Annotated in this window: 238 protein-coding genes, 14 pseudogenes and 3 other annotated features (2 of these 255 cut by a window edge); of the genes and pseudogenes, 184 read left to right on the top strand and 68 right to left on the bottom strand. The window is 33.6% G+C overall.

The window, feature by feature from the left end; all coding sequences use genetic code 11:
- Positions 1 to 639, top strand: partial view of a nucleotidyltransferase domain-containing protein gene (locus tag AAG068_RS14610; RefSeq protein WP_342714792.1) — the 3' portion only. The gene continues 54 nt to the left of window position 1, outside the view; only the last 639 of its 693 coding nucleotides appear in the window; its start codon lies beyond the left edge, outside the window; it ends in the stop codon at positions 637 to 639.
- A gap of 145 nt (positions 640 to 784) precedes the next feature.
- Here the strand turns inward: AAG068_RS14610 and AAG068_RS14605 are convergent, their stop codons facing one another.
- Positions 785 to 1,387 carry a hypothetical protein gene (locus AAG068_RS14605; protein WP_342714791.1) on the bottom strand — a complete coding sequence of 201 codons (603 nt, stop codon included), beginning with the start codon at positions 1,385 to 1,387 and terminating at the stop codon, positions 785 to 787.
- Between the two features lie 242 nt (positions 1,388 to 1,629).
- Here AAG068_RS14605 and AAG068_RS14600 point away from each other — a divergent pair, with 242 nt between their 5' ends.
- Positions 1,630 to 2,133, top strand: coding sequence for a GNAT family N-acetyltransferase (locus AAG068_RS14600; protein WP_342714790.1), 504 nt, complete (start codon positions 1,630 to 1,632; stop codon positions 2,131 to 2,133).
- Positions 2,134 to 2,240: 107 nt separating this feature from the next.
- Here the strand turns inward: AAG068_RS14600 and lsrF are convergent, their stop codons facing one another.
- From lsrF to AAG068_RS14580, 4 genes are read right to left on the bottom strand one after another with little or no spacing between them, the layout of a single operon-like run.
- Positions 2,241 to 3,023 (bottom strand): 3-hydroxy-5-phosphonooxypentane-2,4-dione thiolase, encoded by a 783-nt coding sequence (gene lsrF, locus AAG068_RS14595; RefSeq protein WP_000219778.1) that lies wholly within the window; start codon positions 3,021 to 3,023, stop codon positions 2,241 to 2,243.
- A 6-nt stretch (positions 3,024 to 3,029) separates the two neighbouring features.
- Complete coding sequence (locus AAG068_RS14590; RefSeq protein WP_000909986.1) at positions 3,030 to 3,392, bottom strand: cupin domain-containing protein; 363 nt, start codon at positions 3,390 to 3,392, stop codon at positions 3,030 to 3,032.
- Positions 3,393 to 3,418: 26 nt separating this feature from the next.
- Positions 3,419 to 4,981 carry an autoinducer-2 kinase gene (gene lsrK, locus AAG068_RS14585; protein ID WP_342714784.1) on the bottom strand — a complete coding sequence of 521 codons (1,563 nt, stop codon included), beginning with the start codon at positions 4,979 to 4,981 and terminating at the stop codon, positions 3,419 to 3,421.
- Complete coding sequence (locus AAG068_RS14580) at positions 4,981 to 5,913, bottom strand: sugar-binding transcriptional regulator (RefSeq protein WP_342714783.1); 933 nt, start codon at positions 5,911 to 5,913, stop codon at positions 4,981 to 4,983. Before AAG068_RS14580 ends, lsrK begins: the two co-directional genes overlap by 1 nt.
- Positions 5,914 to 6,110: 197 nt before the next feature.
- Between AAG068_RS14580 and AAG068_RS14575 the strand changes: the two genes are divergently transcribed.
- The 4 genes from AAG068_RS14575 to lsrB are packed head-to-tail and all read left to right on the top strand — an operon-like array spanning position 6,111 to position 10,568.
- Positions 6,111 to 7,592, top strand: a complete 1,482-nt coding sequence (locus AAG068_RS14575; RefSeq protein WP_342714782.1) for a sugar ABC transporter ATP-binding protein — start codon at positions 6,111 to 6,113, stop codon at positions 7,590 to 7,592.
- Positions 7,589 to 8,542 (top strand): ABC transporter permease subunit, encoded by a 954-nt coding sequence (locus AAG068_RS14570; RefSeq protein ID WP_342714781.1) that lies wholly within the window; start codon positions 7,589 to 7,591, stop codon positions 8,540 to 8,542. Before AAG068_RS14575 ends, AAG068_RS14570 begins: the two co-directional genes overlap by 4 nt.
- Positions 8,539 to 9,528, top strand: coding sequence for an ABC transporter permease (locus tag AAG068_RS14565; protein ID WP_342714780.1), 990 nt, complete (start codon positions 8,539 to 8,541; stop codon positions 9,526 to 9,528). Before AAG068_RS14570 ends, AAG068_RS14565 begins: the two co-directional genes overlap by 4 nt.
- A complete protein-coding gene (gene lsrB, locus AAG068_RS14560; RefSeq protein WP_342714779.1) occupies positions 9,525 to 10,568 on the top strand; it encodes an autoinducer 2 ABC transporter substrate-binding protein LsrB in 1,044 nt (347 codons plus the stop codon). Before AAG068_RS14565 ends, lsrB begins: the two co-directional genes overlap by 4 nt.
- A 46-nt stretch (positions 10,569 to 10,614) precedes the next feature.
- Here the strand turns inward: lsrB and AAG068_RS14555 are convergent, their stop codons facing one another.
- Positions 10,615 to 12,117, bottom strand: a complete 1,503-nt coding sequence (locus AAG068_RS14555; RefSeq protein ID WP_208735688.1) for a malate:quinone oxidoreductase — start codon at positions 12,115 to 12,117, stop codon at positions 10,615 to 10,617.
- Between the two features lie 381 nt (positions 12,118 to 12,498).
- On the opposite strand from AAG068_RS14555, the gene AAG068_RS14550 reads away from it, so the two are divergent.
- Positions 12,499 to 13,545, top strand: a complete 1,047-nt coding sequence (locus AAG068_RS14550; RefSeq protein WP_342714778.1) for a DUF2332 domain-containing protein — start codon at positions 12,499 to 12,501, stop codon at positions 13,543 to 13,545.
- 133 nt (positions 13,546 to 13,678) lie between these two features.
- Here the strand turns inward: AAG068_RS14550 and AAG068_RS14545 are convergent, their stop codons facing one another.
- The 4 genes and pseudogenes from AAG068_RS14545 to AAG068_RS14530 form a co-directional block, all read right to left on the bottom strand.
- Complete coding sequence (locus AAG068_RS14545) at positions 13,679 to 14,026, bottom strand: short-chain dehydrogenase (protein ID WP_342714777.1); 348 nt, start codon at positions 14,024 to 14,026, stop codon at positions 13,679 to 13,681.
- A 126-nt stretch (positions 14,027 to 14,152) separates the two neighbouring features.
- Entirely contained in the window at positions 14,153 to 14,635 is a 483-nt protein-coding gene (locus AAG068_RS14540) for a hypothetical protein (protein WP_342714776.1), read from the bottom strand.
- 245 nt (positions 14,636 to 14,880) lie between these two features.
- A pseudogene (locus AAG068_RS14535) lies at positions 14,881 to 15,180 on the bottom strand (GNAT family N-acetyltransferase); the annotation flags it as partial.
- 34 nt (positions 15,181 to 15,214) lie between these two features.
- Complete coding sequence (locus tag AAG068_RS14530) at positions 15,215 to 15,595, bottom strand: VOC family protein (RefSeq protein ID WP_342714775.1); 381 nt, start codon at positions 15,593 to 15,595, stop codon at positions 15,215 to 15,217.
- A gap of 179 nt (positions 15,596 to 15,774) precedes the next feature.
- Here AAG068_RS14530 and AAG068_RS14525 point away from each other — a divergent pair, with 179 nt between their 5' ends.
- The 4 genes and pseudogenes from AAG068_RS14525 (at position 15,775) to AAG068_RS14510 (ending at position 19,899) form a co-directional block, all read left to right on the top strand.
- Complete coding sequence (locus AAG068_RS14525) at positions 15,775 to 16,266, top strand: nitroreductase (RefSeq protein ID WP_342714774.1); 492 nt, start codon at positions 15,775 to 15,777, stop codon at positions 16,264 to 16,266.
- Between the two features lie 156 nt (positions 16,267 to 16,422).
- Complete coding sequence (locus AAG068_RS14520; protein WP_342714773.1) at positions 16,423 to 17,184, top strand: glycosyltransferase; 762 nt, start codon at positions 16,423 to 16,425, stop codon at positions 17,182 to 17,184.
- Between the two features lie 299 nt (positions 17,185 to 17,483).
- Positions 17,484 to 18,986 (top strand): cell wall-binding protein EntB, encoded by a 1,503-nt coding sequence (gene entB, locus AAG068_RS14515; RefSeq protein ID WP_342714772.1) that lies wholly within the window; start codon positions 17,484 to 17,486, stop codon positions 18,984 to 18,986.
- Between the two features lie 229 nt (positions 18,987 to 19,215).
- A pseudogene (locus AAG068_RS14510) lies at positions 19,216 to 19,899 on the top strand (hypothetical protein).
- Positions 19,900 to 19,908: 9 nt separating this feature from the next.
- Here AAG068_RS14510 and AAG068_RS14505 read toward each other — a convergent pair.
- A pseudogene (locus AAG068_RS14505) lies at positions 19,909 to 20,433 on the bottom strand (kinase).
- Positions 20,434 to 20,534: 101 nt separating this feature from the next.
- On the opposite strand from AAG068_RS14505, the gene AAG068_RS14500 reads away from it, so the two are divergent.
- The 3 genes and pseudogenes from AAG068_RS14500 (at position 20,535) to AAG068_RS14490 (ending at position 21,933) form a co-directional block, all read left to right on the top strand.
- Positions 20,535 to 20,840, top strand: a complete 306-nt coding sequence (locus AAG068_RS14500; protein WP_342714771.1) for a YfzA family protein — start codon at positions 20,535 to 20,537, stop codon at positions 20,838 to 20,840.
- Positions 20,841 to 20,853: 13 nt separating this feature from the next.
- Positions 20,854 to 21,387, top strand: a pseudogene (locus AAG068_RS14495) (GNAT family N-acetyltransferase); the annotation flags it as partial.
- A 15-nt stretch (positions 21,388 to 21,402) separates the two neighbouring features.
- A complete protein-coding gene (locus AAG068_RS14490) occupies positions 21,403 to 21,933 on the top strand; it encodes a cysteine hydrolase family protein (protein ID WP_342719768.1) in 531 nt (176 codons plus the stop codon).
- 139 nt (positions 21,934 to 22,072) lie between these two features.
- Here the strand turns inward: AAG068_RS14490 and AAG068_RS14485 are convergent, their stop codons facing one another.
- Positions 22,073 to 22,510 carry a YndM family protein gene (locus AAG068_RS14485; RefSeq protein ID WP_342714770.1) on the bottom strand — a complete coding sequence of 146 codons (438 nt, stop codon included), beginning with the start codon at positions 22,508 to 22,510 and terminating at the stop codon, positions 22,073 to 22,075.
- Between the two features lie 181 nt (positions 22,511 to 22,691).
- On the opposite strand from AAG068_RS14485, the gene AAG068_RS14480 reads away from it, so the two are divergent.
- The 12 genes from AAG068_RS14480 (at position 22,692) to AAG068_RS14425 (ending at position 44,258) form a co-directional block, all read left to right on the top strand.
- Entirely contained in the window at positions 22,692 to 26,174 is a 3,483-nt protein-coding gene (locus AAG068_RS14480) for a DUF4020 domain-containing protein (RefSeq protein ID WP_342714769.1), read from the top strand.
- 108 nt (positions 26,175 to 26,282) lie between these two features.
- Positions 26,283 to 26,519, top strand: a binding site (T-box leader).
- A 54-nt stretch (positions 26,520 to 26,573) separates the two neighbouring features.
- Positions 26,574 to 26,809 (top strand) — a binding site (T-box leader).
- Positions 26,810 to 27,003: 194 nt separating this feature from the next.
- The gene (locus AAG068_RS14475; RefSeq protein WP_342714768.1) at positions 27,004 to 28,080 is read left to right on the top strand and encodes a bifunctional 3-deoxy-7-phosphoheptulonate synthase/chorismate mutase; all 1,077 of its coding nucleotides are present in this window, start codon (positions 27,004 to 27,006) and stop codon (positions 28,078 to 28,080) included.
- 9 nt (positions 28,081 to 28,089) lie between these two features.
- Positions 28,090 to 28,309, top strand: a binding site (T-box leader).
- A 54-nt stretch (positions 28,310 to 28,363) separates the two neighbouring features.
- Positions 28,364 to 29,536 (top strand): chorismate synthase, encoded by a 1,173-nt coding sequence (gene aroC / locus AAG068_RS14470; protein WP_342714767.1) that lies wholly within the window; start codon positions 28,364 to 28,366, stop codon positions 29,534 to 29,536.
- 18 nt (positions 29,537 to 29,554) lie between these two features.
- Complete coding sequence (hisC, locus tag AAG068_RS14465) at positions 29,555 to 30,655, top strand: histidinol-phosphate transaminase (protein WP_342714766.1); 1,101 nt, start codon at positions 29,555 to 29,557, stop codon at positions 30,653 to 30,655.
- Positions 30,648 to 31,748: a prephenate dehydrogenase gene (tyrA, locus tag AAG068_RS14460; RefSeq protein ID WP_342714765.1), complete on the top strand. Its 1,101-nt coding sequence runs from the start codon at positions 30,648 to 30,650 to the stop codon at positions 31,746 to 31,748. Before hisC ends, tyrA begins: the two co-directional genes overlap by 8 nt.
- Positions 31,749 to 31,764: 16 nt before the next feature.
- Entirely contained in the window at positions 31,765 to 33,054 is a 1,290-nt protein-coding gene (gene aroA, locus AAG068_RS14455; RefSeq protein ID WP_342714764.1) for a 3-phosphoshikimate 1-carboxyvinyltransferase, read from the top strand.
- A 134-nt stretch (positions 33,055 to 33,188) separates the two neighbouring features.
- Positions 33,189 to 34,349: a GNAT family N-acetyltransferase gene (locus tag AAG068_RS14450; protein ID WP_342714763.1), complete on the top strand. Its 1,161-nt coding sequence runs from the start codon at positions 33,189 to 33,191 to the stop codon at positions 34,347 to 34,349.
- A 208-nt stretch (positions 34,350 to 34,557) separates the two neighbouring features.
- Positions 34,558 to 35,124: a TetR/AcrR family transcriptional regulator gene (locus AAG068_RS14445; RefSeq protein ID WP_342714762.1), complete on the top strand. Its 567-nt coding sequence runs from the start codon at positions 34,558 to 34,560 to the stop codon at positions 35,122 to 35,124.
- A gap of 250 nt (positions 35,125 to 35,374) precedes the next feature.
- Positions 35,375 to 38,491 (top strand): MMPL family transporter, encoded by a 3,117-nt coding sequence (locus AAG068_RS14440; protein WP_342714761.1) that lies wholly within the window; start codon positions 35,375 to 35,377, stop codon positions 38,489 to 38,491.
- Positions 38,492 to 38,602: 111 nt separating this feature from the next.
- Positions 38,603 to 39,801 (top strand): IS3 family transposase gene (locus AAG068_RS14435; RefSeq protein ID WP_428845972.1). Its coding sequence is split into 2 segments (ribosomal slippage): positions 38,603 to 38,897 and positions 38,897 to 39,801, totalling 1,200 coding nucleotides; the frame shifts between segments, so codons are not numbered across the junction.
- 327 nt (positions 39,802 to 40,128) lie between these two features.
- The gene (locus AAG068_RS14430; protein ID WP_078418035.1) at positions 40,129 to 41,754 is read left to right on the top strand and encodes an ABC-F family ATP-binding cassette domain-containing protein; all 1,626 of its coding nucleotides are present in this window, start codon (positions 40,129 to 40,131) and stop codon (positions 41,752 to 41,754) included.
- 530 nt (positions 41,755 to 42,284) lie between these two features.
- Complete coding sequence (locus tag AAG068_RS14425; protein WP_342714759.1) at positions 42,285 to 44,258, top strand: LTA synthase family protein; 1,974 nt, start codon at positions 42,285 to 42,287, stop codon at positions 44,256 to 44,258.
- 59 nt (positions 44,259 to 44,317) lie between these two features.
- Here AAG068_RS14425 and AAG068_RS14420 read toward each other — a convergent pair whose 3' ends face one another.
- The 3 genes from AAG068_RS14420 to AAG068_RS14410 form a co-directional block, all read right to left on the bottom strand.
- Positions 44,318 to 44,989: a TerC family protein gene (locus AAG068_RS14420; RefSeq protein ID WP_342714758.1), complete on the bottom strand. Its 672-nt coding sequence runs from the start codon at positions 44,987 to 44,989 to the stop codon at positions 44,318 to 44,320.
- A gap of 110 nt (positions 44,990 to 45,099) precedes the next feature.
- The gene (locus AAG068_RS14415) at positions 45,100 to 45,762 is read right to left on the bottom strand and encodes a DUF3841 domain-containing protein (protein WP_342714757.1); all 663 of its coding nucleotides are present in this window, start codon (positions 45,760 to 45,762) and stop codon (positions 45,100 to 45,102) included.
- A 158-nt stretch (positions 45,763 to 45,920) separates the two neighbouring features.
- Entirely contained in the window at positions 45,921 to 46,748 is an 828-nt protein-coding gene (locus tag AAG068_RS14410) for a peptidoglycan-N-acetylglucosamine deacetylase (RefSeq protein ID WP_342714756.1), read from the bottom strand.
- A 216-nt stretch (positions 46,749 to 46,964) separates the two neighbouring features.
- Here AAG068_RS14410 and AAG068_RS14405 point away from each other — a divergent pair, with 216 nt between their 5' ends.
- The 10 genes and pseudogenes from AAG068_RS14405 (at position 46,965) to AAG068_RS14360 (ending at position 54,085) form a co-directional block, all read left to right on the top strand.
- Positions 46,965 to 47,225 carry a hypothetical protein gene (locus AAG068_RS14405; protein WP_342714755.1) on the top strand — a complete coding sequence of 87 codons (261 nt, stop codon included), beginning with the start codon at positions 46,965 to 46,967 and terminating at the stop codon, positions 47,223 to 47,225.
- Positions 47,226 to 47,619: 394 nt separating this feature from the next.
- Positions 47,620 to 48,297, top strand: a complete 678-nt coding sequence (locus AAG068_RS14400; RefSeq protein WP_342714754.1) for a DNA alkylation repair protein — start codon at positions 47,620 to 47,622, stop codon at positions 48,295 to 48,297.
- 21 nt (positions 48,298 to 48,318) lie between these two features.
- Complete coding sequence (locus AAG068_RS14395) at positions 48,319 to 49,020, top strand: nucleotidyltransferase domain-containing protein (RefSeq protein WP_342714753.1); 702 nt, start codon at positions 48,319 to 48,321, stop codon at positions 49,018 to 49,020.
- 15 nt (positions 49,021 to 49,035) lie between these two features.
- Positions 49,036 to 49,552, top strand: a pseudogene (locus AAG068_RS14390) (GNAT family N-acetyltransferase).
- Between the two features lie 34 nt (positions 49,553 to 49,586).
- Positions 49,587 to 50,087, top strand: coding sequence for a GNAT family N-acetyltransferase (locus AAG068_RS14385; RefSeq protein ID WP_342714752.1), 501 nt, complete (start codon positions 49,587 to 49,589; stop codon positions 50,085 to 50,087).
- Between the two features lie 15 nt (positions 50,088 to 50,102).
- Positions 50,103 to 50,624, top strand: a complete 522-nt coding sequence (locus AAG068_RS14380; protein ID WP_342714751.1) for a DinB family protein — start codon at positions 50,103 to 50,105, stop codon at positions 50,622 to 50,624.
- 71 nt (positions 50,625 to 50,695) lie between these two features.
- Positions 50,696 to 51,634 carry a DMT family transporter gene (locus tag AAG068_RS14375; RefSeq protein WP_342714750.1) on the top strand — a complete coding sequence of 313 codons (939 nt, stop codon included), beginning with the start codon at positions 50,696 to 50,698 and terminating at the stop codon, positions 51,632 to 51,634.
- Positions 51,635 to 51,690: 56 nt separating this feature from the next.
- Complete coding sequence (locus AAG068_RS14370; RefSeq protein WP_342714749.1) at positions 51,691 to 52,092, top strand: GNAT family N-acetyltransferase; 402 nt, start codon at positions 51,691 to 51,693, stop codon at positions 52,090 to 52,092.
- A gap of 113 nt (positions 52,093 to 52,205) precedes the next feature.
- Positions 52,206 to 52,817 (top strand): hypothetical protein, encoded by a 612-nt coding sequence (locus tag AAG068_RS14365; RefSeq protein ID WP_342714748.1) that lies wholly within the window; start codon positions 52,206 to 52,208, stop codon positions 52,815 to 52,817.
- 20 nt (positions 52,818 to 52,837) lie between these two features.
- Positions 52,838 to 54,085, top strand: a complete 1,248-nt coding sequence (locus AAG068_RS14360; protein WP_342714747.1) for a glutathionylspermidine synthase family protein — start codon at positions 52,838 to 52,840, stop codon at positions 54,083 to 54,085.
- 56 nt (positions 54,086 to 54,141) lie between these two features.
- Here the strand turns inward: AAG068_RS14360 and AAG068_RS14355 are convergent, their stop codons facing one another.
- Entirely contained in the window at positions 54,142 to 54,591 is a 450-nt protein-coding gene (locus tag AAG068_RS14355; RefSeq protein ID WP_342714746.1) for a hypothetical protein, read from the bottom strand.
- A 170-nt stretch (positions 54,592 to 54,761) separates the two neighbouring features.
- Here AAG068_RS14355 and aacC point away from each other — a divergent pair, with 170 nt between their 5' ends.
- The 11 genes and pseudogenes from aacC (at position 54,762) to AAG068_RS14300 (ending at position 63,372) form a co-directional block, all read left to right on the top strand.
- The gene (gene aacC, locus AAG068_RS14350; RefSeq protein WP_342719767.1) at positions 54,762 to 55,562 is read left to right on the top strand and encodes a BA2930 family N-acetyltransferase; all 801 of its coding nucleotides are present in this window, start codon (positions 54,762 to 54,764) and stop codon (positions 55,560 to 55,562) included.
- Between the two features lie 12 nt (positions 55,563 to 55,574).
- On the top strand, positions 55,575 to 56,264 hold the full coding sequence (locus AAG068_RS14345; protein WP_342714745.1) for a phosphopantothenoylcysteine decarboxylase: 690 nt from the start codon (positions 55,575 to 55,577) through the stop codon (positions 56,262 to 56,264).
- Between the two features lie 137 nt (positions 56,265 to 56,401).
- A complete protein-coding gene (locus AAG068_RS14340; RefSeq protein ID WP_342714744.1) occupies positions 56,402 to 56,875 on the top strand; it encodes a tetratricopeptide repeat protein in 474 nt (157 codons plus the stop codon).
- Between the two features lie 12 nt (positions 56,876 to 56,887).
- Entirely contained in the window at positions 56,888 to 57,937 is a 1,050-nt protein-coding gene (locus AAG068_RS14335; RefSeq protein WP_342714743.1) for a hypothetical protein, read from the top strand.
- Positions 57,930 to 58,410, top strand: a pseudogene (locus tag AAG068_RS14330) (NUDIX hydrolase). The gene AAG068_RS14335 and the pseudogene AAG068_RS14330 overlap by 8 nt, the downstream one beginning before the upstream one ends.
- A gap of 165 nt (positions 58,411 to 58,575) precedes the next feature.
- Entirely contained in the window at positions 58,576 to 59,088 is a 513-nt protein-coding gene (locus AAG068_RS14325; RefSeq protein ID WP_342714742.1) for a DUF402 domain-containing protein, read from the top strand.
- 181 nt (positions 59,089 to 59,269) lie between these two features.
- Complete coding sequence (locus tag AAG068_RS14320) at positions 59,270 to 60,025, top strand: ABC transporter ATP-binding protein (protein ID WP_342714741.1); 756 nt, start codon at positions 59,270 to 59,272, stop codon at positions 60,023 to 60,025.
- A gap of 18 nt (positions 60,026 to 60,043) precedes the next feature.
- Positions 60,044 to 61,030 carry an aliphatic sulfonate ABC transporter substrate-binding protein gene (locus AAG068_RS14315; protein WP_342714740.1) on the top strand — a complete coding sequence of 329 codons (987 nt, stop codon included), beginning with the start codon at positions 60,044 to 60,046 and terminating at the stop codon, positions 61,028 to 61,030.
- A gap of 16 nt (positions 61,031 to 61,046) precedes the next feature.
- A complete protein-coding gene (locus AAG068_RS14310; protein WP_342714739.1) occupies positions 61,047 to 61,895 on the top strand; it encodes an ABC transporter permease in 849 nt (282 codons plus the stop codon).
- A gap of 76 nt (positions 61,896 to 61,971) precedes the next feature.
- A complete protein-coding gene (gene ssuD, locus AAG068_RS14305) occupies positions 61,972 to 63,084 on the top strand; it encodes an FMNH2-dependent alkanesulfonate monooxygenase (RefSeq protein ID WP_342714738.1) in 1,113 nt (370 codons plus the stop codon).
- Between the two features lie 195 nt (positions 63,085 to 63,279).
- A complete protein-coding gene (locus AAG068_RS14300) occupies positions 63,280 to 63,372 on the top strand; it encodes a putative holin-like toxin (protein WP_001289320.1) in 93 nt (30 codons plus the stop codon).
- A 228-nt stretch (positions 63,373 to 63,600) separates the two neighbouring features.
- Here the strand turns inward: AAG068_RS14300 and AAG068_RS14295 are convergent, their stop codons facing one another.
- On the bottom strand, positions 63,601 to 64,422 hold the full coding sequence (locus tag AAG068_RS14295; protein ID WP_342714730.1) for an HNH endonuclease: 822 nt from the start codon (positions 64,420 to 64,422) through the stop codon (positions 63,601 to 63,603).
- Between the two features lie 149 nt (positions 64,423 to 64,571).
- On the opposite strand from AAG068_RS14295, the gene AAG068_RS14290 reads away from it, so the two are divergent.
- Positions 64,572 to 65,657 carry an AI-2E family transporter gene (locus AAG068_RS14290; RefSeq protein ID WP_000837888.1) on the top strand — a complete coding sequence of 362 codons (1,086 nt, stop codon included), beginning with the start codon at positions 64,572 to 64,574 and terminating at the stop codon, positions 65,655 to 65,657.
- A gap of 241 nt (positions 65,658 to 65,898) precedes the next feature.
- On the opposite strand, the gene AAG068_RS14285 is transcribed toward AAG068_RS14290, so the two are convergent.
- The 5 genes from AAG068_RS14285 to AAG068_RS14265 are packed head-to-tail and all read right to left on the bottom strand — an operon-like array spanning position 65,899 to position 66,714.
- Positions 65,899 to 66,039, bottom strand: coding sequence for a YrzI family small protein (locus tag AAG068_RS14285; protein WP_088321443.1), 141 nt, complete (start codon positions 66,037 to 66,039; stop codon positions 65,899 to 65,901).
- 25 nt (positions 66,040 to 66,064) lie between these two features.
- A complete protein-coding gene (locus AAG068_RS14280) occupies positions 66,065 to 66,205 on the bottom strand; it encodes a YrzI family small protein (RefSeq protein WP_000669812.1) in 141 nt (46 codons plus the stop codon).
- A 25-nt stretch (positions 66,206 to 66,230) separates the two neighbouring features.
- Positions 66,231 to 66,374, bottom strand: a complete 144-nt coding sequence (locus AAG068_RS14275; protein ID WP_000668972.1) for a YrzI family small protein — start codon at positions 66,372 to 66,374, stop codon at positions 66,231 to 66,233.
- Positions 66,375 to 66,402: 28 nt separating this feature from the next.
- On the bottom strand, positions 66,403 to 66,546 hold the full coding sequence (locus AAG068_RS14270; protein WP_048525995.1) for a YrzI family small protein: 144 nt from the start codon (positions 66,544 to 66,546) through the stop codon (positions 66,403 to 66,405).
- A 27-nt stretch (positions 66,547 to 66,573) separates the two neighbouring features.
- Complete coding sequence (locus AAG068_RS14265; protein WP_000156179.1) at positions 66,574 to 66,714, bottom strand: YrzI family small protein; 141 nt, start codon at positions 66,712 to 66,714, stop codon at positions 66,574 to 66,576.
- 440 nt (positions 66,715 to 67,154) lie between these two features.
- Here AAG068_RS14265 and AAG068_RS14260 point away from each other — a divergent pair, with 440 nt between their 5' ends.
- The 7 genes from AAG068_RS14260 (at position 67,155) to AAG068_RS14230 (ending at position 71,420) form a co-directional block, all read left to right on the top strand.
- Entirely contained in the window at positions 67,155 to 67,748 is a 594-nt protein-coding gene (locus AAG068_RS14260) for a DUF4825 domain-containing protein (RefSeq protein WP_342714729.1), read from the top strand.
- Positions 67,749 to 67,762: 14 nt separating this feature from the next.
- The gene (locus AAG068_RS14255) at positions 67,763 to 68,251 is read left to right on the top strand and encodes a DinB family protein (protein WP_342714728.1); all 489 of its coding nucleotides are present in this window, start codon (positions 67,763 to 67,765) and stop codon (positions 68,249 to 68,251) included.
- 125 nt (positions 68,252 to 68,376) lie between these two features.
- Positions 68,377 to 68,757: a GntR family transcriptional regulator gene (locus tag AAG068_RS14250; protein WP_000805194.1), complete on the top strand. Its 381-nt coding sequence runs from the start codon at positions 68,377 to 68,379 to the stop codon at positions 68,755 to 68,757.
- Positions 68,754 to 69,626 (top strand): ABC transporter ATP-binding protein, encoded by an 873-nt coding sequence (locus AAG068_RS14245; protein ID WP_342714726.1) that lies wholly within the window; start codon positions 68,754 to 68,756, stop codon positions 69,624 to 69,626. Before AAG068_RS14250 ends, AAG068_RS14245 begins: the two co-directional genes overlap by 4 nt.
- The gene (locus AAG068_RS14240; RefSeq protein ID WP_342714725.1) at positions 69,623 to 70,294 is read left to right on the top strand and encodes a DUF4052 family protein; all 672 of its coding nucleotides are present in this window, start codon (positions 69,623 to 69,625) and stop codon (positions 70,292 to 70,294) included. Before AAG068_RS14245 ends, AAG068_RS14240 begins: the two co-directional genes overlap by 4 nt.
- A gap of 36 nt (positions 70,295 to 70,330) precedes the next feature.
- A complete protein-coding gene (locus AAG068_RS14235) occupies positions 70,331 to 70,810 on the top strand; it encodes a CcdC family protein (protein ID WP_342714724.1) in 480 nt (159 codons plus the stop codon).
- A 100-nt stretch (positions 70,811 to 70,910) separates the two neighbouring features.
- Positions 70,911 to 71,420 carry a 2'-5' RNA ligase family protein gene (locus AAG068_RS14230; RefSeq protein WP_342714723.1) on the top strand — a complete coding sequence of 170 codons (510 nt, stop codon included), beginning with the start codon at positions 70,911 to 70,913 and terminating at the stop codon, positions 71,418 to 71,420.
- 6 nt (positions 71,421 to 71,426) lie between these two features.
- Here AAG068_RS14230 and coaW read toward each other — a convergent pair whose 3' ends face one another.
- The 7 genes from coaW to AAG068_RS14195 form a co-directional block, all read right to left on the bottom strand.
- On the bottom strand, positions 71,427 to 72,257 hold the full coding sequence (coaW, locus tag AAG068_RS14225; protein WP_342714722.1) for a type II pantothenate kinase: 831 nt from the start codon (positions 72,255 to 72,257) through the stop codon (positions 71,427 to 71,429).
- A 92-nt stretch (positions 72,258 to 72,349) separates the two neighbouring features.
- Complete coding sequence (locus AAG068_RS14220) at positions 72,350 to 72,748, bottom strand: 3-hydroxyacyl-ACP dehydratase FabZ family protein (protein WP_342714721.1); 399 nt, start codon at positions 72,746 to 72,748, stop codon at positions 72,350 to 72,352.
- Between the two features lie 56 nt (positions 72,749 to 72,804).
- Positions 72,805 to 74,004: an LL-diaminopimelate aminotransferase gene (locus AAG068_RS14215; protein ID WP_342714719.1), complete on the bottom strand. Its 1,200-nt coding sequence runs from the start codon at positions 74,002 to 74,004 to the stop codon at positions 72,805 to 72,807.
- Between the two features lie 532 nt (positions 74,005 to 74,536).
- On the bottom strand, positions 74,537 to 74,899 hold the full coding sequence (locus tag AAG068_RS14210; protein WP_098076216.1) for a hypothetical protein: 363 nt from the start codon (positions 74,897 to 74,899) through the stop codon (positions 74,537 to 74,539).
- 170 nt (positions 74,900 to 75,069) lie between these two features.
- Positions 75,070 to 75,369, bottom strand: a complete 300-nt coding sequence (locus AAG068_RS14205) for a hypothetical protein (protein WP_342714717.1) — start codon at positions 75,367 to 75,369, stop codon at positions 75,070 to 75,072.
- 151 nt (positions 75,370 to 75,520) lie between these two features.
- Positions 75,521 to 76,723, bottom strand: coding sequence for an MFS transporter (locus tag AAG068_RS14200; protein ID WP_000269246.1), 1,203 nt, complete (start codon positions 76,721 to 76,723; stop codon positions 75,521 to 75,523).
- 290 nt (positions 76,724 to 77,013) lie between these two features.
- Positions 77,014 to 77,166 (bottom strand): YqbF domain-containing protein, encoded by a 153-nt coding sequence (locus AAG068_RS14195; RefSeq protein ID WP_074610053.1) that lies wholly within the window; start codon positions 77,164 to 77,166, stop codon positions 77,014 to 77,016.
- Positions 77,167 to 77,644: 478 nt separating this feature from the next.
- Here AAG068_RS14195 and AAG068_RS14190 point away from each other — a divergent pair, with 478 nt between their 5' ends.
- From AAG068_RS14190 to AAG068_RS14155, 8 genes are all read left to right on the top strand, one after another.
- A complete protein-coding gene (locus AAG068_RS14190) occupies positions 77,645 to 78,013 on the top strand; it encodes a hypothetical protein (protein ID WP_342714716.1) in 369 nt (122 codons plus the stop codon).
- 196 nt (positions 78,014 to 78,209) lie between these two features.
- The gene (locus AAG068_RS14185) at positions 78,210 to 78,995 is read left to right on the top strand and encodes a class I SAM-dependent methyltransferase (protein WP_342714715.1); all 786 of its coding nucleotides are present in this window, start codon (positions 78,210 to 78,212) and stop codon (positions 78,993 to 78,995) included.
- A 68-nt stretch (positions 78,996 to 79,063) separates the two neighbouring features.
- Complete coding sequence (locus AAG068_RS14180) at positions 79,064 to 79,252, top strand: DUF3970 family protein (protein ID WP_342714714.1); 189 nt, start codon at positions 79,064 to 79,066, stop codon at positions 79,250 to 79,252.
- A gap of 77 nt (positions 79,253 to 79,329) precedes the next feature.
- Complete coding sequence (locus AAG068_RS14175) at positions 79,330 to 80,295, top strand: nucleoside hydrolase (RefSeq protein WP_342714713.1); 966 nt, start codon at positions 79,330 to 79,332, stop codon at positions 80,293 to 80,295.
- Positions 80,296 to 80,467: 172 nt separating this feature from the next.
- On the top strand, positions 80,468 to 80,710 hold the full coding sequence (locus AAG068_RS14170) for a GlsB/YeaQ/YmgE family stress response membrane protein (RefSeq protein WP_342714712.1): 243 nt from the start codon (positions 80,468 to 80,470) through the stop codon (positions 80,708 to 80,710).
- Positions 80,711 to 80,787: 77 nt separating this feature from the next.
- The gene (locus AAG068_RS14165; protein ID WP_000847587.1) at positions 80,788 to 81,183 is read left to right on the top strand and encodes a hypothetical protein; all 396 of its coding nucleotides are present in this window, start codon (positions 80,788 to 80,790) and stop codon (positions 81,181 to 81,183) included.
- A 206-nt stretch (positions 81,184 to 81,389) separates the two neighbouring features.
- The gene (locus AAG068_RS14160; protein ID WP_342714709.1) at positions 81,390 to 82,244 is read left to right on the top strand and encodes an aminopeptidase; all 855 of its coding nucleotides are present in this window, start codon (positions 81,390 to 81,392) and stop codon (positions 82,242 to 82,244) included.
- A 24-nt stretch (positions 82,245 to 82,268) separates the two neighbouring features.
- Complete coding sequence (locus tag AAG068_RS14155; RefSeq protein ID WP_342714708.1) at positions 82,269 to 82,937, top strand: YjgB family protein; 669 nt, start codon at positions 82,269 to 82,271, stop codon at positions 82,935 to 82,937.
- 65 nt (positions 82,938 to 83,002) lie between these two features.
- Here AAG068_RS14155 and AAG068_RS14150 read toward each other — a convergent pair whose 3' ends face one another.
- Positions 83,003 to 84,229 (bottom strand): MDR family MFS transporter, encoded by a 1,227-nt coding sequence (locus AAG068_RS14150; RefSeq protein WP_342714707.1) that lies wholly within the window; start codon positions 84,227 to 84,229, stop codon positions 83,003 to 83,005.
- A 101-nt stretch (positions 84,230 to 84,330) separates the two neighbouring features.
- Here AAG068_RS14150 and AAG068_RS14145 point away from each other — a divergent pair, with 101 nt between their 5' ends.
- From AAG068_RS14145 to AAG068_RS14125, 5 genes are all read left to right on the top strand, one after another.
- A complete protein-coding gene (locus AAG068_RS14145; RefSeq protein ID WP_342714706.1) occupies positions 84,331 to 86,067 on the top strand; it encodes an ABC transporter substrate-binding protein in 1,737 nt (578 codons plus the stop codon).
- Between the two features lie 159 nt (positions 86,068 to 86,226).
- Positions 86,227 to 86,850 (top strand): YhbD family protein, encoded by a 624-nt coding sequence (locus AAG068_RS14140; RefSeq protein WP_342714705.1) that lies wholly within the window; start codon positions 86,227 to 86,229, stop codon positions 86,848 to 86,850.
- 13 nt (positions 86,851 to 86,863) lie between these two features.
- Positions 86,864 to 87,574, top strand: a complete 711-nt coding sequence (locus AAG068_RS14135) for a bactofilin family protein (RefSeq protein ID WP_342714704.1) — start codon at positions 86,864 to 86,866, stop codon at positions 87,572 to 87,574.
- An 18-nt stretch (positions 87,575 to 87,592) separates the two neighbouring features.
- Positions 87,593 to 88,300, top strand: coding sequence for a cytoplasmic protein (locus AAG068_RS14130; RefSeq protein WP_342714703.1), 708 nt, complete (start codon positions 87,593 to 87,595; stop codon positions 88,298 to 88,300).
- 23 nt (positions 88,301 to 88,323) lie between these two features.
- On the top strand, positions 88,324 to 89,859 hold the full coding sequence (locus AAG068_RS14125; RefSeq protein WP_342714702.1) for an MDR family MFS transporter: 1,536 nt from the start codon (positions 88,324 to 88,326) through the stop codon (positions 89,857 to 89,859).
- 55 nt (positions 89,860 to 89,914) lie between these two features.
- Here AAG068_RS14125 and AAG068_RS14120 read toward each other — a convergent pair whose 3' ends face one another.
- The gene (locus AAG068_RS14120; RefSeq protein WP_001062733.1) at positions 89,915 to 90,235 is read right to left on the bottom strand and encodes a hypothetical protein; all 321 of its coding nucleotides are present in this window, start codon (positions 90,233 to 90,235) and stop codon (positions 89,915 to 89,917) included.
- Positions 90,236 to 90,459: 224 nt separating this feature from the next.
- On the opposite strand from AAG068_RS14120, the gene AAG068_RS14115 reads away from it, so the two are divergent.
- Together AAG068_RS14115 and AAG068_RS14110 are read left to right on the top strand one after the other, a co-directional pair.
- A complete protein-coding gene (locus AAG068_RS14115; protein WP_342714701.1) occupies positions 90,460 to 91,239 on the top strand; it encodes a BC_2878 family exosporium-associated protein in 780 nt (259 codons plus the stop codon).
- A 263-nt stretch (positions 91,240 to 91,502) separates the two neighbouring features.
- Positions 91,503 to 92,273 (top strand): GNAT family N-acetyltransferase, encoded by a 771-nt coding sequence (locus AAG068_RS14110; protein ID WP_342714700.1) that lies wholly within the window; start codon positions 91,503 to 91,505, stop codon positions 92,271 to 92,273.
- A 119-nt stretch (positions 92,274 to 92,392) separates the two neighbouring features.
- On the opposite strand, the gene AAG068_RS14105 is transcribed toward AAG068_RS14110, so the two are convergent.
- Both AAG068_RS14105 and AAG068_RS14100 read right to left on the bottom strand, forming a co-directional pair.
- Positions 92,393 to 92,566, bottom strand: a complete 174-nt coding sequence (locus tag AAG068_RS14105) for a hypothetical protein (protein WP_000568076.1) — start codon at positions 92,564 to 92,566, stop codon at positions 92,393 to 92,395.
- A 234-nt stretch (positions 92,567 to 92,800) separates the two neighbouring features.
- Positions 92,801 to 93,232: a GNAT family N-acetyltransferase gene (locus tag AAG068_RS14100; protein ID WP_342714699.1), complete on the bottom strand. Its 432-nt coding sequence runs from the start codon at positions 93,230 to 93,232 to the stop codon at positions 92,801 to 92,803.
- Between the two features lie 626 nt (positions 93,233 to 93,858).
- Here AAG068_RS14100 and AAG068_RS14095 point away from each other — a divergent pair.
- The 5 genes from AAG068_RS14095 to AAG068_RS14075 all read left to right on the top strand — a co-directional run bounded on the left by AAG068_RS14095 (position 93,859) and on the right by AAG068_RS14075 (position 97,009).
- The gene (locus tag AAG068_RS14095) at positions 93,859 to 93,990 is read left to right on the top strand and encodes a hypothetical protein (protein WP_342714698.1); all 132 of its coding nucleotides are present in this window, start codon (positions 93,859 to 93,861) and stop codon (positions 93,988 to 93,990) included.
- Positions 93,991 to 94,096: 106 nt separating this feature from the next.
- Positions 94,097 to 94,666, top strand: coding sequence for a spore coat protein (locus AAG068_RS14090; protein ID WP_342714697.1), 570 nt, complete (start codon positions 94,097 to 94,099; stop codon positions 94,664 to 94,666).
- Between the two features lie 360 nt (positions 94,667 to 95,026).
- Positions 95,027 to 95,227, top strand: a complete 201-nt coding sequence (locus AAG068_RS14085) for a spore coat protein (protein WP_342714696.1) — start codon at positions 95,027 to 95,029, stop codon at positions 95,225 to 95,227.
- Between the two features lie 14 nt (positions 95,228 to 95,241).
- Complete coding sequence (locus AAG068_RS14080; RefSeq protein ID WP_342714695.1) at positions 95,242 to 95,694, top strand: spore coat protein; 453 nt, start codon at positions 95,242 to 95,244, stop codon at positions 95,692 to 95,694.
- A 454-nt stretch (positions 95,695 to 96,148) separates the two neighbouring features.
- On the top strand, positions 96,149 to 97,009 hold the full coding sequence (locus AAG068_RS14075) for a DegV family protein (protein ID WP_342714694.1): 861 nt from the start codon (positions 96,149 to 96,151) through the stop codon (positions 97,007 to 97,009).
- A 47-nt stretch (positions 97,010 to 97,056) separates the two neighbouring features.
- Here the strand turns inward: AAG068_RS14075 and AAG068_RS14070 are convergent, their stop codons facing one another.
- Positions 97,057 to 97,260: a hypothetical protein gene (locus AAG068_RS14070; RefSeq protein ID WP_342714693.1), complete on the bottom strand. Its 204-nt coding sequence runs from the start codon at positions 97,258 to 97,260 to the stop codon at positions 97,057 to 97,059.
- 463 nt (positions 97,261 to 97,723) lie between these two features.
- Between AAG068_RS14070 and AAG068_RS14065 the strand changes: the two genes are divergently transcribed.
- On the top strand, positions 97,724 to 98,995 hold the full coding sequence (locus tag AAG068_RS14065) for a helix-turn-helix domain-containing protein (protein WP_342714692.1): 1,272 nt from the start codon (positions 97,724 to 97,726) through the stop codon (positions 98,993 to 98,995).
- 88 nt (positions 98,996 to 99,083) lie between these two features.
- Here the strand turns inward: AAG068_RS14065 and AAG068_RS14060 are convergent, their stop codons facing one another.
- Positions 99,084 to 99,518, bottom strand: a complete 435-nt coding sequence (locus AAG068_RS14060; protein ID WP_000343324.1) for an Lrp/AsnC family transcriptional regulator — start codon at positions 99,516 to 99,518, stop codon at positions 99,084 to 99,086.
- 142 nt (positions 99,519 to 99,660) lie between these two features.
- Here AAG068_RS14060 and AAG068_RS14055 point away from each other — a divergent pair, with 142 nt between their 5' ends.
- The 6 genes and pseudogenes from AAG068_RS14055 (at position 99,661) to AAG068_RS14030 (ending at position 106,371) form a co-directional block, all read left to right on the top strand.
- On the top strand, positions 99,661 to 100,806 hold the full coding sequence (locus tag AAG068_RS14055) for an APC family permease (protein WP_342714691.1): 1,146 nt from the start codon (positions 99,661 to 99,663) through the stop codon (positions 100,804 to 100,806).
- 120 nt (positions 100,807 to 100,926) lie between these two features.
- Complete coding sequence (locus AAG068_RS14050) at positions 100,927 to 102,510, top strand: M3 family metallopeptidase (RefSeq protein ID WP_342714690.1); 1,584 nt, start codon at positions 100,927 to 100,929, stop codon at positions 102,508 to 102,510.
- Between the two features lie 12 nt (positions 102,511 to 102,522).
- Complete coding sequence (locus AAG068_RS14045; protein ID WP_342714689.1) at positions 102,523 to 103,272, top strand: WecB/TagA/CpsF family glycosyltransferase; 750 nt, start codon at positions 102,523 to 102,525, stop codon at positions 103,270 to 103,272.
- 17 nt (positions 103,273 to 103,289) lie between these two features.
- A pseudogene (locus tag AAG068_RS14040) lies at positions 103,290 to 104,670 on the top strand (5'-methylthioadenosine/adenosylhomocysteine nucleosidase).
- 283 nt (positions 104,671 to 104,953) lie between these two features.
- On the top strand, positions 104,954 to 105,658 hold the full coding sequence (locus tag AAG068_RS14035; RefSeq protein ID WP_342714688.1) for an alpha/beta hydrolase: 705 nt from the start codon (positions 104,954 to 104,956) through the stop codon (positions 105,656 to 105,658).
- Positions 105,659 to 105,924: 266 nt separating this feature from the next.
- Positions 105,925 to 106,371, top strand: a complete 447-nt coding sequence (locus AAG068_RS14030; RefSeq protein ID WP_342714687.1) for a GNAT family N-acetyltransferase — start codon at positions 105,925 to 105,927, stop codon at positions 106,369 to 106,371.
- A 131-nt stretch (positions 106,372 to 106,502) separates the two neighbouring features.
- Here the strand turns inward: AAG068_RS14030 and AAG068_RS14025 are convergent, their stop codons facing one another.
- Positions 106,503 to 106,919 (bottom strand): hypothetical protein, encoded by a 417-nt coding sequence (locus tag AAG068_RS14025; RefSeq protein WP_342714686.1) that lies wholly within the window; start codon positions 106,917 to 106,919, stop codon positions 106,503 to 106,505.
- A 121-nt stretch (positions 106,920 to 107,040) separates the two neighbouring features.
- On the opposite strand from AAG068_RS14025, the gene AAG068_RS14020 reads away from it, so the two are divergent.
- From AAG068_RS14020 to AAG068_RS14010, 3 genes are all read left to right on the top strand, one after another.
- Complete coding sequence (locus AAG068_RS14020; protein ID WP_000865972.1) at positions 107,041 to 107,688, top strand: response regulator transcription factor; 648 nt, start codon at positions 107,041 to 107,043, stop codon at positions 107,686 to 107,688.
- Positions 107,681 to 109,057 carry a sensor histidine kinase gene (locus AAG068_RS14015; RefSeq protein ID WP_342714683.1) on the top strand — a complete coding sequence of 459 codons (1,377 nt, stop codon included), beginning with the start codon at positions 107,681 to 107,683 and terminating at the stop codon, positions 109,055 to 109,057. Before AAG068_RS14020 ends, AAG068_RS14015 begins: the two co-directional genes overlap by 8 nt.
- A 201-nt stretch (positions 109,058 to 109,258) precedes the next feature.
- Positions 109,259 to 111,052 (top strand): Xaa-Pro dipeptidyl-peptidase, encoded by a 1,794-nt coding sequence (locus AAG068_RS14010; protein ID WP_342714682.1) that lies wholly within the window; start codon positions 109,259 to 109,261, stop codon positions 111,050 to 111,052.
- Between the two features lie 61 nt (positions 111,053 to 111,113).
- On the opposite strand, the gene AAG068_RS14005 is transcribed toward AAG068_RS14010, so the two are convergent.
- Positions 111,114 to 111,392, bottom strand: a complete 279-nt coding sequence (locus AAG068_RS14005) for a hypothetical protein (RefSeq protein ID WP_342714681.1) — start codon at positions 111,390 to 111,392, stop codon at positions 111,114 to 111,116.
- A 204-nt stretch (positions 111,393 to 111,596) separates the two neighbouring features.
- Between AAG068_RS14005 and AAG068_RS14000 the strand changes: the two genes are divergently transcribed.
- The 3 genes from AAG068_RS14000 to AAG068_RS13990 all read left to right on the top strand — a co-directional run bounded on the left by AAG068_RS14000 (position 111,597) and on the right by AAG068_RS13990 (position 113,415).
- Positions 111,597 to 112,361 carry a class I SAM-dependent methyltransferase gene (locus AAG068_RS14000; protein ID WP_342714680.1) on the top strand — a complete coding sequence of 255 codons (765 nt, stop codon included), beginning with the start codon at positions 111,597 to 111,599 and terminating at the stop codon, positions 112,359 to 112,361.
- A gap of 201 nt (positions 112,362 to 112,562) precedes the next feature.
- Positions 112,563 to 112,826, top strand: coding sequence for a hypothetical protein (locus AAG068_RS13995; protein ID WP_342714679.1), 264 nt, complete (start codon positions 112,563 to 112,565; stop codon positions 112,824 to 112,826).
- A gap of 358 nt (positions 112,827 to 113,184) precedes the next feature.
- Positions 113,185 to 113,415, top strand: coding sequence for a hypothetical protein (locus AAG068_RS13990; protein WP_000789031.1), 231 nt, complete (start codon positions 113,185 to 113,187; stop codon positions 113,413 to 113,415).
- 261 nt (positions 113,416 to 113,676) lie between these two features.
- On the opposite strand, the pseudogene AAG068_RS13985 reads toward AAG068_RS13990, so the two are convergent.
- Positions 113,677 to 114,107, bottom strand: a pseudogene (locus AAG068_RS13985) (cytidine deaminase).
- A gap of 153 nt (positions 114,108 to 114,260) precedes the next feature.
- Between AAG068_RS13985 and AAG068_RS13980 the strand changes: the two are divergent.
- The 9 genes and pseudogenes from AAG068_RS13980 to dltD all read left to right on the top strand — a co-directional run.
- Positions 114,261 to 114,347, top strand: a pseudogene (locus AAG068_RS13980) (ankyrin repeat domain-containing protein); the annotation flags it as partial.
- Positions 114,344 to 114,934, top strand: a complete 591-nt coding sequence (locus AAG068_RS13975) for a DJ-1/PfpI family protein (RefSeq protein ID WP_342714675.1) — start codon at positions 114,344 to 114,346, stop codon at positions 114,932 to 114,934. The pseudogene AAG068_RS13980 and the gene AAG068_RS13975, both read left to right, overlap by 4 nt.
- 397 nt (positions 114,935 to 115,331) lie before the next feature.
- Positions 115,332 to 115,688 (top strand): FtsB family cell division protein, encoded by a 357-nt coding sequence (locus AAG068_RS13970; RefSeq protein WP_001228722.1) that lies wholly within the window; start codon positions 115,332 to 115,334, stop codon positions 115,686 to 115,688.
- Between the two features lie 260 nt (positions 115,689 to 115,948).
- Positions 115,949 to 116,275, top strand: a complete 327-nt coding sequence (locus AAG068_RS13965; protein WP_342714674.1) for a DUF3870 domain-containing protein — start codon at positions 115,949 to 115,951, stop codon at positions 116,273 to 116,275.
- Positions 116,276 to 116,419: 144 nt separating this feature from the next.
- Positions 116,420 to 117,481 (top strand): dipeptide epimerase, encoded by a 1,062-nt coding sequence (locus AAG068_RS13960; RefSeq protein ID WP_342714673.1) that lies wholly within the window; start codon positions 116,420 to 116,422, stop codon positions 117,479 to 117,481.
- A 39-nt stretch (positions 117,482 to 117,520) separates the two neighbouring features.
- Positions 117,521 to 118,522 (top strand): C40 family peptidase, encoded by a 1,002-nt coding sequence (locus tag AAG068_RS13955; protein WP_342714672.1) that lies wholly within the window; start codon positions 117,521 to 117,523, stop codon positions 118,520 to 118,522.
- Between the two features lie 20 nt (positions 118,523 to 118,542).
- On the top strand, positions 118,543 to 120,165 hold the full coding sequence (locus AAG068_RS13950; protein WP_342714671.1) for a peptide ABC transporter substrate-binding protein: 1,623 nt from the start codon (positions 118,543 to 118,545) through the stop codon (positions 120,163 to 120,165).
- A gap of 117 nt (positions 120,166 to 120,282) precedes the next feature.
- Positions 120,283 to 120,810: a GNAT family N-acetyltransferase gene (locus tag AAG068_RS13945; RefSeq protein WP_342714670.1), complete on the top strand. Its 528-nt coding sequence runs from the start codon at positions 120,283 to 120,285 to the stop codon at positions 120,808 to 120,810.
- 266 nt (positions 120,811 to 121,076) lie between these two features.
- Positions 121,077 to 122,258, top strand: coding sequence for a D-alanyl-lipoteichoic acid biosynthesis protein DltD (gene dltD / locus AAG068_RS13940; RefSeq protein ID WP_342714669.1), 1,182 nt, complete (start codon positions 121,077 to 121,079; stop codon positions 122,256 to 122,258).
- Between the two features lie 39 nt (positions 122,259 to 122,297).
- On the opposite strand, the gene AAG068_RS13935 is transcribed toward dltD, so the two are convergent.
- Positions 122,298 to 122,522, bottom strand: coding sequence for a hypothetical protein (locus AAG068_RS13935; RefSeq protein ID WP_061664649.1), 225 nt, complete (start codon positions 122,520 to 122,522; stop codon positions 122,298 to 122,300).
- A 140-nt stretch (positions 122,523 to 122,662) separates the two neighbouring features.
- Here AAG068_RS13935 and AAG068_RS13930 point away from each other — a divergent pair, with 140 nt between their 5' ends.
- Positions 122,663 to 123,151, top strand: a complete 489-nt coding sequence (locus AAG068_RS13930; RefSeq protein ID WP_342714668.1) for a DinB family protein — start codon at positions 122,663 to 122,665, stop codon at positions 123,149 to 123,151.
- 36 nt (positions 123,152 to 123,187) lie between these two features.
- On the opposite strand, the gene AAG068_RS13925 is transcribed toward AAG068_RS13930, so the two are convergent.
- Positions 123,188 to 123,793 (bottom strand): DedA family protein, encoded by a 606-nt coding sequence (locus tag AAG068_RS13925; RefSeq protein ID WP_048525935.1) that lies wholly within the window; start codon positions 123,791 to 123,793, stop codon positions 123,188 to 123,190.
- A 235-nt stretch (positions 123,794 to 124,028) separates the two neighbouring features.
- Complete coding sequence (locus AAG068_RS13920) at positions 124,029 to 124,793, bottom strand: DUF1836 domain-containing protein (protein ID WP_000447235.1); 765 nt, start codon at positions 124,791 to 124,793, stop codon at positions 124,029 to 124,031.
- Positions 124,794 to 125,052: 259 nt separating this feature from the next.
- Here AAG068_RS13920 and AAG068_RS13915 point away from each other — a divergent pair, with 259 nt between their 5' ends.
- Together AAG068_RS13915 and AAG068_RS13910 are read left to right on the top strand one after the other, a co-directional pair.
- Complete coding sequence (locus AAG068_RS13915) at positions 125,053 to 125,502, top strand: hypothetical protein (RefSeq protein WP_342714666.1); 450 nt, start codon at positions 125,053 to 125,055, stop codon at positions 125,500 to 125,502.
- The gene (locus AAG068_RS13910; RefSeq protein ID WP_000447759.1) at positions 125,490 to 125,798 is read left to right on the top strand and encodes a YxcD family protein; all 309 of its coding nucleotides are present in this window, start codon (positions 125,490 to 125,492) and stop codon (positions 125,796 to 125,798) included. Before AAG068_RS13915 ends, AAG068_RS13910 begins: the two co-directional genes overlap by 13 nt.
- A 24-nt stretch (positions 125,799 to 125,822) precedes the next feature.
- Here AAG068_RS13910 and AAG068_RS13905 read toward each other — a convergent pair whose 3' ends face one another.
- The 4 genes from AAG068_RS13905 to AAG068_RS13890 all read right to left on the bottom strand — a co-directional run bounded on the left by AAG068_RS13905 (position 125,823) and on the right by AAG068_RS13890 (position 129,391).
- Entirely contained in the window at positions 125,823 to 127,058 is a 1,236-nt protein-coding gene (locus tag AAG068_RS13905) for an NAD(P)/FAD-dependent oxidoreductase (RefSeq protein ID WP_342714663.1), read from the bottom strand.
- Entirely contained in the window at positions 127,055 to 127,387 is a 333-nt protein-coding gene (locus tag AAG068_RS13900; protein WP_342714662.1) for a (2Fe-2S)-binding protein, read from the bottom strand. The genes AAG068_RS13905 and AAG068_RS13900 overlap by 4 nt, the downstream gene beginning before the upstream one ends.
- Entirely contained in the window at positions 127,384 to 127,656 is a 273-nt protein-coding gene (locus AAG068_RS13895; protein ID WP_342714661.1) for a (2Fe-2S)-binding protein, read from the bottom strand. Before AAG068_RS13895 ends, AAG068_RS13900 begins: the two co-directional genes overlap by 4 nt.
- A 73-nt stretch (positions 127,657 to 127,729) precedes the next feature.
- Complete coding sequence (locus tag AAG068_RS13890) at positions 127,730 to 129,391, bottom strand: sigma-54 interaction domain-containing protein (RefSeq protein ID WP_342714660.1); 1,662 nt, start codon at positions 129,389 to 129,391, stop codon at positions 127,730 to 127,732.
- A 181-nt stretch (positions 129,392 to 129,572) separates the two neighbouring features.
- Between AAG068_RS13890 and AAG068_RS13885 the strand changes: the two genes are divergently transcribed.
- The 7 genes from AAG068_RS13885 to AAG068_RS13855 all read left to right on the top strand — a co-directional run bounded on the left by AAG068_RS13885 (position 129,573) and on the right by AAG068_RS13855 (position 137,216).
- Positions 129,573 to 130,748, top strand: coding sequence for an NAD(P)/FAD-dependent oxidoreductase (locus tag AAG068_RS13885; protein WP_342714659.1), 1,176 nt, complete (start codon positions 129,573 to 129,575; stop codon positions 130,746 to 130,748).
- A complete protein-coding gene (locus AAG068_RS13880) occupies positions 130,745 to 131,782 on the top strand; it encodes a proline racemase family protein (protein ID WP_342714658.1) in 1,038 nt (345 codons plus the stop codon). The genes AAG068_RS13885 and AAG068_RS13880 overlap by 4 nt, the downstream gene beginning before the upstream one ends.
- On the top strand, positions 131,779 to 132,720 hold the full coding sequence (locus AAG068_RS13875) for a proline racemase family protein (protein ID WP_342714657.1): 942 nt from the start codon (positions 131,779 to 131,781) through the stop codon (positions 132,718 to 132,720). Before AAG068_RS13880 ends, AAG068_RS13875 begins: the two co-directional genes overlap by 4 nt.
- 23 nt (positions 132,721 to 132,743) lie before the next feature.
- Positions 132,744 to 133,640, top strand: coding sequence for a 4-hydroxy-tetrahydrodipicolinate synthase (dapA, locus tag AAG068_RS13870; RefSeq protein ID WP_342714656.1), 897 nt, complete (start codon positions 132,744 to 132,746; stop codon positions 133,638 to 133,640).
- An 18-nt stretch (positions 133,641 to 133,658) separates the two neighbouring features.
- Entirely contained in the window at positions 133,659 to 135,143 is a 1,485-nt protein-coding gene (locus AAG068_RS13865; protein ID WP_342714655.1) for an aldehyde dehydrogenase family protein, read from the top strand.
- Between the two features lie 113 nt (positions 135,144 to 135,256).
- Positions 135,257 to 136,747 (top strand): alanine/glycine:cation symporter family protein, encoded by a 1,491-nt coding sequence (locus AAG068_RS13860; RefSeq protein WP_342714654.1) that lies wholly within the window; start codon positions 135,257 to 135,259, stop codon positions 136,745 to 136,747.
- A gap of 31 nt (positions 136,748 to 136,778) precedes the next feature.
- Positions 136,779 to 137,216, top strand: coding sequence for a carboxymuconolactone decarboxylase (locus AAG068_RS13855; RefSeq protein WP_342714653.1), 438 nt, complete (start codon positions 136,779 to 136,781; stop codon positions 137,214 to 137,216).
- A 65-nt stretch (positions 137,217 to 137,281) separates the two neighbouring features.
- Here the strand turns inward: AAG068_RS13855 and AAG068_RS13850 are convergent, their stop codons facing one another.
- Positions 137,282 to 137,923, bottom strand: coding sequence for an HD domain-containing protein (locus AAG068_RS13850; protein WP_075307419.1), 642 nt, complete (start codon positions 137,921 to 137,923; stop codon positions 137,282 to 137,284).
- A gap of 105 nt (positions 137,924 to 138,028) precedes the next feature.
- Between AAG068_RS13850 and AAG068_RS13845 the strand changes: the two genes are divergently transcribed.
- The 4 genes and pseudogenes from AAG068_RS13845 to AAG068_RS13830 all read left to right on the top strand — a co-directional run bounded on the left by AAG068_RS13845 (position 138,029) and on the right by AAG068_RS13830 (position 142,273).
- Positions 138,029 to 138,532: a GNAT family N-acetyltransferase gene (locus AAG068_RS13845; protein WP_342714652.1), complete on the top strand. Its 504-nt coding sequence runs from the start codon at positions 138,029 to 138,031 to the stop codon at positions 138,530 to 138,532.
- 178 nt (positions 138,533 to 138,710) lie between these two features.
- A complete protein-coding gene (locus AAG068_RS13840) occupies positions 138,711 to 139,376 on the top strand; it encodes a lytic polysaccharide monooxygenase (protein WP_342714651.1) in 666 nt (221 codons plus the stop codon).
- Between the two features lie 211 nt (positions 139,377 to 139,587).
- Complete coding sequence (gene ppaC / locus AAG068_RS13835) at positions 139,588 to 140,517, top strand: manganese-dependent inorganic pyrophosphatase (protein ID WP_342714650.1); 930 nt, start codon at positions 139,588 to 139,590, stop codon at positions 140,515 to 140,517.
- A 110-nt stretch (positions 140,518 to 140,627) separates the two neighbouring features.
- A pseudogene (locus AAG068_RS13830) lies at positions 140,628 to 142,273 on the top strand (M3 family oligoendopeptidase).
- Between the two features lie 18 nt (positions 142,274 to 142,291).
- Here the strand turns inward: AAG068_RS13830 and AAG068_RS13825 are convergent.
- The gene (locus tag AAG068_RS13825; RefSeq protein ID WP_342714649.1) at positions 142,292 to 142,489 is read right to left on the bottom strand and encodes a DUF4017 family protein; all 198 of its coding nucleotides are present in this window, start codon (positions 142,487 to 142,489) and stop codon (positions 142,292 to 142,294) included.
- A gap of 295 nt (positions 142,490 to 142,784) precedes the next feature.
- On the opposite strand from AAG068_RS13825, the gene AAG068_RS13820 reads away from it, so the two are divergent.
- From AAG068_RS13820 to AAG068_RS13810, 3 genes are all read left to right on the top strand, one after another.
- Positions 142,785 to 143,234: a DUF6884 domain-containing protein gene (locus tag AAG068_RS13820; RefSeq protein ID WP_342714648.1), complete on the top strand. Its 450-nt coding sequence runs from the start codon at positions 142,785 to 142,787 to the stop codon at positions 143,232 to 143,234.
- Positions 143,235 to 143,579: 345 nt separating this feature from the next.
- Positions 143,580 to 144,314, top strand: a complete 735-nt coding sequence (locus AAG068_RS13815; protein ID WP_342714647.1) for an N-acetylmuramoyl-L-alanine amidase — start codon at positions 143,580 to 143,582, stop codon at positions 144,312 to 144,314.
- Between the two features lie 425 nt (positions 144,315 to 144,739).
- A complete protein-coding gene (locus tag AAG068_RS13810) occupies positions 144,740 to 145,570 on the top strand; it encodes a GH25 family lysozyme (protein ID WP_342714646.1) in 831 nt (276 codons plus the stop codon).
- 391 nt (positions 145,571 to 145,961) lie between these two features.
- Here the strand turns inward: AAG068_RS13810 and AAG068_RS13805 are convergent, their stop codons facing one another.
- The 3 genes from AAG068_RS13805 to AAG068_RS13795 all read right to left on the bottom strand — a co-directional run bounded on the left by AAG068_RS13805 (position 145,962) and on the right by AAG068_RS13795 (position 147,657).
- Positions 145,962 to 146,414, bottom strand: coding sequence for a hypothetical protein (locus tag AAG068_RS13805; RefSeq protein WP_342714645.1), 453 nt, complete (start codon positions 146,412 to 146,414; stop codon positions 145,962 to 145,964).
- Positions 146,415 to 146,548: 134 nt separating this feature from the next.
- Complete coding sequence (locus AAG068_RS13800; RefSeq protein ID WP_000606231.1) at positions 146,549 to 146,905, bottom strand: hypothetical protein; 357 nt, start codon at positions 146,903 to 146,905, stop codon at positions 146,549 to 146,551.
- 128 nt (positions 146,906 to 147,033) lie between these two features.
- The gene (locus tag AAG068_RS13795; RefSeq protein ID WP_342714638.1) at positions 147,034 to 147,657 is read right to left on the bottom strand and encodes an acetylglutamate kinase; all 624 of its coding nucleotides are present in this window, start codon (positions 147,655 to 147,657) and stop codon (positions 147,034 to 147,036) included.
- Between the two features lie 1,073 nt (positions 147,658 to 148,730).
- Here AAG068_RS13795 and recQ point away from each other — a divergent pair.
- From recQ to AAG068_RS13780, 3 genes are all read left to right on the top strand, one after another.
- Positions 148,731 to 150,848 carry a DNA helicase RecQ gene (gene recQ / locus AAG068_RS13790; protein ID WP_342714637.1) on the top strand — a complete coding sequence of 706 codons (2,118 nt, stop codon included), beginning with the start codon at positions 148,731 to 148,733 and terminating at the stop codon, positions 150,846 to 150,848.
- 25 nt (positions 150,849 to 150,873) lie between these two features.
- Positions 150,874 to 151,257 (top strand): gamma-glutamylcyclotransferase family protein, encoded by a 384-nt coding sequence (locus AAG068_RS13785; protein ID WP_342714636.1) that lies wholly within the window; start codon positions 150,874 to 150,876, stop codon positions 151,255 to 151,257.
- 91 nt (positions 151,258 to 151,348) lie between these two features.
- Positions 151,349 to 152,065: a class I SAM-dependent methyltransferase gene (locus AAG068_RS13780; RefSeq protein ID WP_342719766.1), complete on the top strand. Its 717-nt coding sequence runs from the start codon at positions 151,349 to 151,351 to the stop codon at positions 152,063 to 152,065.
- Positions 152,066 to 152,085: 20 nt separating this feature from the next.
- Here AAG068_RS13780 and AAG068_RS13775 read toward each other — a convergent pair whose 3' ends face one another.
- The gene (locus AAG068_RS13775) at positions 152,086 to 152,952 is read right to left on the bottom strand and encodes a type II CAAX endopeptidase family protein (RefSeq protein WP_342714635.1); all 867 of its coding nucleotides are present in this window, start codon (positions 152,950 to 152,952) and stop codon (positions 152,086 to 152,088) included.
- 359 nt (positions 152,953 to 153,311) lie between these two features.
- On the opposite strand from AAG068_RS13775, the gene AAG068_RS13770 reads away from it, so the two are divergent.
- From AAG068_RS13770 to AAG068_RS13730, 9 genes and pseudogenes are all read left to right on the top strand, one after another.
- Positions 153,312 to 155,387, top strand: coding sequence for a HelD family protein (locus tag AAG068_RS13770; protein WP_342714634.1), 2,076 nt, complete (start codon positions 153,312 to 153,314; stop codon positions 155,385 to 155,387).
- A gap of 82 nt (positions 155,388 to 155,469) precedes the next feature.
- A complete protein-coding gene (locus AAG068_RS13765) occupies positions 155,470 to 155,802 on the top strand; it encodes a DUF952 domain-containing protein (RefSeq protein WP_342714633.1) in 333 nt (110 codons plus the stop codon).
- Between the two features lie 170 nt (positions 155,803 to 155,972).
- Positions 155,973 to 156,320 (top strand): PadR family transcriptional regulator, encoded by a 348-nt coding sequence (locus AAG068_RS13760; protein WP_061679735.1) that lies wholly within the window; start codon positions 155,973 to 155,975, stop codon positions 156,318 to 156,320.
- A complete protein-coding gene (locus AAG068_RS13755) occupies positions 156,307 to 157,308 on the top strand; it encodes an HAAS signaling domain-containing protein (protein WP_342714632.1) in 1,002 nt (333 codons plus the stop codon). The genes AAG068_RS13760 and AAG068_RS13755 overlap by 14 nt, the downstream gene beginning before the upstream one ends.
- 29 nt (positions 157,309 to 157,337) lie before the next feature.
- Entirely contained in the window at positions 157,338 to 157,850 is a 513-nt protein-coding gene (locus AAG068_RS13750; RefSeq protein WP_342714631.1) for a GNAT family N-acetyltransferase, read from the top strand.
- Between the two features lie 163 nt (positions 157,851 to 158,013).
- Positions 158,014 to 158,781: a serine hydrolase gene (locus AAG068_RS13745; RefSeq protein ID WP_342714630.1), complete on the top strand. Its 768-nt coding sequence runs from the start codon at positions 158,014 to 158,016 to the stop codon at positions 158,779 to 158,781.
- Between the two features lie 11 nt (positions 158,782 to 158,792).
- Positions 158,793 to 159,170, top strand: a pseudogene (locus tag AAG068_RS13740) (hypothetical protein).
- 26 nt (positions 159,171 to 159,196) lie between these two features.
- Positions 159,197 to 159,613 (top strand): GNAT family N-acetyltransferase, encoded by a 417-nt coding sequence (locus AAG068_RS13735; RefSeq protein WP_342714629.1) that lies wholly within the window; start codon positions 159,197 to 159,199, stop codon positions 159,611 to 159,613.
- A 37-nt stretch (positions 159,614 to 159,650) separates the two neighbouring features.
- Positions 159,651 to 159,866 (top strand): annotated as a pseudogene (locus tag AAG068_RS13730) (N-acetylmuramoyl-L-alanine amidase C-terminal domain-containing protein); the annotation flags it as partial.
- Between the two features lie 64 nt (positions 159,867 to 159,930).
- Here AAG068_RS13730 and AAG068_RS13725 read toward each other — a convergent pair.
- A complete protein-coding gene (locus tag AAG068_RS13725) occupies positions 159,931 to 160,143 on the bottom strand; it encodes a DUF3006 domain-containing protein (RefSeq protein WP_342714628.1) in 213 nt (70 codons plus the stop codon).
- Positions 160,144 to 160,145: 2 nt separating this feature from the next.
- Positions 160,146 to 161,531, bottom strand: coding sequence for an S-layer homology domain-containing protein (locus tag AAG068_RS13720; protein ID WP_342714627.1), 1,386 nt, complete (start codon positions 161,529 to 161,531; stop codon positions 160,146 to 160,148).
- A gap of 300 nt (positions 161,532 to 161,831) precedes the next feature.
- Between AAG068_RS13720 and AAG068_RS13715 the strand changes: the two genes are divergently transcribed.
- The 8 genes from AAG068_RS13715 (at position 161,832) to AAG068_RS13680 (ending at position 168,011) form a co-directional block, all read left to right on the top strand.
- Positions 161,832 to 162,236 carry a GNAT family N-acetyltransferase gene (locus tag AAG068_RS13715; protein ID WP_342714626.1) on the top strand — a complete coding sequence of 135 codons (405 nt, stop codon included), beginning with the start codon at positions 161,832 to 161,834 and terminating at the stop codon, positions 162,234 to 162,236.
- A 15-nt stretch (positions 162,237 to 162,251) separates the two neighbouring features.
- The gene (locus AAG068_RS13710; protein WP_342714625.1) at positions 162,252 to 162,614 is read left to right on the top strand and encodes an MmcQ/YjbR family DNA-binding protein; all 363 of its coding nucleotides are present in this window, start codon (positions 162,252 to 162,254) and stop codon (positions 162,612 to 162,614) included.
- Positions 162,615 to 162,626: 12 nt separating this feature from the next.
- Positions 162,627 to 163,334, top strand: coding sequence for a class I SAM-dependent methyltransferase (locus AAG068_RS13705; RefSeq protein WP_342714624.1), 708 nt, complete (start codon positions 162,627 to 162,629; stop codon positions 163,332 to 163,334).
- Positions 163,335 to 163,399: 65 nt separating this feature from the next.
- Positions 163,400 to 163,786, top strand: coding sequence for a DUF2809 domain-containing protein (locus AAG068_RS13700; RefSeq protein WP_342714623.1), 387 nt, complete (start codon positions 163,400 to 163,402; stop codon positions 163,784 to 163,786).
- 22 nt (positions 163,787 to 163,808) lie between these two features.
- Entirely contained in the window at positions 163,809 to 164,327 is a 519-nt protein-coding gene (locus AAG068_RS13695) for a DNA topology modulation protein (protein WP_342714622.1), read from the top strand.
- A 65-nt stretch (positions 164,328 to 164,392) separates the two neighbouring features.
- Positions 164,393 to 165,037 (top strand): formylglycine-generating enzyme family protein, encoded by a 645-nt coding sequence (locus tag AAG068_RS13690; RefSeq protein WP_342719765.1) that lies wholly within the window; start codon positions 164,393 to 164,395, stop codon positions 165,035 to 165,037.
- Between the two features lie 55 nt (positions 165,038 to 165,092).
- Positions 165,093 to 166,286 carry a macrolide family glycosyltransferase gene (locus AAG068_RS13685; RefSeq protein ID WP_342714621.1) on the top strand — a complete coding sequence of 398 codons (1,194 nt, stop codon included), beginning with the start codon at positions 165,093 to 165,095 and terminating at the stop codon, positions 166,284 to 166,286.
- 357 nt (positions 166,287 to 166,643) lie between these two features.
- On the top strand, positions 166,644 to 168,011 hold the full coding sequence (locus tag AAG068_RS13680; RefSeq protein ID WP_342714620.1) for a lytic polysaccharide monooxygenase: 1,368 nt from the start codon (positions 166,644 to 166,646) through the stop codon (positions 168,009 to 168,011).
- A 117-nt stretch (positions 168,012 to 168,128) separates the two neighbouring features.
- Here the strand turns inward: AAG068_RS13680 and AAG068_RS13675 are convergent, their stop codons facing one another.
- The 3 genes from AAG068_RS13675 to AAG068_RS13665 form a co-directional block, all read right to left on the bottom strand.
- The gene (locus AAG068_RS13675) at positions 168,129 to 168,563 is read right to left on the bottom strand and encodes a GNAT family N-acetyltransferase (protein WP_342714619.1); all 435 of its coding nucleotides are present in this window, start codon (positions 168,561 to 168,563) and stop codon (positions 168,129 to 168,131) included.
- 106 nt (positions 168,564 to 168,669) lie between these two features.
- On the bottom strand, positions 168,670 to 169,335 hold the full coding sequence (gene rpiA, locus AAG068_RS13670) for a ribose 5-phosphate isomerase A (protein WP_342714618.1): 666 nt from the start codon (positions 169,333 to 169,335) through the stop codon (positions 168,670 to 168,672).
- A gap of 1 nt (position 169,336) precedes the next feature.
- Positions 169,337 to 169,657 carry a 2Fe-2S iron-sulfur cluster-binding protein gene (locus AAG068_RS13665; RefSeq protein WP_342714617.1) on the bottom strand — a complete coding sequence of 107 codons (321 nt, stop codon included), beginning with the start codon at positions 169,655 to 169,657 and terminating at the stop codon, positions 169,337 to 169,339.
- A gap of 143 nt (positions 169,658 to 169,800) precedes the next feature.
- Between AAG068_RS13665 and AAG068_RS13660 the strand changes: the two genes are divergently transcribed.
- Both AAG068_RS13660 and clpP read left to right on the top strand, forming a co-directional pair.
- Positions 169,801 to 170,487 carry an RNA polymerase subunit sigma-70 gene (locus AAG068_RS13660; RefSeq protein ID WP_342714616.1) on the top strand — a complete coding sequence of 229 codons (687 nt, stop codon included), beginning with the start codon at positions 169,801 to 169,803 and terminating at the stop codon, positions 170,485 to 170,487.
- Positions 170,488 to 170,508: 21 nt separating this feature from the next.
- A complete protein-coding gene (gene clpP / locus AAG068_RS13655) occupies positions 170,509 to 171,090 on the top strand; it encodes an ATP-dependent Clp endopeptidase proteolytic subunit ClpP (protein ID WP_000991609.1) in 582 nt (193 codons plus the stop codon).
- Positions 171,091 to 171,135: 45 nt separating this feature from the next.
- Here clpP and AAG068_RS13650 read toward each other — a convergent pair whose 3' ends face one another.
- The gene (locus AAG068_RS13650) at positions 171,136 to 171,993 is read right to left on the bottom strand and encodes a glycine betaine ABC transporter substrate-binding protein (protein ID WP_342719692.1); all 858 of its coding nucleotides are present in this window, start codon (positions 171,991 to 171,993) and stop codon (positions 171,136 to 171,138) included.
- Between the two features lie 171 nt (positions 171,994 to 172,164).
- On the opposite strand from AAG068_RS13650, the gene AAG068_RS13645 reads away from it, so the two are divergent.
- Positions 172,165 to 173,370 carry a quaternary amine ABC transporter ATP-binding protein gene (locus AAG068_RS13645; RefSeq protein WP_342719691.1) on the top strand — a complete coding sequence of 402 codons (1,206 nt, stop codon included), beginning with the start codon at positions 172,165 to 172,167 and terminating at the stop codon, positions 173,368 to 173,370.
- Positions 173,363 to 174,199 (top strand): ABC transporter permease, encoded by an 837-nt coding sequence (locus AAG068_RS13640; protein ID WP_001059838.1) that lies wholly within the window; start codon positions 173,363 to 173,365, stop codon positions 174,197 to 174,199. Before AAG068_RS13645 ends, AAG068_RS13640 begins: the two co-directional genes overlap by 8 nt.
- A 48-nt stretch (positions 174,200 to 174,247) precedes the next feature.
- Here the strand turns inward: AAG068_RS13640 and AAG068_RS13635 are convergent, their stop codons facing one another.
- A complete protein-coding gene (locus AAG068_RS13635; protein WP_342719690.1) occupies positions 174,248 to 174,484 on the bottom strand; it encodes a hypothetical protein in 237 nt (78 codons plus the stop codon).
- A gap of 217 nt (positions 174,485 to 174,701) precedes the next feature.
- Here AAG068_RS13635 and AAG068_RS13630 point away from each other — a divergent pair, with 217 nt between their 5' ends.
- The 5 genes from AAG068_RS13630 (at position 174,702) to AAG068_RS13610 (ending at position 177,069) form a co-directional block, all read left to right on the top strand.
- Positions 174,702 to 174,869, top strand: a complete 168-nt coding sequence (locus AAG068_RS13630; protein ID WP_342719689.1) for a septum formation initiator — start codon at positions 174,702 to 174,704, stop codon at positions 174,867 to 174,869.
- Positions 174,870 to 174,981: 112 nt separating this feature from the next.
- Entirely contained in the window at positions 174,982 to 175,806 is an 825-nt protein-coding gene (locus AAG068_RS13625; RefSeq protein WP_342719688.1) for a PP2C family serine/threonine-protein phosphatase, read from the top strand.
- Positions 175,807 to 175,874: 68 nt separating this feature from the next.
- A complete protein-coding gene (locus tag AAG068_RS13620; RefSeq protein ID WP_342719687.1) occupies positions 175,875 to 176,198 on the top strand; it encodes a DUF4181 domain-containing protein in 324 nt (107 codons plus the stop codon).
- Between the two features lie 28 nt (positions 176,199 to 176,226).
- Complete coding sequence (locus tag AAG068_RS13615) at positions 176,227 to 176,667, top strand: NUDIX hydrolase (protein ID WP_342719686.1); 441 nt, start codon at positions 176,227 to 176,229, stop codon at positions 176,665 to 176,667.
- Between the two features lie 21 nt (positions 176,668 to 176,688).
- Entirely contained in the window at positions 176,689 to 177,069 is a 381-nt protein-coding gene (locus tag AAG068_RS13610; protein WP_342719685.1) for a DUF4181 domain-containing protein, read from the top strand.
- A gap of 72 nt (positions 177,070 to 177,141) precedes the next feature.
- Here AAG068_RS13610 and AAG068_RS13605 read toward each other — a convergent pair whose 3' ends face one another.
- A complete protein-coding gene (locus tag AAG068_RS13605) occupies positions 177,142 to 177,660 on the bottom strand; it encodes a GrpB family protein (protein WP_342719684.1) in 519 nt (172 codons plus the stop codon).
- A gap of 38 nt (positions 177,661 to 177,698) precedes the next feature.
- Positions 177,699 to 178,544, bottom strand: a complete 846-nt coding sequence (locus AAG068_RS13600; protein ID WP_342719683.1) for an oxidoreductase — start codon at positions 178,542 to 178,544, stop codon at positions 177,699 to 177,701.
- A gap of 188 nt (positions 178,545 to 178,732) precedes the next feature.
- Between AAG068_RS13600 and AAG068_RS13595 the strand changes: the two genes are divergently transcribed.
- The 5 genes from AAG068_RS13595 to lpdA all read left to right on the top strand — a co-directional run bounded on the left by AAG068_RS13595 (position 178,733) and on the right by lpdA (position 184,053).
- Positions 178,733 to 179,212: a DinB family protein gene (locus AAG068_RS13595; protein ID WP_342719682.1), complete on the top strand. Its 480-nt coding sequence runs from the start codon at positions 178,733 to 178,735 to the stop codon at positions 179,210 to 179,212.
- A gap of 169 nt (positions 179,213 to 179,381) precedes the next feature.
- Positions 179,382 to 180,380 (top strand): acetoin:2,6-dichlorophenolindophenol oxidoreductase subunit alpha, encoded by a 999-nt coding sequence (gene acoA / locus AAG068_RS13590; protein ID WP_342719681.1) that lies wholly within the window; start codon positions 179,382 to 179,384, stop codon positions 180,378 to 180,380.
- A gap of 16 nt (positions 180,381 to 180,396) precedes the next feature.
- Entirely contained in the window at positions 180,397 to 181,431 is a 1,035-nt protein-coding gene (acoB, locus tag AAG068_RS13585) for an acetoin:2,6-dichlorophenolindophenol oxidoreductase subunit beta (protein WP_342719680.1), read from the top strand.
- 27 nt (positions 181,432 to 181,458) lie between these two features.
- Positions 181,459 to 182,658 carry a dihydrolipoamide acetyltransferase family protein gene (locus tag AAG068_RS13580; RefSeq protein WP_342719679.1) on the top strand — a complete coding sequence of 400 codons (1,200 nt, stop codon included), beginning with the start codon at positions 181,459 to 181,461 and terminating at the stop codon, positions 182,656 to 182,658.
- Positions 182,659 to 182,673: 15 nt separating this feature from the next.
- Positions 182,674 to 184,053, top strand: a complete 1,380-nt coding sequence (lpdA, locus tag AAG068_RS13575; protein WP_342719678.1) for a dihydrolipoyl dehydrogenase — start codon at positions 182,674 to 182,676, stop codon at positions 184,051 to 184,053.
- Positions 184,054 to 184,138: 85 nt separating this feature from the next.
- Here the strand turns inward: lpdA and AAG068_RS13570 are convergent, their stop codons facing one another.
- On the bottom strand, positions 184,139 to 184,732 hold the full coding sequence (locus AAG068_RS13570) for a hypothetical protein (protein WP_342719677.1): 594 nt from the start codon (positions 184,730 to 184,732) through the stop codon (positions 184,139 to 184,141).
- 222 nt (positions 184,733 to 184,954) lie between these two features.
- On the opposite strand from AAG068_RS13570, the gene AAG068_RS13565 reads away from it, so the two are divergent.
- The gene (locus AAG068_RS13565) at positions 184,955 to 185,611 is read left to right on the top strand and encodes a DUF4085 family protein (protein ID WP_342719676.1); all 657 of its coding nucleotides are present in this window, start codon (positions 184,955 to 184,957) and stop codon (positions 185,609 to 185,611) included.
- A gap of 48 nt (positions 185,612 to 185,659) precedes the next feature.
- Here AAG068_RS13565 and AAG068_RS13560 read toward each other — a convergent pair whose 3' ends face one another.
- On the bottom strand, positions 185,660 to 186,151 hold the full coding sequence (locus AAG068_RS13560; RefSeq protein ID WP_342719675.1) for a hypothetical protein: 492 nt from the start codon (positions 186,149 to 186,151) through the stop codon (positions 185,660 to 185,662).
- 249 nt (positions 186,152 to 186,400) lie between these two features.
- Between AAG068_RS13560 and AAG068_RS13555 the strand changes: the two genes are divergently transcribed.
- From AAG068_RS13555 to AAG068_RS13520, 8 genes are all read left to right on the top strand, one after another.
- Positions 186,401 to 187,171, top strand: coding sequence for a DeoR/GlpR family DNA-binding transcription regulator (locus tag AAG068_RS13555; protein WP_342719674.1), 771 nt, complete (start codon positions 186,401 to 186,403; stop codon positions 187,169 to 187,171).
- A 12-nt stretch (positions 187,172 to 187,183) separates the two neighbouring features.
- Positions 187,184 to 187,735 carry a GNAT family N-acetyltransferase gene (locus AAG068_RS13550; protein WP_342719673.1) on the top strand — a complete coding sequence of 184 codons (552 nt, stop codon included), beginning with the start codon at positions 187,184 to 187,186 and terminating at the stop codon, positions 187,733 to 187,735.
- A 4-nt stretch (positions 187,736 to 187,739) separates the two neighbouring features.
- Positions 187,740 to 188,078 carry an NIPSNAP family protein gene (locus tag AAG068_RS13545; protein ID WP_342719672.1) on the top strand — a complete coding sequence of 113 codons (339 nt, stop codon included), beginning with the start codon at positions 187,740 to 187,742 and terminating at the stop codon, positions 188,076 to 188,078.
- A gap of 17 nt (positions 188,079 to 188,095) precedes the next feature.
- Positions 188,096 to 188,269: a hypothetical protein gene (locus AAG068_RS13540; protein WP_342719671.1), complete on the top strand. Its 174-nt coding sequence runs from the start codon at positions 188,096 to 188,098 to the stop codon at positions 188,267 to 188,269.
- Between the two features lie 123 nt (positions 188,270 to 188,392).
- Entirely contained in the window at positions 188,393 to 190,243 is a 1,851-nt protein-coding gene (locus AAG068_RS13535) for a sigma-54-dependent Fis family transcriptional regulator (protein WP_342719670.1), read from the top strand.
- Between the two features lie 112 nt (positions 190,244 to 190,355).
- A complete protein-coding gene (locus AAG068_RS13530) occupies positions 190,356 to 190,613 on the top strand; it encodes a DUF3977 family protein (RefSeq protein ID WP_342719669.1) in 258 nt (85 codons plus the stop codon).
- 132 nt (positions 190,614 to 190,745) lie between these two features.
- On the top strand, positions 190,746 to 190,985 hold the full coding sequence (locus tag AAG068_RS13525; RefSeq protein ID WP_342719668.1) for a YczI family protein: 240 nt from the start codon (positions 190,746 to 190,748) through the stop codon (positions 190,983 to 190,985).
- Between the two features lie 153 nt (positions 190,986 to 191,138).
- Positions 191,139 to 191,597 (top strand): SRPBCC domain-containing protein, encoded by a 459-nt coding sequence (locus AAG068_RS13520; RefSeq protein ID WP_342719667.1) that lies wholly within the window; start codon positions 191,139 to 191,141, stop codon positions 191,595 to 191,597.
- Positions 191,598 to 191,668: 71 nt separating this feature from the next.
- On the opposite strand, the gene AAG068_RS13515 is transcribed toward AAG068_RS13520, so the two are convergent.
- Positions 191,669 to 192,280, bottom strand: coding sequence for a TetR/AcrR family transcriptional regulator (locus AAG068_RS13515; protein WP_342719666.1), 612 nt, complete (start codon positions 192,278 to 192,280; stop codon positions 191,669 to 191,671).
- Between the two features lie 159 nt (positions 192,281 to 192,439).
- Here AAG068_RS13515 and kynU point away from each other — a divergent pair, with 159 nt between their 5' ends.
- The 7 genes and pseudogenes from kynU to AAG068_RS13485 all read left to right on the top strand — a co-directional run bounded on the left by kynU (position 192,440) and on the right by AAG068_RS13485 (position 198,267).
- Positions 192,440 to 193,726, top strand: coding sequence for a kynureninase (gene kynU / locus AAG068_RS13510; RefSeq protein ID WP_342719665.1), 1,287 nt, complete (start codon positions 192,440 to 192,442; stop codon positions 193,724 to 193,726).
- Between the two features lie 2 nt (positions 193,727 to 193,728).
- Positions 193,729 to 194,358: an arylformamidase gene (gene kynB / locus AAG068_RS13505; RefSeq protein ID WP_342719664.1), complete on the top strand. Its 630-nt coding sequence runs from the start codon at positions 193,729 to 193,731 to the stop codon at positions 194,356 to 194,358.
- Positions 194,359 to 194,390: 32 nt separating this feature from the next.
- Complete coding sequence (kynA, locus tag AAG068_RS13500; RefSeq protein ID WP_342719663.1) at positions 194,391 to 195,230, top strand: tryptophan 2,3-dioxygenase; 840 nt, start codon at positions 194,391 to 194,393, stop codon at positions 195,228 to 195,230.
- Positions 195,231 to 195,753: 523 nt separating this feature from the next.
- Positions 195,754 to 196,683: a DUF3994 domain-containing protein gene (locus tag AAG068_RS13495; protein WP_342719662.1), complete on the top strand. Its 930-nt coding sequence runs from the start codon at positions 195,754 to 195,756 to the stop codon at positions 196,681 to 196,683.
- Between the two features lie 141 nt (positions 196,684 to 196,824).
- The gene (locus tag AAG068_RS13490) at positions 196,825 to 197,067 is read left to right on the top strand and encodes an antibiotic biosynthesis monooxygenase (RefSeq protein ID WP_342719661.1); all 243 of its coding nucleotides are present in this window, start codon (positions 196,825 to 196,827) and stop codon (positions 197,065 to 197,067) included.
- A gap of 55 nt (positions 197,068 to 197,122) precedes the next feature.
- Positions 197,123 to 197,215: pseudogene (locus AAG068_RS29955) on the top strand (IS3 family transposase); the annotation flags it as partial.
- 134 nt (positions 197,216 to 197,349) lie between these two features.
- The gene (locus AAG068_RS13485; protein WP_342719660.1) at positions 197,350 to 198,267 is read left to right on the top strand and encodes a serine hydrolase domain-containing protein; all 918 of its coding nucleotides are present in this window, start codon (positions 197,350 to 197,352) and stop codon (positions 198,265 to 198,267) included.
- Between the two features lie 181 nt (positions 198,268 to 198,448).
- Here the strand turns inward: AAG068_RS13485 and AAG068_RS13480 are convergent, their stop codons facing one another.
- Positions 198,449 to 198,781: a DUF3889 domain-containing protein gene (locus AAG068_RS13480; RefSeq protein WP_342719659.1), complete on the bottom strand. Its 333-nt coding sequence runs from the start codon at positions 198,779 to 198,781 to the stop codon at positions 198,449 to 198,451.
- Positions 198,782 to 198,925: 144 nt separating this feature from the next.
- Here AAG068_RS13480 and sleB point away from each other — a divergent pair, with 144 nt between their 5' ends.
- The 8 genes from sleB (at position 198,926) to AAG068_RS13440 (ending at position 204,626) form a co-directional block, all read left to right on the top strand.
- On the top strand, positions 198,926 to 199,687 hold the full coding sequence (gene sleB / locus AAG068_RS13475; RefSeq protein WP_342719658.1) for a spore cortex-lytic enzyme: 762 nt from the start codon (positions 198,926 to 198,928) through the stop codon (positions 199,685 to 199,687).
- A gap of 15 nt (positions 199,688 to 199,702) precedes the next feature.
- Positions 199,703 to 201,043 (top strand): germination protein YpeB, encoded by a 1,341-nt coding sequence (gene ypeB / locus AAG068_RS13470; RefSeq protein ID WP_342719657.1) that lies wholly within the window; start codon positions 199,703 to 199,705, stop codon positions 201,041 to 201,043.
- A gap of 26 nt (positions 201,044 to 201,069) precedes the next feature.
- A complete protein-coding gene (locus AAG068_RS13465) occupies positions 201,070 to 201,666 on the top strand; it encodes a YhcN/YlaJ family sporulation lipoprotein (protein WP_342719656.1) in 597 nt (198 codons plus the stop codon).
- Between the two features lie 262 nt (positions 201,667 to 201,928).
- Positions 201,929 to 202,285, top strand: a complete 357-nt coding sequence (locus AAG068_RS13460) for a hypothetical protein (protein WP_342719655.1) — start codon at positions 201,929 to 201,931, stop codon at positions 202,283 to 202,285.
- Positions 202,286 to 202,309: 24 nt separating this feature from the next.
- Entirely contained in the window at positions 202,310 to 202,807 is a 498-nt protein-coding gene (locus tag AAG068_RS13455) for a GNAT family N-acetyltransferase (protein WP_342719654.1), read from the top strand.
- A 199-nt stretch (positions 202,808 to 203,006) separates the two neighbouring features.
- The gene (locus tag AAG068_RS13450) at positions 203,007 to 203,465 is read left to right on the top strand and encodes a GNAT family N-acetyltransferase (RefSeq protein WP_342719653.1); all 459 of its coding nucleotides are present in this window, start codon (positions 203,007 to 203,009) and stop codon (positions 203,463 to 203,465) included.
- Between the two features lie 107 nt (positions 203,466 to 203,572).
- Positions 203,573 to 204,109, top strand: coding sequence for a DUF1697 domain-containing protein (locus tag AAG068_RS13445; protein ID WP_342719652.1), 537 nt, complete (start codon positions 203,573 to 203,575; stop codon positions 204,107 to 204,109).
- An 88-nt stretch (positions 204,110 to 204,197) separates the two neighbouring features.
- A complete protein-coding gene (locus AAG068_RS13440) occupies positions 204,198 to 204,626 on the top strand; it encodes a hypothetical protein (RefSeq protein WP_342719651.1) in 429 nt (142 codons plus the stop codon).
- A gap of 260 nt (positions 204,627 to 204,886) precedes the next feature.
- Here the strand turns inward: AAG068_RS13440 and AAG068_RS13435 are convergent, their stop codons facing one another.
- Positions 204,887 to 205,288: a hypothetical protein gene (locus AAG068_RS13435; protein ID WP_342719650.1), complete on the bottom strand. Its 402-nt coding sequence runs from the start codon at positions 205,286 to 205,288 to the stop codon at positions 204,887 to 204,889.
- Between the two features lie 209 nt (positions 205,289 to 205,497).
- Between AAG068_RS13435 and AAG068_RS13430 the strand changes: the two genes are divergently transcribed.
- Positions 205,498 to 206,667 carry a ParM/StbA family protein gene (locus tag AAG068_RS13430; protein ID WP_342719649.1) on the top strand — a complete coding sequence of 390 codons (1,170 nt, stop codon included), beginning with the start codon at positions 205,498 to 205,500 and terminating at the stop codon, positions 206,665 to 206,667.
- 11 nt (positions 206,668 to 206,678) lie between these two features.
- Positions 206,679 to 207,014: a hypothetical protein gene (locus AAG068_RS13425; RefSeq protein ID WP_342719648.1), complete on the top strand. Its 336-nt coding sequence runs from the start codon at positions 206,679 to 206,681 to the stop codon at positions 207,012 to 207,014.
- A 116-nt stretch (positions 207,015 to 207,130) separates the two neighbouring features.
- Here AAG068_RS13425 and AAG068_RS13420 read toward each other — a convergent pair whose 3' ends face one another.
- Positions 207,131 to 207,985 (bottom strand): alpha/beta fold hydrolase, encoded by an 855-nt coding sequence (locus AAG068_RS13420; RefSeq protein WP_342719647.1) that lies wholly within the window; start codon positions 207,983 to 207,985, stop codon positions 207,131 to 207,133.
- 282 nt (positions 207,986 to 208,267) lie between these two features.
- Between AAG068_RS13420 and AAG068_RS13415 the strand changes: the two are divergent.
- A pseudogene (locus AAG068_RS13415) lies at positions 208,268 to 208,363 on the top strand (NADP-dependent oxidoreductase); the annotation flags it as partial.
- 97 nt (positions 208,364 to 208,460) lie between these two features.
- On the opposite strand, the gene AAG068_RS13410 reads toward AAG068_RS13415, so the two are convergent.
- Positions 208,461 to 209,894 carry a PLP-dependent aminotransferase family protein gene (locus tag AAG068_RS13410; RefSeq protein ID WP_342719646.1) on the bottom strand — a complete coding sequence of 478 codons (1,434 nt, stop codon included), beginning with the start codon at positions 209,892 to 209,894 and terminating at the stop codon, positions 208,461 to 208,463.
- 146 nt (positions 209,895 to 210,040) lie between these two features.
- Here AAG068_RS13410 and AAG068_RS13405 point away from each other — a divergent pair, with 146 nt between their 5' ends.
- Positions 210,041 to 210,958, top strand: coding sequence for a DMT family transporter (locus AAG068_RS13405; RefSeq protein ID WP_342719645.1), 918 nt, complete (start codon positions 210,041 to 210,043; stop codon positions 210,956 to 210,958).
- 46 nt (positions 210,959 to 211,004) lie between these two features.
- Here AAG068_RS13405 and secY read toward each other — a convergent pair whose 3' ends face one another.
- On the bottom strand, positions 211,005 to 212,309 hold the full coding sequence (secY, locus tag AAG068_RS13400) for a preprotein translocase subunit SecY (protein WP_342719644.1): 1,305 nt from the start codon (positions 212,307 to 212,309) through the stop codon (positions 211,005 to 211,007).
- A gap of 746 nt (positions 212,310 to 213,055) precedes the next feature.
- Here secY and AAG068_RS13395 point away from each other — a divergent pair.
- The 8 genes from AAG068_RS13395 to AAG068_RS13360 form a co-directional block, all read left to right on the top strand.
- Positions 213,056 to 213,535 carry an AraC family transcriptional regulator gene (locus AAG068_RS13395; RefSeq protein ID WP_342719643.1) on the top strand — a complete coding sequence of 160 codons (480 nt, stop codon included), beginning with the start codon at positions 213,056 to 213,058 and terminating at the stop codon, positions 213,533 to 213,535.
- 252 nt (positions 213,536 to 213,787) lie between these two features.
- Positions 213,788 to 214,318 (top strand): RNA polymerase sigma factor SigX, encoded by a 531-nt coding sequence (locus tag AAG068_RS13390; protein ID WP_342719642.1) that lies wholly within the window; start codon positions 213,788 to 213,790, stop codon positions 214,316 to 214,318.
- Positions 214,319 to 215,296 carry a DUF4179 domain-containing protein gene (locus AAG068_RS13385; protein ID WP_342719641.1) on the top strand — a complete coding sequence of 326 codons (978 nt, stop codon included), beginning with the start codon at positions 214,319 to 214,321 and terminating at the stop codon, positions 215,294 to 215,296.
- A gap of 562 nt (positions 215,297 to 215,858) precedes the next feature.
- Positions 215,859 to 217,562: a M4 family metallopeptidase gene (locus tag AAG068_RS13380; RefSeq protein ID WP_342719640.1), complete on the top strand. Its 1,704-nt coding sequence runs from the start codon at positions 215,859 to 215,861 to the stop codon at positions 217,560 to 217,562.
- 486 nt (positions 217,563 to 218,048) lie between these two features.
- Positions 218,049 to 220,607 carry a type I pullulanase gene (pulA, locus tag AAG068_RS13375; protein ID WP_342719639.1) on the top strand — a complete coding sequence of 853 codons (2,559 nt, stop codon included), beginning with the start codon at positions 218,049 to 218,051 and terminating at the stop codon, positions 220,605 to 220,607.
- 869 nt (positions 220,608 to 221,476) lie between these two features.
- Positions 221,477 to 222,454, top strand: coding sequence for a SagB/ThcOx family dehydrogenase (locus AAG068_RS13370; RefSeq protein WP_342719638.1), 978 nt, complete (start codon positions 221,477 to 221,479; stop codon positions 222,452 to 222,454).
- A 26-nt stretch (positions 222,455 to 222,480) separates the two neighbouring features.
- On the top strand, positions 222,481 to 229,491 hold the full coding sequence (locus AAG068_RS13365) for an amino acid adenylation domain-containing protein (RefSeq protein ID WP_342719637.1): 7,011 nt from the start codon (positions 222,481 to 222,483) through the stop codon (positions 229,489 to 229,491).
- A gap of 55 nt (positions 229,492 to 229,546) precedes the next feature.
- A protein-coding gene (locus tag AAG068_RS13360) for a pyridoxal phosphate-dependent decarboxylase family protein (protein ID WP_342719636.1) crosses the window boundary here: on the top strand, positions 229,547 to 230,686 show its 5' portion. 315 nt of this gene lie beyond the right edge of the window; 1,140 of the gene's 1,455 nt are visible here — the first part of the coding sequence; it begins with the start codon at positions 229,547 to 229,549; its stop codon lies off the right edge, out of view.

The raw sequence follows: 230,686 nt of genomic DNA, 5'->3' as shown, positions 1-230,686 counted from the left end.
ACAATAGTGGCTGAATACTTCTCTTTAGATAAGGTAAATGGATGTATGCTTATCGGATCTGTCGCAAGAGGTGATGCATATCCTGATTCGGATTTAGACATATATATTCTTTTAGAAGACGGACAAAAGAAAAAATTTCATTTTGAAACGAGAGAAGATATTTTAGTTGAATATAAGTATGCAGATGTTAATCAAATACGAGTAAACTTTCAAAACAATCCGATGGAACTATACTCATTTTTAGAAGGGAAAATTTTATTTGATAAAAGCGGCGAGTTGAAAAGGTTAAAGGAAATAGCTACATATGAATTTGAAACCTATCGTGTTTCTAGTGACAAAGTGAAAGATATTTCTCATTGGTTACATAGTTCGCTCATTAAAATTCAGTCAGCATTGAAAGCAAATGATGAGTTAAAGGCTTCATACATCGTTCATACGTCAATTTGGACATTGTTAGAAGGGATATGGGTTATTAATAACAAACCTACACCGCCAGCGGGATCTGTTTTAAGGTATATTCAAGCGTTGCCTAATAAACCAATCCATTTGGAGGTATTACTTCATAAACTATTTTTAGGGGATACGAAAGAACGTATTGAATCGGCAATCGTGTTAATGGAGTGGGTGTTACATAAATGATAGTGTCTAATTTTGTTGGTAAATCGATATCTTGTGTTGAATAGTCGATATATTGAAAAAATCGTTCATATAAATTTCATATACTATATAACTAGCAACTAAAAGAGCGTAATCTAGTCTAATTTCTAGCTAGATTACGCTTTTTTTAATCCAGTTGAATTTCAAACTCAAGCACAGTTTGATCTTTCCTAAACGGCATATTGAGTTCTTTAAATCGTAAGCTTATTCCAGACAAATTATCAGGAAGGGCAGGAGATATAACGAAATGATGACTAAAATGTCCATCAGTGCCGCCACCACCTTCTGACCAGCAGTCATATGTATCATCTATTGATAATTGGAAGAAACTATGAGGCTTATTTTCATTAAAAACTTTATCAGTGGAATCCCAATCACTATATAAATACACTACACTAGTATTTGCATACTGCCGAATAAAAGTTACCGTATACATGATACCATTATGTTCATGCGTTTTAAAAACAGGTATATGTTTTTTGAATGTAGTTGGTTCGACGCGAGGTTTAAATTCACCTTCGTCCATCATAGAAGAAAATAATGAATTTAGATAGTCTGGATAAAATCCGTATTGCTTTGCCCATTTATAAATCGCTTCATCATGTGGAAAGCCTGAGTCACCACCTGAAAGTTCTTTACGTTCTTTTAATAGGGCACAAATTTTTTCATCGATAGTATATAATCTTTCATCGTAATAATCAGTAGGACGTTCAAAAGCCATTCGTTTCATAATCATTCCTCCTTTTCTTTATTTTAACAAAAAAGAAAGGGCAATACATTTTTAAATATTAAGTGTAAATCAAATGTTATAGACTTAAAATGAAGTTTGAAAACAAGTTCTATTTTGCAAAGGAGTCGCTTATGCATAAAATAACATTAATGTATGCTGTTGCAAGAAAATTTAGAGAATCAAGCAGGTTTCCATAGAAATTATTATAAGTAGTACAGTGATATAAATAGGAGGTTATCGCTATGACAGCTGTTTTTAAAGATATGGCGTTCCAGTTAAAAACGGAACGACTCGATCTGAATATGTGGGAGGAATCTGATGCAGTCTGGCTGAGAAAATTAATTAGTGAACGTGGTGTGGACATGCCAACCATTGAATCTGTTCGTAGCTCTCTTATCGAAATGCGCAAGAAAGCAACTGAAAATGGCATTTCTCTTCTTACTATACGTAGGCGAGAAGAAGGGGATTTTATCGGATACTGTGGCTTAATCATTGGTCGTTCCACGCTTGAAGAGCCAGAGATTGCATATGAATTGTTTCAACATGCTCATCGCAAAGGTTATGCGACAGAGGCAGCATCAGCAGTGCTTGAGGCAGCGATTGCTACGGGTCGTCATAGACTTTGGTCTACTGTAGGTGCTTGGAATACGGCGTCTTTCCGGGTATTAGAAAAGATAGGATTTAAGCGGCATCACAGTACGTTTGGTGAACGTGGTGAGATTGTTTGGAATGTGCGCGATTTGTAGATTAAATTCAAAACAATGAAAAATGTAAAAGAAAGCCCATATGTTAGATTCCTCAGTAATCTAACATATGGGCTTTTCTTTTAAATGCAATAGTTTGTTCGTTTGTTTTAATTTTTTACATCTTCATATAATTGGAGAGCCTCTTTCACATTCAATCCGTTTTTCACAATGCCATGTATTGCTTGGATCATGGCAGCAGGATGTTCAGATTGCCATATGTTTCGGCCCATGTCTACGCCGATTGCGCCTTCTTGCAGTGCATTGTACGTAATGTTTAATGCGTCTTCAATTGAATCTAGTTTTGGACCACCAGCGATTACGACTGGGGCAGGGCAAGTACTCGTTATTTTTTCGAATCCTTCGCAGTAATACGTTTTAATAATGTCAGCTCCCATTTCCACGCATACGCGGGAAGCGAGTGCTAGAAAGCGTGCTTCACGTTTTTGCAATTCTTTTGCAACAGCAGTAATACCGAGTACTGGTAGACCGTAATCGTGAGCTTCTGAAACTACATTTGCGAGATTTGATACGGTTTGTGTTTCATAGTCTGATCCGACGAAAACAGAAACGCCGACGCCAATTGCGTTTTGTTTTACTGCCTCTTTTACAGGTGTAACAATTGTTTCATTCGCTAAATCTTTACCGACGACAGTAGCTCCGCCTGATACACGCATAACCATCGGTGTGCTGCAGTTTTCAGGAATACAGGAGCTAAGTACACCACGCGTTAAAAAGAGGGAATCAGTGTAAGGAAGTAAGTTTTTAACTGTTTCAAGTGGCTGTTCTAGCCCGTGAATTGGTCCTAAAAAGTAGCCGTGATCTATCGCTAACATAACCGCTCTTCCATCAGGTAAAATTGTATTTAATCGATTTTTAAATCCCCAAGTCATTAGAAATCACTCCTTCGTTAATGTTGGATTTTCCGTTTGTACCGTATCTTTATTTGGTAAATGTGGTGACTTAATAAAAACTGCTTTAAAAGGTTTGTCAGAATGGTTAATAAGATAGTGAGATTCATGAGGGCGGACTTGCAACACATCGCCTTGTTTAATCGGAACTCTTTCGTTATTCACATAGAAATCAATTTCACCTTCTAATGCATAAAAGACTTCCTCGCACGTCGTATGATAGTGATTTTGAAACTCCTGCCCAGGCTGAATGACAACAAGGCCAAGATCAATATTCGGACCTTGTATTAAATATTTCGGCCCATTATCACCAAAGCGATAGGAGAAGTCATTTTCATTCGCTTTTAACATACTTTTTCACTCCCTTATGTAATGTGTTACAGAGCACCAGGCGCAATCCACATATGTGAGGTGAGCCCTTTATCAGCTAAAGCGAGTTGACTGTCATACACAGTTTTCCATGTTTCATAGAATTCTTTATATAGTTCATGATTTTCAGTAATTGGCTCGAATGTGTGCTCCCACTGTACAAACTGTTCAGCAGTTTCTTCCATAGATGAATATATGCCTGCGCCAACTCCAGCAGCAATCGCAGTTCCTAACGCAGCTGCTTCTTTCACAACCGGTACTTTCACAGGAATACCAAGAACGTCCGCTAGAATTTGTGGCCATAGTTTTCCTTTAGCAGCACCGCCAGCAAAAATGACTTCAGAAGGGAATGTTCCTGTGAGATTTTCTATTAATTTTAAATTGCCAAGTGTAACGAAGGCAGCATTTTCCTCAATAGCACGGAACAGTTCTTTCTTTCCACATTTGTCAGCATCTAAACTTAAATTTAAAAAAGAAGGTGCGGCATGACGCCAAGAAATGTAGTTCATTACGTTTGAAAAAGTAGGAATAATACCATGTGAGCCGACAGGTACGTCTTTCGCTTGTTCTTCTAATAAGGCATAAGCATCTACACCGAGTTTGTCAGCAAGTTTCTTTTCCTCGTGGCAAAAAGCGTCTCGAAACCAGCGCATAACAAGCCCTGGAAAAAAGGCAATCGTTTCGTATTGCCAAAGGTTAGGTATAACGTGACAATTTACTCGAATGGAAGCATGTGGATCTGTTTTTGGTTCTGTAACATTTACTTCTTGTTGCCAAAAACTACCTCCGCATATTAACGTTTGATTAGGCCTAACTACTCCTGTTCCGAGTGAGGCCATTTGAGCATCTCCGCCCCCGGCGACGACAGGAATTCCTTCACATAATCCAGTTAATGTTGCACACTCTTTTGTGACGGTACCAATTACTGTACCAGCTTCATTTACTATTGGTGAAAATGGCAACGTTAAACCGCACTCAATAGCGACATCGTTATCCCATACTCTATTTTGCAGGTCAAAAATACCGGATGTACATCCGTTTGAAGGATCAATTTGTAGTACGCCGCTTAGTTTATATAAAATCCAATCGTTTAACATCGTAAAAGAATGAATATTACTATAGACGTCTGGTTCATGTTTTTTAATCCAAAGTAGGCGAGGTAAAGCACCTAATGAAAAAGTTTGACCAGATCTAGTATATAAATCTTCTTCAAGATGTGACCGTATTTCTTTTAGCTCACTAACTTCAGCAGATGCACGTCCATCAACATTTGCGCAAGCCCATATCTCTTGCCCACCTTTATCATATAAAACAAAACCTTCTCGCATACTAGTAGCGCTAATAGCTAGAATAGAAGAGGGCGTGACATTACTTCTTTGTAAAACTTCTTTCGTGCACTGTTGTACTAGCTTCCAGTTTTCTATTACATCAAAATTCATAGAACCTGGGTAACGAGGGTCCGTGTTATGAACCCATTCTTTTTGACTAACCGCAATTTGATTACCTAATAAATCAAAAAGAACAGCTCGAACGCTTCCTGTACCAGCATCAAAAGCTAATAAATGAGACATTAACAATCACCATCCTTTCGTAATAAGGAGAGGGCCGTTTCCTCATCGGTAATTAATGTATGAATGAACTTTCCTTTTAAGGCACCATAAATTGCATCTATCTTTTCTATACCTCCAGCAACACCAACGACATGTTTCATTTTGCGCAGAATTGTGAGCGGCGTACCAATTAGTCGATTATGATGTGGGAGCTTTAATAAATCACCATTCGTATTGTAAAACTGTCCTAAAATATCACCAGCTCCGTTTTGACTACGGATATATGTCATCTCACGTAACGTTAACTTTTCTTCCTTTACAATCGTAGCGTCTTGAGATAACCCTCCAATACCGACAACTGCTGTATGTGCAAGTGAAGCGACATGAAGCATATCTTTTACACTCGGTTCTGATAGAATACTTTGTGCCATTTCGGTTGTAGATGCTAGAAACGGCGTAGGGATAATGTGAAGATCGCCTTGCATGTAGTGTAAATAGTTTTGTTTTCTTGGGAGATAGTGATTTACTCCGCCTGTTAGCGTTACGATTGAAAGATTAATAGAACTTTCAAAATGAATATTTTCTAGCATTTTGCTAATCGTTTCGCCCCATCCAATGCCAAGTAAATCACCTTGCTGGAGCTGAGTTTCTAAATATTGTGCAGCAGCTTTTCCGAGAGAAGCGTGATAATTGTTTATTGGAGTAGGGATAATAAAAGCATCTTTTAAGTGGAATTTTTTCATTAGGTCACGCTCAATACTTAAACAGTGTAAACCAGTTCCTTTTACGTGAAATGTAACGATGCCTTCACTGCGTGCCTTATCTAATAATCGGACAACTTTATTTCTTGAAATGTGAAGAAGTGAAGCAATTTCCTGTTGTGTTAATTGGTCTTTATAATAGTACCAAGCTACTTTAGTTAATAAATTCTCTTCAAAGTTCAGCTGTGTCATACTCTTCATCCCTTTCAACAATTGACCACTGCTTAAACATATGTGCCATATATTTTGTTTATTCCAGTTGAAACGATTAATTGTCTGGTGAAAAAATTGTTCTAGATATGAAAAAAGGAATATACAATGCTACAAAACAAGTAGAACAAATAATCATTTTCTCAAAAAATGTTCTGAATAGAGGTAGGTGACATCATGTGGAGAGCGTACCCTTATTACAAGTAAAGAAAATGAGTAAGGCGTTTTCAAATCAACTTGTACTAAAAGAAGTGAACTTACAAGTAGAGCGTGGCGATATATACGCTTTAGTTGGAGGAAATGGTGCTGGAAAATCAACATTAATGAAAATATTAACAGGGTTATATTCGTATGATAGTGGAGAAATGTATGTAAAAGGAATGAGGAAACAGTTTGTAAATCCGAAAGAAGCACACCGAGACGGGATTTACTTAATACCACAAGAACCCCTCATTTTTCCGCATATGACCATTGAAGAAAATATATATATCGGACTAAAAGGGAAGAAAAAGGAATTAAAAGTAAAGATTCAGCAATTGATGGAAAGTTTAGGGTGGGATATTGACCTTAAAGAACTAGGAGGATCACTATCCATTGCGCAGCAACAGTTAGTAGAAATCGTTAGAGGATTAATACGGGAAGCCGAGATTCTTATTTTAGATGAGCCAACATCGACATTAACAACTCATGAAATAAAGAGTCTTTTTATGCTGATGAAAAGCTTACAAGAAAAAGGAATTGGAATGATATATATTACGCATCGCTTTCCAGAAATATTTGAAATTGCGAACAAAGTAGCGATATTACGTGATGGAATGATTGTAAGCCAAGGTGATGTATGTGACTATACATATGACATGCTAATGGAGGGGTTATTACCGAAAGGGTATAAACAAGAAGAGAAAAGAGAAGTAGTGCAAGAGACAAAGGAAACGAAAAGAATATTAGAAGTCACTGATATAACGAGTCACGCATTCGAAAATATATCATTTACTGTACATGCTGGGGAGATTGTAGGTATTGCTGGCATTGTTGGATCAGGCAGAACGGAATTAGCAGAAGCCATATTTGGATTGAAGTCTATAAAATCAGGTTCTATTTTATTAGAAGGAAAATCAATTGATTCATGCTCTTTGCATAAAAGACTTAGCGAAGGATTAGTTTATGTGCCAGAGGATAGAGCAAGAAATGGGATTTTCTCAATTGCATCAGTTAAAGAAAATATGACTGCAGCAAGTTTACATCAGAAGAGTCGTTTTTTCATTAACCAAGAAAAAGAAAGCGCTTTAATGAAGTCGTATATAGAACAGTTTCGAATTGTTGTACGAAGCATGGATGAAGTTCTAGCATCTTTATCGGGAGGTAATCAACAAAAAGTCGTGCTGGCAAAATATCTTGCGTGTAATCCGAAAATTATTATTCTTGACGAACCGACTCGCGGAATTGATGCGAAAGCAAGGATTGAAGTATATGAGACGATAGAAAAAATGAAAAGGGAAGGGCTCGCGATATTATTAATCTCTTCCGATGTTGAAGAAATCGTTCAATTAGTAAATCGTGTATATGTAATGCGAAATGGACAATTTGTTTCTCATTTAGAGAAACAAAATATGACTGTAAATGAAGTTACACGTCTTGCATACGGAGGTGTAACGGAATGAAACGTATGTATAAAATGCACGAAACATCTATCATACTATTATTACTCATTTACATTGCCATTGTCGGAATGATAAATCCAAGTTTCGTTCAGCTTAACTCGTTATCTTTAATGATAAAATCAAGCGTGATTTTAGTCGTGCTAGCAATTGGCCAATCGTTTGTCTTATTTACGAAAAATATAGACGTATCAGTCGGTTCAATTATGGGATTAAGCGCAGCTGTTTGCGGAATGTTGTTAACGGATGGGGTTAGTGCATTCTTGTCTATTACTGTTGCTGTCATACTTGGAGCTATTATCGGTTTCGCAAACGGGATTGGTGTTGCGAAGTTTCGGGTACCAGCTATTATTATGACATTAGGTATGTTAGGGGTCATTAGAGGTGCGATGTTAATCTTCACAGGTGGAAAGTGGATTGAAGATATACCAAACGATTTTAAGCAACTGTCATCGATCGTCATACTTGGTTTGCCGATAATTGTATGGGTTGTTCTTATTATTTTACTACTACTATACTTCTTTTTAAGGAAAGTGCCATTCGGAAGATACTTTTATGCGGTAGGTGATAATGAAGATGGCGCGAGACTCATTGGTATACCTGTTAATAAAGTGAAGATATATGCATTTATGATTTCAGGCATAAGCGCTGCGCTCGCTGGTTGCATATTTGTTATGAATATCGGATTCGTTCCAAATCAAACAGGAACTGGGATAGAACTACAGGTTATCGCAGCTGCTGTACTAGGAGGAGTTCATTTAAAAGGAGGAACGGGTTCTATAGTTGGAGCTGCATTAGGAGCGATATTTTTAGAGGCGATAAGCAGTTCACTCGTATTTTTAAAAATACCAGCATTTTGGAATAATGCTATTTCAGGTTTCTTATTATTAATAATTGTCATATTAGATAGTGTTATGAAAAAGTGGAAGGCAGAAAAGAGGATGAATCTATGAAGTATTTATACAGATGGGAAGGTGTTCTAATCGTATTACTTCTTTTAGAATTCATTCTCTTTAGTTTTATAAATAGTGATTTCTTAAATATTAGTAATCTCCTTTTTAGTACAAACGATTTCCTCTTTATCGCAATCGCGGCGATACCAATGACTTTCGTTATTGTAACAGGAGGAATTGACGTATCGGTCGGCTCCATAATGGGGCTAACTTCGATCTTAATCGGTGTGCTTTGGATGAATGGAATACCTATTTTGCTAGCGGTCATAATAGCTCTTATAATCAGTTGTTTAGCAGGAGCTTTAAACGGAATCATTATAAAAATGACAGATGTAGAGCCACTTGTCGTTACACTCGGAACGATGTTTTTATACAGCGGAATTGCACTCGTCATTTCAGGAGGGGCAGGTGCTTCTGGATATGAAGGGATAAGTGGTTTACCTGATACATTTGTACAACTGGCAAACGGTAATTTTATAGAAATACCGAATTTATTATGGCTACTGATTATCTTAACGATTTTATGCACTGTATTGTTTCACCGTACTATTTATGGGCGCCACGTAAAATTAACAGGTGCGAACGAAAATGCAGCAAAATATACTGGGATCAAAACGAAAAAAGTAGTCATCATCGCTTACATACTTTCCGGGTTAGGAGGTGGATTAGGGGGCGCTTTCTTAACTGCATATTTCGGTTCCGCACGTGCTGATATGGGAAGTGAAACGATTTTACCAATCATTACAGCAGTCGTATTAGGCGGGACACTTATTACAGGGGGAAAAGGAAGTATTATCGGTACTGTACTGGCGAGTATTTTTATTGGAGTCATGCAGTATGGCTTACAAATGACGGGTTTAACAAATGAACAATCTAACGTAGTTATTGGTATTATTCTTATTCTTTCAGTTATTATGAGACATTTCAAATTACATCAATTCACACCGTGGAAAAGAAAGAACTTGCATAAGGGGGAAATGTCATGAAGAGAAAACTGGAGATTGTATTCATTGTATGCATTTGTTTAATCGGTTTAGTCGCTTGCTCTAGTCAAACAGCAGATAAGAAAAAGGCAGATGATGTGAAATTTGCATTCATTCCGAAATTAACTGGAGTCGGCTTCTTTACATCGGGCGGTGAAGGAGCAAAAGAGATGGGTGATAAGTTAGGCGTACAAGTGAAATATGATGGACCGTCTGAAGCAAGCGTATCAGGGCAAGTGAAATATATAAACAACTTTATTAATCAAAACTATGATGCACTTATGGTCTCTTCTACGTCAGTAGATGGTCTATCACAATCATTGCAACGTGCTAAGAAAAAAGGGATGACTGTTTTAACATGGGACTCTGATGTCAATCCGAAAGACCGTTCATTTTATATAAGCCAAGGAACACCAGATCAACTTGCTAATTTATTAATTGAAATGACTTCTAAACAAATTGGAGATAAAGGAAAAGTAGCATTCTTTTATTCTAGTCCAACAGTAACGGATCAAAACCAATGGGTAACGAAAGCGAAAGAAATTATTAAAAAGAAATATCCAAACTGGGAAATTGTAACGACTCAGTACGGTGAAAATAATGCGCAAAAATCGTTATCAGTAGGGGAGAACATATTAAAAACATATCCAGATATTAATGCAGTCATTTGCCCGGATGCAACGGCACTACCAGCGATGGCACAAGCGGCTGAAAACTTGAAAATGGATAAAAAAGTTGTTGTAACTGGCTTCTCTACACCAAACGTTATGCGTGATTACGTAAAACGAGGAACAGTACAACAATTTGGATTATGGGATGTAAAACAGCAAGGTGCACTCGCAACGTATGTAGCAAATGAAATAGTAGTAAAAGGGAAGAAGCTAAAAGTAGGGGATAGTTTCGAAGTAAAAGGAATCGGAAAAGTGAAAGTAGAGCCAAACTCCATCCAAGGGTATGATTATGAGGCAGAAGGAAACGGAATTATCGTATTGCCAGAGCGGGTTGTATTTACGAAAGAGAATATTGATAAATATAATTTCTAGTAACGAAAAAACGTCCGAATATATCGGACGTTTTTTCATTTCTTCATTAGTTATGAACTGTTTCTTTTTCATTTAATCCAAGCGTACGACCTGTAGAAGTGTGTAGGTCTTGGAACAATCTTGGATTTTCTGTTAGTGAAATACCGTAAGAAGGAATCATTTCTTTTATTTTTCCTTCCCATTCGACCATGCGGCTTGGGAAACATTTTTCTAACACTTCAAGCATGACATGAACGGCAGTAGAAGCACCTGGTGATGCGCCAAGTAATGCAGCAATTGATCCATCAGCCGCACTAACAACTTCAGTACCGAATTGAAGTGTACCTTTACCGCCAGCATCAGTATCTTTAATTACTTGTACACGTTGCCCAGCAACTACAATATCCCAATCTTCACTTTTTGCGTTCGGAATGAATTCGCGTAATTCTTCCATACGTTTTTCATGTGATAACATAACTTGCTGAATTAAGTATTTTGTTAATCCCATTTCTTTTACACCAGCAGCTAACATCGTTAAGACGTTATTTGGTTTTACAGAACCAATTAAGTCAAGGTTTGAGCCAGTTTTTAAGAACTTAGGAGAGAACCCTGCGAACGGTCCAAATAGTAAAGCTTTTTTATTGTCTATATATCTCGTATCAAGGTGAGGTACAGACATTGGCGGAGCGCCAACTTTAGCTTTACCGTATACTTTCGCATGATGTTGCTCGACAACTTTTTGATTTTTACATACCATAAATAGTCCACTTACTGGGAATCCACCGATATGTTTTGATTCAGGGATACCAGTCTTTTGCAGTAGAGGTAGACTCCCGCCACCGCCGCCGATAAAGACGAATTTTGCAGTATGATGTTCAATTTTACCACTATTCATATCGTGTACTTTTACTTCCCACAAACCATTCTTCGTGCGTTTAATATTTTCGACACTATGTTTGTAGTTTAGCTCGACATTTTTCGTTTGTAAGTAATCAAACAACATACGAGTTAATGCACCGAAGTTAACATCTGTTCCAGAGTCAATCTTCGTTGCAGCCATCGGTTCGTTAGATGTACGTCCTTCCATAATGAGTGGAAGCCATTTTTTTAATGTTTCAGGAGCATCGGAAAATTCCATACCTTGAAACAGTGGATTTTTTGAAAGCGCTTCAAAACGGTTTTTTAGAAACTCAACATTTTTTTCACCTTGTACTAAACTCATATGAGGTAGAGGCATAATGAAATCTTGTGGATTACGAATTAATTTACTTTTTACAAGATATGCCCAAAATTGTCTTGAAAGCTGGAATTGCTCATTCACTTTTACAGCCTTACTAATATCTATAGATCCGTCAGATTTTTCGGAAGTATAGTTCAGTTCGCATAGCGCAGAATGCCCTGTACCTGCATTATTCCATTCGTTAGAGCTTTCTTCCCCGGCACTTGCGAGTTTTTCAAAAACTTTAATTTCCCATTCAGGTGCTAATTCTTTTAGTAATGAGCCTAACGTTGCACTCATAATTCCTGCACCAATTAAGATAACGTCTGTTTTTTGCTGCATGTTGCTCATGATAATCTCTCCATCCCCTATATTGGCAAAAAAGAGTAGGTGTTTTCTATGTCTAAGCCGTAAAAGAGAAACACCGCCTAGGCCCCACCTAGGTATTTACCTTTTTTGTCTCAATTATATAACCATCTCATACTCTATTATAATAATTAATAGACTAAAATATCTAGTGTTATCTGATAATTTTAAACTATTTAACGTTTTATTCGCCAAAAATCTTATTTAACAAGCTCTTTTAAGGTGGTAAATAGAAAAAAATTACAGTTTGAAATTATCCCGAAAAAGCTTACGTATACGAAAGTGGGTAGAATGGATACCTTTTTATGGAACTTTTGCCCTTTTAATAGTAAGATTATTCTGTGATATTAACGGGGAGGGATACCAATGCGTACACAAGAACAAATCGCAAACTTATTTCGAAATTTTTCAATAAAGGAATGTAAAGGGTCAAGTGACTTATATGAATACTTATCAATACAAATTGCTGAAGATGAGGAAGTACTTACACTATCTTCCTATGCTCAAGCAGGTCAACCAGTCCCAAACTTACTATTAGGAGCCGTACATTATTTATTACTAACAGGGAAAGAACATCATGTACAAACGTATTATAGTAGCTTAGTTGAAAATGTTAATACGGATTTAGACCAAGCTTTTGATCATTTTAAGGATTTCTGTAAAACGTACCGAGAAGAAATCATTACTTTATTACAAACGAAACTCGTTCAAACGAATGAAGTAAGGCGATGTGCGTACTTATACCCAAGTTTTTGTTACATATTTAATAAAGTGAAAAAGCCGTTAGCGTTAATTGAAATTGGAACAAGCTCTGGATTGCAATTGTTTTGGGACCAATATCGTTATTCGTACGGAACGGATGAAATGTACGGAAATATAAATTCAAATGTACATGTAACTTCTGAAATAAGAGGGGAGAATATGCCGCATTTTCTAAAAGAAAGCCCATCTGTCGTAGAAAGAATTGGACTGGACTTACATGTGAATGATTTACATAGTGATGAAGATTATTTATGGTTACGTTCACTCATTTGGCCAGAACATAAAGAAAGACTTGAAATGTTTGACCAAGCAGCATCTTTAGTGAAAAATGAATCCGTTCAATTAATAGAAGGCGACGGTGTAGAGCTATTGCCATCTATTATTGAGCAAATAAGTGAAGATGCTATAATCTGTATTTTCCATACACACGTCGCAAATCAAATACCTGAACAAGTAAAACATAAGCTAGAAAAACAAATACAAGAAATCGGCGCAAAACGTGATGTATTCCACCTATATAACAACATGTGGGATCGTGACCTTCATATTGATTATTATATTAACGGAAACGAATATCGTGAAACGGTTGGGGAAACAGAAGGGCATGGGAGATGGTTTAGTTGGAAGCTTGGGAAGGAAACGCTTATTTAGATTAATAGGGACACTTTCACATTTAAAAGATGAGGAAATAGGTTTAAGCATTGACTAAATGGCTAAGGAATAAATTTATTATTCATATACAAAAAATGCTTCGGAGAAATCCTAAGCATTTTTTGAATTACATTCAAATCCCATAATGAATCATGTACTTCTTTTCTGCTGCAGCTTGTGAAATTTTTGAAGCTAATTCATTCAGCTCATCAGATTTTTTGAAGAACTTTGAAGATGTAACTGTTTCATAGAAAATTGCTAATGATTCAGGAGGGATAATTGTAATCCCACAATAAGCTAAACCGTATTCCTGATTATTAACTGTATGAAAGTAGGTTTTCATAATTGATAAATTTTGACCTAAACTACTGATAATATCATCATCAACAGAAACACAATGATATTTCTCTGGTGTATAATCATTGTAACCTTTTTGAGAATCAAATTCCTCAATTATTCCAAAATCATGGACACATGCCACCGTTATCTTCCTTTCAAATTTAATAGAGTAAAATGTTCATTCGTTTAAAGGTAATAGAAATGGTTATGTAGTTAATTAGTATCATGCTTCATAAAATATCTTCGGTTCTTCTTTATAAAAAACAGTTTAATTATTAATAAACTCATCGGGAGTCCAAGTAGAGATATCATTACTAGGTGCAGCACCAACAAGCCAACTCTCACATTGTACACCAGCTTGCCAACATTCATAATCGTCATGAAAACCATTTACGAAAATAGTTTGCCCATTCCCTAATGTAATGATTAAATGAGGGCTTTCTATGCCGAGTTGTATATCTATAATTTTTTGTCTTCTCATTTCAAATACTCTCTTATATTCTTCTTCCTCAGTATAATCGTCAAATTCTTCTTCATTAGATGGGTACTTGTGGGGAGGATTATTAAATAAACACCATTTCGTTTCGATATTGATATATAATTGCCCCTCATAATGAACTGGATCGTGAAAATTTGTAAAATGAATCTTTATTGCGGCTGGAGAAACCCCAAATTGTAATCCATTAACTTGTGCTCCTACAAAGAGATTTTTTAACACGTTTTCAGCTTGAATTTTACCCTCTATATTCATTCTTAAAATCCTCCTTCCCTTAAAAATATAACTTATATTTTTATTGTAATAAATAAATCCCCATGTAAAATGAACCTTTTGTGAGAAACGGGCGAATATAGTGTGAAAGATCATGAGAAAGTTTTACTTTCGATGGTTGAATAGGGCGTAATATGTAAAGAAATGCTATGTTTAGTTCAAAAGCAGTATTTCTTTTTTATATAGTTAAATAATTATAATCAAAATCTCCTTAGGCAATCCATATCTTTTTCCCAGTACGCTGGCAAAATTATATATCCAATTGCAGCTTCTCTAACATTATCCTCGTTTACCGGAACATGTCCAAGACCAATATACTCGTTTGTAATAGAATCATATACTTTATAAGAGCCGAATAGTTGATGATTTTCATTGCGTTTTACTAGCCTTGTAAAGGCATTTTTCGCTCCATCTAACGGAATAGCGCGTTCGGTAATTTGCGCCATTATTTCATTATTAGATACGAGTTGGAAATATAAATTAAAATCTGTTTCTTTAAATTTAGCTTTTGTGTAATATTCCTCCAAACTAATTTTCACTTGTTCTTCAGAAAAAAGATAATTAAATCGTAATTTCAATTTGGTTACCTTCAGGATCACTTATCACACTTTCGTAATAGCCATCTCCAGTGAAACGTGGTCCATTTAATAAAGGATAACCATCATTTTTTAATGTTGTAGTTAATTCATTTACACGTTCTTCACTACCAACAGAGAAAGCCATATGAGCATAGCCAGTTATGTTAAGATTAGGCTCGTTTTCTATACCTTTTTTACGCATAATTTCAAGTCTTGCTCCAGATTCGAACGTAATAAAATAAGATTCAAATTGTTTCACTTCATTATGATATAAAGAGTTCGATTTACCATTAAAGTACTTCGTATAGAAAGAACGCATTAATTCTAAATCATTTACCCAAATTGCAATATGTTCTATTTTCATAGTTTTCACCAATCCTAACTTAACTAATTAGGCTTTCACTTTATAAAAATTGTTTTTGCATTGCAAGAATTTTGATTGGGTGTTGAAGGTGGTATTAATTTTTGGTTATTTATGAACATACAATGTGTAATTAAGTAAAGGAGCAACATAGTAATTAAAGAAAAAGGTGAGTGTAGCATATGAATCCATTTGAGCAAATGATGTACGTTGGTGTCATTATGTCTATTGTATTATCCGTAATGATTTTAGGATCTTTATATTATAATCCGCGTCTTTCGTTAACTGAGTATCCGAAAGATATTCAAAAGGTAGTGTTTCCAAAATCGATTCATGAAAAAAAGCAAACGATATACTTTAATATTGCATATAATGCTATTCTTTTCGGTACTCCTTTCGTTTCTACATATATATTACATAAACATGAAAAATTATTATATATTGATGCCTATTTACATACTTTTGGTATTTTAATGATTTTTAATTTAGTAGATTTGTTTATACTGGATTGGCTAATCTTTTGCTGGATTACCCCAAGATTTGTTGTTATTCCTAGTACAGAAGGCATGAAGGGGTATAAAGATTATAAGTTTCATTTAAGAGGGGCTATAGTCGGTACAAAATTTTTAGCGATCGTAAGTTTGTTTGTGGCAGGAATCGTGATAACTATATAGCATAAAAAGTATTGTTTCATTTTGTTTTGATAGTAGAATTCTAGGTAACTTTAATCAAACTAGTATTAGTATATTTTAAATTTTTATAATACAACCTCATAAATATTAATATGTGTTATATAGAGCGAAAATTCATTTTATAAAAAGGGGTGTGTCATGAAAGAAACGAATGAATCTTCTGGAAAAGATTTAAAGAAAGATATAAAGTTTTCTATTATAATCCCTGCGCATAATGAAGAAAAGTACATTGGAAAATGTTTAGATTCCGTTTCAAAGGCAGCGGAAGCATATAAAAATCAAACTGAAGTCATAGTGGTTTTAAATCGTTGTACAGATAAAACAGAAGAAATAGCAAAGGGGTATAACTGTATTACATTAAAAAATGACGATAAAAATTTATCAAAAATCCGAAATGCAGGAGCCGCGATAGCTACTGGAGAAATAATCATTACTATAGATGCTGATACGCAAATGACAGAGTCTTTTTTGTCTAACGTAGACAAATATTTAGTTTCAGGTAAATATATTGGCGGTGGGGTAACTGGTAAGTTTGAAAGAATATCTTTAGGAATATTTGTTTCCGCATTGTTAATAATAATTCCATTATTTTTTAAGTACGGGGCTATATCTGTCGGTATTTTTTGGTGCTATAGAAAAGATTTTATGGCGATTAATGGATTTAATGAAAATATGCTTATGGCAGAAGATGCAGATTTTGCAAAACGTTTAAAAGAATGGGGAAAACAACAAAATAAGAAGTTCGGTACAATAAAAAATGGAATGATAACTTCGTGCAGAAGATTTGATACATATGGAGATTGGACTTTAGTTAAAAATCCAAAAATAATCTTAGCGTATTTAAAAGGAAATGATAAAAAATATGCAGATAAAACATATTATGATAATCAAGAAAGATAACTGTAGAAATTCTTAAACAAATAGACTTTTGCTCACCTCATTTTATCCCGCTTTAATGGGCAGTAAGACCCCCACCTCAAAATTCAGCGAAAGCAAAGAAGTTAGGTGGGGGATGAACAAAACCCCCCCACTGATTAAAGTTTCACTTTATAATATATAGAATTAAAAATAAGAATTTGATAGTATTGGAGTAAGGAGTTTTAATAGCAGTATATTAAGTCGTATTAATATACTGCTGCAAATGCTTTCCTAATTTTATGGAGCATTTGATAGAATTCAAAAAAATAATGGAGGCTAATATGAAAAAAATAATTGGCGCAGCTACAGCAACAGTTTTTGGGATGGGGGCTTTTACCACAGTTGCTACCGCAGAAACAATCGTAACAGCAGATGTACTCAACGTACGTGAAAAACCGACTACGGAATCAAAAGTTGTCAAAAAAGTAAAAGAAGGAGAAAAGTTAAAGGTTACACATACGGAAGAAGGATGGTCCAAAATTGATTTAAATGGTAAAGAAGTCTTTGTAAGTGCGGAGTTTACAAAAGATGTGTATTATGTAACAGCGAATTTGTTAAATGTCCGTTCTGATGCAAGTACAGAATCAGAAATACTTGGCAGACTAAAAACAAATGATGTAATTGAATCAACGCATCAAGTAAAAGACGGTTGGTTACAATTTGAGTATAAAGGAAAAACAGCTTATGTTAATGTTTCTTTCCTATCAAGTACAGCACCAGTTGAAAAAACAGCTAAAGAGAAAACGAAGCAAGTAGCGAAAGTACACAAAACAGCTAAAGCTAAGGATGAAGTTAAAGCACAAAAGATAGCAAAGCCTAAGGAAGAAGCGAAAGTACAAGAAGTAACAAAGCCTAAGGAAGAAACGAAAGTACAAGAAGTAGTAAAGCCTAAGGAAGAAGCGAAAGTACAAGAAGTAGTAAAGCCTAAGGAAGAAACGAAAGTACAAGAAGTAGTAAAGCCTAAGGAAGAAACGAAGGTACAAGAAGTAGTAAAGCCTAAGGAAGAAACGAAGGTACAAGAAGTAGCAAAGCCTAAGGAAGAAGTGAAAGTACAAGAAGTAGTAAAACCTAAGGAAGAAACGAAGGTACAAGAAGTAGTAAAGCCTAAGGAAGAAACGAAAGTACAAGAAGTAGTAAAGCCTAAAGAAGACGTGAAAGCCCAAGAAGAAGCAAAAGCTAAGGAAGAGGCCGAAGCAAGAGAAATAGCAAAGGCTAAAGAAGAAGAGAAAGCAAGAGAGATAGCAAAGGCTAAAGAAGAAGAGAAAGCAAGAGAAATAGCAAAGGCTAAAGAAGAAGAGAAAGCAAGAGAAATAGCAAAGGCTAAAGAAGAAGAGAAAGCAAGAGAGATAACAAAAGCTAAAGAAGAAGAGAAAGCAAGAGAAATAGCAAAAGCTAAGGAAGAAGAGAAAGCAAGAGAAATAGCAAAGGCTAAGGAAGAAGCAAAAGTAAAAGAAGAGTCTAAAAATAACATACAGTCTGCTAAACGTGAATTAACGGTAGTAGCGACAGCATATACAGCGGATCCAAGTGAGAATGGTACTTATGGTGGACGCGTTTTAACTGCGATGGGGCATGATTTAACGGCTAATCCGAATATGAGAATTATTGCAGTTGATCCGAAAGTAATCCCATTAGGATCTAAAGTTTGGGTAGAAGGTTATGGAGAAGCTATCGCTGGTGATACTGGAAGCGCCATTAAAGGAAATCGTATTGATGTTTTAATGGGTTCAAAAAGTAAAGCTATGAATTGGGGAAGACAAACTGTTAAAGTTAAAATTCTTTAATAAATATAGTAAACTAGATAGAAGTCAGTTCTCTTAATTGAGACTGGCTTTTATTTTAGAGTAAATATGATTGATATCAGGAAAGAAAAACTAAATATATTATCTATCAAATCATTTACTATGTATTTTTACTCGTAATAGTGTAATTAAGTTTAAAGTATAGGTGTATTCTAGTGTTAGTTTTATTTATAATGAATTGGATTAGATCTATTTAAAGCGAGGATAGAATATGACAACAGAATTATATGGCGCACATTGCAATGGGTTGAAAGGGTATAGAGTAATTGAGGGGAAAGATTCCTATAATCATTAATTTGGTAGTGAAGATTGCAATTTGCCAGTATGTAAGTTATGTAGTGAGAAGATGCATCAAATTCTCTGTTTTGATTTAAAAGATGATAGACTTACTGAACTTAAAAGTAATGAACTAAATATTTTACCATTCGTTTCATGTTTGAACTGCGCGATGGTGTGGGAACCGCAATATTTTCAGTTAAGTGATGGAGGTAAAACAATTCAAATCATACAGCAGCAAAATACAGAAGAATGGATAATGGAAGAGGAATATAAGTTACCAGTTTCATTACCAAAAACAACGGTAAAGCTTATAAATATGAAAAATGATGACATACCTATAGATGAAGATAGTTACTGGGAAGCTTTTGATTTGTTCGGTTCTGAATATGTATGTAGATTATTAGGGGCACTATTATATGATGACCTTCCAGAGAATTCGGCGTGTCCAAGTTGTTCTAAAGAGATGAAGTATGTTGCTACAATTACACAAGATATCGAAGAACGCGGACTGATTTCAGTAGTTGATTTCCAGTTTGGGGAAATGAATATATACTATTATTTATGTAAAGATTGTTCAATTATAAAAACTGAAATACAAAGTACAAAACAAGACTAACATATTATGTTAGTCTTGTTTTTTGATTGCAACATCATTAAGAATTGCATCAAATATATCTTTTTGCGTAAAGTTATCTGTAAAAATAGTTTCTCTGGCAACCTTAATGGTATCGTGCGGATTATACCATTTTTGTAGGGAATCCTCACCAAATTCATGCCTTTTTTCCCTTGTATTATGTCGTCGAATCGTTTCGTTTAACGATAAATCAAAGTAATATGTATAGGCGTTTCCTTCAAAAAAATGTATTAATTCTTTTAACATTTCACCGTATCTTCGACTGTTTAAAATACCTTCTAAAATAACAAACTCACATTTTCCTTTTCCGTACTTTGTAATTTCAAATAGTAAATCATGCGATAAATTACCCATCGTATCGTGTACTCTAAGCATATCTCTACGTACAACATCCTGTCATACTAAAAGTGTACCATGTCCGAAATGTTCTTGTAGTTGCTTTGCGATTGTTGTTTTACTACTTGCGGGGTTTCCTCTAAGAATGATTAATGTTGATTTATGTATAGGATTAGACATAATGAATTCTCCCCATTACGAATGATTATATAGAAAAATTTAACAAATATACTGTGAAAAGTGTATAATTAATAGGATGGAAATAAAAAGGTGGGAGCTAGATGGAACATGAATTAAATAAAGCGCAGCCGATTTGGAAACGGACATGGTTTCGCTATCTAGGGGCATTTATAATTGTTCAATTACTATTTATTACTTGTGAGATTACAGGATGGGCACCAAATTTTAAGCCAAGTGGAGAGTTTTTAAATAGAATTTTACAGTCTGAATTTTTCATGGAATGGTTCACTCCATATGAAATTCCTCAATTTAATGTGTTTACTGCATTTTTTGCGATTACATTGTTACCATACGCATTAATAGGTGCAATGAAAGATTTTACAACAAGGAAAAATATAAATAATTAAAAAGAGGTATTATATGCTATTTCAAAAAGATCAAGTATCGGTTCGGTACGTAAAAGAAGAGGATGCACAGATCATTTCAAAATGGTTAACAGACCCAGAAGTCTTGCAGTATTACGAAGGGCGAGATAATCCGCAATCTGTAGAAATGGTACTGAATCATTTCATACATAATCCCAATAGTCATGAAAAAAGATGTGTAATAGAGTTTAATGATATGCCGATTGGTTATATTCAAATGTATCCAGTTGATTCTGAGTGGAAAGCATTATATGGCTATGAAGAATCTCAAAATGTATGGGGAATGGATCAATTTATCGGTGAGCCAACTTATTGGGAAAAAGGAATTGGAACGAAACTCGTTCAGGCAGCAATTACATATATTATGGAGAACAAGGGAGCAGAAGCAATCGCAATGGACCCGAAAGTAAATAATGAACGCGCGATAAACTGTTATGAAAAATGCGGATTTAAAAAGGTGAAGATGTTAAAGGAACATGAGCTTCATGAGGGGAAATTAGAGGATTGTTGGATGATGGAGTACAAACAAAGGGGGCTGCACGAAATGAAAAAAGCTTTAATAGTAATTGATGTGCAAGCAGGTATGTACACAGCGGGAATGCCAGTACATAACGGGGAAAAGTTTTTAGAAATATTACAAGAACTTATTGGGGAATGTCGGTCTAATGATATTCCAGTTATTTATGTCCAACATAACGGTCCTAAAGACCGTCCGTTAGAAAAAGGTACGGATGGATGGCGAATTCATGCGGCCATCGCTCCGCAAGAAGGAGATAATATTGTTGAAAAGACGACACCAGATTCATTCCATAAGACGAACTTAAACGAAGTATTACAAGAAAAAGAAATTGAACATGTTATCATTTCAGGAATGCAAACAGAGTACTGTGTGGATACGACAACGCGAAGAGCGTTTAGTGAAGGGTATAAAGTAACGTTAGTGAGTGATGCACATAGTACGTTTAATACAGACGTGTTACGTGCGGAAGGCATTGTAAAGCATCATAATGTAGTGTTTGGAGCATTTGCTGATGTTGTTACATTAAAAGATTTGAAAGAAACTGTCTCTAAATAAGAGGCAGTTTTTTATTAGAAGAAATCATGTCGATAAGTCGATATATCGAAATAATCGTCGATATAATTTCACGTATCATAATGAAAATATACAAAAAGGAGCACCACATAATTAAAAAGGGCGCTCCTGCATCAAAATGTTACTTCTTCTTATCTTTATCCAATATATTCTGTTCTTCAGCAAATTCCGTGCCATATGCAAAGCGGCGATTAATATGAATATTATCGTTGTGGTGTCTTGTGCGGGAGTTAGAGAAGCGATGGACGATTACTTCAGATAATGTGAAGACGATCGCAGAAAGGATGCTTCCCCATGCAATTTGCATATAGTTGTCTAATAAAATATTACCGAAAATCCATACACTTAAATATGTTAGTAAGAAATCCGACATAATGGCACCAGTATTGCCAATTCGATTCAAAATAATTTTATCAACGAATATGTAAGATACGATTGTTACAAAAAGACTGAAAGAAATAATTTGGACGAACGTTGCAGGGAAAAATAAAGCGAGTCCAATACTGAATGCGATAATACACGAAATAAATTTGATAAGCACTACTGTGAAATCATTCAAAATTTACACCTCCGATTTATACATAGTTTTTCAATAAATTATGGAGTTCATACATTGCAACGGGTATATTTACATAAAACTTTTTCATGTTCGGAATTTAGTCTAAATATTATAAAAATAACAAAGAAATGTTATAGTAAAATGAGAGTATATGACATTTTTAGGTAAGGGGGAATCCTTGATGTGGATTACTTCAGAAGTAGAAATTCCAGATGAGTTAATTGATCATCTTGAACAAGGGAAGTTAGTATTATTTGTTGGAGCGGGAGTTTCTATGAAAGGGAAATCTAACTTACCGAATTTTGATGATTTAGTTGATGAAATTGCAAAAACGTTATATGTCGAAAAACGTGAAATAACTGAACCTCATGATTATTATCTTGGTAAAATTGCGAAAACAAAAGATGTGCATCAAGTTGCGAGAGATTTAGTTCATACTGAAAAGTCAAAGCCGAACCCGCTTCATTATGCGATTCCGAGGTTGTTTCCTTTAGATACAGAAGTCCGCATTGTAACAACAAATTTTGATCGACATTTTACAACTGCGATGAAAGAAATGAATAGAGAATTAAATGTATATTACGCACCTGCGTTACCTACAGGGAGAGCGTTTAAAGGGCTTGCTTACATACATGGCAATATAGAACAAGAGAAAGAAGCTTTAATTTTAACAGATGGTGATTTTGGAAGGGCTTACTTGACGGAAGGATGGGCAAGAAGGTTTTTAGTTGATTTATTCTCGAATTATACTGTTTTATTCGTTGGATATAGTCATAATGACCCAGTAATGAAATATTTAGCGACTGGATTACCACCAAGTACAAGGCGTTATGCTTTTGTTGCACAAGGGGATAATACGTACCACTGGGAGCATTTAGGAATACGGCCGATTGTATATCCGAATAAAGGTAATAATCATCAATCTCTCGTTAAAGCAGTGAAGCGATGGGCAGAATTAATGGGGGATAATTATATTACAAAACGAATGCGCATTCGTGACATAGTAACAGTTCCACCTTCAGTAGAGCAGGAACAATTATCATACATAAAACAATCCATAAAAAAAATTGAAACAGTTCGCTACTTTGTTGAATTTGCTCATGATTATGAATGGGTGGAATGGCTTGAAGCAGAAGGGAAATTACAAAATTTATTTTTAGTTACATCAAACTATAATGAGGTAGATGAACTACTTGCAGAATGGTTAGTGGAACAATTTCTTTTTAGTCATCAAAAAGAATTATTTCAATTAATTTTTAAAAATCAATCTAAACTATCTCCGTTATTATGGAGAACAATTTGTAGTTACTTAAGTGAGACGAAAATTGAGATGGACCCATTATTGTTCGCAAGATGGGCACTTCTTTTATTAGAAACAGCTGAAAAAGATAGTAAATCAATCGAAATAATTTCTTGCTTACTGCAAAAATGTTCTTTTCCTGAGCATAAAGAAATTGCTTTATTGTTACTAACGTTTATTTTGGACGGAAAGCTTAAGTTGAAGCGAGAGAGGAAATGGGGAAATGATACGCAAGAATCAATAGAGCTCGAGGAATCGAGTCGATTATCAGTGTCTACATTTGCTTATGTGGAGCAAATTTGGAATGAGAAAATGAAGCCGCATATTTCCTATTACGCCGTTCCAATTATGATGATGGGAATAGAGAAGATGCGAATGTTATCACTAAGACAAACGGCACTGAAAAAAAAAGATAAGGAGAATGTAGAAAAAGAGGTTCAGCAAAATGATCTTGCGTTTTTAATTCAAATTGTAAAAGAGTGTTTAGTCTATTTATGTGAAAACAATGAGAAAAAAGCTAATTATTATATTACAGAAATGATAGAAGCAAACAGCATACTTCAAAATCGAATTGCAATTGATGCGATGAATAAAAATATATTTGTTAGCGCCGATGACAAAATGAAATGGTTGTTACAAGAAGGACTTCTTTTAGATGTCACGTATAAACAAGAAGTTTTTCAACTTATAAAAAATCATTTCGCACTCTCTTTAGAAAAAACAAAGGAAGAAGTCATTCGAATTGTATTGAAGGACCTTGCGGAGGAGAGGGCATTTGATGTTTGTTTAGTGTTAGATTTGTTATTCACTTGTGATTCGAATAGTCCATCTACTGCAAAAGGTTATGAGTTAATGAGGCAAAAACATCCTCACTTTCATTCTGATCGATTCAGTGTACAAAAAAAAGAGACGACAGAACAAAGTATTACTTGTAATATAACAGCTGATGGATTATTGCAGTTGAAAGATGAAGAAATTATGAAACAAGTTCGTCAATTTTCTCAAGATGGTATTTTTGAACAACGCCATTTTTTAGAGATGTTATCGAAAGCATGTAAATTGAATACAGAATGGAGTATTTCTTTTGCTTATCAATTAGTTGGTATGCACGAAATAAGTAATGAAGTATGGTTTGTTTGTATTAGAGAGTGGAGAAATAACAGAGGACTGACAAATGAACAAATCCAAAAAGTTGTTCCGTTATTGCAGAAATTTGTTAGAAATACTGCTTTTCATTGGTTAATTAGTAGTTTTCTATATGAAATTAGTAATCGGTTAGAAGAGTTAGAGGAGAATAGTATACGCAACGTGAAACGATTTGCTTTTGCGGTATTTCCTCAAGTAATGAAAAGTGGTACAGATTTTAAGCTTGGAAAACAAGATTTTTACAATGAATCAATCCAGCATCCCGTTGGAAAAATGACAGCTGTATTATTAAAACTGTTATCATATGATCATTTATACGATCGTAACGTGTATGAATACTTATTTTTATTTGAGGAACAAGTAAGAGTTAGTTCAGAACGGACAAATTTTATGTTAGCTCGTTTAGTAGCAGATATTACATTTCTTTATCATATTGAGAAACAATGGTGCCGAAAATATTTGTTACCGTACTTAGATTTAAAGAAGGAAAACGAGATTACGAAATATGCATGGGCAGGCTTATGTTACACGCAAATCAATTTACCTTTATTTACAGAAATGAAGCGATTTATTCAGTATGCGGTAGAACATTTGGAAGTATTACATCCGCATACGAGGGAAGCATTCTTGAAATGGCTCAGTTTTGTATTTATTAAATGTGTACTGTATTGGGAACAAAAAACCGATTGGTTATATCCGTTGCTTATACGAGAAAATGAAGAAAATAAAATTAAATTTATGCAGTTTTTATGCTATTACATCAAAACGTTAAGTGCAAAAGAACAACAAAAATTTTGGACAGCTTGGCTTAGTATATTTTTACGAGAACGACCGAAAATGGGTGAAATTACAGCTAGAGAATATGTAATGCTTTTACGTATTATTTTATTTATGGATGAAATAGTAGAAAGAGGATTATCGATAATATGTAAATCGTTTTCGTACGTGAGTGGAAAAGGGAATCAAATGGAGTTAAAACAGTTATTTAATGAAATACTTAAAAAGACAGAGAGTATAAAAATGTATAAAGAATTGTATGCAAACGTATTTTTCACTTTACTGCAAACGCTTCAGGAAGCTGATTTACTAGAAACGGAAATCCTTCAAATAAAAGAAGTATTAATCCGGTTTGGAGCCGAAAAATGTGTATTAAATGCAATAGATAATGAGATAATTCGCATCGGAATTGTTATGGAGAATTTACAAGAAGAAATGTAGGGCGAAAGTGGAATTTAAAAAAATATATAAAAAGTTGTTGACAGTGTTTTGAAAAGCGTTCTATAATACGAATCATACTTATTCAATTTCAAAAAACATTTGAATAAACAAAGTGCAATGAAGAGATCACAGTAGTGGTTAGTCTTACTGTAACAGAGAGCTGGTGGTTGGTGTGAACCAGTACAGGGATAATCATGAATTACAGTCTTGGAGCATCTTTTTCGTAGTAAAGATAGTATTGTCTTTATGAAGAAAAAGCGGTCAATTGATCGTTAACAGTGAAGAGAGGTAGACGGAAATTTAGTCTACAACTAGGGTGGTACCGCGATAAATATCGTCCCTACTGATTTATTCAGTAGGGACTTTTTGTATTTTAGTGGTCCAACTTGAAAATTTAATATTCATGCGTTGAAAGGAAAAGCAGTAGTTGTTGTTTCCCTGTAACAGAGAGCTGGTGGTTGGTGCGAACCAGTACAAAAACAAGAGCGAATTACAGTCCTAGAGCATCTTTTTCGTAGTAAAGATAGTATTGTCTTTATGAAGGGAAAGACGGTCAGATGATCGTTAACAATGAAGAGAGGTAGACGAAAGAAGTCTACAACTAGGGTGGTACCGCGATAAATATCGTCCCTACTGATTGAATCAGTAGGGATTTTTTGTACAAAAAAGTGGGTTTTTATCTAGTAGATAGTATCCTTATAGTAAATATTCGTTTAAAATAAGAAGAGGTATCGATTCCACTTAAAATTTGTATAATTTATCAGTTCAGAAAATAGAGAATTTTTCATTCTCTTACTATATTTTTAAAACATTAGAGGAGGATTTCCAAATGGCAAATCATGAATTAGATCAATTACGTAAACAAGTAGATGAAATTAACTTACAACTATTACACCTTTTAAATAAACGTGGTGAAATCGTTCAAAAAATTGGGGAGCAAAAGCAAGTACAAGGTACGAAACGTTTTGATCCAGTACGTGAGCGTGAAGTACTTGATATGATCGCAGAGAATAACGAAGGACCATTCGAAACATCAACAGTTCAACATATTTTCAAAACAATCTTCAAAGCTAGCTTAGAATTACAAGAAGATGATAACCGTAAAGCATTACTAGTATCACGTAAAAAGAAAAAAGAAAACACAATCGTTGATGTAAAAGGTGAATTGATTGGTAACGGAACACAAACGTTCATCATGGGACCTTGTGCGGTAGAAAGCTTAGAGCAAGTTCGCCAAGTAGGGCAAGCGATGAAAGACCAAGGCTTAAAATTAATGCGCGGTGGTGCTTTCAAACCGAGAACATCTCCATACGATTTCCAAGGTTTAGGAGTAGAAGGATTACAAATTTTACGCCAAGTAGCAGATGAGTTCGACTTAGCGATCATCAGTGAGATTTTAAATCCAAACGATGTTGAAATGGCATTAGACTACGTTGATGTAATTCAAGTTGGTGCACGTAACATGCAAAACTTTGATTTATTACGAGCTGTAGGTAAAATTAACAAGCCAGTATTATTAAAACGTGGATTAGCAGCAACAATTGATGAGTTCATTAACGCAGCTGAATACATCATTGCACAAGGTAACGACCAAATTATTCTATGTGAGCGCGGTATCCGCACATACGAAAGAGCAACACGTAACACATTAGACATTTCTGCTGTACCGATTTTAAAGAAAGAAACACATTTACCAGTTATCGTTGACGTAACACATTCAACTGGACGTAGAGATTTATTATTACCAACGGCGAAAGCAGCACTTGCAATTGGCGCAGATGCAGTAATGGCTGAAGTACATCCAGATCCAGCAGTTGCATTATCAGATTCTGCACAACAAATGGATATTCCAGAATTCCATAAATTCATGGAAGAGTTAAAAGGATTCAAAAATAAATTATCTTAATTCCATATCATATATGCGCTGAAGAGGAAACAGTAGTGCTTACCTCACTGTTAAAGAGAGCTGATGGTCGGTGTGAATCAGTACAAAGGTAAGCATGAATTACAGCCTTGGAGCATCTTTTCCGCAAACTATTGCAGGGAAAGACGGTCAATTGATCGTTAAAAAAGAAGAGAGGTAGACGATAGTTGTCTACAACTAGGGTGGTACCGCGATAAACATCGTCCCTACTGAGCGCTCAGTAGGGATTTTTTTGTACAAAAAAAATAGAAAAGGGGCAAGAGAAATGAGATACATTACAGCTGGAGAATCACATGGACCGCAGTTAACAGTTATTTTAGAAGGTGTGCCAGCAGGTTTAACATTAACAGCGGAACATATTAATAAAGAATTATTAAGAAGACAAAAAGGGCACGGACGCGGAAGACGTATGCAAATTGAAACGGATACAGTTGAAATTGTAAGTGGTGTTCGTCATGGGATGACACTTGGCTCACCGATAACGCTAATCGTAAAAAATGATGATTTCAAACATTGGACGAAAGTAATGGGTGCAGAGCCAATTTCGGAAAAAGAAAGTAAAGAAATGAAACGTACAATTACAAAACCACGTCCAGGACATGCAGATTTAAATGGAGCAATTAAATACGGACATCGTGATATAAGAAACGTACTAGAGCGCTCATCCGCAAGAGAAACGACAGTTCGTGTAGCCGCTGGTGCAGTCGCGAAACAAATTTTAAAAGAATTAGGCGTAGAAATTGCAGGGCATGTACTTGAAATTGGCGGAGTAAAAGCAAAACATGTTTCAAACTTATCAATGGAAGAAATTCAAACGATTACTGAAAACTCACCAGTTCGATGTTTAGATAAAGAAGTAGAACAAGAAATGATGGATGCGATTGATAACGCAAAAAGTAGCGGAGATTCAATCGGCGGTATTGTTGAAGTCATTGCAGAAGGAATGCCGATTGGCGTTGGTAGTTACGTTCATTACGATCGTAAATTAGATGCCAAACTTGCTGGTGCGATTATGAGTATTAATGCATTTAAAGGTGCTGAAATTGGCGTTGGTTTTGAAGCAGCAAGGCAGCCAGGAAGTAAAGTGCATGATGAAATTTTATGGGATGAAGAACAAGGATACACGAGAAAAACGAATAATGCAGGTGGTTTAGAAGGTGGTATGACAACAGGTATGCCAATTGTCGTTAGAGGTGTTATGAAACCAATACCTACATTATACAAACCGTTAGCAAGTGTTGATATTGATACGAAAGCAGCTTTCCAGGCGAGTATTGAAAGATCTGATAGTTGTGCAGTACCAGCAGCTGGAGTAGTAGCTGAATCTGTTGTAGCATGGGAACTTGCAAATGCACTAGTCGAACAATTCGGAAAAGATCGTATAGAGTTAATTCAGCAAAACATTACGCAACATAATAAATACGCAAAAGAATTTTAATAAAAAGGTGGTTTTAACATGCAAGTAAAAGATCAACTCTCATCATTACAACCATATAAACCAGGTAAATCACCTGAACAAATGAAAGAAGTGTATGGAGATCATTCATTTGTGAAACTAGCATCGAATGAAAATCCATTCGGCTGTTCACCACGTGTTTTAGATGAGTTGCAAACATCGTGGTTGGAACATGCTTTATATCCTGACGGAGGTGCTACAACGCTCCGTCAAACAATTGCAAATAAGTTATATGTACAAATGGAACAAGTACTTTGCGGTAGTGGTTTAGATGAAGTCATTCAAATCATAAGTCGTGCAGTACTTAAAGTAGGAGATAACATCGTGACGGCTGGTGCAACATTCCCGCAGTACCGTCATCATGCGATTATTGAAGGTTGTGAAGTGAAAGAAATTCCTTTAAATAACGGTGTATACGATTTAGACGAAATTTCGTCAGCGGTAAATAATAATACGAAAATCGTATGGATTTGTAATCCGAACAACCCGACAGGCACATATGTAAATGATCGAAAATTGAATCAATTTATTGAAGGTATTAGTGAGAATACGTTAATTGTCATTGATGAAGCGTACTATGAATACGTAACAGCAAAAGATTTTCCAGAGACATTATCACTTTTAGAAAAACATAAAAATATTCTTGTACTAAGAACATTTTCTAAAGCATACGGATTAGCTTCTTTTCGCGTTGGATATGCGATTGGACAGGAAGAACTAATCGAGCAATTAAATGTCGTACGTTTGCCATTTAACATATCTTCATTAGCGCAAAAAGCAGCAACGATTGCTTTTGATGATGATGAGTTTATTGAGGAAATAGTTCGTGTAAATACAGAGGGATTACAACAATACGAAAGCTTTTGTAAGGAAAATGAAATTCCATTTTATTCATCACAAACAAATTTCATCTTCTTGCCAGTTGAGAATGCAGGAGAGATTTATGAAGCTTGTGCACATGCAGGATTTATTATTCGTCCGTTCCCGAATGGTGTCCGTATTACAGTCGGAACAAGGGAGCAAAATGAAGGAGTGATTTCAGTGTTACAACAACACTTTGAAAATAAAAAAAGAAAGTCTCGAGATGAGGGAAATGCGTAAAAAGGTAGTTTTAATTGGAACTGGTTTAATCGGAGGCTCTCTCGCATTAGCGATTAAGAAAGAGCACGATGTAACGATAACAGGTTATGATATATTTCAAGAACAAGTAGAGCGTGCAAAAGAATTACAAGTAGTAGATGAAATAGAATTAGATTTACAGCGTGCATGTGAAGAGGCGCATTTCATTGTTTTTGCTTCTCCGGTTGAAGAAACGAAGAAGTTATTACACAAATTAGCGTCATTTCGTTTACGAGAAGATGTTATTGTAACTGATGTTGGTAGTACAAAAGGAACGATTATGAATGAAGCAGAAGCTTTATTTTCAAAGGAAGTTTCTTTCATTGGTGGACATCCGATGGCAGGTTCTCATAAAACGGGAGTTGAAAGTGCAAAAGCGCATTTATTTGAAAATGCATTTTACATTTTAACGCCGATGAATCATGTGCCAAATGAACATGTGGAAGAACTAAAGCGTTGGTTAAAAGGAACAGGATCTCATTTTCTCGTTTTAAATACGGAAGAACATGATTATGTAACAGGGATTGTTAGTCATTTTCCGCATCTTATCGCCGCTGGATTAGTAAAGCAAGTGGAGAAACATGCAGGAGATAATCCACTTATTCATCAACTAGCTGCCGGAGGGTTTAAAGACATTACACGTATCGCATCTAGTAGCCCAAAAATGTGGAGTGATATTGTTAAACAAAATCGTGAGCATTTAATGGTATTATTAAAAGAGTGGATCTCTGAAATGGAAGATTTATATAATACAGTTTCTACTGGAGATGCAGGCGAGATTCAAAACTATTTTGCAGACGCGAAAGAATACCGTGACTCTTTACCAGTACGAAAAAGAGGGGCAATTCCTGCCTATCACGACTTATACGTCGATGTTTTAGATAAAGTAGGGGCATTGGCTCATATTACGAGCATTTTGGCGCGCGAAGAAATTAGTATTACGAACTTGCAAATATTAGAAGCGCGTGAAGGATTGCTTGGAGTATTACGTATTAGCTTCCAAAGAGAAGAAGATCGTATGCAAGCGAAACTAGCGCTTGGAGAAGAAAAATACCAAACTTATGAAACAATTTAAATGAGAAGGTGAAAACGTGAAGGAAAGAACAATTCAACTTGTTAATAACGGATTAAATGGCAACATTACAATTCCAGGGGATAAATCCATTTCTCACCGTGCTGTCATGTTCGGCGCGATTGCAGAGGGAAAAACAACAATTAAAGGTTTCTTACCCGGTGCAGATTGTTTAAGTACGATTTCTTGTTTTAAAGAAATGGGAGTAGACATCGTGCAAAACGGTGATGAAGTCATTGTAGTTGGTAAAGGATTAGAAGGATTACAAGAACCGAAAACTGTATTAGATGTTGGTAATTCTGGTACAACTATACGTTTAATGTCAGGGATTTTGGCAAATACACCATTTTTCTCTTGTGTACAAGGTGATGCATCTATCGCAAAAAGACCGATGAAACGTGTTACGAACCCATTAAAACAAATGGGTGCAAACATTGATGGCCGCGAAGAAGGAACGTTCACACCGCTAACAATACGTGGCGGAAATTTAAAAGCTATCCAATACACTTCGCCTGTAGCAAGCGCACAAGTAAAGTCAGCTATTTTACTTGCAGGACTTCGTGCAGAAGGTGTAACAGCTGTTACAGAACCACATATTTCCCGTGATCATACGGAAAGAATGCTAGAAGCATTTGGCGTTATAGTAACGCGCGAAGGAAAAACAGTGAAACTTGCAGGTGGACAAAAGCTAACAGCAACAGATGTTCAAGTGCCAGGTGACGTATCATCAGCTGCATTTTTCCTAGTAGCGGGTGCAATCATTCCAAATAGTAAACTAGTATTACAAAATGTAGGGATGAATCCAACTCGTACAGGTATTATTGATGTTTTAGAGAAAATGGGTGCTACGTTCACTGTAGAGCCAATTAACGAAGGATCATCAGAGCCAGCTGCAAACATTACGATTGAAACATCTTCATTAAAAGGAATTGAAATTGGCGGAGATATTATCCCAAGATTAATTGATGAGATTCCTGTTATTGCATTAGCGGCAACGCAAGCAGAAGGAATTACAGTAATTAAAGATGCGCATGAATTAAAAGTGAAAGAAACGAACCGTATTGATACAGTCGTAGCAGAATTAACAAAGCTAGGAGCTCGCATAGATGCAACTGACGACGGAATGATTATTTACGGGAAATCAGCTTTAAAAGGCAATACAGTAAATAGTTACGGTGATCACCGCATCGGAATGATGCTCGCAATCGCTGGATGTATCGCAGAAGGAAAAACAACAATTGAAGATGCAGAAGCAGTAGGCGTATCATACCCTACCTTCTTCGAAGAACTTCAAAAGTTAGCTAAATAAAGTGATGAGAAGCAGATACGAGATGTATCTGCTTTTTTATATTGGTCCTATCGTTAAGTCGATATAATTTCATTCACCGGACTGTAATGTTTAGAATTATGGTACAATTCAAATAAGGAATGGAGGAGAAGTAGATGAACGTTATACGATTAAAAGAAGATAAATTTAGAGAAGCATTACGCTTATCAGAATACGCTTTTCAATATAAAGTTGAAGAAGAACGATTGCAGCAACAACTTACAAAGATGAAAGAAAGTCATGAAATATACGGTATTATGGAAGGGGAAGATTTAGCTGCAAAACTTCATCTTATTCCGTTTCATATATACATAGGTAAAGAAAAATATAAAATGGGAGGCGTTGCAGGGGTAGCGACGTATCCAGAGTATAGAAGAAGCGGGTATGTAAAAGAATTACTTCAACACTCACTTCAAACGATGAAAAAAGACGGATATACAGTATCGATGCTACATCCATTTGCTGTTTCATTTTACCGTAAATACGGCTGGGAACTGTGTGCGAATCTCCTAGTATGCCATATGACAAAGAGTGATTTAGTTATGAAAAAACAAGTAAATGGAACTGTGAAACGTTTCAATAAAGAAAATCACCCAGAAGAGGTCGAGAAGCTTTATGAAACATTTGCAGCACGTTTTTCCGGTATGCTAGTTCGCGATAAAAAATGGTGGTTACAGGCTGTTTATGATGACTTAACATTAGCAATTTATTATGATGAAAATAAAACGGCAGCTGGCTATATGTTATATAAAATTGAAAACAACAAAATGACAGTAGAAGAATTTGTTCCACTGGATAACGAAGCGCGAAATGGTCTATGGAACTTTATTTGCCAGCATGATTCTATGATTAAAGATCTTGAAATGACAGTAAGTGAAAACGAACCGTTATTATATACACTAAAAGAGCCACGTGTGAAGGCGGAAATAAAGCCGTATTTTATGGGTAGAATTGTAGATGTGGAGCAGTTCTTTAAACAATATGAATTAAACTGGAACAATGTACAACAAGAACTAATTTTACATATTACAGATTCATTTGCATCGTGGAATAACGTATCAGTGAGACTGGCAAATCATAAAATAACAATAATAAAAGAGGAAACAATAGATAAAGGAATTAGGCTAGATATAAACGCACTATCTACCATAATGTTTGGCTACAAGCGTCCGTTACAACTTAATGAACTAGAATTAATTAACGGAAGCGAAGAGGAAATACAAGCGTTTGAGAAAATAGTTCCGGTACGAGAAGCATTTATTTATGATTTCTTTTAAAAAATAGGGCTGTCCAAAATCAAATTTTGGGACAGCTTTCTCTTTGGGTATCAGTTTTTGTCGGTAAGTCGATATATTTTGAAAATCGCTGATATAATTTTTTTCACTAAAACGCAACGATACTTTTTCACGCACTTGACTTTTAATCGATGTAATTTATAATTAAAAACGGAATGAATTTTCATTCCTAAAAATAGAGGTGGAAAAAATGGCTAAAAACAAACAAGAGGATATTTTTGATGCTGCGATGCAACTTTTTGCAGAGCGTGGTTACGATGGTACGACAATTCCAATGATTGCTGAAAAGGCAAAAGTCGGTGCGGGTACTATTTATCGCTATTTTGAAAATAAAGAGGCACTTGTTAACTCATTATTTTCAAAAAGTATGTTAGAGCTTTCTGAAATGATAAAAACAGATTTTCCTGTTGAAGCAAATATTCGTGAACAGTTTAGTCATACGTACAACCGTTTATTTGAATTTGCGAGAAACAATGTGGATGCTTTTTTATTTACAAATTCTCACTGTGATAGTTATTTTCTTGATGAACAAAGTAAGCAAATATTTGACGATTTTATAGGCTTCTTTATGAGTATTATTGAAGATGGAATCGCAAAAGGTTTTCTTCGTCCGTTGCCTCCAGTTGCTTTAATTATTATTGTATATCAACCGCTAGAAAAATTAACGAAAGTAATTGCAACAGGGCAATTAGAATACTCGAAAGAGTTAGTAAAAGAACTAGAAGAAAGCTCTTGGAACGCTATTAGAATCATTTGATTCTATAGCTTTATAAGGACAGGAATGAATATTCATTCCGAGAATGATATAAAAAGAAAAACAGAACATGATTAATCTTTACAATTAAAGGAATGAACATTCATTCCGGGAAGGATAGTTTAATAGAATTTATAAAGAAACAATAGAACGATAGGAATGAACGTTCATTCCTGTAAATAGGTTCAAAATATTAGGAATGAATATTCATTCCGAAACTAACATGAAACTTTCAAAATGGGAGAGGATTAAATTGAGTAAGCTAAAAAATTGGAGAAGTTTATCTTTTCTATTATGGATAGTTATTACGATTACAATGATCGTAACGATGCCTAATATGGATAAATTAGTGAAAGAAAAAGGGCACATTACGATCCCTAATACAGAACAAAGTAGTATTGCTGACAAAATGATAAGAGAGATGGATAAAGACGGTACAGAGAAGTATGAAATTATAGCTGTGTTTAATAGTGGGAGTAAAGCAGCTTTAACAACTGAGCAAAAAGATGAAATAATAAAAACAATCAACGCTTTACAAAATGAAAAAGAGAAATTAGGAATTAAGGAAGTTGTTTCACATTTAGATAATAAAGACTTGGAAAAACAGCTGATATCTAAAGACAATACAACTATTTTAACGCAAATCTCAGTAGACAAAAAACATGGTGAAATATCAAAAGTTGCAAATGCACTTCATAAAAAAGTTAAAGTAAAGGGCGTTAAAACGTACTTAACAGGAAGTGATTTAATAGCGGGTGATTTTCTTACATCCTCTCAAGAAGGAGTGAAGAAGACAGAAGTTATTTCTATCATTTTCATTCTAGTTGTATTAATCATTGTATTTCGTTCACCAATTGTTCCAATTGTTTCTCTTCTTACAGTTGGTGTATCCTATTTAGTTTCAATGGGGATTATTGCCCACCTTGTAGATCATTTTAATTTTCCGTTTTCAAACTTTACACAAGTGTTTGTAGTGGTTGTCCTGTTTGGGGTTGGAACAGACTATAACATTTTATTATATACAAGGTTCAAGGAAGAATTAAGTAAACAAGAAAATGCATTTTTGGCTACGAAAGAAACGTTTAAATCAGCAGGGAGAACCGTTTTATATAGCGGAATTGCAGTATTAATTGGTTTTGCATCTCTTGCTTTAGCGAGTTTCAAACTATATCAATCTACTTCAGCGGTAGCAATTGGTGTCGCAGTATTATTACTCGTATTAACTACGTTAAATCCATTTTTTATGGTGCTTTTAGGAAAAGGAATGTTTTATCCAGTTAAAACATTTAAAGGGCATGAGGATAGTCGTTTATGGGGGTTTCTTGCGAAAAACTCAGTAGTAAGACCATTTGCAGCGTTAATCATTGTATTTGTAATATCGATTCCTTTTGTAATGAAATACTCTAACACATTAAATTACAACGATTTATTTGAAGTAGATAATAAATATGAGTCAAAAATGGGGATTAACGTAATAGAAGATCATTTTCCACCTGGTTTTTCTTCGCCAAGTACGTTCGTCATTCAATCAGATAGTAAGTTAGATGAGGCGAATTCGCTCCAAACTTTAGATGAACTAACTGATAAGATTTTGAAAGTGAAAGGTGTATCAGAAGTATATTCACCGACGCGTCCAACTGGTGAAAGGATAAAAGAACTATATATAAATAAACAAGCGGGAGAACTAAATACAGGCTTAGGAGATGCCAATGGTGGTATAAAAGAAATTAATGATGGATTAACTACTGCGAAAGATAAAATGGGTAGTAAAGACTCAAATAGCCTTGCAAACGTTCAAAAGTTAATTGATGGAACAACTGAAGCGAAAAATGGTGTATCAGCATTAGGAACAGCTTTAAATCAACTTTCAAGTGGCATAAATGATGGAGCACAAGGTGCGCAGCAAATTGAGAGTGGGTTAACTTCAGTAAATGAAAATATAAATGTATTATCTAATGCAACTTCACAACTACACGCTGGTTATTCGCAGTTAGAAAAAGGTTTAAGTTCTTACAATCAATACTTTGGAAGTATTTCTCAAGCAATTGATGGTGCGAAAAAAGGTTACGAACAAATTGAAATGTTAATGACCAACTTTATTCAAACGAAACCAGAATTAGCAAATGATCCGAACATACTGCAGACGATAGGAATTGCCAAAGAGGCTCAAAAGCAATTAGGTGGACTTTCAAATGAATTAAACCAATTAGCTACGCAGCATAAAGCTGCAATGGGCTCATTTAAAGAAGCAAATCAATCATTATTAAAAGTGGATAACGGCTTAAAAGAAATGAGCAATGGAGTTACTAAGTTACAAAAAGGAGCAGCTGATCTTAAAAGTGGATTAAATGAAGGTGCTTCAGGTTCAAAACAAATTGCAAACAAGTCAACTGAGTTACAAACTGGATTAACGAAAATAAATGATGGGCAAGACCAGCTATTAACCGGACTGAAAGACTTGCAAGAACAGATGGGGCAATTACAATCAGGGTTATCTAAAAGTACAGAAGGGCTTGAAAAGGTAAGTAACGGCCTAGGAGATGCTCAGAAATATTTAGGAGAACTGAATGAATCAAAAAGCTCTGAGAAATTTTATATTCCAAAAGAAGTTTTAGAGGGTGAAGATTTCCAAAAAGCTTTGAATACGTACATGTCACAAGATAGAAAGACTGTTAAAATGACAATCGTTTTAGACGTAAATCCGTATTCAAAAGAAGCGATGCCAATCATTGAAGAAATTAATAAAACGATAGACGGTAAGTTAAATGGTACAGAATTAAAATCAGCAAAAAAAGCAATCGGAGGTACGACAGCTAGAAATGTTGATTTAAAAGAAGTTACAGGTCAAGACTTCTTACGTACAGCTACGATTATGTTAATTGGTATTGGGATTGTATTAATTGTGATTACACGTTCAGTATTAAATACAATCTTTATTATTGGATCGTTAATATTAGCTTATTTTGCATCACTTGGTATAAGTGAACAAATTAGTACACACTTACTAAACGTAGAGTCATTAAGCTGGAATGTACCATTCTTTAGTTTTATTATGATTGTCGCTTTAGGGGTGGATTATAGTATTTTCGTAATGATGCGATACAATGAGCTAGAAGGGGACCCAGCAACGAAAATTATAAATGCATCTCGTCACATAGGAGGAGTTGTACTATCGGCTGCGCTTATTTTAGGCGGAACATTTGCTGCATTAATCCCTTCAGGTGTATTAACGCTTATACAAGTAGCATCTGTTGTTGGTGTTGCACTGTTACTATTAGCTATCGTTGTAATGCCGATATTGTTACCTGCTTTAATAGGATTGGTGAGTAAGGTGAAGAGTTATAAAGAGAAAATAATAAATACGAAATAAAAAAAGACTGTAGAGAATGTTTTCTCTTGATATTATCCCCTTTAGGTAGACAGTGTGAAAAAGACCATGTATACACATGGATGTTACACTATTACTTGGAGGGGATTTTTCATGGCTAAAAAAGGTACAACATTTAATACATACTCAAATGAGATAAAGGTATCAGCTGTTCAAAGTTATTTAAACGGTGAGGAAAGCTACGATATGATAGCGGAGAAATATCAGATTAGAAGCTCTACACAACTTAAAAATTGGGTGAAAAAGTATAAAGAATGTGGTGAAATTACAGATACTCGTGGAAAAAATAGTGAAATGAAAGGTATACCAAACCCTTTAAAAGGCAAACGGATTCATTTTAAAACTGTTGAAGAAGAGCGTGACTACTATAAGGCTCAGGTTGAATATTTAAAAAAGCAGTATCCAAATCTGTAAATGGAGGCGTACTAAAATATAAAGAACGATATCATATCATTGAATTACTAAAGAGAAAATATCCTGTTATATGGCTTACTAATTTTGCGAATGTACATCGCTCAAGTTACTATAAGTGGGTTCATACAAAAAGTGTGAACAACACGCGACTAGAATCCGATAAACGATTAAAAAAGGTAATTCAATCTATTCACGTAAAGCACAAAGAATATGGTTATCCACGTATGAAAATCGCTTTACAAGAAGAGGGTTATTTTATAAATCACAAAAAAGTATATCGATTAATGAGTGAGCTCAACATTCAGTCTATTATTCGGAAGAAGCGTCGCTTCTTTAAAGGGAATTATTCTAATACTTTTCCAAATGTTTTAAACCGTGAATTCAAAGATCGCCAGCAAAATGAAGCGCTTGTTACAGACATTACCTACCTACGATTTCAAGAGGGCTTCCGCTATCTTTCTGTTGTACAAGATATTTATAATAACGAAGTTGTTTCTTGGAAAATTTCCAAGCGTAATGATAATGAACTTGTATTAGATACAATTGAAATGCTGGCACAAAAAAGAGATGTGCGTGGAACCATTCTCCATTCAGATCAGGGATTCCAGTACACATCTCATGCCTACAACAAACGACTTTTAGATTTAGGTATCATTGGCAGCCACTCTCGCAAAGGAAACTGCCATGATAATGCCTGTATCGAGTCATTTTTCTCCCATTTTAAATCGGAGATGTTGTATTTGAATCATTTTAAAACAGAAGCGGATTTAATACAAGCAATTGAAGAATATATTTATTTTTATAACTATAAACGTTTCCAAAAAAGACTAAGCAACCATCGAGCTCCGATAGAATATCGAATCTCGATGGCTGCTTAGTCTTTTTAATACTGTCTACTTGACAGGGATAAGACCACTCTACAGTCTTTTTTTGAATATAAAATTTAAAATCAAAAATTAATCCAATGTGTTACAGAGTGAGAAGAGAAAGGATATTTTAGAAAGAGGTCGATGATATACATACAATGGGTAGGGAATGGATAAAAACTGTTCGATTTCACTGTAGAAAGGTAATCAACCGTTGCTATTCATCCATCTTCTACTATATAATAGCTATAGTCTAGAATAATTGAGTCGTAATATGCGATTTTTTAAGACAATCGGTGAGAAAACGCTGAAATAAGCGGTATTAGTAGGAGGACACAAATGATTACAGTAAGTAACGTTAGTTTGCGTTTCGCGGATCGCAAATTATTTGAAGATGTTAACATAAAATTTACGCCAGGTAACTGCTACGGTTTAATCGGAGCGAACGGTGCTGGTAAATCGACATTTCTAAAGATTTTATCTGGAGAAATTGAACCATCAACAGGTGACATACATATTACGCCAGGTGAGCGTCTAGCAGTATTAAAACAGAACCACTTCGAATATGAAGAGTTCCCAGTATTAGAAACAGTTATTATGGGTCACACGCAACTTTACAAAGTAATGCAAGAGAAAAATGCCATTTACATGAAAGAAGACTTTAGTGATGAAGATGGTATGCGTGCTGCTGAACTTGAAGGTGAGTTCGCTGAGCTTAACGGTTGGGAAGCTGAGTCAGAAGCTGCAATCTTACTAAAAGGTTTAGGTATTGGTGAAGATCTTCATGATAAGAAATTGTCTGAATTAACTGGGGCAGAGAAAGTAAAAGTATTACTTGCTCAAGCTTTATTCGGTAAGCCTGACATTCTATTACTAGATGAGCCTACCAACCACTTGGACTTAAAAGCGATCCAATGGTTAGAAAACTTCTTAATGAACTTTGAAAATACAGTAATCGTTGTATCCCATGACCGTCACTTCTTAAATAAAGTTTGTACGCACATGGCTGATCTTGATTTCGGTAAAATTCAACTTTATGTTGGTAACTATGACTTCTGGTATGAGTCAAGCCAATTAGCTTTAAAATTAACACAAGATGCAAATAAGAAAAAAGAAGAGAAAGTAAAAGAGTTACAAAACTTCATTGCACGTTTTAGCTCAAACGCATCTAAAGCGAAGCAAGCGACTTCTCGTAAAAAATTATTAGATAAAATTACATTAGATGATATTAAGCCATCATCTCGTCGTTACCCATTCGTTGGCTTCACACCAGAACGTGAAGTAGGAAATGACTTATTAACTGTTGAAGGTCTTTCTAAAACAATTGACGGCGAAAAAGTGTTAGATAATGTGTACTTCACTTTAAATAAAGGTGATAAAGTTGCATTTATCGGTCGTAACGATATTGCAATGACAACATTATTTAAAATCCTTATGGGTGAAATGGAGCCAGATAGTGGTTCATTCAAATGGGGCGTTACAACATCTCAATCGTACTTCCCAAGAGATAACTCTAAATACTTTGAGAACAGTGACTACAACTTAGTTGATTGGTTACGTCAATTCTCTCCACAAGATGAGTCAGAAAGCTTCTTACGTGGTTTTTTAGGTCGTATGTTATTCTCAGGTGAAGAAGTTAAGAAGAACGTTTCTGTATTATCAGGAGGCGAAAAAGTTCGTTGTATGTTATCTAAAATGATGTTAAGTGGTGCAAACGTAATTACACTTGACGATCCAACGAACCACTTAGACCTTGAGTCTATCACTGCATTAAACAACGGTTTAATTGCATTTAAAGGTACAATTTTATTCACATCTCATGACCATCAGTTCGTACAAACAATTGCAAACCGCATTATCGAAGTAACGCCAAACGGTGTAATCGATAAAGAGGCCACTTATGATGAGTTCTTAGAAAATGAAGAACTTCAAAAACAAGTAGATGCAATGTACAAAGGTCAATAATAAATGATGAAAAACCTCGCTCTCGTTATGAGAGCGAGGTTTTTTATAATCATTGATTTTATAAAATATGAATAATTATGCAAGAATAATTTTGGAGGAGAAAATATATTTTGAAGTTGTATATAGAGGAATGGCTGAAGCATGAATATAGTTGAAATACATGAAGAGGTTTAATATACACCGAAAAAACTAAATGCTAACTATAGTAAATTTCATTATATTACATTAATGTTCCAAAACTGGAGATATAATTATTTGCGAAGTAGTGAATAAAGGTTTATAGTATGTGATGTCATAATTAGTGGATGAATCTTGGGAGAAAACAGGAAATGTTACAAATTTATTTTGTTAAATAGAAACCAAGGTCAAAATGTCTAGAAAGAAATAGTTGAATAAATAATAGCTTCAAATTATAATTACTAATATTCTTCATATAGTTAAATAAAAATAATCTATTTGAAGAAGAAAAATTGAATAGAGAGACAGACTTATAAAAAAATAAGCCTTGGATGATCAAAAGAGGTGGAGAAATGAAAAAGTTCATATTAAAGAGCAAAAGTGTGTTAAGCAATCATTTTGGATTCTTTCTGTTTGCCGTTATTTTATTCTGGCTCAAAACATATGCAGCGTATGTAACGGAATTTAATTTAGGTATTTCAAACACAATCCAAAAATTCTTGCTATTTTTTAACCCACTTAGCTCGGCAGTTCTATTTCTAGGACTTGCATTATTTGCAAAAGGGAAACGATCTTATATTTGGTTAATTATCATTAATTTGTTATTGTCGATTCTTTTATACGCAAACGTAGTATATTATCGCTTTTTCAGTGACTTTATTACGTTCCCGACATTAACACAAACGAATAACTTTGGAGATCTAGGTGGTAGTATTCTTGCGTTGCTACATCTTTATGATCCGCTATATTTCTTAGACACAATCATTTTAATTGTTTTAGTTGCAACGAAATTTGCAAATCCAAAACCAATTCGTGTTGCGAAACATAAAGTATCACTAGTATTTGTAGCAGGTATTTTATTATTCAGTGTTAACTTAGGTCTTGCAGAATCTGACCGTCCTGAATTATTAACAAGAACATTCGATCGTAATTATATTGTGAAATATTTAGGAGCATATAACTATACAATTTATGATGGGATTCAAAGTGCGAAAGCATCAACGGAAAGAGCATTAGCTGATGGAGATAACATGACAGAAGTCAGAAACTATTTAACATCAACTTATGCAAGTCCAAATCCTGAGTATTTCGGTAAAGGAAAGGGAATGAACGTAATTTATATTCATTTAGAGTCATTCCAAAACTTCTTAATCGATTATAAATTAAATGGTCAAGAAGTTACGCCGTTCTTAAACTCATTCACAAAAGATGCGAATACGCTTTACTTTGATAACTTCTTCCATCAAACAGGACAAGGGAAAACATCTGATGCGGAGTTTATGTTAGAGAATTCAATGTTTGGTTTACCACAAGGATCTGTCTTTACAACGAAATCTCATAATACGTATCAATCAGCACCAGCTATTTTAGGGCAGCAAGGATACACATCAGCTGTGTTCCACGGTAACTATAAAACGTTCTGGAACCGTGACGATATTTATAAATCATTTGGTTTTAATAAATTCTTTGATGCGTCATACTATGATATGAACGAAAAAGATGTAGTAAACTATGGATTAAAAGATAAGCCGTTCTTTAATGAATCCATTCCGTTATTACAAACATTGAAACAACCGTTCTATACGAAGTTCATTACGTTATCTAACCACTTCCCTTATCCAATTGATAAAGCGGAAGCGACAATTGAACCAGCAAACACAGGTGACTCATCTGTAGATACGTATTTCCAAACGGCACGTTATTTAGATGAATCTGTAAAAGGTTTCATCGATTACTTGAAACAATCTGGTTTATACGATAATTCAATTATTGTTATGTATGGAGACCATTACGGTATTTCAGATAATCATAACGCAGCAATGTCAAAAGTAATGGGGAAAGAAATTAACTCATTTGAAAATGCGCAATTACAGCGTGTACCTTTAATCGTTCGTGTACCAGGTGTGAAAGGTGGCGTGCAACATCAATACGGCGGTGAAATTGATGTTCTTCCAACATTATTACACTTACTAGGTACAGATACGAAAAATTATGTTCAATTTGGCTCAGATTTACTATCACCAGATCATAAACAAGTCGTTGCGTTCCGTAACGGTAACTACGTAAGTCCAACAGTTACTGCACTAAACGGCAAATACTATGATACAAAGACTGGAAAACCAGTTGAATTTACAGATGAAATAAAACAAAATGAACAAATGGTTCAAAGTTCGTTAAAATATTCCGACCAAGTCGTAAATGGTGACTTATTACGATTCTACACACCAGAAGGCTTCACTCCAGTAGATCGTTCAAAGTATAACTATAACAATCGTGATAAAAATAAAACGAAGGTAAAGACGACTCCGGAAGGGGAAGCCAAATAAATAACAAAAGGCGCTATTCAAATGAATAGCGCCTTTTGTTTGTAAATATAACATCATTATTACATAGAACCATTTGTCGTTTTTTGTTTTGCCTTTCCGAAGAAAACTACACCGGCGATGATAATAATGATAAATGCCCATTTTATGAAAGGGTTACTTTCGAAAAATCCAGCGAACCATTTCTCATCTACAATCATTTTCGCAGCAGTATAAGCTAAAACAGCTGCTCCAATCGTAATGATGACAGGGAACTGGTCCACCCATTTTAAAATTAATGTACTGCCCCAAACTACTACTGGAATAGATACTAATAGTCCGATGATGACTAAAGAAAAATTGCCATGCGCAGCTCCTGCAACAGCGAGAACATTATCAATACCCATTAATGCATCAGCGATAATAATGGTTTTAATAGCAGACCAAAATCCTTCTTCTGCCTTAATATCATGATCTTTGCCTTCAGCAATTAATTTATAAGCGATCCATATAAGGAGTACACCACCAATTAGAAGTAGCCCTGGTATTTTTAACAACCAAACGACAACTAAGGTAGCGAGAGCTCTAATTGCGATCGCTCCGATAGTTCCCCATATAATAACTTTCTTTTGTTGATCTTTCGGTAATCGCCTTGCTGCTAATCCAATTACAATGGCATTATCACCAGCTAACACTAAATCAATTACAATGATGGCAAGTAAGGCAGACAAATATTCAGCTGAAAGAAAATCCATATATATCCCCCCTTAAGAGTAATATGTGCTAAAGTGTTGATAATATAAAAAATAGGATTGAATTTGTATATTCAATCTATAATTTCTTACTGTATTTTGATAAATCTGTTTTAATTTCGTATAAGTCGCTTTTGCAATCTTTTTTGCTTTTCGTTTCTTTTTCTTAATTTTCGATTCATCTTTTTAATACGATTTTCTTTTCTACTATCCCAGTTATCACTTCTGATTGTATGAATAGATGTATCTTCCTTAGCACGAAAACGCCTTACTTTTTTTACGAAGGAGATAGGGATTTTACCGATAACACCTTGTTTTTCTAACGAATCTTCTTTATCTTTATACCAATCAGGATGAGATAATAAATAGTCGAAATCGAATATTATCCCGTATTCTTTATCCATATAGGTATACCATTCTTCCAGTGCAGGTTTATTTGCTTGATGAAAATACATAGAACTATCACCCATGGCACAACACCAGTAACTAATATCACTCCATAGTACCCATTCTTTCGGTACATCTAGTGTTAAAATTACCATTTTTGAATTTTTTCTACCCCAAGCTTTATGATTTCGGTTTGGGTAATTATTTGCTTCCCAAACCCAAATAGGATAGTTACCTTCGTAATGAGGCAATCTTGTTTTAGCAACGCGCACCATCCAGTCATATGAATATATATCGTCTGAATCGATGACTTCTTTATTCCCTTCTAAATAACCAAGTTTCTTAAATTGCTTCCAAGCTTCTTCAGTTTGTACTGTATATACAATCATATGGCACCTACTTATTTAAACTAGATTATAGTATAGCATGTGATCTTTAATTTGTATTGATATTAGAGAAGGGGGAGTTTGAGTCTAATATACGCGGAGTAATTCCCGAAACGATAAAAAGACTCGATTCCCGGATAAAGGAAATCAAGTCTTTTTCATTACATACGATTATCATGCCAGAAGTTTAATGGGAAGTGTTCGTTCTCACTATAGGCTTCTAATTCATATCCTTTTTCTTTCAGCCCTTTAATAATACCAGGTACTGCTTTTACGGATTGTGGATGAATGTCGTGCATAAGGATAACTTCTGTTGGCTTGTTTGCACCATTAATAACGTTTTCTACAATTTTAGCTGATGCAGCGTCAACAGGCATTTTGTTATATCTCCAGTCTAATGAATCAATTGTCCAATCCCAAACTTTTAGCCCATTCTCAACAACTTTGTTACGAAGCGCTTCGTTTAATCCTGGCATTGAGCCGTAAGATGGACGAGTTAATACTGGCGATTTACCTAGAACGCCAGCAATTAAGCCTTGATCTTCCTTCATTTCATCTACGTAATGACCTTCTGTGTAAAGTTTCTTGTAGTTATGAGTCATACTGTGCATCCCAACATAGTGGCCTTCAGCATCTTCACGTTTTACAAGATCCGGGAATGCTTTTACGTTTGAACCAATTAGGAAGAATGTTGCTTTTGCATTTTCTTTCTTTAACATATCTAAAAGCTCAGCTGTGTATTTTCCAGGACCATCATCAAATGTTAAATAAGCTACTTTTCTAACTTGCCCATTATATTGTTTTGGAGCTTCTTTCGGTGCAAGAGATGATTGAATTTCACTTACAAGTTGAACAGATTTTGCTTCATCCTCTGTACTTGCTAGAGCAGTATGTGCTGATCCTAAAGCCGCTTCGTATGTAAATAGTACCCCCGCGCAAACCAGCATAGCCCTTTTCACTAAAGTTGTCATTCGAATTCCATTGTGCATAATTTTCCTTCTCTCTATAAAAGTTCTACTCTACTATATTAGCAATTAAAGGGAGGTAATTGCAAAAAAACTTTTTTACAAGTGCAAAAAAGTTTGTTCAAAGTTATGCAAGATTTAAAAGGAATAACACTTTTAAAGAAATGGGACAAGAAACGGATAGTTTTAATCCTTCATTGGAATACTACAACGGATATTAATTTTAGGGAGGTGCTTTAATTGAATTATAAAAAAATGCTATCTATATTTATGCTGAGCATATTTACAGTAGGAATGTTATTTGGGTGTAATCCAGCTCCAAAGGATGAACAGGAGCCAGATCCAACGGAGGAACCTTCTGAGCAAAGGCAGGAGGAAAAAAATGAAAAACAAGATCCTGCTAATGAAAAAAATAATGAGTTAAACAAAAAGGATGAACAAGAACCAGATCCAACAGAAGAGCCATCTGAGGAACAAAAGAAGAAAAAAGAAAATGAGTAGTCGAACATTAATGCATTGTATAGCTTAACACATCAAATATTTTCGGAAAACATAAACCACTTTTCGTCCTAAAAGGAAAGTGGTTTATAATTGTATATGAGCTAATGAATATAAAAAAAATATAGATAGCCACACTTATTTTCATCTTCATATACGTAACTTATTAAGAAAAGCAGTTGTATACTATACTTATTAGATGTTTCATGTAATACGGAGTTCATGATGAAAAAATATATTTTCTTGCGAATAAATAAGGAGACGGTATATTTTTTTGGATAAATTTAAAATTTCACATACCGTATTTTAAAAATACATATAGGAAAACTAAAAAGTAATGTAGAATATATCGTACATACATATATGAAGTCAACATAAAAGATAAAGAGGTGGGCATATGTTACTTGAAGAAGTAATGCAGCAACTAGAGGAATATGGAACAGAACAAAATCGTAAAACGTATAAAAACCACGGAGCGAAAGAGCCACTATTTGGAGTTAGTTTCGCGAATTTAAAATTATTAAAAAAGAAGATAAAAAAAGATCATGATTTAGCAATTTCATTATGGGAAACAAAAAATATGGATGCAATGACTTTAGCAACAATGATATTAGATCCGAAAAAAGTTACGACAGAACTGCTAAATAATTGGGTACAGGAAGTTGATTATTATTGTTTAATGGATGTTTTGATGACGGCTATTTGTACGTCGCCAATTGCGATAGAAAGAATGGAAGAATGGACAAAGTCTGATAATGAATGGATTGGAAGAGCAGGCTGGTCTTTATTAGCAAACATAGCGATTAAAAATAAAACGTTACAAGATGATTTCTTCTCTCCGTATCTAGAAGAAATTAAAGTAAATATACATAATGAAAAAAATAGAAAAAAAGAAGCGATGAATAGTGCATTAATTGCGATAGGAATTCGTAATGAACAGTTAGAGCAAACGGCGATTAAAATTGCACGTGAAATTGGAAAAGTACAGGTTGATCACGGAGCAACGTCATGCAAAACACCAGACGCAGAGCCGTATATAAAAAAAGCGAGAGAAAGAGCTGAAAAAAGAAAGTGAAATAAGAAAAGGGGAACGGTTATGAAAGCAATGGAAGCGGCACAAAGCATAATTACATCACAATTTCCGAATTGTGATGTAGCTTTACTTGGAGGAAGCGTTGCAAGAGGAGAAGCGACAAAAACATCCGATCTGGACATTGTAATAGTTGATCAAAGTTTAACGTCTTGTTATCGAGAATCTTTCTATAGTAATGGATGGCCAGCCGAAGTGTTTGTACATAATTTTGAAACGTATAAAACCTTTTTTAAAATGGATTGCGATCGCGGGAGACCTTCGTTACCACAATTAGTTTCAGAGGGGGTTGTATTAAAAGGTGAAAATGAAATTGTTGAAAAACTAAAAAGAGAAGCAAATAATTTACTAAATAAAGGACCAGCTAAATGGACCGAAGAAATGATGAAACAGAAGCGATATTTTATTACGGATACTTTGGATGATTTTATTGGTGCATCAAAAAGAGAAGAAGAATTATTTATTGCGAATTTATTAGCTGATTTATTACATGAATATGTATTAAGAGTAAATGGTAAATGGCTTGGAAATTCAAAATGGTTTATAAGGGTACTTAGAAAATATGATGAACAGTATGCAGATCAATTTGTAGCGGCTTTCGATTGTTTTTATACAACGGGAGAGAAAATGAAATTAATTACTTTTGTAGAAAAAACGCTAGAACAGTATGGAGGAAGAATGTTCGAAGGGTTTTCTATAGGAAAATAAGAAGGGGATAGCACAATGAATGTACCATTCGTTCAATTAAGAGAACTGACACTAAATGATGTAGAAGATCGATATCAATGGTCATTAGATACAAAAGTAACGGAACATTTAGTTATACCAGATCAATATCCACCGTTCACTCGTGAAGATACGAAAAAATGGTTATGAACAAAGAGCAATCACTACAGAGAACGGCATACATATTGGATGGGTAGATCTTAAAAACTTTGATAAAACAAATAAAAATGCAGAACTGGGAATCGCAATTGGTAATAAAGAATACTGGGGTAAAGGGTATGGAATAGCGGCCTTATATAGTATGTTACACCTAGCATTCTTTGAATTTAAATTAGAAAAAGTTTGGCTACGTGTAGATGAAGATAATTTTCAAGCTAGAAAGAGTTATGAAAAGGTTGGTTTTGTTTGTGAAGGATTAATGAGAAATGATCGATTACGTCAAGGAAAGTTTATTCATCGTTATCGTTATAGTATGTTAAGAGAAGAATACGAATTTATAAATAGTAGTTTATAAAAATATTATGTTAACTTAAAGGGGCTGGAATAATGTGATTCGATTACTTACGAAAGAGGATGCGAAACAATATTGGGAGTTACGTTTACAAGCATTACAAGTAAATCCAGAAGCATTTGTAACAACTTATGAAGAAGCGATTCGTCAAGAAAATCCGATTAAGCGAGTGGAAAATAATTTAACAGCTACTACTAGCTGTACATTTGGTGCTTTTAATGAGGATTATCAATTAGTTGGAGTGGTTACTTTACTAACAGAAGAGAAAGAGGCGTATAAACATAAAGGTCATATCGTTGCGATGTATGTAGATGCAAGCAATCGAAGAAGTGGCCTTGCACGTGAGTTAATACGTAAGGCAATTGAAAGAGCAAGAGAAATGAACTTGGAACAATTGACATTAGGGGTTGTGTCTACAAACGAGCCAGCAAAAAAGTTGTATGAATCAATGGGCTTTCAAACGTATGGAATTGAGAAAAGAGCTTTAAAAATGAACGGTGTATATAGTGATGATGAATATATGGTGTTGTTCTTTTAAGAGAGGGAGTTTAGTATGAAAGATCTCCATTTAGAAAAAAATATGAACCCGCAAGTGGCAATTTTGTATGCGACGGTTACGGATACATATAAACGATTGCAAAAGTTAGTAGAAGGTATTGATGAGAAAGAATTGTCTTTTAAAGGATCAGAAAATAATGAAAATAACATCGGACAACTACTTCAACATTTAGCAGTTGTTGATTTACATTGGGTGTATCGCTTAAAAGGAGAAGCAGTTCCATTCGCACTTGAAAATAAATATGGACCTATGTTAAATGAAGTAGGAGAACTGCCAAGTTTAAGAAAACAGACGTTGCAACAATTAATGCAAGATTATGAAGCAGTGCATCATATGTTTTATGAGGAATGCATGAAACTAACAGAATATGATTTAACACGAGAAATTTTTTACGAAAAGGGAGAAAATGCGACTATAAGATGGGGGATATGGCATATAGCAGAACATAATCGGTACCATCAAGCTCATATTAGTCGATTGAGAAAACTATATAGAGCTAGTTTATGTCCAAATTAAAGATTGCAAATTTTAATTATATTCATTTTGTTGTATAGTATTTAAGAAGAAACTAAACAAGGGGTTTTATAATGAAAGCTATTGCAGTAGGGATATTGGCATCATTTTTCTTTGCCTTTACCTTCGTTTTAAACCGGGCGATGGACTTAGAAGGTGGAAGCTGGATTTGGAGTGCATCATTACGGTACTACTTTATGGTTCCAATGCTTTTACTTATTGTCATGTATAGAGGTAACTTAAAGCAACTCTTTCAATATATGAAAAACAATCCGAAAGAATGGTTAGTTTGGAGTATCGTTGGATTTGGTCTCTTCTATGCACCACTTAGTTTTGCTGGAGCTTTTGGACCTGGTTGGCTCGTTGCATCAACATGGCAAATTACGATTGTCGCAGGGATTTTGTTAACACCATTTTTTGCAGTAGATCCGTTACATAAAAAACTTCCAATGAAGGAATTAGTTATGTCGGGCATTATTTTATGTGGTGTTATACTCATGCAAGTAGAACATGCTTCTTCATTAGGAATTCGTGAAACCGTTTTATGTGTAGTTCCTGTACTTATTGCAGCGTTTGCGTATCCTCTTGGAAATCGAAAAATGATGCAAGTTTGTAAAGGTGAATTAGACGTATTCCAGCGAGTTCTCGGTATGACATTAGCCAGCTTACCATTTTGGTTTTTACTATCTGGTTATGAAGTATCAACAGGCGGGCTACCGTCAAGTAGCCAAGTTTTCCAATGTTTTATTGTAGCAGTTAGTTCTGGTTTAATCGCGACAGTATTATTCTTCTTTGCGACAGATCTTGTAAAAGATGATCCACAAAAACTAGCAACAGTGGAAGCGACTCAATCTGGTGAAGTTTTATTTGCGCTAGTAGGAGAGCTTATCTTACTATCCGCGCCAATTCCGTCATCTTTATCTTGGATTGGTATGAGCCTCGTTATTGTCGGAATGATACTACACAGTTATGTAGCGGTCGTTGTGAAAAAAGAAGAAAAAATAACGGCGTAATGAGACTAGCTCTTTTTATAAAGAGCTAGTCTTTTTTCATAGAAAGGGATGGAAGAATGAATTTACAGCGTGTTGAACAAATAGAAAAAGATCCAATTTTACATGTACTACAGTATGCAGTTGGGCCAAGTGAAACTAGCTTAAAGAAAGCGGTCTTATTTTATGGAAGGAATAAAGGGACTTTTTATAAATTTGAAGAAAAAGCTTGCATAGGTATTGAAATAATCGAGGCAAATAAAGCGAGAATTTGCCACATTGCAGTCGTTCCGCAATATCGTCAAAAAGGAATTGCTTTGCAAATGATAAAGGAAGTAGTAAGAATACACCAATTGACTTATGTGGAAGCAGAGACTGACAAAGAAGCAGTAGAATTTTATAAGAAAAGTGGTTTTCAGGTTAAAAATTTAGGAGAAAAATATCCGGGAGTCGAAAGGTTTCTATGCTATCTGGAAGAATAGCATTGAAAATATGTAAATATACATGTTGTGTATAGTTTGAAAAAAATAATAATTACATTATATAATATAGGTAACTGGAAAAATATAGATAAAAGAAATTAGGTGTATAACACATGAGAATGGATAAAAGTAAATTTATAAAAATTGCTACTTCAATAGGGGTATCATCTTTTTTATTAACTGGATGTGGCGATTATGAAGAAGATACTGCTCAACAAGAAAGTACTGCTGTTAAAACAGATGGTGGAAAACAAGGAAATGAACAAGAAACTTTAAATTGTAATGATAAAACGCCTACAAATGAAAATGTAGAAAATGATGAGTTATGTAAAGAGATGAATCCATCATTTTCATCGTATCATGAAAATTCACATTTACCGATACTTCCATTCGTAGCAGGATATTTATTAGCAAGCAGAACTTCAAATATGAATTATACAACAAAACCAAATATAATGAAGAAACCGTATGCAAATAATATTATTCCATATCGTGAAAAAGACCAAAGTAGAACTGGTGGCAGCGGTGGTGGAGGGTATTACGGCGGAACTAACAGTAACAACAATAATTCTTCTAATAAAGTGGATTTAAATAAACAACAGCCAAATTCCTCAAATAAAGTGACGCCAGATACAAATACGCCGAAATCATCTACGACTCAAACGCCGAAAGTGAATTCTGGTTCCAGTGGAATTGGGAATGCAAAAGCACCAGCCGGATCATAATACGAAAGGATAATAGGATCATGTATACAGAACAAGAGCAGAAAAAGTATATGAAAGTATGGTTTTCACTTGCGGAAGAGGCGGGTCGGAATGGATTTACGTGGCCGAGTCTATTAGAAAAAGAAGAATGGAATCAATATATGGCAACAGGTATGTATCGTATGCCAGTAAAAACTTATACTGCTATTTCAAAAGCGACAGAAGAAATTATGTATGTGCTATATAGAATGTATCAATATATTCTCAATACGACAGAAGATTTTCAAAAACTTGGATTTCCAGCTGAAACGTGGGAAATTGCGAGAATGAAACATACTGGTTTGTTTTCATATTTTACGAGGTTTGATTTTATCGTAAATGGTGAAGATATAAAATTAATAGAAGTAAATTGTGATACACCAACAGGTTATTTAGAGCCATCTGTCGCAAATGAAGTGTTGTGCCGTTATCACGATGTCAATCATCCAAATCATATAGAAGAGCATATTGTGCAGGCGTGGGAACAAATTAAACATGACTATAGTATAGATCCTAGAGAAACGATATATTTTACGAGTTATGATTGGCACGAAGAAGACCATCAAACAGTTCAATTTTTAAGAAGCTATTGCTTAGATCAATCAACGGATTATATAGGTATACAAGATATTGTCGTTGCAGATGATGGTATATATACGCCAAATGGTGAACGAATTTATTATTTATATAGACTATATCCAATTGAATATTTAGTTTCAGATGCTGATAAAAACGGGAAAAGAATTGGACACCAATTTTTAGATCATATAGCGCAAGGCAGAGTGAAAATCATTAATCCACCAGCTGCTTTTCTTATGCAAAATAAAAGTGTACTCGCATTCATTTGGCAACTTTACGAAGAAGGAGTCTTCTTTGAGGAAGAAGAGCGAGAGATTATACAGAAATACTTCCTACCAACCTATTTTACAAATAAACCGTTTATAGAAAAAAATGAATCATATGTTTCTAAACCTTTATACGGTCGTGAAGGTGGAGGAGTATCTATATACGAAAATAATGAACTATTAGCTGAAGATAAAACAGAGTATTACTTTGAACAGCGGAAAATATATCAGCAATACATAGAAATGCCTGATTATACAATTGATACATGGGATGGTCCGTATACTGGTAAACTATTAATTGGTTCACACTGTATTAGCGGGAGAGCTGCTGGTTTATTTTTACGTGTAGGTGAGAAAATAACGGGAAACTTATCGATGTTCACTGGGGTTACAATTGAAGGATAAATTAAATGAAAGAGCTCATCATTTTTGATGAGCTCTTTCATTTAAATATAGTGTTTTTATTGCTGTGATGTAACGCTTTCATTTTTCTTCATTTCAAAGATTTTGTTTCCATCTTCATCTACAATTTTAATAAAGTCTCTAAGTTTTGGTACACCAATATACATGACTGGGTTTTCATCTTTTCCTTTACTTTTCTCGATATGTAAGACGATAACAGATGTGTCTTTTTCATCCTTCACTTCTTTTACTGTAATTTTGTCATTTTTGTACTTCGTTCCAAATGCTAAATATATCATTCTTTTACCTTCACTAATACAACCATTTGAGTAATGTACCATCGTTGGATCTTCTTGTGCTTTTTCATATAAATTTGATGGGCCAAATCCAATTTCATTATATCTGGATTTTTCTAATACCCAATAATCTTCATATTCATTTTGAAAAGAAACACATGCGCTTAAGGAGACGAGTCCAAATAGTAGAAAAGAGAATAAAGCTTTTTTCATTTGTTCACCTTCTATTGTTATTTCAAATTAATACACCATAATTTAACCAATATCTTTGTAAGTATATTACCATTTTTTATGTTCATAAAAATGATTAAGTTAAAAATTAAGAAAAATATGATAATATATGTATGTAGTAGTTTAAAACAAATGGGGGAACAATTGTGAAAATGAATGACATAGTGGCAAGTACGCCATTGCCAAATACAATCAAAACAATTACAAATGATTTAAGAAAATTAGGGTTAGAAAAAGGAATGACAGTTATTGTACATTCTTCGCTAAGTTCTATTGGCTGGGTATCAGGCGGAGCAGTTGCGGTAGTAGAGGCATTAATGAAAGTGATTACAGAAGAGGGAACCATTATTATGCCAACGCAATCTTCGGATTTATCTGATCCGAAACATTGGTCAAGACCACCTGTTCCTGAAGAATGGTGGGAAATTATTCGTGAAAACGTACCAGCATTTGAGCCACATATAACTCCAACAAGGGCAATGGGGAAGGTAGTTGAATGTTTTCGTACATATCCGAATGTAGTACGTAGCAATCATCCATTAGGAAGTTTTGCTGCATGGGGAAAACATGCAGTAGAAATAACGATGAATCAATCACTATCAATGAGTTTAGGAGAGGAGTCTCCATTAAGAAAAATATATGATTTAGACGGATACATATTATTAATTGGTGTTGGATATGACTCAAATACGTCTGTACATTTATCTGAAGTACGTTCTGGTGCATGTGAGTTAATAAAAGTAGGAGCGCCTATTATAGAAAATGGTGAAAGAGTTTGGAAAGAGTTTGTTGATATGGATTACGATTCTGATAAGTTTGTAGAAATTGGTGTAGCGTTTGAACAAAAGGGAACTGTAACAAATGGGAAAATAGGAAACGCAAAATGTCGTCTTATGAAACAACGTGATATAGTTGACTTTGGAACAGAATGGTTTCGTAAGAAAAATAAGTAAGGGATGGTTACAATGAAGGGGAAAAAGGTATTAATTACAAGTGGTGGTTGTTTAGAAAAATGGGACCAAGTGCGTGGTCATACGAATATGGCAAAAGGAACAATAGGAAGAATAATCGCCGAAGAGCTTATAAATAAAGGGGCACATGTTATATATTTACACGGTTATTTTGCGGAGAAACCGAACGATATAAATAATCAATTGGAATTACACCCATTTGAAGGAATTGTTGATTTACAAGATAAAATGAAGAGTATAATTACGCATGGAAAGGTCGATGCAGTCATTATGGCAGCGGCTGGATCAGATTGGGTTGTAGACAAAATTTGTGATCAAGATGGTAATGTTCTTAATATGAATGGAAAAATTTCTAGTGATATAGCACCAATTATTCATTTTCAAAAGGCTCCGAAAGTATTAAAACAAATAAAAGAGTGGGATCCAAAAACGGTACTCGTTGGATTTAAACTTGAAAGTGATGTAAACGAAGAGGAACTGTTTGAAAGAGCAAAAAATAGAATGAAAGAAGCTAAGGCGAGTGTAATGATCGCAAATTCACCACATTCTTTATATTCGCGCGGAGCATTGCACTACGTAATTGGACAAGACGGTAAAGAGAAGTCGTGTAATGGGAAAGATGAAACAGCGAAAGAAATTGTCAAAAGGTTAGAAGTACTATGTAATCGTGTTACCACTTTATAATTTTAAGTATTTGGATAAGAGTAAATCCGCATAGTATATAGAGAGAAGCGAAACTTTAATTTATGGGAATTTTACTTTTGCACAAACGTTAACCATTTAAGATGGATACATAGCATAATTGGTGAGGAGTGGATTCTATGGAACATTTATTAAAGCAAGCTATTAAACTAAGAAATGAAAAGAAATATGCGCAGTCCAAAGAGATACTTATAGGATTAACAAACTTTACGCGAGATGCAGAAGTGCTTTTTCAATGTGCCTGGATACATGATGTAATGGGGCTTGAAACAGAGGCTGTACCATATTATGAACAGGCAATTGCAAATGGTCTTGATGGTGAGTCACTTTGCGGAGCGTATATCGGTCTTGGCAGTACATATCGTTGTATAGGTGAGTATGACAAAGCGATTACTGTTTTAGAAACAGGTTTGCAGCAGTTCCCGGATAATGACGTGATAAAAGTATTTTTATCATTAGCAAAATATAACGTAAACAATCATGAATCCGCAATGAAATTATTACTTGAAACAGTCGTAAAAGTAGAGGAAGTAAAAGAATTTGAGCGTGCTATTTCATTTTATAAAGACCATTTAGATGAGGTTTTTAAATAAGAGGGTGAACGTATGAATGTCGCATTATCACGAAGGCGAAAAGGTATTTGGTTTGGATTAATATCTTTCATCTTATTATCAAACTATGTATTGTATGCCCTTCCAATTGTACCAGCTGCTCCGAAAGAAGTAGTACTTGGTTCTTTGCTAGATTGTATGTTTGTAATTCCGTTCATTACGTATTGCTTTATCATTCGGAAAAGATACTCATTAACGTATATATTTCCTGTCGTAATAGCTGGTTATGTATTTGCAAGATTTATTATTCCAAGTGATTATTTTCAAGCTTTTTCATACGTTTCTTATGTTATAGTGGCGGGAGAAATTGCATTTGTATGCGTAGAATTATTCCTTCTATATAAAATTGTTAAAATGCTACCTAACATAATACAAAAATATAAAGAATATAAAAGAGAGTATTTTTCATTCTCTTATGCAATTGATGCAGCGTTTGATGCGACTATAAAAAGAAATAAATTAGTAGATATCATTGTAACAGAGTGTAAGTTAATCTACTATGCATTTTTATCGTGGCGTGTAAAAGTACCAGAAGGTGAATGCGTATACTCATATCACAAAAAGACGGGTGCAATAGGTGTGTATATTATGATTATCCATGCAACCGTAATAGAAAGTATCGGTTTTCATTATTTACTTCATCAATGGAATCCAGTTGTAGCATGGATTTTACTTATTTTAAACGCGTACGCAATGTTTTATTTTTTAGCTGAAATACAAGCAATGCGAAAAAATCCAATTATTGTTGCGGAAGAAAAAATAATCATTCAAATTGGATTAGGAAAGAAAATTGTTATACCATTTACACAAATTGATAAAATTGAGTTTTATAAAGGCGAACCTTTAAAGAAAGAGAAGGAAGTTCTTGACGCAACCGTGATGGAATTTATAAAGGAACCTCCAGCATTTGAAATTACACTAAAAGAACCAGTGGAAGCACAAGTGTTATATGGATTTTCTAAAACAGTAAGTCGTGTCCACTTAAATGTTGATGAGGAACGGAAATTTTATGATATGGTTACGGAGAAGTTAAAATATGAATAATGATACTAATTTTCATCGTGCGTTTGGTGTGTATGGCATTTGTATCGAAAACAATAACATATTAGTAATTGATAAAATAAAAGGTCCATATAGAAATCGGTATGATTTACCTGGAGGTAGTTTAGAACAGGGGGAATCATTATTAGCTGGACTTCATAGAGAGATAAAAGAGGAGACTGGGTTGAAAGTTAAGGTAGTAAAATAAATAGGTACAGTTGATTTTCAATTCCCATCAAAATTTAAGAAGTACACACATGTTCATCATATCGCAGTTTTTTACGTTGTTGAAAGGTGTGAAGGTGAATTCAAAGCACCGGAACAATTCGCAAGATTCAATAGGAGCTAGATGGATTCCAATAGAAAGTATTACTGAAGATAATTCATCTCCTCTTGTATGTAGTGCTGTGGAGTTGTTAACAGAATCTAAGTTTCGTTTAGAAGTAAAGGCTTATAAATCATGGGTTATAAAATAATGATACAACTGGAGTTCCTTCTAACTTAGAAGGAGCTTTTTTGTGGGCAAGAAAATGAGATTATATTAATATTATTTTTTAAAAACAAGAAACGAATTCACTGAACGGCTTCTTAGTGGAAAAAGGGTTATAATGAAAGAACTACAACTAAAGGGGAATTTAAAAATGAGTTGCTTACGTACGTCAGGAATTGAAATTATTGAAAGGAAAATTCGCTATGATGCCTCAACTGTAGATCATGCTTGTTTATTAATAGAAACGCAGCAAGATAAAATTGTTTTGTATCATGAAGTACAGTACTCTTTTACTATGACAGCAAACGATACGAAGTTAACGATCCCGAAAGGAAGTTATACAGTTGCATATTACTGGGGAAATCGTCCATATAATTTATACGTTTGGAGAGATCAGGATGGGAGTTATCTAGGTTCTTATTTTAATCTTGTAAAGAATACATGTATAACGGATGAAGTGGTATCCTTTGAAGATTTAATTGTTGATATTATGGTACTTCCAAGCGGAGAATTTTTCATATTGGATGAGGATGAATTACCTGAGCCGTTAGAACAATTTGAAGATGGATATGTAGAAAAAGCTCTTCATACAGTATTGAATGCAATACAAGAGTTGCTTCCAAACATCATTTTAGAAACTGCTACTATTTTTAAAAATAAATAAAGTTTAATAAAACCCAGTTGACTTATCGGAAATATTTGTATAATATGTAGTTAATTCTATAACGTATAGCTGATTGGAAAAACCAAAGGCATTTCATTACAAAATGAAATGCCTTTGGTTTTTTTATTATATAAATAATGAATCTGTTCATTAAGATGAATCATTTTAAGGAGGGGAAGTAGTGACTGTTTCAATTGAAGGGGTTTCAAAATATTTTTCAAAACAAACTGGTACGGTTCAAGTATTAGAAGATATTAATTTTCAATTAGAGAAAGGGGATTTTGTCACTGTAATTGGACCGAGTGGTTGTGGGAAAAGTACGCTTTTGAAAATTGTTGCGGGATTAGACAACGAATTTGAAGGTGAAGTTATCATCGATGGAGAGAAAATCGTAAAACCGAGTAAGAAACAAGGTTTTATTTTTCAAGAACATCGCTTATTTCCGTGGTTAACAGTTGAAGAAAATATTGCTGCAGATTTGTCGTTAAAAGATAAGTACGTAAAAGATAAGGTAAAGGAATGGGTTGAAACCGTTCGATTAGATGGTTTTGAAAAATCTTATCTGAAGGAAATTTCAGGCGGGATGTCACAACGTGTTGCGATTGCGAGAGCTTTATTAAGAGATCCGAATGTATTATTACTTGATGAACCGTTCGGGGCACTTGATGCTTTTACTAGAAGTCATTTGCAAGAAGTACTGTTGAACATTTGGGAGCAGAAGAAAACGACAATGTTATTCGTCACTCATGATATAGACGAAGCGATATATCTTTCAAACCGAATTATCCTCATGAGTGCAAAGCCTGGAAAAATACATAAAGTGATTGAAAATAATTTACCTTATCCCCGTAGTAAAACTTCGGAATTATTCCAAGAAATTCGTACGAAAGTATTACAACAGTTTGAACACGGGGGACTGATTCAAACGAGTATATAGGAAAAGGGTGGATTATATATGAATAAAAAAGGAAAAGTTCTTTCTTTTGCATTAGTTATATCTTTATTTTTATTAGGATGCGAAAAAAGTACAGCAAGTAGCAAGAAAGAAGATGTAACAATTCAAATTGGTATACAGCAAGGATTAAGCCCTCTATTATTAGCACAGAAAAAAGGATGGTTTGAAGAGGAGTTTAAAAAAGAAGGAGTTAAAGTGAAATGGACAGAGTTTCAAAGCGGACCTCCTTATTTTGAAGCGATCGCATCAAATCGATTAGACTTTGGTGAAGTTGGCAACTCCCCAGTTATTTCCGCGCAAGCAGCAGGTATTGAATTTACCGAAATTGCTAATACCAGCTATGCGAGGAAAGGAACTGGAATTCTTGTACAAAAAGATAGCAAGATTACAAGTGTAAAAGATTTAAAAGGTAAAAAAATTGCCGTAGCAAAAGGGAGTAGCGCGTTTAATTTATTATATCGAGCATTAGATAAAGAAGGTATCAATGCGAAAGATGTAAATGTCATTCAACTGCAACCAGATGAAGCACAGCCGGCATTTGAATCTGGATCAGTAGATGCATGGGCCATTTGGGATCCATTCATTTCACTACATACGTTAAATAAAGGAGCAAAGGCTATTACAGATGGTGAACGATTAAATGTTTCTTCACCAGAGTTTTTAATTGCAAGAACAAAGTTTGCGAAAGAGCATCCAGAATTAGTTGAGAAGTTTCTCAAAGTTTATGAAAAAGCTCGTGTATGGCAAGAATCAAACTTAGATGAGGCGATAAAAATATATACTTCTGCAAAGAAAATAGATGTTGAAATTGTAAAAGAAGTATTTGATCACGACAAACCAATTTTAGTTCCAGTAACGAAAGAAATAATAGCGGAACAGCAAAAGACAGCGGATTTTCAATATAAACTCGGTTCTATAAAGAAAGAAATCAAGACAGATAAAGTTGTAGATAATTCTTTCGTAGAAAAAGCAGTAAAGGCGAAATGAAAAGAGGTTTTGTAAATTGGAGAATACGAAAGCTGTTATGAAAAGTGCGAGTATAACGATTGGCAAAAACAATGTAAAGAAAGTGAGAAAGACGAATGTAAAAGTGGTAGTAAGAGCGATTACTATACCGATTATCGTATTAAGTATTTGGCAGTTAGCCGGAGTGTTCGATCTAGTTTCTAAAACAGTTTTACCAACGCCATTACATATATTACTAGCTTTTCAAGAACTTATAAAAACAGGAGAGTTATTCGGTCATTTAAACATTAGTGTGTTCAGGGCTGCGGCCGGCTTCTTTATCGGCGGGAGTTTAGGCATTATTTTAGGGACGATTGTTGGGTTTTCAACGAGAAGTGAGCAATATTTAGATCCGTCTGTACAAATGTTACGAACTGTACCTCATTTAGCTGTAGCACCGCTTTTCGTATTATGGTTCGGTTTTGGAGAAACATCGAAAGTATTATTAATTGCAGACGGTGCGTTTTTTCCTTTATATGTAAACGCGTTTTTAGGAATACGGGGTGTAGATTCAAAATTATTTGATGTTGCAAGAGTGTTAGAGTTTAGTAAAAGAAAATTAATTACGAAACTAATTTTACCAGCGGCATTGCCGAATCTATTGCTTGGGGCAAGATTATCATTAGGAGTTGCATGGGTGAGTTTAGTAGTAGCAGAACTTATGGGATCTACAGAAGGCATTGGTTATATGATTATGGATGCAAGGCAATTTTCAAATACAGATATCGTATTTGTAGGCATTATTATCTTTGCATTCGTTGGAAAGTTTTCTGATTCACTCGTACGTTTACTAGAAGTGAAGTTTTTAAGATGGCGAGATAATTTTAAAGGAGAGACAGGGAATTAATATATAAATTATTAGGGGTAATTTATATAGAGTGTTTTAGTGGATTTTTCAAAACAATTAAGGGGTGTGTAATAGTATGGAATTGTTATGGTTTATTCCAGCTTATGGAGATGGTCGATATTTAGGAACGACAAAAAGAGGAAGAGCAGCTGAATATGGTTATTATAAACAAGTTGCACAGGCAGCTGATTATTTAGGATATACGGGTGTGTTACTTCCAACTGGTCAAGGTTGTGAAGATCCATGGGTATTAGCATCGGCACTTGCCGCTGAAACAGAGAAATTAAAATTTTTAGTAGCGGTTAGACCAGGACTAATGTCACCGACAGTAGCAGCGAGGATGGCATCGACATTTGATAGAATTTCAGATGGGAGGTTACTTATTAATGTAGTAGCTGGAGGAGATCCAGTCGAACTGCAGGGGGATGGATTATATCTTGAACATGATGAAAGGTATGAAGCAGCGGATGAATTTTTAAAAGTTTGGAAATCGACCTTACAAGGTGAAACGATCTCTTTAGAAGGAAAACATATTAAAGTTACAGATAGTAAAGTCGTATTCCCGCCAGTTCAAACACCGTATCCACCAATTTATTTTGGCGGATCGTCTGCGGCAGGTAAAGAAGTAGCTGCAGAACACAGTGATGTATATTTAACGTGGGGAGAGCCACCAGAGCAAGTGAAAGAGAAAATAGAAGAAGTAAGAAAACTTGCGAATGAGAAGGGGCGTACGGTACAATTCGGCATCAGATTACATGTAATTGTAAGAGAAACAGAGGAAGAGGCATGGGAAGAGGCTGAAAAGTTAATTCAATATGTAGATAATGAAACGATTGAGCTTGCTCAAAAAACATTTGCAAGATATGATTCAGTCGGTCAAAAACGAATGACACATTTAAATAAAGGTACGAGAGAGTCGTTAGAGATAAGTCCTAACTTATGGGCTGGCATCGGGCTTGTTAGAGGTGGTGCAGGTACTGCCCTTGTAGGAGATCCGCGCACAGTAGCAGAAAGAATAAAAGAATATGAAGCGTTAGGAATTGATACGTTTGTTTTATCAGGATATCCGCATTTAGAAGAAGCGTATGAGGTGGCAGAACTGTTATTTCCTTTATTGAAAGAAGAAAAGAAACAAGAAACTAAAATTGTTGGTGAAATGATAGCAGATGCATATGCATTAAAAAAATAGTGAGGATTAAACTTTCCCCTATGTTTTGCTCCATTTTGTTTACTGCCTGTTAATATGGGATAAAAAACCCGCAAGTATTTCACTCGCGGGTTTTCATCGTAAACTATTAGAAAATATGGTAAAATTAAATAGTAACTTAAGGTACGGTTGGTTGTTCAATTATCACTTCTCCAAGTAGGAGGGGGGTGATAATACGTGAGTGAAATAGCGTTGCTACTGCAGGGTGGACTGTTTCTCGTTGCATTGTTAACGTTCGTCGTCGTTTTAATAGACAAGCTCAAAAAATAACAACCCACCTATGCCAATAAAATGTGGGTTGTTTTGTTTGTAAGAAACAAATAGGATAAATGAACAATCCAATCTGCTAAGTTACGTGGACTAGTGTGTAGCCGCACACTAGTCTTTTTTATTTATATACAATTAATAATTAGTTTATGTGATTGTATTGTTCTTTTCATACTTATTATAACACAGTGTCTTTTCATCAAGAAAGGAGACCGTATGTTCTGATTTCGATTAAATAGAAGGAGTTTTTTCTTTAAATAGCCCATCCATATACTGTTTTAAAGTTTGGATATAAAATTCCTGCTTACTTACATTATTTACGCCAACAATAGGTGATGGAATTTCATATCTCTTTTCTGATAAATGAACGACAACATCAAAGATATCAAATAGACGGATGAAACAAAACAGGCCATCTTTATCACTTAATAAAATAAAGTAATGGTTTTCACTATTTGTATTTAATGTATTCCATAAAGAACTTTTACTTAAATCGCGCACAATGCTCTTTTCTTTTAATTCCATGAAATCGGCATTTGATAGAATGTTGGAAATATCAATCGCATCTGGATCTTCAAAATAGCCATCAACGGCTTGTACAGCGAATGTATAAGCCATTTTTAATACACTCATTTTATACTTACGGTTATCTAAAAGTAATTCACGTTGAATAGAGCTAGCTACTTTTGTTACACGTTCTTCTTTCCAAATTTCGTTATGTAGTGAAATATCGTGCTTTTTACATAGTTTCATAATTAATGCATTGGAATAAAGTATTTCATCACTTACTTCAACAACATCAGTCTCAGCTGCCGCAAGTTCCTCACCATGCTCATTCGTATACAGGGGAGAGTCAATTTGTTTTTTCATTTGCTCAATCTTATATTGACTTAATTTATGCCGAATTAAGGGACGATCAATATTTGTTGTCATTTGTTCATGACAAGTATCACAAATTGAGTTTGTGAAATAATATCCACATAATATTTCTGGGATGACATATTGTTCACTAAGTTCTTTCGTATTTTTTCTGCAAATGATGCATTGTGTCATTTTTATCACCTTTACCTGCAAATTTGTATGTAATCTCATTGTAGTGTATTTATTGGTATTTTGGAATATTGTAAAGGAAAATATTATGTGAAATTGTTACTTATTTTGGTACAATGAAGTGAAGTGCTAGTTTAAAGGAGGACGTTTTTTTGAAATCGAAAGTGCACTTTTGGACATTAGAAGTGCTAATGGTTGTAGCGATTATATTTATTTGCACAAAAATATCGTTTCTATTTCAACCAATTGGTATCTTCATATCAACGTTGTTTTTCCCAATCTTAATCGCGTTATTTTTATACTTCATATTTAATCCGGTGTTAGTCTTTTTAGAGGAGAAAAAAGTACCTAGAAATTTAGCGATTTTACTGTTATATCTTTTTATCATAACATTAACTGCGGTTGGCGTTGGGGTAGTTGTTCCAACGATCTCACAACAGCTAATGGATTTAGTGAAAAATATGCCAGGCTATATAAAAGAGGGAAAACTATACATACAAGATTTATCCCATCATAGATTGTTTGAATGGTTATCTACACAAAACTATGTTTCCATTGAAACAATTGAAAAAAATGCAATTGAATACTTAAAGGATATACCAAACACGATTACGTCGAGTGCAACGGCTTTATTTGGTATTATAACGAACGTCGCATTAGTAATCTTTACAGTACCGTTCATTTTATTCTATATGTTTAAAGATGGACATGCGTTTCCAGGGAAAGCAGTTAGCCTATTACCTGAGTCTTACCGTGAAGAAGGACTTCGTATCATTAAAGAAACGAACGAAACATTATCTGCATATATTCAAGGGCAAGCGCTCGTTTGTATATTTGTAGGTGCGTTTACTTTTATCGGTTATTTAATTATCGATTTACCGTACGCTTTCGTTTTAGGAATTATAGCAGCATTTACAAATATCATTCCTAACTTAGGTCCGTTTATCGGTGCAGCACCAGCTGTTATCGTAGGTCTGTTCGTATCTCCGATGCAAGCGTTGTACGTAATTATTATCGTAACAATTGTACAACAGTTTGAAAGTAACATCATTTCACCGCGTATTATGAGTTCAAAATTAAATATCCACCCGTTAACAATTATTATTTTAATTTTAGGGGTAGGTAACTTTGCGGGAATTATCGGAATGATTTTGGCAGTGCCAGTTTATGCAGTAACGAAAACAGTTGTATCGAATTTAGTAAGATTGTTTAAGACGAAACGAAGTAATCGAAAATAGTATATGTTGAGAAAGATACACCGCTTTTTTAGTGGTGTATCTTTTTGTTTGTTAATCAATGTTAAAATTGTATTGATGCAATTTTATTGTATATTTATTACATATCAAATGTAGCGGAAAATTTGTATGATATAGCCTCGGTAAAACTATGTGGAGTCCCTCTGAACTATCCAAATCATTTCCTTACAACGTGCTATCAACATCATAATCGACTCCTTTCATGTTTTATATTTTTAAAGAATTATAGGTGAGAGTAGTATTTGCTTCTACGATCTCGAATTTCGTCTATAACCTGTTTGTATTGTTGTTCTTGTTTTAATTCAGCTTCAGAATAGTTTTTTTTCTGAATCGTAATTGTTAAAAAGAAAAGGTGAAACTTCATAATACATTCCTCCTTTCGAAAGGAATTATAGATGGCTACAGTAGTGACTTTGGCGTTCTTTTACATCTTCCATAGCTTTATTAATTTGGTGATCATGTAATATCTCACTGTCGGAGAACTTAGTTTTTTGAATCGTAATTGTTAAAAAGAATACTTTAAATTTCATTACATATTGCCCCTTTATAAATTATTTAGAAAAGACGGCTGTAATAAGAAGCTTGACGCTCTTTCACTTCGTCCATAATAGATTGAATGTGTTGTTCACGTAAAATTTCGTTTTGAGAAAGTTTACGTTTTTGAATGGTAATAGTTAAAAAGAATGCTTTAAATTTCATTAGGGAATTGCTCCTTAAAAATATATTTTTAATACATATGCGTATAATATGAACTTTTAATGTCAGTCATTTTATCAGTCAGTTGTTTTATTTGTTGTTTACGATTGATCTCAGCTTCAGTTAAAGTATTTTTCTGAAGTACAGTCGTAAAAAAGAAAATATGAAAAGTCATAAATGAATTCCTCCTTTCGAAAAGGAATTACATGTGATCACAATAAAGTGCTTGGCGCTCCTTAACATCATTCATAGCTTTTTCAATTTGCTCATTATGAAACATTTCATCTTTAGAAATTTTATTTCTTTGAATCGTAATACTTAAAAACAATACGCTAATAGTCATCGAATGTTGCTCCTTTCTTAAAAAAATGATGTAAGAGGCTAAAAAATCGCACAAAAAAGCCACAGGAAGATATAGTTCTCCTATGGCAGGGCGTCAAAAAGCCACAGGAAAGTATACGACCTCCTGTGGCGAATTTATGAATTAATCGAAATAATGTACGATTTTCAACTCTCCATTAGGGTGGTCGAATTCATATTTAATTGTCCAGAAAACACAGGTGCAGTTAACGCTAAAGTTAAAGCATGTAATTGTAATTTCATCATTTCCTTCGACCTCCTTTTAGAATATTTTTCTTACGTTAGTAATTATATACAATTAATGGATAATTGTAAACAGAAAAAATGAAAATTTTTAATTTTGATTAAAATGCGTATATTTTAAAGGGTTTTGAAAAGATGTATTGTAATTAACGAAATATCGATAAAAATGGGGGATGCTAAATGAAATATATGCATCGTAATGTAGTTGTTATGCTAACAATTTTGTTATTTATTACTGCTTGTTCTAGCGGAGAAAGAATAAAAGAAATATCTGATGTGAAACCTGGTGACTTTAAGAAATATGCTGGGACATATGTTGGTAATAACTCAGATGTGGTTGCAATTGTTAATCATTTACCCGGTGGTGATACATTTCAAAGTATTAGTTTAGAGAATGAAAGTATAAAGGTGAACTATGGTGCAAAAGGAAATGGAACTCTGACAGAAGACATGGTTGAGACGTATTGGTTTGATGGTAAGGATACGATGGAGAAGAATTTTCTCTTTAACGTTATTTATCTAGCGATTTTAGTACCAAATGCGAAAAGTTACGAGTTTCAAGTAGAAAATAAAAATTTCACAATAAAAAGAGAAGAAATACTAGCAATCCTGTATGGAAAATTTGATGATTTCCCAAAAGAAAATAATATATGGGATAAAAAGAAAGTAGTAAAGTTCCTTAAAGATAAAAACGAAAAAATTACAATGCTTATGAATGATAAAGAGTTTCGGGAAGCTTTATTTGCTAAATATCCAGTGCAGCAGTTGAAATGATGGGAGGAAAAAAGGTGGGGTTAGTATACAAAATTACTTATCATCGAATGCAAGATCATTATTTACCTAAGTTAGTACAGGCAATTAGTCTCTTTAGTGAAGAAGATTTGTGGAAACAAGGGGATTCTGTGAATTCAATTGGTGGAATCGTATTGCATATTTGTGAACATATACAGAGAAATACTAGTCGTTATAAAAATCCAAATATAGTTTTTGAAAGGGGAATCGAGGAGTATTTTCCAGTGAAACGACAACGTACTGAAGTTTTGCTACAGTACGTTGAAGAAGTATTTGATGAATGGGGAAAAGCATATATACAAGCATGGGAAGAAAAAAAGTATATTGACCTTCATAGTTTATTACATTTAGTGCAGCATACAAGTTATCATTTAGGGCAAGTAGTAGATCGTACAAAGTTTATAAAGGGACAACAATTTAATTTTTGTCAAAATGGTATAAATGAAAAGAATGCGAGAACGAGAGTTGAAACTTCGAAATTTTAGAAAGAGAGTCATTCTTAAACGAATGACTCTCTTTTTTTGTAAAAGAAATTTATGGAAATATACATTTTTATGTGGTATGGTTAATTACATAAGTGATGAACCTATGAACCTAAGGTGGTGAAATTGTGAAACCTACTCTGGAGCAAAATAAATTAATATATTTGCAAATTGCAGAAACGATTGAATCTGATATTTTAAAAGACATATTACTTGAAGAAGAACAAGTACCATCAACAAATCAATTTGCGAAGATGTTACAAATAAATCCAGCTACTGCAGCTAAAGGGGTAAATGTATTAGTGGATGAAGGGATTTTATATAAAAAGAGAGGGATCGGGATGTTTGTTGCAAAGGGAGCGAAAGAAGTCGTACTTAAAAAAAGACAAAATACTTTTATGACCGAATATTTACCTAAAGTGTGGGAGGAAGCAAAAGTATTAGAAATATCGAAAGATGAATTGATGGATATGATTCAAAAAATTACGAAGGAGGGGAAAGAGGGATGATTGCACTTGAAACGAAAGATGTAACGAAAAAATATAAAAAGAAAGTAGCAGTAAATGAAGTAACGATTTCATTGGAAGAACATAAAATATATGGCTTGCTCGGTAGAAATGGTGCAGGAAAAACGACACTATTAAATTTGCTTGCTGGTCAAATTAATTCAAGTAGTGGTAGCGTATCAATATTTGGTGAACATGTTTTTGAAAATAGTAAAGCGATGCAAAATATTTGTTTTGTGAGAGTGAAAGAAGAAGCGCATTTAAGTTATAAAGTAAAAGAAATTTTTAAGATGTGCAGTATGTTTTATAAAAACTGGGATGGAAAGTATGCAGAAGAACTTGCCGATAAATTCCAACTTAATATGACAGTAAAATACCATAAACTATCACACGGCATGCAAACTGTTGTAGGAATTATTCAAGGACTAGCGAGTAGGGCGCCAATTACCATTTTTGATGAACCAACTACTGGTTTAGACGCAGCACATCGCGAGTTGTTTTATAGTTTACTACTAGAAGATTACGGTGAGTATCCAAGAACAATTATATTATCAACACATTTAGTAGAAGAAGTAACCCATGTGATTGAAGAAGTAATCATTATAAAAGAAGGAAAACTAGTTGTTCAATCATCAGTGGAAGATTTATTACAACAAGCTCATATTATTTCAGGAAAAAAAGATAAAGTAGATAAGTTTGCAATCAATAAGAAAGTAATAAATCGAGAAGTCTATGGAAATAAAGGCATTACTGTTATATGGGAAGAACTTTCTAATGAAGATTATTCCTCTCTTGAAAAAGAAGGTTTAGTAATTGATAGAATTACATTACAAAAACTATTTATTCACATAACTGGTGGTGAAGTGAAATGACAATGTTAATGAAGCAGTTGAAGTTACATATAAATTTTCATTATAAAGCAATTTTAATATTCTGGATAGTAGCTTTATTAATAAAAGGGGCTTTAAATGCTGCTCATTTAAATGGAACAAACATGGGTTATTTACCTGAAATTATAAATAACCCTTCAATAGCAATTATGTTATTTATAGTAGGGAGTGTTTTCATCATACAAGATGAGCTATTTCGTTTAGCTATTTCATTCGGTGTTACGAGAATACAATATTTTATCGGAGCAATTTGTTACATTGTACTTCAATCTGCATTATTTTCATTTCTTCAAGTTATGCTTCTGCAAGATTTAAAATATAACGTAGTAAATGTTAATTTTGGGGAGCAATCGATACAACAATTTATTTTGCAATTTTTATTTTATGTTACAACAGCATGTTTCTTTCAAGTGGTAGTAGTTTTTAAGCAACGATTTAAGTGGATTGGTCTTATGATTGGTGGAACACTTATCTTATCAACAAATAGTGTGCTTTATGGAGAGGCGGGAGTAACCAGTTTATTATTTACGAGTGATGTATCCTCAGTAGATATTCCATATTTTACTGTTATTTCAATTGGATTAACTGTGCTTTATATCATAACTAGTAGTATATTTATTCGAAAAGTATCATTCGAAAAAACGATTTAAAATAGTATTAGATTACTATAGAGAGAAGGATAGCAAATGGGAGACACATCTTCACTCATTACAGTTTTTTTATGCATTGCACTACTAATATTTTGGCGTCGTTATCAATCTATGTATAAACCTATAAAGGGAACTGGGATACGTATTTTGTGGCCATTATTATTTTTAACACCGGGTGTTTTATGGTTTTTTGGTCCCGTACATCCAGCTATATTACAAGTAGTTATAGCTGTATTAATTGGAATTCTTCTCGCCGTACCACTTATAGTTTTAACAAATTATGAACGAAGAGATAATGGGAATATTTATACGAAAAAAAGTGCAGCCTTTTTAATTACTTTTATTGCACTTGTAGTTTTAAGATATGGTTCAAGGAAATATATTGTAGATTTAGATCAACAAACAATTGGTTTATTATTTTATGTTGTTGCTGTCTCGTATATTATTCCTTGGAGAATTGCTTGTTATATAAAGTTTAGGAAAGTTTGGCGGGAAAATAATAATCATGCTTTATAAGAAAAAACTTTTCTTTTTATATGTAATTGAAATCACTTGTTGAAGTGCAAGCTACCATACAATATGATGAATATAAAAAGAGAAAGTAGGGGATATAAAAATGCGTACAATTTTACTTTTTCTAAACGGCATGTCTATTAATGAAATAGAGGACATTAGGAAAAAACATGATCCTTTATTCGGTTTAATCCCACCGCATATTACAGTTATATTCCCATTTGAAAGCTCCATTTCAAACGATGAGTTGAAATTACATATTTTAAAATTATCAAAAGGGATACAAGAGATAGAAATTGAATTTGCGAATCAAATTACAGGTGAAGGGGAATATTTATTTTTACGAGTTGAAAAGGGACAAAAACAAATAGAAGAACTACATGACTTGCTGTATACAGGAGTTTTATTGCAATTTTTGAAAGAAGATATTCCTTATATACCGCATGTAACAGTCGGGAGAAAAGAAAGTGCTGAGTTAGCTACTGAAGCAGCTAAGGATATTTATAGTTTCCCTGAAAAGTTACAATGTGTAATTGATAGAATTAGTATAGAGCGAATGGGAGAGAACGGGGAATCGGTTATTGAATTTGAAGTACCGTTGCAAAAAAGCTGACAAAAGTCAGCTTTTTTTATTCGTAGCATGAAGTAAAGCACCAATCGCACCGCTATTACCACCATCTTGTAAAAAAATAGGTGTTTTATTTTGATATTTTGTGTAGCTACGAATAATATTTTGAAGGTGTACGTTATTACATAGAGTGGAACCGATATAAATAATATGGTCAATGTTTTTTGTTTCGGCGAATTGAAGGCTTAATGCAGTAACGACTTCACCGACAAGTCCTTGTACATTAGCAAGTATGTCTGAGCTATTATATTTTGATTCTGAAATAGCGGCTTTACCAAAATTGCTAGCAGTTAAGCTATTATCAATAGGTGAGAGAATGCCACCGTAAATATCTCCAACCGTAATATCTAGATTTTTTCTAGAACCTAATTTTGTTAAAGGAATCACATCTTCAAAATGATCTATATTTGTTAATAATTTTGAAAGCCCCATAATAGTACCACCACCAACACCGGTTCCACCAGCGCGAACATATTTGTCATTATAAACATAATGAATGGAAGTACCTGTACCGATATTCGTTAAAATAAAGTTGTTTATATTATATTTTTCTTTTTTTAATATGTATCGGACACCTACAAGAGTAGCTTCAAATTCGTTTATTTCTACTATTTTATATGAGCTTGAAAGTAGTTGCTGTAATTGTTTTGCTTTGCCACCTGTAATACATATTTGTTTTATACGAGTGTTTTTCTTAAGCCAATTTATTATTTTATCTTGTTCATTTGAATAAAATTTTTGAAAAGCTAATTGTTTTCGTTCGTTCAAATAAGCAATTTTTATTAATGTTCCACCAGCATCGATACCGATAGTACTTTCCATTTTCCTGCCCCTAACCAAGTTATTTATTTACTCTGTTCATGTTAGTAAAAAGAATTTGTAGGAGATAGATCCCCTGTAGGATTACATCGTCTCTATTCTGCTTGGTATATTAATAGCTTTTCTATAGTTACAATCGGCTGATCGTTTACAGTTGCAGTACCTGTACCGAGAATAAAACCTCGACGATTACGAGTTAGCTCATAATGTAAATCTAGTTTATCACCGGGATATGCTTTTCCGTGGAATTCAACCCCATCTAATGAGGAGAGGAAGCCTAAACCTTCAGAGTTACTTGTATGTACAAATGCACTAAGTTGAGCAAGTGCCTCTACAATTAACATATGAGGCATATGTTTTTGATTATCATTTATAAACCACTCGTTATTTGAAATGAGTTTATATCCCGTAACGGACTCACCATGTTTTACATTTGTTACTTTATCAATCATTAAAAATGGAAAACGATGGGGGAGTGTGTCTTTAATATGCATATGAAAGTACCTCCAATGAACAATACCCCTGCTACAGTTAAGCAGGGGAGTTACCATTAATTTTTAACTAATTCATTTACTTTTTCAAGAGAAAAAATCCCACTATTTCTAATGTTCTCAACAACTTGTTGTAACACTTCTTTATCTTGAACGAGTGCAATACGTACAAAGCCTTCTCCATGAGGTCCAAATGCATGACCTGGTGTAACAACGACATTCGCACGATCCATTAACGCATAAGCGAAATCTATAGAAGTCCAGCCTTTCGGAATTTCGGCCCAGACGAACATACTACCAGCTGGCTTATCGATATTCCAGCCAAATGTGCGGAATCCATCAACTAAAGTGTCTCTACGTTCTTGATAAATACCGCGATTTTCCTCACAAAACGAAGCGCCATTTCTTAGTGCAGCTGATGCTGCTTTTTGAATTGGTAAAAACACTCCGTAATCTGTATTTGATTTAAATTGAGTAAGCGCGCCGACAATTTCTTCATTACCAATCATATAACCAATACGGCTACCTGCTAAACTATAACTTTTTGACAAAGAGTTGATTTCTACGCCAACTTCTTTAGCACCAGGTACAGAGAGGAAGCTAATTGGTTTATTGCCATCAAAATAAAATTCAGCATATGCAAAATCATGGACAACAATAATATTATGCTTTTTCGCGAATGCGATTACCTCTTTAAAGAAATCTTCATGAGCCATTGCTGGAACTGGATTTCCTGGGAAGTTTAAAATCATCATCTTCGCTTGATTAGCGATATCTTCGGGGATAGCTGCTAAGTTAGGTAAGAATTGATTTTCTTTCTTTAAAGGCATGTAATACGATGTTGCACCAGCCATTTGAATTCCAGTTTCATAAGCTGTATATCCTGGATCAGGAACTAATATAATATCTCCCGGATTTGCATAAACCATAGGTAAATGAATGAGTCCATCTTGTGAACCCATTAATAATAAAACTTCTTTATGGGCATTTAATTTAACGTCATGAGTGTTGTTGTAATATTCAGTTACAGCTTCGTGAAATTCTTGAATACCGCTTAATGTGTATCCGTAGCTTTCTTTTTCATTTGCTGTATGTACCATTTCTTCTCTTACGAAGTCAGCAGGTGGCATATCAGGATTCCCGATACTTAAATCAATCATTTTGTGACCTGCTGCAATTTTTTCTTTTTTATAAGCCCCTAATTCACTAAATATAGAAGATTGGAATGCTTTCATTCTAGTTGCTAACGTGTAAGTCATCAAAACCCCTCCTAAAAACAGTGTTTTCTATCTGCGTTTTTAATTATTCTGAAAACACATGGTTATATTTTATCATTTTTTTATGAAAATTAAAATGATTGACAAATTTAGAGGAGGGATTAGTCTTTTTTGAAAGGGGGGCTGTAAATAAGGATCGTTTAACTGGACTGTCTATTATATCTTTCTAGATGGTTTAGGATGTTTTATAGTTTTTATTAAGTATATCCCGCATATTTTGGATAAAAAAGAACACGAAAACGAGGCCTAATATACCAATGAGCCAATAGTATGAATTTCCTGTCGTGAATTTTTCGTAAAATAAAAATGCACTCCATAGGATTAGGATAATGGAACAGATTGTTGATACAATTAATGAACTTAAACTTCTCAAAAAAAGCACCTCACATTAAAATATTGTTATTATATAATAATACATTTGAATTTAAAGATTTAAAAGGGGAAATATTTTGAGTTAGCTTTGTAAAATAAAAATAACGCAGAAAATATTTTCTGCGTTTTAAATGAAGTGTAATCATTTCTTTTTATATGTACATAATTTTTCAACTGCATAAAAGTATACGTTTAATTTGCCATCGACAACTTCTAAAGTTTGATCTGATGTAAATGAGTTACCATAATCAATGTGATATACATTAGAATTCTTTACAAAGGAACCTTTGTATAAATCTTCTTTTTTCTTCGTTGTTTGCATTTCTACTAAGTTTTGAACAATTTTTTCTTTCTTTTCTTCTTTTACAACTGTTTCAAATTTATAAGATGCAGGGCAAAGTCCATTTTTGTTATCAACGACTTCCCAAGAACCGTATATATCATTATTGCTACAGCCACTCAGTAGAACGATGAATATTGGAATAATTAATAAAACCTTTTTCATTTTGTACTCCTTTCTTTTCATTTTCAATAAACGTGCGAATACGATACGAATATTGTAATAAATAAAGTTTAAATTTTTATAAAGAATTATTTAATTTCATATAAAAATTTAGCGGGAATTGAAGAAACATGAATCTAGTATAAAGTCAGATTCATGCCGAGTACTGTGGCCTATGTTATGTCTCTTTTGAGGAAAAATAAAGAGGAAAGTAGGATCACAATTCCATTTAAAATGTATATAATTGCAACAATGAAGGCTATCCCGCCTACGCCAAATGCAGCTTTATCGAATATAGAAGCGAATGCTACGGTAGCAAAAAAAACAATAGGAGTTATTAGTAAAAATATGAAACCTGCGATAATTCTTCTTTTAAAGTTATGTCCAGATAAGGAAATTGCTAAAAAGTTTATTATGCTAAACAGAGCTAATACAAAAATAAAGATAATAAATAACTGCATACCATCAGACATTTTCGCACCTCCAGTATATATCTTGTTAATATACTATATTCGAATACAAAAGAGGGTACTCCTTTAAATAATTTCAATAAGCGTAAGAAAAAAGGTTTTATATAATAAAGAAGCATGAATTAATCTAATAATCCATGCTTCTTTAATTATGTTATAAATTCGCAGATTGTGAAGGTTGTTTTTCATATTGTTTCTGCTTAGATAGCGATATGAAAATAATTAATAATGAAATAACACCGAAAATGAGTACCATATATTGCAGTCCAATCGTATCTAAGAAGAAACCTGTGCCAAGTAAAACGATTTGGAACATAACTCTCTCAAACATATTACGGAATGAGAAGAGGCGGCCATGATAGCTTTTTTCCACTTTCGTTTGGAAAATTGTCGACATAATAGGGAAGAAGCAACCGACACTAAAACCAAACAAACCAAATGATGTAAGAGACATCCATTTTATATCGCTAAAGAACAATGATAGGTGTGCAAAAGCGGTACAAACAGCGAAGAAATATAGTAACTTTTCAGGTTTGAAATGGTCAGATAAACGTTTAATAACGAAAGCACCTAACATAAATGCGATACCTTCAATGGTATATATAAATCCTTTAATCGTTGGATCATGTTGCATTTCACTTATGTTGATTACCATTAAATTAAATCCAGCTATAAATAATAGAGGGATAATACTTAATATAAGTGCTGTAAAAGCAATAGGAATTCCTTTTAATATACGAAATACTTCCATAAAGCTATTATCTTTTGCAGCTTGTTTACTTGGTGTTGTTGATTTCTTATCTTCGAATTGTAGGAAGAAAGTTGAGAGGAATAATAAAGCGTACGCTGCCATTGAGAAGGCGTACATATACTGTAAACTCATTACAACTAAAAGAATTCCACCTAGTGAAGTACCTGCAATACGAGCGATTGTACCTACATTCATATGTACACCGTTCATCTGTAATAACTCGTGCTCACGTACGATGAGTGGGATTACAGATTGTAATGCAGGGAAGTAAAATGCTGCTGAAATTTGAAGGGCAACCATAAATGCAATCATAAAGGCGATGCTTTCAAATTGGATAGCGAAAAACATGAAAATAACACTAATTACGCGACCGAACCCAGCATAAAGAAGAACTTTTTTCTTTTCATACTGATCAATGATGCGACCAGCCATAGGACCGACTAGAACACCTGCTAATAGACCGATAAATAATATAACGGATTTCATGAAATCCGAAGGTACATATTTTTGCATAAATTCAAGGTTGCCAAGAATACCAAGCCATAACCCTAAACCAGCAATAAACTCCCCAATTAAAACAATCCAAACATTTTTATTACGCCACATAATATAAAACCTCTCCGTCTTTTAAAATGAAAAACTCGTATATAAAACCTCCTTATTTTATGTATTATTAGTAACGAACTTTTTTAGAGTCAGAGTCTATATTACGTGTTTCATGAGTGGATTTCAATTTTTTTGATTTGTAAAAAATTTGATGTGTTAATAGATAAAACAAGTAAGTCAAAATGTAAAAAACTTATGATTAAATATTCATTGAAAGTGAGGATAAACAAAATAAAAGCATCAAGAAAATATCCCAAGTAAATGATATTTTTCTTGATGCTTTTTATACTTTAAGCAGAATATTCTTCTTTACGTACTTCGAAAAATTCATTACGACGTAAGTAATTATAAACTTTCTCGGAAACTTCTTCTTCTTCATACATTAAGAAACGATGATCAAAAGCATAGAATGATTGACCTTTAATTAATTTTACGTAGTAAATTTTACACGCCTCCTTTAGCATAATTAGAACTTACTTAATATTATGATGGTCTATATGCTTGTGAATCATACTTAGAGTTTCAAAGGATAGAAGCTACATAAATTGAAAAAGCTTACAAAAATGTAATGTTGTTGTCACGTTTGCCGATAGTTAAAAATAACCAATCTTTTTTATACTACAAATAAGCTATATAAAATAAGGGGGGAAAAAGATGGATGATGTGATTGGAGAAGTAGTAGCAGGTATTTGTGAATTTGTGGTGGAAGTAACAGCAGATGCTATTGGGAATTTAGTTTCCGGAAAGGATGAGGAAAAAGAAACATTATAATAGTTTGTAAAAGTATACAGATGTTCAAAATATAAAGGCTGATTTCTAAAGGGAAGTCAGCTTTTATATTTTTTACATTATATTAATATTATTTGAATATTCATTTGTTGTTATATTTGTGAAACTCATAAAGGAGGTGAATAAATAAAGATGTCGAATTTAAGATCTGATTTATCTGATTTTCGTTTAATTGTGGCGAATGTGGAGGAAAAGGAATATCACTTTATTGTTCGTGAACATCCGATTGTAGGGAAAATTATATCGCTATTGGAAAATGGAAAAGAATATGGTTTAATAGATAAACAAATCGCTAATAAAGATAAATTTATTAAATCGGAGCTTACTAAATTAGATTATTTTAACATAGATGTTCTATATCATACACCTGGATGGATATGGATTGGCATGGATCAATTTGGTTTACATGCTCGTGAGGCTACTTATAACGAAGTAGACGTTATTATGAAGTTAAAAGAGGATTTATATTATATAGATGTATATGAAAAAGTAAAAATGTAATAGATATTTAGTTAGGTTAGGGGACAAGTTCCCGTAGCCTTTTTTGTTTCATAATAAAACGTAAAATCTATATTAGGTTGATGATACGAAAGCATAGTAAGAAATGAGTCGAAAAGAGGATTTGAAAATACATAAAGAGAACTTTAATTATTACATGAATCCTATATGTAAATAACAATAGAAAGAAGATGATAAAATGAGTAAAGAAGAACTTGTGAAACAACAGTTTGGTAATAATGCGGAAAAGTATGTGAAAAGTAAAATTCATGCTAAAGGACCTGATTTACAATATGTAGTTCAACAAGTTGAGTCTCGTCACAATAATCGTCTTCTTGATATTGCTACTGGCGGAGGACATGTTGCGAATGCATTAGCTCCATTGTTTCAAGAAGTAGTTGTCTTAGGCTTAACAGAAAAAATGTTAGAGAATGCGAAAAAGTTTATTATAAGCAATGGACATGAAAATGTATCTTTTGTTGCTGGAAACGCAGAAAGTTTACCGTTTGCTGATCGTTCATTTGATACGATAACATGCCGAATTGCAGCACATCATTTTACGGATCCAGCTCAGTTTATTTATGAAGTAAATCGTACGTTAGAAGATAATGGATTATTTATTTTAATAGATAATGTTTCACCGGAAAATAATGAATTTGATACATTTTATAATTTTATAGAAAAAAAGCGGGATCCGAGTCATGAACGAGCGTTGAAAAAAACAGAATGGATTACCTTGTTAGAAAGAAACAGTTTGCAAATGCAGTCGTGTCTTACTTTTGACAAGAAGTTTGAATTTGACTGGTGGTGCGATATGATGGATGTATCGTTGCAGAAACGTATGAAGTTAACAGAATGTATGATGAAAACACCAGTTGAAATGCAAGAATTCTTTCATATTCAAATTGAAAATAATAAAATAAACTCGTTTTATACTGAAATGGCCCTGTTTGTATGTAAAAAAAGCCCGACATTAAAAAGATAAATTTCTTGCAGTCTTTTCAAAGTACGTTATACTTAGTACAGAGAAAATGAGAATTGAGGAAAGTAATAATGATTCGCGTACGTATTGAAGGAACTGAAGAAGAAATGCTTGAATTTATGGAGAAAATGCCGGACATTCCTGGATTTGAAAAAACACATATGAGAGAACCGAGAAAAGGGAATAATCCAAAATACGATTCAAGTAAGAATGTATTAGCATATTTATCATATAAAAAGATCCAAGTCGCCAATAAATAGGCGGCTTTTTTAGTTTGCACTGTTTCACAGCCTTGTCTTTTTTACATAATAATAATAGTAGATCATGCTGAAGAGGGGTGAGGGTAGTTAATAAGAAAATCATCTTTTTTGGAGACTTTGGTATTGACGATGCGGTGGCTTTAATATATGCAAATAAAACATGTAAATTAGATATTATAGGTATTGTTGCTGAATATGGAAATGTATCGCGAGAAATCGTAACGGAAAATGTGTATTTTTTAGAAAGATACTATGCTACAGAAGTAAAAATCATTGAGGGTGCAGCGAGGCCGATGACTGCTGAAGAACCTTTGTTCTTTCCTGAAATCCATGGGGAGTACGGCCTAGGCCCAATTATTCCACCTAATATGAGGATTTGTAAACGGGAAAACTTTTGTGAATTAATTAAATTAATTGAACCTTGTCCAGAAGATATTATTATCGTAGCGACAGGACGTTTAACAACTTTGGCGACGTTATTTTTATTATATCCAAATGTAATGGATAAGATATGTTCTTATTATATTATGGGTGGTGCATTTTTATTTCCTGGTAACGTTACTCCTGTATCAGAAGCAAATTTTTATGGAGATCCGATTGCCGCAAATATTGTAATGAAATATGCAAAGAATGCGACTATTTTTCCGTTAAATGTAACGCAAGAAGCCCTCATTACTCCTGAAATGGTGGATATTATTAATAAAGAAGGAACAGGACAGGCAAAACTTATTAAACCGATGATCGATTTTTATTATGAGAACTTTTATAAAAAAGAATACCCGGGTATTGCTGGAAGTCCGATTCATGATTTACTTCCGTTCATTTCCTTTATTAATGATGATATTTTTGAATATAAAAAGTCAGCAGTTTGGATCAGTACGACAAATGACGTAACTAGAGGACAAAGTGTGGCAGACTTTAGAAAAATAGCTGAGCCAACAACATTTGATAATAGGCCTATTCAAAAAATTGCAGTTGGTTTTAACTATCCTGCATTTAAAGAAGAGTTTATGCGGACAATATTAAAGCCTGACTGTCCTTAATATGTGTATTATGAATAACATCAACCTCGAGTCGAAAAACTGGCCGTTCATTATTTTGAAATAATCTAATAGTTGATCTGTATGAATAACTACTGAAAAATGTAACATAACTAATGGTAAGCAATTGTTTCTAATTATATTTTGATTGGTAAAATATAAAGGAGGTTATTATATGATTTGGTCTTTAATCGTCGGTGGTATATTAGGATGGCTTGCGAGCTTAATTACTGGAAAGGACGTACCTGGTGGTGTAATTGGTAATATTATTGCTGGTATTATCGGTTCTTGGGTTGGTTCGAAATTACTTGGTAGTTTTGGTCCAGTCATTGGCGGATATGCAATTATTCCAGCTTTAATCGGTGCGATCATTTTAATTTTCATCGTAAGCTTCTTATTACGAGCACTGCGAAAATGAGTGTAAGGACTGTTTACATTTGTAAGCAGTCCTTTTTATATGTTATGCTAGTATTATACAATCAGGAGGTGTCAGCATTGAAAACATTTACAGTAAATTTCCATCAAGAAGATAATGCTAAAGCGACAACAGTACATAAATTAAGTGAAGAGGACTTCAACAAAGCAACAGAAAAAGGCACTCGTCATCTATTTGATTTAGATACAAACGTTGGATTCTTCGTATTCTTTGACGCAGAAGATGCAGAAGGAAACGATCAATACTTAATGTTACAATACGAAGGCGATCATGAAGAGCCAACTGCGTGCTACGGATTTGATTTAAAACTATACTATCAATTTTTAGCACTGTACTTAAATGATCTTGAGTTCCAAGGTGAAACAGATGAAGAAGAGGAAGAGTATGGCCCGATTCATCATTTAGCTCACTTACTTTATCATATTGTTGAAGATGGTAAGTCAATCGAAGTGTAAAAATACATATGTAAAGCTGTCCTTTATGGACAGCTTTTTTCATTTTCTAAAGCAAAATATACAAATTGGATTTCTGATGATGATAGGTGGTTTGACTAAACAGAAAAAGCAACAAAGAAGGTTTATCCTCCTTTGTTGCTTTTTCTACGTTTAAGGAAGGATTGCAGTGTATATGACGAGAAGGGATATATAAGGAGATGGGAAAAATGATAAATAATACAATTCCAATTTTTTTAAAATTATGGGAAAGTGACGATGTAGAATTAGAAATTCTTAATCAATACTTCATTTCACATCCTGAGGTATTTGAAGAATACTTTAAGTATCATTGTCCTAAAACGAGAGAACGTATTTCTACTGCCATTAAACAATATCCCGCAAAAATAGAAGATATTCATATCATTGCAGAAACATTACCGATTATTATTCAAGAGATAACGAATGAATATCATAATAAATATAACTTTGATGTAAATATGAAGTTTCATTTATTTGTTGGAGCTTTTGGCTCTAATGCATTTGTAGAAAGGGAAATCATTGGTGACTTATTTTTTGCAGCAGAAAAATTATCTCCAGATGTAAATCACCTTCGTGTTATTGTTGCTCATGAAATAGGCCATATATATCATAATGTTATGTTACAAAATGATGGGATGGATTGGAGTAAAGCCAAGTGGACCGACGCAGCAGTTAGTTTGTATCGCGAGGGTGTTGCGACATATTTATCAAAACAAATTATGAAAGGTTTAAATGAATCAGTGTATTACTCATATAACGATGATGGTGAACGTTGGTTACAATGCTATATAGAAAATGAAGAACATATAAAGAAACGTTTTTTGGAAGATTATATAGAAGGATGGACGTTAGAAAAAGAGAAAGAGTGGTTCCGGTTATCTGGCGGACAATATTTTGGATACAACCGACTTGGTTATTTTTTAGGAACAGCTTATGTAGAATATGTTGTGCAAGCATTAGGAGAGAGTGAAGCATTTACTTTTTGGAAAAACCACGATTTGAAAAGTAGTGTAATGGATTGGATTGGTTATCAAGATGAATAAGATTATGATAGGGGGCTGAAATGTATGAAAGTGTATGTAAAGATAGTTATATTATTATTCTCTTTTACATGCCTATTTTCATTAGCAGCATGTAAAGGGACAGACGAAAAGAAGGAAACAAACCAAACATCAGAAAATAGTAAAAACGAACAGAATAATTCTTCTGAAGAAAAGAATGAACCTGATGCAAAATCAAATAATGAAGGATCAACAAAACCAAAGACAGATTCAAGCACGAAAGATACAGTAATAAATCAAAAATCAATTAACCACGTTAAAGATTTGTTAGAACTAGCGAAAGAAGGAAAAGTACCTAACGTTCCGTTCGCAGCACATACAGGAGATATTGAAGAAATAGAAAAAGCGTGGGGAAAAGCGGATAAAACGGAACAAGCAGGTAATGGAATGTACGCAACTTTTACAAATAAAAATGTTTCCTTCGGTTTTAATAAAGGATCACAAGTTTTTGATGTACGCTCCTATCATGCAGAGCTAAAATCAATTACATTACAAGATATAGAGAAAGCATTAGGAAAACCAACTTCAGTTAAGATAAATGGGGAAGATAAAATATATGTATATAAAGTAAACAATCAGTTTGAGCTGAAATTCATTATTCCAGAATCGACTGGTAAAGTAAATCATATTTCGGTATTCTCGCCAGAAGATAGTATTAATAAAATGGCAGGGTAATAAAAAAGGATGTCACAATAGTCTCGAGACTTTTGTGACATCCTTCTTTTTATAAAGAGAGCATCCTATAAAATATGAGTAGTATGCTCCGAAACGTTTTTATTTATTTTATTACGTTCTACATTTTGGATAAACAGTGCTTGCATAATGCCTCCGACTATTAAAAAACAAGCACAAATATAAAATAGCATGCTACCATCTAGTTGACTTAATAAAACCGCACCAAGTACAGGACCACACGTTCGAGATATATCCCAATGTAACCCATAAATTGAAAAATACAATCCGCGTTTATCTGTAGGAGCGATTTCTGAAACGAATCGAAGTAAATGGTTGAAAGCAATACTTTCTCCAATGACTAAAAAGAGTAATGTGAAAAATAGTGACAAGATTGTTGCTGAAAATCCATAGCCAATTGCAGCTATCGTAAAGCAGGTGTAAGAAATAAGTATAATTTTGGCCATAGAAAATCGTTCAGACCATTTCACGAGAAAGATTTGCAGAATGATTTCCATAATAGCTTTGCATGTTGAAATAAAAGCGAGCATGAATACGAAATCTGGAAATATATCTTTAGCGAAAATGTGATAATTTGTCTCAGTTTGAGCATAAAAAAAGCTAATAGGGATTGTAGAAATCATAAGTCCCAAAACGGCGTAATGTTTGTGTAAAAATTGTTTTGGAAATGATACTTCAAATTTTTGCTTTGGTGTTGTAAGTACTGGAGCAGTTTCTGGAAGCTGCGTCCATACAACTACTGCATATATCATCAGTGTAATGCTTTGCATTATAAATAAATATTCAGGGTGAGTTTGATAAAAAATAGCACCAATTATTGGACCAATTACAGAACCAATTGCAGCCATCGTATGCAAAATAGCAAAAATTTCTGCTTGTTGTTTTTGTTTCGTTAAATCAGCAATTTGTGCACGTTGAGCGGGAATATATAAGGAACGCCCAATCCCATTTATGACGTATAACAATGCAAATATAAAAACAGATTGAGCACAGACGAAGCTGCCGATTGCAACGCCTTGTAGCAATAAGCCGAGCAACATAATTTTTTTTCGCCCATATTTATCAGTAACTCCCCCAGCAATAAGTGTAAATATGATGTCAGAAAGAGGTTGTAGTCCAAAAATGAGCATGGTGATTATTATATTACCGTTTAACATTTTATTAACGTAAATAATCATAATGAGAGCTAACATAGATTCAGTCGTTCGGGTTAATAATTCGCCGCACAGTCTAATAATAATTGGTTTGTTATAACGTAGTAAAAGATTGTTCAATATTAATTCCTCCTTTCTATATTGAAATGATAAGATGAAAGGAGAAATGGAAAAAGGGTAGAAACAAAAGGGGTTATTTTTCACCTTTTAGGGGGATTATGATGTTTATTTTAGATCAATATATTGAACTATGGTGTGTCTACGGTAAAGGGAGACGAGAAGGAGAACGATTAGAAGTAACCGTACAAATGATAGCAGAAACATTATTTTGTACAGAGCGTAATAGTAAATTAATTATAAAAAAATTAGAAGAGTTACATTGGATCACTTGGTTTCCTGGTCGCGGGAGAGGGAATCGTTCTAAATTAATATTTCAAAAGCAACCAATTCCACTAATTTTAGAAAGAGGAAAAGAATTAACGAAAAAAGGAGATGTAAAAAGTGGAATCTCATTTGTAGAACGCTACAGCTCACAATTTCCATCAATAAAGAAAGAGTATGAAGCTTGGGTAGATTCCATATTTGGTCATCAAATAGAACGGACACCTGAAGGAAGAAAAGACGTACTTCGTTTACAAGTACAAATGAACCTGGACATCGCTTTAAATCCGGTTTACGCTACGATGCGATCAGAATGTCATATGGTTAAACATATTTTTGATACACTCGTATATATAAATGAGGAAACAAATTCTATAGAACCAAGGCTTGCTTTTCACTGGGAATATAATAATGCTGACAAGGTTTGGACATTTTATTTAAGAAAAGGCGTTTATCTTCATAATGGAAAACGACTTACTGCACATGATGTTATCCATTCATTGAATCGATTTATGAAAACTGAAAACAACCCACACGCATGGATGTTACAACATGTTGAAAGTGTCCGTGCAGTGGATGAATATGTTGTTGAAATTCAATTACATACGGAAAATAGGATGTTTTTACATATGCTTAGCGCAGAACAGTGTTCTATCGTACATGAAGATGAAGCAGGAAACTTCATTGGTACAGGGCCTTTTTCATTACGAGAGAAGAGTGCAAATCTATTTGTACTAGAAGCACATGATTTATATTATCGCGAAAGAGCTTTCCTTGACCGAATTGAACTATTGAATGTGGAGCAAATTGTAAATACATATGACGTGTTAGTAAAGGCGCAGTATAAAGATAAAGAAAAACATAATAAAGAAATTTCTCGGCTTGAATCGAACGTGACATATGTAACGTGTAATCTTGTAAAAGAAGGGCCAATGCAAGATGAGCTATTGCGAAAGGCACTACATCAAATTATTCATGGCGATAAAATTGTTCAAGAACTTAGCGGAGAACGTGGAGAAGTAGCGAAGAAACTAATATTAGCAAATGAAAGCATAGTAGAAATTGAGGAAGATATAGAAAGTTTAATTAAGAGAAGTACGTATCATAATGAAGTGCTACAACTCTATACATTTACAGGACGAGATCACGTTGAAGATGCACAATGGATACAAAAAGAGTGTGCGAAGTACGGGGTTCGTGTAGACACTAATTTTCTTGAGATAGAAGAGTTATTGGAAATAAGTACGATACAAAAGGCTGATATGATGCATGATAGTGCAACAATTAGCGAACGAATAAAAGATAGTATGCTATATATGTTTCTTACAAGAAATAGTTTTATTCATGGGCAAAGCAGCATGGACTTTCATAGAACGTTGTCCCCGTATTTTAAACAAGAAAAAGAAGAAAAAAGAGTTACATTGTTACGCGGTATTGAGAACACTTTGTTACGGCATATTCATATTATTCCTTTATACCGTAACAAACAACAAGTAACTTCTCATGAAAAAGTACAAAATATAATGATTAATTCACAAGGCTGGATTGATTTTTATGACATATGGTTTACATGTTGATATATAAGGGTTTTTACGTATTTTATAAGATGCGTGAGAACCCTGTTTTTGTGTGTGAAACAGGGTTGTTTTATACATTGTTACGCTACTTATGATAAAAGTCTATTTACAGCGTAACAGTGTTATGTTACATTGTTATCAGGAAGGAGTGTTATACAGTTGAGTACAGATTTAATTTCAAAAAAAGATTTATTAGAACTAACTGGTATTTCATACGGACAGTTATATAGGTGGAAAAGAAAAAATTTAATACCGGAAGATTGGTTTGTACGAAAGTCAACATTCACGGGTCAAGAGACATTTTTTCCGAAAGAAAAGATATTAGAGCGTATTGATAAAATCCAAACGATGAAAGAGGATTTATCACTTGATGAACTAGCAAATATGTTTTCACCGAGTGTAAGAGAAATCCTTTTAACAAAGGAAGACATATTACGTAAAGGGATTGCATCGGAGCCAGTTTTACAATTCTTTATAGAACAAACGAATAAAACAACAGAGTTTCAGTTTGCAGATATTCTGTATGTGTATATGTTAGAAGAATTACTGCAATCGGGAGAGGTTAGTTTAGAAGAAGGAAAAATGGTCTTGCAAGTTTTATGTGAAAATTATGAAGCGATTAAGCATAAAACTTGTGATTTAATTATCGTCCGAAAGTTAGGGATTTCTACTTGTTTCTTAGTTTCAAACGTAGACGATTTAATTTTTGAAAAAGGCACCAAAATTGTTTTACGCGAAGCGATTATGAAATATACCGAAGCATTAAAAACGAAACTATTGTAGTGGGGGAGAAAGTATGCGTACAGAAAATTTAATTATAAATGGTTACGGTTCATCGAATGGCGGCGAGTTTCATAAAGTGCAATTAAATGGAAAAGGGACTGTGAATGGAAATGTTGAATGTGAAAAATTTGAATGTAACGGTTACGGTGCAGTTACTGGTGATTTGAAAAGTAGCAGTGCACGAATTAGCGGATCTGGTAAAGTCGATGGCACAGTTCATGCTGAAACGATGCGAATTGATGGAAAAGCAACTATTACGAAAGATGTGAAGGCAAACAGTTTGAAAATTGCAGGAAAAGGTACGATAGGTGGGAATGTCACTGGTGAAGAATTTAAAATCAATGGTCAAGCGACGATTGATGGCAACTGTGAAGTGGATACTTTTTCTTCTGATGGACAGTTTACAATTGGTGGATTATTAAGCGCGGATGAAATAAATATAAATATTCACGGTACATGTCGAGCGAAAGAAATTGGTGGTCAAACGATTAAAGTAAAACATAGGATCGGTACTTTTAGTAGACTGTTTAAATCAGTATTTGGTTTACAATTAGAAGCTGAACTGTTAGAAGGTGACAATATCGAAATTGATTATGCTCACATAAGAACGGTAAGAGGAAGCAATGTTACAGTAGGACCGAATTGTGAAATTGAACTCATTGAATATACGGGTGTTCTTACTGTTGATAAAAGTGCAAATGTAAAGGAAATTAAGCAGGTTTAATGGGAGGGAGTAAGTAATATGGAACATTCACATAGTCTTACTGTCAATGGTTCTGGTAGTTCAGCAGGCGGGGATTATAACAAAGTGAAGATACGCGGTGAAGGAACAATTTCTAATGATATGAGCTGTAATGAATTTAAAACGTACGGCACGAGTGAAGTACGCGGTAATATGAAAGTGAAAAACTATGTCGTGTATGGTGATAGTGAAGTACAAGGAAATGTAACTGCGGAATATGTAAAAGTATATGGAAACACACAAATGCATAACGATGCACATATTGAAAAAACAAAAGTAAGAGGTATGATAGAAGTTAAGGGAAAGTTTACTGGTGATTTCGTAGATGTGAAAGGCGCTTTAAATGTGAAAGGAGATATTGAAGTAGAGGAATTATCACTAACGGGTGGTCTTGAAAGTGATGGATTACTTAATGCTGAAAATATTGAAATTTCACTTCGTTATGAAGGGAGCAAAGTGAGAGAAATCGGTGGTAAAAAGATTTCTGTTCGTAAAAAAGCGAGATTTATTCCATTTACAAGTCACACTGGAAGCCTCCAAACGTCTATCATTGAAGGAGATGAAATTTATTTAGAGCATACTATCGCTGAAGAAGTAAGAGGAAACAATGTTACTATTGGTCCAGGGTGTGAAATTAGTGTTGTAGAATATCATACTAGCTTTAACCAAAAAGGTAATGCAGTTGTAAAAGAACATAAACAAATATAAATAGGACGAGGGAGAGCAAGGTTATGGTTGAGAAGAATAATAAGCTCGGCTTTGTTGTGGCGGGCTTATTGCTAGGTATTTTAATGGCATCGATGGATAATACCATTGTCGTAACAGCAATGGGAACGATCGTTGGTGACTTAGGAGGCCTTGAAAACTTTGTATGGGTCGTTTCTGCTTATATGGTCGCAGAAATGGCAGGTATGCCGATATTCGGTAAACTATCAGATATGTATGGTAGAAAGAGATTCTTTATTTTCGGTTTAATCGTCTTTATGATTGGTTCGGCACTTTGTGGTACTGCTGAAAATATTACACAGTTAGGTATTTATCGTGCCATTCAAGGTATTGGCGGCGGGGCATTAGTGCCGATCGCGTTTACTATCGTTTTTGATATTTTCCCCCCAGAAAAGCGTGGGAAAATGGGTGGATTATTCGGAGCAGTATTTGGTTTATCCAGTATTTTTGGTCCGTTACTTGGTGCGTATATTACAGATTATATTAGCTGGCACTGGGTATTTTATATTAACTTACCACTGGGCGTTTTAGCACTTATTTTTATTACATTCTTTTATAAAGAGTCACGAGTTCATAGAAAGCAAAAAATTGACTGGTTTGGTGCAATTACTTTAGTTGGTGCAGTAGTTTGTTTAATGTTTGCACTCGAACTAGGTGGACAAAAGTATGATTGGGATTCTAGTTTTATTTTAAGTTTATTTGGTGGATTCGCTATTTTAATTATTGCATTTATATGTATTGAACGAAAAGTAGAAGAGCCAATCATATCATTTGAAATGTTTAAACAACGTTTATTCGGCATGAGTACTATTATTGCATTATGTTACGGTGCTGCGTTTATGTCAGCAACTGTGTACATACCGTTATTCATTCAAGGTGTATACGGTGGCACTGCAACAAACTCAGGACTATTACTTTTACCGATGATGTTAGGATCAGTTGTAACAGCCCAGTTAGGCGGATTTTTAACGACCAAGCTTAGCTACCGAAACATTATGATTATTTCTGCGGTTATTATGCTAATTGGACTATTTTTATTAAGCACATTAACGCCAGAAACAAGTCGTGCATTATTAACAGTGTATATGATTATTATCGGATTTGGAGTTGGATTCTCATTCTCTGTACTAAGTATGGCAGCAATTCACAACTTTGGTATGGAACAGCGAGGGTCTGCAACTTCAACGAGTAACTTCATTCGTTCATTAGGTATGACACTAGGTATTACAATCTTCGGAATGATTCAAAGAACAGGTTTTCAAGATCAATTAGAAGAAGCGTTTAAAGGGATGAGCGGAGGAATGAATACAAATGCTTTAGGAGATTCAAGAGCTATTCTATCAGAATCGGCAAGATCTCAAATCCCGCCGCAAATATTAGATAAAATTATTGACGCTCTTTCTAGTTCGATTGTTCAAACATTTATGTGGGCATTGGTACCAGCTGGTTTAGCATTCATATTTATTTTCTTTATGGGAAATGAGCGAATGGTAATTAAGAAACAACAAACGAATAAAAAGAATGAAACATCAAAAGCGTAATGAAAAAAGCTCCTTTCCAATTGGAAGGGAGCTTTTTCGTATGTACAGATTTAGATTAGCCTTCGATGATTTCGTATTCTTCGTCTGCTAATAATAAAATTTGTGTTTTCTTACCTTTGTTTTGAACTTCGATTACATCGTAAGCACCTAAGTCTCTTACTTTGCTTTGAGAAGCGTTAACCATAACTTCAATAGAATCAATTAAGATATCTTCTTCAATGTATGATTCAGGCAATGCCATATCTTCAGTATCTAATACACATGCGTATAGATTTTGTAAGTTTTCAGCAGTTGGATTTTGTTCCTCAACATCAATGATGTTTTTTACTGCTTCCATATTTTCTTCTTTTGCTTGGTATACTTTAATTTTAGCCATTGTTTTAATCTCCTTTATAACGTAATCGTAGAGGCTACACTTCATTATAACGTTTTTTTCATGAAAGATGAAATTGTTATATGTATTTATAGCGAAAAATATGTATGATTCCTTAGTGTTAGTGTAAATTCCTTCCGTTAAAGTTATATTGTCCAAGCTTTTCTCATATTCCGCTCATATTATATGTATTAGATAAAAACATACAGGGAAGGGATGGAGTGAAAGTGGGTTGTGGGTCGAGACGAAATTGTCAATGTGGTCAAAAAAGCATATGTGAATTTTTACAAAGTCTAGAACCGTTTACTAAAGTGGAAAGTATCGTAATAGCTGGAAATGAAATTGTTGTATCCTATTTCCTTTCATTTAATGAGGGAAAAGGGATTGTATCATTTGTACAAGAGGAAGATGAGGTTATCTTTGTAAATTGCTCTAGGATTGATGCAATTCGAATAGGGGAAATTTGTAGTTGTAAAACGAAAGTTAAATTTATTGAAGAGGATTTTAGTCTACTTGGAAATGTGTGTCCGCAATGTTTAACAGAGGGAAGTACACTCTTTTTTGATTTTCACAATCCAGAATTAAATGTATCTCTACAAGCAAAAACAATTGATGCACCTAGTTGTACTGAATTTATAGATGAGATGGGAAATATCGTAAAGCAAATTACTATAGTAGGTGAAGCGATTGTTTCTAAAGATTTTGTTCAAGTGCCTGAACTATTAAACTTTCGGTTAGTTTTATCTGATATGGCTGCGAATTCTTTAAAGTTTGGAATACTGTTCATTAATTTCCCTGACCTTACGTTTATTATTCTTTTCGCATCGAGTGGATACCTCAACATCTCGAACTGTTTGAAAATCGAGAGTGGAGCAGGTAATACTGAGATAGAAGAGATGAAAAAGATGATATCGAATGACGATAATACGTACACATCAGTTGTTAAAGTGACTAAAATATATAAAAACGGAGGAACAGAATCATTTGTTAATAAGAATGAGTTATAACATATATATTTAAAATAACCCTTAAACTAATGTTGAGGGTTATTACATAATAAAAGATTATAGATTGCCAATTATTACAAAGTATATTATCTGTAAACCTTTTTACAGGACAGTCATTTACTTATTGCTAGATGTTATAATAATTTTATATTTACGAATAGTTTATAAATATATAGAGTGTAGTAGACGTATGCTTATATGTAGAATAAAAGGACTTATAAAAAAATAGAAGTGCATTGATTCTAAAGAAAGCAGGAATGTAAATGATATATGAAGCGAATATACATACGAGAGAAAAATTAGTTACTATGTTCGAGGATTTCAATAACGTTGTTTTACTTTCTTATTTACAAGGACATATGGGTACTGCCTGGGTAAATGATCTTGAAAATCCAACAGTAGCGCAAGTTACGGTAGGGATTTTCACATTTTACGCTGGAGATTCGAATGCGAAAGAAACAGAAGAATTAGTACGTAACATTCCTGATAGAATGTTAGTAATCGTAAACAGTGAAGAGTGGAAAAAGCGTTTAGAAACAAGTTACGAAAGAAAAATAGATAAGTTTTTACGGTATAAATTCAAACGTAATGCGGAAGTTTTTAATCGTTCAAAATTACAATCTTTTATATCAGCGCTTCCAAAAGGATACGAGTTACGAAGAATAGATGAACATATCGTAAATATTCCTACGTTACATAAGGTCTCTGAAGATTTTATCAGTCAATTTCAATCAGTAGAAGATTATTTAAATCGAGGTATAGGGTATAGTATTTTGTATAAAGGAGAAGTTGTATGCGGTGCATCATCATATAGCATTTATGATAATGGGATTGAAATCGAAGTGGCGACTGATCACAATCATAGAAGAAAAGGGTTGGCAACTATAGTTAGTGCGGCGTTAATCTTGCATTGTTTAGAAAAAGAGATATACCCAAACTGGGATGCAGCAAATACTACATCTGCTAAACTAGCAGAAAAGCTAGGATATGTTTTTGATAAGGCATATGATGCTTATTTTGTGGATAATAGATGAAATCTTTTTTAAATAAAAGAGCAGCTAGCAAAAGCTAACTGCTCCTCTCCAAAGGAGAATGGAGAAATACAATCATGTAATTTACATTATTGACGAAACAGTAATTTTTAATCAAATAACTATAAAAGTTTAGATAAAATATCTTTGATTAAACCTGAGGCTCCGATAAAGAGTACTGATAGAAAAACGATTGAGAATATACTTTTTTTAGGTTTCTTAAATTCTAAGTAAATGTTAAAAATGGCACCAATTGCAACTACAATAAAGATAACGAGTCTTACTACATCTATCATGAATAACGCTCCTTTTTATCACTTAATTGTATTATATAGGAATTCGCCTTCTGATTAGTTTGTTGGAATACGATTTAAGGTAATTTTAAACAAAATAATCTTTTATACGAAAGTAATATGAGGAGAAAAAGGAAACGTATGTAGTAATTGTATAAATTGTAGAAGCTAATAGTGACCAAATAAAGTGAGTGGTATAGTAATTTATATTTTTATATACGCCTTCTTTAGGCGCAATTACAGCTTACATAATAAAACATGTTTATCGTAGTGATCTAAACACCAATTATATTTTTTTAGAATAATTGGATGAATCGCTTCTTTCGTAGTATCGACCTCAGTATAGCCATATTTCTTATAAAAGTTTTCTAATTCCTCAAAAGGAAGACAATATACATGTTGTACTTGTAATTTCTTCGCAGTTTCTACTAAAAACGAAACAAGTTCCCCAGCTAATTGTAGACCTCTAAATTTAGGGAGAATAAGTATCCCACCCATTTCTATAGTATCTTCATCTATTTGGACTAAACGACCAACACCTGCATACGCATTGTCGTATGTAATGATTGCCACCATATCTCGATTTAAATCACTTCGTACAAATCCTATTGAGTCATATTGATTATTAATCCATTCTAGATCATTAGATGTGGCCAATTGAATATTCATATACATCCTCCCTCCGAATACTAGCTCTATCTCCATTATATAGAACATAAGATGCTATATCAAAAGAACCTAGTTATAGCCAAATTTGTTTAAGTTATTAGTTGAAGGTGTGGGTTTGTTGGGATTGAAATGATGGGTTCACCAAGCAAAAGATGATAACCTTGTGAATATAGTGTTACATAGTCAAAAAGAAAAGTAGTTCATGTGTTCGGTAACGCATTATTGTTTAAGCGTATAGAGTTTATAGGCTTACTTTAATTAATAGCTACTATATTTATTGGAACTAGTGAGGAAATATGATAATCAACAGCCCGAGTGATAAAAATCGTATTAGGATTTGGTGAAAAACTCCTTCTGAAAAAGGAAAAGGGATTTAAAAATAAGAGCACTTCGAAAAGTGCCCTTCAGTAACGACTACCCATTCTAAAAAGAAAGGATGCAATATATTATATGAAGGTAAGAGTATTTAATTGTGGGTCCTTTATATAAAAGTTTTATTTTGTTCCGAAAAAAAAGGCGATTGTTTCCACAACCGCCTTTCAGTAAAACAAAGCACTTTTTCTGAAATAAATTATGGATGATTCCTGAAAAAGGTTATAGAATATACTCACATTTTTATAACTAAAGTGAAGAGCTCAGGTTATAAGAAAGGAACAATTATATTGTATGAAATCTATTCTAGATTAGTCACAAAGAAAGCTGTCTTCTTATTTGAAGGCAGCTTTCTTTTATTAGAAAAAGAAGTAGAAGTAAAATAAAAGATTAAGTTACTTGTCCAAACAAATTTTCAAAAAATACATAAGATGCTAGTAGTTAGTCAATATTTTAATATTGCTAATTTTTAAGACTAAAAGGGGTGATTTTATGTGTGAATGTGAAGTTTGTAGAAGAAAGAAAAACCGGGATCCATTAAACCGGGAGTTTGAGCCGAAAAAACAAGTTCCTGAGTCAAAAAAAGAGGATTGTGAACCAAAGAAAGAGGATTATGAACCAAAGAAAGAGGATTGTGAATCAAAAAAAGAGGATTGTGAATCAATAAATTCTTATTCATTTAGTAAAAATGCAAATTTTTTAGAGGAAGCTATACAAACAGATGAAATCGATCAAATTTCTGAGGAATATATTGAAATAGTTGATTCAGCAGATGTACAAGTTACCACTACAGATACAAAAGCTGCGCTATCTATCCAAGCGGCATTACAAGCAGCTATTGTGGTTGTAGTAAGTATTTCTATAGCAGATAGTGAAAAGGCAGATAAAATAACACAAGAATTATTTCAAAAATCATCTATTAAACAAATTAATAGACAAAAAACATTTATTAAAAATTCCAGAAACGTAACCGTAACAACTACTGATACAGATATTGCAGTGAATATTCAAATTCTCCTTCAAATTTTATTAGCTTTATTAGTTAAACTAAACATTTTATAAAGTGTCTAACTTATATTTAGTTTTAGGGGTTAACTCTAAGTAAATATGTTTTGTTGTAATATGTAGTACAAGCTTGGATTTCTTATTTTAACTGAATTAATATTTAAGATTAATGGGAAAGTAAGTGTGGAAAACTACAAAATAGTAAAGGTTAAATACATTATTTAATAGTAATTGAAAATTATATTTATGTGAAGTGAAGCTGTCTTCTTTTTAGAAGCCAGCTCTTTAATTTTATTAGTAAAAAGAAGTGAAAATAAAAGATTAAGTTACTTGTCCAAGCAATTTTTATTAAATCACATATAATGCTGGTAGTTACTTGGAATTTTTATAAAAAATTGATTGGAGTGAATATTGTAAATGGATGATTTAAACAAATCTTCTTCCTTTAAGTTTGATAAGGATAAAAAAAATATAATCATAGACCTTTTACTCTCAGATATTTTTAATAGGCATGGGATAAATGAAGAAAGACTAAAAAATTTATCGCCAGAAAAAAAGCAGCAAATTAAAAGTATTGTTTCTGAAATACAATCACAAGTTAATAATTATTTAGATTGAAAGGGGGTGAACGTATGGATAAAACATGTCATTCAGATGAAAATAAAAAGTGGAGTGCATTAGATTCCTCAAATCCTCATCCGTCTTTTAAAAATGCTAGCGTTTCAGAAGCAGCTGCGCAAGAAAGTAAAACTTACCAAATTTCTGAAGAATCAATTACAATAGTTGATTCAGCAGATGTAGAAGTTACTACTACAGATACAAAAGCTGCATTATCTATTCAAGCAGCACTACAAGCTGCTATCGTGGTGATAATAAGTATTTCTATAGCAGATAGTGAAAAAGCTGACCGTGTAGCACAAGAATTGTTTCAAAAATCATCTATTAAACAAATTAATAAACAAGAAACTGTTATTAGAAATTCTAGAAATGTTTCAGTTACGACTACGGATACAGACATTGCAGTAAATGTTCAAATTCTTCTCCAAATTTTATTAGCTTTACTAGTAAAATTAAATATTTTATAAAATGTTTAACTTGTTTTTTATCTAGTGATTCTTACAGGTGAATATTTACTGTTTTAATTATAGTACAGGCTATAAATATTAATCATAACTGGACTAATATTTAACATCGCCAAAATAATAATGAGAGCAATGTGATTTTATGAAAATTTAAAAGCCATTTCCTTTATTGGATTTGGCTTTTAAATTTTAAACAGTATGAATTTGAAAAGATTATATTAAGATAAAGAATTAAAATATAATGATACAAAATACTTATAAAATTATTCGTGTTTTAGAAAAATAATAAGAAAAAGGTGTTTAAAATAGAATCATTTGTATTAACAGTTCAAGTTTTGAAGAATAGTGCATACAATATAAAGTGTTTTCCTTTCTTCATTTAAGTTTTACGTATATAATTTAAAAGTACTATTTTTATTTTATTATTTTATATTTATAACAGAATAGAGGTTTAAAAATGGGTGTTAAAATCATTACGGATAGTGCGGCGGATTTACCAGTAGAATTGCTGCAAGCATATGATATTGATTTAATTCCACTCCGTGTATATGATGAAGCAGAAACAGAGTATTTAGATGGAGTAACATTAGAGTCAGTTACATTATTGCAAAAAATGAGAGAAGGCGCTGTTTATAGAACGTCATTGCCTTCCCTTGAAACTTTCCAAGAAAAATTTGTTTCTTATGCAAAAGAAGGTAATCCTTGTATATATTTAGCTTTTTCATCTGAACTGTCTGGTACATATCAATCATCAGTTCTCATTAAAGAGGAAGTAAAAGAAACATATGCTAACTTAGATTTAGAAATTATTGATACGAAATGTGCTTCGCTTGGTCAAGGGCTTGTCGTATTAGAAGCTGCTAAAATGGCAAAAGACGGTGCATCAAAAGAAGATATCTTAAAACGTGTTGATTTTCTAATGAACCATATGGAACATATCTTCACTGTAGCTGACTTACAGTACCTTGTGAGAGGTGGGCGCTTAAGTAAAGTAGCAGGTTTTATCGGTGGTTTACTAAACATTAAGCCAATCTTAAACGTGGAAGAAGGAAAACTTGTACCACTTGAAAAAGTACGAGGGAAAAAGAAAGTATTAAGCCGTATTGTTGATATTATGGAAGAACGCGGAAAAGAGCTTAAAGGTCAAATGATTGGTATGACCCATGGTGACGATTTAGAAACGGCTGAAGCATTAAAAGCATTAATTACAGAAAGATTTGGCTGTGAAGTATTTATCGTAAATACAATTGGTGCAGCAATCGGAGCACATACAGGACCTGGCGTTATAACGTTATTTTTCTTAAATGAAGTAGAGTAAAGGATTGATCTTTTGATCAATCCTTTTTTAATCTAATTTATATGTAATTATTTACTAGCTTTCTCTTTAAAAGGTAAGAAGGTAGATAGGAAAGTGATAATCGCTAGTCCAAAGCCGAATCGTTCAGTTTGATCAATTACTAAGTCGTTTTTCCACTGATAAATGAAAGAAGCGAATATTAAAAGTAAAGCAGCGCCTCCAACATATCTTACTATTTTTCGTGAAGATTCATCTTTAAGTCTTACAAACATGTGTATCATCCTTTCTTTTTTATTAAATAATTCGACAAACTAATTTCTAGGATTTGATATTAATAATCCATCTATTAAGTTTATTTGATTTTTTTGTTTACAATAGATAGCTTCTATCTACTAGATAAATGTAATGAACTATAACTATTTAAATGAATAATAATAGTTTACATGTAGTTAAATCCTTTTCATTAAGTTTATCGTAATTCAAGTATATGACTCTGTCTTTGTTAATAACAAGTAGTAAAATTGTATGAAAAAAATGAACAAAAAAACAAATTTTTAACCATTAAATTTAACAAGGTATCTAGAAATAATCATAGTATGAATGTAAAATTAAAATGGTTGATACATTTTTTTACATTTGTGAAATTGTACATTTTATTTAGTTATGAAAGATTAAGCGATACATAATGCTTATTTAGTAAAAAGTATGAAATGATTAAACAAGGAGAGTAGAAAGATGGAAATAGGGGAACGTATTCGCCATGTTCGAATGCATAAAGGGTTATCACAGAGGGAGCTCGTATCAGAAATATGTTCAATAACATATTTAAGTAGAATAGAAAGTGGAAAAATAAAACCGTCATCTTCTTTTATAAAAAAAGTTTCTAAGAAGTTAGATGTAGATAGCTATTATCTTATAAATGGAAATTATGAGGAAATAAAGATTACTATTTTTAAAATATGTAATAAATATAAAAAAGATAAAAGTATTACAGAAGCTGACTTATCTTTGTTAGAATTATATGTTCGTGAAGTGGATTCAATTCCTTTATTACTAAAGGGATATGGTGTACTGATATACTATCATGCCCGGCAAAAAAATATGTTATACGTGAAGTCGCTTATAGATCAAGCTTCGCTAATGATACCAAGTCAGGTCGAAACGCAAGATCTTGAAGATTATATTTATTATTTAAAAGCTCGAGGTTTATATTTTTATAATAAACAAGACTACAGTGCTGCTCATGATATTTATGTACAGGCTGAGAGTTTACTTGGTGCAGAAGAAACTGAAGAACACGGTCATATATACTATAATTTATGTCATGTATATAAGGAACTTTATAAAGATAAAAGTATTAGTCGTTTGTATGCCTTAAAAGCTTACAATATATACAGAAAAAATGGTATGCAGAAAAATGTAGTAAATACACTTTTAATGCTTGCAGTACTGTATATTATAGATGAGTTATATGAAAGGGCACTTGAAATTTTACAGCAAGTAGAAAATAGTTTAGCTATTAATGGTGATTCAAAGTATTTACCTGTAATTTCTTATGATTACGGGAAAATTTATCAAGGTTTGAAAGACTATACGAATGCTATTAAATACTACGAAAAAACTTTGGAATTAAGTGAATTTTTATCAGAGAAAGATCAAAAAGTATATGCGTTACGAAACATGTTGGAGATTTACATAGAACTTAAAGATTGGAAAAATGTTAATAAAGTTATGAATGAAGCATTTCATTTTTTATCGATTTATGATGTACCAGTTGCACATGTCCAACTATATGGTTTGAAAGCTAAAGTATTCAAAATACGTGGCGATTATTTTGAATATGAGAAAAATATGCAAAAAGCAGTTGAAGTAGGGGTAGAAAAAAAGCAATATCGCTTAGTTGCTGAATTATCATATGAATTAGGTAATTTTTATAATGAAAATCGTTCTTATAAATTATCTGCGAAGTATTTTAAAATATCAGCTGAAAATAAAATGGATTTATAATGAATTTTACCAAAAAATTCTTATGAATTGTAAAGGGTTATCCAAAAGAGTAGGATATTTTATACTTTTGGGATAACCTTTTTTATTGCTATTCTATAATTACTGGTCGATATGGTATTGGTGAAGATAAAATCATAGAAGTTTTAACTGTTCCAAATGGTATAACAATATCAATCAATTCCTCTAATTCCTTCATGGAGTGAACTGCCACTTTTAAGTAATAGCTACTTTCACCTGTTACTCGGTGGCATTCAAGAATCCTTTGTTCTTCGTATATTTTCTCCTCAAATTTTTTGCATGGAATCTTTAAGTTTTCGATTCTTAAAAATGCTTGAATTGATTTTCCAATTATATCAAGTGATATTCGAGCTGTATACTTTTCAATTATTCCTGCATCTTGTAACCTTTTTAGTCTTTCTGTGACACTAGGGCGACTGAGGTGCAAGTGATCAGTCATTTCTGTAATTGTCATTCTGGCATCCTCTTGTAATAAAAGGGTTATTTTCTTATCGATTTCATCCATGAAGTATGCTCCTTTACAAAATTGAAAGTAAATTTCTGAAATAAATACATAATATAAAATCTTATATTAAATTACATACACTTTTGTATATTGAATAGACTGATAAGTTTCTATAATTAAAATATAAATGGAGGTGTATGTAATGTCTAATCATTTTAATGAAACAATTTCTATTAAAAAAGGGACAGCTTTATACGTCGGAGCGGTTTTAGGATCAGGAATTCTTATATTACCTGGTATGACAGCAAGTGTAGCAGAAGGGAATGCAATTGTTTCGTGGCTTGTTATGATTTCACTTAGTATTCCACTTGCATTCACATTTGCTTTTTTATCAATTGAATATCCAAGTGCTGGTGGCATGTATATAGTGAAAGTGTTTGCTTTATCATCATATTTTACGTACGTTATAGCGCTACTTATTTTAAGTATTTCAATTGGTTTCAATTTATACGGTTTAAAAATGAGTGGTTTGTTTCAAGTATGTATTGGTATATTAACTTTTTTTATTTTAATCGTAACTATTATTAGTTCGCTACCTTATATTGAAATGAAAAATATAAATATACATATTTATATGCATGAAATAAACCCAATTTTAAATGCATCATTATTAATTTTTTGGTCATTTTTCGGGTGGGAAGCTATTGCAAGTTTAGCTCCAGAATTTAAAACACCTAGAAAAAGGAATATTATTTTTTCTACAGGATTTGCGATTGTTATTATTGGAATTTTATATATTGGTATTGCATTATCAGTAATTGGAACGAAGTCCTATCATATAAACGCTGATAATACTACAGCATTAGTGCTTGTAATCAAGCAAACATTAGGCGACCAATTTGCATGGATAATTGGATTTGTAGCTTTTATCATTTGTTTAGGGACGACAAATGCATTTATTGCAAGTATGGGACGCTTAGGTTATTCATTAGGGCAGGAAGAAGTTGCGCCACGTTATTTAGCACATATTAATATAAAAAGAGAAACACCAACAAATGCAATAAAAGTTGTAGGTTGTATTGCAATAATTGGTCTGCTAATAAGTTTCGTTTTTCAAATTAGTATAGATAACATCGTATTAATACCAAACTCATTAGGAATTATTACATATATAATTGGTACTGCGGCCGGAATGAAATTAATAAAAAATAAGTTAGGAAAAGGTTTTTCTATAGTAGCTTTTACAAGTTGTATAGTGGTTTATCCCTTTATAGGGGGAGTAATACTTATTCCATTGGCGGTATCATTCATATGTTTATGCTATTTGCGGTTTAGTAACAGAAGATAAATAAGAATGAGGTTATAGAAATCTAAATATTTAAAGATATTAAATTTTTCTTGTTTCATATATAATTGTGTAGGGAGAAATATCTGTAACTATTTGTAAAAATAGGAGGCGGCTATAAAAATGTATGAAATTTCTAAGTGGGATTTGGATCGATTGTATTCGAATACGGATATTATATTTCCAATATTAGAGTTAAAAGAACAATATATGGTGAAAAAGGATGTAGAAATCCTGTCAAAACTCATACAAGCTATTGAAAAAGCAGAATACTATTTGTACTGTCGATCGGCTGAAAAAAGTATTGCATCGGATATTACTAGATTGACTGTGAAAGTAAAGGAATTAAAAAGTGAAGTGCAGCAAGTAATACAACAAAGTGAAGTGGAGATTACCGATAATACTAGGCTAATAAAAGATGAACTTAATGCTTGGGAAAATATGTATATACAATTAAGGGATAGGATAGAAATAGAGCACAATAATAAGCAATTATCATTTGGACAAGCAAATCATATTGCAATGAATAGTGATAATGAAAAGGAAAGACTAGAAGTATTTGAGTCATTAACGTTTGCTTTACATAAGGAAAAAGAAATTTTTGCTACTGTATTAAATCAAATAGGAAGATTGCGTAATACGAAGAGTAATGAAATAGAAGAAAGTGAGATTTTAACAGGTTCTCTTCATGCGAATGGCATTTCTGAAACTGTATTATTGCAAATGTGGAATGAGACAGAAGAAAACCTAGATAAATTAGTAAGTGCTTTAAACGTGTATAAAAAAGGAAAAGCTTCGATAACATGGCATGAACTTATGACAGTAAAGGAAGATAATGAGGTTAGTATTCCTTTTTCAGTAGCAGTACAAAACATATACGATGCATTAAAAAATATAGATGAAGAATTAGCAGAATTTGCACGTAATGCGATAGAAAGTGGTTGGGTAGATGCGGAACCGAGAGAGAATAAACCACCAGGTGGATTTTGTGCACCTTTTTTCAGTGAGAAAGAATCACGAATCTCTATGCGTTATGACGGAAGTATCGATAGTGTAAGAGTACTTGCCCACGAAATAGGACATGCTTGGCATTTTTATAATATGAGTTTTGAACAATCCTCTTCTTTTTTAGATGATTATTTGCCAATGAGTACGGCTGAATCAGCGTCTATTTTCTTTGAAACCGTGCTTATAAATTATCTAATTCAAACAACAGATAGTATAGATATGAAAAAGTCATTGCTTAGCTGGAAAATAAGAAACTGTTTTAATTATGTAATGGCAATTCGAGCATCGTTCGAATTTGAGAAGAACTTTTATGAAAAATGTAAAGATAGTCCTTTAAGTGCTGATCAAATAGAGAAATTATCTATAGCAGCGCAAGAAAAAGCATACGGGAATTCATTATCAGAATATCAGCCGTTTGTTTGGATGAAATATGTTCAGTTTTATATAGCAGATGTTCCTTTTTATAATTATCCATACACATTTGGATATTTAGTTAGTTTTAGTTTATTAGAAATAGCTAAAGAAAGTAAAAGTACTTTTCACTTGAAATATAAAGAGTTTTTACGAGAAACTGGAAAGGCTCCAGTGAAAGAGCTTATGACAAAACATTTTGAAATAGATATAACAAGATATGAATTTTGGGATAAAGCTTTTAAACAAATTTCTATAGATATTGATGAATATTTGAGGCTTATATAAGGGGAGAGTATAGTGGATCACCAACTTATAAAGGGAATACCTTTTTCAACTTTAGAATATGCAAAAGCTATAAGTTTATTAAAAGGTTGGCTACATGAAAAACAAGAAAAACCAAGATTTGTAGTAACTGCAAATCCTGAAATTGTTATGTCTGCAAAGGAAAACACGGCTAAATCAAAACAATTTAAAAAGATATTACTTTCTGCAGATTTAATAACAGCAGATGGGATTGGCGTCATAATTGGCTCAAAAATGTTAAAGGGAACTTTGAAAGAACGTGTTACTGGGGCAGATATCACTCACGAATTAATAAAGCATTGTAATGAAAATGGATATCATGTCTTTCTTTTTGGAGCTGCTCCAGAAAGTAATAAAAAGGCAATAGAAAAATTAAATGAGCAGTTCCCAGGAGCACAGTTTAAAGGACAGCATGGATTTGTAAATGGCGAAGAAATAGAAGAAATAAAAATGAAAATTAAGCAATTCAAGCCGGACTTACTGTTAGTAGGACTAGGCTCACCCAAACAAGAAGAATTCATCTATGAAAACCTACAAACATTAAACATTCCGCTATCTATAGGTATCGGAGGTATGATTGATATATTATCTGGTACTGTAAAAAGAGCACCGAAAATTATGAGGGATACAGGAACTGAATGGTTATATAGATTACTCTCACAGCCAAAAAGATTAAAGAGACAACTTGTACTTCCGAAATTTTTATTGTCGGTTATGTCTGAAAGAATTAAAGGGAGTAATTAATAAAGGAGAGTACATTCATGAACAGAATCGGAATTATCGGAGCAATGCAAATTGAAATAGACTTACTTTTAGAAAAATTAGTTGTACAAGAAGAACAAATAATTGCGGGAATGCCTTTTTACGTTGGAGAATTCATGGGAACTGAAGTAATTGTTACAAGGTGTGGCGTAGGAAAAGTAAATGCAGCCGCATGTACGCAAACATTAATTCATAAATTTGATGTAGATGCTATCATCAATACGGGGGTTGCTGGCGGGCTACATCCGGATGTAAAAGTTGGTGATATCGTTATTTCAGCGAATGTTACTCATCATGATGTAAGTAAAACTCAAATGAAAAACTTATTCCCGTTCCAAGAAGAATTTATCGCAAGCAAGGAATTAGTAGAGTTAGCACGTATTGCATGCAATAGTAGTAGTTTACATATTGAGGTTCATGAAGGAAGAATTGTAAGCGGTGAATGTTTTGTTGAAGATTCAAAACTAAAAGCGAAATTAATAGACGAATATGCACCGCATTGTACAGAAATGGAAGGTGCAGCAATTGGACATGTTGCCTACATAAATGAAGTACCGTTTCTCGTAATACGATGTATTTCTGACAGTGCAGACGATGAAGCACAAATTTCTTATGATGACTTCGCGAAAACGGCCGCAAACTATTGTTCAGAAATTATCGTTGAGATGCTTAAAAATATATCAAGTAAAACTGTATTATAATTCAAAAGGAGAGAATGAAATGTTACAAGCATTAATTTTTGATATGGACGGAACGTTATTTCAAACAGATAAAATTTTAGAATTATCGTTAGATGATACTTTTGATCATTTACGTTCATTACAATTATGGGATACGGTAACACCTATTGATAAGTACCGTGAAATTATGGGCGTGCCGTTACCGAAAGTTTGGGAAGCGTTACTACCGAATCATTCTCTTGAAGTAAGAGAACAAACAGATGCATATTTTTTAGAAAGATTAATTGAAAACATTAAGAGTGGAAAAGGTGCTTTATATCCGAATGTAAAAGAGATTTTTACATATATAAAAGAAAATAATTGCTCAATATATATTGCAAGTAATGGTTTAACTGAATATTTACGAGCAATCGTATCTTATTATGCTTTAGACCAATGGGTTACTGAAACGTTTAGTATTGAACAAATAAACTCACTTAATAAAAGCGACTTAGTAAAAAGTATTTTGAACAAATATGATATAAAAGAAGCAGCTGTAGTCGGGGATCGTTTATCTGATATAAGCGCAGCTAAAGATAATGGCTTGATTGCGATTGGATGTAATTTTGATTTTGCACAAGAAGATGAGCTTGCTCAGGCGGATATAGTAATAGATGATTTACTGGAGTTGAAGGGGATATTACCTGCTATACAGAGATAATAAAGTTGTTTAAATTACAATATAATCATTCTAAAAATAATAAAGTCGTTTAAAAATCTTTCTTCCATTAACGGAGTAAATTGCTTAGTGGGGAATTAAAATAAGTACTTGTGGCTTCTGAAGAAATGGAAAAAGAAAGATGTTAAATACAAAGTAGACTCTGTTATACAGAGGTAGAGAGATAGTGGTATTCATTTGTGATGGATTAGTAATGGTTTGATTTGGATTATAAAGTGTGTGCGTTTTTTGCCAAGTACTATATGACTTATTCTATGGAGGGAATATGATTAAAAATAATTTTAAAATTAGTAATATTCCTGCGGTTTTATGGGGAGATAAAAGTGAAAAAGTTTTTATTGCAGTACATGGAAATATGTCAAATAAGGAAGATGTAGTTATTCAAAAATTAGCTGAAGAAGCTAATCAAAAAGGTTATCAAGTATTAAGTTTTGATTTACCTGAGCATGGAGAAAGAACAAATGATAATACTGCTTGCAAAGTACAGGTTTGTGTTAGTGAATTATCTATAATTATGAATTACGCAAAAGAACATTGGAAACAAGTAAGTGTGTTTGCATGTAGTATCGGAGCTTATTTTAGCCTTTTAGCCTATCAAAATGATGTGATAGAAAAGGCATTATTTTTATCACCAGTAGTTAATATGGAACGAATTATCGAAAATATGATGAAATGGTTTAATGTAACACCAGAATTTTTGCAAAAAGAAATGACTATAGAGACACCTATTGGTCAAAAGTTATATTGGGATTATTTATGCTATGTAAAAGAACATCCTATTAATACATGGAATATAGATACATATATTATGTACGGAGCTAAGGATGAATTGTGTGAATTTGAAATTATTAACGATTTTACAAAAAAACATCGTTGTGCATTAGAAGTCATGGAGACAGGTGAACATTATTTTCATACTGAAGAACAGTTAAAGATATTTGAACAGTGGTTACAAAAGCTTATAGATTAACAAATTATAACTAAACTTGAACATGTTAGAGTAGAATGGTGAATTTATAAACTGATATTATATTTGAGAGACATTATAAATGTAAATCTATTCATTTAAGCAAACAGCTGCTTTAGTTCAATAAGACTTAAACAACTATATTATCGATTTAAAATTGAAGTGAAGAATACACATACTACGAATTGAATAAGATAACAATCATAAAAATGCTCAGAATAAATGATTCTAGAGCATTTTTATGTATTTTCATAATAAGGAGGATTTACTTGAAAGATATACATATTCAACAAATTGAAGATTTAATGATATACGAATCCGATTATCTTGTTCAGGAAAGCAAAGATGAAGGATTTAATTTCCTAATAAAACTAATAAGTGATTATGAAAATAAAATAAACACATTTAATAAAACTGGAGAATGTTTATATGGTATTTTTCAAGAGGAAAGGTTAATTGGAATAGGAGGGCTAAATGAGGATCCGTATACAGAAAATAATAAGATTGGCCGATTAAGGCGATTTTATATTGCAAAGGACTATCGTCGTATAGGGCTAGGGAAGTTGTTATTAAACCAATTATTATCTCATGCAGAAAAGTATTTTAAAGTGGTGGTTTTACATACAGATACGAAACAAGGTGATGTATTTTATACTGCAAATGGATTTGTGAAGAGAGAAGTATATAAAGGATCTAGTCACTATAAAATATTGTAGAAAAGGCTGTCAAAATAATATTTTGTTAGTTTTGAGTTCTTATATTTGTAAAAAAATTACCGGAATAGTAGTAGAAAAAAGAGACCTCAGCTTCTAAAAATAAGCTTATGAGATCTCTTTTTTCTAATCAATTATGTTTTTACATTCATTTGCTTCAATAGTCCCTTCGGATCACCTTTTACAAAATAAAAATGCGGATTATTTTCATCATCGTAAAGCATAATATAAGGTTTTTCATTTAGTGGAAGGAGAATAAGTACTTCATCAATTGTTGTATGTAACCATTGATTTGTAATAGAAACTGGTTTAGATAAAGGGATTTTTATCATGTGACCATCTTTTGGAACGACGTTTAAGTTTTTGAATGGGCCAGTAATCGATTTAGCATATTGAATAGCTTCTTTTTGAATAGCTGGATCTAAAGATTGTTTTTGAACGACCATTTCTTTTTGACAATCAAATACTTCAATTTGTTGATTTGTATTTGCGAACGCATTTGTTGATAATAAGAAGAAAAGAAGAGTAATGATCCCGATTTTTTTCATCATAGTACAACACCTCGTTTTTACTATACCCTTAAATGGTTCAAATATTTTTCTGTCACATACATGTAACAAAGAAGTTGTATGATACAATTGATTTTTGTTTAAAAGCAATGGAGGATAATGTATGAAAGTATTAATCGCAGATGATGAACAAGATATGCTAAGGATTTTAAAAGCTTATTTTGAGAAAGAAGGCTTCGAAGTTTTCTTAGCGAAAGATGGAGAAGAAGCACTTCAAATATTTTATGATGAAAAAATTGATTTAGCTATTTTAGATTGGATGATGCCGAAACATAGCGGTATTACTGTTTGTCAGGAAATAAAGAAAAACTCAAGCGTAAAAGTATTAATGCTCACGGCGAAAAGTGAAAGCGAAGATGAATTAGCAGCTCTTCAAAGCGGGGCAGATGAGTACGTAAAAAAACCATTTCATCCAGGTGTACTCATTACTCGAGCGAAAAAGCTAATACAGCACGATGATGTCATTCAAGTTCAAGATTTGAAAATTGATTTTACGAAAAATAAAGTTTATAAAAATGACAAAGAATTAGATATTACAAAAACAGAGCTAGAATTAATAAAATGTTTTTTAAATCATAAAGGGATGATTTTAACTCGTAAAAAATTGTTAGATATCGTATGGGGATTTGACTATTTTGGAGAAGAGCGAACTGTTGATACACATGTAAGGAGATTACGAAAAAAAGTTGGAGAAAATATTATAAAGACGCACCGCGGGCTAGGATATAGTTTGGAGGAACAGAGTGAATAAACTTGGAAAAAAGCTATTTCTTAGTATATCTTTAACCGTTATTCTTATATTTACGATCTCTTTATTATTAATTAACTATCTTTTACCGAAATATAATATTTACAAAACACGAGAAAGCTTAGAAGGTATTACAGCGCAAATTCAGTCCATACCGAGAGAACAATTGGATGAAGCAATTACGAGCATTGAAAATGAGGGGAATGTTACGATTGCGTATACATCCATAAAAGACTCAGAAGATCATATTAATGATGAGTTACGTATGCAACTTACAAAAAAGAGAGTTGCCCTTAATAAAATTTGGATTACAAAAGAAGAAATAATGAAAGTAAAGAACTTCGGACATTCGAATAAAATATATGATCAAGAGAAAATCAAATCTAGCTTTTTTGTGAAATACATGGCGAAAGATGATATGTTGATTTTAGTAGGAGTTTCTATCGCACATTCGAATGAAATAATAAAAACGTTAAACTCATTTTATTTATTCATTTTAGGTATTACGATTTTTCTCATTATTGTACTTGTATGGATATTGTCAAAAACAATTACGACACCGCTGAAAGAATTAAGTGATGTCGCAGAAGATATTTCACGTTTACAGTTTAAAAAGACAAAAGTGAAAACGAATGATGAAATAGGAGACTTAGCTACTAGTATTAATATCATGAGTGAAAAACTACATGAAGCGCATCAAGATTTAACAGATCGAAACGAACATTTAAAACGATTTATGGGTGATGTGACCCATGAATTAAAAACTCCAATCGCGTTAGTGAAAGCATATTCTATGGGCATAAAAGATGGTCTAGATGATGGTACATACATAGATACAATCATTAAACAATCGGATCACATATCAAACCTAATTGAAGAGTTATTACGATTTTCTAAACTAGAAAGAGATGTGTTACAAAAAGAAGAATTCTCTATTAAATCACTAGTCCAAAGTATATTAGATAAGCATAAGATTGAACTGGAATCGAAAGAAATTGATTTGCATGTGAACTATAATGTTGGCGATGCAATTATTTATGCAGATATAAATAAAATGAGAATGGTGTTTCAAAATTTAATATCAAATGCGATAAAATATACAGCAAATCAACATATAAAAATTACTTTAGAAGTACGAAATGAAAGTGTATATTTTCAAATTCAAAATGGTATGAATGCGGAACAGATGAAAGATATCGATAAAATTTGGGAACCTTTTTACGTCCTAGAATCTTCTCGTAGTAAAGACCATTCCGGTACAGGACTAGGTTTAGCGATCGTGAAAAGTATTTTAGAAAGACATGGTTTTGACTATGGAGTTTCTACTATAGAGGGAGAGATACAATTTTATATTCATATGAAGAATGACTAATTCAATACTAGTAGAAGCATCGTCTATTAATAGGCGATGTTTTTTTATTGATATATGTAAGTAGTAATTCAAAATATATAACCTTGAAGGCCCGTTGGAAGAGTGTTCTACAAATTTTTCAAGTTGTTGCATAAAATATAAACTGAATTTTCTGTAATTTTATTGTATAGTAAAAAGAGAAATATATGGGGAGGCAAGCGTATGGGGAAAAAGAAAATAGCAACATTATCAGCAATATTATCTTTATCAATTACATCAGGAGTTTCTAGCACGACTGCGTATGCAGACAATAAAGAAACAAACTACATAAATGAGAATGACGTGAAGTTAAATGGAAAAGTTTCAGAGGCGTTACAATCAAACACGAAAATTGAATTAGAAAATGGGATGACAAAACCGATTTATTCGCTTGATGAAGCAATTATTGAAAATTTATTTGTAGAAACGGAAGTAGATAGTGATCGAGATGGAAAAAAGGATCGTGTATCGGTAAAAGTTATGCGTCCAAAAACTGATCCAAATGTGAAAGTTCCTGTTATATATGAAATGAGTCCATATCGAGCTGGTTTAAAAGATGTTCCTGTATATAACGTAGATGAAGAATTGTATGCGTATGAAGGGAAACCGTATGGAGCTGTTAATCTTGGTTCGTATGGAAATTATTATGTACCAAGAGGCTATGCAGTCATTTTAGGTGAAAGTATTGGAACTGGGAAATCAGAAGGGTGTCCGACGACTGGGGATGAGCAAGAAATATTAGGGACGAAATCTGTAATTGATTGGGTAAATGGACGTGCGAAAGCATATACAGAAAATGGTGAGGAAGTTAAAGCTGATTGGTCAACGGGAAATGTCGGTATGACAGGAGTCTCTTATAATGGTACGTTACCGAATGCTGTTGCGACGACTGGTGTTGAAGGGTTAAAAACAATTATTCCAATCGCAGCGATTAGTAGTTGGTATGATTATTATCGTGCAAACGGTGCAGTCATTGCACCAGGTGGATATCAAGGAGAAGATACGGATAATATGGCAGAAGCAGTATTAACGAGGGAAAACCCTGAAGTTTGCGGACAAGTAATAAAAGAGCTAACAGCTGGACAGGACCGGAAAACTGGTAATTATAATGATTTTTGGGATAAACGAAATTATGTAAAAGATGCTAAAAACGTAAAAGCGAGTGTATTTGTTGTTCATGGTTTAAATGATTGGAATGTAAAGACGAAGCAGTTCGTGCAATGGTGGGAAGCACTTGGAGAGAATGATGTCCCTCGAAAAATGTGGTTACATCAAGGTGGACACGGTGGAACATCAACGAATGACTGGCAAAGAACACAAAATGAATGGTTCGATTACTGGTTGTATGGAATTGAAAATGGGATTATGAATGAGCCAATGGTTGATGTACAACGTGAAAATAAAACATGGGAAAAATTAAAAAACTGGCCAGATCCAGCAGCTGTACCGTCAAAAATTCGAATGTTTTTAAGTAACAAAGCAGTTAATTTACCATTGAGCATGGGGGCTGTTAATAAGGTGTTTTCATTCGTAGATGATGCAAAAATGAAATCAAATCAATTAGTAGCAAACCCAGAATTAGAAGTAGCCAATCGATTAGTGTATACAATGCCTGTACTGCAAAAAGATACGCGTATAAGTGGTACACCAAAGATTTCAATTACGGGAAATATTGATCGATCTGTATCAAATTTAACCGCTTTACTTGTTGATTATGGAGGAACAAAGCCTGAAATCGTAACGAGAGGCTGGATGGATCCACAAAACGTAAAGAGTATAGAAAATTCAACGGCGATTCAACCGGGCAAAGATTATACATTTACATGGGATATGCAGCCAGATGATTATGTATTTAAAGCTGGGCATCAAATAGGGGTCGTTTTAATTGCTAGCGACTATGATTATACAATTAGACCGAAAGCGGGCACGAATCTTACAGTAAAATTAAGTGAAGTAGCATTGCCAATTGTGAAATAAATAGTTGTGAATAAAGAGCTTACCGTATAGTAAGCTCTTTAAATATTGAAAGGGAAGTTTATTATGATTTTTTATTGGTAGATATAAAAATACTTACAACAAATAAGAAAATTGCATTCATGATCAATAGGCCACTAAATATAAGGCCCGCAAAACCTCCAGCGAATCCATCGCCTACTTTTTCACCAATTATGTGCAAAGTGGCGAAGAAAACAATGGGGGCAGCAAGTATGAAAATACCACTAGATATTTTCCATATTTGCCTATATTTCTTCGCTATAAAGAAAATTAGAGCATTAAAAGCAATAAGAAGTAAAAGAAATATAATTAATGAATTCATCATATCCTCATTTTTGCGAAGAGTTTGAATTTTCATTATTCACATTGGCATTTCAAAGGAAATATTATACAATATGAGTATATTCTATGGAAAGCGAGTGATATAGTATGACAGTCAGCTCTTTCGAATTTTCATTAAAAGTAAAGGTACAGGAAGATTAATTGAATGAAAATCTTCCGTACGTAAAAACGGAGGAGAAAATAAATGTTTAGTTTTTATAGTTCACTTTGCACGGAACTTTATGATTACACAAAGCCTGTCGGTTATTCTTTAAATGGTGATATTGAGTATTACGAAGAACGTTTGAAAAATTGTAGAGGTAGAATTCTCGAAGCAGCAGTAGGATCAGGGCGTGTCATCATCCCACTTCTTGAGGCTGGTTTTACAGTTGATGGGATTGACTATTCACCTGAAATGCTAGAATCGTGCCGTATAAGATGCAAAGAGAGAGGCGTACACCCTAATTTATATGAAGGAAGCTTACAACAATTTTCACTTCCGCATAAATATGAGGCAATTATCATTCCTACTGGTTCTTTTTGCTTAATTGAAAATCGTGAGAATTCTATAAATGCATTGAAATGTTTTTATGAACACCTTAATCCAGGTGGACGATTAATCGTAGATATTATGCTTCCACATGACTGGAAGACGGGAGAGATTCATACATCGACTTTTTCTTTGCCAAATGGAGATGGAATTAAATTAGAAAATAAATCAATTGAAATAGATTGGCTGAATCAAACTACTCTATCATATTTAAAATATGAAAAATGGAGTAAAGGGCAGTTAGTACAAACGGAATTGCAACGCTTTGCGGTGCGCTGGTATGGAATAGAAGAGTTTAAACTTCTTTTAGAAAGTATTGGTTTCTCTAACATTACTTGCTCTGCTGACTATGTTTTCGAAAAAAAACCGTCAAATGCAAATCAAATGTTTACTTTTGAAGCAGTGCGAAAAGAAAAATAAAGAAGTATGTAAGAAAACAAGGCGATCGATACAATATCGATTGCCTTGTTTTAATTGTATATTACGTACATGTTATTACGTTTTCATTGTCCAAGCATCCTTCTACTAACTACATATACTATTTATATTAAAGACAGTCACTATTTTAAATAGAACTGTAATGTTTCTATAAATGATATTTTAGAGAGGCAGGGGATAAATTTGGCAAACGAAGAACAAGATAGAATTGAAAATCAAGTGTATTCAAATCGTGTATTAAGATCAGAATTTGATGCGAATTGGGAAACTTGTATATCAAAAAGTGGTTATGTAATTTATGTAGCAACAAGTAATAATGCTGAAGTAATAGTACTTCTTGCAGATGGTTCAAGTAAATTATTAATCTTCCAAAAAGGCGGTAAAGTAGTAGTAGGCGGTGGTGGAACAAGTCATTACAGTAAGCCGCATATCGCAAGAAATATTTAAGGTAGAACAAAACGCTGGAAAATGGTTAGTCATCCATGTTTAGAGCATGAATGACTAACCATTTTTATTTGTTTAACTCATTTTAATAGAACTTGATGTATTACAAATACTTTTGAATGATCAGAGAAGTTCGTAGGGAATTGTACGAATCAGTATTTGAAATATAATGTATGGTTTGAAGAATTCTATAAGCAATAAAAAAGCATTTCCTATTTCGGGAAGTGCTTTTTTTATGTTATAGTATAATAGTGTTTTGGAACAATGTTATTTTAATATATTTCAAATCTTGTTGTGTATTATTTTTATATTAAATTAGTTGCGTGACCATTTTTTTATATAAGGAGTAATAATTAGAGAAATGAAAAATATAGACTTTATACTAGAAAGTGATGAGGCATTAAAACCGTCTGAACGATTAGTACTATTATTATTAGAGAAGCATAGAATGTTATATACGAACGATCTATTGGCATTATCTAATTTATCATATAAAACATTAACGGATTCATTAACGGCGCTTGTATTAAAATCATATGTGTTAAAGGAAACAGGTAAGGGAAGAAGACAGAATTGTTATAGATTGGTATGATAAGACTGCTGATTTTAGAGAATTTATATTAATATTTATCGAATGTAAGGAGAAATAATATTTTTATTTTCAAATGAAAAATGCGAAATGAGGTAAATTTAAATATTTTAATTTCGTTTTTATTAATTATAGTTTAATCGTTTTTAAAAATAGAAAAATAAAATAAACTGCATAAAACAGAAATAAAAAAAACAATCCGTTTTAAAAAGGGATTGTTTTTTTATTGGAATAATATTATTTGGTAGATGGAAACAGGAATGATTATTCTACTTCACTTGTATACTTTTCAGGTAATAATTCCATTACGTTACATTTTACAAGTTCACCATTATAAGAAAGTATAACGTTCGTATTTTTTCCATAATCACTTATTAATTCTCGACATATACCACATGGAGCAACAACCCAACATTTTTCTATATCTTCATGAGGGTGTGGGTGAGCAACTGCTACAATGGTATCAAATTCATGATCACCCTCGGAAATAGATTTTCCGATTGCCATTGCTTCACCACATACTGTTATTCTTCCAACATTCGCTTCAACATGCACTGCTGCATAAATGTTACCTGTTTTAGTTCTTACAGCTGAACCGATATGATGACGGCTATATTTATAGTTTTTTTGATTACTTTTTCAGCGGCGTTAATTAAATCATAGTCTTCACTATTTAAAGGTGTTACTTGTAACATAATTCCTCCTCCATACTAAACATGATTAGCATTATTTCAGCAGAAAATTTTAATATTTAAAATAAAAGATAGGGATTAAATAGATAATATTATTATGTAAACTATAATTTTAAAAGGAATATATAATAATCAATAGAACATATAGAAGAGTGTGATGATGAGAAAACAGCCTATGATATAGCCTTGGAAAAAGGTCATAATCATCTTTTACATTATTTGCAACAGGGAGTGAACGTGTGATGGATAAATGGAGTGTAGGGATATTTTTATTTAATGACGTGGAAGTGTTAGATTTTGCAGGGCCATTTGAAGTTTTTTCTATCACTAAAGTACATGAAGAGAAACCATTTACTGTTTATACAGTTAGCCAAAATGGAGAAATGATTACAGCAAGGAACGGATTAAAGGTAAAGCCTGATTATAGTATTGAAGATTTACCACCAGTTGATATATTAATCATTCCAGGTGGTAAAGGCGCTCGGGAAAATGAAGTGAAAAATGATATTATAATAAATTGGGTTCGTCAGCAAATGAAAGAAGTAAAGCTAATGACTTCAGTTTGTACTGGAGCGTTATTACTCGCGAAAGCTGGTTTACTGGAAGGGTTAGAAGCAACAACACATTGGGCTAGTATTCAAACTTTCAAAAAAGATTTTCCGAATGTAGAAGTAATGGAGAATGTGAAATTTGTAGATGAAGGACATATTATTACATCGGCAGGTATTTCAGCTGGTATTAACATGTCATTTCATATTGTGAAAAATTTATTAGGTGTGGAGATTGCTCAGGAAACGGCGAAACGCATGGAATATGATATTGATTTGTAAAATTAAAAAGCCCAGTTTGGGCTTTTTTTCTTATTTTGTATGTATATAAGTGACTACCTAGGGATCTATGTTCTAAATTGTAGTTCTGATACAGGAATTCCAGTCCTTTCGAATGTACGACAATGCATCTTTTTTCTCCATGTAAGCTATAAAAACGGGGATTTTGTATGAAAAAAATTCTTCTACAATAGTAGAAAAAGAATAACAGAAACTACTATTTTATGCCAGCATACATAAAAAAATGCAATGTAAATATGGAAATGTCGTCGAATGCTATCTTTAATTGGTTAATTTGTAAGATATTTTTGTGAAGGAGCTTATTTTATAAGAATAGAATTATAGTTAGTAAGAGTCATACCGATGGTAGTGAAAATATATGTGTTAGGGGGATTTCATAATGAGGAAACTCAAGCGAATAAATGTTCCTAATATACAAGAACAACTATCACAGTCTAATGAGAATCGAGCAATTAATAAGAAAAAACTAAGGCGTTTTATATTCATGTTTATATTTATTGCGGCGGCTACTTTGTACGTTCAATTTATTTTAACGAAACAACAAGAAATAATCGTAGAAAAAAAAGATACAATAACGAATCAAAAAAAACAATTGGTGTCTTTAAAGAAAGATAAGGCTTCTTTAAAGACTAACATAGAAAATTTAACAGACGATGAGGAAGAAATTTTGAAGTTTGCGAGAAAAGAATATCAATTCTCTAAATCAAATGAAACTATATTTGTGTTGCCGAAGTAGTGTAATAGGACAGTTAGCGATAGCTAGCTGTTTTTTTTATGTATGAAGGGCATGGTACAAGAAACAATTACATATTGTAAAAATGAAGAGTGTGAGCTGTTTTTATACTTATGGAATATATACCGAAATAAATGTTGTTAAAATTCTGTCAATTGTATTATAATACAAGGTAAGCGGATACATTTCTTAATCAACGTTGAGTTTATCACTCATACGACTATTAAGAAAACCGTTATCCCGTATTAGAAAGGAAGATAGCTGTGTACGCTTCAAATACAATTTATGTCGTAGGGGATGCGAAAGCACCTCAAAATAATCCCATTACCGAAAAGTTCAAAAGTTATTTTGTAGCATTTGTACTTGTTAAGGAGACTGGGGAAATTGTAGATGCAGATTGCTCAGCGACAATTGCATTAACATCACAATTTGTTAAATATTTATTTCTACATAAAAATATTAATGACCCAGCGTTAGTAATGGAAATAAAAGGTCGTTATTTCGGTTCGTCTCAAAAGGCACTACTTGTAGCAGTAAAAGATGCACAGAAAAAATATAATCAAATCGCTGCTTTGTCTACCCATTCATAGACAAAATCCAGCCGTAAGAATCTTCTTATGGCTGGATTTTTTTTATTTCACATTTACCTTCTACATGAAAAGTAAGCACAAGCGGAGATCTTTTGATCCAAAAAAGTTGAGAATTAAGGCTCCATTTTGCTAGACAAAGAAAGGATGAACAAAATGAAAATTACCGATGTAAAAGTAAATCGTAGACGTGTAAATCTTCATACACCGTTTAAAACCGCGCTTCGTACCGTAACCGAAATAGAAAGTATAGATGTATATATTCATACAGATGAAGGAATTGTCGGTAAGGGAGCTGCAGCTGCAACACCGGTTATTACGGGTGATTTCGCTAACGGGATTGAAGAAGCAATTTTAGGGCCGATGCGTTCATGTTTAATTGGTCAAGATATCATTCAATTTCAGCAGTTACTGCAACACATTCAAGTGAGTTGCATTGGAAATCCAAGTGCGAAAGCAGCGGTAGATATCGCATTATATGATGTGTATTGTCAATATCATAACGTTCCACTTTACGCATTATTAGGCGGGAAGAAAGAAATTCATACAGATATTACGGTGAGTGTAGATGAGCCTTTCACTATGGCGAAAGAGGCAAAGCAACATGTAGAAAAAGGATTTCAAACTTTAAAAATTAAAGTGGGGAAATCTGCACACTTAGACTTAGAACGTATTGAAGCGATTCGAAATAGCGTACCAAAAAATACGACGTTACGATTAGATGCAAATCAAGGGTGGAATCCAAAAGAGGCAGTTTCTATCATTAAAGAGATGGAAAATCGCAATTTAAATATTGAATTTATTGAACAACCTGTTCATGCGAAAGATTGGGAGGGATTAAAGTACGTCAAAGATCATGTACAAACACCTATTATGGCAGATGAAAGCATATTTTCAGCGAGTGATGCATTAAAAATTGTGCAAGGAAGATATGCAGACTTAATCAATATTAAATTAATGAAATGTGGTGGCATTCGCGAAGCGTGGCGTATTGCAGAGATAGCAGAAGCAGCTGGTGTGAAATGTATGGTAGGAAGCATGATGGAATCTTCTCTTTCTGTTAGCGCTGTTGCACATTTAGCTGCTGCACATCCTAATATTCATTACTTCGATCTTGATGCGCCACTTTGGTTAATGGAAGAACCGGAAGGAATGACTTATTCTGGATCAAAGGTAAACCTTCAATCGACAGTGAATAGTAAATCTTAGGAGAAGAGACTAGTAAATTATCTTTTAAGGGGGATATTTATGAAAAAAGTAGGAACTGCATTTTTAACAACTTTATTTATATTTTCATCGTTTACATCAGCAAATGCTGAAGAAAAGAAAGATAGTAAGGCGTTTATCGATGTATCTGCCGCAACACTTTGGACTGCACCTGATTCATTACGGCCAATTGATGCACCAAGTGCTACAAATCCAGTTGATTTGTGGAAGTGGACGAAATCGATGACGCTTGATGAGAAACTTTGGTTAACAAGTGCAAATAAATTAGAAACGCAAGCGTTATTAGGCCAAGAAGTAACAGTTGTAGATAAAAAAGGGGATTGGGTGAAAGTGTTAGTCCATGGTCAGCCAACACCTCGAAATGAAGAAGGCTACCCAGGATGGATGCCTGAAAAACAGTTAACATATAATCAAGAATTTGCAGATAAAACAAATGAACCTTTCGTATTAGTAACGAAACCGACAGCCATTTTATATATAAATCCTTCTGAAAAACATAAATCGCTTGAAGTGAGCTATAATACGCGACTGCCGCTACTTAGTGAAGATGCGATTTCATACCGCGTGTTGCTACCAAATGGGCAGAAAGCTTGGCTACGAAAAAATGATGGAACGGTTTACCGTTCTCAAAATGATATTCCAACCCCGGCGGCCGATGATTTAATAAACACAGGGAAAATGTTTTTAGGATTACCGTACATTTGGGCTGGTACAAGTGGCTTCGGATTTGATTGCTCTGGATTTACACATACGATTTATAAATCGCACGGTATTACAATTCCGCGAGATTCTGGTCCGCAATCGAGAAATGGAGTTGCAGCGGATAAAGAAAATTTACAAAAAGGAGATTTAATCTTCTTTGCACATGATCAAGGGAAAGGTAGTGTTCATCATGTGGGAATGTATATTGGTGACGGAAATATGATTCACTCACCAAGAGCTGAAAGATCAGTAGAGATTATACCGTTAAATACACCTGGATATATAGAAGAATACGCTGGTGCTCGTCGTTACTTACCTTAAAAAATAGAGGGGGTTTTCAAATGAAAAAAGTTGTTCGCTACTCATTAGTTAGTACTCTATTCGTTTCTTCAATTTTAGTTGGCTGCGCAAAAGAAAAAACAACGACAAAGCCGAAAGATGAGAAGAAAGTATTACAGTTACTAGAAACGGGTGAAATTCCATCGTTAAATTCAGGGAAAGTAACAGATGCAGTATCATTTAACGTTTTAAATAACGTAATGGAAGGATTATTCCGTTTATCGAAAGATGATGAAGTGATTGAGGCTGGAGCACAAAAATATGAAGTGAGTAAAGATGGGAAAACATATACATTCCATTTGCGTGATGCGAAATGGTCTAACGGAGATCCAGTAACAGCGCAAGATTACGTATATGCTTGGAAGCAGCTTATTAACCCGGATACAGCTTCTCAATATGCATACATTGCGTACGATGTGAAAAATGCAGAGAAAATAAATAAGAAACAACTAGGGTTAGATGAATTAGGAGTAAAAGCAAAGGATGATAAAACGTTCGTTGTAGAGTTAGAACATCCTGTACCGTATTTTACGAAACTACTTATTTTACCGTCCTTCTATCCAATTAACGAGAAATATGCGAAAGAGCAAGGCGATAAATATGGATTAGAAGCAAATAAAGCGGTATATAATGGGCCATTTACATTATCTGATTGGAAGCATGAAGCTAGTTTTACGATGAAGAAAAACGATAAGTATTGGGATAAAAAAGAAGTGAAGCTAGATGAAGTAAACTATCAAATTGTTAAAGAAATTTCAACTGCGGTAAATTTATATGAAACAGATAAAGTTGATAGAGCTGTCATTTCTACAGAATTCGTAGATAAATATAAAAATAATAAAGAGCTAAAACAATATACAGATCCAGTTATGTACTTCTTCCGATTTAATGAAAATGTGCCGATTCTTAAAAATAAAAATGCACGGCTTGCACTAAGTACAGTGTTTGATAAGAAAGGACTTGCGACTTCATTTTTAAATGATGGTTCGGTTGCTGCAAACTATTACGTACCAAAAGGATTTTTAAAAGGTCCAGATAAAAAAGATTTTAGAAGTACGGCAGGTGAGTTTAATAAAACTGATGTAAAACAGGCGAAAGAATATTGGGAAAAGGCGAAGCAAGAGACTGGTACAAATGAAGTAACGCTTGAGTTATTAAACTATGATTTAGAAAACTTCAAAAAAGTAGGAGAATATATTAAAGAGCAGCTTGAGAAAAACTTACCGGGCTTAAAGGTAAATGTGAAATTACAACCACACACGCAAAAATTAGCGCTAGAGAAGAAGAAAGAATATGAAATGTCGTTATCACGCTGGTTACCAGATTATCCAGATCCAATGACATACTTAGAAGTATTCCTTTCTGGAAGTAGTGTAAACAATACAGAATATGCAAATCCGGAATACAATGCGTTAATTAAGAAGATTAAAACAGAATTAGGTAATGATGAAAAGGCTCGCTGGAAAGCACTACAAGATGCTGAAAAAATGCTGCTGGATGATGCAGTTATTGCCCCAGTATTCCAGCGCGGGCTATCTTACTTACAAAAACCATATGTGAAAGATTTATATGTACATCAATTTGGTCCAGCTACAAGTTTAAAATGGGCAGATGTACAAAAATAAAGGATGAGAAAACAGACTCCACGTGTGTGGTAGTCTGTTTTTTTAGTTAAGGTTGGGTAAATAGTACATGGTATAATTTACTAGTATGTATAAAATTTTGGAGGGGAATGAAGTTTTATGTTTGAAGAAAAGAAAGTAATGCATACAAAAAGGTTATTTATGAGAAAGCCCATTATAGAAGATGTTGATCAATTTTATAGCATATTAAAGGAAGAAGCTGTTGGCAAATGGCTTGCTAAATCAAGGGGAATGTCAAAGGGAGAAGCAAAGGACTATATTATACAACTAATATCACATTGGGAACAGTATGATTTCGGGGTATGGTTGTTAGTTAATAGAAATACAGACAAGCTTTTAGGACATTGTGGTTTAAGAAAAATAGATGAAACAGGTGAAATAGAAATTATGTATTTACTTGATCCGGAATATTGGGGAAATGGATATGCGTCAGAAGCAGCAAAGGCGTCCATTCAATATGCAAAAGAGATGGTGAATGTAAAAAGAATAATTGCTAGAGTAAAAGTAGAAAATGAGAATTCGAAAAAACTTTTACGAAATTTAGGTTTCACATATACTCATGATGTTGATCATAGTGGCCGTTTATTATCGTACTTTGAACTCAAGACATCATTGGATAAATTATAGACATTTTTTATGTTTTTTAACTGTTTAAAAATAAAATTATTACTCAAATTCCAGTGTGAAATGTATGTAGAATCTTGTATAATTAACGTGTTTCTATGGAAACATTTTCTTGTGCTAAATATAGGACTTAATAGAACAAGGAAAGAAATACATACATGTATATAATAGATAAATAGAATGGAACATGTATAGAGAAAAAGGAGAGAAATGATGGCGTGTCAAAAACAAGGGTTACAATTTAATAGCAATAGAAAGAGGAAGAGACGATGAAAATGAAACATGCTTTTGGTCCGATAATTTTAGCATGTGTGTTTTTTTTCATTATCATATTAATCCCATCGAAAAGTTTAGTATCACTTATTAGTGATAAGAAAGTAGAAGATGCTGCAACTTCCTTACAAAAAGAAAAACTACAAAGTGTTTTCTTACAGCAAAAAATGTTAGAGAATTCACAGTATTTACCGATGTATGGTTCATCTGAATTTTTACGAATGGATGCATATCACCCATCTAATTACTTTAAAGTAAATCCGGCAGGTTTTACGCCATATTTAATGGGGATTGGCGGTACGCAAAGTTTAGCTCATATATTAAATATGACGTCTACTATGGATGGATTAGAAGGTAAAAAGGTAATCTTTGTTTTATCACCACAATGGTTTACAAAGACTGGGGTATCACAGGGGGATTTTACGAACAACTTTTCTAAGCAACAAGCATATCATTTTATTTTTAATGATAAAATAAATGTTGAAATGAAGAAGCAAATTGCGAAACGACTATTAGATTATAAAGTTGTTCAAGAAGATGATATATTAAAAAATTCATTAGAAGGTATTGTATATAATGATACGAAACATAACATAAAAGCAGGTTTAGTCAAACCACTTGCTTATATGCATCGAAATATTTTAGATCATAGAGATTTATTTAACTCTATATTTAAGATTGAGCCGATGAAAGAAAAAACTAATATGGGACTACGTTCAATATCTTGGGTAGATGCACGTAAACATGCAGAAGAAGAAGGAAAAGCGGAATCTACTACAAACTCATTCGGAATTGAAAATCCGTATTACTATAAACATAATTTGAAGAAAAAATTAAAAGGTTTAAAAAACTTTAGAGCAAATGAATCATATGAAGAATCACCAGAATATGATGACTTACAAATTGTTTTAAATATATTTAAAGAGAAAAATGTTAAGCCACTATTCATTTCTGTACCTGTAAATGGACCGTGGTATGATTACGCTGGTTTCCCTAAAGAACGCCGTGAAGTGTATTATAAAAAAGTTCGGGAACAAGTTGAGAAAGCAGGATACCCAGTAGTTGACTTTTCTGGCCATGAATATGATAAGTATTTCTTAAAAGATACAATTCATTTAGGGTGGAAAGGCTGGATTTACTTTGATGAAGCAGTGCAAAACTTTTATACTGAAAAATAAGTGTGGAGAAAAAGGAACGGCTATAAGCTGTTCCTTTTTTTAGTATAGAGGATTTTGATGTGGGCAATTCGGAAAGGCATGTATATCTTGAATTTGTCTAAAATCATAATGCTTCATTGCGAATTGAGCTTGATAAAGGTATTCATACACATATAATTGACCATCATGTGCTGAACATAATACACCAGAAGTTCCTTGCCCATTTAAGAAAGAAATACCGATAGGGCGTCCGATTAAGTATTGTATTTTTTGTTGCCAATGCATAGGGAAATCACTCCTTTTAGAGTTAATATACGAAATGGACGAGTGAATTGTTGCTTATCCACATAATTATGAAGGCTTTTTATATAATTCCTAGAAGATATTAATATGAATGAATTACAAGTGCGAGAAAGGAATGCATAATGAAGACAGAAAATATTTTGGAAGAAAAGTTGAATTTTATAGAATGGTGTCAAACATTGAAGGGAGTACCTGATGATATATGGTTTCAGGCATTAAAAAAAGGTTCATGGGCAATTGCGGATGTGATTTCACATTTTATCGTTTGGGATGTGTTTTTAATAAAGGATAGAATTCCATACTTTATAAGTGAACAATCTGTACCAAATGTTCCAACAGATGTTGAGGAAATGAATAAGGGAGCAATTAAATATGCGAGATCTGGTATTTCAAAAGAAGAACTATTAAATCGATTTAGCGTTACTCGTAAACAGTTAGTAGATGAAATTGAGCGAATTCCAACCAAATATTTTTATAATGTCTACCAATTTGGCACTAAAAAAGTGAAATTAAATAATTACTTTTCATCACTCATTCAACATGACTTAAAGCACAAAGAAGAAATAATGCAATTTCTAATATATAATCAAGCCTATAATAAAAACCGCTAACATTCGTAATGAATGTATAGCGGTTTTTATATTATCTTAAGCAAGATTTTTACGTTTTTTTGTCCATTTTTTAAGGATGAAGTATAGTAGGATAAGTATGACGCCGCCAATTGCGAAAGACTTCACATACGGTCCCGCAATATCGTTTATATTCTCCCAATTTTGACCTAGTTTTTCACCTAAATAAATGAAAATGATAGACCAAGGGATGATTGCAAGTGCTGTTAATGTAGTGAAACGTAATAATGGCATTTTTGTAATGCCAGCAGGAATTGAAATCGCATGACGTACTACTGGAATAAAGCGTGCAGTGAAAATTACACCAGTTCCGTACCGATTAAACCAATCTTCAGCTGCATCTATATGTTTTTTATGAATGAAAATATATTTTCCGTATCGTTCTAATATAGGTCGTCCACCGTATCGTCCAAGCCAATAAATAAAAATTTGAGCAATAACGCCGCCAATTGTACCGAATACAACTGCACCTATAAATGAGATACTACCATTGAATACTAGGAATCCCGCATAAGCAAGGACAATCTCACTTGGGATAATCTCAATCATAAGTCCAAGCATAATGCCCCAATAACCTAATCCTTCAAAAAACGTTAATACTGAATGAATAAAACTACTTACCATTGTTGCACCTTCTAGTTTATGTATTTTTGAATAGGTGAACCTAATACTTAATAACATAAAAGATTCACTATGTGTAGATTATACCTTATTTGTATAGGGGATTGCTATTTCAATTCTTTTATGTCTCACATAAGTATTATAGTAAAATATATAAGTTCAGTTTTCATGAAGAGATAATGACAAGATGATTAAGAATTTTTCATAAAAAAATAGAAGCATTTCTGCTCCTATTTTTTTACGGCTTCACATCTAAGTTCTGTAAAAATAACGTTGCTGTTACGTAACGTTTCGCTAACATTTGTACATATGCGGTATGCACAGATAATGTGGCGATAATAATGGCGTTACGAATTGCTTCGCGTTGTTCGTTGTTAACTTGATCGAACTTGCTTGCAATTTTATCAGCTCTTTCTTTTACGATGTTTTCAATTGTATGGATTGTATCTGTTGCATTTAGTTGTAAGCAATTCCCTTGATTGAGTTCTTCAAATAGGGAAGAGTATGCTCCATATAAATGAACAGGATTGATTAAGTCATCACTTCGATCGGCTGGGTCATTTACAATAAGGCGTAATAGCTTACGAATGGATTCAAAATCAAGTGCTGTTTTTAAATCTTCAACAATGAATAGTAAGGCTGCTTGTTCAATTGAATATTTTTTTCCTTTTTGAGGAGAACCAATCATTTCTTTTATATCTCGTTTCACCCAGTTTTGCATGGCCGTTACTGAGAAACTTGTATTTTCAATTTGATTTCCAAGCGCAACTATTTCATTTAATGAAAAACCAACGTCCGTATCTTCAATCTTAATTAGTTTTTCAAAAATAGGTGAAAGTGCGGTAGTAATAAAAGCAGTTACGCTTTGTCCGCTTTCAATATCTTTTTTATGTGACTTCGCCCAAGCTTCTTGTAAAATACCGAGAGGCTTTTTCGTATTCCATCCTCGTAATGATAGAAGAAGGGTAGCCATTTCGTTTCGTGTGAGATGAAATGTTTCCATCTTTTCACCTCCAAAAATAATAAAAAGTTCTTATGAACCTATAATATGTTTTGTTTCATTTAAAGTCAATTCTGTTTTGCTTAATTTTTCCCTTGTCACCAAACTGTCGGAAGTAAATAATACTTGCATATTTCGACAAAAGTTCATATAATAAGTTCATAAGAACCTTTAAAATGTTTTTAAAAACAAATCTATCATTCTGAATTTACTAGAAAGGTAGATTTCACATATATCTATATAAAAGGAGAATGGATATAATATGTTGAAAAAACTTGTAGCAGTCATGACAGCATTCATGGTTATCTTTGGAGCTAGTAGCTTCATGTTTGTAGATCACGCAGCAGCGAAGGGTTACAAATCTGGTAAAAAATCATACACACCAAGTTCTGGTCAAAAGTCAAAAGTTGATTTGAACAAAAAAGATAATAACGTAAATTCACAAAAAACGACAACAGATTCAAAAACAAAAGCAACAAACACAGCACCAAAAAGTAATAAAGGAAGCTTTATGAAAGGTTTATTACTAGGTGGTCTTGGTGGTTTACTAATGGGTAGCTTATTTGCAAATATGGGAGCTCTTGGTTCTGTATTAGCATTTATGGTAAATATGTTAGTAATGGCTGGTATCGTAATGTTAACAATTCGTGCATTTAAATACTTCAAAGATCAACGTAAGAAAAAGGAAGATGAAGTAGCATGGAAACAATAAAAATTTCTGAACAAGAACTAATCAATGCGCTTTGTGTATATATTGCTGAAAAAAGACAAGTTGGTCCAGAAGAAGTTTTAGTTGAACTCATGTATGATGATGACTACGGTTTCTCTGCTGAAGTAGAGGTAAATGGTCGCCAGCAAATTTTAATTCAAGCAAACTTAATCGAAGCATTGCGCTTATTACTTGACAGAGAATATAATGTCAATTCATTTGCAGCAAGATTACAACTTGAATTAGATGATGAAGAAGGCATTTACGCATTAGCGAAATTTAATAACTCAGATGAGTAGGAAAAAGAGCTGTTGAGAGAAATCTCAGCAGCTCTTTTTAGTATGTGCATACGCAAGGGAATAATCACGCCAAATTTCATTCATTTTGCATCTACCAACATCAATCATTGGGTTAAATTGTATGGCAGCTTGATGACGTACAGCATGTACATGTTGAATTGCTTGTTGTAAGTGTTGTTCAACCGAATGAGATTTTTTATTTGCCTGTTTTACGATAGAATATCCAGCAACAGTCCCTTGTGCCATTGCAATTTTCCCGCTTTCAATGCCAGTTATATTGCCAGCTACAAATAAACCGGGAAGAGGGGTTTCCATTGTTTCGGAATGGAGTGGAACATGTCCACCTAATTCCGGAATGTAACGGAAAGGACAGCCAGCTACAGCAGCAAGCTCAGCAAGAGGGTATAAGCCACCGGCAATACAAACGAAGTCTGCCTCATATACTTGTTCCGATCCGGTTATGACGTTTCCTTTCGTATCAATATTAGCTACTCGTACACCTTCAACTTGATCTGTTCCAATAATTTCAAGAGCTGCTTTTCGAAGGTGAAGTGGTGTTCCATTTATCTTCATACCTTTATTAGGATAGAAGTTTAATACAGCTTGTTTCGCCCAATTATATTTCATCAATCGGCTACCTATACGTAATAAAGGTGACGGGGCAAGGTGGGCAGCGTGTAAGAGAGAGTTTAATACTTCTTCTGGTTCACCAGCCTTTTGACTTAATTCATTTTTTTCAGGAAGTACGATATGTTCCACTTTAATTCCTGCTAATTGTAATTCATTTAAAATAGCGAATGACAAAATGTTAGCACCAATAATTACTCCTTTTTTCCCAATTTGAACACGATGTACATTTGTCATTACTTGGGCTGCCCCGATTGACATAACTCCTGGAAGTGTCCAACCAGGAAGGGGGATGGCGTACTCAGCAGCGCCAGTAGCAAGTAGAACAAACGGTGTTTCTAACGTACCGATATTCGTATGTACGAACCAAGTGCTTTCATCTTTATCTAAATTATAGACGGAAATACCACATCGAATATCAACTGAAAGTGATTTAGCTTCTTCGTGAAGGCGTTTTGATTCTTCTATGCCGTTCCACCATTCTCCAGTAGGTTCTTGATGTAATTGTCCGAGCAACCTTCCGCCAGGCTTCATAAATTCATCAATAACAAGTACGTTGAGTCCAAAACGAGCACAAGAGATAGAAGCTGATAAACCCGCTGGTCCAGCACCGATAATAATGATGTCGTTCATCGTTTTTTCACCATCTCTCTCACGATATTTGGATGCTGTTTCCCACTATCAACAATCATATCTTTTTCTACAACAGTTAAGCACGCTCGTACATTTGCTTGATTGTTTACTGTGACGCGGCACTCAGAACAATGTCCAATATTACAGTAAATACCTCGCGGCGTCCCGCTGTCTTCATGCACTCTTAAAGTTCTTATTCCGTTTGCAAGTAAAGCGGCCGCAATCGTTTCATGTTCATATGCTTCATATTGTTGCCCGTTAAATTGGAAAGTGATGCGTTTACTATTATTTAAACTCCCTAAAATAGGGTGATGGGTAATTCTATTCATTGATTTTCACCTACCGCTCCAAAGGTAACCGCGCGCACAGGGGGTTGATATTTTAATGGGATTTCATTAGTAGTTACGTCAGGATTTGCACTTTCAATCATTCGATCTATCATCATTCTACATGTGCGGCCACCGCAAAATCCCATGCCAGCACGTGTTCTTAGTTTTAATTCTCTTCCCAAGCAATTATATGCAGCAATTGTCGATTGAAGTTGACCGTATGTTACTTCTTCACATCGACAAACAATTAAGTGATCTTTATTCGTCATATGTATTCCTCCTCTAGTTCGGTTTGCACAAATTATTATGCAAAAACTATGCCAATATAGAGGAGGGAGACGGTTATTGTAATCCAAGCTTTTTTAAACGGTTATATAAAGTGGCTCTCGTTACACCGAGTTGTTTCGCGCACTCTAATTTATTCCCATTTAATATGCGTAAAGCCCTCTCAATGACTTTCTTCTCATGCTCATCCATCTCTTCTTGCAAAGAGAGAATCGTATTATTGTTGCTGAGTAATAGGGAATGAGCCATATGATTATCTAACGTTTCAATTGTATGGAATGGTAAATATTCTTGCTTTATAATACCGTCAGTCGCAAATACGACAAGTCTTTCAACAACGTTACGAAGTTCGCGAATATTACCTGGCCAATTGTAATGAAGCAATTCATGCATAATGCTGGAAGGTAAGTCACGAATTGGTCTGTTATAGTTGATTGAAAAATCGTTTAAGAAAGAATAAGTTAATTCAATAATATCCTCACGTCTTTCGCGCAGCGGTGGAATATGCAAGCTAACTACATTTAGGCGATAGTATAAATCTTCTCGGAACGTGCCTTTTCTCATTTCCTCTTGTAAATCTCGATTTGTAGCCGCGATAATGCGGAAATTAATATGAATCTCTTTTTCTCCACCAACACGGTAATATTTTCGTTCTTGTAGTACACGCAAAAGCTTTACTTGCATATCGAGCGGCATTTCTCCTATTTCATCAAGGAATAATGTACCGCCTTGCGCGAGCTCTATTTTACCTTTTTTCCCTTTACTATTTGCACCAGAAAACGCCCCGCGTTCATACCCAAATAATTCACTTTCAAATAACGCTTCTGGAATGGCGCCACAGTTAATTGAAATGAAAGGTGCCTTAGCTGCTTCACTTGCTTCATGGATTGCTTTCGCGAATACTTCTTTTCCAACACCACTTTCGCCGAGTATTAAAACAGTTGATTTCACCGAACAAACCTTTCTAGCTAATTGTATCGTTCTTTGTATAACAGGGCTCTTTCCATTCATCGCAAGGAAAGGGTCTGATTCATCTTTATACTTTGCGACCTCTTGTTCTAAACGGTGCATTTCATGTGACATATTAAATAGTTTTTCATTTAAAGCGACTTGATTTGTAACATCAGTTTCAGAAACGACTGCTCCTATAATTTCATCGTTACAATACACTGGGTTTGAATTAATTAATACGAACAGATCTGGACGAGGCTGATGGAACTGAGCGATTATGCTTTTTCCGTCATGTAATGATTGTAAAATTTCCAAATCTTTATAGTCAAAAAAGCGAGTGATAGGTTGTCCAATAATTTCATTTTGATTGACTGAAAAAATCTTTTCGGCGCCATCTGTCCAAGTACGAACACATTCTTTATCATCGATGACTGTAACAGAAGAATCAGTTGTTTGTATTACGGTGTTATAGAAAGATTGTAGTTCATTGTAAGACTTAACAAGAAACGGAATGATTTGCTGTGCCGTTATACAGCATATAGGCTCTTTATTTCGGTTCATTATGATAACGGCTAGTTCATTGGAAAACCCGTCAATTAAAGCGGTGAACGAGTCATCTTCATATATAGCTGCACAATTATATTCTTCTGTAGTAGAAGGTCGGTAATAAAATTTTTCGTCAACTTGTTCAATGTGTTGAGTGCTATATGTATGATCAATAGATAATGTTTTTAGAAATTCTTTTATTGTGGGAAATGAGAATGCCATATTGTCCTCCTATTATGTATAAAAATTTTGACAGTGATAAAAAAATAATACACTTATTTATGATAAATTCAAAATATTTTTACAGATAAAAATATTATTTGTAAAAAGTGTATATATGTAGAGTTGGCACGTCAATTGCATAAAAGAAAGTGAGGGATTAAAAAGAAGGGAGGGGTGCTACGTGAGGCACTGCGACGTTTTAATAATAGGTGGTGGAATTATAGGATGTTCAATCGCTTATTACACTTCAAAATACGGAAGAGACGTAACAATCATTGAAAAAGGAGAATTTGTCAGCGGGACGTCTTCACGGTGTGATGGGAATATTTTGGCTATTGATAAAGACCCAGGGTTTGATAGTCAAATGTCGTTAGTAAGTCAAAAATTAGTAACTGATTTAAGTGAAGAGTTAGAGCACTCATTTGAATATAGGGCGCCAGGAAGTATTCTCGTATGTGAGTCAGACGAAGAAATGGAAGCAGCGCAGCAATGGGTGAATCGTCAAAAAGAAGCGGGTTTACCGTTTCGAATGCTTGATAGGCAAGATATAAGAGGGGAATCGCCATTCTTTGCAGATGATTTATTAGGCGGGTTAGAATGCGCAACAGATTCGACTGTAAATCCATATCTTCTTGCTTTTTCACTTCTTGCAGAATCGAAAAAATATGGTACGAAGGCTTTTAATCATACGGAAGTAAAAGAAATGAGAAGAGATATAGACGGTTCCTTTATTGTAGAAACGACAAATGGGACGTTTGCTGCAAAGCAAGTGGTGAACGCAGCGGGTGTGTGGGCTCCGAAAATCGGACAAATGCTTGATGTAAATATCCCAATTGAACCGAGAAAGGGACATATTATAGTAGCTTCAAGGCAACAACACGTTGGTTGTCGTAAAGTAATGGAATTTGGTTATTTAATTTCTAAATTTGGCGGAAAACGAAAAGTGGATGCTTTAACTGAAAAATATGGAGTAGCTCTTGTGTTTGAGCCGACAGAAAGCCAAAATTTTTTAATTGGTAGTAGTAGAGAGTTTGTAGGGTTTCATACGAAGATAAACAACGAGGTTATTAAATGTATTGCGAATAGAGCAATTCGTTTTTATCCGAAAATGGCGGATATGATGGTGATTCGTTCATATGCTGGGTTACGCCCGTGGACAGAAGATCATTTGCCGATCATTTCACGTGTGGAACATATCCCGAATTACTTTATTGCAGCAGGGCATGAAGGGGATGGCATTAGTCTTGCCGCAGTTACAGGGAAAGTGATTGAAGAGTTATTAAATGAAAAAGAAACAATCATTCCTATTGAACCACTTCGTTTGAGTCGTTTTACAGAAAGGGTGTTAAACGGATGAGGTCACAAAGAGTCTTTACGACCATTGATACACATACGGGCGGGAATCCAACAAGAACATTGATTAGCGGACTGCCTAAGTTAATTGGAGAGACGATGGCAGAAAAGATGTTACATATGAAAAAAGAATATGACTGGATTCGCAAATTGTTAATGAATGAACCGCGTGGTCATGATGTAATGTCAGGAGCATTATTAACAGATCCATGTCATCCGGAAGCAGATATTGGTGTTATTTACATAGAAACAGGTGGATATTTACCAATGTGTGGTCACGATACAATTGGTGTGTGTACAGCTTTAATTGAATCAGGTTTAATTCCAGTAGTTGAACCAATTACCTCGTTAAAGTTAGACACGCCAGCCGGTTTAGTTGAAGTTGATATTTTAGTTCAAGATGGAAAGACGAAAGAAGTCTCTTTTTGTAATATACGAGCTTTTTTACTGAAACATATTACTGTACAAGTCGAAGGAATTGGAACAGTAGAGGGCGATATTGCGTATGGAGGAAATTTCTATGCCATTATCGATGCGAAATCAGTAGGGTTAGAGTTAGTACCAGAAAACGCATCTACAATTATCGATAAAGCGATCCTTATAAGAAATACAATTAATGAGAAATTTGAAATTATTCATCCGCAGCATTCGTTTATTAGAGGATTAACTCATGTTGAATTTTATACAGCTCCTACTCATGAAAGCGCTCATGTAAAAAATACAGTTGTCGTTCCGCCAGGAGGAATTGATCGTTCTCCATGTGGTACAGGAACATCAGCAAAGTTAGCTGTATTGTACGCAAATCAAAAAATCGAGATGAATGAAGAGTTTATTCACGAGAGTATCGTTGGCTCTCTATTTAAAGGAAGCGTCATCAATACGACAAATGTTGAAAATATAGAAGCTGTCGTAACGAAAATTACAGGTTCAGCTTGGCTTATGGGGATGCATAGATTTTTTTACAATGAAAAGGATCCACTTAAAGAAGGCTTTTTGCTAATTCCGCCGATGGAACATGAAACGGAGGATGTAAAATGAACATTCAAAAAATGTATACAGCAGTAGACGTACACGTAAATGGCGAGGCATTTCGTGTAATAAAAGATGTACCATGCAAGTACTACTACAATTTAGAACAATTAAACGAACAATTTTCAGGTGAATTAGCAGATGAAATGCAGCTTTTATTAAATGAACCGCGTGGTTTTATTGGTTTAAATGGATGTATCGTCGTTCTTTCTATTCATACGGAAGTCGATGCAGCTGTATTATTTTTTAATCATGAAGGATCAATACCTCTGCATTACGGAGGTATTGTCGCAGTCATAACGATGTTACTAGAAAGCGGGTATTTAAAAAAGAGAGAGGCGGATCAATACAAAATCGAAACGTTATCTGGCATATTCTCAGTCTATGCGTATGTAGAGAATGATGAAGTTGTATCTGTTTCGTTTGAAAGCAAACTATGTTATATGATTGAGAAAAATTTACAAGTTAGTAATATAAATTACTCTCTCATACAAGCAGATAAAGTCTATGCAGTTGTAGAAAAAGGTGCGTATTCGCCAGAAATTTGTATTGAAAACATTTCTGAATTGAAAAAATGGGGAGAAGCTACACTACAAGCTATACAAAAACAATCACTTATAAAAAGACTTATTTTAGTAGATTCTTCGCAGAAAGAAAAGAACCATATAAAGTCGATTACATTTCATGAAGATAACTTCATCGTACGTTCGCCAGGGTTTGTCTCTACTATTGTGTCTTTTGTTCATACATTATTTAAAAATGATTATATAGCGGATAAACCTTTTATAAATGAAAGTATATTTAATAGCTTTATAACTGTTGAAAAAGTGAAGAAGGAAGAAACAGGTTACATTTTCCGTTTTGAAAGTAGAGGGTTTATTACAGGGATGCAGACGTTTCTATTAGACCCTACCGATCCGTTTCCGACAGGATTTTTATTAAAATAAAATGGTTAAAGGGAGAGATAAATATGAAAAAAATTAAAGGGGCATTTCCAGTATTAATCACACCGATGGATGAGTTACAAGAAATTAATTGGAACGGTGTAAAACAAAACGTAAACTATTTTATTGAGCAAAAAGTAGCTGGCATTATTATTAATGGAAGTACAGGGGAGTTTGTTAGTTTATCAAAAGAAGAACGATTTAAAATGGTAGAAACAGTATTAAAAGAAGTTGATGGACGTATTCCAGTTATTGTAGGAACTGCAGCAGAAACGACGAAAGAGACGATTGAATATACGAAACATGCCGAAGCACATGGAGCGGATTGCGCATTAATTATTAACTCGTATTATTGTAAACCGAAAGAAGAGGAAATTTATTTTCATTTTAAAGAAATCTCAAACGCTGTAAATATACCAATTATGTTATACAATAATCCGTTTACATCTGGTGTTGATATGAGTACAGAGCTTATGCTACGTATTGGAAAAGAATGTGAAAATGTTACACATATTAAAGAATCTAGCGGGGATATTCGAAAAGCTAGAGATTTAGTAAGACAAGGCGAAGGTGCTTTTCAAGTGTTCTGTGGATCTGAAGATTTAGTTATGGAATCTTATTTAGTTGGTGCGATGGGATGGGTTTCGGTAGCCGGAAATATCGTACCGGGACTTGTTACGAAAATGTATGAGCATTTCAAAAATGGTGAATTAGAAAAAGCTTGGGAAATTAACGATGCTATTTTACCACTTTGCGAGTTTCTTGAAGGGTCAGGAAAATATGTACAAATCGTGAAACGCTCAATGGAATTACATGGGCAAGCTGGGGGACCTTCTCGTTATCCAAGACTCGGATTAACTAAAGAGGAAAATCACAAACTTCAAACGATTTTATCAAAAATTGCAGCACATGCGGCTGTTTAATTAAGGAGGAGAGCATATATGTTAACGACAAATATTAAGCTGAAATCAAAAGTGAAAGCGTTTTTAAATGGAGAAATTAAAATGTTTATTAATGGTGAATTTGTTCCTTCTATTAGCGGGAAGACATTTGAGACATACAATCCAGCAACTGAAGATGTTTTAGCTGTCGTATGCAAAGCACAAGAAGAGGATATTGATGTCGCAGTAAAAGCGGCAAGGTCTGCATTTGAATCAGGACCTTGGGCAGAAATGACTACTGCTGAAAGAGCGCATCTTATTTATAAATTAGCAGACTTAATAGAAGAGCATGGAGAAGAATTAGCACAGTTAGAAGCATTGGATAACGGGAAACCATATCAAGTAGCACTAAATGATGATATTGCAGCGACTGTAGAAAATTATCGCTATTATGCGGGATGGGCTACAAAAATTATCGGGCAAACAATTCCGATTTCAAAAGATTACTTAAATTACACACGCCATGAACCTGTTGGGGTTGTAGGTCAAATTATTCCTTGGAATTTTCCGCTCGTTATGTCTTCTTGGAAAATGGGAGCTGCACTAGCAACAGGTTGTACAATCGTATTAAAACCAGCAGAACAAACGCCTTTATCATTATTATATACAGCGAAGCTCTTTAAAGAAGCAGGTTTTCCAAACGGTGTCGTAAATTTTGTGCCAGGTTTCGGCCCTGAAGCAGGGGCTGCAATCGTAAACCATCATGATATTGATAAAGTAGCTTTTACAGGTTCAACAGTTACAGGAAAATATATTATGCGTCAATCTGCAGAAACTATTAAACATGTAACGTTAGAACTTGGTGGTAAATCACCAAATATCATTTTAGAAGATGCTGATTTAGAAGAAGCGATTAACGGCGCATTCCAGGGCATTATGTATAATCACGGTCAAAATTGTAGTGCCGGTTCTCGCGTATTCGTTCACCGAAAACATTATGAAACAGTCGTAGCTGAATTAGTAAAAATGGCGAACAACGTAAAACTTGGAGCGGGTATGGAGAAGGAAACAGAAATGGGGCCACTCGTATCTAAAAAACAACAAGAACGCGTGCTACATTACATTGAACAAGGGAAAGCAGAAGGCGCTACTGTTGCTGCTGGTGGTGAACGGGCATTTGAAAAAGGGTATTTTGTACAGCCAACGATATTCACAGATGTTACTGACGATATGACGATAGTTAAGGAAGAAATATTCGGTCCAGTTGTCGTTGTACTTCCATTTGATTCAGCGGAAGAGGTAATCGAAAGAGCAAATCGCTCTTCATACGGACTCGCTGCAGGCGTATGGACACAAAATATTAAAACAGGACATCAAGTTGCCAATAAGTTAAAGGCAGGAACAGTATGGATTAATGATTATAACTTAGAAAATGCAGCGGCACCATTTGGTGGGTTTAAACAATCTGGTATCGGTCGTGAGTTAGGTTCATATGCGCTTGATAACTATACAGAAGTGAAAAGCGTTTGGGTAAATATAAAATAATATAGAGTCTAAATGTTAATGAATAAAGATACGGACAACTGGAAGGTTTCATAATAGTTGTCCGTTTTCTTATATATAAAATAGCTTTCAAAAGAATGATAAGGGGGATTTGGATGGAGCAATTAGTAGAGTGGTTTGTAGGGCAAGTATGGAGTATTGGGTTAGTTGTTTTTGCATTAGGGGCAGGTGTGTATTTTACAATTGTAACTCGTTTTCTACAAATTCGTTATTTTAAAGAGATGATTAAACTATTATTTGAAGGGAAGAGCTCGGAGACGGGAATTTCATCCTTTCAAGCATTTTGTTTAGCCTTATCAGGTAGGGTTGGAATAGGTAATATTGCAGGGGTCGCGACAGCTATCGCTTTTGGCGGACCTGGAGCTGTATTTTGGATGTGGATAATGGCTCTTTTAGGAGCAGCTAGTGCTTTTGTTGAATCAACATTATCTCAAGTATATAAAAGTAAAGTTGGAAATGAATACCGCGGTGGTACACCTTATTTCATTGAAAAAGGCTTGAAAATGAAATGGTTTGCAGTTATTGTCGCGGTCGTTGTAACACTTTCATATGGCGTTTTATTACCAGGTATTCAATCTAGTAGTATCGCCGTTGGATTTGAAAACTCCAATGGCATTAGCAAGTATATAACTGGTATATCGTTAGTCGTATTATTAGCAGCAATCATTTTTGGCGGCGTGAAGAGAATTGCTGGCGTTTCGCAAATGCTTGTTCCATTTATGGCAATTGGTTATGTATTTGTTACATGTATCGTATTAATTGCGAATGTAACAGAAATTCCAAGTATGTTTGCATTAATTTTCTCTAGTGCTTTTGGTGTAAATGAAATGTTTGGTGGAATTGTCGGTGCAGCAATTGCATGGGGCGTAAAGCGTGCTGTATTTTCGAATGTTGCTGGTGTTGGAGAAGCGACGTATAGCTCCGCTGCTGCTGAAGTATCTCATCCTGCAAAACAAGGGTTAGTTCAAGCGTTTTCTGTATATATTGATACAATTGTTGTTTGTACAGCGACAGCTCTTATGATTTTAATAACAGGTATGTATAATGTTATACCTGAAGGAAAAAGCGCTATCGTAAAGAATATAGGGAATGTTGACGCAGGTCCAATTTATACACAGCAAGCAGTTGAAACCGTTATGACAGGGTTTGGTCCATTATTCGTTTCAATCGCAATTTTCTTCTTCGCATTTACAACATTACTCGCATACTACTATATCGCTGAAACGACACTTACTTATTTAGATCGTGAGCTTAAACATAGCTGGTTAAAACCAGTTTTGAAAATTGGATTTTTAATTATGGTTTACATCGGTAGCGTAGAATCAGCATCGCTTTTATGGAATCTTGGAGATTTAGGAATCGGTAGTATGGCATGGTTAAACTTAATCGCGATTCTATTATTAAGTAAAATCGCATTAAAAGTGTTAAAAGATTATGAAGCACAGAAAAAAGAAGGGAAAGATCCAGTGTTTGATCCTAAAAAAGTTGGGATTGAAGGATTAGTTTTTTGGGAGGAGAGAAGTAAAGAGATTGAAAGGAAAAACTATAAAGAACAATCAGTAGTGGATGATAGTCTGAAATTATAGTTATAATAAACTGAATATTCATTCTTTTTAGGTGGTGTATATTGCCTTCTTTTCATCACATACTACAATAGGTACACATAATTGGAATGGAGGTAATAATAAAATGGAACACGAACAACATAGTTCAGTAAATGACGTTCTACATCATTATAAAGAAGGGATCGGTAGTTTTACAAACCAAATTCCTGAAATTGCTGAAACATATAATGCATTCACGCAAGCTTGTTTTCAAGAGGGCTCTTTAACTAAAAGAGAAAAACAACTTATTGCATTAGGAATTAGTCTAGCAACGCAAGATGAATATTGTACCGTTTATCATACAAAAGGTTGTCTTGATCAAGGGTGTTCAGATAAAGAAATTCTGGAAGCGTGTGGTGTATCAGCAGCATTTGCTGGCGGAGCTGCAATGAGTCAAGCGGTAACTTTAGTACAGGAATGTTTAACAGAACTGAAAAATCAAAAGCATTGAATAAAAAAACGTTTTAAACATAAAGTTTAAAACGTTTTTTATGTGAGATTAAATTTTTATTCACTTTAATATTCTATATCTTCATAAATCGAATTCTCTACATCAGGAAGAACTGTGTATATGCTTTTACCGATTAAAGCTTCTAATTCTTTCTTAATTGCATAAAACCCTTTCCAATGTAATGATGTATGAGACGTTGTACCATGACGTAAACCAACGGAAATCAATCTTCTTTCCAGCGTAGTAAAACCATCCGCGTCAGCAAGAGCATCACAAAGAGTAATTACTTTATTGTATAAATCGTAGTTACAATGTTCATTCAATATTTCAACTAACTGGATTCTCATATGGTCAGGAACGAGACTCCACTCCGCTGCGATATCTATATGTTCATTTTTGCATGGGAATGAGTGTGTAACACAAATAACAGCGTTTCCTGTATACCCTAAATCATTCATATACATATAACCATCATAGGAATGAATGACCGATTTGGTAAAACCTTTGTATCTTCCGATATCATGCAAAAGGGCAGCATTATATGCTATATCAGCATCTAGGTTATACCCATTTTTAATAAGTTCTATAATTATGTTTTCAGTTGCCTGAGCAACATTTATTGAATGTTCAAACCAAGGACCGGGGTTTTGTTTATATGCCCATTCGAGTAATTCTTTTGCATATGTTCTATCTAATATATATTTCATATCGTTATCCTTTCCCTAAAAAATCATGTTTTAAAGAATTTCATCTTAGTATATCATTATTCCTGCTTTAAAAATTGGTACAATGAAACAAAAGGGGGATTAGTAATGCGAAATTTAGTGATTGAAGAGATTAATCAAATAAATGATGATATGGAAGAGCTTTCTAAACTTTTGAAAACGGTTGTAAATGATGGAGCGTCAATTGGTTTTTTACCTCCACTGGATCAAAAAGAATCAGCGAAGTATTGGGAAACTGTTTTAGCACCAGAAGTGATCTTATATGTTGCTAAAATAAATAATGAAGTGGCAGGGAGTATTCAATTACATTTAGTTACAAAGCCTAATGGGATTCATAGAGCTGAAATTTGTAAGTTAATGACTCATCCAAACTTTAGACGTAATGGCATTGGACGTTCACTTATGCAACAAGCAGAGGAACGAGCGAAGCAAGAAAATAGGTCTCTTATAGTGCTAGATACGAGAGAAGGAGACCCTTCTAATAGATTGTATAAATCACTAGACTATAAAGAAGTTGGAAAAATACCAGAATACGCAATATCTCCAAATGGTAATTTAGACGCGACAGTTATTTATTATAAAGTTATATAAGTTTTGATCAAAAGGTTAACATGTTTAAAAAAATAAAATTTATTTAATATACGAATTGAATTTGAGAAAGTTTTTAGAGGGTTCTTTTCGTTATGCTCCTCGACTTATAATGGATGTAGAGAAGATGACTAGCCAACTATAGTTATTTTCACTTTATTATGAGAAAGGGGATGACGTGATGAAAACGAAAGGTTTACAGAAGGTGAAGAAAGTTATATTAAGTGGTGGCATATTACTTACGGGATTGTTAACTTTCGGTTTTTCAGAAAAAGCTTCAGCTCATGGCTATGTTGAATCACCAGCGAGCCGTTCGTATTTATGTAAGCAAGGGGTAAATGTAAACTGCGGACCAATTCAATATGAGCCGCAAAGTGTAGAAGGAATAGGTGGATTCCCGCAATTAGGACCTTCTGATGGGCAAATCGCAGGAGCTGGCCATTTCCCTGCTTTAGACGTTCAAACAGTTGATAGGTGGAAGAAAGTTACGTTAAACGGCGGCGCGAATACATTTAAGTGGAAATTAACCGCACCTCATAGTACGAAAGAATGGAAATACTATATTACGAAAAAAGATTGGAATCCAAATAAACCTTTAACAAGATCTGATTTAGATTTAGTACCATTCTATGTAAAAAATGATGGCGGAGCTAGACCAGGAACTTCGGTAACACATGAAGCAAACGTACCAACTGATAGAAATGGATATCACCTTATTTTAGCTGTGTGGGAAATTGCAGATACTGGGAATGCATTTTATCAAGTTATAGATGTTAACCTTGTAAATAACGGTTTGGCATCGAATTTCGCGCTAAATCATGTAGTGCAAGCTCCTAGCTTATTTTAAATAAAGTGAAACTTTAATCAGTGGGGGTCTTACTGCCCATTAAAGCGGGATAAAATATACATTTTGATCATCTAATTTATTTTAGATGATCTTTTTTTATGAAAAACGATGAAAAATATAGAAAAAAGTGCAATTATTTATAAAAAATTATGCTTTAAATATTGTCATATTTGCTTCTTTAAGATATCCTTTTCATGAAGAGGTGGAAAACATGGAAAAAGTACTAGTTTTCGGGCATAAAAACCCAGATACAGATGCAATTTGTTCTGCAATTGCTTATGCAGAATTGAAAAAAGAATTAGGAATGAATGCTGAGCCTGTACGTTTAGGCGAAATCAGCGGTGAAACTCAATTTGCGTTAGACTATTTTAAAGTAGAAGGACCGCGTTTTGTTGAGACAGTTGCAAACGAAGTGGACAACGTTATTTTAGTTGATCATAACGAGCGTCAACAAAGTGCTAACGATATCGAATCTGTTCGTGTGTTAGAAGTTATTGACCATCACCGTATTGCTAACTTTGAAACAAGCGATCCTATTTACTACCGTTGCGAGCCAGTTGGTTGTACAGCTACAATCTTAAACAAAATGTACAAAGAAAACGGTGTTACAATTCGTAAAGAAGTTGCAGGTTTAATGTTATCTGCAATCATTTCAGATTCTTTACTATTCAAATCTCCAACTTGCACAGAGCAAGACGTAGCAGCAGCTCGTGAATTAGCGGAAATTGCTGGTGTAGATGCTGATAACTACGGCTTAGAAATGTTAAAAGCTGGTGCTGATTTAAGCGGAAAAACAATGGAGCAATTAATCTCTCTTGACGCTAAAGAATTCCAAATGGATAATGCGAAAGTTGAAATTGCACAAGTAAACGCTGTTGATACAAACGACGTTCTTGTACACCAAGCGGAACTTGAAAAAGTTATCTCTGCAGTAGTAGAAGAAAAAGGTTTAGACCTATTCTTATTCGTTGTAACTGATATCTTAACTAACGATTCTGTCGGTCTTGCGATCGGTAAAGCAGCAAACGTTGTTGAGAAAGCATACAACGTAACTTTAGAAAACAACACTGCTACATTAAAAGGTGTAGTATCTCGTAAAAAACAAATCGTACCAGTATTAACAGAAGCATTCCAAGCTTAATAGTATTAAGTATGGTTTAACAAAAAAAAGACAAGTAGTCGGATTGGCTACTTGTCTTTTTTTATCCCTAAAAAACAGAAAATTTAAATTAGGGAATGGGAGGATTGTGTATGTTTAATGATTTAGAAAATAACTTACAGTCAATTTTAGAGGAAATATTGCTTCTGTTTCAGAATTAGAGAGTTGGCTTTTGGATGAACGGCGTGTAACTGCTGAAATAGAAGAGGAGATAACAAGTAGTTTGATCGCCACGTATAGAGATACAAATGACAGAAATATACGTGATTTACATATGTATAATCAAAATACAATTCAACCAATTTTAAAAAGATACAATGCAAAATTTGACCGGAAATTTAGAGAGTGCGCGTTTTCCGACTTATTAGATGAGCAGAAATATGGATTTATGAAAAAAGTAAGATTAGTAAAAAGTAAAATATTTAATGAAAAGAACATTACTCTTTCCGTTAAAGAGCAAGAGCTTATTACGAAATATAGAGAAATAATGTCTAACATATCTATTAATTGGGAAGGCGAGCAAAAGACATATGCATTTGTAAAAGCAAAATTAGATAACCCAAATAGAGTTATTCGCAAAAAAGCCTGGTACGCTTTATGTGAAGCGAGAAGTGTAGTGAAAATAGATATAGATTTTATTTTGAATGAACTTGTACAATTGCGGAATGAAATGGCTTTAAATGCGGGATTTAATAATTATAGTGAATATGCTTTCAAACAAAAAAATAGAGATTATAGTATTGAAGAATGTTATAAGCTTCATGAATCTATAGAAAAGTATATTGTCCCCATTTGGAAACAGTTAGGAAGTCTTTCTAAAAAAAATCTCGGTGTAAAAAGATATCGTCCTTGGGATCTTACGCCATGTAATTTACCAAAAGCTCCATTTCAAAATGCCATTGATTTATTGGATGGAGTGGAAGAAATGTTTCGGAAGACAGATTTATATTTTTATGAGAAATTTATTCATATAAGGAAAGCTGGATTTATTGACGTAGAAGAACGTAAAAATAAAGCACCAGGAGCTGCTTGTTTTACCTTGTCTCATAGTAAAGAGGTTTTTGTGTACTCTAATTTTAGTTCATCTTTTTATGCAATTAATGCACTGATACACGAATTGGGGCATGCATTTCATTTTTATAAACAATTTAACAATGAAAGTAGCATGCAGGAAAGGTATCTTCGTGAAGAGGTGGCTGAGCTGTATTCTCTCAGCCTTGAGTTACTAGTAATGGAAAATCTCAATATCTTTTACAAGCAAGAAGAAGAATATAAAGAAGTGCAGCGAGTGCAATTATATCGTACTTTGTCTTTATTAATATCGTCAGTTGCAGGAGATGTATTCCAGCACTGGCTTTATACAAATCCAAACCATACATCAGAAGAGCGTGATAAGAAATACGCCGAACTATGCAAAAGGTATCAATATTCATCAGTCGACATTACAGGATTAGAGGATGAAATCAGTTCGAGTTGGTTAGAGACATTTCATTTTGTTCAGTTTCCTTTTTATAAAATTGAATACGCAATTGCACAAATAGGAGCAATGCAATTGTTTCAAATGTATCGAGAGGATCCAGAAAAAGCGATTACTTTCTTTAAAGAGGGAGCGAGTGTAGATTGGAATCTACCAATACAAGAAATATATGAAAAAACAGGTGTCACGTTTGATTTTTCGAAAGAAAGAATAGAAAGTACTGCAACCGTTATTTTGGATCTAATTAGCGATTTAAAATAAGGATAGCATTTGCTATCCTTATAATTGTTTATTTGTAGATTTTTTCTTGTTTATATAAAATGTAATAATAGCTGTAATGAGGAAAATAGGTATAGCATACGCTTGCCCAACAAACAACTTCCAGCCAACATGATTATAGCCGTCAGACGCTGGAGCAATCATAGCGATTATGCAAACAATAATATAGAGTACTAGTGCAGGGAGTATATTTTTCATTTGTTTACCTCCTTCTAAAGATATTCTATTTGATTATTTATATACTTTAATTATTATTAAGGGCTTTGAAAAGTAAATATACCATTGTTTGTAGTATTATAATATTTACAAGGAGTGTACTATGTTTAAATAGGGGAATGGGGATTCAAATCTAAAAAAAGTGAATTATTAGTAAAAAAGATGATTATATGGCAAAATATGTAATTTTTATGTTTAATATTATTATATAACATGTTGGGGGCAAAATGTATAAAATAATTAACTTTACTTATGCAGGAGAAGAGGTAAGAAATATATGAGAAGGTTATGCATAATTCCATGCGGAAAGAAGAAAATTTGGGATAAGTATCCAGATTACGGACCGATGGAGGCAAAAGATGTATATATTAGCCCGTTCGGAAAAGCGTGTCAAGCGTATGCAACTATGTTTTTCGAGAATTGGGTTATATTATCGGCGAAGCATGGATTTTTAAGGCCAAATGATATTGTACTAGAAAACTATGATCTTGCGTTTGATTCAAAGAGCGATGAGATTATTAGTATGGAACAATTAAAACAACAGATGATTGAAAAAGATTTGTTTCAGTTTGATGAAATCGTTTTACTTGCAGGTAAGAAGCATAAGAAAGTAGTAACACAATTATATTTAGAAGAAATCATTACGTATCCGTTAGCAGGTTGTAAAGGGATTGGGTATATGTTGCAGAGGTTAAAAGGGGCAGTGAAGGAAGAAGAGGAAATATAAGTATAGTTTCGGTTACCATGATCTTAAACTTTATTTAGGGAGCTAAAACGTAAAATAGAGTTTTTAAGCATCGCCAAAAAGGTGATGCTTTTTGTTCGTGTCACCATTCAAGTTAATGCAATTTAGAGAACGAAGAATCAGATTTGTGAAGTGACATCACTTTTTATCCCGCATTAACGGGCAGCCCGATTGGTGAGGGCTGATTAAAGTTTCATTTTATATCGAAAACGATTTGCCTTCACCTTTAGAAAATGTAGGATGTATGGGGACAGTTAAGATTGTAAGAGGGAATAGCAATAAGACAAGTTTTGAATATGATATTAAGAAAGGAGATGTTGATAAATAATGGCCAGATATAGTTTGCACGGAGGACACAATAGTATTGTTCAAGGAGCTAATTTTGGGAATCGGAAAGAACACGTTCTGGATAGGCAAGTTAAAGATGCTGTGGCGGCTAAGTTAAGATCCCTGGGACACACGGTTTATGACGATACGGACGAGGTAGGGACAACTCAATCACAAAATTTAAATAATATCATTCGAAATAGCAATTCCCATGCTGTGGATTTAGTTATTTCTTTTCATCTTAATGCAAGTGATGGAAATGGACAGGGTGTTGAGGTTTTGTATTATGATCAGAAAGATTTGGCGGCTAAAATCTCAGCTCAACTAGCAAAAGATATTGGATGGCGTGATCGAGGTGCGAAACAACGTACAGATTTAGCAGTATTAAATGGAACGAAGGCACCGGCTATTCTTATTGAATTAGGATTTATTGATAATGAATCCGACATGGCAAAATGGAATGTTGATAAAATCGCTAATTCTATTGTATTTGCTCTTACAGGACAAACTGGAGGAGGTGCGGCGGATTTGCTCAAAGTAAAAACTGGTGGTGTAGCATTTAGCAATTTACAAGTTTTGGCTCAGGCGATGGTTGATGCGGGTATTGATGGACAAATTGTCGTTCAGAAAGATGGCATTGGTTATGCTATAACGAATGGCTATCCGTCCGGAAATATCGATAAATTTACAGCTTGGTTAGATGCACGTAAATGGTACTATGAGTACTTGAGATAAAACGAAAATTAGTTTGATTAAAAACTAAAAATTGTCTTGTTTTTAGTTAACAAGTATATTAAGTAATTAATAATTATGTAACTGTAAATATGGATAATGTATATGTAAAGTAGTACACAAAACCACCTGTCAGAAAGGTGGTTTTATTTATCCCGCTTTAATGGGCAGTAAAATTCATACCTCAAAATTCGGATGAAGCTAAGAAATTAGCTGGGAATTGCACTGCTTGTAGCCTCCTACTGATTATAGTTTAGAGCTTTGTAAGTCTTTACTTATTAAACCCGTAATAATATTTTATTTTCTCAATACATAAGCCGAATTTTAAATTATTACTAAATAATACAATACCTCTCATACTATTTATTAGATGATAATAGCAAAAAAACAAGCTTTGAATATAATAACGAAAAAGGAGATGTTAAATAATGGGTTACATTGTAGATATTTCGAAATGGAATGGCAACATTAACTGGGATATCGCAGCTCCACAATTAGATTTTGTAATTGCACGTGTGCAAGATGGTTCAAATTATGTAGATCCTTTATATAAAAATTATGTACAAGCAATGAAAGTAAGAAATATTCCGTTTGGTAATTATGCGTTCTGTCGTTTCGTTTCAGTAGAGGATGCACGGATAGAGGCGAGAGACTTTTGGAACCGTAGTGATAAAAATGCGACAGTTTGGGTAGCTGATGTAGAAGTAAAAACAATGAACGATATGAGAGCGGGTACACAAGCCTTTATTGATGAATTACGAAGATTAGGAGCTAAGAAAGTCGGTTTATACATCGCTCATCATATGTATGCTCCATTTGGAATGGCAAATGTCAATTCTGATTTTGTATGGATTCCTCGTTATGGTGGTAACAAACCGGCGTATCCATGTGATATTTGGCAATACACAGAAACAGGGAATGTGGCTGGTATCGGCAAGTGTGATTTAAATAAGCTGATTGGAAATAAGCCGTTAGCCTGGTTTACAAATCAAATTGTTGAGCCGATAAAAAAACAAGAAGGGGTTGGAATTATAGTGAATAAATTTAGTAAAGTTGTTACGTATGAATTTGGTACAGCGTTAGTAGTAGAAATGTTAGGAATGATGGATGCTCTTGGGTATGAATCTCGTATTATCTCATATGGAGATAAACAAGGATTAGTTAGATTTGAAACAGCATATCGCCAAGGGAATGAATTAGATCGAGCGACAGCGTGGTTAGATGCTAAGGGACTTAAATATTTTTATACAAAAGAATAGTTTGCTAAATAAAAAGCCGTCATGTGACGTTTTTTTATTTTTATGTAATCTTTTAACTCTACTTATAATATGGAGAAAATAGACTAATAAACAAGCCTTTGTATACTTTCAAACATAGAATATGATGAATTCTATTAAAGGGGAAGCATATTCATGGGGAATACTTGTCATTGTGGGCATTCCCGAAATTGTAATAAGTTTTGGGATAATTTAATGTTTGGGAGATGTAGATGTAAACGCAATGATTTTCAAGAATGTTGTTGCAAAGAGAAACCGAAATGTGAGTGTGAAAAATGTCATTGTAAAACAAAAGCGAAATGCCATTGTAGGCATGAAGAGGAAGGGTATTAATAGTAAAAAAGAGTACGATATGTACTCTTTTTTTAGGTGATTATATTCCATCTTGAACAGATTTCTTTACAATTATCCATGTGTCTTTCTTTTTAACTGTTATAGCTACATTAGTTCCATTAGATTCCTTATAAAAGATATATCCATTGTTTGAGTTTACATATGTGACTGGTTCGCCTATGCAATCTCGCGAGCAAGATTTGTTGACTAGTTCAATTAGGGATAGTTCGCTTGGATCGATTTTACTGGCTTCTATAACAGCATCAAGGCTTGTTTTTCGATAACCTTGCAAGTTTATATGAAAAAGCTGCTCTATTTCTCCTGTAATGCTAGTATTCATTACTTCTACTGAATTCTTTTTTTCTTGAAGAAATCCGTTTTCATAAAGTAATTTTGTATATCCAATCCATGCTATTAATACTAGCATGAAAAACATACCCGTCATTTTAAGCATTCGTAGTCGTTTACTTACAATAGTTTCTGAGTATTTCATTCAGTCTAATCCTCCAATGTTTTTAATTTAAAATATGCTTGGATACATACTTTTAGAAGAGGATGAAATTTGATGAGTTTTCAATAAAAAAGAAAACATCTAGAGTTAGATGCTTTCTTTTTTTGTATTTTTTGCTATCTGTTAGTTACTTGTTTCATAAGTGGTCTTATTTCTTTAACTGGTGGTTTCTTATCATAGGCATCAACATAAGAAAAGTAGTAATTTAAGTTTCTTAGAAGACCTTTTCCTATTTTTGCACTTAAGAAAGGAAATACTTGTCCGGTATAATCATCGAGAGATTTACAGTAATATTTTTCATCTAAATATATACTGTATTTACATGTTAGTTCCACTAAAGGATTTCCTTCATCATCAAATACTTCTTTAGAATCAATAATATCTATTAGTGCAAATTTTTCATTGAGGTAAACTTTCTTTTTTTTCTCGTGTTTATTTGTAAGTATAAAAACGAGGCCAATCGCGTTAATCAAACTATTTCCTCCTATAAAAAACGGATATTTATAAAATATATTGATATACGTTAAATGTAAAGAGGGCAGATGAAATATCATTAATAGAAAGTTTAATAAGCCGATTTGGTTTTCAAATCGGCTTATTGTTATTGGAATACTTGCGGGAATTGTTTTACGATTGCGTTTGTTATCATGTCGGCCATTTCTAAAGCTTCTTTTTCAATTTTATCGTACAATTTTACTCCTTCTTCATAATCTTTATTTAGAAAGGCAAGTGCTTCTGCTTTTGTTAATGCTAAATGTTCATAAAACATTTTTCGGAATGCTTCTTTTTCTATATACGGGTTGATAGCGTTAAGAAAATCGATAATTTGATCAGCATTAGCGTACCATTTCTTCTCGATAGCGGCAGCTGCATTTTGGTCACCTGCTTTAGCGGCTTTAACAAGATCTGCTGCGATGACTAAGTGGTCTTTAATGAGTGCACTATATTTTTTTACAGCGTCCTCACCATAGAATGGTTCAAGTGATAGTCCCATATGTGTTGCATTTTGAAGAAGACGCCCAACTGTAACGTTAACGTCTGGTAAATGAAAGACAATACTTATAATAGCTAATCTTGTCCAAGCGACATGTTGTTCCCATAAAGAACGCATATAACCTTTTAAAAAGTTCTCGTTTTTACTAATTCGGTAATTACGTACAGAAGTATCAAAGTGTACATAAGGGTTATGATAGGGGGAGTAATACGATTGCCAATAAGTATACATAAACGGTAACACTCCTTTGAACATGTATAACTCAAAGTATGATGGGGATTTATATTTAGTTACGTGTCCTTGTTTATTTTTGAATTCGATATGGGAAAATTAAAGTTTTTCATTGTGATATATACAGATAAAGTGAATATAAAGTAAAAGAGGCTCTGCAAGGGAAGTTGCAGAGCCTCTAAAGGGTATTGCCGAGATGTCGGACTCGACTACGTAATATTATCATAAAATTTACTTAAAAAAACCTGGTAAATGTGTCCAAATAAAAGTGGATCTGTAATAAAGTCAAAGGGATCTGCTTCCCGCGGCAGATCCCTTTAACTAGGTAATGTCGATGAGTAAAAACTCATCTGGAGTACTTTTATAGTAACAAGTGAAATTCGTTTTGTGTATTGAGAAAAAAAGAATTGAATAATTAAATATTGAGCATTTATAGTTTACTTTTGTGATTATCACCATTTGTTGTGAGTGGAGTATGGTTATAAAATGGAGTAAAGATTTACAATTACAACTAAAAGTGTACTGAAATATAAAATAATCAAAAAAGACCTGCTTATATAAGCAGGTCAACTTAAGGGGTTTATCCAACAGAATATTTCATATGATATCAACAGTATTGTATGAAGTCTATAAGGTTTATATTGAGAAATTTTTTGTGAATGGAGACATTTCGCCCACGTATTAACGTTTAAAAAGTTGAGAAAGAAAATGAAAAAGTTTTCTATAAGAAAATAAAGGCTGGTATTTATAATATGATTCATATTTCCACGTATCATGATTTGAGAATTGGAGTTGATTCGGTACTGTTTTCTGTTTGATGGAACTAATATTATGGTGCTTCATATAGTAACCTCCTGAATTCATATGTATAAGATTAGTAGTATTCAAGGGGATTAAATAAAATGTATATTTATTTTGAAATTCGTTTTAGTCTCTAATCAGCCTCTAAAACGAAAAGAAGCATAAAATAATGAAAAAGCAGGCTGTTAGTCATGTATTCATCACTTTCATGACGCATAAGAGATGATATAATAGTAGTAGATGAAAGATATAGAAAAGCAGGTGACTCTTTTTTGTTTACAAAAGCACAAGAACTTTTAGCGTCTTATTTCGGTTATTCATCATTCCGAAGAGGACAAGATGAAACAATTAAAAATGTATTAGATGGGAAAGATACAGTTTGTATTATGCCTACGGGCGGTGGTAAGTCAATTTGTTATCAAATTCCCGCATTAGTATTCGAGGGAACGACGTTAGTTATATCTCCATTAATATCACTTATGAAAGACCAAGTAGATACATTAGTACAAAACGGTATTTCAGCTACTTATATTAATAGTTCTATTTCTATTACAGAAGCAAATCAACGTATTCAATTAGCGAAACAAGGTCATTATAAGTTGCTTTATGTGGCGCCTGAGCGTCTTGATTCAATGGAGTTTGTTGACCAACTTATCGATATGAAAATCCCGATGATTGCAATTGATGAGGCGCACTGTATTTCGCAGTGGGGACATGATTTCCGTCCAAGTTATTTACATATACACCGTATATTAGATTATCTTCAGGAGAAGCCGCTCGTATTAGCATTAACTGCTACGGCAACACCACAAGTACGTGATGATATTTGCAATACACTTGGAATTAATCAAGAAAACACGATTATGACAACGTTTGAGCGTGAGAACTTATCATTTTCTGTTATTAAAGGACAAGACCGTCATGCATATTTAGCGGATTATATTCGTCAAAATCAAAAAGAATCTGGGATTATATATGCGGCTACTAGAAAAGTAGTTGATCAATTATATGAGGATTTAATGAAGGCGGGAGTTTCTGTTTCAAAATATCATGCTGGTATGAGTGATAACGATCGAAATGAGCAGCAAGAACTCTTTTTACGTGATGAAGTGAGTGTAATGGTAGCGACATCAGCATTTGGGATGGGGATTGATAAATCGAATATTCGTTACGTTATCCATTATCAACTGCCAAAAAACATGGAAAGTTATTACCAAGAAGCAGGACGTGCAGGACGTGACGGTTTAGATAGTGCATGTATATTGCTATATTCTTCTCAAGATGTGCAAGTACAGCGCTTTTTAATTGATCAATCGACAGGAGAATCTCGTTTTTCAAATGAACTTGAAAAACTGCAAAATATGACTGACTATTGTCATACAGAACAATGTTTACAATCATTTATTTTGCAATACTTTGGAGAAGAGCCGAAAGAAGATTGTGGCCGCTGCGGTAATTGTACGGACGACCGAGAAAGTATCGATGTGACGAGAGAATCACAAATGGTTCTATCTTGTATGATTAGGACAAACCAACGATTTGGAAAACAAATGATTGCCCAAGTTTTAACTGGTTCGAAAAATAAGAAAGTGATTGAATTTAATTTTCATACTTTACCAACATACGGCTTACTATCAAATCGTAGCGTAAAAGAAGTCAGTGAATTTATTGAGTTTTTAATTTCAGATGAGTTAATCGCAGTTGAACACGGTACGTATCCGACATTAAAAGTAACGGAAAAAGGGAAAGAAGTGTTACTTGGTAAAGAGAATGTTTTACGTAAAGAACGAGTAGAGACAAGACAAATTGTTCAGGATCATCCTTTATTTGAAATACTTCGTGAAGTACGTAAAGAAATTGCGCAAGGAGAGGGTGTACCTCCATTCGTTATTTTCTCTGACCAAACGTTGAAAGATATGTGTGCGAAAATGCCGCAAAGTGACTCTGAACTTTTAACTGTAAAAGGGATTGGTGAACATAAACTTGTGAAGTATGGTTCTCATTTCTTACAAGCAGTTCAGCACTTTATTGAGGAAAACCCAAACTATGCTGAAACAATTAAGACAGAAGTGGTGACAGAGCGGAAAAATTCAGGGAAAGCGTCAGCAAATTCTCATTTAGAAACGTATGAAATGTATAAACAAGGCATTGATTTAAATGAAATTGCGAAAGAACGTAGCTTATCAAGACAAACAATTGAAAATCATTTAATACGTTGTTTTGAAGATGGAATGGAAGTAGACTGGAACAGTTTCGTTCCTGCAGAATATGAATCACTGATTGAAACTGCCGTTCAAAATGCAGAGGGTGGTCTGAAATCGATTAAGGAACAACTTCCAAATGAAGTGAGTTACTTTATGATTCGTGCTTATTTACAAATTAGAAAGTAGAGACATATAAAGGGGATAGGGATTTATGTATCACGTTTTTGTGTATGGCACGTTAAGAAAAGAGCAAACGAATGCTCATTTTATGCAAGGTGCAAAATGCATCGCAGACGGGGCATGGACGTATGGCAAATTATTTGATACAAATGAAGGGTATCCAGCGATGATTTGTTCAAATAAAGATAAAGTTTATGGAGAAGTTTATGAAGTGAATGATGATGTACTGCAAAAATTAGATGAACTGGAAGAATACACAGGTAATGCAGAGAGTGATTTATATGATCGAATCACCGAAACGATTTATTTAGGCGATAGAGAAATACGTGCATTTGTGTATGTCGCTCAAGATAAAAAGATGCTAAGGAAAGTTATCATTTCTGGTGATTGGGTAGAGTATCAACAAGAAAAATAATAGCAGCCATAGAGCAGATAGTGGGAACATCCATTATCTGCTTTTTAAATTGATACTGCCAAAAATCTGATTATTTTGATAAAATTAAAATATAGAAAAACAATTCGAACTATCCAATTACGATATTAATACAGAAAGCTGGTTAGAACAGGTTGCGAAAGAAGTTCAAGAACAAATTGGACATCCATTCCAGTCAATGTTAGAACTAGGAGCAGGAAATGGTGGATTTGCAAGGGCGATGTCTAAGTTACGTGTAAAGATGACTACTGTTGAGCTTGTACCAGAGTTAGTTATGTTTGCAAAAGAGCATTCTACTAATGATATTGCTATTCATTGCGCTGATTTTTATAAAATTAATTTTGAAGAAAAGTTTGATGTTGTTAGTTATTTAGATGGATTTGGTGTAGGAACAGATGATGAACAATTGATTCTATTAAAACGAATTAAAAATTGGATGAAGGATGATGGATGTGCACTTATTGATATTTATCAACCACTGTATTGGAAAAAGGTAAGTGGACAAGAAATGTCCTTAAGTTCAGCTATGCGAAAATATGAATATGATAGCATAAATGAAAGAATGCTAGATCATTGGTGGCATCCTAATAATCCAAATGATATAGTTACACAGTCTTTACGTTGTTACACGGTAGATGAGATTAGCAATCTATGTGCTGAAGTTGGTTTAAGTATTGTAGGAATCTTCCCAGGAGGAGCATATGATTTTGAAAAACGAAAATATAGAGAGTTAGCAACTTTAAATGAATGTTTGGCGTATCGAATTAAAGTAAAGAAGAGTAGGGATTAATTCCTTACTCTTTTTTACTTTTATAGTGTGAATAATTGACTGTCTTTCGTATTTAATTGTCGTTCTTTTTTTATTCTTATGGATCTTAGTACGATTCCAATTCCAAGAAATACAATAGTAGCAACAACTCCGCTAATAGGGTTTAACCAAAAATCACTGCCGTTGGTAAGTGTAATAATCCCTGTTATTGTAACTAAAACAGTAGGAACGGCATCTTCAATTGCATGCATGATAACACATGGCCATACTGACTTTGTAAGTCTATATATTTCAACATACATAATAGACCAAGAAACCATAAGTATACAGCCTGATAAAAGCATATTTAACCTTGAAATAGATTCAAAATATTCATTTGGTAAAAAAACTAAATAATAAGCGGCATGCCAAAGAGCCCAAATTAAACCAGAAATAATATAAATAAACCAATCGTTTAACTTTAGTTCAATCAGTTTTGGAGTTAAATAACCGCGCCAAGAAAACTCTTCGAAAATATTTTTAATAAAATTACCTATAGTAGACATGAGTATGAGTGAATATAATGAGGATATTTCAAAGTTAGATATGTTAACGACTCCGAAAAATAGAGCTAAGCTTATAGTTATTAGTGTAACGAATGGATAAATAAGTATTGCTACGAAATACCATTTAAGGATTCCTTTTAAATTTGGTTTGATACCAAAATCATGCCAATCTCGGCTACGAACTCTAAGTAATATGCTGACGAAGAAAGGAAGTATAAGCCATAAGCCCATGCCTAAAGAATTTCCTTTAGGCTGATCTGTTAGAAGAGAATCGATAAATACACCGATCCAACCACTTGCTAGCACAATTAATACAAAAATAATTAAATGTAACTTTACTTGCTTTCTATTGGTTGTAGTCATTTCGAATAAACTCCTTTTTTATTTTTGGTGTTTACCTATTGACACTTCTCGTTATTTTACAAGTGAAAGGAGGAAGTCGATAGAAAGGTAGATGAGAGTTTAGTAAGTTAGTGTATGAATCATTATTATTAATAAAAAGTAATAGCGTTTGTACGCATTATTTTATTATATGTAAAGTGTTGTAATTTAGATGTTTTATATTCTTATAATGTAAAAATAAAGATAAGATTTTAAAATTAGAAAGATGAAAAGTGAGTTTTTTCGGAAAATTTAAATTGAAACTATTGACTTTATAAATGGATTTTTAATACAATTGTATTTCGACTGAAAAATTAGAACGGACAGGAGGGAATCATCAAATGAACAACATTTTTGAAGAAGAGTTACAAAGGATGAAAGATACATTACGTACGATGGATGATCAATTAGAACAGCTCGAAAACATTCCGGTTTATTATGGAGATGATTTTAAAGAACAAATTCTAGAAAGTATGAGAGAATCTAATAGGCAAAATTTACGTATCGGTGTACAAGAACCGTACTTTGGAAGATTAGATTTTCAAGAGGACGGCAAGGAAGATGTTATGCCGATCTACATCGGTAAAGTAGGTGTTTCACATAAAGACACAATGAAACCAATTGTAATAGATTGGCGGGCACCTGTTGCAAGTATGTTTTATTCATTTACCGGCGGTGATGAATTAGCGTTTTATCAATCGCCAGATGGATTAGTAGAAGGTGATGTGTATTTAAAGCGAAACATCTCTATTCGAAAAAGAGAACTAGAACGTGTTGTTGATACATATGTAAAAGGAAATGAAGATGTCTCACATGCTGATGATTTTCTTCTATATCGATTAGGTGAGAATAAAGATAATAAACTAAAGGATATTGTTTCGACAATACAATCGGAGCAAAATGATATTATTCGTGCGGAAAGAAACTTACCACTACTTATTCAAGGGGTTGCAGGGAGCGGAAAAACAACAATCGCTTTACATCGCCTTGCTTTTTTAATTTATGAATATCGTGAGCAACTAGAAGCTGAGAGAATGATTGTATTCGCTCCAAATAGTCTGTTTTTAGACTATATTTCAAGTGTACTTCCTGAATTAGGTGTAGGGAATATTAGTCAAACAACATTTCGAGATTGGGCATTACGTACGTTAGATGATTCGGTGAAACTGAAGCAAACAGAAGAAAAATTGAAAGAAGCATTTTCTATTAATCGTGATGAAGAAAAAATTATGCTTGGTAAATTGAAAGGTAAACTGGAATTTAAGTCCTTTATTGAAGAGAGAATGCTTCAATTTGAAAAGAAATTAGTACCAACAAGTGATTTTGAGGCATGGGACAAAGCTATTATTCCAGTAGAAGACATAAAAAAATGGATGCAAGTGGAATATAAGCATTATCCATTAAAGAAAAGAAGAGAAAGATTAGTCGGCCGAATGAAGCGCTGGATTGAAATTGAGCTGAAAAAGTATGGAGAAACAAACGAGAAGAAATTACTAAAAAAAGAAGCGACTAAGAGATTGAACACTTATATGAAGTTTTGGCCGAAAATGAGCTCACTTTCAATTTATAGTTCAATATTGAAAAGTAAAGAAATACTCGAAGTATTACCTGAAGAACTTGTGAAAGAAACTGAAAAGAGTTGTCGTAAAAAAGAAGTGTATGTAGAAGATTTACCAGCTTTAATATACATACATCACCGCATAACAGGTATTGAAATCGGACAGAAATTCCATCACGTCGTTATTGATGAAGCGCAAGATTTCTCGCCATTCCAAGTTTATGTATTAAAAGAAATTACACTAGGTAATTCTTTCACTATATTAGGTGATTTATCTCAAGCAATTTACGATTATCAAGGGATTGAAGATTGGGGTGCTTTTAAGGAAGTATTCCAAGAAACAGGTTATTATGAACTGACGAGAAGTTATCGCTCTACAAAAGAAATTATTGAATTTGCGAACGAAATAATTAAAAATGCAGAGATTCCAGTAGGGCTTGCGACACCAGTTTTTCGTAGTGGTGAAGAAGTCAAAGTAATCCAAGCAGAAGATCAATTTAATGAGATTATGAAGACTATAAAATATTTACAAAATGAAGATGTGAAAACAATTGCGGTAATAGGAAGAACAGAGGATGAATGCCGTGATATATATGAAAAGTTAACAAAGACAGGATTGGCTGTAAACGTCATTGAAGCAGATCAAAGTAAATACAAAGGTGGTATTTCAGTAGTACCTGTATACTTGGCGAAAGGGTTAGAATTTGACGCTGTTCTACTAATTGATGTTGATGAAGAACATTACAAAAATACAAAACACGATGCGAAGTTATTGTATGTCGGATGTACAAGGTCGCTTCATGATTTGTGGATTTTCCATAGCGGAGAAGCATCGCCTTTAATTAACGGATTAAAATAAAAATGAAACGCAAGAGGCTTTTCTAGTAACAAAAAGAAGAACCTCTTGTTTTTCTATATAAAGGTATGGGGAGAGAATAACTATGATTACAAAGGTAATAACGAAAAGAAATTGGGAAATTGCAAAGATAAATGGAGAAATTAATGAAGCCTCATTAAAAGAAGAGGGATTTATTCATTGTTCATTTTTAGAACAAGCTTTAAAAGTCGCTGAAAAACATTTTAGTCATGAAGAAGATGTTTTATTACTAACAATTGATCCAACTCTTTTAAAAGCAGAAATAAAATATGAACTTGCTTCTAACGGTCAAGAATATCCGCATGTATATGGAGTAATCAATATTGAGTCGATTGTAGAAGTTATCCCATTTACTAAAGAAAAAGAAGAGTTTATATTACGAGAGGTACAACGGTAAGATGGGTATAGATATTTAAATTAGCTAAAAAAGCGCAAATTCAATGTTTGCGCTTTTTTTATTATCTATTTTTTTGTGAAAATTCATTGTTTTTATCACAATAATACTGTACGATACATAGTATAAAACACATACTGTATGACATATAGTAATGAAAATGAGGTGAGTGAATGGATGCTTTATTAAATTCGTTAATTACTGAACTAAGAAGAGGTACATTAACATTAGCGGTTTTAAGCCAGTTAAGAACACCGCAGTATGGGTATTCACTTGTCCAATTATTGGAACAATCAGGGATTACAATCGATCAAAGTACTTTATATCCACTACTTCGCCGATTAGAAAAGCAGGAGCTAGTGACGAGTAGTTGGGATAAAACGGAGAGTAGACCGCGTAAGTATTATGTTTTAAGTGAATATGGATTAGAGATATTTCTGCAGCTGAAGAAAGAATGGATAAAGGATTCGAAAGAGCTTTATAACCTATTAAAGGAGGAGGACAAAAATGAGTTTGATTGATATTTATGTAGAAGAAGTAGCGAAGAGATTACCTGAAAAAAATCGTGACGATATTATTCTTGAATTACGGTCAACAATCGAGGATATGTTACCTGATGATTATAATGAAGATGATGAAAAAAGAGTTCTTGAAAAATTGGGAAGTCCAGTTTCATTGGCTAATGGATATTTGGATAGACCGATGCATTTAATTGGACCACGTTATTTTGATGTATATACGACGTTATTAAAAATGATCATACCGATTGCAGCTGTTATCGCACTCATTGCAATGGTTGCAGAAAATTTTGTAGCATATAATGGTGAGCAAGCGGTAATAAATGTTATTTTAAATGTGATAGGTAAAGGAATTGGGGAAATTATCGAAGTAGGCCTCCATGTATTTTTCTGGTTGACACTTGTATTTGCAATTTTAGAAAGAACAGATAAAGACAAAGGTACTCAACCGTTGACGACAAGTTTAAAAAAATGGACGCCTGATGATTTGAAAAATACTTCGTATGTTCCAAAGAAAAAATCAATCTCAAAGCTCGAAGTTTTTGGCGGGTTAATGTGGACGGCAATATGGGCAACAGTTTATTTTTATGCGAACCATCTTGTAGGTGTATATCATGGTACAGAAAGCGGATTGAAGTTTGTCGCGCCAACTTTTAACCAAGATGCGTTACTTCAGTATTGGCCAATCATTGTAATTATGATTGTGTTTGAAATAGGTATATCTCTTTATAAGTTAGTACAAGGACAATGGACGAAAAAGTTGGCAATCGGGAATGCTATTCTTCAAATAGTTGGAACAATAGTATTCATTGTAATTGTAGTAAATCCGCATTTATTTAATGAAGGATTTATTACGTATGTGGCAAATGTGTTTACTACTTCTCCAGAGGAAGTTAAAAAGTGGTTAATTGGTGGAGGTATTATCATTTACATTTTGTCTGCTGCGTTAAATATATTTGATGGTTTACGAAAAGCTCGTATTCGTATATAGGAGTGAAATTAGAGGAAAGGAAGAATGGGATGATAAGGGAAGCAAGGAAACAAGATGTAACATACATGTTAGATATTTATAATGATGCTATATTGTATACAACGGCTGTATATACGTATAAACCTGTAACCCTTGAAAATAGAATAGACTGGTATGAACAAAAAAAGGCTGACGGTTATCCAATTTTAGTATATGAACTAAATAATAAAGTAGTAGGATTTGCGACATTTGGACCGTTTAGAACTTGGCCTGCCTATAAATATTCAATTGAACATTCTGTGTATGTTGATAAGAAATATAGAAAATGTGGGATTGGAACTTCTTTGATGAGAGCATTAATCACAATTGCAAAAGAAAGAGAATATATGACTTTAATTGCTGGAATTGATGCGGAAAATGAGAAAAGTATTGCTTTACATGAAAACTATGAATTTGTTCATGCAGGGACAATCAAAAAGGCTGGTTATAAGTTTGATAGATGGCTTGATTTAGCTTTTTATCAATTAGAGCTTAATGGTCCTAAAAGGCCTGCGGAAGAATAGAGTATTGAGTTTTACTTAATATTTAATTTAGAAAGATAGCATGGGGGAAATTTTATGCTATCTTTTTTACTGTATACATAAATATCATGTAATAAAAAAGGTTTTTTATATTTGAAATCGAAATTTAAGAATGTGATAAAACAATATAAAAAGAGGTGCGAATATGCAGACTGTCATTGGAAAAATAAAAGAAATACAATCTGGTCAAGTTGGATTAGTTGTGTCCTCAACAAAATATGATAATATAATTGCCTCCTATAATAATGACCTTTATGTCCCTTTAGCATCAGCAGCAAAAGTGGTAATTGGATTTGCAGTTGCAGTTGCAAACATGGTAAAAGAGAAACAAATTAGTTGGGATCATATACTTCATCAAATTACTTTTAATCCGAAAGAAGATAGCGCACAATTATACCCACATTTGCAAGGGAGAGATACATTATCAGTTAGTAAAGCTGTTGAAGTGATGATAGCGTGTCATGATAGTTATATTGCAAAGGCGATTGTATTGCACTGCGGAGGATGGGATGCTATTAGAGAGTATGTTTCAATGTACTTCCCTAACATACATGTTCAAGAAAACCCTAGAGATGAACAAAATGTTGGAGAGCTAAATGAAATACATTCCCTTTTAGTGCAAATTTTTCGAGGGTATAAAACTGAGCCAGAATTATGGGAACCAATAATAAATGGAATGGTAAGGCAGCAAGGAGAATATGAGGGGATACCGCACAATCATTTAGCCCATATGACAGGTGGATTGCCAAAAGCTATAATAAATATTGGTATACTGGGAGTATTTAATGAATTTCCACTTCTTTATGTTATTGCGGGGGAAGATTTACCGAATCGAAGTGAAAATAAAGAAATAGATGAAGTTTTTGCAGTAGCATTGAAATACATATATGAAGAATATAGTAAAAGCATGTAAGGGGTGAGTGATTGAAACAAAACTTAAAAACTTCAACAATAATTATATTAATCTTAACATTTATTGCTATAGAAGTTGGCATCGCGATTTACGATCATACTTTGTCATTAGATACAATTTACTTTGCAGCGATTCTGATTTGTATAGTATTGCTCTTTGGCACACGTATTTCTAAAGAGAAAGAAAATACATCGAAACAGAGACGAAGAAAAACAACTCTTATATTTTGACCATCTATTTTATTGTCTATTGCTTGTTTTGCAGTTATAAGTTATATAAGAATAGGCTATGTTTCTATACCAGGGATAATTGGCTTTTCATGTTTTGTTACTTATAGTGGATTCGTATTTATTAGTATTTTAAAAAGGAAAAATAAAAATCAAAGGTAGCTTACTTAGTTGAAAGGAAGAATTATATGAAACATATAGAGAATGGTACTCGCGCTGAAGGAGAATACATAAAAAATAAAGTCATTCAATATAACATGTCTATCTTAACAGATGAAGTAAAACAGCCGATGGAACAAGTAAGTTTTGTAGTGAAAGACGCGGATGGGAAAATATTTGGTGGGGTAACAGGAACGATGTATTTTTATCATCTTCATATTGATTTTTTATGGGTTGATGATTCAGTTCGTCATGATGGTTATGGTAGTCAACTGTTACATAAAATCGAAAGTATCGCGAAGGAAAAAGGTTGTAGATTAATATTATTAGATTCATTTAGTTTTCAAGCACCAGAATTTTATAAAAAGCATGGTTATCGAGAGTATGGTGTTGTTGAAGATCATCCTAAAGGGCATAGTCAACACTTTTTAGAGAAGAGGCTATAGCAGTCGTATTTCTGTTCTACAAGAAAATATACAAGCACAAGTTTCTAAACAAAATATCATTCAAACTGGAGCCTTTTCACCTTATGAAACTCCAGATGTTATGCGAGCATGAACTTCTTTAAAACTGACTACTACCTTCATTTTACAATCAGATGGTCTAACATATTTTATTTCTGAGCTTACTAGTGACACGAAATTAAACGCTATGAAAGCTTGGCTTGATCGGAAAGGTTGGTGGTATGAACTTAAATAATAAAAAATAACTAGCTACTATGTGCGCAAAAAAAAGAGCCATCATTTTGGAGGGCTCTTTTTTTCTATTCAAATAGCTTATTCATTAAATTTTGGATTTCACGTCTTCTTTTATCGGTTTCGTCCTTATCAATTGTATACGTATTATCTTCAATTATAAGAACATCCCCTTCTTTTGCAGTAGGAGGGAGTTTGGATTTAGGTACATCAATTGTTACGTTATTCACTTCAATAACTGCTAGTTCACCTTCAAAACGGTCAATAATACCTCTTTTCATAATTATCTCTCCGTTCTTACAGAAATGTTAGAACCATCACTATGAATAATTACAGTTCCGTTTAAATCAGTTCTATATACCTTAACAGACATTGCATTTAACTTTGCTAAAGTTTCTTGTGTAGGATGACCATAACGGTTACCTGCACCGGCACTGATCACAGCGATACTTGGTTTCACTGCATCTAAAAATGACTGGGAAGAAGATGTCTTACTTCCATGGTGACCAGGTTTTAATACATCAGATTTTAGGTAAGAACCATGTGTTGCAACCATATCTTTTTCACTTTTAGATTCGGCATCACCAGTAAATAAGAAAGATTTGCTTCCATGGGTTACTTTTAATACAGCACTCCACTCATTTAGATCGTTACCGTATTCTTTAACGGGAGCTGAAAATTGTGTGTTTAAACCATTGATTGGTAAAGTTACGCCAGATTTCGTTTCTTTAATAGTTAATCCTTTGTTAGCTACTGCAGTTAGGAAGTCTTTAAACGTTTGTGTCGTATGGCTTACTTTAGGTGCATAGACATTGTTTACATTCATAGCATAAAGCACTTCATCTAATCCACCTACATGATCAGCATCAGGATGAGTAGCGATCATATAATCAATAGATTGGTATCCTAATCCTTTTAGATAATTTGCTACTACTTTACCTTTTCCGTTGTTACCAGCGTCAATCAGGATCGTTTCTCCACTAGGAGATTTAATAAAAGTAGCATCACCTTGCCCAACATCAATATAATGAACCTCTAAGTTACCTTTAGGCTTAGGAAGAGCTGGACGGAAATTTGGCTCTAATACACGAGCCAAGAATGCAGCAAATTGCTCACGAGTTACTTTTACATCTGGACCGAATGTACCATCTGGTAATCCAGCAGTGATATTGTTTTGCGCTAAAATTTTGACATATTGATAACCCCAATGTGTAGATGGAACATCAGGGAAATTGACGTCGGCACCTGTAGGTTTCAAATCAAAAGTTTTAACAAGAACTACTGCCATTTCTGCACGAGATAATGAACGATCAGGGAAGTAGTTTTTTTCTCGTTGTACAATGTTGTTGTGTGCTAACTTATGTACAGAATCGTAATAATAAATACCTTTAGTTACATCAGAAAAAATATGATTATACTTAGATGGCTTTTCTAATTTTAAGGATAAATCTAACATTAAGGCCATTTGCCCACGCGTTACATTATCACTTGGCTTAAAATATCCTTCTGGAGTACCATTAATAATACCTTTATCCGATAAATAGTTAATTTCCTTAATTGCCCAATGATTAGATTGGACATCTGGGAAAGCTTTAGCACTTGTAAAATTAGGGATGAATAACGATATGATTATGACAAATGCTGTTAGTAATAAACTAAACTTTTTCAAAAAATCGCCTCACTTTATGTATTTTTCACCTAATTAACTTTACCATTTCTTGAAATAAATTCAAGGTTTCATAGTTAAATATTATATGAGAAATGCTTTTGGTATTAAATTCACTAGGTTTCTTTTGTTTTGTATATTTAATATAATGAATATGAAGGGGAAGAGTAACGATTGCACTTGTAAAAGTGATATTATAAATTAATCTTATGAAGGTTTTAATCAGAGATTTGATTCTATAGTTTTATATTGAAGGAAGTAAGACAAAATAAATAAAATGACCAATTTGATGGGAGAAAGAAAATGTACACGTATAAATTGCAACATGAACAACCAATCTGCGTAGAAAAAATAAGAAAACTTTATGACTCCATCGGTTGGTGGCCAGAAAGAAAAGAAATCGATATTCAAAAATTTTTAAAGAATAGTATAGCGATTGGGGTATGGGAAAAAAGTGAATTAATCGGATTTGCTAGGGGTGTTTCTGACGGTGTTTTCCGGGCGTATATAGAAGATGTTGTAGTACATGAAAGTGTAAGAAATAAAGGCATTGGAGAGAAAATGCTAACAATATTACTTCAAGAAATATCTCATGTTCATATTGTTAGTCTATTTTGCGGAGAGAAATTAATAAAGTTTTATGGTGAACAGCAATTTCAAGCGACGAAACAAATTGTAATGCACCGTAATCAAATCGTGAAAGAATAAGAGGTGTCAATTAGAATGGATGAAACTAGAACATATTGTTTATCAAAAAGAAAAGCGACTGAAGATTCTCCTGATGGTTGGAATGCAAGATGTATGAGACTTAATAATAAAATATTCGCGATAATAAACCATGAAGAAGGAGAGAAATCTGCGATTACATTAAAATGTGATCCAGAACTTGCACTAAGATTAAGAGAGGAGTATCCAGAAGCAATCATTCCGGGGTATCATATGAATAAAAAACATTGGAATACAGTGTATATACATAAAGGTGTAGAGCAAGAGCAAATTAATAAGATGATTGATTGGTCATATGATTTAGTTCTACAATCATTTTCAAAGAAAAAGCAGAAAGAGTTATTAGATTCATATGTATAAGGAGTGGATAATTTGAAAGATACAATCAAAGGTACATATGATAAGTTAGCGAGTACATATAAAGAAAATCTAGATGTCGCAAATCCATATAACAGTTATTACGAAAGACCAGCGATGATGGAGATGATTCCAAAGAATTTAGAAGGGAAGAATATATTAGATGCTGGATGTGCAGCAGGGTGGTATACTTCTCAATTTATAGAAAGAGGAGCAAATGTAACTGCAATTGACGTAAGTTCTGAAATGGTAAAAGCTGCAAAGGAAAGTATGGGCAATAAAGCAACGTTTCTTTGTCATGACTTGCAAGAAATATTACCATTTGAAGATAATACTTTTGATGTTATTGTGAGTTCGTTAACCCTTCATTATTTAGAAAATTGGAATCAAGTATTTCAGGAGTTTCGTCGCGTATTGAAGCCAGGGGGAGAATTTATATACTCCATTCATCATCCTTTTATGGACTTTACAAAGTTTACTTGTGAAAATTATTTCGAAAAACAATTATTAGTAGATACTTGGGTTAAACCAAATATTACAATAGAAGTTAGTTTTTTTAGAAGGTCACTCCAAGACATAATTAATGAAACAACAAATTGTTTTGTGTTAGAAAAAATGGTAGAACCGAGACCAGTTGAAAAGATGAGAGAAGTAGACGAAAAATCATATAATTATTTAAATACAAATCCACATTTTCTTATTATGAAAGCCATTAAAAAATAGCTAGTAAAATAATTATATTTTACTAGCTATTTTGCAGTTTTAAATAATGAAATAGGAGTTTTGAAATGAATACGAAACGAAATAGATTACTATACGCAACGTTTACAATCATTGTTATTATTTTAGGGCTTAGCTCAAGAAAGTTAGCTTTGGCTTTACCTCATTTATTAAATGAGTACTTAGGCGATGCTTTATGGGCACTCATGATTTTTACAGGGGTCGGTTTTTTATTTCCTAAAATAGAAACGAAGAAATTGGTTTTTATAAGTTTACTGTTTTGTTATGGGATTGAATTGAGCCAATTATATCATGCCGAATGGATAGATAGCATTCGTGCAACGACTTTAGGTGGGCTCGTATTAGGTTACGGATTTTTGTGGAGTGATATAGTGGCTTATACAATTGGTGTTGGAGTAGGATTTCTTTTTGAATTTTTATTACGGAAGAAATAAGAGGTTTGGAGAAGGGGTATTTATGAAAAAAATAATATTAATAGGTTCTGGTGGTTCAGGAAAATCTACATTAGCCAGACAGTTAGGTAATAAATTAAATATTAAAGTGCATCATCTTGATGCGTTATTTTGGAAACCGAATTGTGAAGGTGTACCGAAAGAGGAGCAAAGAAAGGTTCAAAATGAATTAGTTAAAGAAGATGAATGGATTATTGATGGGAATTATGGCGGGACAATGGACATAAGAATGAACGCAGCTGATACAATTATCTTTCTTGATATTCATAGAACAATATGTGTTTATCGAGCTTTTAAAAGAGTTATAAAATATCGGAATAAAACAAGACCGGATATGGGTGCTGGATGTGAAGAAAGGTTTGACTTGCAATTTTTCAAATGGATATGGGAATATCCTAAAACGAAACGACCTTCAATTTTAAAAAGGTTAAATCAATCGAGTCAGGGTAAAGATGTTATTATTTTAAAATCTCCAAATGAAGTAAGACTATTTTTAGAGAAGTACGATACTATAAATAGTTAGTTTATAAAAAGAAGTAACATAGGGTGATAGAATTGAGTAACTTCATTGATCTGATTGATTCTAATATGGTGAAAATCCCAGTAGTAAAAGTAGAATTAAGAGATGATCGAATAAAAAAAGAATGGGAAGTTCAAATTAAACCGTTTCTTCTTGCAAAATATGTTGTAACGATGGAATTATATGACGTGATTACGAATCATACATCAAATTTATCCAAAGATAAAAACAAACCAGTTGTAAATATCTCATGGAATGATGCCATTATGTTTTGTAATTTACTTTCAAAAAAAGCGGGATTAAAAGAATATTATTCTATTAATGATGGTGGTCAAATTGTTAGTTGTAATTTAGATTCAAATGGGTACCGATTACCTTCAGAAGCAGAGTGGCAATATGCTTGTAGAGCAGGAACGACTGGATATATATATGGAGAACTGAAAGAGATTGCTTGGTATAATGAAAATTCAGATGGACATATTCATGAAGTCGGTAAAAAAGAGCCGAATGCATGGGGTTTGTATGATATGTTAGGAAACGTTTGGGAATGGTGCTATGATTTGTATGATGAAAAGGTATATGGATCATACCGTATTTTCCGAGGCGGTAGCTGGGCTGAAGCAGCTAGAGGTTGTGGTGCGACTTGTCGTTGGCGTAGCCATCCTACATTTCATATAGATGACCTTGGATTTAGGCTCGCTAAGTCCATTTAGAAGAATTATAAGAGCAAAATAATATAGAGAAGATTTAAATTAAGGAGTGTTTTAAGTGGCACGTGTTTTATTCATTAATACTGGATCAGAAGGACATATAAATCCAACATTGCAAGTTGTAGAAGAATTAGTTTCACGTGGGGAAGAGGTTGTATATTTTTCAATAGAATCTTTTAGAGAGCGTATTGAAAAGACGGGTGCTACTGTACGAACAATTGACGATCAAAAATTTATAAATGCCTTTCTTTCCGGTGGTCGAAATTATTTATCAGAGAGAATTAATGGTCTATTACATACGGCAGATGTTATTATACCAAATGTTCTTGAACAAATTGAAGGGGAGCATTTTGATTACATCATTCACGATTCAATGTTTGGATGCGGTCGTTTAATTGCTCAAATTCTAAAGCTTCCAGCAATAAATTCCTGTACATCTTTTGCACAGGATGAAAAATCATTTGAACAAATGTTAGGCCATTTGTCTAAAAATATACCAGTGGAAGTTCAAGATAAAATACATAATGATTATGAACGATTAACTAAGGGAATTGTGGAAAAGTATAGTGTTGAAATAAAATCACCGTATGAAGTTTTCTGTAATCCAGCGCCACTTACTATTGTGTATACAATAAGGGAGTTCCAACCTTTTGGAGATATGTTTGATGAAACATTTAAATTTGTAGGTCCATCTATCTCTACGCAAGTAAAAAATGAAGCCTTTGATTTTACTGCAATTGAAGAAAAAAGCCCGATTTACATTTCACTAGGTACTGTTTTTAATGAATCGCTTGATTTTTATAAACTATGTATGAAGGCGTTTGAGAATAGTGATTATACAATTGTAATGTCTATTGGCAATAAAACGAAAATAAGTGATTTAGGTAAAATTCCTAAAAACTTCATTGTGAAAAATTATGTACCACAAACAAAACTACTTACATATACAAAGTTATTTATTACACACGGCGGGATGAACAGTACACATGAAGGACTATATAACGGGATTCCGCTTATTGTAATTCCGCAAAGTGCAGATCAGCCAGTTATCGCAAAGCAAGTGGAGAATCTTGGAGCTGGGGTTAAGTTGTCAATGAAGGAACTAACTGAAGAACAACTACGTGAAAGTGTAGAATTTGTATTAAATAATCCATCATATAAAGAAGCTGCATTGAATTTGAAGGAGTCTTTCCGAAAATCTGGTGGCTATAAGGAAGCTGTTGATGAGATTTTTACATTTATAGGTCAGTAATAAATAGAAAATTATACATGAGAAGAGTGTCTATATGAAATGATATAGACACTCTTCTTTTATATGAAGCGGAGAATTCATTGTTTTGAAATGTTAAATATTCTGTTTTAAAAATTCGGACCATAGTTTTACGTGTTACTAATGCTTTCATTATTTCTGCACAACTTCTGCACATACTTTGATGATTTCTATGTCATGATATATTCATCAAGTGAAATATTTCACAAGAAATGAAATATATTTTCACTGCGGTGTATGCATAATGAACACATACATCGATACAAGATTGTCTCTTGTTATTCTTTTACATCGAAGCCCACATTACACTACAAAGTATAACAAGAAGGGGACAAGAACATGAATAATCGATTATTAAAACAACTACAAAACATGAAAATGAACAAAAAAAGTCTAGGAGCTGTTGCATTAACAGCTGGAATTATTGGCACGACACTTATTCCTCAAAACGCATACGCGCACGGTTTTGTTGAAAAGCCTAGCAGCCGATCTGCTTTATGTAGTCCAACCTATGGTGCACTAAATGCAAACTGCGGAAGTGTTATGTATGAACCACAAAGTTTGGAAGCTCCAAAAGGGTTCCCGCAAGCTGGCCCGGTTGATGGGCAAATCGCTTCTGCAGGTGGTAAATTTGGTGGTGTTTTAGATCAACAAACAGCTGATCGTTGGTTTAAAAATACAATCACAGGCGGGGAAAATACTTTTACTTGGAAATATACAGCGCCTCACTTAACAAGTAAATGGCATTACTATATTACAAAAAAAGAATGGAACCCAAATAAAGCGCTCACAAGAGCAGATTTAGAACCAATTGGAACTGTACAACATGATGGCTCTGCAGCCTCAAATCATTTAACTCACAAAATTAATGTACCTACTGATAGAAGTGGATACCATGTGATTTTAGCAGTATGGGATGTAGCTGATACAGCAAATGCATTCTATAATGTAATTGATGTTAATCTTATTAATGATGTGAAACCGGACATAGAAGTTCCAAGTACTCCAAATGGAATTCAAGTACTTAAAGTAACAGCGAATAATATAGAACTAACGTGGAATGCTTCTACGGATAATGTAGGGCTGAAAGGGTATCAAATCTTTCGTAACGGAGAGATGATTGATACAGTACCAGGAACTCATTTTATTGATAAAAAATTACAACCAAGTACAGAATACTCTTATACTGTAAAAGCAATTGACACAGCTGGCAATGTATCGAAAGAAAGTGCAGCGCTTACAGTAAAAACAACAGTTGAGACTCCTGATACAGAAGCACCAACACAACCAAAAGGGTTACACAGTATGGGAACGACAGCGTCAAGTGTAGATTTAATGTGGAGTCCTTCTGACGATAATATTGGTGTAGACCATTACGATATTTATAGAGAAACAGAAGGATCATTGAAAAAAATTGCAACATCCAATACGACTTCTTATATGGATAAAAATTTACTTCCTAATACTACTTATAAATATGTAGTGAAAGCTGTTGATGTAGCTGGAAATGAATCTGTACAGAGTGATATATTCACGATTACTACAAAAACTGAAAGCGTTTTATATGAAGAGTGGGATGCAAAGAAAGCATATGAAAAGGGAGATAGAGTTCTACACGAAGGAAAAGTATATGAAGCAGTCCAGAGTTATCAAGGAAATGGGGATCCAAACTGGATTTATGCTTTATCATTATGGAAAACAGTGTAAGCTTTACATAGATATGAACTAAGAGATGATGGGCTTTGATGCAAAAGAAAATCTTGAGAATTCATTTTTCTATTTATAAAAAAGGGTAGTATATAAATTCATATACTACCCTTTTTATTATGATAATGCTTTCGTCATAAGAACGTGCGGAATACCATCTTCCATAAATACATCTGAAGAAGTTTGATAATCTAATTTTTTATAAAATCCTTCAGCTTGTGTTTGACCGTGTAGTTTTACTTTTGTTGCTTCTTTGTTACGAGCAATTTCTTCTAACGCCTTGATTATTACTTTTCCTAATCCGTATTTACGATAGTCTTTTAAAATACAGATGCGTTCTAATTTTCCTGCACCGTCAACAAATCGTATACGACCTGTACCTACAGGAAAATCGTTATAATAAACTAAAATGTGTTTACATTTCTCACTGATTTCATCGAATGTATCGAATTCATCTGCAAGAGGGACATTTTGTTCTTTTACAAATACTTCTTTTCTAATATGAAAGGCAGTTTCTAAATCTGTAAGTTCTGTTATGACTTTGGAGTGCAAATTGTTCAGTCCTTTCTAGTGTGATGTGCTTTTGTTTTCATAGTATATCATACTAATCCGTAATTAAGAGAAAATATAAAAAGCTGACTGTAAGAGTCAGCCTTCATTATAATTCCTTTATCCCATTTTTTGTTCCAATAATCGCTTTGCTAGTCATATTAACAAACAATCCTGTTTCAACTACGCCTGTAATCATTTTTAATTGCGTGTGTAAATTGGCAGGATTCGTTATGTTATGTGGGAATATGCAATCGATAATGATGTTATTGTTATCGGTAATAAACGTTTCATTATTTTTTAAACGTAACGTTGTTTGAAAACCTAAAGATTGAATTTTCCTTTCGGTTTGTTTCCATGAAAAAGGTATAATTTCAACAGGTAATGGGAAAGTACCTAAATGCGTTACGAGTTTCGATTCATCAGCAATGATAATTAGTTCTTTAGAGGAGGAGGCAACGATTTTTTCACGAAGTAATGCGCCACCACCACCTTTTATTAGTTGTAAATTTAAATTAATTTCATCGGCCCCATCAATTGTGAAATCGAGTATTTCAATTTCGTTTAAGGAGATTAATGGAATAGATAGTTGTTTAGCTAATGCTTCCGTTTCTTTTGACGTTGGTACAGCTTGAAATGATAATCCTTCTTTTACACGCTCACCTAATTTTTGTATCGTCCAATATACAGTAGAACCTGTGCCTAGCCCAACTGTCATTCCATCTTTTACAAAGTTAGCGGCATATTCACCTGCGAGTTGTTTTAAATGTAACATATTATTCTGCTGGACGTGGGCCTGCACCAAGACCTGAATTTTCTACTGTAAGTATAGGGCGAACGATTATATCTTTATGTACGTGCATTTGGCATGATAAACGTAAGTGATCTTCAATTCCTTTTTCCGTAATTGCATTTTTTTCATTAGAACTTGCTTCACAAAACTCACCTGCTATAATTTCTACTCTACAAGTAGTGCAGCGTGCTTTTCCGCCGCAGCGATGGAGAATGTTTACACCGTTATCTTCAATCGCTAATACTAACTTTGTGCCTTCTTTTACATCAAAAGTTCCTGCACCTTCAATTGTTAATTTTGGCAATTTTGTTCCTCCTCACGTAAAATTGTACATAACATATTTATGACCGCGAATTATTGAACATAAACATAATTTTTTTATATGCCCCGTAACTTTTTTATTTGTTGAATCGTTAATTAAGTAAGCGCTGAAAAGGAGTGGTTATTTTGTGCACAAAAGTAACTCATATTTTTAAAAATCATATCGATATGAATCATTCAAATATAGACTTTTTAATTGAGCAATACGGAGAGTTGAAAAGGTACTGTACATTTTTAACGAAAAATAAATGGGACGGCGAAGATCTTGCCCAAGAAACAATTTGTAAAGTTCTTCAAAAATATAGTAATAAAGATATTTGTATGACACTTGTATATAAAATAGCTAGAAATCGTTGGATAGATCAGATGAAATCAAAATCAGTTCATGAAAAAATAAAGGAACAAATTACTTTTGAAGAACCACAAGAGAACATTGCAGATTTGCATGAAATGGTAGAGAAAGTATTATCTTCATTAAATGTACAACAATCCGCGATTTTATTATTAAAGGATGTTTTTCAATTTAGTATCGCTGATATTGCTAAAGTATGTTCCGTATCGGAAGGTGCAGTGAAAGCTTCTTTATTTCGGAGTAGAAATAGGCTGAAAACTGTAAGTGAAGAAGGGATTGAGATAGTCGAATTCACAGATGATATTGACGTTGTAGTAACGTCTATTCGTGAGGAAAAGCCAGAATTGTTAACAAAGCTCCTTCCGACAATAGATTTTACTAAGTTACCATCTAAACAGCCAGTCTTATTATTTAATGCGAAAAAACCTTCTTCCTACAGTTGTATGCTTTTAGCAGCATAACAATTATTGGAGGGATATAAAATGAATGCAATTCCATATGTTGTAGAACAAACGAAATTAGGAGAACGTTCCTATGATATATATTCAAGGTTATTAAAAGACCGCATTATTATTATTGGTTCAGAAATAAATGATCAAGTAGCGAGCAGTGTCGTAGCTCAATTATTATTTTTAGAAGCGGAAGATGCAGAGAAAGATATATTTTTATACATTAATAGCCCAGGCGGATCAACGACAGCAGGTTTTGCCATATTAGATACGATGAATTTAATCAAACCAGATGTACAAACGCTATGCATGGGATTTGCAGCATCATTTGGTGCTTTGTTATTATTATCAGGTGCAAAAGGAAAACGATTTGCGCTACCTAACAGTGAAATTATGATTCATCAACCGCTTGGTGGTGCAAAGGGGCAGGCTACGGAAATTGAAATAACAGCAAAAAGGATATTGAAGTTAAAGCATGATATTAATAAAATGATTGCAGAAAAAACAGGGCAACCGATTGAAAGAGTAGCACATGATACAGAAAGAGATTATTTCATGACTGCAGAAGAAGCGAAAGCATATGGGATTGTAGATGATGTTGTTACGAAAAAATAAGATAAAACAGGCTAGAGGATACGATAATCCTCTAGCCTGTTTTTATTAATCCTTTATCCATTCATCGACTAAAGCTTGATTCTTTTTAATCCATTTTCGCGCTGCTTCTTCGGGATCTTTCGTTTTATTTAACTCGACCATTAATGTACCAAGTTGTTCATCGTTCATATTCCATTTGTCAAAGTATTTTATGATATCCGGATGATCTTTTTCGAAACCTTTACGAACAGAGTAATAAATGTCATCTTTTTCACCATATACTTTCTTAGGGTCTTTTAAATATTTTAAATCAAATTCTGAAAAGCCCCAATGCGGATTCCAAAGCGTAACAGCGATTGGTTTCTTTTTCGTATATGCTTTCTTTAATTCACTCATCATCGCAGCCTCAGAAGATTGGACAAGTTTTAGTTTAATATCATATTCTTTCATCGCCTTATTTGTTAAATTCATTAAACTGCTGCCAGGTTCGATTCCGACAATTTTGTTATCTAGTTCATCTTTATGTGCATTCAAATCTTCAATACTGTTTATGTTTTTCACATAAGAAGGGACAACTAAACCTAGTCCGGTTCCTTCATACCATTTTGATTTTAAGACAATATCATCTTTATAACGATCGTTTAGAGGTTTATCTGTTACGGGTAGCCATACTTCTAAATTAGCATCAACATCACCGCGAGCAACACCAGTCCAAATTGCCGCTTTTTCTAAATACATAAGCTCAACTTTGTAGCCTTTTTGTTCTAATAGAACTTTCCACATGTTTGCAGTTGCAATATTTTCTTTCCAACTTGTTACACCTAGTTTAATTTTTCCTTTCGAATTTGCATTTGTTGCATTACATGAAGAGAAAATCATAGTAATAAATAATGCAAGGCATATAAGCCATATTTTCTTTCTCATTGAGAACCTCCTAAGAAACGTTTGCCTTTTTAAATAAATGTATAAGTAAGCATTCTTATTATGAACGGAAATGAGAATTTTAAAGAAATTTTAGGAATGTCATTTTTATGTAATATTTCTTTGTAAAATCGCAACACTATGTGAATAGATGGGTAGAAAAGGAGTAGTGACATGGATAATACAAAGGTGCGTGTTGAAAACGTAACAAAAGTATTTGGGAAACACCCGCAAAGGGCGCTTACTTTATTAAAAGAAGGGAAAAGTAAATCGGAAATTTTAAAAGAGACGGGAATGAACGTTGGTGTGAAAAAGGCAACGTTTGAAGTATACTCTGGAGAAATTTTCGTTATTATGGGTTTGTCTGGTAGTGGCAAATCAACTCTAGTTCGAATGCTTAATCAATTAATCAAACCGACAGCAGGACACATATACATAGATGGTGAAGACATCGCAACAATGGGAAAAGATGAGTTACGAAGAGTGAGAAGAACAAAAATGAGTATGGTGTTTCAAAAGTTCGCTTTATTTCCTCATCGTACAGTTATACAAAATGTAGCGTACGGATTAGAAATTCAAGGAGTTCCAGTAGAGGAACGAGAAAATAGGGCGTTGGAATCATTGAAGTTAGTAGGGCTTGATCATCATAAAGATAACTATCCAAGTCAACTGAGTGGTGGTATGCAGCAGCGTGTTGGTATTGCGAGAGCACTTACGAATGATCCAGATGTTTTACTTATGGATGAGTCATTTAGTGCATTAGATCCACTGATTCGAAAAGAAATGCAAGATGAGCTGTTAGAGTTACAAGATAAAATGGAAAAAACAATTATCTTTATTACGCATGATTTAGATGAAGCCCTTCGAATTGGTGATCGAATTGCGTTAATGAAAGATGGAGAGGTTGTCCAAATTGGAACGCCGGAAGAAATTATGATGAGTCCTGCGAATGAATTTGTAGAGAAGTTCGTGGCGGACGTGAATTTAGGAAAAGTTATTACGGCGGAATCTATATTAAAACGACCAGAGACATTATTAATTGACCGTGGACCACGTGTAGCACTTCAAATTATGAGGAACGCGGGCGTTTCAACTGTGTATGTTGTTAACAAAAAGTATGAGTTTTTAGGGATATTAACGGCAGATGATGCGAGTAAAGCCGTTCAAAAACAGTGGCCGATTGCTGATTTATTACTTACCGATATCCCGCATGTGTATGTAGATACTTTACTGGAAGAAACGTATGCGAAAATGGCAGAAATGAAATATCCGTTGCCAGTAATTGATGAGAAGAAAAGGCTAAGAGGAATTATTAAACGCGAAAGTGTCATTCAAGCTCTTGCAGGTAATATTGAGGAAGAGGTGAAAGACGATGAATAATATACCACGTATTCCTTTAGGGGAATGGGTTGATTCATTTGTTGCAAGTTTATATGAGCACCTTGAAGGCTTATTCCGAGGATTTTCTTATATTATCGGTGGATTCGTTGATTTACTCACTAATTTTTTAACAATAATACCGGCCATATTGATGATTATTATCCTATGTTTCCTCATTTGGTACACAACGAGAAAGGTATCTTTAATCATTTTTACACTGATCGGTTTATTATTTATTTTAAATATTAACTATTGGGCACAGACGATGCAAACATTAGCGCTCGTACTTACATCAGTGATTATTTCAATTATTGTCGGAATCCCAATCGGAATTTTAGCTTCTCAAAATGAACGCTTTTCAAAATTTTTAAAACCGACATTAGACTTTATGCAAACAATGCCGGCTTTCGTATATCTTATTCCTGCAATTACATTTTTCGGAGTAGGTGTAGTACCTGGGATTATTGCATCAGTAATCTTTGCAATGCCGCCGACAATTCGTTTTACTGACTTAGGAATTAGACAAGTTCCAGAAGATTTAATAGAAGCAGCGAATGCTTTTGGCTCTACTGCATCACAAAAATTATTTAAAGTACAATTACCACTCGCAACTGGAACGATCATGGCTGGTGTAAACCAAAGTATTATGCTTTCTTTATCGATGGTAGTAACAGCATCTCTTGTAGGAGCACCAGGTCTTGGAGTTGATGTATACCGCTCTGTAACACAAGTAAATATCGGAATGGGATTTGAAGCCGGACTAGCTATTGTTGTCATTGCGATTATACTAGACCGCATTACACAAGGATTTCATCAAAAAAGAAGATAAAAGGAAAACACACTTTATTATACAAAGTGTGTTTTTTGTTTGAATAAATTACATACGAACAATGACAGAGCCGCCAGCTGGGGCACAAACTTGGCTTTGTTGTTGTTCCATTGATTTAATTAAATGATTATTTTCTTCGATTAATGAGATTAATTTCGCTAATTGATTTTCAAGACTTACAATACGCTGCATCATATATTGTGAATCATGATGTAGTGTATTCCTTACGGGAGGGGCGGAATACACATATTGTTGATTTATATTTGGATTCCAATGAGGATGCATTTGAATCGTTCCTCCTTCAATAAATTACGAAGCTTTCTTATAGTAAATGCCTATATACAATTAATGGTTACTTGAAATTTTTTCATTATAAAAGGAGTATGTACAGAAAATGGAAAATATTATATGTGAAGTTAAAGTGCATTTTTTGGAAATATTCAAGTGAGATAGTGAATATATTAATACATTCAAGTAAGTGTATGTTATTTAGGGAGAAATGATGGGAGGAGATGCAATTTTGGCTAAAAATAATAAAAGGAATGATGCCTTGGCAATGGGTATTGGTATAGGGGGTGTAATCGGTGTGTTTCAGGGGTTCTTTACTAATAGTTTAGTAATCGGAATTGTGATAGGGATTGTAATTGGAATTGTGTTTTTGAAGAAATAGTGAGATGTAAATTTATTTAAAAAATCGCTTCGTTAAATGAATGAATTTTCGGAATATAAATCCTGTTTTTCCTTTTTTATGATATTATATATGAAAAGGTTGGTGAGCGAATATGTATACAACAAATAATAGACAATGTTCATGGGTTGGAAATAAGAAGATGTGTTTAGATGAAGTTTCAGTAAAACAATATGGTGATATCGTACTCGGTACATATGGCGGGAATATAAGCGCCGGAGCAAAAAAGAATGAAGATGGCGCGTTAGTTTGGTCAAATGGTGATTGGGAATTTGCAGCTATTTTAGATGGACATAATAGTGCGGAAAGTGTTGATTTAGTAGTAAATACAATCCAACAAGAGTATGAAAATATAAAAGTAATGATGAATGAATCGATTGATACAGTATTTCGATCTGTCGAAAATCATCTACTTACAATCTTTCAATCCCCCTCATTTAAAGAAAAGTGCAAAAGAGTAAAAGGTGAAACAGCGTGCTTACTATGTGTAAGAAAAGAAAACTACATATGGTGGTTATCTATTGGCGATTGTTTAGTTTATGTATTTCATGAAGAGTTACATAAGTTAGGACAATATACATTAAATCAACGCCATTTTTACGAATGGATTGGAAATGTAAATACCTTTGATTTATCTGTACCTTGCTATTCAACAGGAATTCGTGAATTACGTACTGGGAAGAATCGAATTGTAATGGTTACAGATGGAGTATTAGAATGCGGGGGACGACACTATGAAACACCATTAAATCTGTATAATGATATGAATAGAAATATAATAGACCTTGAAGAAAGTGTTCATCATGTATTAGAACATGTCCATCATCAATTCGGACGAGATAGTGCGACAATTATTAGTTGGGACGTTGAAAACAAAGAGAATGCTACTTATCCGAGTGATCAGCCGGATAAAAGATAAAGGAGGGGACATCACTGCTTTTAGCTAAAGGGATTTTATTAGTATTATGGATTATATTCTTAGTTGTTTTGGAAAAAGTAGTGAGAAAAAAATTAAATATACCGAAACAAACTGACTGGAATAGTAAATATGTAAATAAAGCTCATAAATGGGGCACTAGGGCTCTTATCATTTCTTATATAATTGTTACGATGATATGTGCCACTTTAAATCCTATTTATATTAGTAATTTACCCATACTATTTTTAATAACTTTATACTGCTTTCAATCATATATGGAGTGGAAATATGATAAAGAATCCAGGGAATATGTCATTTCTTTAGGCACAGTTCCATTATTAATAATAACAGGAATTATGATTAATCTTTTCTTTTATAGTTATTGGATTTAATGCTATGTGGAATGAATGGGGAGACAAAATGAAAATACCTAAATTACGTACTGAAGTAATGATTTTAAATGAAGATCATTCTAAAGTACTTGTTCAATGTGATGAGAATGAATTATTTTATCGTTTTCCAGGCGGTTCTATTGAATTTAGTGAAACTGCAAAAGAAGCGATAATACGAGAATTAATGGAAGAATACGATTTGAAGATTGATGTCCAAGAATTAGCCATTGTAAATGAGCATATTTTTGAGTGGAACAACGAAAAAGGACATCATTGCACATTGATACATAGGGGGACTCTTCAAGAGAGAATGACAAATGAAATAAGACATAAAGAATATGAGGATATTATATTAATTTGGAAAAGTATAAATGAATTAAAGGAGAAGCCCACTTATCCTAAAGGAATTGTAAGTTATTTAGAAGAGAATAACCGTAATATAGTCCACTCTATTTCTAAAAATAATTAAAGTAATAGGAGGGGGATAACAATGGACATTTCTACAACCTTGATTATTATTATTGGACTGGCTATAGGTGGTTACTTATTAGAACAGTTTTTAAGAATAAAATTAAATGTGGAGAAAAGAGGCTTCTTTGGATATAAGCATGTGAATAGTTTACATGTAAAAATAGAAATAGGGCTTATTATTATTTATGTAATAAGTAGTTGTTATTATATGTTTAAATTTGAAAACGCTAAAATGGCTTATGTCATGTTCGTTTATTTAGGGATATCATTGACTTTAAGAGCATGGATGGAATGGAAATATGATAGAAAATCAAAAGAATATATACTTTCGATAACGGGAATGGTTGCTTTTATATTGATGCTCTCAATACTATTTTATTTTGTTCCACCTGCTGCATAATAAGGTGATTATTAATGGTACAAATAAAGAGTTAACTAATAAATAGGAAACCATTTACTACTAAATGGTTTCTTATTTAAATTTATCATTTATTTTGGCTAATATGGATGTAATGAAATTCGTTTTATCCTCTGCATATTGATGTTTATCATTAGGGTTAGCTTGTGAAAGTTGAATCTTTAACTGTTCATACTGGATACGAGAAGTTTTGTTGTTTATTAAGTAATCTCTGAATTGTAATTGCTCTATTAAATATATATTTCCTTGTTCATACATATGAATTTGATGAGTTCTTGGCTCTCCTTTATTAAAATAGTATCGTTCAGGTAGTACGTCTTTTCTATATTTATAGTTTAGTAGTTCTAACTTTTTAATACATGTTAAACCGTCCTTATAATCTTTTAGTTCGATTGCAATATCAATAATTGGCTTTGCGCTTAAATGTGGAATAGAGGTACTACCAATGTGGTGTATCGCTAAAATATGTTCGCCAATTTGTTCCTCAATGAATTGTTTCTCTTTCATATATTCAATTTCCCATTGTTCAGTCCACGGAACTAAAAATACTTTTCCATATGGTAAACCTAACATTTAATTCGGACCCCTTTCAAAATGGTTTCAAAAGTCTATTACATTTTCTTAAAGGTTTTCAATACAAGATATTCCCACAATCTCCAAGGAAGAATCTTCTTCGCAAAGATCATAAATTTTACACCTTTTCCAATCGGATATCGTAAATTCGTACTCCTAGATTCAGCAATTTCTACAATTTTATTAGCAACATCTATCGGATTGCCAAATGTATCACTGCCGCTATTAATATGTTTTTGTATTTTATCCATATATTCTTTGTAAGGAGAAGTAGTATCAGATTGGTTTGTAGCTAGTTGTTTACCAACTTCCCATATGTTCGTGTTATAAGAACCAGGTTCCACTAAAGCAACATCTATTCCGAAAGGCTTTACTTCTAAACGAAGGGATTCACTCCAGCCTTCTAATGCATATTTTGAAGAAACATAAGGGGATAGACCAGGGAATCCGACTTGGCCGCTAATACTACTTATATTAATGATTTTGCCGCTTTTTTGTTCTCTCATATAAGGTAATACAAGTTGAGTAATTGATATAGCTCCAAAAAGGTTCGTTTCAAATTGTTTACGGTATTCCTCTACTGGAATTTCTTCTACAAAGCCCCCATTTGCATATCCTGCGTTATTAATAAGTAGATCTACTCTATTTATTTCTTTTATATATAATTGAAAGTTATGTATAGAGTTTTGATCGGTTACATCTAATTGTTGAACTGTTATGTTTTGCTGCAAGTTGAGTTGAGTAGCCTGAGATATTAAGTTCACTTGTTTTTCAAGGTTCCTCATTGTAGCGATAACGAAATAATCTTTTTTTGCGAGTTCCAGTGTAGTTAATAGTCCAAATCCACTTGAGGCTCCTGTAATAATTGCGACTTTTTTGTTCATTTTCTGCCAGCTTTCTTTTTCTTTTATCATAACGAGTTATGATAAGAAAATCTATTATTCTTACATTTTCTTTGAGAGCTATTCATGTTAATTCTATATACTATTAGATTTTTAAAAGAGGGAATGATACGGACTTATCGTATATAGAGAAGTGAGTATGAATACGTTAATGAAATGAGGGAAGAAAAATGGCCCATGTGAAAGATGTATTAGCAGATCAATTATTGGCGAATGCAAACGATCCCAGTTGGTATATTCCATTTTCAGATGCAGTGAAAGATTTATCAGAGAGAGAAGCTTTCTGGAAACCGAATGAAGAGAGTAATAGTATAGTTGAAATTGTACAACACTTACTGTATTGGAACTCAACGTGGCAAACTAGATACAAAGAATCAAATGTGAATGCCGTGCCCGCAATTGGTGATAATAATAAAAGTTTTATGCTTTCAGATAATAAATCTTTCGATGAATTAAGAGAAAAACTACTAGAGAAACTGTTACTATGGCAAAAGCTAATAAATAAAGAAAAGGTTGAAAGTGATGTGGTTGGATTTCCGGTATGTGCAAAGTGGTGGGAAGTGCTAGCAAATGTCACAACTCATAATGCTTATCATATAGGTCAAATTATTTACATCCGGAAGTTACAGAAGAGTTTTGATCATGAATAAAATAATAATTCTCAAACTAGGTGAAAAAAAGTGGACAAAACGAGACATCTGTCTCGTTTTGTCCACTTTTTTATTTTGAAAGAAAAGAGAAAAGCTATTAAATCAAGGATTAGAATTTGGCACAGTACTTGCAATATAAAAGATGAACAAGAAAATAGGAGGGCTGAACATGTTAAAAACAACTGAAAGTAAAGGGAATGAAATTACGAAAGAAAAAGCTCGTTGGATGTATGAAAAAATGTTAGAAATTCGTAAGTTTGAAGATAAGGTACATGAATTATTCGCGCAAGGCGTTCTGCCAGGTTTCGTTCATTTATACGCAGGTGAAGAAGCAGTAGCAGTTGGTGTATGTGCCCACTTAACGGATCGTGACAGTATTACAAGTACGCATAGAGGACATGGGCATTGTATCGCAAAAGGCTGTGATTTAAACGGGATGATGGCTGAACTTTTTGGGAAAGCGACAGGGTTATGTAAAGGGAAAGGCGGTTCCATGCATATTGCTGATTTAGATAAAGGAATGCTTGGTGCAAATGGGATTGTAGGCGGAGGTTTTCCACTTGCTTGCGGCTCAGCATTAACAGCTAAATATAAAGGAACAAAAGATGTAAGTGTTTGTTTCTTCGGTGACGGAGCAAATAATGAAGGCACATTTCATGAAGGGGTTAATTTAGCTGCGATTTGGAAGTTACCAGTTATTTTTATCGCAGAAAATAACGGTTACGGTGAAGCAACGACATTTGAATATGCTTCAAGTTGTGATTCCATTGCAGATCGCGCGAAAGCTTACAATATTCCAGGTGTTCAAGTGGATGGAAAGGACTTGCTTGCAGTGTATAAAGCGGCGGAAGAAGCAGTAGAACATGCGCGTAATGGCGGTGGTCCAACAATAATTGAATGTATGACATATCGTAATTACGGTCATTTCGAAGGTGAAGCACAAACGTATAAAACTTCAGAAGAAAAAGAAGAACATTTAAATGAAAAAGATGCGATTGTGAATTTCCGTAAGCATTTAATTCATGAAGCTTTATTAACTGAATCTGAGCTTGTAGAGATGGAAAAGGCAGTAGATGAAGCAGTGCAAAAATCAATTGAATTTAGTGAAAATAGTCCATATCCAGAGGATGAAGAGTTATTAAAAGATGTATACGTTTCTTACAAATAAGAGGAGGGTGAAAATAATGACTAGAACAGTAAGTATGTCAACTGCAATTAATGAAGCGATGAAAATTTCAATGCGTCGTGATGAAAACGTAATTTTAATAGGAGAAGATGTTGCAGGTGGTGCACAAGTGGATCACTTGCAAGATGATGAGGCATGGGGCGGTGTACTCGGTGTTACGAAAGGACTTGTACAAGAGTTTGGCCGAAATCGTATTTTAGATACTCCAATTTCAGAAGCAGGTTATATGGGAGCGGCGATGGCAGCTGCGGCAACAGGACTACGTCCGATTGCTGAATTAATGTTTAATGATTTTATCGGTAGTTGTCTTGATCAAGTATTAAACCAAGGTGCAAAGTTCCGCTATATGTTCGGTGGTAAAGCGAAAGTGCCAGTTACAGTACGTACGATGCATGGTGCTGGTTTTAGCGCAGCGGCACAACATTCGCAAAGTTTATATGCGTTGTTTACGAGCATTCCAGGTATAAAAGTTGTCGTTCCTTCTACTCCGTATGACGCAAAAGGATTATTATTAGCGGCAATTGAAGATGATGACCCAGTAATCTTCTTTGAAGATAAAACACTTTACAATATGAAAGGTGAAGTGCCGGAAGGGTACTATACAATTCCATTAGGAAAAGCAGATATGAAACGTGAAGGTTCTGATGTAACAATTGTCGCAATTGGAAAACAAGTTCATACAGCACTTGCAGCTGCTGAGCAATTATCGAAAAAAGGACTTGAAGTAGAAGTAATCGATCCACGTTCTTTATCACCGCTTGATGAAGATATGATTTTAGCATCTGTTGAAAAAACAAATCGCCTTATTGTTATTGATGAAGCAAATCCAAGATGTAGTATCGCAACAGATATTGCGGCAATTGTAGCGGATAAAGGATTTGATTTGTTAGATGCACCTATTAAACGAATTACAGCACCACATACACCAGTTCCATTCTCTCCACCACTTGAAAAGTTATATTTACCAACGCCGGAGAAAGTAATTGAAACTGTATCAAAAATGATCGGAGACCAATCTTTATTACATGTGTAATGAAACGATGAGAAGGGAGAGAGAAACATGGCTGTAGAAGTTGTAATGCCGAAGTTAGGTATGGCGATGAAAGAAGGTATTATTACGAGCTGGAATATTAAAGCAGGCGATCATGTAGCCAAAGGTGAACTAATTGCTAGTATTAATTCGGAAAAAATCGAAACTGAAATAGAAGCACCAGCAGATGGAACTGTTCTTGATATAGCTGTAAGTGAAGATGAGGGAGTTCCACCTGGCACTGTCATTTGCTATATCGGTAAGCCGAACGAAAAAGTAGACGTCTATGAAAGTAAAAATATTGTAGAAGAAAAAATACCTAACCCTAAGCCTGAAAATGTCCAACATCCAGAACCATATGCGAAAGAAGTGGCGAAGCAAAGAATCAAAATTTCACCTGTAGCGAAGAAAATTTCAAAGTCTGAAAATTTAGATATCAAGGCATTAGTTGGTACAGGCCCTGGCGGAAGGATTACAAAAGTAGACGTATTAAAAGCGATTGAAGAAAGAGTAATAATTCCAGAAGTACTTGAACAAGAAGAAAGCAAAGTCATTCCTGTTACTGGTATACGAAAAGCAATTGCGAACCGTATGCATGCAAGCTTACAAAATAGTGCGCAATTAACATTAACGATGAAAGTGGATGTTACAGATTTAGTAGCTTTACATAAAGAAATAGCGGAAGTTGTACAAGAACGGTACGATAACAAACTAACTATCACGGATTTCGTTTCTCGTGCTGTTATATTAGCGCTTAAAGAGCATAAAGAGATGAACAGTGCTTATATAGATGATGCCATTCATCGATTTGAACATGTTCATTTAGGCATGGCGGTCGCGTTAGAAAAAGGACTAGTCGTTCCAGCTATTCGCTTTGCAAATAATCTATCTTTAGTAGAACTATCTAAAGAGATTAAGAATGTGGCACAAAAGGCACGAGCAGGCAGTTTAAGTAGTGATGATATGCAAGGAACAACCTTTACAATTAGTAATTTAGGTAGCTTCGGTATTGAATATTTCACGCCAGTATTAAATACACCTGAAACTGGTATTTTAGGTGTAGGTGCAATTGAACACGTTCCTGTATATAAAGGAAAAAAATTAAGAAAAGGAAGTATGTTACCTTTAAGTTTAACATTCGATCATCGTGTATTAGATGGTGCACCAGCAGCTGCATTTTTACGCACAATTAAACGTTATTTAGAAGAACCTGTAACAATTCTTTTATAAAGAGAAGGTGAGAGAATGAGTAAACTAGTCGTTATTGGAGGTGGGCCTGCTGGTTATGTAGCAGCAATTACCGCGGCTCAAAGTGGGAAAGAAGTCACTCTTATTGATGAAGCTGATCTTGGCGGGACTTGTTTAAATGTTGGTTGTATGCCTACGAAATCATTGTTAGAAAGTGCAGAAGTGCATGACATTGTGAGAAAAGCGAATCACTATGGAGTTATGCTTAACGAAGGAAGTATTTCAGTTGATTGGAAGCAAATACAGGCGAGGAAATCACAAATCGTAACGCAGCTCGTCCAAGGAATTCAATATTTAATGAAGAAAAATAAAATAAAAGTTATACAAGGTAAAGCGAGATTTGAAACGGATCATCGTGTGAGAGTTACACACGGTGATAAAGAAATTGTAGTAGATGGAGAACAGTTCATTATTGCGGCAGGTTCAGAACCGACTGAATTACCTTTTGCTCCATTTGATGGGAATTGGATTTTAAATAGTAGCCATGCAATGTCCCTAGAAAATATACCGAAATCATTATTAATCGTTGGTGGTGGTGTAATAGGGTGCGAGTTTGCAAGTATTTATAGTCGGCTTGGAACAAAAGTTACGATTGTTGAAATGGCACCGCAATTATTACCTGGTGAAGATGGAGATATCGCACAAATATTAAAAGAGAAACTGGAAAATGATGGCGTAGAAATATTTACAGGAGCAGTTTTAAAAGGATTAAATAATTATAAGAAGCAGGCTTCATTTGAATATGAAGGAAGTATCCAAGTAGTCAATCCGGAATTTGTTCTCGTTTCTGTCGGTCGAATACCACGTGTACAAAAATTAGATTTAGAAAAAGCAGGTGTTCAATTTTCAAATAAAGGGATTGCTGTGAATGAACATATGCAAACAAATGTATCACATATTTACGCAGCAGGTGATGTGATTGGCAGAATCCAGCTTGCTCACGTTGCCTTCCATGAAGGAACTACGGCAGCATTACACGCGAGTGGAGAAGATGTAAAAGTAAACTACCATGCTGTACCTCGCTGTATTTATACAGCTCCAGAAATTTCTAGTGTCGGTTTAAGTGAAAAATTAGCAAGAGAGCAATATGGTGATATTCTTATCGGAGAGTTTCCTTTTTCAGCAAATGGAAAAGCGCTTATTATTGGAGAACAAACGGGTAAAGTAAAAGTTATTGTAGAGTCTAAATATCAAGAAATTTTAGGGATTTCTATTATCGGTCCTCGTGCAACCGAACTGATTGGACAAGGAACCGTAATGATTCATACAGAAGTTACTGCCGATATTATGAGAGATTATATTGCAGCGCATCCAACTTTATCTGAAGCGCTTCATGAAGCGTTATTGCAAGCGATAGAACATGCTGTACATGCTTAAATAGAAATATAATAAACCACTATTCTCTAAATGAAAGAGAGAATAGTGGTTTGAATTTTTATAGAAGAAATGAAATACCTTGTTACTATTTAATTTCAATAGCTGAAGTTTTATCGTTCCATTCAGCAGATAAATTAGCAGTTTTACCATACCAATCAGCGTGTTTAAATAAAACACCTTTTCCTAATCCTTGTGTAGAAGTATGCTCCCAAAGTGTCGTTGAATAACTTGCAGAAGGTGACGCCGTACTTACAGAAGAAATTCTATCGTTCCAGCTAGATGGTAAGTTTTTAAAGCCGCTGCTCCAGTAAATGTATTGTCCACCTTTATTTATATGTTCATAAAAATCTGTACTACCAGCGCCGCTACCTAAAGGATTAATTTTATTTTTAAGTGCTTTTTTATCCTTTTCAATATAAGTATCCAATGTTTCTCTACTAGTAAAACCGTAAGCTAACCAATCTCCATTTTCATTTTGCTCTGGTAATACCATAGTAATTTGGATATCTTTCTTATCCTGATCACTTAATTTTAAAAGTGAATTAACATTCTGTTCATCCACTTTTAAATAATCAAAAGACTTAATTGTGTTACCTTTTTCTTCAGCACTTGCTACCCCTAGTCCTCCAGTTAATGCAAATCCTGCTACTAATGTACCCGCTACTAATTTTTTAAACATATAACCATCCCTTTTTATTTAGATTTTTGTACAGGTGAATTCTTTGTACTAGTAAAATGTATGCTAATTATAGATTATTGTAAATATTCAGAAGTTTTAGAAATAAAAGGCGGAATATTTACATTTTTGCATTTTTTCTTTAGAAAAAATAGTTATTGGAATGATATAATAAATAGATGTATCGCTTTTGTTGGATGTTAAAATATTTTTGGAGGAAAGCCTTTGAAGTATTTCAATAAAGATTGGTATAAAGAAATGCAAGTGTCTGGATTTTTAATTTTCCCAGAAACAGTAGAAGAATGGGAAGAGATGTTACGAGAGAGCGAAAAGGTAGGAATAGATTATAAGCAATGTTTAAGAGAAGACGTGGAAGAAAAGAAAGAAGATTTATTAAAGTTTCTACCTAATTCATTACATCCATACATTCATGACAATACAATTAATTCAGAATACCCATCGGAAAAGTTAAAGAAACTTATGCTGGATTGGACTGAAGATTATGAGAAAAGAATGAATGATTTAGAACAAGCTTGTATAGATAATTATAATATTATAAAAGAAAAACTCGCGCAGAACGTCGTTAAACTACATGAATACTCACTACATGATAGTGTGGTCAAATCAGTAGAGAGATTATCAAAAGATACGCTAATTATTACTTTGGATTGCAGCGGTACGTTCAGTGAATTTGATAAACTGCAAGTAACTTTTACAGGGGTAACGAAATGTTCTATTCCGGAAGATTTTGAAGATGCTTGGTGGTTATGTCATGAAATAGATCTTACGAATGAAGGGTTCGAATTGGGTGTTTTATTTGATTGTCCATTTGAAGAAGTGACGATTTGTGCAAAAGACGTATTGCTTGAGATAAGTAACTAGTAAACTTTATAACTTTACAAACAAAAAACAGTCTTATAGGACTGTTTTTTATTTAGATGCTAAATTATCAAGTTTCCAATATGTATTTGTTAACGGCGCAGCTTTGCTATCTATGTATAAATACATATTATTTAAATCTTTTGGTGAAGTTTTCATATTAAATTCAATGTCGCTAGTTAAAGAAAACTCAGATGGAACCTTTTTAGCATTTTCATTTTGTATAACTTCACCTTCGTATTTTTTACCCGTTTTTTCATCTTTTATGAAATATTTTATTTCTGAAAGATCTATCGTTTGTCCGTCAGCACGAGCGTTATTTATAGTAACGCGAGCTGTGAGACGCCACTCTTTGTCTATTTTTTCGAATTTAGCATTTTCAACAGTCGCTCTATAGTATCCATTTTTAACTATTTCCCCATAGTGCATTGCATTCTTTTCAAGAGCGCTCTTTTCTTGTTTCGGTGCAGTATTCCCATTACATCCTGCCATAAGTCCTGTAAATAATAATGTTGTACAAGTTACTTTCATTAAAGATTTCATAGTAATTCCTTTCTGTGTTAAAAAGTAAAACATAGGAATAATTTTACATGAATAGGAAGGTAAATGGAAGTGTATTTGCGGAATATGCAAATATACATTTATTTAGTTGTCAAGTCAACGGGATAGAAAGAGGGAAAAAGCTGAATAAAACAGAGTGAATAAGAATTGAAAAATTGTAAAACGGAAGGGACATGCATATAATTAAAATAAAGATGAAGTTTCAGAATCTTCAATAACGGCGGTGGGTACATGTTTACTGAAGAGCGTAGAGAGAAAATTTTAGAGTTACTTAAGAAAAACGGAAGGGTAATTGCTAAAGATCTTGCGGAAAGTTTCGATATGTCTATTGATTCTATAAGAAGAGATTTATCTATTATGGAGAAGGATGGCTTGTTAAAAAGAACGCATGGAGGTGCAATCGAACTTACTAGAGTAAGAAATTTAACTGCTGAACCATCGAAACGTTATCGTGATAGGTCACTAGGTGAAGAAGCGATTGCGAAAGTTGCTGTATCCTACATACAAGAAGGAGATTCCGTTTTTATTGGCGGGGCATCTATTCATTATGCGATGTTAAAGTATTTACCTGAAACATCATTTACAGTGATTACAAATGCTTTAGAAATTGCTAGTAAGTTAAGGGAGTATAAGAATGTAGAAACGTATTTAATTGGTGGAAAGGTGAAATCATCAGGAAATATGACAGATACACTTGCCTCTGAAATGATCAATAGATTATCTATTGATCTGTATTTCTCTACAGGTGGCGGCATTTCATTGAATGGTATAAGTACTGCAACGCCGGAAGTTGCTTATTTTGGAAAAACAGTAAGTAAAATTGCTAGAAGAAATATTTGTTTAGCTCCGCATACTAAACTTGGAAGAGATTGCTTTATTAAAGGAGAGTCACTGAGAGAAATTGAACTTATAATAACAGATGAAGAGGCTCCTAAAGAAATGATTCAACAATTTGAGAAACAAGGCAAAGAAATTTTGATAGCATCAATAGACTGCATTTAAAAGGAGTTTAAAATGATTATAAAAGAACAAGAGTTTCATATAAATGGATTAACTTACATAATTCGTTCAGCAGCTGAAACGGATGCGGAGCAATTATCGAAGATTAGAGTTCAGATCGATGGCGAAACTGAAAATATGGATAGAGAAGCTGGAGAGGGATTTATAGATAAGATAGGTTTTCAAAAAATAATAAAAGCAGATAGTGAAGAGGTGAAGAATCTCTTTTTAGTTGCAGAAGTGCACAACCAAATCGTAGGATTCTCAAGATGTGAAGGATCAAATTTGAAAAAATTATCCCATAAAGTAGAGTTTGGCGTTTGTATTTTAAGAGAGTTTTTGGGATATGGAATCGGTAAGAGTCTCTTGCGACAATCTATTCAGTGGGCTAATGAAAATGAAGTGAAAAAGATATCATTACAAGTGTTAGAGACAAATGAAAAAGCCATTCAGCTGTATAAAAAATTAGGTTTTGAAGTAGAAGGTATTTTGAAACATGATAAAAGACTGTCGGATGGGAAGTATTATAATACGGTTGTAATGGGAAGATTCATAAAAGAGGTGTAGTGGAATGTTTTACAGAAGGAAGTACTATATAGTAAAGAATGAATTTGTAGAAACATTTAATGAGCATTTTACTAACACGAACTTGCCCAATCAATTAAAGCATGGTTCCAGGTTAATAGGACGCTGGATGAAAGATAATAATGATGGCACAACAGAAATATTCGCCATATGGAAATATGATAGTTATGACCAGTATAAAGACATTGAATCGAAAATTAGAAACGACAAGATACATGTTAACAGAATACATGATTGGTATGAAAAACATGGCGGAAGAGAATATGTTTTACAGAAGTACATATTAGAGTTAAAAAATGAAGAGTTAGTATATACTGTAAAGTAATTGAGGAGTGATGCATAATGGGAATGAAAACAAAATTATATTTTAGTTTAGCATCCACTACTTTATTTGCAATAGCGTTGATAGTTTTCTTTATAAACGGCAATCCACAAAAGTGGTTTTGGTTATGTATTTTCTTTGCGTCTATCATACAAAATATAGTTTTACTAAAAAAGAATAAAGAAGCGCATTAAGATATTCAAATTATTAACATATTTGTGTCGTCTTTCTAGATTTATTGAAAACGCTTTTATACAGTTTTATAATAAAAGTATGTTTTTACAGATCTCCAAAACAATGAATAGGGAGATGATACAATGTTAGCTTCACCGTTTTACTTACATACATGGAAAAAGTTTGTTGATGAAGGAGTCCTTGATTCAAATCGTATTAACAAAAGAATTTCAGAGTCATGGCATCGATGTAAACAAGCAAATGTGAATCCTCATATGAATAAAGGTCAGAAAATTTTGTCTTCTAATATTTTTCAGGATCAAAAGAAAAAGAGTGAAATCTTCCTAGATATAGCAATACCTCAAATGCAAAATATGAGAAAAACCATTGATGAACTGCAAATGATGGCATTATTAATTGATCCAGACGGTTACGTTCTATCGTTAAGTGGAAATCGACAAACGTTGAAACGAGCGAAACACATTAACTTCATTGAAGGTGTGAAATGGACGGAAGCAGCTGTTGGTACAAATGCGATAGGAACCGCGTTACAGATTGAAGAGGCTATTATGATAAGTGGTACAGAGCATTATTCTGTCGCATCTCATAGCTGGAGCTGTGCGGCTGCTCCCATTCATAATGATGATGGGAAATTAATTGGAGTTCTAGATTTCTCCTGTCTAATTGAATTTTCACATCCGTACATGCTCGGGATGGTAACTTCGATTGCACATGCGATTGAACGTGAATGTAGTATTCGAGTGCATCAAAATGAATTACATTTAATCCATCGTTTTTTAGATGTAATTGACAGTGATGAACAAGTTGTTATTTGTAATCATCGTGATGTTATCGTTTCTGCAAGCAAGAAGGTTCGAGAACGAGTTTCTAATTGGTCACGAATGAAACTTGAAGATTTAATGCAAAATGGATTGAAACCTAAATTAGAGGTACCAGTATATAGTAATGATAGAATGATCGGGAAATGTATTTATGTAAAGGAAAATAAACAAGGAAATGTATTTTCTACTTCCCCATTTATAAACGGAATTACGTTCCCTGGAGTTATTGGGACAAGCGATGCATTTCAACATACTTTAGAAGAAATTAAGCTAGTATCTCCAACTGACGCTAGTGTATATGTTTGTGGTGAAACAGGTGTAGGGAAAGAATATGTTGCGAGAGCAATTCATGAAAATAGTCCAAGAAAAAATGGTCCTTTTATAGCTGTTAACTGCGGTTCATTGCCAAAAGAATTAATGGAAAGTGAATTGTTCGGTTATGCTGAAGGTGCATTTACAGGTGCACGGCGCCACGGATATAAAGGGAAATTTGAACAAGCAGACGGTGGTACAATATTTTTAGATGAAATTGGTGAAGTGCCAGCAGAGATGCAAGTCGCATTATTGCGTGTTTTACAAGAACGAACAGTAACCCCAATTGGCAGTTCAAAAGAGATACCAGTAAATATTCGTATTATTACTGCGACACATAAAGATTTATTGCGATTAGTAGAAGAAGGGAAATTCCGTCAAGATTTATATTATCGTTTACATGTTTATCCACTATATGTTCCATCGTTAATAGAAAGAAAAGAAGATATTCCGTACTTCATACAAGATTTTTGTAGACGAAAGAATTGGAATGTTGCATTTCCAAAGAGCATTTGTAATCAACTTTTACAGCATACATGGCCCGGAAATATTCGAGAATTATTAAATGTATTAGAACGCATATACATTTTGTCACAAGGACGGCAAATATGCGAAAAACAAATTTCTTTTTTATTACAAACAATGATGGGAAATCAACATCAACTTAAATTGCAAATTGAGAAAAAAGCAGATCATACATTAACTTTCCGTGAAAGAATACAACGTGATAGCATGATTGAAGCGCTAGAAAAGACGAACGGAAATGTTTCGTTAGCTGCAAAACTGTTAGATGTACCTCGAAGTACATTTTATAAACGAATGCAGAAATATAAGCTATAAAGTAGATTTTTGTAATCTACTTTTTCTTTGTGAGCTCATGTTCTGTCGGAATCTGCGCTTACCGGGGAAATAATAAAATAGTTAGAAATAAATTTCCGAAAGGGGGACTTATGTGAAGTATATTGAAATTGGTATTGGAAATAGGTGGTTCGTTCGAACAGAACTAGAAAATAAAGATGGAACTGAACTTGAGGAACGAGGAATTATAAAACCTATTTATTTTGAGTCTTTATATGTACGAATTTGGTTTCGGAAAACGTGTTTTATTTTTGATATGAAAGAAGGGTTTAAAAAAGTTAAAAAGAGGAGGATTGAATATAAATTTATAGTTGGGATTGTAAGTAGAATGAATAAAGAAAAGGTGTGCTAACATACGCAGTTATATTGGCTAGGAAATCCTTTGGACTTATATCAAATTCATAAAAAGTAATGTTGTAAATATAAATTGTTAATAAAGCCGCTAAGGAAACTTAGCGGCTTCTTTTATAGGAGGGATTTACGTATGAATAGAATCTTAACGATTTTACTTGCAATTATAATAATGGGGTATTCCATTTATAGTTGGGATGATGCTTCGAAACAAAGTGTACTAATTTTACAAACGCTTTTAGGATGTATGTTAGTTAGTATGGGGGTACAAAATTTCAAAAATAAAGAAAAAGAAAATAGGAGTATAGGAATTGTTTTACTACTTGTTGCTGTATTTTTAATTATTGTATCGTTTATAAAATATTTTAAATGAATACGTACTTAAATTACTGAAAAATGATTTTCTTATTACAATAAGTATTCTCACAATAAAAGTTAAAATTCTACTTGTATTTCACTATATAAAATATGGCATAATGATTTAGTTAATATAGAATTGGATAGGGTATTTGAGAGGGGCAGTTTAATGAGTTTCGCACTAGAAATAGTAATAAAAGCACCAATTGATGTAGTTTGTGACTATATTGTAGAAGATGAAAAAATAAAAGAATGGAATACGTTTATAATAGAAAATCGTTATCCTTCAAATATGGATAAAGAGAATCCATGTGTAGGAGATAAATATATCTCTGTTCAAAAAGTCGGTAAGAAAATAATTGAGGCAGAAGTAGAAATCATTGAATACGATGCACCACATATTATTTCACTAGGAAGTGAAATGAAGCAAGGTTATTCAGCGATGACTTATATGTTAGAAGAAGATGAGGAAGGTACAGCACTAACATTAATTTCAGAATATGAACCTAGTAATTTTTATTATAAAATTATGTATAAGTTAACAGGCTGGATATCACGAGGTATAACTATGGAACAAATAGAGCGTCTAGCAGAGTGTGTAGAAACTGCTTATAATAAAGAAATTTAATATTAGTTACCGTATCCAGATAAAATATTTTTATAAATGTAAAATAGCACACCTTATTTATTGAAGGTGTGCTATTTATATAACCCCGTTGTATACATTTCTGTCAATGTATGTACTATCTCTTCTAACTCTAATTTTTTATCATTTTTCACAATCGTCCAAAGAAACATCTCATTCATTGCGAACCAAGCACGTGCTACAATTTCTTTATTTAATTCAGGCTGTGCTAATCCATTTTCTTGAGAGTATGTAATATCCTGCGTAATATTGTTTATAAAGCGTTCCCGTATCTCGTCCCATTTTTGACGTATCTCTTTTGATAATCCGATCGCTTCTTCTACTACTAGTAAAATAGCTCGCTCTTTCTTTGCTAGTTGCAGAAATGCTCTAACTTGATTTTGAATCATTTTATGTGCTTCTTCTTTTGTTTGAGGCGAAAAGGAGCGCTCGGCAATATCATAAAATTGATTCATGACATCTTCCATTAAAACGATGAGGAGGTCATCTTTGTTTTTAAAGTATACATATGCCGTGCCATAACCGGTTTCTGCATGTTTAATAATTTGTGTAATTGTCGTTTTTTGAAATCCGTTACGTATAAAAATAGTGTAACCAGAGTGTAATAGTTTCTTCTTTGTTTCTAAGGAGCGGTGTTTTCTTGATGAAAGAGTACTGTTTTTCAAAGAACCACCTCTTTATACTGAAATATCTGAAAATATAACTGTATTGTAAAAGAAATTCATATATAAAGTCAACTGACATAATATCATTGACGTTATATCAACTAAGGTGATATATTTCAATTAGTTAGAATAAAAAGAAAATTAAAAGAAGGTGACACCATGTATAAAGAACCATTCCAACCAACTTATGAATATGCGCTTGAATGTGATAAACATGATGAACTGAAAGATTTTCAAACTGAATTCTATAAAAAAGAAGGAACGATATATTTAGATGGAAACTCATTAGGGCTACTTTCAAAAAGAGCAGAGAAATCATTACTTACGTTGCTCGATTCATGGAAGAAGTATGGAATTGACGGCTGGACTGAAGGAGAGCATCCGTGGTTTTTCCTTTCGGAGAAATTAGGTGAATTGACTGCGCCTCTTATTGGAGCTTTACCAGAAGAAACAATTGTAACCGGTTCCACAACGACGAATATTCACCAAGTAATTGCGACGTTTTATGAGCCGAAAGGAATACGTACAAAAATTCTTGCTGATGAATTAACATTTCCGTCAGATATATATGCACTTCAAAGTCAAATTCGTTTAAAGGGCCTAGATCCAGATGAGCATTTAGTACGAGTGAAGAGCCGAGATGGTAGAACACTTTCTGAAGATGATATTATTCAAGCAATGACAGATGATATCGCGTTAATTTTATTGCCTTCTGTACTATATAGAAGTGGACAAATTCTTGATATGAAACGTTTAACAGCGGAAGCTCATGAGCGTGGTATTCATATTGGATTTGATTTATGTCATTCAATCGGTTCTATTCCGCATCATTTCAAAGAATGGGATGTTGATTTCGCAATGTGGTGTAATTATAAATACTTAAATGCGGGACCTGGTGGTGTTGCAGGGCTTTATGTAAATAAAAAGCATTTTAATAGACTTCCTGGATTATCAGGTTGGTTTAGTTCTAGAAAAGATAAGCAGTTTGATATGGAACATATATTAACAGCGGCTGATCATGCAGGTGCTTATCAAATTGGTACACCACACGTATTAAGTACTGCACCTTTAATCGGTTCTCTTGAAATGTTTAAAGATGCTGGTATAAAACGTTTACGCGAAAAGTCACTACATATTACAAGATACATGCTTAATTTGATTGATCATGAATTAAAAGATTTCGGATTTACAATTGGAAATCCATTTGAGGATGAAAAACGAGGCGGGCACATTTATTTAGAGCATGCAGAAGCAGCACGCATTTGTAAAGCGTTAAAAGCAAATGGAGTTATCCCTGACTTCCGTGCACCTAATGGAGTAAGACTTGCACCGGTCGCTTTATATAACACATACGAAGAAGTATGGAAATCTGTACAAATATTAAAGAAAATAATGAAAAATGAAGAGTATAAGCAGTTTGAAAATAAGCGAGAGGTTGTGGCCTAAGTATGAAAACATCAGAGTGGATTGATATTTCACAACCGCTAAATAATGATATTGCTACTTGGCCAGGGGATACACCATTCTCGTATGAAGTTTCATGGTCAAAAGAAGAGAGTGGTTCAGTAAATGTCGGAAAGTTAACGATGAGTATTCATACAGGCACTCATATTGATGCACCGTTTCATTTTGATAATGAAGGAAAGAAAGTAATAGACTTAGATGTTCAAGTTTATGTCGGACCAGCGCGCATCATAGATGTTTCTAATCTTGAAAGCATTGGGAAACAGGAATTGGAAAACTTTCATTTAGAAGGCGTAGAACGATTGTTGTTACGCACATCTTCACATGGTAAAGCAAATGAATTCCCAGATGTAATCCCGCATTTACGTGCGGATATAGCACCATTTCTTTCAGAAAAAGGTATACGTTTAATCGGAGTGGATGTACCATCAGTTGATCCATTAGATGATAAAGAATTAGCAGCGCATCATCAATTATTTAAACATGGCATACACATTTTAGAAAATGTCGTACTAGATCACGTAGCAGACGGCGATTATGAATTAATCGCATTACCACTTGCCTTAACAGAGGCAGATGGCAGTCCAGTTCGAGCAGTTATTAGACCAATATAAGTAGAAATATATAAAAGGGGCGTTTGGCTAATATGAAAGAAAATGAAAAGGTAATTATGGAAAAAGGGATTCATACGGATTTTAAAGAGAATATGACGTATGGGGAGTATTTACAATTAGATAGTTTACTATCTTCTCAAAAAAGATTATCAGACCATCATGATGAAATGTTATTTATCGTAATTCACCAAGCAAGTGAACTTTGGATGAAACTTATTTTACATGAGTTAAACGCAGCAATTGAATCTATTAAACAAGATAAATTACAACCAGCTTTTAAAATGTTAGCACGTGTATCAAAAATCCAGTCTCAAATTATTCAATCTTGGGATATTCTTGCGACATTAACGCCATCAGAGTACATTGAGTTTCGTGACTCGCTCGGTCAAGCTTCAGGTTTTCAATCGTATCAATATCGTATGATTGAATATGCGCTTGGCTATAAAACGCCACATGCATTAAAAATTTATGAAAAAGATCCAGAATTACACGCTCGACTTCATACAGCGCTACACGCACCAAGTTTGTACGATGTGGCAATTCAAGCACTTGTAAAAGAAGGATTCCCTATTCATAAAGATGTGTTAAATCGTGATATTACACAGCCTTATGAAAAAGATGCAACGGTAGAAGCAGCATGGTTAGAAGTGTATGCTGATGTGAAAAAATATTGGAACTTATATCAGCTTGCTGAAAAATTAATTGATATCGAAGATTGGCTACAACAATGGCGTTTCCGTCATATGAAAACAGTAGAACGCATTATCGGACATAAAATGGGAACAGGTGGCTCTTCTGGTGTATCGTATTTAAAACGAGTACTTGATCAATGTTTCTTCCCAGAGCTTTGGAATGTTCGCACGAAATTATAAAAAAGAAACCTGTCAGTAATGAACTGTAAACTGGTACCTGTAGTTAGGACATTTGAAAAAGAATGTTTTTACTACGGGTATTTTTTATATACTTGAATTTCAAGATATGGAGATTAGGGGACATCATGAGTAAAATAATATTTTCAACTAAAGAGATAAAAAAACTTCAAAACAATTCAAATGTACAACGAGTTAGCGGTATAACTAAATTTGATAGATGTATTCAAAATAGAAAATAGATAGACAAGAATAGAGGAGGTCATTATCAAAGTAAAAATAAAAAAATTAAGTCTTATTGTTTTGAGGTCGTAAAAAGTGCTCCAAAACATTGAGGAACCAATAAGGGGGATTTTTTAAAAGCAGACAGAGCGGGATTTACTACAATCCGTAAACTTGTTTTCATTTTGTTAAAACACTCAAAATCCCTATTAATTATGAGAAAATTTCATATCTTATTTATAAAATTTATGTTATGGTACAATATGTAAAATAATTACAATGTTTTCTAAGGGGAGGATACATAATGAAAGCAAAGAAACTAGTAACTTTTGCGATACCGATTATTTTATTGGCAGGTTGTGGTACTGATAAAATTGACGCAAAACCAAAAGAAAAAGTAGAGTCTAAGTCAGAAACTAAGGATAAGTTATCAAAAGAGCAGTATCCAGTTCGTATGACCGGTTTATCTTCTGAATTAATGAATAAAATTTCTTCTATAACTGAGATAGCATTAGATAAAACGAAGGACGAAAAGGATCTAGTAAAAGGGTTGGTAAAAGAAGAAGCTGAGTTACAAAAGACTATTACCAAGTTTGATAAAATAGAACCGCCTAAAGAGTATCAAGACTCACATAAAGAAATATTAAAGGCGGTAGACTGTTATAGTAAAGCATATGCAATTCAAGCTAAAATGGCAAAAACGAATGCTAAAGACATAGATAAGTCAAAAGCAAAAGAATCAATGGAGTTAATCAAAGAAGGTAATGGTTATTGGAAAGCTGGTTTCAAACCAATTGAAGATGCCACAGTAAAAAAAGCAAACGCTCTTGGTTTCGATACAGGGACAAAAACTGATACTCCTTCAACTGCTAAATCCGATGATGATAATGTGCAAATATCCGCAGACGGTAAAGAGTTATTTGGCTCGTGGGGTAGTTACAGAGGTTCTGAGTTTCATAAAGGTTTAGACTTTAGAGAAGATAATTCATTCACGGCTTATGATGATACTGGTAAGACTTCTTATGAAGACAACCATATGATAGGTACGTGGTTATATAATGCAGATAAGAAGCAAGTAACTTTGATTCCTACTGAATTTGTTAAAGATGGTAAGAAGATAGATGCTAGACAAATGAATGCGGTAGTAGATTATACAGTTGAGTTTCTCAGAGCAGGTTCTTTAAGAATGGTAGATAATAAAGGTAACAAATTAGAAGTAGAAAGACAGAAGTAAATATTGTTTAAAAAAAGGTTTTACATGAATTTTGATATGGATGAGTAATAATAACAAAAACGTAATTCTCTATAGAAGATTTCGAATTAAAAGTGGGAAAAGGAAGGATTCAAAGAACTACTATCCGCTAATATGAGAGCGATGGAACATGGACTAGCTTTTGTAAGTGCCGTTCTTTCAGATGATATTGATAATCCAAATGATGTTACTCTTTTTGAAATTTGGAAAGGAACAAAGGAAAGTTGGCTAGTAGAAGAACTTCCTAAACCTTATAGAAATACATATGAGAATAAATTAGTGGATTTAATCGATGAAAGAATAATTAGTTATCTTACACCAACGAATGAGTGGAGAACTAATTTAACAAACAAAAAAGTGAATTAATAAATAATTTAAAGAGTGACTTGTCTAAAAAACAAGTTGCTCTTTCGCATTTAAAGAACGTATGGTTTACTATAACAATTATCGATATCAGTGGAACTTAAAGAAGCTGACTCCCGTTCAAAATAGGAATCAGCTTCTAATTGCTTAATCTCTTTTTTAATATGTCTTTGACATAGTTACCAGATTAACTGGCAGGTTTGTTTTTTATTTGAACACAAGTATGTTTTAATGAAAGCTACAAGATATAATAAATTAGGTAATGATTTAATTGGAGGTAAATTTTTGGATTTCAAGCAACTAGAAAATAAATTTGAACAGAAAAAAGTAAATACATTTCTTGTTTATCAAAAAGGTGAGTTAACAACTAAGTATTATAAAACATTAGAGTGTGAAAATAATCTATTTAAAATAAATTCGATTACAAAAAGCATTGTATCTATATTAATTGGTATTGCAATCGATAAAGGCTATATAAATGATATACATACACCGATTACAGAATGGATTGAAAATGTATCTGAGGAAAAGCGGAATTTGACTCTGTATCATTTATTAACGATGACTACAGGTGAGGATTGGAAAGAGTTCGGAAATGGAGTAGTGTTCCCAAATGATTTTGTAGAATCAGAGAACTGGGTGCAGTACATATTAGAAAAACCAATAATGGAAGAACCAGCTACAAAAATGAATTATAACTCAGGGTCTTCTCACTTGCTGAGCTATACTATTCAAGAAGCTACTGGAATGTCGACAGAGCAGTTTGCGAAAAGATATTTATTTGATCCTTTAGAAATTACCGAATATGAGTGGCAACAAGATCCGCAAGGCATACATGTCGGCGGTTTCGGCATGAAAATGAAATCTAAAGATTTATTAAATATCGGGATATTATGTTTGCAGAATGGATATTGGCAAGGGAATGAAATTGTATCATCGAAATGGTTAGAAGAATCTAGTAAAGCTCTATTTGAAACGTATGAACATGTCGGGGCTTATGGATATCACTGGTGGGTTTTGAATAACGAAAGATTTCACATACCGTACTGTATGTATTTTGCTATGGGATATGGCGGGCAATACATCGTTATCATTCCACAGTTAGAACTTGCTGCTGTAATAAGTAGTCATATGCCAAAACGTGGACTTGTTCCATTAAAATTGTTTATTGAGCATGTACATGAGCATTATAAGTTTATATGAGAAGAGAGAATGTATGAAAGGTGTAAATGTAGGAATGGATTTTAGAAATGAAAGAACCCCCACTGTTAAAAATATAAACAGCGGGGGTTCTTTCATTTTATTCCGCATTAACGGGCAGCCCGATTGGTTCAACTAATAATCAGTGGGGATGAACAAAACCCTCGCTGATTAAAGTTTCACTTTATCTACTCGTCTTCTGAAACGACATTTTTATAAATTTCTCCGTCTTCGTTTCAAATTCAACATCAACAAAAACGCCATATTCTTTTCCATCCTCACGTAGCCACAATTTAAATTTTTCAACTGTTATTTGAACGGTTTTCGGTTTTCTACCTATATGAAGGTAATCAATAATCTCCGCTTTTGGATATTGTTCTTTCGTCTTTTCTACAGCAAGTTTCCCCCATTTGGCATACGGTGGCTGCGCATGAACAATTGATGAGCCGGTATATATATTTGAACATGTTGTGATAAATAAAATGACGAGTGCGACACGCTTTAACAATTTTTTCATGATGAACTCCTTTTATATTTTTTTATATTGTTTACATATTTTTTCAACGATATGAGTTTGGATTTTTTTGTCTTCTTTACATAAAAGCGAGGCTTTTACAAAACATAACCAAGAAATCATTTACATAATTAAGGAGGGAAAATTATGCGCCAAAAAGCTATTTTTAAAATAGCAGTTTTACTTACATTTATAGGACTATCTTTGATGGTCAGTAGTATACAACTGAAAAACGTAGAAGCCTTTTCTAACCAAGTCATTCAAAGAGGGGCATCTGGCGAAGATGTCATTGAACTGCAATCTCGTTTGAAATATAACGGATTTTATACGGGAAAAGTGGATGGTGTTTTCGGATGGGGTACATACTGGGCACTTCGAAATTTTCAAGAGAAATTCGGATTACCTGTTGATGGTTTAGCTGGAGCTAAAACGAAGCAAATGCTCGTAAAGGCAACGAAGTATGATAAGTCAACTGCCAATAAAGGGAATAGTGGTGGTACTGCACAAGAGAATAAACCATCTCAAAATAAAGGGACAAATGTTCCAAATGGTTATTCTCAAAATGACATTCAGCTTATGGCAAACGCAGTATATGGAGAATCTCGTGGCGAGCCATACTTAGGACAAGTTGCAGTAGCTGCAGTTATTTTAAATCGGGTTACAAGTGCATCGTTCCCAAATACCGTTTCGGGTGTCATCTTTGAGCCAAGAGCATTTACAGCGGTAGCAGACGGACAAATCTATTTAACGCCAAATGAAACAGCAAAAAAAGCTGTATTAGATGCAATTAATGGATGGGATCCAACAGGAAATGCATTGTATTATTTCAATCCAGATACTGCAACAAGTAAATGGATTTGGACTCGTCCACAAATTAAAAAGATTGGGAAACATATTTTCTGTAAATAGAGCGGAGGTGGAACTATGTTACGAGGTATTATCATTGTATTATTAACAGTCGGTGTAGTCGGAACAGGATACTGGGGCTATAAAGAACATCAAGAGAAGAATGCAGTATTAATTCGAGCGGAAAATAGTTATCAACGTGCGTTTCATGATTTAGCATATGAGGTTGATTTATTGCACGACAAAATTGGAACAACGCTCGCAATGAATTCACGTGCATCTTTATCGCCTGCATTAGCAGACGTATGGAGATTAACATCGGAAGCTCGTTCGGATGTAGGACAACTTCCTTTAACATTAATGCCTTTTAATAAAACGGAAGAATTTTTAGCGAATATCGGTGATTTTAGTTACCGTGCAGCCATTCGTGATTTAGAAAAAGAACCGTTAAATGATCAAGAATACAAAACATTACAAACTTTATATTCAAATGCTGGGAATATACAAGATGAGTTACGAAAAGTGCAACATCTTGTTTTGAAAAATAATTTACGCTGGATGGATGTTGAGATGGCACTCGCATCAAATCGCGATCCTGCAGACAATACAATTATTGACGGATTAAAAACAGTAGAGAAAAACGTAACATCGTATTCCTCTACAAACTTCGGACCGACCTTTACAAGTGCACAAAAAAATAAAAAAGGTGGATTTGAAGCAGAAGGAAAAGCAATTTCTAAAGAAGAAGCAGCAAAAATCGCAAAATCATTTTTAAATTTAAAAGGAAATGAAAAAGTAGATGTTGAGAAAAGCGGAAAAGGTGCGAAAGAATCTTTCTATAGTGTGAAAATAAAAGATTCAGCAACGAATAATGAGTTTTATATGGATATTACCGGAAAAGGCGGATATCCAATTTGGGTTATGAATAACCGAGAAATTAAAGAACAGAAAATCAGTTTAAACGATGCAGGAAGTAAAGGTTTGACATTTTTAAAGGACCACAAGTTTAATAATATGGAGCTTTATGATAGCTCCCAATATGATAATGTTGGTGTATTTACGTATGTAGTAAATGAGAATGGCGTACGAATTTATCCAGAAGCAATTCAAATGAAAATTGCTTTAGATGACGGTTCTATCGTTGGTTTCTCCGCCAAAGAATATTTAGCATCACATCAAAAACGAACAGTTCCATCAGCTAAACTAACTGCAGCAGAAGCAAGAAAGAAAATCAATCCAGATGTTAAAGTTATGGAAGAACGTAAAGCTGTAGTAGTAAATGATTTGCATAACGAAGTACTTTGCCATGAATTTGTAGGTACTTTAGGGAAAGATACGTACCAAATTTTCATTAATGCAAATAGCGGCGCAGAGGAAAAAGTGAAAAAAATGCAAGCTGTTGAAAAAATTTATGATTAAACTTTAATAGTAAAGTGGTGAGAATAATGAAGAGCCTAATATACATGTTGATGCTTTGCTTGTTTATAGCCGGATGTAGTATTGGAAAAAAGGACAATCCAAACGAAAAGCCAGAGCAAAAAAATGTTTCGATGAAAAATGTTAACTATACGAACAAACCAAATAAACCAAACGAAAAAGCAGCGGACCATTTAGCATCTTTAGCAGCAAGTGTGCCAGGTGTGAATGATGCTACAGCTGTAGTATTCGGCAAATATGCTATTGTAGGTATTGATGTAAAAGCGAAACTTGATCGAACTCGCGTTGAGTCCATTAAATACTCAGTTGCAGAAAGTTTAAAAAACGATCCTGATGGTGCTAATGCAGTCGTTGTAGCAGATGTTGATACGTATGAACGACTGAAACAAATTGGAAAGCAAATAAAAAAAGGAAAAACAGGTGAAGGTATACTCGATGAGTTAGCTGCAATTGTTGGCCGAGTAATGCCACAAGTTCCAAATGACATGATTGAAAATCGAGAAACGAATCCAATTAAAGATAATGATAAACAATTACCAAAAGATGAAGAACAAGAACTAAGAAAAGAACAGAATGACCAATCAAATAATCATTTGAATAAATAAAGTGAAACTTTAATCAGTGGGGGTTTTCTTCATCCCCCACTGATTATTAGTTGAACCAATCGGACTTTAATGGGCAGCCCGCCCCCAAAAATTCTTTGCTTTCGCTGAATTTTGAGATGGGGGATCTTACTGCCCATTAAAGCGGGATAAAATTAACCTTAACCCTGTACTAAATTGTGCAGGGTTTTTCAATGTAATATTAAATATTCAGTTTATTTTTAAGGGAATATATGGTTTAATTATTATGGGAGGGACAACTGTTATGATGAAAAAAAGGGCATTAATATTATGTAGTTTATGCTTAGGTTTCAGTATGACAGCGTGTGAACAGAAGAAAGAAGTGAAAAAACAAACAGCGACTTCTTCAACTGTGATGGAAAGTGAGAAGAAAGAAACTATTAATATAAATCATTTCTCGAATATAAATGAAGGAATGACTTATACAGAAGTGAAAGATTTAATTGGTTTTGACGGTAATTTACTTATAGAAGAAGGTGTAGAAGATTCTACACAAATTAAACAAATTTTTGCTTGGAAGGGAAGCGATCCAACTGCATTAGTTGAAATTACCTTTTTAGATGGAAAGGTACATTCTAAAGTGCAGCAAGGTTTAAGTTAATAAGTAAAAATGGGAGAGTTTAGCATGGACATACATATTGGGGAAATCCAATTAGTTCCGTATAAAGAAAAATATAAAGAAGTTATACAAACATTTACTTTACCAAGTGAACAAGTTCAATTCACATCAGATCCGAGCGAATTATTGGAGAAAGCAAAGAGTGATCGTACAAAAAATGTGATTGTTATTTTAGATTACAACGGGATACCTGTTGGTCTTTTTGCATTGCAAACGGGAGATAGAGTACAGGAGTTCACAGACAATCAAAATGCATTACTTTTAACATCGTTTTCCGTAAATCACGATAGTCAAAGGAAAGGATATGCTAAAAAGTCATTGGCACTATTACAAGACTTTGTACAACGTTATTTTCCGATGAAAAATGAAGTTGTACTTGCTGTAAATGAAAAAAATATTCCTGCACAAAATTTATACAAAAAAGTCGGCTTCCAAGATAAAGGTTTTAGAAGAATGGGACCAATTGGTCAACAAATCATAATGCATTTACCTATCATAAAATAATGAGAAGAAAAACTTACTCCTCGTGTAACAAAGTAGTAAGTTTTTTTATTTAGAACGATAAGAGAATAAATATTAAAAGGCTATATTTTAGAGTAAAGAAATTATAGCTAGATACATAAAAAATTAAAGATACTTGAAAAGCATTAATTTTAGTTAGTTGTACAATCATTAAATAATATTTTTAGGGGGGGTTAGCTTTATGGAAATAATTCAATTACTAAAAAAAGATGATTTATTTAATAAGGCAATAGATGTTTTTTGGAAAGAATGGGGTGAGGAAGTTGGGCGTGCTTTTTATGAAGATTGTATGACTAATGCTTTAACTGATCCAAATGACATACCTAGTTTTTACATAGCAAAAGTAGAGGATAAGATTATCGGAACGTATGCATTAATTCGCAATGATTTAAATAGTCGTCAGGATTTGAGCCCATGGCTAGCATGTTTGTTTGTAGATGAAAAATTTAGGGGCAACTCTATAGGTGCAAAATTGTTGAATCATGGATTGCTAGAAGCAGCAAAAAAAGGGTACAAATTTCTTTATCTTACTTCAGATCTTAAAGGCTATTATGAAAAATATGAATGGGAAAAAATCGGAGTTGCTTATGGACCTAGTGGAGGGTATATACCTTTGTTTAAAAAGTCAACGGATCTATAACGAAATTAAACAACGATAAGAACCTTACTTCAATACAATGTAGCAAGGTTCTTATCGTTTATATTATTACATCAATTGTGAAACACATTTGAATAAGGAGAAATGATATGACCATTTATATTGCGCTTCTAAGAGGAATTAATGTAGGCGGGCATAAGATAATCAAAATGGCTGATTTAAAACAAATGTTTGAATCAATAGAGTTAAAACAAGTAAAAACATATATTCAAAGCGGTAATATCGTGTTCGAATCTGAAAAAGATATTGATTTTTTAAATAAACAAATACAATCAGAAATTAAAAACGTTTTTGGGTTTGATGTTCCGGTCATGTTAAGAACACGTGATGAATTTATAAATACGATAAAAAGGTGTCCTTATGAAGTCGATTCATTGCTTGAAGGAGAAAGTATACATGTTGCCTTTTTAGCAAATGAACTTTCTGAAAAAGAAAAGGATCAGCTACTTATGCAAAAAAATGAGACTGAAGATTGTTATATAGTTGAAAATGTAGTGTATGTGTTTTTCAAGAATAGCATTCGAAACTCTAAATTAATGAATCAATTTCAGAGGTTACATACACCAGCTACGGTTAGGAATTGGCGGACTATGAGTAAATTAAAAACGATAGTTGAAGGAATGTAAATATAAAAAGATGAGGTTTACTTAGAGCAGATAAATGTTCAAGAAACTATGGTTATAGTATAAAATAAACGAATTAAGGGGTAGTAAGATGGGGAAATTTGTGAAAGACCAAAAGGTAGTTGCATTTACATTTGAAGGGTTGGCACCATGTACGGTTGTAAGAGTTGGTTGGATTTTTATCATGGTACAAGTAGAAGAAACGAAACATTTATATTCTGTTACAAAAAGTAAATTAACACCTATAGAGGAAGAGGAACACTATCTTTTAGAAGAGAGTATTGATGATGAAGGGGTATTCGATATAGGTAGATTGTTTGCTAAAATAGAAGCAGAAGACATGGACCTTGCAAAGAAATCATTTGAAGAAAATGAAGACTTCAAGAAATACGAAGATTTTCACAATCCATCAGAAGGGAAACTGTATGGTGGAGAGTACTATACTACAATTAAAACAGGTAAAGAGTTACTAGAACAATACTTTAATCGAGAAGAGCTAGAGCGTAATGGTACTAATTAAATTAGATGCGAAAACAGTTAAAGGCCAAATCTTGTTTATGTTAGGTATATAGGCTAAAAATTTTATATTTGATTATTGGGAGGGTAAAATAATGGATTTGGCAAACAAATTTATTATTTATATTTGTCTACAAACTCATTTAAAAGGTTAGAAATTAAACAACTTTAAAGAGCCTGACTACAATATAATTTGTAGTCAGGCTCTTATATTTTTAAATCAAAATGAAATAACATTATTATCACTTTACAAAATCTCACTTTTTATTTATATTGTTTTGCGACTATAAGTTCGACAATAGGATAAATAAAGAAAGAAGAGCATAGGGCGATAAAAAGAGGAAGATTCTTTATTTCATCGAGTAATAGGAATGCAAATCCTTCTGATAATAGTAAAACAAAAAACATAAGACATATAAGTACAAAATAAGCAATTTTAAAACTTTTATATTGGATTTGCTGTCCCATTTCATCTTGGCTTTCTTCCGATACTCCGTTTGGATCTCCCCATGTAATATGATTGAAGAGGTAGCTAATTATTATTGCACTTGCGAAGATTGTTCCACCTAAAATCGCACCTTCAGAGATGTATTTATAGACTCCATGTATAAGTACTCCAAGTAACGATAAAATGATTGTTAGTAAAATGAAATTTTTGCGATTCATATTAGAAACGGCACCTCCATAGTTGTAAAAAACTCTTTACATCCATAGTATAAAATTGGAAAACCTTTATGTCAAATACTTTTTACATGACAAAGAAATAATATGATACTTTGTTTTTGTCTTTTATAAAAAATTACATTACAATTGAATGTAAAAGAATGGGCTCGCATATATTTGGAAGGGATGTCAGATTAATTTAGGGGGTAGTTATGTCTATTCTTTTAAAAGCTGGTGCTGATGCAGGAAATAACGGTTTGAAGTTAATGGTGAAAGGGCAAGATCCTATTTTTATTCCGAGTATATATGCTTTATATATAGGAGAGCCTACTGGATTGTTAGATGAGGGAGATGTTTCATTATCTGAATTAGAAAATCACATTGACGTGACCATCAGTTCTCCATCGTTAATGTTAAATAACGTGCGGTATATCGTTGGAGAAAAAGTCATTCAAGATCAATTAAAAGGTACTGAGGTTGAGAAGAAATCAAATAAGTCAACTGATGAGTTAATGGTTATTACAATTTTATCTGGTTTAGCGGTAAGTGCTATGCGTCAAAGTCCAACGTCTAGTCATATTAATATTCGATATGATTTATCTGTTGCTCTTCCTATGCAGCTTATTACACAAGAAATAGCTGCGGAAAATGCGAAACGTTATATGGGCAATCATAAGGTTGTATTCCATTATCCTAACGGACGTGATGTGACAATTAATATTTCTATCGAATATTGTAAATGCCTACCTGAGGGCGCTTCTGGAACGTGGGGCATTGTATATGACGAGGAAGGAAATGTTGTAAAACATAAAATAGAATGTGAACAAAATCAAGTTTCAGAAATTGATTTTGTTGATAAAACATTATTATCTTTTGATATTGGCGCAGGGACGACAGAAGAAGTAGTTTCACTAGGTGTTAACTTTAGACCACAACTAAGTAAGGGCTTATCATATGGTGTGAAAGAAACGTTACTACAAATTATTACGAGGTGGAACCGGAAGTATCCAACAAAGACGATTGATAGCATTACAGAGTTTAACCAAATTTATTTAAATGAAAAGCACCCAAGAAATGCGTTATTAGTTGAGGAGTCACAACCGGCATTATTAGGGTTAGCAGCGCGTGTCGCAACGGATATCATAAATAAAATTGATGATATGAAGGACGATCCATACGTATTTATTTATGGCGGGGGCGCAGTAATTATTAAAAATAGTTTAAAAATGATTTTAAAACAAAAGGGACGATTAACAAATGTAATCTTTGTAGATAATCCATTATTTACAAATGCACGTGGATTATTAATCTATACTTGTTCACCAAAATATAGAGAACATAAACAAAAAGAGTTAGGATTTACAAACTTAACGATAAGTTAGTTGGTGGAAGCATGCGATCTAGGCGATATAAACGTGGTGATCGAGTGAAAATCAATATTCATAAGTCAGTATCACCTGAAATGCTTGCATGGCTAAATAAACAATCAAACCCAACCAATTTCTTTTTCTTTGCAGCGCAGCAACTCTTTAAACAAGTAGGAGATATTGATGTATCAAAAGCAATTCCTAGTAGCCATGTTTTCTCATTATACGTAGAACCATCACCCTTATTAAAAGTTGAAGTAAATCCTTTTAAAAACGTACCATTAGAAGCTAATAAATCCACCGATAATATAAAAAAAAAATCATGGGAAGCTGTTGATCAATTAGATTGTCCGTTTTTTTAAACATAGAAAAATATAAGTATTGCCCATCACTATACATATAGATACAGTGATGGGTTTTTTATATAACAAATAGAAGAGGCACACGACAATCTGTACTCCTTCTATTCGTAATTTATTTATATTTTAGCTGTATGTTCAGTAACAGCATGAATTATGTTTTCCCAGTCATCAGGATGAATCTCATGTCCTGCACCTTCAAGAGTTAATAGAGCTGAGTTAGGTATCTCATCGATAAGTGCGAGACCATGTTCGAAAGGGAGAGCAGTATCGTCCGTTCCATGAATGACTAATGTAGGTGCTTGTATGGAGTGAAGCACACCTTCATATGCATCATCGCCTTGAAGTAAAGCGTGATTAAACATGCTTAATAAATTGTTAGCTCGTTCTATTTCTTGTTTTACTTGTTTATAGACTCTTTTTTCATCAAATGTTCGTTTTGATCCACATAATAGGCGAGATCCGGAAACTAAATATTCAGCTACATCTTTATCATTTGTCCAATCTAAATGCGTGCCATTTGCGTGATGTGTTAAAATTCTTTCATCCATCGGAGGTAAATCGCGCGTGTTATCGTCAGAGCCTATTATACTTGTAGCTAATAATGTTAACGATAAAATTCTTTCGGGATGTTTTACAGCAGCAATTTGAGCAATCATACCACCTAAAGACATACCAAATAGATGTGCTTGATCAATATGATAAGAATCAAGTACCCCAATTGCATCTTCTGCCATATGTGTAACTGTATAATTGGAAGTTCCAGGATCGTATGCAACAGAGCGTCCCACATCACGGTTATCAAAACGAATAACAAATTTCCCCGTGTTAGCCAACTGTTCACAAAACTCTTCATCCCAATACACCATTGAACACGTAGCACCCATAATTAATAAAACAGCTGGGTCTTTAGGATCCCCAAAGCTTTCTGTACATATATCGATCCCGTTTATTTTAAATATCTTTTCAGCCATAGCGTTCTCCCCATTTCTTTTGAATTAAATTTTAAATATAGTTTTGAAAGATTCTAAGGTGTTTGTAAGTTTCGTTTTGGAACTTGCAACGCTTCTTACGCAATTTACCCCCAAAAATAAGTTTATGATAATTCAAGGGAAAAAATTTTGAGAAATATTTGTATGTTATTAAAATAAACAGCAAGGAGGAGAGGAAATGAAAGCAATTGTTATAGATCAATATGGTAGTGTTGAAGAATTAAAAGAAAGACAAGTTTTAAAACAAATTGTTAAAAGTAGCGTAAAGTTGTACTGTTTAATGAAGCAGAGGTAAGAGAAGCTCATATTTTGAGTGAAGGCCAACATGTTAGAGGTAAGATTGTTATAAAAGTGGAATGAAAATGATTAAGTATCTTTCAAAATTTTTCATTATACCCCAAAACTAAAATATTTTGGGGTATTTACTTTTTAGCTTAAAGATATTGTGCATATGCTTTTATAACTTATAGTTTCGTACTGTATCATGTAATTTCTCTAAACCAATCAACATATCTTTTTCATTTAACATAGAATAGCTAAGCCTTAATTGATTATTATTTGTATCGTTATTTAATAGGCAAGCTGTTCCTGGTAAAAAAGAGACATCTACTTCATTTGTTTTTTGTAATAAGGTAAAGGGATCAATCGAATCAGGAAGTGTAATCCACAAATTAAATCCACCATTTGGTATTTCAAAGTGTATTTCTTTAAGTGTTGATAACATATTAATCGTTATGTCACGTCTAATTTGTAAAGCTGTACGTAATTTTTCTAAATGGTTTTTCATACGTTCTGCACGTAAAAACGGTAGAAGTGCTTTTTGTGTTAATAAAGGACTACCGATATCCATTGAACCTTTTACAGCATATAACCATTCGAAAATAGGTCCATCAGCAATAAGTGAGGCGATACGCAGCCCTGGTGCTAACGTTTTACTAAATCCTTTTATATATATTACATGGCCATTCTTATCAAAATTTTTGATCGGAGAGGGGACAGTAGCGCCTTCAAAATATATTTCTCCGAAAGAATCATCTTCAATTATAAAAAACTTATATAGCTCTGCTAGTTCTATAAGTTCCATTCTCCGTTCTTTACTCATTACTGTACCTGTTGGGTTCTGGAACGTTGGATTCGTATACAATAAAACAGGATTTTTACTTTGACAAATATCATCGATTAAGTCGGAGCGAACTCCATGATGATCAAGAGAAATAGGTATAATTTGAGCACCTTTATTGATGAAAATATCAAGTGCAGCACTATAACACGGACTTTCCACTAATACAATATCACCAGGTTTTAATAATGTTTGAGCAATTAAATCAATTCCTTGTTGAGCGCCGCTTGTAATTAATAATTGGGATGGATCTGTTACTAATTGCTGGTGTTCATGTAAGTAATTTGCTATTTCAACTCGCAGTTCGTAATCACCTTGAATTGGCCCATAAGTTGCTAGAATCATCTGGTCTTTATTAAGTATTTTATGCATTTCGTCTGCCAAGAACGGATTTGGCAATAAACGAGGATATAAAATCGCTTGTGAAAAATCATAATATTTTCGGTGCTGATTCATTGCGTATTGAGAACGCATAACATTAATTGTTTTCGTTTGTTGCCACTGATATGGAATTGGTTTGAAATCTTTCTTTACATGTTTATGTATATAAGCACCTTTTCCTTGCTGGATGCGTATATATTCTTTCTTTTCTAACTGCTTATATGCTTTACGAACAGTTAATAGGCTAATCTGTAAATCTTCGGCCATAGAGCGTAAAGATGGAAGTGAGTCACCATGTGAAAGCATGCCACTTTGTACTCTTTCAACGATTTGCATATATATTTGCCTGTAATACGGTATGTTGGATTCTTTACGAAGGACAATTTTCATGGTTTCACCTTTTTCGTTTTTATTTAATTAAAGCGAAAAATATAAATAGAATCAACTATGATTTTAGGTAACTGTTATATACATAGTTACACTGTTATACACCATACCTTCTATACTCATGTTAAGAGTAAAAAGGAGGAAGAAAAATGGTCATTTTCAATTATATTTTAGTATGTATTATTTTCGGAACAACATTTTTAACGATAAAGATCGGAATTGAAGCAGGAACGCCTCCGTTATTTTCTGCAGGAATTCGTTTCTTTTTAGCAGGAGTAATCTTGATGATTATATTTAAGTTAAAGCGAAAGGAAATAATGCCACATGTATTTTCAAAACGTATTATATATGCTGGTTTTTGCTTAACGTTTATGACATTCGCAACTTTGTACTGGGCGGAACAATATATTTCTTCAGGGCTAGCTGCTGTGCTATCTGCTACGGGACCGATGATGATATTGTTATTGCAGGCAAAGAGAAATAAGACAAATTTGCAAAAGGAGCAACTGCTAGCTTTAATTATTGCACTAATAGGTGTTATTTTTGTTTCTTTACCAGAAATGCACCAAGAAATAAGTATCATATGGAGTATCGCTTGTTTTGTTTTAATAATAGGAGAATTATTTTATGGAATAGGCTCTATTCACTCAAAAGAAATACTTTCGGATTTACAAAATGTATCACCATTTCTCATAAATGGTATTCAAATGTTTTATGGAGGAGTATTACTACTAATCGTCTCAGCCATAGTAGAACAACCGAATGTATCTGTACTAACTTCATGGAGTGTACAGTGGCCTATTTTATATCTTATCTTTATCGGATCAATTGGTGGGCACGGATTATATTATTGGCTCTTATCAAAAACAAATCCTGTATTCCCGTCAACATGGTTATACGTATCACCGTTAATTGCTATTATAGTTGGATATATTATATTAGGAGAACCTTTAAACCCTACAAAGGGAATAGGTGCATGTTTCATTTTGGTTGGTGTATTTTTAGCTAATCGATCCACACTTCGGTCTTATTTCAAACAAGGGAAATTATTTGAGAAGGAAATGTAGTAGAATTAAAAACACAGTTGGAAAAATAACCAACTGTGTTTTTTACTTAATTTACTTTTTTTATAAACCCTTTATAATGACGTTTCACAAGCTGACTTTCTAACGTCTTCATTGTTTCAAGTGCTACACCGACAATGATAAGTAAGCTTGTACCACCAATTTGTGCAGAAGGTGGTAATGTAGCAATTTTTGTGAATACGAGCGGTAAAATTGAAATGGCACCTAAGAAAATTGCACCGATAAATGTTAAACGGTATAAAATTTTCGTTACATATTGTTCTGTTGATTTACCAGGGCGAATACCAGGCACATATCCATTTTGCTTTTTCAAATTCTCAGCCATTTGTTCAGGGTTTACTTGAATAAATGCGTAGAAGTATGTAAAAGCAACGATAAGACCGACATAAAGTGTCATTCCAATTGGATGTGCGAAATCTAGATTAGCAACTAACCATTTTGATACTCTTGAATCAGGGAAAAGCTGCGCAATTGTACGCGGCGTCATTAAAAATGCAGAAGCAAAGATTACTGGAATTACACCAGCACTATTTACTTTAAGAGGTAAATGAGTGTTTTTTGCTCCTTGATATTGATTGTTGCCTGAAACAGCTTTCGCATATTGAATCGGTATTTTACGCACGGCTTGTTGTATGTAAATAACACCAACAACTATCGCTAAAATTACGAGACCAATTAAAACCATCTTTATGATGTGCATGAATAATTGATCGCCTGCATTTTGAAATTGTTGCAAATAAATTTGGTTCGCCACATTTGGAATCGCTGCTACAAGTCCTGCGAAGATAATCATCGAAATACCATTACCTACGCCATTAGCGGTAATTTGTTCACCTAACCAAAGTAAAAATGCAGTACCTGCAGTTAAAACTGTCGCAATAAATAAGTATGTAGTCCAGCTTTGATCTGTTATTAATTGTCCACCTGCTATATTATTAAAGCCATAAGACATTCCAATGGCTTGTATGAATGCGAGAATGATTGTAAAGTATCGAGTGAATTGAGCTGATTTCTTACGGCCCATTTCTCCTTGCTTTGCCCATTCCGAAAATTTAGGTATAACATCCATTTGTAGTAATTGTACTATGATGGAAGCTGTAATATAAGGTGTAATACCTACAGCAAAGATTGAGAAGTGTTGCAATGCTCCTCCGCCAAATACGTTTAGCATACCTAAAACGTTAGCTTGATCTTGTACTTTTAATACCTCTGCGTTAGTATGAGGAACTGGAATAAACGTGCCAATTCGAAAAACGATTAACATCGCTAATGTAAAAAGGATTTTCCTTCTTATCTCAGCTACTCTCATGAAATTTGAAATCGTACGAAACATTATGTCGCCTCCTATATTTTTATCAGTTAAAAAACTGATTATTATATCCCGATGAAGTAACCACAAACCTCCTTCCGCATTAAATTCATTTGACAAATGGATTTACATACATTTTGTAGTTTTCACGGATATAAAAATATAAGGTGTTGTATAAGCGACCAATAAGCTTTTCGTAATCATTCAATACACATAATATATCGAATAAATTAACAAATGTACATACATACGCATGAAAAATGAATGAATACGGGCATTTTTTACATTTATTTAATGATGAATTGATAGGATGTGCATTTAATCGTTAGAAATTTTTTGATAAACGAACGCAAGTGAATAGATTGGATGGAAATTTTAAAAAAGAATTATGTGAAATACATCTAGATTTTTCTTGCTTAATTTATGGTGTATATACTAATAAATATTAAGTGGCAAGTTCCTCTGTATGAGGAAAGCACACTAAATAATTATTAAATGATAAAAATAGAATTTTGTAAATTACTAACCGGTAAGTGTGCTTCATATAGTCCTTTAATCAATGCAAAACCTCCTTCATTCTTTCATTCTCTTATCATTAATATATCGATTTAAAAAGAATATAGAATCGTGTAAAAGTATGGAACTACATACAACTTTAGTATGATTTTTATATCGATTCTGTAATTAGAGAATTTGTTTTATTTAGGAAGGAATACATATATACGAGAGCTAAATAAATGGAGTAGATATGTATAGAGAGGCTGATGTAAATGAAAGTTATAATAAAGAATTTACCGCAATTCGAAGTGGCATTTATAAGAAGAGTTGGTAGTTACTTTGAACCACAAGATCATTGGGAAAAGTTACTACAGTGGGCAAATGAAAATAATCTACATCCACCAGAGCAATCATTTATCGGAATTTCATTAGATAATCCTGAATTTGTTGCAAGTCATAAGTGCCGACATGATGCGTGCGTTACCGTACCTGAAAACTTTGAAAAAGAACCGCATCAGGATGTGCAATTTAAATGTGTAGATGGAGGTCAATACGCTCTATATCAGTTCTATGATGAACCTCATAAATTAAGTGAAGTGTATCAATATATGTACGCAATGTGGTTGCCAAATAGTGAGTATAGTGCAGATTTTGATAGGGATAATTTAGAGTTTTGTATGAACAATGTTGCAGAAGACCTAGAAGGAAAATTAAAGGCTGATTTATTTGTGCCGATAAAAAAGAACAAATAATAAGTAGTATAAATTATAAGCGGTATTAAAATAATTGTTTTTTAATAGTATTGAACCCACTCTTAAAAATAATTGAGAGTGGGTTTTATGTTGTTATTGAGAAAAAAGTTCACTTTAATTAATATGAATATTTGTTTATATGATGAATGTACGTAATAGTACATAATAAAAAATATTATTTTTCTGTCACAAAAATGAGCATTCTGGTTTCTCTATAATGCAGGCACCAAAAGAGAGAGAGGTTTTATTCACATGCAAACAATAAAAAGTGAAGAGAGGAATGTTTCACATATAACATTTGAAGCGTTGTTTAAACAAAACTATGCGTATGTTGTTAAACAAATAATATGGATCATTAAAGAACAGACGGTTGCTGAGGAATTAGCGCAAGAGGTGTTTTTGCAACTGTATCATTCAGATTGGAAAGCAATAGAAAATTTACGTGCTTGGCTTATAAAGTCTTCTACTTATGTCGCCTATAACTACATTCGTTCTGAAAAGAGACATCAGGCAAGAGTCGATAAAGAAACCCAGTATCAAGAAGTTCAAATTGATTCGTCACTAGATGATGAATGGATTAGAAAAGAAGAAATTACAAAAGTACAAATGGTGTTGCGAAAAATGAAAGAACAAGATCGAACAATATTATTAATGAAATTTTCAGGGTTTCGATATAAAGAAATCGCGCAAGTACTTCAGATTGACGATTCGTCTATTGGAACAATGCTGGCAAGAGCTAAACTAAAATTCCGGAAAATTTTTGAACAAATGGAGGGGAAATAAATGACTTGTTATGAAATGGGATCCATTCAATCATATATTGATGGTGAACTTTCCCATGAGGAAAGAAAACAATTTATAAAGCATTTAGACAAATGTAAGGAGTGTCAAAATTTATTAATTGAGCTAACAGAATTAAATCAATGGGGAAATTCAACACTAGCCGAGGAGAAGCTTCATGAGATTCCAGAAATAAATATTGATGTCGAAAAAGCATGGCAAACATTTAATAGTTATAACCAGACTAATAATGTATTTAGTACAAATCAAACGATAGAAAGAAAGCAGGGAGTATTTTCAAATATGAATAAAAAATCAAAACGTTTTATGTATACGGCGGTTGCTGCAATAGGTATTTTTACTATAGCTATGATCCCGCAAGTTCAAGTTGCAGCAACTAATATTGCTTCTTACTTTGCTAATGAGGTGTTAAATGATACGGTTGTGAATGAAGGAAGTAAGGATGAAAACGGTGTACAACAAGAAGGTATGTTGAAAGGACAGTTTATACCTATTGATGAAAAGATAACTGATCAAGGGGTAACTGTACATTTTAAAGAATTATATGTGGCGGATGCACGTATATCTGTTCATTATAGAGTTGAAAAAGCCGATGGAACTCTAATGCCATTTGAATTTGATACAACTGGATTAGATATAAAAAGCGATGGAAAAGTAAACGGACAACAAGAAGAAAATCCTGAATATAACACAGGAAATGGTATGTTTTCACAATTATCATTTATTCAAGGTGAAGACAATTTACCATTCGAATTATTGTCAGAAGGAAAAAAGTTAGAGCATGTAGGCATTCGCAATAAAGACAGACCAGAAGGTGTCATTACATTTATTGAAGGTCCTGAAGGAAAAGGTTCCTTTAAACAACCTTTAACATTAGATGTAAACATAAATAAAATAGGAAAAATAGTTGGATCTTGGAAAGGGCAATTTCAAATTAATCCTGGGAAAGTTAATAAGTAAAACAAATTCATATGAAAAAAAGAATAACACAATACATGTCGAGTGCTATCTTTATCCCGCTTTAATGGGCAGTAAGACCCCCACCTCAAAATTCAGCGAAAGCAAAGAAGTTAGGTGGGGGATGAAGAAAACCCCCACTGATTAAAGTTTCACTTTATCTATTGGTTTGCTTTTATCATGTTTGTTTCTTACATTATCTTAACTATCTTTTTCATTTACTAATCAAATAGTAACGAAGAATTTCAATGTATTAGATAACGGATTTTTAATGGTTAATGTGCAGAGAAATTACCAAGTAAACAATTAAATGAGACAAGCATATACTAATAAATGACACAATGCATTTATGATTTATAATCGTATGTAAAGAGCGCCTTAGGGAGCTCTTTTTTTATTGAAATTAATGCACTTATATAAGTTGTTCTTTATTTATATCATCGTCCTTATATTATGTAATTTTGCATAATGTTACATAAATTGTGTATTTTCCCTTTTTTTCGACAAGAACAGCAAGTATACTTTGTACAAGCTTTCTATTTCAAAAATTATACGAGGTGAAAAAATGAAAAACAAAAAGACGTTAACTAAGGTAGCATTAACAACAGGTTTAGCTTTAACAGCAGTAGCACCATACGGAGTAGGTCATGCAGAGGAAACAGATCAACTACAAGTTCAAATTCAGGAAGAATCATTCCGTTCGGGTGAACTTACACAACCGTCACAAAAAGCACCAGAGAATGTAGTAAAAGATGCTCTGAAGGAGAAAACAGAACAAGCTCTTTCTCCAAAGCAAGTCAATGGAGAAACAGGAGTAGATTATAAAGTTCTTCAAAAACGTGGTTCATATGATGGGACTACACTTGTACGTATTCAGCAAACATACGAAGGGAAAGAAGTATATGGCCATCAATTGACTGCACACGTAGATAATAACGGTGTTATTAAAAGTGTTTCAGGCGATAGTGCGCAAAATTTAAAACAAGAAGAATTGAAAAAACCTATCAATCTATCAAAAGATGAAGCAACACAATATATTTATACGAAGTACGGGAACGATATCAATTTTATTTCTGAGCCAGAAGTTAAAGAAGTTATTTTTGTTGATGAAAATAATGGACAAGCTAGCAATGCATACCAGGTTACATTTGAAGCTGCAACACCAAACTATGTTTCCGGAACTTATTTAATAAATGCACAAAATGGTGATATGTTAAAAAATATGGTACAAGAATCTAACTTAAAAGCAAGTGAAAAACTAGTTGGAGCATTAAAGAAAAGTAAAAAAAGCAATCTTACATCATTAACTGGAACAGGAAAAGATGATTTAGGTATATCACGTACATTTGGTATCTCTAAACAAAGTAATGGCAAATATGCTCTTGCTGATTATACAAGAGGGCAAGGAATCGAAACATATGATGTGAATTATAGAGACATTACGAAAGAAGAAAGCTATTATCCTGGTACATTAGCAACTAGTACTTCGACAACATTTAACGATCCAAAAGCAGTAAGTGCTCATTACTTAGCAACAAAAGTATTTGATTTTTATAAAGATAAATATAAGCGTAATAGCTTTGATAATAAGGGTCAAAAGGTGGTTTCAGTTGTACATGCTTGGGATTCCGGAGATACGAATGATCCGAAAAATTGGCAGAATGCTTTAAGTGCGAATAATGGAAGTATGCTTGTATATGGAGATCCTATCGTCAAGGCATATGACGTAGCTGGCCATGAATTTACACATGCTGTTACTTCTAGCGAATCTAATCTTGAATATTACGGTGAATCTGGTGCGATTAATGAGGCGCTATCTGATATTATGGGAACATCTATTGAGAAATACGTAAATAATGGAAGTTTTAACTGGACGATGGGAGAACAAACTGGATCTGTTTTCCGTGATATGGAAAATCCGGCTTCTGTTCCATCTTCACTTGGTGTACCTTATCCAGATGATTACAGTGAATTTAATGATTTTAATGGATGGGATCAAGGTGGGGTTCATTTTAATTCAAGCATTATTAATAAAGTTGCGTATCTCATTGCAAAAGGTGGAACTCATAACGGTGTAACTGTTAAAGGAATTGGTGAAGATAAAATGTTTGATATCTTCTATTACGCAAATACAGATGAGTTAAACATGACTTCTAATTTCAAAGAATTAAGATCAGCATGTATTCGAGTGGCAACGAATAAATATGGTGCAAATACAGCTGAAGTTCAAGCAGTTCAAAAGGCATTTGATGCAGCAAAAATTAAGTAAGTTAGAAATATAGTTTTTATTCATATATTATTACATTATAAAAAACAGCTACTGTCGTTTTAAAGATAGTAGCTGTTTTTATGCAGCAATGTATGAATGAAAATAGACTTACTAAGCAATAATTAGGTTGTCTATCTTTATGAAGTTACAATACATATATAAGGTTTAAAGTATATAAAAACAGAAAATTAATAATATATTGACCTCTTAATAGGAAGTACTATAGAATGAAAGCGATAACAAACGATTGCTTTATAATGATTTTCCTGATCTTTTAGTATTTACAAATATATGAAGACATAAACAAACCTATTTTTTAAAACAATTAATGCAAACGTTTTCGTATTAAAAGATCATTGAAATACATATGTAAAATCAGCCAATATGGGGGGTGAAATATAAGAGATTTTTAGATTCATTTAAGTAGCTGTAATGTAGTACGAGCAAAATATAACGTTCGTACCATTTAAAGAAAGGGTGTATGTGGTGCAAATGATAAAAAAATTAATTAACAAATCAGTTTTATTACTTACTATAATCGTTATGTTATCATCTGTTTTCTCTTTTCAAAGTGTAAAGGCAGTTTCAAATTCGAAAACAACTGAAGTTATCATTCATTACAAAGAGCAGTCTGGAAATACAAAAGACTGGAACCTTTGGATATGGGGAGAAAATGCAAATGGTACATCATATGAATTTACTGGTGAAGATGAATTTGGAAAGTACGCTAAAATGAATATAGATGGTGACTATAATCGTGTAGGATTTATCGTTCGTACAAATGAGTGGGAAAAAGATGGTGGCGATCGTTGGATTGAAAATATAAAGGACGGTCGTGCTGAAGTATGGATTCTTTCTGGTGATGATAAAGTATATAACTCTAAGCCTTCTGCGGAACTATCAATTCAAAAAGCATCTATTGATAGTTTCAATGAAATTACTGTAACGACTAATGTCCCGTTTCATATTAAGGAACGGAATATTGAAATTGAAGGCATTAGAATTAAGGATATTAGTCCTTATGATAGAAACAGTGGGAATGTTACGAATAAGTTTAAAATAATTACGGAGCAGAAAATTGATTTAAAACAATCATACAAAGTTAAAATCGAAAACGTAGCTGATGCGAATACTGAAATCGGTAAAGTCATTCGTAGTGAGGAATTTGATCATTCATTTTACTATGGTGGTAACGATTTAGGTAATATATATACGCCACAACATACGAAGTTCCGTGTGTGGGCTCCTACTGCGAGTGAAGCGAAATTAGTTACATATAAAAAATGGAACGATAAAATAGGTACTGAAATAAACATGCAACAAGGTGAAAAAGGAACTTGGAAAGCAGAACTTAGAGGGAACCAAAAAGGCCTCCTTTATACGTATAAGGTGAAAACTGGGGATAAGTGGACAGAAGCAGTTGATCCGTATGCACGTGCTGCTTCTGTAAATGGAGATAAAGGGGCAGTTGTTGATTTAGAAGAAACAAATCCGAAAAAATGGAAAGCAAACAAAAAGCCAAAATTTAAAAATCCGGAAGATGCTATTATTTATGAATTACATGTACGTGATCTTTCTATTCAGCCCGAAAGTGGTATTAAACAGAAAGGGAAGTATTTAGGGATAACAGAAAAAGGAACAAGAGGGCCCGAAGGTGTGAAAACAGGACTTGATCATATGAAAGATCTTGGTATTACGCACGTTCAGTTGTTACCGATATTCGATTATGCATCAGTAAATGAAGAGAATTTAAACGAACCACAATATAACTGGGGATACGATCCGAAAAATTTCAACGTTCCAGAGGGATCCTATTCTACAAATCCATATGAGCCAACTGTTCGAATAACTGAATTAAAGCAAATGATTCAAACACTGCATGATAATAATCTTCGTGTTGTAATGGATGTAGTATATAACCATATGTATAATGCTGCTGAATCTAATTTTCATAAGTTAGTTCCAGGTTATTATTACCGTTACAATGAAGATGGAACATTTGCAAATGGAACCGGAGTAGGAAATGATACAGCTTCAGAACGAAAAATGATGCGAAAATTTATGGTGGATTCGGTCACATATTGGGCAAAAGAATATAACTTAGACGGATTCCGTTTTGATTTAATGGGTATTCATGATTATGAAACGATGAATGAAATACGTAAAGCTGTTAATCAAATCGATCCTTCTATTATATTGCATGGAGAAGGCTGGGATTTAAACACACCTCTTGCAGCGGAGTTGAAAGCAAATCAAAAAAATGCTGAGAAAATGAAAGGGATTGCTCATTTTAACGATAATATACGTGATGGATTGAAAGGTAGTGTATTTGAGGAGAAAGAAAATGGTTTTATAAATGGAAAGGAAAATATGGAAGATCGTATTAAAAAAGGTATTACGGCAGGTATTGACTACGATATAAATTCGTCTACCTACCAAGATCCAGAACAGGTATTAACTTATGTGGAAGCACATGACAATCATACATTATGGGATAAACTTGAGTTAACTAATCCAGGTGACAGTGAAGAAGTGCGAAAACAAATGCACAAATTGTCTTCTTCGATTTTATTAACATCACAAGGTATTCCATTTTTACATGCAGGGCAAGAGTTTATGCGCACGAAATATGGTGATCATAACAGTTACAAATCTCCTGATTCAATTAACCAAATGGACTGGTTGCGCCGTGTAGCATTTAATAATGAAGTAGATTATATGAGGGGCTTAATAGAATTACGCAAAAAGTACCCAGCTTTTCGAATGACATCTACAGAGCAAATAAAAACACATGTATCATTTATTGATGCTCCGAAAAATACTGTTGCTTATACAATAGAGGGAAATAAATATGAATACTTTACAGTGGCTCACAATGCAAATAGAGAAGCTGTTGAAATAACACTTCCATCGAAAGGGCCTTGGAAAGTACTAGTAGATGGCGAGCAGGCGGGAAGTAAACCACTTTATGTTGTCTATGACAATAAAATTAAGGTTCCTGCATTAAGTTCCATTGTTTTAAAATCAGAAAAACCGATTAAATAAAAGCGAAGAGTGTGGAAATAAATACTGAATTGAGCAAAGTTAATAAGGATTGCAAATGAAAAAAGCGAAGTAAAGGTTATTCTCACTTCGTTTTTAAAGTTAATGTAATATAATTTCACATACTGTAATTATATTACAATTTAATAAAAAAATAAGCAATAGATTATTGCTATTGTGACAGTAGGGGGAGAAGATATCTTTGAGTTTATTTGTAAAATTATATGAAATACATTCGTAATTCATATAATGTTTATTATATATTCGAACATATAACGAGCTAGATGTTCGAGTTGTATTAATTCCTACAAATCGTTTAAAAATAACAAAGGCGTAAAAAGTATATGGAATTAAAATAGAGAAAAGACACCTTTAATGGTGTCTTTTCTCTATTTTGAATTTGAAATGTAAGTAACTCAATTGTATGTAATAGTATGTGATATCTTCACACTAACTGATTAAGAAAAATTTAAAACTCTTTTCTTAATCTATTTGTAATAAATTACATCATAAAATTTTATCGATATAATAAATAAAACTTTCTCAACATTATTTGATTTAATAACTATATTCAACCGCTCTCCAATCCATTACAATAATTTCACATTGGAAATACATGAATATTCTCAATGTTATAAATGGTTTATACCTTATAGGATTACTATGGGAAAGGATGTGAAATATCCAAAGAAAAATCATTTTTTATGATGAAATAAAAAAAATTAATGAAGAAAAAGTTATTTCATTATTTTCAAGTTTCGTTAAAGTGCATGTATTTATAATCACTATGAGACAAGGAGCAGAATCTAAAAAAATTTTTGTAGATTAGAAAATTGCATTTCAAAATAAGTTAAACGTTTATGGAGGATTATATGAGCGAGAAAATTTACTACTGGTCTCCGATTAAGCATTGGGAGAAGTTGCATAATGAAGTTTTGATAGGGGAAATGAGATTTACAGGTATTCTGTCTGAGTGGTTTCCTGATTTTTATTTTATGGCTCAAAAAGGTGTGAAAATCAGTGAACTAGTAGAGCGCTTTTCGTTAGGAAATGTAGAAGAGACACAAAAAACCATAGAGCTCATGATAAAAAATCGTGTGTTAGTAAGTAACATATTACACCCAAGAGAAGTATTTTCTTCACAAGAAAAGATTTTTCCAAATCCATATAGCAACCAGATTCGCTTTTCTAAAGAAGAGTTAGATAAGTATATGAGTGAACAATTAAATCGCACGCACGTTGCTGCACGGTCAACCGAAATTCAACTTGAAACAACAGATGAGCTACCCACTATAATCAAGGAACGTAGGTCTTGTCGTCAATTTGATATGGAAAAACAAATTAGTTTTTCGGAATTTTCCCGATTCTTATCAACTCTAAAACAGGTTAGGGAAGAAAAAATATACTATCATTACGCAAGTGCAGGCGGGCTCTATCCCATTGATATCTTTGTTTATGTAAAACCAAAACGTATAGAGAGTATGAAAGCTGGATTTTATTATTATAACCCATCAAAAAATAGTCTTGTGATTGTAAACAACATTGATCAAGTAATCAAAAGTGATCATGAGTTAATTAATCAGGATTTATTTACTCAATCGGCCTTCTCAGTTTATTTGGTTTATAATGCGAACGCTTCCATCCCGAAATACGGTTCAGATGGATATTTATTTGCTTGTATTGAGTCAGGCATTATCACTGCTACCTTAAATATGGTTGCTGAGACAGTAAATTTAGGCGTTTGTTCAGTTGGTCATATGAAATTTGAAGAGATTCAGCAATTTTTATGTTTGGATAACCATCAAGTATTTCTCCATGGGCTTGAAGTTGGCCTGAAAATTAACGAATAGAAGAAATGAATATTAGGGGGATAAACATGCACATTAAAGATCGAAGTTCTATTCATGGAAATAAAGGGGTAGAAGCGTTTTGGAAGGAGCAATTATCTTCCGAGGTTCTTGATTTTTCTGTATTTAATAGTGATTACCAACTAAATAAAGAAAATCCTTGTGAGCACGTTCAAATCATAATGAATGTAGAGTTGAGTAAAAGCATACAAAAAGAAAGTAAGTCTCAAGATTTATTATTATTTAGCTGGTTACATGCCGCGTTAAGGATTTGTTTGGCACACTATACAGATCAAGGAAGAATTACTATTGGTATTCCTGTAATCGAAAAAAATCTTGAACAAAGCGAGAATCTTAATAAATGGATTCCTTTAGGAAGTGAAATCCATCCGCATCATTGCTTTAAACAAGTAGTGAATCAGATTGAAGAAACGACTTTATTCGGTTATGACAATCAGGGGTACCCACTCTCTGAATTATTAGTGGAACATCCTTTAAGTCCTTTTCAAATTGTTATTGGGATGGAAGGGTTACATAATAAAAATTCGATAGAAGAATATGCAGAGAATAATTTAGCGGTTTGGATACAAAGAAAATGGAATGAAATACATAATGAATTTGAAATTCAAATTTCTTTCAAATCTCATTCGTTTTCTTCTTTGCAACAGTTTGCAAATTCGTATCTTGATATTTTAAAGCAAGTATTAAAAAATCCGAATTTGGCAGTGAAAGATATTTGTATTATTGCAGAAGAAGAGAAAGAGTTGTTAGAAGGATGGAATAACAGTCAGACAAGCATAGACTTGTCTCTAACATTTCAAGATTTGTTTGAAGAACAAGTGTTAAAAACCCCAGATCAAATCGCTGTTGTTTGTAATGATCAATATTTAACATATAAAGAATTGAATCAGAAAGCAAATCAATTGGCTTCTATTCTTCAAAGTAAAGGTGTATCCAAGGAAAGTATTATTGGGGTTATGGTAGACCGGTCATTAGAAATGATCATTGGCATGATGGGAATTTTCAAAGCAGGTGCAGCATATTTACCAATTGATCCTAACTATCCAAATGAACGAATTGAATATATGTTACAAGATAGTCAAGCAAAATATTTACTTAGTAAGCGAACAGAGGAAGTATTGCCACAATTTGCGGGTGAAGTACTGTATCTTGATAAAGAATATCTTTTCCAAGGTGAAGAAAGTAATTTAGTACGAGAACATAATCCTAATGATTTGGCTTATGTTATTTACACATCAGGATCGACAGGAAATCCAAAAGGGGTAATGATAGAACAAAAATCTCTAGTTCATTTTTTAAATGTAATGAGAGAAAAAGTAAAGGATAATCAATCATTCTTGTTTCTTGCTAGTGTATCTTTTGATATTTCCTTGTTAGAAATATGTCTTCCTTTAACGCAAGGTTCAAAAGTAGTAATTGCTACAGAGGAGCAGTTTGCAACAAAAGAATTGGCTCATTTAGTCAAAAAACATAAGGTGGATTTATGGGAATCAACGCCATCGCGAATGGAAGTGATTTTGAGTGATCCAGAAGGGGCAAATTTTCTAAAAGATTTAAAATCTATTTTATTAGCAGGAGAAGCATTTTCCATTGATTTGGTTGAAAAAATTCGTTGTATCAGTGAAGCAACAATTTTAAATATTTATGGTCCCACAGAAACAACCATTTGCGCAACAGTGAAAGACTTAAGCACTTCCAAAGAAGTTACGATTGGCAAACCTAATCCGAATTATCATTCCTATATATTGAATAAGTATGGCCAATTAAAACCATTTGGAATTCCCGGTGAACTCTGCATTGCTGGCGTAGCGGTAGCACGAGGGTATCTTGGTAAAAATAAACTAACAGATGAAAAATTTGTACCGAGTCCTTTTAAGGCAGGAGAAATGATGTATCATACAGGTGATCTCGTTCGTTGGTTGCCTAATGGAGAACTTGAATATTTAGGTCGAATGGACCATCAAGTGAAAATTCGGGGGTATCGGATTGAATTAAGAGAAATCGAAACTCAATTAAGGGAGTATCCAGAAGTAAACCAAGTTATCGTTGTTGATCAAGTGTATGGAAATAGGAAATTATTAGCTGCTTACTATGTATCCGATAGCAAAGTGTCTTTTGATGAAATCAGAAAATATTTAAGTGATAAATTACCTGAGTTTATGATTCCTGAAAAAATGATTCAGGTAGAAGAGATTCCATTGAATCCAAATGGAAAAGTGGATAGAAAAAGGTTATTGGATATAACACAAACGGATTATGTATCAATTCCATACGTTGCCCCGCGCAATGAAATTGAACAAAAATTAGTGCGTGCGTGGGAAAAAGTTATGGAGATTGAGGGAATCGGTATTCATGATAATTTTTTTGCATTAAAAGGAGAATCCATTAAAGCACTTCAGGTAATTAATTTACTAAGAAAAGACTGCTTAAAAATAAGTACAACAGATTTTTTTAAGCACCCTACAATCGCTCAACTGAGTTCTTGTGTAAAGTTAGAGCATAAAGAGGAAAAGTTTGAAAGTAGACCAACTCATGTTAAAGATTTGTCTAAGCCATTTTCCTTAACAGAAGTTCAGACAGCGTATATGTTAGGACGGAATTCACAGTTTGAATTAAGTGGTATTTCACCTCAAACATATTTTGAATATGAAACAAAATTGGATATTAATCGTCTTTCAAAAAGTTTTCAAAAGGTAATTCATCGTCATCCAATGTTGCGAGCTGTAATTTTACCAGAGGGAAAACAGCAAATATTACAAAGCGTTCCTGATTACGAGATTGAAATAGTGAGTCTCATAGATTTAGATGATAGGAATCAAAATGCTCGCTTACAAGAAGAGCGTTCTCGAATGACTAACCATGTATTCCCTTTGGGGCAATGGCCTTTGTTTGAATTAAAAGCCTTTCTTTTAAAAGAAGACACGTATTTATTATGTTTTCGATACGATGCTTTATTAATGGACGGAGCAAGCATGAACATTGTTGGACAGGATTTGTTGCATTATTATTATAAACCAAATCAAAAATTAGAATCTCTATCTTTTGATTTTCAAGATTATATGTTTATCTATGATGAAATGGAACAAAGTGAAGAATATAAAACAGCAAAAGATTATTGGACAAGTAAGCTTCCTGACTTTCCGTTTGCACCTTCTTTGCTGTTAAAAAAGGATCCAGCAGAGATTGCTACTCCTAAATTCCAATCACTTACAAAAATCATGGACAATGAAAAATGGACAAAGCTACGAAAGTTAGCACAAGAGAAAGAGGTAACACCTTCCGCTCTACTTTGTACAATATATGGTGATGTGTTGGCATATTGGAGTAATCAACGTCGATTAGCAATTAATTTGACTGTATTTAACCGTTATCCTGTTCATGATGAAGTAGAACAGATTGTTGGAGATTTCACATCGCTTATTTTATTGGATGTTGATGTAAAACCAGAGCAAACTTTCTTTACTAGAGTAAAAGAAACGCAATCTACTTTATTAGATGGCCTTGAACATCGTCATTACGATGGAGTTAACTTTATTCGAGATTTTACTCGTTATCATCAAATGACGCCAAAAGCAGTTATGCCAATCGTTTTCACCTCGATGTTAGCAGGTGCAGGTGCTTTCTCTTGGGAACAACTTGGTTCTCTTCGCTATATTCATGCTCGGACTCCACAAGTGTATTTGGATAATGTAGTAATTGAAAAAAATGGAGAGTTATTAATTAGCTGGAACTATGTTGAAGAGTTGTTTGATGTTGATGTAATAGAAGCAATGTTTTCCCAATTTGTTGACTTATTGGAACAATTGGTGAAACAAAGCGATATAACATCTTTGCAGATGAAAGAATCGGATCAAACTTTAATTAAGCAATACAATGAAACAACAGAAAAAATACCTTCAACTACTCTGTATCAATTATTTACAGACCAAGTAAAACGTACACCGGATGAAGTAGCAGTGGTATTTGAACAAGAATGGTTAACATACTCGGAACTTCATAAACGCTCCAATCAAATTGCCCACTTCTTAAAAGAGCAAGGCATTGGTCTAGGTGACAAAGTGGGTCTTTTAGCAAAAAGGCGAGTTGACACAATTGTTAATATGTTAGGTATTTTAAAAGCAGGTGCCGCTTATGTTCCGATTGATCCCGATCATCCTTTAGATCGCCAAACATATATTTTAAAAAATAGCTCATGCAAACTTTTATTAGAACCTAGTCTTTATGAAGAAAAACATTTGTCATTATATACAACAAAAGATATGCCCGCTATTGCTGGTCCAGAAGATCTTGCCTATATTATATACACTTCAGGAAGTACAGGGAAACCAAAAGGAGTAATTATTACTCATCAAGCGGTTGCAAATACCATTCAAGACATTAATCAAAAATATCAGGTAAATGAAGATGATCGTATTATTGGTATCTCTTCCATGTGTTTTGACCTATCTGTATACGATATTTTCGGAACGTTAAGCACAGGTGCAATGTTGGTAATGATTCGTGATCCAAGAGACATGCAAGAATTAATCCGTACCGTCGAGCGTAGAGGAATTACAATTTGGAATACAGTGCCTGCAATCATGGATTTGGCATTGGATCAAGTAGGTTCTCATTTTGAACATTCTTCTTTGCGTTTAGTTTTACATAGTGGAGATTGGATTCCACTTTCTTTACCAGAAAAAATAAAACGACATTTTCCGATTGCGGAAGTAGTTTCACTAGGAGGGGCAACAGAAGCATCGATTTGGTCAATTTATTATCCGGTCAAACAGGTGGAATCACATTGGAATAGTATTCCATACGGGATGCCCTTGGCAAACCAAACGTATTATGTGTTGAACTATGAAAAGAAAATGTGCCCTGTTGGTGTAATTGGAGATTTATATATCGGGGGAGTTGGCCTTGCTAAAGGATATTTAAATGATGAAAAGAAAACAAATGAAGCGTTTGTGTCACATCCTGATTTTGGTCTTATATACAAAACAGGAGATTGTGGAAAAATGCATTCTGAGGGATATATTGAATTTTTAGGCCGCCAAGATTACCAAGTGAAAATTCAAGGATATCGAGTAGAGTTAGAAGAAATCTCTCATTATCTTCTAACTTACAAACAAGTCGAACATGCTGTCGTAATTGATCAAACAGATGAGAATGGAATAAAATTTTTAGTTGCATATGTGGTAACTGAGCAAAATATTAGTACAACAGAACTACGAAAGCATTTGCGAGATCACTTGCCAGATTACATGATTCCTTCTTATTTTGTTTATTTGGGACAATTACCCTTGACTCCAAACGGGAAGTTAGATAGAAAAGCGCTCCCTACTCCAGAGAAACAAAAAAATGAAGTATTTATTGCTCCAAAAACTGAAATGGAAAAAATATTAACTAGTATTTGGCAAGAAGTACTCAAAATAGATCAAGTTGGAGTAAATGATCATTTCTTCGCCTTAGGTGGAGATTCAATAAAAGCGATTCAAGTATCCGTCAGACTGTATCGACAAGGATTTGAGCTTGAACCAAAAAATCTATTTTCATTTCCTATATTAAGCGACATGGTTCAATTTATTAAAAAGCTAGACCAGTTTTCAAGTTCACAAACAAATGATGTAAACATAATGAACGATAATAAAGCTACATTACTAAATGTTAAAGATAAACAACTTAATCAACATACACTTACCAAAATACAAGAAAAAATGCCGGATATAAAAATAGAACGTATTTACCCATTAGCACCTTTCCAGGAGGTTATTTATGAACATGCCGCGACTGAACCTGATACAAATGCATATTTTGAACAAATAATTTGGTCACTTGAGGGGGAACTGGATATTGATCTCTTTATTCAGTGTTTCCAACAATTAGTTAATCGTCATGATTCTTTAAGAACGATAATTGTGCAAGATGAACAAGCAAAACCTTGGCAAGCAGTTCTACATGATGTTCAAATGATTTCAGAGATAAAAAACTTGATTAAGATGACGAAACAAGAACAGCAAGAATTCCTAGACCAGTGGATGAGTGAAAATTTAAGTCAAGGATTCAAAAATGATGAACTCATGAACCGTCTCTGTATATTCCAACTAGGTAATAACGAGCATAAGGTGGTTTGGAGTTCGCATCATCTATTATGTGATGGTTGGAGCGTCAGCATTTTAATAGACGAATTATTCCAGCTCTATGAAACAAAAAATGCCGGAACTACGGCGGAGTTACCTATGGTAAAACCTTTTGAAACATTCATAAATTGGACTTTAGCACAAGATTATAAGAAAGCACGTCATTTTTGGCGAGATTATTTAGCAGGATACAATCGAAAAACTAGTATTCCTAAAAGGAAAGTGCCAACTAAAAGTGAAGGGTTAAACTTCACTTTTATGGATTTAACATTAGATAAGGATTTAACTAGTCAGTTACAGACATTTGTAACTAAAAACAATATAACTATGAATACGGCATTACTAGCTGTATGGGGAATATTGCTTGGCAAATACAACGGAACGAGAGAAGTAGTATTACCTAATCTCGTATCAATCAGACCTCCTGAAGTAGAAGGAATTGAAAATATGTTCGGTCTGTTCACAAATGTTTTACCTATCCGACTAGCATGGACCGAAACTCAAACTTTTGTAGATTTCCTGCAAAAAGTACAACTAGAAACATTGAAATGTAATGAGTATGCATACTATTCATTTGTTGATATACAAAAGCAAAGTGAATTAAAAAATCAGTTAACTGACCATCTTTGGGTTTTTGAAAACTATCCAACTAACCAAGCTATCTTCTCTTCAAATGAAAACAGAAATTTTGCTATCACAGATTACGAAGTTGTTGATGAGCCACATGTAAAGTATGGAATTATGTGCTTCCCTGAAGAGAAACTTACAATAAAGTTTGGATATGATCAAACCGTATATGAAGAAGCGAAAATACAAGAAATATTGAATCACATGCATCAGTTAATCAACATGATTCTTCAAAATCCAATACAAGCAATCGGTGATTACAAATTATAAAAAATAAAAAGGCGAGCAAGAACTCGCCTTTTTAAATAGAATAGGAGTAAACTATATGACAAAAACCTTGCAGTTATCAGCCGAAGAGATGCGTCAGTTAGGATATCAAGCGGTTGACTTGATTGTTGATCATATGAATCATTTAAAAAGGAAACCAGTTTCGGAAACAATTGATAGTAATATTTTTAGAGACAAGCTAATTGAAACGATTCCGGAAAAAGGATCTAATCCAAATGAGTTACTTCATTTTCTTAATAACAATGTGTTTAATCAAATTACTCATGTGGATCATCCTCATTTTATGGCTTTTGTACCAGGTCCTAATAATTATGTTGGTGTAGTAGCAGATTTTTTAGCAAGTGGGTTTAATGTATTTCCTACAGCTTGGATAGTAGGTGCAGGTGCTGAACAAATTGAATTAACGACAATCAACTGGTTAAAATCAATGCTAGGATTCCCTGATTCAGCTGAAGGACTATTTGTCAGTGGCGGTTCTATGGCTAATTTGACTGCACTTACTGTAGCGAGACAGGTCAAGCTGAACAATGACATAGAAAATGCGGTTGTGTATTTCTCTAACCAAACTCATTTTTCTGTAGATCGAGCACTTAAAGTATTAGGGTTTAAACATCATCAAATTTGCCGAATTGAAACAGATGAAGATTTAAGAATTTCAGTTAGTACTTTAAAAAAGCAAATAAAAGAAGATCGATTAAAAGGAAAAACCCCATTCTGTGTTATTGCTAATGCAGGGACAACGAATTGTGGAGCGGTGGACTCCCTCGATGAATTGGCTGATCTATGTGGTGATGAAGATGTATGGCTACACGTGGATGGTGCTTATGGGGCTGCAGCAATTCTTAGTGAAAAAGGAAGGGAGTTGTTAAGCGGAATTCATCGTGCTGATTCTTTGACGTTAGACCCGCATAAATGGCTTTTTCAGCCTTATGATGTTGGTTGTGTACTCATTCAAAATAGCCAATATTTAAGTAAAACGTTCCGTATGATCCCAGAGTATATTAAGGATACGGAAACTAATATAGAAGAAACAGTGAATTTTGGGGAGCGTGGAATTGAACTTTCTCGTAGATTTAGAGCATTAAAGGTATGGCTTTCTTTTAAAGCATTTGGAGTCACAGCTTTTCGTGAGGCAATAGATCATGGCATTATGTTGGCTGAACAAGTTGAAGAGTTT

This window comes from Bacillus paramycoides (assembly GCF_038971285.1).
Taxonomy (GTDB): domain Bacteria; phylum Bacillota; class Bacilli; order Bacillales; family Bacillaceae_G; genus Bacillus_A.
Note: the sequence above shows the minus strand (reverse complement) of the source record. Positions and strands in the feature narration are given on the sequence as shown.

Bases quoted from the DNA above. Each gene is read 5' to 3' on its own strand.
- AAG068_RS14370 (WP_342714749.1), top strand. From the start codon at position 51,691: ATGAATTTACAGCGTGTTGAACAAATAGAAAAAGATCCAATTTTACAT.
- acoB (WP_342719680.1), top strand. From the start codon at position 180,397: ATGACTAGAACAGTAAGTATGTCAACTGCAATTAATGAAGCGATGAAA.
- AAG068_RS14110 (WP_342714700.1), top strand. From the start codon at position 91,503: ATGATATATGAAGCGAATATACATACGAGAGAAAAATTAGTTACTATG.
- AAG068_RS14235 (WP_342714724.1), top strand. From the start codon at position 70,331: ATGGGAGACACATCTTCACTCATTACAGTTTTTTTATGCATTGCACTA.
- AAG068_RS14445 (WP_342714762.1), top strand. From the start codon at position 34,558: ATGGCTAAAAACAAACAAGAGGATATTTTTGATGCTGCGATGCAACTT.
- AAG068_RS14360 (WP_342714747.1), top strand. From the start codon at position 52,838: ATGTATACAGAACAAGAGCAGAAAAAGTATATGAAAGTATGGTTTTCA.
- AAG068_RS13610 (WP_342719685.1), top strand. From the start codon at position 176,689: ATGGACATTTCTACAACCTTGATTATTATTATTGGACTGGCTATAGGT.
- AAG068_RS13970 (WP_001228722.1), top strand. From the start codon at position 115,332: ATGAGGAAACTCAAGCGAATAAATGTTCCTAATATACAAGAACAACTA.
- AAG068_RS13465 (WP_342719656.1), top strand. From the start codon at position 201,070: ATGAAGAGCCTAATATACATGTTGATGCTTTGCTTGTTTATAGCCGGA.
- AAG068_RS14430 (WP_078418035.1), top strand. From the start codon at position 40,129: ATGATTACAGTAAGTAACGTTAGTTTGCGTTTCGCGGATCGCAAATTA.
- entB (WP_342714772.1), top strand. From the start codon at position 17,484: ATGAAAAAAATAATTGGCGCAGCTACAGCAACAGTTTTTGGGATGGGG.
- AAG068_RS13760 (WP_061679735.1), top strand. From the start codon at position 155,973: ATGGATGCTTTATTAAATTCGTTAATTACTGAACTAAGAAGAGGTACA.
- AAG068_RS13440 (WP_342719651.1), top strand. From the start codon at position 204,198: ATGGGGAAATTTGTGAAAGACCAAAAGGTAGTTGCATTTACATTTGAA.
- AAG068_RS14080 (WP_342714695.1), top strand. From the start codon at position 95,242: ATGGATAAAACATGTCATTCAGATGAAAATAAAAAGTGGAGTGCATTA.
- AAG068_RS13690 (WP_342719765.1), top strand. From the start codon at position 164,393: ATGGTGAAAATCCCAGTAGTAAAAGTAGAATTAAGAGATGATCGAATA.
- AAG068_RS14580 (WP_342714783.1), bottom strand. From the start codon at position 5,913: ATGACACAGCTGAACTTTGAAGAGAATTTATTAACTAAAGTAGCTTGG.
- AAG068_RS14345 (WP_342714745.1), top strand. From the start codon at position 55,575: ATGAAGGGGAAAAAGGTATTAATTACAAGTGGTGGTTGTTTAGAAAAA.
- lsrF (WP_000219778.1), bottom strand. From the start codon at position 3,023: ATGACTTGGGGATTTAAAAATCGATTAAATACAATTTTACCTGATGGA.
- AAG068_RS13945 (WP_342714670.1), top strand. From the start codon at position 120,283: ATGTTTGAAGAAAAGAAAGTAATGCATACAAAAAGGTTATTTATGAGA.
- AAG068_RS14100 (WP_342714699.1), bottom strand. From the start codon at position 93,232: ATGAATATTCAATTGGCCACATCTAATGATCTAGAATGGATTAATAAT.
- AAG068_RS13365 (WP_342719637.1), top strand. From the start codon at position 222,481: ATGCACATTAAAGATCGAAGTTCTATTCATGGAAATAAAGGGGTAGAA.
- kynB (WP_342719664.1), top strand. From the start codon at position 193,729: ATGAAAACATCAGAGTGGATTGATATTTCACAACCGCTAAATAATGAT.
- AAG068_RS14315 (WP_342714740.1), top strand. From the start codon at position 60,044: ATGAATAAAAAAGGAAAAGTTCTTTCTTTTGCATTAGTTATATCTTTA.
- dapA (WP_342714656.1), top strand. From the start codon at position 132,744: ATGAAAAAAATTAAAGGGGCATTTCCAGTATTAATCACACCGATGGAT.
- AAG068_RS14035 (WP_342714688.1), top strand. From the start codon at position 104,954: ATGATTAAAAATAATTTTAAAATTAGTAATATTCCTGCGGTTTTATGG.
- AAG068_RS14220 (WP_342714721.1), bottom strand. From the start codon at position 72,748: ATGCATATTAAAGACACACTCCCCCATCGTTTTCCATTTTTAATGATT.
- AAG068_RS13645 (WP_342719691.1), top strand. From the start codon at position 172,165: ATGGATAATACAAAGGTGCGTGTTGAAAACGTAACAAAAGTATTTGGG.
- AAG068_RS13920 (WP_000447235.1), bottom strand. From the start codon at position 124,793: ATGGAAACATTTCATCTCACACGAAACGAAATGGCTACCCTTCTTCTA.
- AAG068_RS13960 (WP_342714673.1), top strand. From the start codon at position 116,420: ATGAACAAAATGAAAATTACCGATGTAAAAGTAAATCGTAGACGTGTA.
- AAG068_RS13825 (WP_342714649.1), bottom strand. From the start codon at position 142,489: ATGAAAAATATACTCCCTGCACTAGTACTCTATATTATTGTTTGCATA.
- AAG068_RS13845 (WP_342714652.1), top strand. From the start codon at position 138,029: ATGCGAAATTTAGTGATTGAAGAGATTAATCAAATAAATGATGATATG.
- AAG068_RS14055 (WP_342714691.1), top strand. From the start codon at position 99,661: ATGTCTAATCATTTTAATGAAACAATTTCTATTAAAAAAGGGACAGCT.
- AAG068_RS14285 (WP_088321443.1), bottom strand. From the start codon at position 66,039: ATGAAGTTTCACCTTTTCTTTTTAACAATTACGATTCAGAAAAAAAAC.
- AAG068_RS13745 (WP_342714630.1), top strand. From the start codon at position 158,014: ATGCAGACTGTCATTGGAAAAATAAAAGAAATACAATCTGGTCAAGTT.
- AAG068_RS13805 (WP_342714645.1), bottom strand. From the start codon at position 146,414: ATGAAATACTCAGAAACTATTGTAAGTAAACGACTACGAATGCTTAAA.
- AAG068_RS13495 (WP_342719662.1), top strand. From the start codon at position 195,754: ATGAAAGCAAAGAAACTAGTAACTTTTGCGATACCGATTATTTTATTG.
- AAG068_RS14010 (WP_342714682.1), top strand. From the start codon at position 109,259: ATGGGGAAAAAGAAAATAGCAACATTATCAGCAATATTATCTTTATCA.
- AAG068_RS13410 (WP_342719646.1), bottom strand. From the start codon at position 209,894: ATGAAAATTGTCCTTCGTAAAGAATCCAACATACCGTATTACAGGCAA.
- AAG068_RS14075 (WP_342714694.1), top strand. From the start codon at position 96,149: ATGGGTGTTAAAATCATTACGGATAGTGCGGCGGATTTACCAGTAGAA.
- AAG068_RS13405 (WP_342719645.1), top strand. From the start codon at position 210,041: ATGGTCATTTTCAATTATATTTTAGTATGTATTATTTTCGGAACAACA.
- AAG068_RS13625 (WP_342719688.1), top strand. From the start codon at position 174,982: ATGTATACAACAAATAATAGACAATGTTCATGGGTTGGAAATAAGAAG.
- AAG068_RS13875 (WP_342714657.1), top strand. From the start codon at position 131,779: ATGAACATTCAAAAAATGTATACAGCAGTAGACGTACACGTAAATGGC.
- AAG068_RS13570 (WP_342719677.1), bottom strand. From the start codon at position 184,732: ATGTTTAAAAAATTAGTAGCGGGTACATTAGTAGCAGGATTTGCATTA.
- AAG068_RS14090 (WP_342714697.1), top strand. From the start codon at position 94,097: ATGTGTGAATGTGAAGTTTGTAGAAGAAAGAAAAACCGGGATCCATTA.
- AAG068_RS14365 (WP_342714748.1), top strand. From the start codon at position 52,206: ATGAGAATGGATAAAAGTAAATTTATAAAAATTGCTACTTCAATAGGG.
- AAG068_RS14565 (WP_342714780.1), top strand. From the start codon at position 8,539: ATGAAGTATTTATACAGATGGGAAGGTGTTCTAATCGTATTACTTCTT.
- AAG068_RS13545 (WP_342719672.1), top strand. From the start codon at position 187,740: ATGTTTTACAGAAGGAAGTACTATATAGTAAAGAATGAATTTGTAGAA.
- AAG068_RS14155 (WP_342714708.1), top strand. From the start codon at position 82,269: ATGAAAGTGTATGTAAAGATAGTTATATTATTATTCTCTTTTACATGC.
- AAG068_RS13455 (WP_342719654.1), top strand. From the start codon at position 202,310: ATGGACATACATATTGGGGAAATCCAATTAGTTCCGTATAAAGAAAAA.
- lpdA (WP_342719678.1), top strand. From the start codon at position 182,674: ATGAGTAAACTAGTCGTTATTGGAGGTGGGCCTGCTGGTTATGTAGCA.
- AAG068_RS13420 (WP_342719647.1), bottom strand. From the start codon at position 207,985: ATGGCTGAAAAGATATTTAAAATAAACGGGATCGATATATGTACAGAA.
- AAG068_RS14420 (WP_342714758.1), bottom strand. From the start codon at position 44,989: ATGGATTTTCTTTCAGCTGAATATTTGTCTGCCTTACTTGCCATCATT.
- AAG068_RS14475 (WP_342714768.1), top strand. From the start codon at position 27,004: ATGGCAAATCATGAATTAGATCAATTACGTAAACAAGTAGATGAAATT.
- tyrA (WP_342714765.1), top strand. From the start codon at position 30,648: ATGCGTAAAAAGGTAGTTTTAATTGGAACTGGTTTAATCGGAGGCTCT.
- AAG068_RS13395 (WP_342719643.1), top strand. From the start codon at position 213,056: ATGAAAGTTATAATAAAGAATTTACCGCAATTCGAAGTGGCATTTATA.
- AAG068_RS13850 (WP_075307419.1), bottom strand. From the start codon at position 137,923: ATGAAATATATATTAGATAGAACATATGCAAAAGAATTACTCGAATGG.
- AAG068_RS13635 (WP_342719690.1), bottom strand. From the start codon at position 174,484: ATGCATCCTCATTGGAATCCAAATATAAATCAACAATATGTGTATTCC.
- AAG068_RS14230 (WP_342714723.1), top strand. From the start codon at position 70,911: ATGCGTACAATTTTACTTTTTCTAAACGGCATGTCTATTAATGAAATA.
- AAG068_RS13750 (WP_342714631.1), top strand. From the start codon at position 157,338: ATGATAAGGGAAGCAAGGAAACAAGATGTAACATACATGTTAGATATT.
- AAG068_RS14600 (WP_342714790.1), top strand. From the start codon at position 1,630: ATGACAGCTGTTTTTAAAGATATGGCGTTCCAGTTAAAAACGGAACGA.
- AAG068_RS13480 (WP_342719659.1), bottom strand. From the start codon at position 198,781: ATGAAAAAATTGTTAAAGCGTGTCGCACTCGTCATTTTATTTATCACA.
- AAG068_RS14605 (WP_342714791.1), bottom strand. From the start codon at position 1,387: ATGAAACGAATGGCTTTTGAACGTCCTACTGATTATTACGATGAAAGA.
- AAG068_RS13680 (WP_342714620.1), top strand. From the start codon at position 166,644: ATGAATAATCGATTATTAAAACAACTACAAAACATGAAAATGAACAAA.
- AAG068_RS14205 (WP_342714717.1), bottom strand. From the start codon at position 75,369: ATGTCTGATGGTATGCAGTTATTTATTATCTTTATTTTTGTATTAGCT.
- AAG068_RS13630 (WP_342719689.1), top strand. From the start codon at position 174,702: ATGGGAGGAGATGCAATTTTGGCTAAAAATAATAAAAGGAATGATGCC.
- AAG068_RS14000 (WP_342714680.1), top strand. From the start codon at position 111,597: ATGTTTAGTTTTTATAGTTCACTTTGCACGGAACTTTATGATTACACA.
- AAG068_RS13950 (WP_342714671.1), top strand. From the start codon at position 118,543: ATGAAAAAAGTTGTTCGCTACTCATTAGTTAGTACTCTATTCGTTTCT.
- AAG068_RS14060 (WP_000343324.1), bottom strand. From the start codon at position 99,518: ATGGATGAAATCGATAAGAAAATAACCCTTTTATTACAAGAGGATGCC.
- rpiA (WP_342714618.1), bottom strand. From the start codon at position 169,335: ATGTTACATTTAAAACAACTCGCAGGTGAATATGCCGCTAACTTTGTA.
- AAG068_RS13755 (WP_342714632.1), top strand. From the start codon at position 156,307: ATGAGTTTGATTGATATTTATGTAGAAGAAGTAGCGAAGAGATTACCT.
- AAG068_RS13820 (WP_342714648.1), top strand. From the start codon at position 142,785: ATGAGAAGGTTATGCATAATTCCATGCGGAAAGAAGAAAATTTGGGAT.
- AAG068_RS13450 (WP_342719653.1), top strand. From the start codon at position 203,007: ATGGAAATAATTCAATTACTAAAAAAAGATGATTTATTTAATAAGGCA.
- AAG068_RS14375 (WP_342714750.1), top strand. From the start codon at position 50,696: ATGAAAGCTATTGCAGTAGGGATATTGGCATCATTTTTCTTTGCCTTT.
- AAG068_RS13445 (WP_342719652.1), top strand. From the start codon at position 203,573: ATGACCATTTATATTGCGCTTCTAAGAGGAATTAATGTAGGCGGGCAT.
- AAG068_RS13695 (WP_342714622.1), top strand. From the start codon at position 163,809: ATGAAAAAAATAATATTAATAGGTTCTGGTGGTTCAGGAAAATCTACA.
- AAG068_RS14005 (WP_342714681.1), bottom strand. From the start codon at position 111,392: ATGAATTCATTAATTATATTTCTTTTACTTCTTATTGCTTTTAATGCT.
- AAG068_RS13370 (WP_342719638.1), top strand. From the start codon at position 221,477: ATGAGCGAGAAAATTTACTACTGGTCTCCGATTAAGCATTGGGAGAAG.
- AAG068_RS13550 (WP_342719673.1), top strand. From the start codon at position 187,184: ATGATTATAAAAGAACAAGAGTTTCATATAAATGGATTAACTTACATA.
- AAG068_RS14240 (WP_342714725.1), top strand. From the start codon at position 69,623: ATGACAATGTTAATGAAGCAGTTGAAGTTACATATAAATTTTCATTAT.
- AAG068_RS13785 (WP_342714636.1), top strand. From the start codon at position 150,874: ATGTATCACGTTTTTGTGTATGGCACGTTAAGAAAAGAGCAAACGAAT.
- AAG068_RS14105 (WP_000568076.1), bottom strand. From the start codon at position 92,566: ATGATAGATGTAGTAAGACTCGTTATCTTTATTGTAGTTGCAATTGGT.
- AAG068_RS13910 (WP_000447759.1), top strand. From the start codon at position 125,490: ATGGAAACAATAAAAATTTCTGAACAAGAACTAATCAATGCGCTTTGT.
- AAG068_RS14265 (WP_000156179.1), bottom strand. From the start codon at position 66,714: ATGACTATTAGCGTATTGTTTTTAAGTATTACGATTCAAAGAAATAAA.
- AAG068_RS14170 (WP_342714712.1), top strand. From the start codon at position 80,468: ATGATTTGGTCTTTAATCGTCGGTGGTATATTAGGATGGCTTGCGAGC.
- dltD (WP_342714669.1), top strand. From the start codon at position 121,077: ATGAAAATGAAACATGCTTTTGGTCCGATAATTTTAGCATGTGTGTTT.
- AAG068_RS13615 (WP_342719686.1), top strand. From the start codon at position 176,227: ATGAAAATACCTAAATTACGTACTGAAGTAATGATTTTAAATGAAGAT.
- AAG068_RS14065 (WP_342714692.1), top strand. From the start codon at position 97,724: ATGGAAATAGGGGAACGTATTCGCCATGTTCGAATGCATAAAGGGTTA.
- AAG068_RS14190 (WP_342714716.1), top strand. From the start codon at position 77,645: ATGTCGAATTTAAGATCTGATTTATCTGATTTTCGTTTAATTGTGGCG.
- AAG068_RS14425 (WP_342714759.1), top strand. From the start codon at position 42,285: ATGAAAAAGTTCATATTAAAGAGCAAAAGTGTGTTAAGCAATCATTTT.
- AAG068_RS13385 (WP_342719641.1), top strand. From the start codon at position 214,319: ATGACTTGTTATGAAATGGGATCCATTCAATCATATATTGATGGTGAA.
- ypeB (WP_342719657.1), top strand. From the start codon at position 199,703: ATGTTACGAGGTATTATCATTGTATTATTAACAGTCGGTGTAGTCGGA.
- secY (WP_342719644.1), bottom strand. From the start codon at position 212,309: ATGTTTCGTACGATTTCAAATTTCATGAGAGTAGCTGAGATAAGAAGG.
- AAG068_RS14450 (WP_342714763.1), top strand. From the start codon at position 33,189: ATGAACGTTATACGATTAAAAGAAGATAAATTTAGAGAAGCATTACGC.
- AAG068_RS14295 (WP_342714730.1), bottom strand. From the start codon at position 64,422: ATGACACAATGCATCATTTGCAGAAAAAATACGAAAGAACTTAGTGAA.
- AAG068_RS13430 (WP_342719649.1), top strand. From the start codon at position 205,498: ATGTCTATTCTTTTAAAAGCTGGTGCTGATGCAGGAAATAACGGTTTG.
- AAG068_RS13490 (WP_342719661.1), top strand. From the start codon at position 196,825: ATGGAACATGGACTAGCTTTTGTAAGTGCCGTTCTTTCAGATGATATT.
- AAG068_RS13535 (WP_342719670.1), top strand. From the start codon at position 188,393: ATGTTAGCTTCACCGTTTTACTTACATACATGGAAAAAGTTTGTTGAT.
- AAG068_RS14395 (WP_342714753.1), top strand. From the start codon at position 48,319: ATGAAAGCAATGGAAGCGGCACAAAGCATAATTACATCACAATTTCCG.
- AAG068_RS13925 (WP_048525935.1), bottom strand. From the start codon at position 123,793: ATGGTAAGTAGTTTTATTCATTCAGTATTAACGTTTTTTGAAGGATTA.
- AAG068_RS14130 (WP_342714703.1), top strand. From the start codon at position 87,593: ATGGAACATTCACATAGTCTTACTGTCAATGGTTCTGGTAGTTCAGCA.
- AAG068_RS14355 (WP_342714746.1), bottom strand. From the start codon at position 54,591: ATGAAAAAAGCTTTATTCTCTTTTCTACTATTTGGACTCGTCTCCTTA.
- AAG068_RS14270 (WP_048525995.1), bottom strand. From the start codon at position 66,546: ATGACTTTTCATATTTTCTTTTTTACGACTGTACTTCAGAAAAATACT.
- AAG068_RS13580 (WP_342719679.1), top strand. From the start codon at position 181,459: ATGGCTGTAGAAGTTGTAATGCCGAAGTTAGGTATGGCGATGAAAGAA.
- AAG068_RS14400 (WP_342714754.1), top strand. From the start codon at position 47,620: ATGTTACTTGAAGAAGTAATGCAGCAACTAGAGGAATATGGAACAGAA.
- AAG068_RS14085 (WP_342714696.1), top strand. From the start codon at position 95,027: ATGGATGATTTAAACAAATCTTCTTCCTTTAAGTTTGATAAGGATAAA.
- AAG068_RS14540 (WP_342714776.1), bottom strand. From the start codon at position 14,635: ATGAATATAGAGGGTAAAATTCAAGCTGAAAACGTGTTAAAAAATCTC.
- AAG068_RS13890 (WP_342714660.1), bottom strand. From the start codon at position 129,391: ATGGCATTCTCATTTCCCACAATAAAAGAATTTCTAAAAACATTATCT.
- AAG068_RS13930 (WP_342714668.1), top strand. From the start codon at position 122,663: ATGAAGACAGAAAATATTTTGGAAGAAAAGTTGAATTTTATAGAATGG.
- AAG068_RS14555 (WP_208735688.1), bottom strand. From the start codon at position 12,117: ATGAGCAACATGCAGCAAAAAACAGACGTTATCTTAATTGGTGCAGGA.
- AAG068_RS14340 (WP_342714744.1), top strand. From the start codon at position 56,402: ATGGAACATTTATTAAAGCAAGCTATTAAACTAAGAAATGAAAAGAAA.
- AAG068_RS14520 (WP_342714773.1), top strand. From the start codon at position 16,423: ATGAAAGAAACGAATGAATCTTCTGGAAAAGATTTAAAGAAAGATATA.
- AAG068_RS14410 (WP_342714756.1), bottom strand. From the start codon at position 46,748: ATGCACAATGGAATTCGAATGACAACTTTAGTGAAAAGGGCTATGCTG.
- AAG068_RS14245 (WP_342714726.1), top strand. From the start codon at position 68,754: ATGATTGCACTTGAAACGAAAGATGTAACGAAAAAATATAAAAAGAAA.
- AAG068_RS14550 (WP_342714778.1), top strand. From the start codon at position 12,499: ATGCGTACACAAGAACAAATCGCAAACTTATTTCGAAATTTTTCAATA.
- AAG068_RS14590 (WP_000909986.1), bottom strand. From the start codon at position 3,392: ATGTTAAAAGCGAATGAAAATGACTTCTCCTATCGCTTTGGTGATAAT.
- AAG068_RS14200 (WP_000269246.1), bottom strand. From the start codon at position 76,723: ATGTGGCGTAATAAAAATGTTTGGATTGTTTTAATTGGGGAGTTTATT.
- AAG068_RS13460 (WP_342719655.1), top strand. From the start codon at position 201,929: ATGATGAAAAAAAGGGCATTAATATTATGTAGTTTATGCTTAGGTTTC.
- AAG068_RS13900 (WP_342714662.1), bottom strand. From the start codon at position 127,387: ATGAATAGAATTACCCATCACCCTATTTTAGGGAGTTTAAATAATAGT.
- AAG068_RS14070 (WP_342714693.1), bottom strand. From the start codon at position 97,260: ATGTTTGTAAGACTTAAAGATGAATCTTCACGAAAAATAGTAAGATAT.
- AAG068_RS13520 (WP_342719667.1), top strand. From the start codon at position 191,139: ATGAGTTTCGCACTAGAAATAGTAATAAAAGCACCAATTGATGTAGTT.
- AAG068_RS14020 (WP_000865972.1), top strand. From the start codon at position 107,041: ATGAAAGTATTAATCGCAGATGATGAACAAGATATGCTAAGGATTTTA.
- AAG068_RS14530 (WP_342714775.1), bottom strand. From the start codon at position 15,595: ATGAAAATAGAACATATTGCAATTTGGGTAAATGATTTAGAATTAATG.
- AAG068_RS13935 (WP_061664649.1), bottom strand. From the start codon at position 122,522: ATGCATTGGCAACAAAAAATACAATACTTAATCGGACGCCCTATCGGT.
- AAG068_RS14025 (WP_342714686.1), bottom strand. From the start codon at position 106,919: ATGATGAAAAAAATCGGGATCATTACTCTTCTTTTCTTCTTATTATCA.
- AAG068_RS13865 (WP_342714655.1), top strand. From the start codon at position 133,659: ATGTTAACGACAAATATTAAGCTGAAATCAAAAGTGAAAGCGTTTTTA.
- hisC (WP_342714766.1), top strand. From the start codon at position 29,555: ATGCAAGTAAAAGATCAACTCTCATCATTACAACCATATAAACCAGGT.
- acoA (WP_342719681.1), top strand. From the start codon at position 179,382: ATGTTAAAAACAACTGAAAGTAAAGGGAATGAAATTACGAAAGAAAAA.
- AAG068_RS13715 (WP_342714626.1), top strand. From the start codon at position 161,832: ATGTACACGTATAAATTGCAACATGAACAACCAATCTGCGTAGAAAAA.
- AAG068_RS13600 (WP_342719683.1), bottom strand. From the start codon at position 178,544: ATGAACAAAAAAGTCGCAATTATTACAGGAGCCTCAAGTGGATTTGGA.
- AAG068_RS13390 (WP_342719642.1), top strand. From the start codon at position 213,788: ATGCAAACAATAAAAAGTGAAGAGAGGAATGTTTCACATATAACATTT.
- AAG068_RS13425 (WP_342719648.1), top strand. From the start codon at position 206,679: ATGCGATCTAGGCGATATAAACGTGGTGATCGAGTGAAAATCAATATT.
- AAG068_RS13595 (WP_342719682.1), top strand. From the start codon at position 178,733: ATGGCCCATGTGAAAGATGTATTAGCAGATCAATTATTGGCGAATGCA.
- AAG068_RS13775 (WP_342714635.1), bottom strand. From the start codon at position 152,952: ATGACTACAACCAATAGAAAGCAAGTAAAGTTACATTTAATTATTTTT.
- AAG068_RS13735 (WP_342714629.1), top strand. From the start codon at position 159,197: ATGAAACATATAGAGAATGGTACTCGCGCTGAAGGAGAATACATAAAA.
- AAG068_RS14275 (WP_000668972.1), bottom strand. From the start codon at position 66,374: ATGAAATTTAAAGCATTCTTTTTAACTATTACCATTCAAAAACGTAAA.
- AAG068_RS14160 (WP_342714709.1), top strand. From the start codon at position 81,390: ATGATAAATAATACAATTCCAATTTTTTTAAAATTATGGGAAAGTGAC.
- AAG068_RS13540 (WP_342719671.1), top strand. From the start codon at position 188,096: ATGGGAATGAAAACAAAATTATATTTTAGTTTAGCATCCACTACTTTA.
- AAG068_RS14570 (WP_342714781.1), top strand. From the start codon at position 7,589: ATGAAACGTATGTATAAAATGCACGAAACATCTATCATACTATTATTA.
- AAG068_RS13905 (WP_342714663.1), bottom strand. From the start codon at position 127,058: ATGAACGACATCATTATTATCGGTGCTGGACCAGCGGGTTTATCAGCT.
- AAG068_RS13700 (WP_342714623.1), top strand. From the start codon at position 163,400: ATGAATACGAAACGAAATAGATTACTATACGCAACGTTTACAATCATT.
- AAG068_RS14415 (WP_342714757.1), bottom strand. From the start codon at position 45,762: ATGATTGTATATACAGTACAAACTGAAGAAGCTTGGAAGCAATTTAAG.
- AAG068_RS14480 (WP_342714769.1), top strand. From the start codon at position 22,692: ATGTGGATTACTTCAGAAGTAGAAATTCCAGATGAGTTAATTGATCAT.
- AAG068_RS13765 (WP_342714633.1), top strand. From the start codon at position 155,470: ATGATTACAAAGGTAATAACGAAAAGAAATTGGGAAATTGCAAAGATA.
- AAG068_RS14180 (WP_342714714.1), top strand. From the start codon at position 79,064: ATGATTCGCGTACGTATTGAAGGAACTGAAGAAGAAATGCTTGAATTT.
- AAG068_RS13560 (WP_342719675.1), bottom strand. From the start codon at position 186,151: ATGAAATCTTTAATGAAAGTAACTTGTACAACATTATTATTTACAGGA.
- lsrK (WP_342714784.1), bottom strand. From the start codon at position 4,981: ATGTCTCATTTATTAGCTTTTGATGCTGGTACAGGAAGCGTTCGAGCT.
- AAG068_RS13810 (WP_342714646.1), top strand. From the start codon at position 144,740: ATGGGTTACATTGTAGATATTTCGAAATGGAATGGCAACATTAACTGG.
- AAG068_RS13770 (WP_342714634.1), top strand. From the start codon at position 153,312: ATGAACAACATTTTTGAAGAAGAGTTACAAAGGATGAAAGATACATTA.
- AAG068_RS13815 (WP_342714647.1), top strand. From the start codon at position 143,580: ATGGCCAGATATAGTTTGCACGGAGGACACAATAGTATTGTTCAAGGA.
- AAG068_RS13955 (WP_342714672.1), top strand. From the start codon at position 117,521: ATGAAAAAAGTAGGAACTGCATTTTTAACAACTTTATTTATATTTTCA.
- AAG068_RS13795 (WP_342714638.1), bottom strand. From the start codon at position 147,657: ATGTATACTTATTGGCAATCGTATTACTCCCCCTATCATAACCCTTAT.
- AAG068_RS14280 (WP_000669812.1), bottom strand. From the start codon at position 66,205: ATGAAATTTAAAGTATTCTTTTTAACAATTACGATTCAAAAAACTAAG.
- AAG068_RS14210 (WP_098076216.1), bottom strand. From the start codon at position 74,899: ATGAAAAAGGTTTTATTAATTATTCCAATATTCATCGTTCTACTGAGT.
- AAG068_RS13725 (WP_342714628.1), bottom strand. From the start codon at position 160,143: ATGAAAAGAGGTATTATTGACCGTTTTGAAGGTGAACTAGCAGTTATT.
- sleB (WP_342719658.1), top strand. From the start codon at position 198,926: ATGCGCCAAAAAGCTATTTTTAAAATAGCAGTTTTACTTACATTTATA.
- AAG068_RS13915 (WP_342714666.1), top strand. From the start codon at position 125,053: ATGTTGAAAAAACTTGTAGCAGTCATGACAGCATTCATGGTTATCTTT.
- AAG068_RS13990 (WP_000789031.1), top strand. From the start codon at position 113,185: ATGAAAAATATAGACTTTATACTAGAAAGTGATGAGGCATTAAAACCG.
- AAG068_RS14260 (WP_342714729.1), top strand. From the start codon at position 67,155: ATGAAATATATGCATCGTAATGTAGTTGTTATGCTAACAATTTTGTTA.
- kynU (WP_342719665.1), top strand. From the start codon at position 192,440: ATGTATAAAGAACCATTCCAACCAACTTATGAATATGCGCTTGAATGT.
- AAG068_RS13435 (WP_342719650.1), bottom strand. From the start codon at position 205,288: ATGAATCGCAAAAATTTCATTTTACTAACAATCATTTTATCGTTACTT.
- AAG068_RS13895 (WP_342714661.1), bottom strand. From the start codon at position 127,656: ATGACGAATAAAGATCACTTAATTGTTTGTCGATGTGAAGAAGTAACA.
- aroC (WP_342714767.1), top strand. From the start codon at position 28,364: ATGAGATACATTACAGCTGGAGAATCACATGGACCGCAGTTAACAGTT.
- AAG068_RS13650 (WP_342719692.1), bottom strand. From the start codon at position 171,993: ATGAGAAAGAAAATATGGCTTATATGCCTTGCATTATTTATTACTATG.
- clpP (WP_000991609.1), top strand. From the start codon at position 170,509: ATGAATGCAATTCCATATGTTGTAGAACAAACGAAATTAGGAGAACGT.
- AAG068_RS13380 (WP_342719640.1), top strand. From the start codon at position 215,859: ATGAAAAACAAAAAGACGTTAACTAAGGTAGCATTAACAACAGGTTTA.
- AAG068_RS14125 (WP_342714702.1), top strand. From the start codon at position 88,324: ATGGTTGAGAAGAATAATAAGCTCGGCTTTGTTGTGGCGGGCTTATTG.
- AAG068_RS14145 (WP_342714706.1), top strand. From the start codon at position 84,331: ATGTTTATTTTAGATCAATATATTGAACTATGGTGTGTCTACGGTAAA.
- AAG068_RS13880 (WP_342714658.1), top strand. From the start codon at position 130,745: ATGAGGTCACAAAGAGTCTTTACGACCATTGATACACATACGGGCGGG.
- AAG068_RS14325 (WP_342714742.1), top strand. From the start codon at position 58,576: ATGAGTTGCTTACGTACGTCAGGAATTGAAATTATTGAAAGGAAAATT.
- AAG068_RS13525 (WP_342719668.1), top strand. From the start codon at position 190,746: ATGAATAGAATCTTAACGATTTTACTTGCAATTATAATAATGGGGTAT.
- AAG068_RS14500 (WP_342714771.1), top strand. From the start codon at position 20,535: ATGGAACATGAATTAAATAAAGCGCAGCCGATTTGGAAACGGACATGG.
- coaW (WP_342714722.1), bottom strand. From the start codon at position 72,257: ATGGAAAGTACTATCGGTATCGATGCTGGTGGAACATTAATAAAAATT.
- AAG068_RS13555 (WP_342719674.1), top strand. From the start codon at position 186,401: ATGTTTACTGAAGAGCGTAGAGAGAAAATTTTAGAGTTACTTAAGAAA.
- ssuD (WP_342714738.1), top strand. From the start codon at position 61,972: ATGGAATTGTTATGGTTTATTCCAGCTTATGGAGATGGTCGATATTTA.
- kynA (WP_342719663.1), top strand. From the start codon at position 194,391: ATGAAAGAAAATGAAAAGGTAATTATGGAAAAAGGGATTCATACGGAT.
- AAG068_RS14380 (WP_342714751.1), top strand. From the start codon at position 50,103: ATGAAAGATCTCCATTTAGAAAAAAATATGAACCCGCAAGTGGCAATT.
- AAG068_RS14215 (WP_342714719.1), bottom strand. From the start codon at position 74,004: ATGACTTACACGTTAGCAACTAGAATGAAAGCATTCCAATCTTCTATA.
- AAG068_RS14120 (WP_001062733.1), bottom strand. From the start codon at position 90,235: ATGGCTAAAATTAAAGTATACCAAGCAAAAGAAGAAAATATGGAAGCA.
- AAG068_RS13640 (WP_001059838.1), top strand. From the start codon at position 173,363: ATGAATAATATACCACGTATTCCTTTAGGGGAATGGGTTGATTCATTT.
- AAG068_RS13840 (WP_342714651.1), top strand. From the start codon at position 138,711: ATGAAAACGAAAGGTTTACAGAAGGTGAAGAAAGTTATATTAAGTGGT.
- AAG068_RS14490 (WP_342719768.1), top strand. From the start codon at position 21,403: ATGAAAAAAGCTTTAATAGTAATTGATGTGCAAGCAGGTATGTACACA.
- AAG068_RS13710 (WP_342714625.1), top strand. From the start codon at position 162,252: ATGGATGAAACTAGAACATATTGTTTATCAAAAAGAAAAGCGACTGAA.
- AAG068_RS13860 (WP_342714654.1), top strand. From the start codon at position 135,257: ATGGAGCAATTAGTAGAGTGGTTTGTAGGGCAAGTATGGAGTATTGGG.
- aacC (WP_342719767.1), top strand. From the start codon at position 54,762: ATGAATGACATAGTGGCAAGTACGCCATTGCCAAATACAATCAAAACA.
- lsrB (WP_342714779.1), top strand. From the start codon at position 9,525: ATGAAGAGAAAACTGGAGATTGTATTCATTGTATGCATTTGTTTAATC.
- AAG068_RS13605 (WP_342719684.1), bottom strand. From the start codon at position 177,660: ATGTTAGGTTTACCATATGGAAAAGTATTTTTAGTTCCGTGGACTGAA.
- ppaC (WP_342714650.1), top strand. From the start codon at position 139,588: ATGGAAAAAGTACTAGTTTTCGGGCATAAAAACCCAGATACAGATGCA.
- AAG068_RS14135 (WP_342714704.1), top strand. From the start codon at position 86,864: ATGCGTACAGAAAATTTAATTATAAATGGTTACGGTTCATCGAATGGC.
- AAG068_RS14525 (WP_342714774.1), top strand. From the start codon at position 15,775: ATGAATCCATTTGAGCAAATGATGTACGTTGGTGTCATTATGTCTATT.
- AAG068_RS14050 (WP_342714690.1), top strand. From the start codon at position 100,927: ATGTATGAAATTTCTAAGTGGGATTTGGATCGATTGTATTCGAATACG.
- AAG068_RS14335 (WP_342714743.1), top strand. From the start codon at position 56,888: ATGAATGTCGCATTATCACGAAGGCGAAAAGGTATTTGGTTTGGATTA.
- AAG068_RS14185 (WP_342714715.1), top strand. From the start codon at position 78,210: ATGAGTAAAGAAGAACTTGTGAAACAACAGTTTGGTAATAATGCGGAA.